Consider the following 224,344-nt stretch of genomic DNA (forward strand, 5'->3'; position numbering starts at 1 on the left):
TCACCACCAGGCCGGTGGCGTCGATCTCGGTTTCCGCCCGGGCCGGGGTCAGGTCACCGATCGCTTCGATCCGACCGCCCCGCACACCGACGTCAGCCACCTGGCCGGGCGTGCCGGTGCCGTCCATGACCAGACCGTTGCGCACGATCACAGTAAACATGGTGGCTCCGGTGGGTGGCCGGTCGGTGTGCGGGGGCGGTTCGGGATCAGCGGGGTGCGAGCACTGTCTGGCGCTGGGCGCCCAGGTGGTCGATACCGAGTTCCATGGTGTCCCCGGGCTGCAGGAAGATCTGCGGGTCGTGACCCATGCCCACTCCGGGCGGGGTGCCGGTGTTGATCAGGTCCCCGGGTTCGAGCACCAGGAACTGACTGATGTAATGCACGATCGTGTAGACGTCGAAGACCATCGTGGCGGTGGATCCGTCCTGGCGGCGGGTGCCGTTGACGTCCAGCCACATGCCCAGGTTGTCCACGTCGTCGATCTCCTCCGGGGTGGTCAACCACGGACCGGTGGGGTTGAACGTCTCGGCCGACTTACCCTTCAACCACTGCCCGCCGCGGCGGGTCTGAAACTCCCGCTCGGAGACGTCGTTGACCAGGACGAACCCGGCGATCGCCTCGCGCGCCTGCTCGGGGGAGTCCAGGTAACTGGTGCGCGTGCCGATCACGATGCCCAGTTCGACCTCCCAGTCCACCTCGTTGGCGCCCCGGGGGATGCGCACGTCGTCATTGGGGCCGATCAAGGTGTTGGGGGACTTGGTGAACAGGATCGGCTCTTCGGGGACGGCCTGACCGGTTTCGGCGGCGTGGTCGGCGTAGTTGAGTCCCACGCACAGGATCTGGTGCGGGCGGGCGATCGGTGCGCCGATGCGCTCCCCGGCGAAGGTGTGGGTCTGCCCGGCCGCGCGGCGCTCCTGCACCACCTGGCGCAGTTGGTCCAGACCGTCGCGAGCGAAGAACGTCTCGTCGAAGTCACCGGCCACATCTCCGACGTTCACGTAGGTGGACTCATCGAGACGGACCACGGGCCGCTCCTGGCCGAGTGGGCCCAGACGCATCAGTTTCACGGGGATTGCTCCTTGGGTTTTTGTGGGGGAGGTGTGCGGGGAGGTCGGGATCAGGTGCCGCGGTGGGGTGGTGCGTGCGCGGGCCGGTTGTTTACGGACATCCCGCCTCCATGTAATGCAGGCTTGGCCAGTGCGGTGTACTGCCCGAGGGCACCTCGATGATGCGTAGCCGGCGGCGCCCAGTGCTCCCTGCGGTCCGTCAGTGTCTGGTCTACCTGCTGCGGACTGACTCTTTGTCCTGCGACGCCGACAATATCGAGACGACGCCCAGGAATGTCGATCTCGATGAGATCGTTCTCCGCCAGGAAAGCCACCGGCCCACCATCCACGGCTTCTGGATACGCGTAGCCCACGCATGGCCCGCGGCTGGCGCCGGAGAATCGCCCGTCGGTGAGTAGCGCCGTGGTCGAGGCCAGCACCGGATCGGAGGCGATGAGTTCGGAGAGGAAGAACATCTCCGGCATACCGTTGGCACGCGGCCCCTGATACCGCACCACCACCACATCGCCGGGGCGTATCTTCTCGGAGACCAACGCTTCGATCGCGTCTTCCTCGCGGTCGAAGACGCGAGCGGGGCCGGTGTGGGTTCGCATCGCCTCTGCCACGGCGTGCGACTTGACGATCGCACCCTCGGCCAGGTTCCCGCTGAGCAGCACGGTCGAGCCGGAGTCGAACACGGCTTCGGTCACGGGCTTGATGATCTGGTCAGGCTGAAGGTGGTAATTGCCCAAGAACATCGCCGCGTGCCGCTGCAACTGGGTGCCGTTGATCCGGTCGAGATTCTCTCCGAGAGTGGTGCCGCTCACGGTGAGTGCATCCAGGTGCAGGTGGTCCCGTAGGTGGTGCATCAGGGCGGGCACACCACCTGCGTACCAAAACAGTTCGGTGGGGTAGCGGCCCGCCGTCTTGGCATCGACCAGCACGGGGGTGCGCTGGTGGATTGCATCGAAGTCCGCCGCACTCAGTTCTACGCCGGCTTCTTCGGCAATAGCGATCAGGTGCATCACCGCATTGAGCGACCCGCCGATCGCGGCGTGGGTCGTGATGGCGTTCTCGAACGCTTCCCGGGTGAGGATTGCGCGTGCGGTGATGCCTTCGTGGAGCAGTTCCACTGCCCGTTGACCGGCACCTCGCGCCATCCGGCGAATCTCTGCCATCGGTGCGGGGATGAGGGCGCCCCACGGCAGTGCTAGGCCGAGTGCCTCGCTGATCACCTGCATCGTGGCTGCGGTACCCATGTACTGGCATGCTCCGCACCCGGGGCAGGTGAACCGCTGGAAGGCGAGGAACTCGTCCAGGTCCATCCGGCCTCGGTCCACCAGCATCTTCATGCTCCATAACTCTTCATTGGAGCGATGCTGGGGACCGGTGGCCATAGCTCCGCCGGGGACGTGCACAGAGGGTAGATCGAGTCGCGCCATCGCCAGCAGGTGAGCCGGAACGGCCTTATCCCCTGAGGAGGACAACACCATCGCATCGAACGGGGTGGCGTTGGCGTGCACCTCAACCATGTTCGCGATGAATTCACGGGAGGCCAACGGATAGCGCATGCCATCATGGGCTTGGGCAACGCCGTCGCAGATGTCGGTGGTGGTGTACTCAGCCGGCTTCCCGCCTGCTTGCAGGACGCCCTTGGCGGCCTCGGCTCCCAGGTCACCCAGGTGGTAGGAACTGGGGTGGGAGGCACCGGCTGCGGTCTCCACCAGCACTTGGGGTCGTTCCAGGTCGGCAACCGACCAGTCCATCGCCATGCGTAGGGCGTCGCCCTCGAAACTGAACTGCCGAACGCGCTGGCTGGCCAGTGTCTTCTCGGCGGCCGACTTCGGTGTGGACCGCCCGGTTGATTCCGTCACTGTGACCTCTCTAGATCAAGCCAACAGACCGTCTCGGGGAATGGAACTGCAGGTTCATTGTTCGGTACTTGGCAGGCGAATGCAAGAGCCCCGTCACGGTCGCGGCAGTTGAGCCTGGGATGCGGAGAGTGCGAGGTCGGTGGTTCGCGGCGGGCTCGCGCCCCAAGGAGGATATCCGCTGGTAATCTGCCTGGCGAAATCTGAGTTCTTTGCAGCGGAAGTTGCGATGTGGCAAGTTGCCGCACATCAGGGAAGGCGGAGTGGTCACCATGCCTCACCAAGATCAAGACCTGAAGTCCGAGTTGCCCGAGGTCCAGGTTCTCCGGGGGAGGAACCCCGGACCAACGGTGACCGTGCTCGGTGGTGTGCATGGCGATGAGTTTGAAGGTGTGCTCGCCGCGCGGCGGATCGCCACATTGCTCGACACCGACGCTCTCAGCGGTACCGTCCGGGCGGTGGCGCCGGCACATCCGGCCGCCTGGCGCGAAACCAGGCGGGAGAGCCCGTCTGATGGCCTCAATCTTGCTCGTGTCTTCCCGGGAAGAGCCGACGGTTCGGCGACAGAGCGTCTCGCCCACCACCTGACTACGGAAGCAATCATCGGCGCCGATGTGCTTATCGATCTGCACTCCGGCGGCCTGGGCTTCGATATGCCGCTACTCGCCGGATATCACGCTGGCGAAGGTGAACTCTGTGAGCGTTCCGGGCAACTCGCGGCAGCCTTCGGTGCGCCGTTCTTGTGGCAGCATCCCACCGCTGCGGGCGGGCGCTCTCTCTCTGCGGCGGCAGCGCATGGGGTCGCCTCGTTCTACGTGGAAGGCAGGGGAGGGGGGCAGGTTCGCCGGGACGAATTGGATTGCTACGTTGACGGAGTACTGCGGGTGCTGGCGCACCTCGGCATGATCGAGGGGGATGCAGTCTCGACAGAGCCAGTCCTGGTGCGTGGTGACGGCAACACCGATGGGGGCATCACGGCGCCGCGAGCCGGCTACTTCGTCACGTCCGTGGGAGTGGGGGATTCTGTTGCCGCGGGTTCGGCGTTGGGGCAGATCGTCGACGACGACGGATCGACGGTCGACGTAGTGAGCAGCCCACTAGGTGGTGCGATCATGCTCCTTCGACGCAGGACGCGGGTGGAAGAGGGCGACACCTTGGCGATCGTGGCTGCCTACGTGGAGGGGCAATGATGAACGAGGATCTGTCGCAGCTTGAACCGGCTGAGAGTGCCAGTGTCCAAGGGGTCACCATGGGCGAAGGCCGTACCCCGATGGTGTCCTTGGACGCGCTGGCGCGCCGATGGGGGCTCGCTGGGTTGTGGGCCAAAGCCGAGTACCTGAACCCGACCGGATCGTACAAGGACCGGATCGCCGCAGCGAGTATGTCCAGGGCGCTGCGGGAGGGCTACCGCGGTTGGATCGGTACCTCATCGGGTAATGGAGGTGCCGCCATGAGTGCCTACGGTGTCCGTGCCGGCCTGCCGGGCATCCTGCTCGTGCTTCGTGAGGCCCCGCAAGAGAAGTTGGCCTCGATCGCGCCTTACGGGGTGCTGTTGCTCTCTATGGACCGGATGGGGCCAGAGGTGATGGCGGGGCTGGGGCAGATCGCAGCAGCGCGGAGAGGCTACTGCTGACGATTACGACCCATGCGCACAACCCGCATGGAATGCGCGGAGCGGATGCGATCGGTACGGAGATCGCCGCACGCGGCGGCATCACTCAGGTGTACGTCCCGACCGGAGGTGGTGGTCTCCTTGTCGCTACTGCTCGTGGCCTGGGTGCAGCAGCCTGCCGAGCCGCCGTCATTTCCACCCAACCGGCCGGCTGCGCGCCGATCGCGCGGACGCTGACCGGGGAGTTGTCCCACCCCAGTATCGACGAGTGGTCCACGCATATCTCGGGGCTCATGCTGCCCCGCCCGCCCGACGGCGAGGCAGCGGTCGCAGCAGTCCGTTCATCCGGCGGGTGGGGAGTCCCGGTAGCCGACGAGGACGCCTGGGCCGCCCAGGACCTCCTTGCCCGCACCGAGGGCATCTTCGTGGAGCCCGCCGCAGCGCTCGCCTTGGCGGCTGTCCGCCAAGACGTTGAGCAGGGACGCCTGGGGGCTGCGGATCAGCCGTGCGTCGTGCTCACGGGGCACGGTCTCAAAGACCTCGGCCGCTTCACCGCGAGTGATCGACGGCCCACGCCCACGACGACGGAGGAGATCCCCCAGCGTTTGACCCGCTGGTTACAGCAACTTTGATCGGGCGAGCGTCACTCGGTAGTCGCGGTCACGGGACCGGGGCCTTCGGCAAGCGTGGCACCCAGCGCCTCATCGATCACGGCCACTGTCTGCGCAATGTCCTCATCGGTGTGAGCGGTGGAAATGTACCAACGCCCCCCGGGCAGCGCGAACACCCCGCGACGCAACATCTGCACGACGAAGCGGTCATAGAATTCCTGATCGGCCGCCATGAAGTCGGTGAACGTGTTGTTCCTGGCCACACCGGGCGCGCACTGCACCACGGGGCCGACGCCACCGATGGCAGCAGTCACGCCATGGCGGGCGAACGCGCTTCGCATACCGTCGGCGAGCGCGCTGCCGCGTCGCTCGAAGGCCTCATACACTCCTGGTTCAGTTCAGCCAGGGCGTCCAGCGTCGCTCCACCGGCTGCGAGGACCACAGGGTTCCCGTTATAGGTGCCTGCATGCACGATGCCGGAGGTGGTGCGGTCGATGATCTCCGCCCGACCGGCTACCGCTGCCAGTGGATATCCCCCGGCGATGGCCTTGGCCAGTACGACCAGGTCCGGCCGTACGCCGTAGCGAGTGACCGCACCGCCGGTGTCGATCCGGAATCCGGTGATCACCTCATCGAAGATGAGAACCGCACCGGTGGCATCGCACAACTCCCGCAGTCCCTCGAGGAACCCCGCTGGTGGCTCCAGGACGCCCGAGTTTGCCATAACCGGCTCAAGGATGATTGCCGCGATATCCGCTTCCGAGGACTGCGCCAGTTCGGTGGCGGTTGCCAGGTCGCCCCACTCCACCAGGTGAAGATCATTCAATGCGTTGGGGTTCTGACCCTGACTGCCGAGTCCGAGAGTGCCGTCTGTACCGGGGCGGTAGCCGATCAGCATGGAGTCGGACCAACCGTGATAGTGCCCACCAAATTTGATGAATCGCTGCCGACCAGTCACGCCGCGAGCGAGCCGCAGCGCCACCTGGGTGGCCTCCGACCCGGTGTTGGACCACAGCACGCGTTCGGTGCCAGGGATGCGCTCCAGCACCTTCTCGGCGACTTCTGCTTCAAGCAGATGACCCGATCCGTAGGTTGCGCCCAAGGGAAGTTGGCGTTGAACGGCCTCAGTCAATCCGGGGTGCCCATGGCCGAGGATGACGGGTCCCCAGCCGAGGACGTAGTCCAGATAACTGTGGCCGTCCAGGTCGGTCAAACGTGGCCCGGAGCCACCTTCGAAAAAGAGCGGGTGCGGCTTCATTGCCGCCCGGAGCCCCGTGGAGACACCACCGGCGAGCGAACCCTTGGTGCGTTCCCAAGCCTGTTCAGATGCAGGCCACGCAGCGATCGTCATGGGGAGTCTCCTCTTATTCAACCGTGTTCATGAAGCAAGTTTTGGCCATTGGAACGTGCATTCCACCAGGCGTCACGCTACTATCGCCCTATGGAACGGTCAATCCCTTGGACGAAACCCGCCGTATCGACGACCGGAGAGCCGCTCCCGCGTTTTCGAAGTCTGCCCGATCCGACCGTGGAGCCCCAAAACGTGGGTCGGCAAGGGTGGTACCGCGACAATCTGCTTCTGCCGGCACTGACCCTGCGGGTGAGTTCCCTGGAACATAACGCTCGCCTGCAGGCCCAGTGGTGCGAAGCGAACGACGTCGAGCAGGCACCACATGCAAAGACGCATATGTCACCGGAGATCGTGCGGCTGCAGTTGCAGTCCGGTGCGTGGGGCATGGCGGCGGCCTCAGTCCACCAGGCGAGGTTCCTTGCGGCGACGGGGGTAGATCGGATCATCCTTGCTCATGAAGTCGTCGACCGTGGAAATGCCACCGCCCTGGCGCGATTGGCCCAGGAATATCCTGACGTCCAGGTGGTGCCGATCGTGGATTCCCTCGCGGGTGTGGAGATGGTCGCTCAACATCTGGACCGCGCCGGGATGCGGAACCCGCTACCGGTCCTGGTCGAGTTGGGGGTGACCGGAGGGCGGACCGGAGTGCGGGATGAGGCTGATCTGATCGAGATCGCCGAGGCAGTGCACGGGAGCTCCGCGCTGACGTTGGCGGGGGTTGAAGGTTTCGAGGGAATCCTTCCCGTCGGACGTGATGAGGCATCTTTGGAACGCATCGATGCTTTCCTGGCCCGGTTGGTGGCTGTCACGGTCGAACTGGATCGTCGTGATCTCTTCGATGAAGTCACCGAAGTCCTGCTGACTGCCGGAGGGTCGGTCTACCCGGACAGACTCGCGAAGGTCGACCGGCCGGAACTGAGCGTGCCGCTGCGGCTTGTGGTGCGTTCGGGTGCGACGATCACCCACGATCACGGTGCCTCGGCGGCGGCTGCGCCTCTGGCTCCGGAGGCGGACCACCCCCTGGGGGGGCTACGGCCCGCATTGGATCTGTGGGCTGCCGTGGTCTCTGCACCGGAACCAGGACTGGCCCTGGCGAACTTCGGCAAACGGGACGCTCCCTATGACAGCCGTATGCCGGTGGTGCTACAGGTGTTGCGGAATGGCGAAGCCATTGCCACCGATGGAGTGACAGTGGACCGGATGAACGATCAGCATGCTTATGTCTCTCACGGCGGGCAGGTGCAAGTGGGAGATGTGCTCCGCTTAGGCCCGTGTCACCCCTGTACGGCGTTCGACAAATGGTCCCTCGTGCCACTGCTGGACGATCAGGACGCCGTGGTCGGCGCGATCACCACGTGGTTTTGATCTCCGGCAGGTAACCGGTCACCATGTCATTGGACTGGTGCGGCGAGGAAGGGCATGCACATCCACGGGCGTGATGCCTGGTCCAGCGACTTCGATGGCTTCTCGGGCGATGTGGCCCAGGGCGCCGCGCCAGGCAATCGCACCCTTGACTACGATCACTGACGCTTGCGCTGGATCGATCCCCTGACTGGTGAATTGCTCCTCGTGGAATGCCGGAGTGCGGTCAGCCATGACGAGCAGGGTGACACCGCCGACGTCGATCACCGCAGTGGTTCCCATGGAGAATTCGCGTCCGGTCATCCATGGTCCCGAGGTGCGGTAACGGCCGTCGCTGATCCGACGGACCCGGCCCCGGATTCGCAAGGGAACACCATGGTGTGTGTCGGTCTTGGCGCCCACTAGCGTTTCGATGTCAGCTCCCTCGCCGAGTTCCTGTGCGAGCAGAGCAACGTCACGATCCACGATCGGCACGACGGCGTCGGTAGCCCCGGCTCGCAGCAGTTCGGCCAACAAGGCCGTGCCATCGCCCGCTGACCCGCCTCCGATGTTGTCGGCGACATCCGCCAGTACCACTGGACGGACCGGGCTCGCCAACGCCCGGCGCACGGCGGTAGCCGGATCGTCCCGGGCGACCTCGAAGTCCGCGGCGTGGGCGGCGATGTCGGCGACGGTCTCGTCCAGAACCTCGACTGCCGCTGCGGCGTGAGCCTCGTCATGGATCGCCAGCACGCTCATGCCGGCACGCTCGACATCGGAATAGGCGAAGCCGCCAATCACGCACACCCGATGAAGCCCGGCCTGACGGGCGCGCGCTGCAGCCCGAACTTGTAGGTCGGCCATGGGGGTGGCGTCCGTCGCCTGGGCCACCGGGCAGACCAGCAGGGGCACCTTGCGGATGGCGGTGCGTAGCGCCGTACCGGACAGGACCGTATCCAGCAGTCCGGCTGCCTCCGCACCTCGCTCCCGCATATCGATGTGTGGATAGGTGTCGTAACTGATCAACACATCGGCCCGGTCCACCAGTGTGGGCGAGGGATTCGCGTGCAGGTCGAGCACCGCGGCCATGGGTATCTCACCCGCGACCTCCCGAACCAGTTCCAATGCGGTGGTTTCGGTATCCGGGTAACCGTCAGCAACCATGGCGCCGTGCAGGTTGACGAGGGCACCGTCGAGGCGACCGGCCTGCTGCAACGCCCGGCGTGCCCGGTCGAACAGTTCCGACATCGCTTCTTCGTCAATCGGCCCGGACGGCCATGCGCCGGCGGAGAAGATCGGCACCAACTCGAACCCCTGTGCGTCCAGGAAGCCTCCGATCACGGAGCCGACGTCGGCATTAGCCTGCGCGAGGGTCTCGCCGGAGAGCAACTCGAAGTCACGAAACTGCTCTATGGATGTCGGGGTGGCGGAGAATGTGTTGGTCTCGTGCCAGAAGCCGATAACACCGACGCGGCGGGTGGGACGGGGCATGGCAGTTGCCTTTCGCTCGTTGGCGGTGATCGTCACACAAGGACCATCCACCGCGGATGCACATTCCGAGCAGTGGGACGCCGACACCAGTAGCTGACTATTGCGCGTGATAAGTCTAGACGATTAGGGTTGCGTCGAATAAAACACAGTTTGCTTTTGATGGAACGAGGGCGAAGTCATGGCGGGTCGTCGCGCAGCGCAAGTGTCCGGAGCCCCCAGGATTGCGGTCGCGAGCCTGATGTTCGAGGCCAACACGTTCGCTCCGGGTCGTACGCGCATGGATGCATTCGAAAGCACCACCTTCGCCTCGGGTGCAGATGTCTTGGAGGCCGGCCAAGGGCTGGACTCGGTCGCCGGTGCTGTGGCGATCGCGCGCGAAGCGGGCGCACAGGTCATACCGACCACATCGGCGGGCGCGCTCAGCGGACCGATATTGGCTGCCGGAGTTTACCCACGGTTGCGCGACCGGTTGCTCGATGGCTTGGCATCGCATCGCGGAGAGGTCGATGGCATCTACGTGCAGTTGCACGGTGCGATGGTGGCCGACGATGAGGACGACGTTGAGGGAGACCTGCTGGAGCAGATAGCCGCCTTGATGGGAGTGCCGGTTGCTGCGTCCTTCGACCTGCACTGCCACTTCACGGCCCGGATGGCAGCGGCCACCCCACTCCTTGCCGGGTACCACACTCTTCCGCACGTGGACATGGTCTCCACCGGTGAACGCGCCATGCGCCTCCTTCTCGCTGAGCTCGAAGGAGCACAGGCCCGGCTCGCGTGGCAGAAGATCCCAATGATCACCTCGGCCGAAGGGCAGGACACGAACCAGCCACCCATCCGCGAAGTGATGGACCGGATCGGTGAGATCGTCAACGAACCCCACGTTCTCGATGCTTCGCTTTTCATGACCCAACCTTGGCTCGACGTACCTGATCTGGGTTGGTCCGCCGTCGTTGTTACCGCCGGCGAAGGCGGGTTGGCCGAGCAGCGCGCCGCGGAACTGGCCCAGATGGCGTGGGACCGACGCACGCAAGTTCGGGCGCCTAAGGTGCCGATCAGTGAGGCACTCCAGCGTGCCGGGTGCACGGCACCCGACCCCACCCAAGGGCCGGTCGTGTTCGGGGACGGCGCCGATAGTGTCTCCGCGGGTGCCACTGGTGACGGCGTCGAGGTCCTCGCCGGACTCCTCGCTGCCTCGCTGACCGGCCGTGCCCAGGTGATCGTCACACCGACGGCGAAGCATCCAAAGAGTGTGCCACGGCCGGTGTGGGTGCGGACGTCACCCTCACCGTTGGAGGCTCCCTGGCTCCTGAATTCCACGGCCAGATCGGGGTCACCGGCACCGTGGTGAAACTGACCGACGGCCGGTTCACATCGCTCTATCCGCCAAGCCCGGTCGATCTCGGTGCAACGGCGGTCGTGCGTGTGGGTGACCACCTGCATGTAGTCATCGTGGAACGGCCCGCGAGTCAACTGGATTACCAGTTGTACGAGCACGTCGGCTTGGACCCGCAGGACGCGCATATCGTGGTGACCAAATCAGCCGGCGGATATCGCGCGTTCTATGAACCGATCGCCCGGGAATGCATCGACGTCGACACCCGGGGCCCCTCGGACTCTCGGCTTGACCGCATGCCCTTCCGCCGGGCCGACCGCCCGCTGTGGCCACTGGACCCCGACACTGCGTGGCGACCTGCCGCGAACTGACCCCCCGCCCGTCGAGCACCATCAGAGAGGATCTGCTCATGCCGCGTCAATCGATCACAGGCGACATTCCCGTCAGCCATCTGCCCTTCTCACCAGCAATCAAGGCGGGGGACTTCATCTTCGTCTCCGGTCAAGCCTCCGTTGACGACACCGGCGCCTACGTGGAAGGAGACTTCGCCGCGGAGATGGAACGTTCCTTCCGCAATGTCGAGCGGATCCTTGCGGCGGCTGGAGCAACGATGGATGACGTCGTGCAGGTGCGCTCGTACTTGGGGGACGCCGCCTACCGCGACGAATACAACCGCTTTTATCGGCAGTACTTCAACGAGCCACTACCCGCGCGGACGACCACCACCGGAGGCATCAGTTCGCTGAAGTTCGAAGTCGACGTAGTGGCGTACCGGCCCGGATCGTGATGCCGGCGGCACCTACGGCGTGCGAGGCCATCGCGTTAGACGTGCCCCGGTCCCGGCTGGGGGAGAGTCCGCGCTGGTCCGGCACCACGTGGTGGTGGGTGGACGCGGAGGCGGGGGAGGTGTGGTGCTCACCTGCACTGCATGCCCCGGTGAAGCAGCCGCTCCTCGCCTTGGGTGATCGTGTCTCGCTGGTTCACCCCGCGCTCGACGGTGACGTAGTCATTGCGCGAGAGCGTTCAATTCAGAGGGTCGTAGCAAGCGCCCAGGGACCGGAAATCGCCTCAACATGGACCACTGTGGAGTTGCCGGCGGGAACGGTGCTCAACGACGGCATCGCAGACTCCGCTGGCCGGCTCTGGATCGGTGCCGTGGGACCCAACCGGCGCCCCGAAGAGGGCGCCTTGATTCGCGTAGATCGAGACGGGACTGCTCACGTTGTCGCGAACGGATTCAGCCTGTCCAACGGAATGGCTTGGGATCGGCGGACCCGCTCGCTCTTGCACGTGGACTCACTGGCCCGCACGATCTGGCGTCACCGGATCGAGCCCGACTCCGGCGGTGTGATGCACTCCGAGAAGATGATGCAGATCGGCGGGGAGGGATTGCCCGACGGCATCGCACTCGACGCGGCAGGCGGCCTATGGGTCGCGATGTACGGGCTCGGGCAAGTGCGACGATTCGACCCCACTGGGCGCATGGATGTCGTCGTGCACGTGCCGACGGCCCAAACGACGAGTGTGGCCATCGGTGGACCGGACGGACGTGATCTCCTGATCACGACGGCGCAGGAAGGCTTCGATGCCGCGCGCAGCGCGGCCGAGCCGCAGGCCGGCAGGCTGTTCACCGCGAGGGTGCAGGTCGAGGCGGTACAGCCTCCCAAGGCCCGGCCAGTCCTACATCTCTCGTCGCGCCGGTCAGGTTATTGAAACGTTATTCAGTTGCTCTGAAGGAGTCTTGACCGGAGCAACGCTGAACCGCATACTGAACTAATCATTCCAGGGTTCGGAACACTGAGGTCTTTCCGGACACTTGGATCACACTGTGAAAGGGTCACGGATGGAATTACGACGTTCCAGGACGACACGGTTGAAAACGGCTTCGGCCCTGCTCTCGGAGCGGCCCTCCTGCTCGGGGCGTGCGGCAACGGCGGCGATGGCGGAGAGTCCACTGCAGAAGAACCAGCCTCGGGCGGAGCGCCCGCGGCCCCAGGCGCGGAAGACAACTCACTGACGCTCATCGCACTTCAGGACCCTGGCACGTTGGATTATGTGAATAACAACCAGACGGCGCTGATCCTCTGGATCCCGGGCAACGTAGTGGAACCGCTCGTCTACTTCGATGACGCCGGTGAACCAGAGCCAGCGGTGGCGGAGTCGTGGGACATCAGCGACGACCAAACGACGTACACCTTCACGATCCGGGAAACCACCTTCTCCAACGACGACCCCGTGACTGCCGACGACGTCGTTTACTCCCTGACGTCGATGCAGGAGAGCCCGATCTCCACATACGCCGCGGCCTACGGCGCAGTGGAGTCGATCACGGCAGTGGATGAGCGCACCGTTGAGGTGGAGTTGGAGCGACCCAGCCAAGCATTCTTCCAAGGAATGGGTGGGATGTCAGGCTTGATCCAGCCGGAGTCAGCGGCCGATGGGATCGCTACCAACCCGATCGGCACCGGGCCGTACGTGCTCGACAACTACGCCACCGATGACCAACTGGCCTTCAGCGTCAACGAGGACTATTGGGGGGAGGCCCCCAGTATTGAAGACGTCACCGTACGGATCATTCCTGACGGCACCGCAGCGCTGAACGCACTGAGCGCCGGCGAGGTCGACGTCTTCCCCGTGATCACCATCGATCTGTGGGAGAGGCTGACGACCGAAGGCTTCGATGAGAGTTTCAATCTGGTCACCTACCCACAGGTCGGCGAGATGCTCTACGTGGCATTCAATTCGACCCAGGCCCCCTTTGATGAGCCCGAAGCGCGTCAGGCGCTTGCTCAGGCCTTCAACCGGGAGGACATCCTGGCTGCGTTCAACGCACCCTGGGGCGCCGACGCCACCTGCGATTTCGGATTGGAAGACACCTCGTGGTTCGCGCCAGAGAGCGCGGAGGCCTGCCCGCACCCCTCTGACCTTGATGCTGCCACTGGTGCCATCTCGGCGGCTGGTCTCGACACGCAATCTGTCGAATTCACCTCACTGAGTGACGTTCCGGACCTCTCGCTGCCGGCCGACATCCTCGTTGCCCAACTGCAGCAGGTCGGGGCGGACATCGACCGCAATGCCATCGAACTGGCGCGCTACTCCCAAACCGTGTTCCAGGCGCGCCCTCCGCAGTTCGGCATCACCGTGATGTCCAGTGCAGCTCCGATCACGGGTTTCGCCTGTGAAAGCCCCGATCAAGCGGGTTGGACCACGTACTGCAGCCAGGAGTTCACCGAGTTGCTGAACGAGGCTGATAGTGCCGAGTCGATCGAGGAGTACGACGACCGGATGGCGGCTGCCAATGAAGTGCTCAAGGAAGACGCAGTGATCGTCCCCCTGGCAGCCAAGAACGGAGTCGGCTTGTTCCATCCGGACCTGCAGGGCTGGCAGGAGCCCCGGATCATGGTCGACATCCAGTTCAAGAACCTCCACTGGTGACGGACGTGGGCCGCGGGGATCGGTACCCGCGGCCCACGTTGCCCAGCACGTCTCGGCTTTGAGCGCCGAGCCACACCGAGAGGGAATCTCATGGTGGTCTTTCTTGCGCGGCGTCTGGCGTTCTTCGTCCTGGCGTTGCTGGTCTCGTCCCTGCTGATCTTCTCGCTCATCCGCTTGGCTGGCGGAAACATTGCAGCGGTCATGCTGGGCCAGGATGCAAGTCCGGGTGCCATTGACGCACTGATGGCGGAACTCGGGCTTGACCGTCCACTCCCGGTGCAGTACTTCGACTGGCTTTTTGGCATGCTCCAGGGCGATCTCGGGAACTCCTTCCGTACCGGAGAGCCGGTCTCCGAGATGATCCTGAGTCGGCTCCCGATCAGTATTCCGCTCGCGTTGGGCGGGATGGCGATCGCCCTGTTCGTGGCCATCCCGGTGGGGACCTTCGCCGCAACCCACGCACGGCGCCCGATCGGGGCGCTGGTAGCGATGCTCAGCCAGGTCGGTATTGCGGTACCGGTGTTCTGGGCAGGTGTGCTGCTCGCCATGGTGTTCGGGGTCCATCTCGGGCTACTGCCCACCGGAGGCTGGACACCCTGGTCGGACGGTATCTGGCGTGCAGTGCGGTCGTTGATTCTGCCGGCCTTCGCGCTGGGTGTAGTGATGGCGGCATCTCTGAGCAGATACACCCGGACCGCGGTGCTGGATGTGATGAACGAGGACTTCGTCCGAACCGCAAGGGCCTTCGGGATGACCCGCAGGACCTCGCTGTACCGGGTCGGATTGCGCAACGCGGCACTGCCCCTGGTGACCGTTATCGGACTGCTCGCGGCCGAACTGGTGGGCGGAACGGTGATTATCGAAACCGTGTTCTCGCTGCCGGGTCTGAGTCGAATGATCCTCTCGGCAGTGAGCGCTCGCGAGGTGATCGTTGTGCAGAGCACAGTGATGGTCGTCGTCGCGTTCGTCATGACGGTCAATCTGGTGGTCGATGTCTTGTACGGAATCCTGGATCCACGCGTAAGGGTGGCGAGCAAATGAGTCAGACACCTCCCACTATCGCCCCGGAGTCCGCTCTCGCTCCCAGCATGCGGCGCCGCGGCAAGGCGCACCTGGCATTCTGGGTCGGACTGGTGATGACTGGAACGTTCATCGGCATCGCGGTCGTCTCCGTTTTCTGGCTGCCCATGGATCCCAATGCGGTCGCGCCTGGCAATCGGCTACAACCGTTCGGCTCACCGGGACACCTGGTTGGCACCGACCCCCTGGGGCGGGATGTGCTCAGCGCGCTCATGGTGGGGGCACGAACCTCGACCCTGGTCGCCGCGGGTGCAGCCCTGCTCGGCATGGTCATCGGTGGGGCTGCCGGCCTCATCGCAGCGGCCGGCCGGTCGGCAGTGGATGAGACGGTGATGCGTAGCGCGGACATCTTGTTGGCAATCCCCGGAGTGGTGTTCGCCCTGGTGCTCGCTGCGACCATCGGGGCGGGGGTTGGTTCGACGATCTTCGCGCTCACAGTTTTCTTCACACCCTCCTTTGCCAGGGTGGTGCGCGCCGCGGCGTTGCGAGTGCTCGCGGAGGACTTCATCACAGCCGCCCGGCTGTACGGCCGTCGGAACCCCTTCATCCTTGCCCGCCACGTCCTACCCAATGTCGCCTCGGTCCTGACCGTTCAGTTCACGCTGTACTTCGCTGTCGGCATCCTCACTGAGGCGTCCCTGTCGTACCTGGGAGTCGGCGTCAACCGGCCGGCGATTTCTTGGGGCATGATGTTGAAGGAAGCCCAGGACATGGTCGGTGTGTCCAGCCCGCTCGCACTATGGCCCGGACTGGCAATCGTCTTCGCCGTCCTCGGTCTCAACCTGCTCGGTGACGGGTTGCGCGACAAACTCGATCCTCGCCTGTCTCGGAGGTAACCGTGACCACACCTGTACTCGATGTCCGCAATCTGGTCGTCCGCCGCGATGAAATGCGCGCGGTACGGGGCGTGGACCTGAAGATCCTGCCCGGCCAACGCGTCGGAATCGTCGGTGAGTCCGGTGCTGGAAAGAGCCTGACGGCGCTGGCAATCATGGGTCTGCAACCCGAGGGCTGGCAAGTCGACGGGGAAATCTGGCATGACGGCGTGGACTTGGCTGCTGTCTCTGACCAGCAACTCTCTCGGCGGCGTGGCCGCACGTTGTCGATGATTTTCCAGGACCCGTTGTCTGCGCTCAATCCCACCAGGCGCGTCGGTGAACAAATCACCTGGGTGATCCGCCGGCACACGTCAACCACGGCACAGCAAGCACATGACCAGGCACTGGACCTGCTGACCCTGATGAAATTGCCCCGCCCGCCACAGTTGATGCGCTCGTTCCCCCACCAACTCTCCGGTGGACAACGTCAGCGCATCATGATTGCGATGGCTGTTGCCTGTTATCCGCAACTGATCATTGCCGACGAGCCGACTACCGCCCTGGACGTCACAGTCCAGAAGGAGGTGCTACGGCTCCTCGACACCGCCGTCACCGAGCGGGGCAGTGCCTTGTTGATGATCACTCATGACCTACCGGTGATCGCGGCGATGTGCGACTACGTGGCCGTCATGTACGGCGGACGAGTTGTGGAGCAAGGGCCCGTAGACGTGGTGCTTCGCACACCAAAACACCCGTACACCCGTGGTCTGCTCGAGTCCCAGCCGACGATGGACAACATCGACGTTAGTGCAGATGTGCGGCTGCCACACATCAAGGGCACGGTGCCACCGCTGCATGACATGCCGACGGGGTGCGCGTTCCGGCCGCGGTGCTCGCGGGCGCAGGCTCAGTGTGAGCAAACCCCAGAACTCACCGGAACCGAGTCCCGCGTGGCGTGCTGGTTCCCTGAACACTTGCAGGTGACTGTCGAATCGGAGGTGAAGACACGTTGACGTCCGATGCGCCGTCTCCGGAGGATCCCACCCCCATTATCGAAGCCCGCAATGTGTCTCAGGAGTATCGCTTGCCGCGCACCAAGCTTATCTCCCGACGGCCAACGCTGGACGCACTCATCGACATCGACTTCCACGCCATGGAGGGGGAGGCAGTCGGGCTGGTCGGTGAGTCGGGGTCTGGCAAGTCCACTCTCACCCGCATCTTGGTCGGTGAAGAGCGTCCCAATGCCGGCGTCATGAACTTTCACGGGAAAGACGTCTGGGATGCGAACCGTGCCGGTCGGATCGCGTTCCGTCGAGCGGTCCAAGTAGTACTTCAGAACCCCCGGGCCTCGCTGGACCCCCGCATGAAGGTAGGCGCATCGCTGGTCGAACCACTCCGCAGCCTGGGGGTGCAGGTCGATCACGAGCGTCGGATGTATGAGGTGCTTGACCAGGTCGGCATGTCCAAGGAGGCGGTACACAAGTACCCGCACGAGTTTTCCGGTGGTCAGTTGCAACGCATCGCCATCGCCCGGGCCCTCATGCCGGCGCCCAAAGTCTGCTCGCCGATGAACCAGTCTCGGCACTCGATGTTTCTATTCAGGCACAGGTGCTCAACCTGTTGAAGGACTTGGTTGCTGAACTGGGCCTGACGCTCGTTCTCATTGCACATGACCTGTCCGTGGTGGCTTACACCACGTCGCGGGTGGCGGTGATGTCGGCCGGACGCATCGTCGAGACAGGCGCGCCGGCCGACTTGTTCACCACCCCGAAGGCCGAAGCGACGAAGTTGCTCGTCGACGCCGTGTTGACAGTCGAAGGTGGCTTGGCGGGTCAAGCGCTCGCCTGACGAACACCGCAAGGACGCACGCTGCACGCGACGCCTGACCCCATCTAAGGAGCACGTCCATGTCACTCGACGGAAGATTGCACGGTTACCGGGTTCTCGTCACCGGGGGTTCCCGGGGGATCGGGGCCGCGACCGCCCGTGCCTTCGTTGCCGAAGGTGCCGCGGTAGCGATTCATCATGAGCCCACCCCGGCCATGACCGACCTTGCCAAGGGCCTGGTGGACGACCTGCGCGTCACTGGGGGTCAGGTTGCTGCAGTGCCGGGGGACCTTGCTGATCCTGCCGGACCGGGCCAGGTGGTCGCGGCAGCGCGATCGTCCATCGGTCCGCTGACAACGGTGGTTGCGAATGCTGCTGCCTCGGGTCGTTCGCCGTTTCAGGAGATCTCGATCCCACAGTGGGACCACGTCCAGGCGGTGAACACCCGCGGTACTTGGTTGCTCGCTGCAGCGGCCAGGAGTGATCTCATCGCTAATAGGGGGTCGCTGATTACGTTGACGTCGGTCATGGTCGAGACCGGGCAGCCCGATGCGGTGCACTACACGGCCTCGAAGGCCGCGATCCTGGGAATGACTCGCGCCCTGGCCCGTGAACTGGGACCGCATCACGTGCGCGTAAACGCAGTCATGCCCGGAGCGATCCGCACCGAACAAGAGTTGGAGTTGAGTCCTGATGCGGACGCAGTAGCCGCAAGGATCCTGCCCAAACAAGCGCTACCCCGGCGCGGGACCGCAGACGACCTCACCGGTGCATTCGTCTTTCTCGCTAGCGACGAAGCTTCCTTCATCACCGGGCAGGTCATCAACGTTGATGGGGGCTGGGTGATGTACTGACCGGTGTTACGCAAGCGTGACGCCGCGTCGGGCGAATGTCTCCGAGGTGCATCATGATGCTCCTATTCTGTGTCAAGCCGTTTGGAGCCATTGCTCGTAGCGGGCGGTGAGTTCGGGCAGCGGGCGTCGCTGGTTCTCGATATCGGAGATGCGGGCGGGCCGGGTGTGGAGGGCTCGCGCGACCTGAGTGAGGGTCATGCCCTTGTCCCTGCGCTGGGCTTTGAAGTGTGCTCGTGTTGCCGGTTGGGGTTCTCGTCAGCGCCCGGTAGACCTCTCGGGCGATCGCGCGTTTGAGGCAGCACATGATCTCCCTGGTGTTCTTGCCCTGTTGCCTCCTGCGTGCGACGTAGTCCTTCGTTTGAGGGTCGCGCTGCATGCGCACCAGCGTGATGCGGTGCAGGGCGCTGTTTCCGCGCCTTGAATCGGCACGGCTTCTCTGCCGCTACTTTGTGGGTGCGGGCTCTCGGTTGAGGGCCTCGTAGTAGAGCGTCTCGAACTCTACCGGGGTGAGCATCCCCAGAGAGCCGTGGAGGCGCCGGTTGTTGTACCAGTCGACCCAGCCGGCGGTGGCGTACTCGACGTCTGAGAGCGTCTTGTAGGGGCCCGCGTGGAAGACCGTGGTGCGGATGCACTCGGTCTTGAACAGGCCGTTCACGCTCTCCATGAGGGCGTTGTCGAACGCGTCGCCGACGGTCCCGATGGACGGGGCGATGCCCTCGAGGTCGAGGTGCTCGGTGTATCGGATCGAGGTGTACTGGGCGCCGGCATCGCTGTGATGCACCAAAGCTCCTGGTGAGACGGGGTTTCCTTCGCGGTCGCGCTGCCAGAGGGCGATCCGCAGAGGGGTCATGACCAGGTCGGTGCGCATGCTGGTGTTGGCGTGCCAGCCCACGATCCGCTGGGCGAACACGTCCACGACGAACGCGACGTAGACGAACCCCGCCCAGGTGCGGACGTAGGTGAAGTCGGTGACCCACACGCGGTCCGGGGCCGGGGCCGTGAAGTCGCGATTGAGAAGGTCACCGGCACGTTTCCCGTCTGGGCCCGGGATGGTGGTGCGGAGTTTCTTCACCCGCCGGATGCCCTCGAGACCCAGGGTCCGCATCGCGCGGTCCACCGCGCCCCGGGAGGTGCCGGCAAGGCCCTCCTGGCGGCGAAGCAGCGCAACCCACTTCCGTCGCCCGTACAGGCCCTCCGGCGTCATCTGCATCTGCCCGGTGACCGGGTTGAGCTTCCAGGCGAGGTCGCGGATCTTGTCCTCCACGAACGCGTCTGTGACAGTGCGGGCAGTGATGCGGGCCGGCCTCTTCCAGGCCCGGTAGGTCCGTGCAGCGATCACAAGGCCCTGCTGACGCAGGACGCGCAGGATCGGCTCGACTGCATAGCCCTCGGCGCGCATCTCGTCGATGAACGCGCAGATCAGCGGCCTCGGGGGTCGAGCTCCCCCGCGAAGAAAATCGAGGCCCGGCGAAGGATCTCGTTGTCCTCCCGCAACCGCCTGTTCTCCGTCTTCAGGCGCTTGATCTCGGCAGACTCCTCACTGGTGACGCCGGGGCGGGTCCCGTCGTCGACCTCGGCCTGGGCCAGCCAGCGCCGCACGGACTCTCGCGAGACGCCCTCCTGACGGGCGACCGCGGCCGTCGCCGCGGTCAAGGTGGGGTACTCCTGGGCGTGCTCGCGCACGAGCCGCACGCACCTCGCGCGCAGCTGGGGATCGATCTTCTTCGGCATGCTGTCCATCCTCTCGGACTCAAACAGCAGCGGCATCAAACCCGGGCCGGTTCAAACTCGCCCTTGAGCACGGGGCCGCAGTGGGCAACGGTGTCGACCTCGAAGAACCCTGGTTCGGCCTCGACCTCATCGCCGGCCTTGCGGATGGTGATCGAGTTGCGCAGCAAGGGCCCGGCCTTGGTGGCCGACTTACCCCGGAGTTGGTCCTTGGCCTTCGCCGGGGCCAGGTAGCGGTCAATGGTGGCTGGGCTCATCGCCTCCAGTTCTGCTCGCACAGCCTGGGAGTAGCGCCCCGTACCGGTAACCAACTCCCCGGAGCGTTCCAGCAGGTCCAGCAGGTCCAGCAGCATCGCGGCGGCCAGATACTTCCCACACTGCCCACCCGAGGCCGCCCACACCCTCTGCAGCACCTTGCGCGCGTCGTAGGAGTACTTCGGCGCCCGCGCCCGGCGCTTGACCTTAGCGACCTGCCTACCGCGGCCCGGTGGGTCCTTGGCCGCCGCGGTCAATCGCCGGCGCGCGTTGTCCCGCGACCAGCCAGTCACCGCCACAACCTGATCCAGGACCAGGCCCTTGTCCTTCTTCGAAGCCCGAGAATACTCCCGAGCAAACTTCGCCGTCACATCGGCGCGAGATGCCATCTCCAACTCACTTCCCATGCCCTCCCACGGTTCACCGTTCGCGGGCATTCCTACGTGAGGCACGGCAAACCGTTCGCGGGCACTTTTCGTGAGTCTCGTCGGTCTCTTGACGCTGACACCCGCGTGCCGGATACTGGACCCGGAGTTTCGATACTCGAAACGACATCATCGGGCAGTGGTCATGCCCGCAACTCGCCGGTTGTGCCCGTGCGAGTGTCAGCAGGGCCGCTGGATGTTCTGCCAAGGAAGGTGGCTGCATGCGCATAGCTGTGGCGTATATCGGACAAGAGTCGAATACATTCAACCCGGCACCGTCGACGATCGACAACTTCGCAGCGTTCGGGATATATCGCGGACAGGAAGTGCTCACGAAACTGGCCGGTGTCGGGCCCATCGGAGGCTTCCTCGAAGGAGTGCAGGAATCCGGGCGTGATGTCGAAGTGGTCCCCTTGGTGCGTGCGCGTGCTGTCGCCGGAGGAAGGCTCACCGCAGAGACGCTGCACACGCTGACCGACGAACTGCGCAGTCAACTTCGAGGGGCGGGGGAGTTGGACGGCCTGGCTCTGTTGCTGCACGGCGCCTGTGCCGCCAGCGGTGACGACGACGTCGAAGGGCACCTGCTCACGGTCGCCCGGTCGATTGTCGGATCCGATCTTCCCATTGTCGTGGGGCTTGATCATCATGCGAACATCACCTCGCGGCTCGTTGATCTGTCCACGGCGATCATCGGGCACCGCACCCAGCCCCATGACCCGTTCGACACCGGCCGGCTCAGTGCGGCACTGCTCTTGCGCGTCGCTGCCGGTGAGGTCGCGCCTACGATCGGCTGGCGCAAACTGCGACTCCTATCCCATCAGGAGCAGTACCTCACATCCACGGGCCCGATGAAGGAATGGTTCGACCGCGCACGGCACCTGGAAGGCCTCCCGGGGGTTCTATCCGTCTCGCCCTTCCCCATGCAGCCGTGGCTCGACCTCGAGGAAGCCGGTTGGGCGATTGTCGTCGTGACCGATGGCGATCAACCGCTGGCCGAGACGCTCGCCGAGGAAATGGCCGATCGGGCCTGGTCCCAACGAGAACGATTCCAAGTCACGACCTCAGTGCCACCGGCCGAAGCCGTCCAGCTGGCTCTGGCTTCGCCGACGCCGGTGATCCTGAGTGACACCGGCGATTCGGTCTTCGGCGGAGCAGGTGGTGACAGCACTGTGCTCCTGAGCGAGTTGCTTCGTGTGGGAGGGCTGCGCGCGCTGGTGCCGATGGTCGATCCACATGCCGCCCGGACCTTGCTCGCAGCCGGTGCCGGCGCTCAGGTCGAGGTGCGGGTGGGTGGTGCGGTCAGCGGCTGGTTCGAACCACTTGAGCTCACCGTCAAGGTGCGGTCTGCCGAGGAACTCATCCTGAATCCCGGCGGCGGGTATCAGGATGAGCATGTGGACATGGGGGCAACTGCGGTCGTGGATACGGGCAACGTCACGCTGGTAGTGAGTGAGCGGCCCGGCGTCGCGGGCAATCACCCCGCCCTCTACGGACACTTTGGTATCAACCCACAGGACTACCAGGCCTTGGTGCTCAAGACCGCGAGTAACTTCCAATGGTTTGAGCACGTGACGACTGCGGTCATCCGGGCTGACACCCCAGGGCCCACGCAGACAGACATTTCCGCGCTGCCGTGGGAGCGCGTGCCGCGGCCGATCTATCCCGTCGACTCCACCGACGATTGGCGCTGACAGGTTGCAGTCGCTGAAACACCCTCACTGATCAGTGAAAGTTCGCTAGGATCCCCATTCAGTGCATGTACCGACCGTGACCGGTCCGTTGTAACGAGGAGGTTGCATGGCTCTCCAGGACTCTGAAGCGCCACCAGGGCAGGAACCGCTGCTCTCGGTGGATGGCCTACGTGTCACGTTCGGCAGCGGATCGAACACTGTGACCGCCGTGGACGGAGTGACCTTCGATGTCCACCCCGGAGAGACCCTGGGCATTGTCGGTGAATCTGGCTCCGGCAAGAGCGTTAGTGTGATGTCCCTGCTCGGGCTGGCAGCGGGAAACGTCGTCGGGGGTACTGCCACATTTGAGGGCAAGGACCTGCTGAGCATGTCGAAACGAGAGATGCGCGCGGTCCGTGGCAAGTCGATCGCGATGGTCTTCCAGGACGCGATGACCGCATTGAATCCTGTCTTGACCATCGGCAACCAACTCACCGAGGCGCTGACGATCCATGCGCCGATGTCAGCCTCCGCCGCCAGGGATCGGGCATTGGAACTCCTGCGCACGGTCGGAGTGCCGAACGCTGAAGCCCGACTCAAGCAGTATCCCCACGAGTACTCCGGCGGCATGCGACAGCGGGCCATGATCGCGATGGCGATGGCCAACAAGCCCCGTCTGCTGATCGCCGATGAGCCAACGACCGCCTTGGATGTCACCATCCAGGCGCAAGTCTTGGACGTGTTGCGCAGAGCCAAGGAGGAGACCGGCGCAGCCACGATCCTCATCACCCATGACCTTGGGGTCGTTGCTGAGATGGCTGACCGGGTCGTGGTGATGTATTCCGGACAAGTCGTGGAGACCGGGACGGTCGAGCAGGTGTTTCGGCGGCCCAGTCACCCCTATACGCTTGGCTTGCTTCGGAGCCTTCCTCGCTTGGATGGCCGCACCACTCGGCTGTTGCCGATTCGTGGAAACCCGCCAAGTGCACGTGCGCAGCCGACGGGATGCCGGTTCCATCCGCGCTGCGACCTCGCCGCTGGACGGTCCCTGTGCTCCGAGCAGACCCCTGACCTCTTGCTGTCAGCGGAGGGGACGCGCGCCCGGTGCCACTTCCTGGATGAGGTCCCGGCATTTCGCGCCGCCACCACGGTCGGTGCGCCCGGCAGCGAGGTGCAACCGTGACCACGTCGAAACACGCGGTTCACCCGCCTTTGCTGCAGGTCGAGGGTTTGGAGAAGCACTTTCCGGTCCGGACCGGAATCGCTAAGCGCACCACCGGCTGGGTTCGTGCCGTCGACGGTATCGACCTGGAACTTCATAGCGGCGAGACCCTCGGTTTAGTGGGGGAGTCCGGCTGTGGCAAGTCGACCACCGGGCGGACCATCTTGCGCCTACTGGAGCCCACCGGCGGGCGAACGATGTTTGACGGTAAGGACATCTCCGGCCTCTCCCGGCGCCAGATGCGTCCAGTGCGTCGTGACATGCAGATCGTCTTCCAAGACCCCTTCGCCTCCCTCAATCCCAGGCTGCGTGTGCATGAGATCCTGGCTGAGCCGCTGAAACTCCACGGCCAGTACGATCGGGTCACATCCGAGGGCTTCATCGATGAACTCATCGAACGCGTCGGGCTGCACCGCGACCAGCGTTTCCGGTTTCCCCATGAGTTTTCCGGAGGCCAACGACAGCGGATCGGTATTGCCCGAGCGCTCGCCCTGCATCCGCGTATGTTGATCCTCGACGAACCCGTCTCAGCTTTAGACGTCTCCATCCAGGCCCAGGTCGTCAACCTCCTGCAGGAACTGCAGGCTGAAATGGACCTCGCCTACATCTTCATTTCTCATGACTTGTCGGTGGTTCGCCACATTTCCAACCGCTTGGCAGTTATGTACTTGGGCAAGATCGTGGAGACCGGCACCAGGGATCAGATCTACGAAGAGCCGTTGCATCCCTACACCCAAGCGCTGTTATCGGCGGTACCCGTTCCCGAGCCAGGTGGGCGACGTGCCGATGATCGCATCCTGCTGAGCGACGACGTACCGAGCCCGACGAATCCACCGAGCGGATGCCGGTTCCGCACCCGGTGTTGGCGCGCAGAGGATATTTGTGCCACCGAGGAACCAGCGTTGACTATTCGATCGGGTCAGTCGCACCCCACCGCCTGCCATTTCAGCGGTCCCTTATCGCTGGGCATGCCCAAGCCCCGGCCCGGTTTGACAACCGAGGCGGAAACCACGACGGAGATGCGGCGATGAGCACCGGGGAACAGCCATCAACAAGTGCGAAGACCACTGGGCCCAAGCGGCGGACACCGTGGCAACTGATCCGCCAGACAGCTCGGCGCAGTCCCTCGCTCCTGATCGGCGGAGTGATTATCGCGTGTCTAGGCCTGATGGCAGCTTTCGCCCCCGTCCTCTCGCCTTTCGATCCTTTGGCAGTCAATGCGGCGAACGCTTTCCAGCCCCCCGACGCCCAACATTGGTTCGGCACCGACGAACTCGGTCGCGATTTGTACTCGCGCACCTTGTATGGCGCGCGCGCCTCGCTGCTGACCGGACTGTTCGCCACGGTCGGAGCAGCGCTTGTGGGCGTGCCGCTTGGTCTCATGTCCGGGTACTTCGGCCGATGGGCAGACGCTCTGATCATGCGTGCGATCGACATCCAGATCGCCGTGCCGGCAATCCTGCTTGCCCTCATCATCATCGTGATGGCGGGTCGGGGCTTCGTCAGTTCGATCGTCGCAGTAGGCATCGCGAGTATTCCTGTCTTCGCCCGGATCGTGCGGGCATCGACGATGTCAATCAAGGAGGAGGAGTACGTCAGCGCGGTCAAGGCATTGGGGGCCGGCCATATCTACACCATGGTGCGCACGATTCTGCCGAATGCCTGGGGCCCGATCATCGTTCAAATGGTGATCACGGCATCGGTGGCGATTCTGTTGGAGGCCGCCTTGAGTTTCCTCGGGCTGGGAACCCAACCACCGACGCCGACGTGGGGTGATGCGCTGCGCACCGGCAAGGGCTTCCTCGCCAACGCCCCGTACTACGCGATCCTGCCGGGGGTCATGCTCACCATGACTGTTCTGGCCTTGGACCTGATGGGACGCGGTCTGCAGAAGTTCCGCGAGGGTACGGCTGATACCCCGGTGGAACTGGAGGCACGCGCGTGAGTACGTACATCCTTCGGCGTCTACTGCAGACGGTGCCCACACTCCTGGTGGCCTCGGTCTTGATCTGGCTGATCGTCTACGCCCTACCCGGAGATCCGGCCATCGCGGTGGCGGGCGACAACGCCCCTCCGGAGGCGGTCGAGTACGAGCGGCAGCGGATGGGATTGGACCAGCCCCTGTTAACGCAGTACTTGACGTGGATCGGCAACGCGGTCCAGGGCGACTTCGGTCATTCTTATATCACCCGGGAGTCGGTGGGCGCGGCGATCGCGCGCCGGCTATTACCAACGGTCCAGCTTGCGGTGGTCTCCTTCGCATTCGCCTTGGTGCTGTCGATGCCGATCGCCTTCTTCGGCGCGCTGCGGCCCCGCTCGTTCCTTGGCCGTCTCACCAGCGCCCAGAGCATCCTGTCCTTGAGTGTGCCGACCTTTTGGGTGGGCATTCTGCTGATCTTGTTCCTCGGGGTGCAGTGGCGGGTGCTCCCGGCCGTGTCCGACTTCGTGCCGTTCTGGGAGGATCCGCTGGGTGCTTTGCGCAACCTGATCTTGCCTGGACTGACGTTGGGGATCTTCATCTCCGGCATTCTCGGACGCTTCTTGCGGCAGTCACTGTCCGAGACCCTTCAACGCGATTACGTCCGCACCGCTCGTGCCAAAGGTCAGATCGAATGGTTAGTCGTTGCCAGGCACGCCTTACGGAATGCCCTGTTGCCGTTCGTCACAGTGCTGGGACTGCAGTTGGGCACCTTCATTGGCGGCACAGTCGTGACCGAGTCGGTGTTCAACTATCCCGGCCTGGGCCGCATGCTCCTCCAAGCGATCGAGCAACGTGATTACGCCCTGATACAGGGCGCCACGTTGATGATCATCGTCGGCGTCACGTTGGTGAACCTCATCGTGGACGTCCTCTACGCCTACTTGGATCCACGCATCTCCTATTCCTGACCAGCCGATCCATCACGATCGAACCGAAAGCCACATCCCCCGCCTCCACCATCCGGTGGACGGTTCCCACCCTCAATGAGGAGCGATAATGAAGAACAGACACATATCGGCGATAGCGGTATTCGTCGCCGCCTCACTCACCCTGGCCGCCTGCGGGGGGAACGGGACCGATGACGGTCCCGATGCCCCCGGCGATGGCGGGAACGGTGAAAGCACTGGTGCCGATACTCTGAACATCGGCGTGCATGTCGAGCCCACGGACTGGTCTCCGAGCCGGATCCAAACGATCCTTTTCCCGTTCACCCGGCAGGTGTACGAATCTCTCGCTTCGTACGACGACGAACTCAACCCTTCGCCGGAGTTGGCGACTGAATGGGAAATTAGCGATGACCAGTCCGCGGTGACCATTACCCTGCGCGACGGGGTGACCTTCCATTCCGGTGAGGTATTCAACGCCGAGGCCGTGGCTGCCAACCTGGAGTTTTTCGCCAATCCCGAGACGGGCCAGCAGATGTTCGGCCCGATGTCCGCCGTCTCCGACTGGGAAGTTCTCGACGATCTGACGCTGCAGGTCAACTTCACTGACCCTGTTGCGGAACTACAAATCACCGATTTGCTGCAATCCTGGACGATCGGTGACCCCGGGTCTCTGGATGACTCCAGTAGTGGTGTGGGCACTGGGCCGTTCGAATTCTCCGAGTGGGTCTCGGGGGAGCGGATCGTGTTGGAGCGCAACGACGACTATTGGGGTGAGGCTCCGGCCTACCAGACGCTGAACTACCGGGTGTTCGGGGACATGGACTCCCTCATCTCCGGCTTCGAGTCCGGCGTCATCGACCTGGCAGTTGATGTGCCGCCGTTGGATGCTCAACGCCTCGAGGGACAAGCCACCGTCCTCACCGGCAACGACGGTGCGTTGATCGATCAATGGCGAATCAACCCCAGCGTCGCACCGTTTGACGACGAGAACGTGCGGATGGCGATCAATTACGCCACCGACCGGCAGTCCATCGTCGATGCCCTCTATCACGGCTACGCTGATCCAGCGACCCTGCCCTACGGCCCGCACTCACCCGCCTATGATGCGGAACTCGCCGAGACCCTGGAGTTCGACCTTGACCGGGCACGGCAACAGTTGGAGGACTCCGGCCTCTCGGCAGATGAGTTGAGCGCTTCCATTATGGTGACCAGTGCAAATGCGCGTACGGAACAAGCTGCCCAGATCTTGCAAGCTTCACTGGGGGAGATCGGGTTCACGCTCGACATCGAGGTGCGCGACAACGCTGAATACACCGAAAAGATGCTCGCCGGAGACTTCCAGATCGTATTCTCCGCGATCGGGAATGGACAGAAGTACCCCACCCGGATCACCACCAACAGCATCTATCGGATGGAGGACAACCCGGTCGGCGCCACCGAAATCTTCCCCGACTACGCCCCGGCAGTTGCCGCAGCCAACTCAGCGGTCACCGAGGAGGAGCAGGCCGAAGCATTCGCACACCTCAACGAGGTGCTGACTGAAGCGATGTGGGTACCCACGGTCGGGTATCTGCCCACCCTGTGGCTGACCTCCGACCAAGTGACCGGAGTTGACCGCGACGTCGACAACATGTTGCTTCTGGCCGAGGCCGCACCGGCGAACTGATCGCAACGCCTGGGGTGGCCGGACTCGGCCACCCCAGGCACCCACCTGTGAAAGGACCCCATGAACGTTGACCTGCTACTGCGCGGAGCCGAGGTGATCGACGGCACTGGCACGGAAGCGAAGCGGGCCGATGTCGCGATCAGCGGAGACAAGATTGTCGCTGTCGGTGACCTGCATGACGTGACCGCCCAGAGGACCATCGACCTGACCGGATCATTCCTCACCCCCGGCTTCATCGACATCCATACCCACTCCGACGTCAGCGTGCTGCTGGACCCGGCAGCAGAGAGCAAGATCCTGCAAGGTGTGACCACCGAAGTGACCGGGAACTGCGGCTTCTCCGCTTTCCCGCTGGATACGGACCGACTGCCGCTGCACGCCGACCACATCGCCCGGATCGGCGATGATCCGATCGACCTGACATGGCATGACCTGGACACCTACGCCCAGGCGATCGAGGAAAATCCTCCTGCGCTGAATGTGGCTCCGCTGGTGGGCCACGGGACCGTGCGCGTGGCCGTGATGGGTGTGGATGATCGTCGACCCACGTCCGAGGAACTTGCACGGATGCAGGAACTGGTTTCCCAAAGCATGCAGCAGGGTGCATTCGGGATGTCAACAGGACTGACGCACATTCCATCCGGGTACGGCGAAGAGGACGAAGTGCGCGAATTGGCGCGAGTGGTGGGGCAGTGGGATGGGCTGTACGCCACCCATTCCCGCGCCACCCCCGGCGAGGGCTTCCCGGCGATCGAAGAAGCGATCCGCACCAGTCAACAGGCGGGGGCCCGTCTGCAGGCTTCCCACGCCGCCATCAATGAACCGACGAAGTGGGGCCAAGCAACGCAGTACATCGCCTTGTTGGAACAGGCCGAATCCGACGGCTTGGACGTAGCGTTCGATGTCTACCCCTACGATGCCTCTTCGTCCTCGCTCACCCAATACCTGCCGGCCTGGACCCAAGCCGGTGGTACAGAGGGTATGCGCGCAATGATGGAAGATCCGGCGACCCGGGAACGGGCGCTGACCGAACTCGCTGCCGGGTGGATGAACGGCATTCCCTGGTTCTGGGACCGGGTGGTGATCAGCCGCAGTGGACCGGGGCGTGAGGAGTGCGTGGGGCTGACCATCAAGGATGCCGCCGAACGCGCAGGGGTGGACCCCGCGACATTCACCCTCGACCTGTGCCTGGAGCACGGCAACAGCGTTCAGGTGGTGCTCTTCTACCGAACTGAAGAAGACATGATGGAGTTCTTGGCGCACCGACTCTCCGTGGTCGGATCGGACGGCTCGGCGGTGCCATTGGACCAGCAGGGACTGAAGCCGCACCCACGCGGATTCGGCACCTTCCCCCGGGTGCTCGGGCGCTACGTGCGCGAGAAGGGACTGATGTCCCTACCGGAGGCGGTGCGAAAGATGACCAGCGCTGTTGCGGAACGGTTGCAGATTCAGGACCGCGGTGTCATCCGTGCCGGCGCCGTCGCCGATCTGGTTGCCTTCGATCCAACCAAGGTCATCGATCAGGCGTCATTCGAAGAGCCTGCCCGCGAACCAATCGGGATCTCTCACGTCATCGTCAATGGCACCCTCACGGTGCAGGACGGCTCCTTGACCAGCGCCCGTGCGGGGAAGGTCTTGCGGCACATCAATGCTGCCTGAGTGATGTCAGCCGGGCCGGGTGTCCCGGCCCCGGCTGACAGGCTCTTCGGAGCCCGCAGCCGTCAGTACGTCACATCTTCGTCGAACGGCGACATCGGGCGCCGGTGACGGTATCGGAAGGTCGAGAGGTCCGCGCTCGTGACACCTGGGGTGCCGACGTAGATCATCTCAGCCGCGATCGGTTCGAACGCCGCACGAGGGGAGTTGACGCCCTTGGCGATGATGATCGGCTGCCGGGTCGGCTCGAGTCCGACGGCTCGCAATTGCTGCAGGCTGACGTTGCCCAGCGGTCGGCTGGTCAAGAGGATGTCATGGCCGTCTTCGGCGGCGAGCAGTGCGCCCGGGCCGGTGTTGAAGAAGCGGAATCCGCCGTGAGTCTGCCCGGTGTCCTCCCAACGGCCGTCAGTGAGCAGCCGGACCCGTCCGCGCACCCGCACCGGTGAGCCGTGCAGGCCGTCGGTCTTGCCCCCGACCAGCAGGTCCACGGTCTCACCGACGCCCGCATCGCGGCATTCCTGGACGGCTTCCGGATCGCATAGTGAGCAGAAGACGCCTTCGATGCCCATCCGTTGCGCCTGCGCCAGTAAATGGGTCGAGTCTGCGGGGCTGCCGGCGCCGACGTTGTCGCCGGTATCAAGGAGCACGATGGGGGCTTCGACGGCTTGCTGCGCACGGAGCAGGGCATCCTCGATCGATATTGCGCCCGCGTCGTAGGACTCGCGTTGGTTCCAAGCCGCTCGGGCCATGGAGGTGGCGACGTCCCGTGCCAAGACATGATCGCCGTCGGTCACCGCGAGAAAACTCATTCCCATTTCCGCCACATCAGCGTACGGGTAGCCCTCCACGACGCTGACTGACAGAACCCCTGAGCGCTGCATTTCCGTCCGGGAGTGCGCCAACAGTTCCCGCATGGGGGAGTCGTCGGTGCCCTGCCGCAGAATGTTGATGGCCAGTGGGGGCATCTCCAGAGCCATCACAGGATCGATCTGCCCGCGGACCGCTTGCGCGATGAGTTGCCCTGCCTCGAGTGCGCGGGGTCGAGCATCGATGTGCGGATTTGTCTGGTAGACGGTGGCCACATCGGCGTTCTGCACAAGTAACTCGGAGAGGTTGGCGTGCATATCGAGAGTGACCCCGATTCGGACGGAGGGACCGACCAATTCGCGCACCCGGCGAACGAACTCGCCGTCGGCGTCGGCGTATTCCTCCGACACTGCGGCCCCGTGTTGCGCCAGCAGAACGGCATCCCAGGGGCCTTGTGACTTCAACGCTTCGAGCATTCGCCCGACGAGGTGGTCGTAGGCCTCGGCCGTGATTGTGCCCATCGGGGTGATCTTGGTAAAGACTAGCGGAACCACAGTGATGGCCGGATCAATCCGTCCGAGTTCCAGGAAGCCACTGATCGTGGCGTCGGCATCGCGGTACTGCGCCAGGATCTGATCACCTTCGAGGATTCCTGCCCGCTCCCATTGGCTCAGGTCCGCTGGCACGGAGGAGAAGGTGTTCGCTTCGTGACTGAATCCCAACGTCGCGATTCTCATTGACACTCCAAGCTTCTGTAGGCAGAACGCCGTCTTCACCTAATGCAATAGAACTTACCGGCTGTCGTTGAGGATGGTCAATGCTGCGGTCGATGAGGAGTGGGGCCAGTGCGATAGGGTGTGGTCCACCTACCGAAATGTGTTTCTCTGCCATCGGCGTCCGAACTGCCGAAAGATGAGAAAATCCTGGCGTAGCGTTGTGGAATATCGAGGTGCGCGCACTGGAGCCGCACAGCAGGGGAGGAGCGCAGAGTATGGCGACATCAGTCGACGATTCAGAGACGGCACAGAGGTCTTATCCGATCCGCGCGGTTGATCGGGTCTGCGACATCCTGGACACCCTGGCCAATGCCAGCGATCCCGTCTCGCTGTCGGATGTGGCTGCCGCCACGGAACTACCCAAGAGTTCCGCGTTCCGGTACCTGACCGCACTTGAAGCCCGTCATTATGTGGAGCGCAGTCCCGACGGTGCCAACTACCAGTTGGGACTGGCGTTCCGTGCTCACGATCGCCGTGGAGTGGAGTTGCTCACCGAGACCGCAGAACCGGTCCTGACCGCGTTGCGGGACCGGCTGACGGAGACCGTAAACCTCGGCGTCCTGGACGGCAGTCGGGTAATCCACACTCTGGTCGCCGAATCCCCGTACATGATGCGCTTAGCCGCACGCGTCGGGGAGCGGGGCTTGGTCCACTCCACAGCTCTGGGGAAGGCCATGTGCGCAGAACTCCCGTCCGATAAGGTCCGATCGATCCTCAAGATTCATGGCATGCCTGCCCGGACCGAGGCGACGATCACCGATCCGGAAGCCTATCTGGAGGAACTCGAACGTGTCCGTGCTCAAGGGTGGGCCGTCGATGACGAGGAGAATCAGGTGGCAGGCCGTTGTCTCGCTGTTGTGATCCCGTCCCTCGATTTTCCCGCGGCTGTGAGCGTGAGCGCTCCGATCGATCGAATGCCCTCAGAGCAGGTGCCGGTGGTGGCGAAACAACTTCAGCGTGCAGCCCAGACGATTGCCCGCAAACTGAGTGCGTGAACGGGCGGCCCCGACGCGCCTGCATATCGCCAGTTCCTCATAGTAGACGTCAGCGCCGCGGTAGGCAGGGCCTACGGCGCCGGGGTATTGCTCGGGTGGAAGGTGCCACCCAGCACCGTGCCGTGTACGTGGATATCGCCGATCTCCAGAGGGTCCACCGTGAGCGGATCTTCAGCCAGCACGGCGAAATCAGCGAATTTCCCGGTCTCGATCGATCCGACCTCGTGATCCATCTTCAGCATGTAGGCACCACCCACGGTGACGGCATGCAGTGCCTGGGGCACGCTGATGCGCTCGTGTTCACCCATGACCCGTCCCGACACCGTCTTGCGGGTGACGGCGTGCTTGATCGTCGATAGCGGTCCGAGCGGGGTTACCGGCGTGTCGGAGTGCAACGAGATCGGCACACCATGGCGCAGTGCCGTCGCAGCCGCATTGTTCCGGCGCGCCCGGTCGGGCACGACCGTGATGTCTAGGTGCTGATCGCCGTAGGCCCAGATGTGGTTCGCGAACACGTTGGCGCAGGCACCCAGTGCCGCCATGCGCCGGTACTGGGCGGCAGTGGTCATCTGCGAATGTGTGCAGGTGTGGCGGTGATCCGGCCTGGGGTGGGCGATGAGCGCTGCTTCCAAAGTGTCCAGGAACAACTCGGTGGCCTCATCACCGTTGCAGTGGACGTGGATCATCAGGCCGGCGCGATGGAAGACCTCGAACGCTTCGCGGTAGTCCTGCGGCGCGATGTTCCACATCCCGTTGTGATCGGCACCGAAAAACCCGGGTTCCAATACTCGTGCGGTGAATCCCTGCAGGTGCCATCCAGCACAAGTTTGACGTTGCCAAATCGTAGGTTCGCCGCGGATGTACCGGTGAGTTCCGTGATGCGCTCGGCCGCCTGCGCCATGGTGCCGGCTACCGGGCCCATCCCGGCGCCGGCGTGGAAAACATTGAGCCGCGCGGGGAAGTGGTGATCGACTGTGGCACGGAAGATCTCGACGCCCGCATCGTCCATCAGATGGGGAGTTCCCAGATCGGTCACGGTCGTGGTCCCGGTGTTCACCGCATCCTGGCCGAAGCGCCTGAGCGCCTCGGCATTGATCGCCGCCAGACCTCCGCTGTCCAGGACGGTGGCGACCAGGCCCACGGCGTCGAACTCGTGCAATTCACCGATCGGATCCCCATCGCCGTCGCCGATGATGCCGGCGACCCCGGTGTCCCGGTCGATCCCACCCCTTTGCATCGTCACCGTGTTCACCGTGCAGCCATGGCCACTGGTGTGGGTGACATAGATCGGGCGTGTAGCCGAAACGGTGTCGAGTTCGGCGGCGGTCAGCCGTTCGTCGGGGAAGTAGATGGGGTCGAATCCCCACGCCAGTAACGTGCGATCGGTGTCCTGTAGTTCGGCCTCGCCCTGCTGCAGGCGCGCCAGGACCGCATCGATCGATCGACATCCCGGCCAGTTCCTCCCCGAGGGATCGGTCCGGTCCACATACCCGACGTAGATCCCATCCCACACAGATCCGGATTCTGCGTGACTGTGTGCCTCGACGAATCCCGGGAGCAGCATTGCGTGTTCGAAGCGGGAGTTGTACACCGAATCGGGGTAGGTGAGCAGTTCGGCTACTGAGCCGACCGCTCGGATGCGGTCCCCCCGCGCAGCCACCGCCTGCGCCGTCGGGCATGCCGGGTCCATCGTCCGGACCAAGCGGGCGCCGTACACAATCGTCTGGGTCATAGTTCGTGCTGATCGAGGTGGGGCCAGTCATCGTGGAGGAACCTACGGCAGAAGGTTTCAGCCCGCTCCAGTGCGCGTGTCACGATCTTCTCGCCCAGTTCAGGGTGAGCGATGGTGGGGTCTCCGTACACGCCGTCGGTGGTCAGATCATCGAAGCGTGGCGCGACATCCACGAAACCGTGCGGGGCGGAGAGACTGTCGACCTCGCGGTGCTGACCGGGTTGCTGGATGCGCTCGGTGTGCACCAATTGCGGGGCGAGGAACATCGCGACGGACGTCTCCAGTTCGCAGGCGTGGCCATAGCGCGGGCCCGACGCTAGTTCGGCGCAAAGGTCGCGTGCCAAACGCGCCCACATCACCGACGCAGCCAGGACACCCAATTCGCTGCGAACCCGGCGTGACACGATCGACAGGGCATCGATGTTGCCGCCATGACCATTGACGAAAACGATTCGGGTGAACCCCTGGCTCTTCAACGAGGCGGCCAGGTCGACCATGACCGCGATGAACGTCATAGGGCTCAGGGTCACCGTTCCTGCGAAATTCTCGTGGTGTTCGGAGATCCCGTAAGGCTGCAATGGGAAGAGAATCGCCTGCTCATCAAGGCGATCGGCCAACGACTCCGCAAATGCCTTCGCGATCGTGGCATCGGTCATCACGGACAAGTGCGGGCCGTGTTGCTCCACGGCTCCGACCGGAAGGATCGCCACCTTCGCCCGGGTCATCGCCTCGGTGACTTGTTCGGTCGTCTTGTCCTCAATGCGAGTAGCGCTCATGGCAGCATCCTTGCCGGCACGGTGAACGTCTGGAGTTGGGACAGTTCCTCGATGGAGTAGCGGCCACCGATGCGTCCCACGCCGCTGGCGCGCCCGGAATAGCCACCGAAGGGGCTGTGCGGTTGCCACGAGGTTGCTACGTCGCCGATATTGACAATGCCGGCACGTAACCGCCGTCCGAGGTCTACCGCACGCGCGGTGTCCGTGCTGAGAACTCCCGCCACTAGGCCCAGCCCGTGGTCGTTGACCAGGTCCGCGGCCTGGTCCAAGCCGTCGAAGGGCATCAGCATGGCGACTGGGCGAACGTCTCCGCCCGGAACGCCGTCATGGCCGGATCCAGGTCCTTGAGGATGCTCGGTTCGTAGTACAGATCAGTGGGATGGCCGCTGGCCCTTCCGCCCCCGGCGAGGACAGTGGCGCCACGGGAGGTGGCATCGGCGATATGCGCATCCACCTTGGCCGCAGTGGCTTCGTTGTTCAGCGGCCCGATCGTGGTGTGTTCGTCAAGGGACGGACCGAGACGGAGCCTGCGCGCTTCTGCGGCGAGAGCCTCGGCGAGATCGTCATAGATGCTGCGTTCGACGATGATCCGCTCGGTGGAACTGCAGATCTGCCCGGCATTGGCGAACGTTGCACCGGCCAGCCGGCGAGCCGCTTCGTCCACATCCGCATCGGCGAGCACCACAGTGGCATTGTTGCCGCCAAGTTCCAGCAGCAGTGGTTTCGGGCCGGCCGTGGCCGTGATGGCATTCCCGGTGGCGGGGCTCCCGGTGAACCCGATCGCGTCAATACTCCGGTGCCCGGCGATGCCGGCGCCGATATCCTGTCCCATTCCCGGGACCAGGTTGACGCTGCCCGCCGGAAACCCGGCTTCCTCCACGAAGTCCTGCAGCCACAGGGCCGTCATCGGGGTGAGTTCGGAGGGTTTCCACACGATCGCGTTACCGGCGGCGAGACCGGCGCACAGGTACTCGGTCGGGATCGTGGCCGGGAAGTTCCACGGTGTGATCACTCCCAGAACGCCGTGCGGGCGTCGCACGGTGAGGATGGCACGCTCGGGATTGTCACTGGGCAGGATCGCATCGGTCATGTGCCGGGTGATCTCGGCTGCATCCCGCCACATCTCCGCAGCCACGGAGACCTCCCCGCGGGCCTCGGCGATGGGTTTGCCTTGTTCGCTGGCAAGGTCGCGGGCCATCGGTTCGATATCACGCTCAATGAGTTCGGCGACCATGGCCACTTTCGCCGCACGTTGCCGGATGGTCATCGCGGCCAGTTCCGCGGCTGCATCCCGGGCGGCGTGCACAGCGCGGTCGAGGTCCTCGGCTGTGGCCCGGGCCATAGTGGCCACCGGCTGACCGGTGGCCGGGCTGATCACCTCCAGATGATCATCGCCGGTGCTGCGCTTGCCGCCGATCACAATCGGAACGTGCTTCATCGGTCTCCAAACTCCTTCATCATGACGATTTGCCCGGTCCGGGCCGAGTGTTCCACGGCCAGACTGGCGCGTAGTGCTTCCATACCGTCGCGGGCTGTGCAGACCGGGTCGGTACCTTCAGCGATGACAGAAATGAAATGGTCGACTTCCTGGGCCATGGCGCCGCCCGTTCGGCCGTGGATCTCCGGGCTGAACCAGGTGTCCAACGCGGCGGCTCCGTCAGCAGTCACTCCGACCAGTCCGGTGACCCCTTGCTCTACCTGCAGATAGCCTTCCTCCCCGATCACGGTGAACCCCGACAATCCGGGCGGTACCGACCGGTCCGGCAAGGACCAACCCAGCATCGATGTCCCGTGGGCACCACTGGTGAACTGCATGGCGACCGAGTACAGATCCGCGATGTCATAGCCCTGGCGATTCAGTACACCGGAGTTGCGGAAGGCAGAGATCTGCTCGATGTCACCGGCATACCAGCGCGCCAGGTCCAGTTCATGGGTGCCGTAGTACAGCGGTGCGGTGGTCCGGCCCCGCAGGACGTCCTGATCTCTGCGAATACCGACCCGGGCGCTGCGCACACCGATGACCGGTCCGATCAAACCGTCGTCGATGGCCGTCTTGATGCGGCTGTAGCGGGATTCGAACCGCAGGATGTGACCGGCCAGGACGGGCACACCAGAACGCTCGGAGGCGTCGACGATCCGGGCCGCAGAGGGGAGGTCATGGGCCAGCGGTTTCTCCACTGCGACGGGGATTCCTGCTTCCAATGCCCGCACGGCGGACTCTGTGTGCAGATGTTCGGGCGTGCACACGATCAGACCGTCGACCCCACCCAGGTCGTCTAGGTCTGCCGCCCAGCGCCCCCCGTGGTCATCGGCCAAACTCCGAGCGCGCTCGGTGGCGGTGTCGCAGACCAATGCGATCTGGGCTGATGGGTGGTCGGCAACAGCGCGCAGCCACCGGGATCCCATCACGCCCAGGCCCGCGACGGCGATGCGGACCGGCGGCCTCATTTGGCGCCTGCTGCAGAGGCGGCCAGGCACTCGTTGGCGAAATGACACGCCACTTGCCTGCCGGGCAACCATTCACGCAGTTCGGGTCGCTCGATCCGGCAGATTTCCTGCGCCATCGGGCAGCGCGGATGGAAGGTGCATCCCGGTGGGGGATCCTTGGGATCGGGCGGATCGCCTTGGGCCTCGACGCGGGACCGGTTGCGATGCTCGATGCTGGGTACCGCGTCCATGAGGGCGCGGGTGTAAGGATGGGCGGGGTTCTTGTACACATCCGCGGCACTGGCCAACTCCACCACCCGGCCCAGGTACATCACGGCGATCCGATCGCTGATATATCGCACCACACCGATGTCGTGGGAGACGAACAGCATCGTCAGGCCCAACTCGCCCTGCAACCGCCGCAGGAGATTGAGGATCTGTGCCTGGACCGATACATCCAGCGCTGATACCGCTTCATCGGCCACCAGCAGCGACGGCTCGAGCGCAAGAGCGCGTGCTATCCCCACTCGCTGACGCTGCCCACCACTGAGTTGTCCGGGCCGACGGCTCCCGTACTCAGGTCCCAAGCCGACGTTGGTGAGCAGTTCGCCGACGCGTTCCTCCACCGCTTCCCCCCGCAATAGCCGGTGGATGAGCAATGGCTCGGCAACGATCTGGCGCACTGTCATGTGTGGGGGGAGGGAGGAATAGGGGTCCTGGAAGACGATCTGGATCTCCCGCTGCAAGGAGGTCGAGGGATCGACCCGCGCACCTTTGAACTTGATCTGACCCGAGTCGATCGTCTCCAACTGCACCAGGGTCCGGGAGAGCGTGGACTTGCCACAGCCACTCTCACCCACGAGTCCGAGAATCTCCCCGGGTGCTATCGATAGGGTCACGCCGTTCACTGCCTGCACAGCCACAGTGCGCCGGGACAATCCGCTGCGCACCCGGTAGTGCTTTTGGACGTCTTCCAACTCGATGAGGGGCTCGGTGTCCTTGACCGTCGAATCAACAGTGGTGCTCATCGGGTGACAACCTCCGTTTGCGGGACGTGCAGGTGGCACGCGACGGCTTGTCCGGCGGGCACTTCCAAAAGGGCCGGATCGGTGGTCCGGCAGACATCCATTACGGCGGGGCACCGGGGCGCGAACGGACAGCCCGTGATCTGCGCCATCGGGTCGGGCAGGTCACCGGGGATCCCTTGGAGACTGTCGGCAGCGATGACCTCCGGGGTCGGTACCGAGGACAGCAGCGCCTGCGTGTAGGGGTGCTGAGGGTTGAGCAGGACCTGCTCGGCGGTGCCGGACTCGCATACGCGGCCGGCGTACATCACCACGACCTCGTCAGCGATCTCACCGATCAGGCCGATGTCGTGGCTGATGATCACCACGCTCGCGCCGTGTTCATCTCGGACTCGACGCAACTGGTCGAGCACCTGGGCCTGCGTGGTCACATCCAGGGCTGTGGTCGGCTCATCAGCGAGGAGGAGTTCAGGTTCGACCACCATGGTCATAGCAATCATCACGCGTTGGTTCTGGCCACCACTGAGCCGGAAGGGGTGGCGCCGCAGGATGTCGGAAGGATTACCGAAGCCGACATCGCGCAGTGCCGATTCAGCGAGTTGCCGGGCAGCTTTGCGGGATACCGGTTTATTGGCTTGGATCGCCTCGACCATCTGGAAACCCACGGTGAAGACGGGGTTGAGCGAACCGGTGGGGTTCTGGAAGATCATCCCGATCCGGCGTCCGCGGATCTGGCGCATCTGACCTTCGGAGGCTGCAGTCAGGTCGATCCCGTCGAAGTGGGCCGATCCGTGCGGGATTCGCGCGGTACCTGCCAGCAGTCGGCTGATCGCGTACGCACTGACCGACTTGCCCGATCCGCTCTCGCCCACGATCCCGACGATCTGGCCGCGGCGCACCGTCAGATCGACACCCCGGACCGCATGTACCGGCGGGCTGTCACTGTGTGCCTGGAAGTCCACTGCCAGGTTGCGCACGCTCAGCAGCACGTCCTCGTCGGTGCTCACCGGTGCGGGGGTGGGCGCCGAGGTGGTGGTGGGCAGGGAGTCTTCTCTGGTGCGCCGCAGGAAGTGAGCCCGCCATGGCCGCCGGCGGGACTCCAGACCGGGGGATTCCACGGCCAGATTGATGGACAGCACTGTGAACATGATGGCAAGACCGGGTAGCACGGAGAGCCACGGGGCAATCGTCATGCTCTGGCGCCCATCGGCCAGGATCTGTCCCCAGGACACATCGGGGGAGGAGAGGCCGAAGCCGAGGAAACTGAGGGTGGACTCCATGACCACCAGGTTGGACAGGTCCACCAGCGCGATGGCAGGCAGCACGCCCCAGACCTGCGGCAGGATGTAGCGGAAGATCCGGCGGAATCCACTGGCGCCCAGGGTCGTGGCCGCCTGCACGTAGTCCGCTTCCCGTTCTGTGAGCACCCGGGCACGGATAACCCTGGCGTAGACGATCCACGCCGGGATACCCAGCACCACGATGAGGTGGACGGGGCGGCGTTCGGGCAGCATTCCCAGGATCACGATGGCGATCAGGATGAAGGGTAGGGCTAGTTGGATGTCGCCCAGGCGCATGATGATCGTGTCGACCAGACCCCCGAAGAATCCGGCGATCAGACCGGTGATGACTCCGAGTGTTCCGCCGATCAGCATGGCGCTGGTGCTGATCAGGACCGAGGACCGGGCGCCGTAGATCAACCGGGAGAGTACGTCCCGGCCGAGCCCGTCGGTGCCCAGGATGTGAGTCACATCGCCACCGGACCACACCGGCGGGGCCAGGACGTTGGCCAGGTTGGTCTGCCCGGGGGGTGCGGCACGATCCAGGGAGCGGTGATGGCGACCAAGACGATAATGGAAAGCCCAGCCAGGCCGACGACGGCGGTACGCCGGCGCCACATCGAGGCGGTGAAGCGGGGGGTGCGTCCGGGCAGGCGCGGTGACGTGATAGCGACGGTGGGTGTTCCGGTCACGCGTTCGCTCCCAGCCGGATCCGAGGATCGAGTACCGAGTAGAGGATGTCGACGACGAAGTTGACCACCACGAAAGCAACCGCTGCGATGAGCACCGAGCCCTGCACCATCGGATAGTTCCGGCTCGCCAGCGCATCGACGGCCAGTTTCCCGATACCGGGCCAGTTGAAGATCACCTCAACGACGTAGGAGCCGGCCAGGATCATGCCGGACTGCAGTCCGACCAGGGTAATCAGCGGAAGGGACGCCACCTTGAGGGTGTGGATCAAGAGGATCCGCGCGTTGGGAATGCCCCGGGCCCGGGCGGCACGGATGTAATCGCGTTGCAGAGTTTCGACGAAGGACTGACGGATCGTGCGGATCAGAATCGGCGTCAGAGCCACCATCAGGGTGGTGACTGGCAGGACGAAACTGATGGGGCCGGTGAAGTCGATGGCCGGCAACCAACTCAGGTTGACGGCGAAAACCAGCACGAGCATCACCGCGAGCCAGAAGCTCGGAGTGGACTGGGCCAGGCTGACGTATACCTGCACCGCGCGGTCCAACAGTGAACCGCGGAATAGCGCCGAACCGATGCCCAGCAGCAGGGCGAAGGCCGTGGACACCACGACGGTCACCACGGCGAGGGCAATGGTGTTGGGCAGTGCCGCCAGCACCACGTCCCGGACCTCGTAGCCGCCGTGGAAGGACCGACCGAAGTCACCGACCACGATGCTGCGCAGGAAATACAGGTACTGCACGCCGAGCGGCCGGTCCAGACCCAATCGCTGCCTGGTGGCGGCGATGACTTCTTCGGGGGCATCCGCGGCGTTCATGAGCCTGGCCGGATCGCCCCCGGCGATCCGCAGGAGCACGAACACCAGCGTCACCACGCAGAAGACCACAAAGATCATCTGCGTGGTGCGCCGGAGAAGGAAGAGAACCATTCGGTCTCTCAATCAGAAACAGAAGCGGGGTAGAAATTCGTCTCGTAGTTGGGCAGTACCCGCAGGTCTTGCAGGGTTTCGGAGTAGGCGACGGTGAAGTCGCTGTAGTACAGCGGGATGTGGGGAAGTTCGCCCCACAAGTACTGCTGCAACTCGTCGTAGACGGCCTCGCGCTCGGCGTCATCCGTTGTTGTCTTGCCCTGTTGGACCAGACTGTCGATGGTGTCATCACCATGGGTCCAACGGTTGGGCGAGGCGTAGATCCCGGCAGCGGCGTCCGGGTCTCCACCACTGGACCAACTGATGTGGTAGAGCAATCCGGTGCCATCGACCGAGTCGTCGACCAGGCCGGCAACGTCGGCGGTCACCAACCGGGCCTCCAGACCGATCTCATTGAGATTCGCCACGATTGCTTCGGCGACTTGCTCCCCGCGGGGCAAGAAACCGCTGGCAGCCCAGACATCGAATTCCAAGCCCACGGCGCCCGCTTCCTCGACCAACGCCCGGGCCTCATCGAGGTTCTGGCTGTAGTCGATCTCCCCGGGGTTGTAATAGAGAGTCTCGCTCGGGAGGAAACTCTCCGCCACCACACTCTCGCCCTGGACCAGGTTCTCCACCAGCGCCTGCCGGTCGATGGCGAGCATCACAGCACGCCGCAGTTCCGAACTTTCATCCCATTCGGGAATGCGGTTGGGCACGGAGAACAGGTTGACCTGTTCACTCGCCGTTGCCGAGATGAGCCCGAAGCCGTCGGCGTCCTCGATGGTGGACAGGTGCTCCGGGGGTACCCGGTCGATGGCATCGGCCTGGCCGGCCTGGAGAGCGTTAACACGAGTCTGCGCATCGCCAACGTACTCCCAGACAAGGTTCTGGATCGACGGCGCCCTGTCCCAGTAGTCCGGGTTGGCGACCATGGTCTTGATGGTTTCGGTCTCACTGTCCAATATGAACGGCCCGGTTCCGTTGGGATTCGAGGCCAAGGCATCACTACCCGCCTGAACGTCCTCGGCCGCCACGATCGGCGTCTGCCGGATGGCGTTGAAGAGCGAGGCTAACGGCGTTTCCATCTCGAAGCGTACGGTGTGGTCATCCACGGCATTGACTGTGGTCGGCACCCAGCGGTTCTGGATCACCGTCTCCACGCCGGCCGTGCCGGAGGCCAGTTCGACCGATTCTTTGACGTCCTCGGCGCACAGCTCACAGCGATACTGATATCAACGAGACCATCGAGGTCTTCAGCGAGGCGTTGGATGCGGTGCTGGAAGTTGGCGCACCACCTGCGGCGCACTGATCGCGCCAATGGACCTCTCAGCCGCTACATGGGCACGTGCACCGTCAAGGTCTCGTCGACATAGGAGGGCCGGCCCTGCGCGGCCTGTGAACGGTTAGGGGCAGGACCGCCGCACATAGGATGCAAGCATGCGCGAGTTCGAGCATCTGATAGACGCGGTGCGCCAGTTCGCCGTCGACCGGGACTGGGAGCAGTTCCACACCGCGAAGAACCTGGCGATGGCGATTGCCGGCGAGGCCGGGGAGTTGGCCGCCGAACTGCAATGGTCCGATGGCGCCACCAGCAATGAGCTGGTGCGAAGCGACCCTGAACTGCGGGAGCGGGTCGCCTACGAGATCGCCGATCTCCTCATCTACCTGGCCCGGATGGCCGACGTCACCGGCATCGACGCCATCGACGCCGCTTTCGAGAAACTCGCGATCAACGAGCAGCGGTTTCCGAAGATGTAGTGGTTCCTGGCCATGCCAGGTCCGGACCGGTGCCTCGGGCGCCGATCACCGACTCCAGCATGGCCTGGGTCTCGGGGTCGGTGGAGTACAGGATCGTGCCCTTCATGCCGCGGGTGAGCAGCACCTTGTACACGTTGCGTACGAGACGGTCGAACTCGTCGTCGGGCACGGACCTACGGAAGGCGGGGTCCTTGGAGAACTCGCGCTGGGCCACACCCACCGGTCCTGGCGCCACACCAGGTCATGGCCGAGGATCACGCCGTTCCAGTCGTACTCGAAGCCCTGGGCGGTATAGATGCATCCCACCTGGCTGATGCCGCCGGGCTCGGTGGCCCACAGGTGCGACGGCGGAGCCTCTCCCACCCGGCGCTCGGACTTCACGTTCCACGGCCGGGCCCATTCGCCGATCTTGACGTCGGGGACCAAGCGGCCATCCGGCGTCGGGTCGCTCCACGGCCAGCAGAAACCCGCCGTCATCCGCGCGGAGTCGCCGCCGGCGTCCAAGGCCAGGATCTGCGCTTCCAACTGTTGGGGGCTGGAGGCGGTGGTGAGGGCGTACCGGTCGTCACGCGGCCACGCGGTGGGCTCCCCGCTTCCCGGGCGGTGCGGGTCATGACCCAATCCGAGCAGGCGAAGCAGCCAGTCCACATAGACCTGGCTCCCGCCGGCACGGAACTGGGCGTTGAGGTTCACGTGCCGGACCGCGATGCCCTTGTCGCGTACGTGGTCGGTGATGAGTTCCAGGCTCCCGGCCTCCCCGGGGCGCACTACCTGGTTCTGGTCCAGGAGGAATACTGGCACCCGGGCAGCGTCGATCAACTCATCCACCTGCAGGCGCGCGCGCTCACGAACCTGCTTCGGTGTGTACCGGTTCACCGAGGTCTCCCGGATGCGGTGCGCCTCGTCCAGGATGAGCACCTCCAGGCCGTTCTTCTCCGCGTCCATGAACTGGTTGAAGTACTTGAACAACGCCTGGGTGGGGCGGGAGCGGTGCCCGGCCACCTTGCGCAGCGTCTGGGTGAAACTCTTCGAACCGGTCGCGTGCAGCACCGAACGACCCTGCCGTGCCAACTCACCCAGCAGCGACAACGCGATCACGCTCTTACCCGAACCCGGCCCGCCGGAGATGACGATCGCTGTCTTGGTGTCTTCCGAGAGGGCCCGCACCACCGCCCGCAGCGCCAAATGGTAGCCAAGCGACTGTTTGCCGACGAGCACGAATTGCTCCTGGTCGCGGATCTCATCGGCCGCCACGGACAGCAACTTCTTCGACGGAGCGACCTTCGAGCGCAGCCACAGGTCGGCGGCCCCGGCGCCGGGGGTCTCGGCGAAGTGACTGCGCAGGTGTTCCAGGAAGTCGCCGCGACGTTCGGCGGTGAACATCGGCGCCTGTTGGAGCACGTCCTGGTGCCACAACTCGGCGACGCCACTGTCGCTGGCGTTGTGCAGATACGCCACACCGTCCAGGTGCAGCGCGGAATCGTCGAAGATGCCCATGAAGTCGCGTAGGTAGTCCCGGTAGCCACCCACCTGCACGCTGGGGTGCAAGGAAGGACGGTAGGGCGCGCCCTGGACGTCAACCAGGGTGTGCTCACCATCCCAACTACGGGCCCGTGACCACTGCTTGAGTTCGACAACGAGGTAGGACGGCTGCTTCGTGCGGGGGTGGACGCCGGCCAGGATGGCGTCGGTGCGCTTGCTGGTCAGCGGCAGCCGATGCTCGATCAATACCTCGACCTGCTCAAGGCCCGCATCCCGCAGGTCTTGGGCGAGTACGGGCAGCGATCCTCGCCAGGAGGCGCGCTCACCTGGCCCGACTCCCACTCCGGCGTAGGCGAGGTAGCGCGCGAGTTCCTCCTCCAGCCGCGATGGTTCGGGATGGGTCCGGTCATGCAGTGAGCGCGCGGACAGGCGATAGGCCGACACGTATGGAGTCCCCTCGGGCAGCACGAAAGATCCGTGCGGTGGGGGACGTGTCGGCGAGGCGAAGTCCGTCGGTACCGCTTGCCTGCCACGGTAGTGCAGTGATCATGGCGGTGAGGTCAACACCGGGCGATCGTCAGCACCCAACTGGTCATGCCGGTTCCTTATCCGCGTTGAGCGGAGAGGTGTATCCGTGCGAACCCTGTCGACCCGCTGGTGGTTCAGTGCTCAGCCGGCGTCAGCCGACGACGGCGAAGCGCACGATTCAGCGCATGTCGCGCTGGTCGCATCACCGTCTGGGCGCTCCACGCATCGTCGCCACCCGGTGACCGTGCTGGGCGCTCCCGGGGACACTACTAAGTGCCGCGACGGCGGGACGCTCGCCCGATTCGGGCGACGTCACTCTTTGCTGCGAGTCTTCGGAGCCGATCGGTGTCTCCGGCGAGCCGGTCGATCGCGCTGCGCAGAGAGGTTCCTCGTTCATCGGCAAGCCCAGCCAACACCCAACCGCGGATCAAGGCGCTCACTGGTACGTCGAGTTCACCGGCAAGACGCTCGATCTCAGCGAACTCGGTTTCCGGAAGCCGCACCGACTGCACCACTGAACGCCCACGCCGGTGCCCGCGAAGATGGCCGGGCAACGGGGCATCTTTTTCATCGATGTAGGTCAATGTGCGGGGACAACCACCGAAACTCCGCGTTATGGTTTTCCAGCAGTTCGATGCTCGGACGCTCGCGGCCGTCCTCAGGCAAGACCGCGAGAGGCTGGTGATCAAAGGACCGGTAGGTCTCTTCGCCGACATCCGGACTTACCCGCACCCGGTAGCCCTCATCATCGACGACCACCGTCAACTGCTGCAGATCGAAGAGCAAATGGATGTCGGCGCGTAGCAGCAGCCCGTTCTGAACGATGTTGGTGTGATCGCCCCGGTAGGGATGGATGTGAGCCGCTTCGAGCACATCCTCGGTGCTTGAGCCCGTGACGGCGCAGCGGCGTTGGTAGGCGCGGAGCAGGCGGCTCCGAAAAGCCGATTGGCCACGGCGGACCCGGATCGTGGCAAGTGTGCGTCGCCGCGTGTCCTCACCACTCGCAGCGACGGCTTCGTCGGCGTCCAGGTCGTCGGTGAACTCTGCCTCGACCTCGTCCAGTGCCTCGAACAGCGAGGCGAGAAATGCTTCGGCCGCGCTGTCGTCAGTGCGCGGAATCGTGTTGAGTCCCTGGGTGATCCCCGTACGCTCCTGCACTTGCTTCCACCTGATCTGGCCGGCGACGGAGTCCGACACCGCAGAAATCTGATCCTGGTCTTGTAGTCACGTTCCCCGCCGTCGATCCAGGGGACCGCTTCGTTTCCCGTCAGGCGCGCCGCAGGTTCTGCGATCTCGGCGCGGCCGACGAACCTGTCGTTGCGCGCAAGCCAGAAGTAGACGACGTCTCCCCTCTCGATCTGCCGGTGTGTCGTCATGTCCCACAACATGTGTTGTTTGGCGATATCCCAATGCTCGGGATATTCGGGGGCGATCGTCAGCACCCAACTCGTCATGCCTGTCCCTCATCCGCGGTGAGGCGGGGGAGGCATGTCCGTGCGTGGGAAGCCTGTCGGTCCGCAGTGTGTTCATGGTCCAGCCGGCATCAGCCGACGACGACGATCAGCACTGTCCGCGGAAGGTCACGCGGGTGGTGTCATCCCCAGGCAAGCACACGCATCGTCGCGCGGAGGGGACATGTCTGAACGGGCAGAAGTCCGTCGGACCGCAGTAGTAGCGAGACTACCGACCCTGGGTGGTGAGCGTCAGGCTGTTGAGTTATCTGCCTACTGCGGGACGAGGATCTCCCGGTCAGTTTGACGGTGTCGCTCTTGGCCGTGGGCTTTCGGAGCAGATCGGCTGCGAGTTATGCACAGATGCCGGCTGAGTCTCCCTGCCGAGATGTCCCGGGGCATAGGGTGGGGGAATGGCCAGCACCGGACTCGAGCGCAAAGTGCGTCAGTTGGACAATGACGTGCAATCGATCTACGAGCTGCTCGCAGCGATCCAGGGCACCCAACTGCGACAGGGCAATCGGCTGGATGAGTTGGATGAGCGCCTCGCTGGCCTTGATGAGCGGATGGCCGGCTTGGATGGGCGCGTCGCGGGAATCGACGAGAAGGTCACTGACTTGGCTGAGGGCATGGCGACGGTCCTGGAGTTGCTGCGCGCACGTTGAGCCGCAGGTCACGCCGACCCCGCTGTGAAGTTGGTAGCGAAAGTCCGTCGGCCGGTAGCGCCAGTTGATCCGCTTCACCGCCACGGCTTCCAGGCCGGCTTCGCTTAGTTGCTGGACCCCGCCCAGCCCGTGCCGACGATGACGACGTCCACCTCGGGATGAAGTCGGGTCGGGCCTGCGGCGTCCTGCAGGCATCCGATGAGGCATAGCCTCCCGGCGCTCCACTTCAGAAAACTTCACTGCGGTTCAGGGAAAGGCGTCGCCTCGGTTGGGTTGCGTGCGATTGCTGAGTCTTTGGTAAGGAAGCACTCCCCTCGTGCGCACGCGTCGCGGATCCAGTCCGCCTCTTCGATCTCTTGGGATGCAACCGCACCGTAGCGTTCGTCCATCGTGGTGAGGAGCCAGCCTCGTTCACGTAGTCCCGAGGGCACCAACTGGGAACCGAGACCGCGGTCGAGAAAGAACCGTGGTTCAGCCATGTCGATCAGGCCGCGACGAGAGCGTGTACCTCGGCAAGATCAAGGTTGAAGTCAAGAGCTACCGCTTCGATCTCTTCACCGGCTTCGATGCGCCCGGTGATGTCCTCAACGCGGATCGCACGGCGTGCAAGCATCGGCCGACCGAAGTTGCGTAGCGGATCGACGACGACCTCGGTTTGGTACTGAGGCAGGCCGATGATGGCAACCCGACCATGGCGGTAGGTGATGGTCTGTAGATACTGCTCAACGACATCACGAAACACCGCCTGCTGATTCCGGATGACGACCAGTTCGTCAACGATCTCCTGGTGGCCGCTGTCGCTCCGGTAGTCCCATAACACTTCAGCGCCGTCAGTCTTGAGCCTCTCGCTGGTCAGTGCTGCCACTACACCGATCTTGGTCTCCAGGTGCTTTAGCGCCGGACGGATCCGCTGCATGGGGACACCGGCCGCGCGGAATCCAGCAAGCACATAAGCCTCCGCCAGTCCGATGAACGGCACGACAGCGCCCCGGCCTGTTCCAGTGGTCGTGATGAGTGCGTCCGATCGGTACTGGGTCCCGTCGATGCCCTTGTAGCCGCGACCGCGCGCCCACGTGTGCAAGGTGGATGGCGGCACACCAACGATGGCGGCTGCCCCGCGAAGGGTGTACAGGGGCCGTGTCAAGGTTGGATCGAGCGCCGTTGCCGCAGTCATGACCCAAGCGTAGCCATGCCCGATGTGAAACGGAGGGACGCTCGCGAGGCTGTGGATATCGCGATCATGAAAGATTCATGAAGAGTGGCTATCCTTGCTGGGATGAGCACCGAGATCATTCAGATCCGCGATGTCCCTGCTGACGACGTGCAGGTCCTGCGGGAGCGCGCGTCGGCCCGGAACATGTCGGTGTCGAGTTATCTGCGGGAACTCATCCACGCCGACACGTCGCGACCTGCGATGCCGGAGGTGCTGGCGCGGATCGCCGCACGAAGCAGCATCGAGGTCAGCGGCGAGGAAATCCGTGGGTTCATCGACGCTGATCGGCAATGAGTGTCGTCGATGCTTCGATCGTCGTGCGGCTGCTGCAGAACCGCCGGGGCGATGCGGAACTGCGGGAACGGTTCGCCGCGGAGCGCTACCTGCACGCACCTGCGCTGATTGATGCGGAGGTGACGTCCGCGATCCGGGGACTGCTGCGGACTACGAAACCTTCCGTCGCGATCTCTGCGGAACGTGCCGAGGAGATGCTGGCGGACTTCGGCGACCTGACCCTGGTGCGCTATGCCATGCAGCCTTTCCAGCGGCGCGCCTTGGCGCTGCGCAACAACTTCACCGCCTATGACGCCTTTTACGTCGCACTGGCGGAGTCGCTGGATATGCAGTTACTCACCGATGACGGCAAGTACGGGCGGGCTGCCGGTCATGCCGCAGACATCGAGACCTGGCCGGAGTGCGGGTGAACCTCACGGTGGTCACTGAACACGAGACTACTGAGGCTGCACCACTGTCGCTTGGGCCCGACGGTCATCAGGCGACGGACTCGACGTGCACCCGCAGCGCGAGTGTCTTCGCAACCTTGACGACGGTGCCGAAACTCGGATTACCGCACAGTGTGGTGCGCGCCGCAAGAGTTGGCGACTAATGATGTGCGCCCGGGCCCGGAGAGCCCTTTCAAAGCGCGTTGCGTTCAGGACTCCAAATGCAACACAATGGAGGTAACGGATGATCTTCGACCGGGTCGAGTGGGACGAGCACAACCTTGGCCACGCGACCAGGAGGCTCACCGCAGCAGAGATCGAGCAGGCGATCTGGAACGCGGATCGGATGTTTCCGAGCCGAAAGGAGCCGGACCGCGGACTGTTCCGATCGGTGACCGATCGCGGAAAGGACGCGGTGGTCGTGGTGCAGATCCTTCGCGATGGAGTACGACCGATCACTGGATGACGGGTATGACGATGGTGAAGAAGGCCGCGGCCGCAGAGGCGGAGTACTACAACGAGACCCGGGACCTCTCGGGGTTCGATGAAGAGAACCCGGTGAACGTCACCTCCACCCGGTCAGTGACGATCTCGGTCCGGTTCTCCGAGGAAGAGATCACGCAGGTACGGAGCCAGGCCGAGGAAGCGGGCCTCAAGGTCACCTCCTTCATCCGCGCTGCCTCACTGGAGGCGACCAGCCCGGTCGACCGGGCCGAACTGGTGGAACTTGCCCGGGACCTCGAGCGACGGGCACACCAGGTGGCGGCGGTAGTTGACCGGGGCGCCTAGCGACGACCCGGGGCCAAGCATCACCACTCCCGCAGCGGAGGTCGCCGGCCGACGGCGTACCACCGGTCGCGTACTTAGCTCACCTTCCGCAACTCGGCCATGTCCATCACGCCGCGACGAGCGCGTGAACCTCGGCTGGGTCCAGATTGAAGTCCAGCGCCACTTCCTCGAGAGCCTCACCGGCCTCGATCCGGCCGGTGATGTCCTCAACGCGGATAGCACGGCGTGCAAGCATCGGCCGACCGAAGTTGCGTAGCGGATCAACGACGACCTCGGGTTCGTACTGAGGCAGGCCGATGATGGCTACGCGACCATGGCGGTAGGTGATGGTCTGCAGATACTGCCCGACGACGTCGCGAAACACCGCCTGTTGGTTCCAGATCACGACTAGTTCGTCAACGACCTCCTGGTCGTCAGTGTCGTCCGTAGTCCCAAAACATTTCAGCGCCGTCGGTCTTCAGCCTTTCGCTGGTCAGTGCCGCGACCACACCGATCTCGTTCTCCAGATGCTCCAGCGCTGGCCGGATCCGCTGCATCGGGACGCCGGCGGCCCGGAATCCGGCGAGAACATGAGCCTCAGCCAGTCCGATGAACGGTACGACTGCACCGCGGCCGGTGCTAGTGGTCGTGATGAGAGCATCCGATCGGTACTGGGTCCCATCGATCCCCCTTGTAGCCGCGGCCTCGTGCCCACGTGTGCAGAGTTGGATGGCGGCACACCAACGATGGCGGCCGCCTCGCGAAAGGTGTACAGCGGCCGTGCCAAGAAGGGATCGGGTGCCGTATCCGCAGTCATGGTCCAAACGTAGCCACGGGCGGCGCAAAAAGGGCGCCTGAGTTCGGTCACGGCGTCGCGATCTGTGACGGTGTAACTCGCTGACCTGCGCCGATGGGTCCGCGGGACGCCGATCTGTGGCACTAATTGGTGCTCTACCGTGGGGCGTGTGGCGTGGATTCGGCGGGTACGGACGGCTTCGGGAGCGACGGCCGTGCAGATCGCTGAGTACGTCGATGGCCGGCGGCGGATCGTGGCCCATATCGGGTCGGCGCATACCGAGGCCGAGCTCGGGCTGCTCGTTGAGCGGGCGCGGGAGCTGTTGGAGGACCCAGGGCAGGGCGAGTTCGACCTCGGCCTGGAGCCGGCCGCGCCCAGGGCGACGCTGATCGGCCAGCCGCGGGCGGCGGCGCTCTTCGACGAGGCAGGCTCGGCAGCACGTGAACGCGGGCCGGTTCCTGCGCCGCGGGTGGTGGGGACTTCCTCGCGGGTGCTGTATGACGCGCTGAGCGCGGTGTTCACCGAGCTGGGGTTCGACACGATCGGTGACGCGGTGTTTCGAGATCTGGTGATCGCCCGGATCGTGGAGCCGACCTCGATCCTGGACACCGGCCGTGTGCTGAGCGACTTGGGCGTGAGGCCGGCGAGTGAGAAGACAATGCGCCGCACCCTGACTCGGGCGGCAGCCGGCGAGGGCCCGGGGGCCTACCGCGACAACGTCGCCGAACTGTGCTTCACCCACGCCGCGCACAGTGGTGATGTCTCGCTGTGCTTGTACGACGTGACCACGTTGTACTTCGAGGCCGAGAAGGAGGACGACCTGCGCAAGGTCGGCTACTCCAAGGAACGCCGCGTCGACCCACAGATCGTTGTGGGTCTGCTCGTCGACCGGCACGGGTTCCCCCTGGAGATCTGCTGCTATGAGGGCAACCAGGCCGAGACATCCACGATCATCCCGATCATCAAGCAGTTCCAGAACCGCCACGGCATCGAGGACATGGTCGTCGTGGCCGATGCCGGCATGCTCTCGGCGGGCAACCTGGCCGCGTTGGAGGAGGCGAACCTGCGGTTCATCGTCGGCTCCAGAGTGACCAAGGCGCCGCTGGACCTGGCCTCGCACTTCCGCTGGCACGGCGATGCGTTCAGCGACGGGCAGGTCATCGACACCATCACGCCCCGCACCGGCCGGCGCAGTGAGAACGACGAAGCGCTGCGTGCCGAGCCGGTCTGGGACCCCGAGCAGCATCCCGGGTCGTGGCGGGCGGTGTGGGCCTACTCGGCCAAGCGGGCGGCGCGCGATAGCAAGACGTTGACGTTGCAGGAGAACCGCGCCCGAGCGGTCATCGCCGGTGAGAAAGCCGCCCGGACCCCCAGATTCGTCAAGACCACCGGTGACACGCGCAGCCTGGACGAGGCCGCCCTGGCCCGCGCGCGGCGCCTGGTCGGGCTGAAGGGCTACGTCACCAATATCCCCGCCAAGCTGATGGCGGCCGGTGAGGTCACCGGGTCCTACCACCAGCTCTGGCACGTCGAGCAGTCGTTCCGGATGTCCAAGACCGACCTGGCCGCCAGGCCGATGTTCGTACGACCCGCGACGCCATCGAGGCCCACCTGACCATCGTGTTCACCGCCCTGGCCGTCTCGCGCGAGGTCCAGCGGCGCTCCGGCCTCGCGATCCGCAACGTCATCCGCCAGCTCAGGCCCCTGCGCTCAGCGACCATCACCGCCAACGGCGCCACCCAGACCATCCCGCCCCAGATCGACCCCGACCGACGAGCGATCATCGACGCCCTCACGACCAGGAAATCTCAGGCACTAAACGAATGACCGAACTCAGGTTGGATGGCGGCACACCAACGATGGCGGCCGCCTCGCGAAAGGTGTACAGCGGCCGTGCCAAGAAGGGATCGGGTGCCGTATCCGCAGTCATGGTCCAAACGTAGCCACGGGCGGCGCAAAAAGGGCGGGACGCTCCCCGGGGCTGTGGATATCTTGGTCAATCGCATTTGCCCGATGGGACCGTCGCGCTCCTCACGCTGCTGATGCGAGGCCGTCGGCCGCCCTTCAGTCGAAGTACAACTCCAAGTCAGGGTCGAGGGTGACAACGGCAATCTCGCCGTTGTAATCGTCGAAGAGTAGCCATCCGAACTCTTCATCGAGACTGTGGAATGCCGACTGCCACCGACCAGTCTGTCCCTGCATGAGCCCACCAGAGCAGTCCTGGCCAGCGATGTAGCCGGGCTGGTCCACAATCAGCATCTCACGCCCCTCCAAGTCGAATGCGTGCAGTTGCATTGAGTACGGCCCGTGGCAAGCGTGCTCAATGACTTCCGAGAGGTTGTTCGTCCACGTGATGTCCACGTACCAAAGGCGCTCACCCTCGTTTGCCACGTAGTCGGCATCGAAGTCGGTCTCGATGACATCCCGCTCTTCCAGTACCTCGACTAAGAGGTCCGCAGTGGGTCGCTCGATAAGGTCGCCTACCTGGTGCAATTCCGGCCCTGTGCGCGCCTGTCCTGGTTCCGGTTCCGGTTCCGGTTCCTGTTCTGGTTCGGGCTCGGGCTGGGTTTCCCCCATGGCGGGATCATCGGCTGGCTGGCTCTCGTTGATCTTCCCCTCCGCGTTCCATAGTCGTGCACGCGGCCAGCACGAGGCCCAAGATCAGGGCTAGCAGAAACGTAGGGCATCGTCGCATCGGTCGTACCTCCTTCTAGAGTTCTTTTAATTCGGTGGAGCGACAAATGCGCAGCACGTTCGGGCAACATATGTCTTGTAATAATTCCTACTGGTATCCGTCACCTGATGATAGTACGCTAGCGTCGTACCAAATTGAATCGAGCCCATCGACCATTTCTGCCATAATTCGCGCCGCATCGAAGCCCATGCAAACTGCCTTGATGTTGAAGTCCGCTTGAGAAACGGCCGTGGCGGCGGACTGTACGAGAGGTTCGAGGTCTCCGGTCACTGGGTTACGCACGCATACCTGCACTCCAACGCCGATCGGGTACGCCAAAATCCGCCCGCCGTTCGACACGCTCATCGTCCGAAATGGCTCATCGATAAAGGGATCGCTGTCGGGCGATGCTTCCCAGAACGTCGGCTCTCCTCCCTGCCAGCGTGTGGGGCCAGCGTAGAACTCATGTCGGAGGATGATGCACTCAGCCACGCTCTTGTGCTTGTAAGCATTGTTCTCGCCCCGCATCGCGTATGTCGCCGACGACTTGATATAGCGCTCGTCCGTTGTGCCGTCAATCCTTTTATCCGTATAGGGCTGTAAGCGCCTGATTCGTTCCAGAAGCACAGGCGGGATATCTTGATATCTCTTTGCAAAATTTTCCCATCCCTTTTCCGTGCTACACGCGGGAAAGTAGTGGTTCCCACTGGATGGTGAGACGCCTGGTAGTTTCAAAATATCGTGGAACAAGTTTTCATGAGATGACCACAGATTGTGAAGAAGGTCGCCGTACACGACTCCAACGGCGTCGAGATCGAGGGTAGGTTCCAGACTCGCATAAATGTCGAGTGTTCTTTCATTTGTACCATAGACCCGCCGTACAGTTAATGGCTCTGTTGACCGCCAACGGTCCAACATCTCAATAAGTTCTTGGTACAGAAACTTCGCTCTTCGCAGCCGGGCGTTTGCTGAATTCGAGATCTCCTTGCCTGCGCGGAGTACGTGTTCTTCCATTTTCGGTCACTCCTCTTGAGGGCGGAGGTCAGTTCTGAGGTCGGTCCCGCCACTCAGCGCATACCCCGGCGCCAGTTCCACCATCTGCTGCATCACCAACTTGATCGCCTCCGGCTGCTGATCCGGCGGATACCGATGAATCGCCAACAGTCTCCTGATGGACGTCCGCATCTTGGCCCGCACATCCTCACGCACGGTCCAGTCGGTGCGCACATCCCGTCGCATGATCGCGACCAGTTCCCGGGCGATCTTGGCCAACGTGTCTTGCCCCTGCTCCAGCACCGCGGACTCATTGGAGGCCACCGCGTCGTAGAACGCCAATTCATCATCGGAGAGCGGCGGGTCGAACTGCTCACCGCGGTGCGGCTCGGCGGACAGTTCCTGAGCGGTCTCGATCAGCGCAGCGATGACCTCAGCGGACGTGAGGTTCTGGTTGATGTACTTGAGCATCAACTCCTGCAACTGCTGGGAGAACGCCTGCCGGCGCACCACGTTGTTGCCCAGCAGCGTCCGGCTTTCCTCCAGCAGCATGTTCCGGAGCGACTCGATCGCCAGGTGCTGGTTCGGCGCCTGCTGCATCTGAGCGATGAACGCCGTGTCCAGGTCACTGAGCGCCGGCTTGTCCATCCCGGCCGCTCCGTAGATGTCGATGACCTCTTCGGACACGATCGAGGAGGCCACCAACGAGTTCAGCATCCGCTGGACTTCCTCGGGCACCGGCTCCCCGTTGGCCTGACGGTCCTCAGCGTCGCGTTTTGCCATCCATACGCGCACTTCCTCGAAGAACCGCGCATCGCCGGCCACTTCCGCCAACTGCTCAGTGTGCCCGGCGATCGCCCACACCCGGCCCAACTGCGCCGACAGCCGCCGGTAGCGAGCCGCCAGCGACTCCTCGTCAGCACCAACCTGATTCCCCGGCGTCAACGGCGAACGCAGATGGTTCACCGTGGCCTGCACCGCATCCACATAGGCCCGCGGCCCCGGCTGTGCCAGCCGCCCGCGCCAATCCACGCCCTCCAGCAGCTCCCCGAGCGTCGCCACCAACTCCCGCGCAACCGCCACAGTCTCCGAGATGTCCCGCCCCTGCGGCTTCCGCTCCCGGTCAGTGTCGGTGTACTCCTCCAGTGCTCGCGCCAGATTGTCGACCACCGGGGCGTAGGCCACCAGCAACCCGTCTTGCTTGCCCCGGAATGTCCGGTTCACCCGCGCCAGCGTCTGCATCAACAGCGCGCCCTTGAGCGGACGGTCCAGGTACAACGTGTGCAGCGGGGGTGCGTCGAAGCCGGTGAGCATCATGTCCTTGACGATCACCAGTTCCAACTCATCATCGGCATCCCGCAACCGGTTCTTGATCGCCTTGTTCTGTGAATCGCGGCGCACATGCAAAGACACCGGCGGCTGATCCGTCGCGCTGCCGGAGTAGACCACCTTGATCCGGCCCTCGTGATCCTCCTCGCTGTGCCACTCCGGCCGCAACTCCACGATCGCCGCGTACAGATCCGCGCAGATCTGCCGCGTCGCGCCCACGATCATCGCCTTCCCCGGCGTGCCCGGATTCTCCTCCGTCCCCAGTGCCTCGAACATCGCCTCCCGGCGCCGCTCCCAGTGCGCCACCAGATCCGCCGCCAACGTCTGAATCCGCGCCGGCGCCCCATACAGGGCATTGATCACCGCGACGGTCTTCTCCACCCGGTCCCGCTCGGCGTCATCCAGCCCTTCGGTGAACTCATCGGCGGCGCGATCGATGTCTTCAGCCGAGAGTTCCTCGGCCCGGTCCACCTTGATCAGCCGGCTCTCGAAGTGCACCGGCACCGTGGCCCCGTCCTCCACGGCGCGGGTGAGGTCATAGATGTCGATGTAGTCGCCGAACACCTCACGGGTGTTGCGATCCGCGAAGGACACCGGCGTCCCAGTGAAGGCAATCAACGTGGCCCGCGGCAGGGCGTTCTTCAGGTGCCAGGCGTACCCGTCCAGGTTGTCGTAATGGGACCGGTGCGCCTCATCGACGATCACGATGATGTTGCGCCGGTCCGACAGCAACGGATGCACCGCACCGGACTCGCGCTCGGCTTGGTTAAGCCCGAACTTCTGCAGCGTGGTGAAGTAGATGCCCCCGGTAATCCGGTCCTGCAGTTCACTGCGCAACTCCTCCCGGCGGCGCACCGCGACCGGCTTCTCCGGCAGCAGCAACGACCGGTTGAAGGTCTCATACAACTGCCCGTCCAACTCCGTGCGGTCGGTGATGACCACGATGGTCGGGTTGCGCAACTGGGGGATCCGCAGCACCTGGTTGGCATACAGTTCCATCTCCATCGACTTGCCCGACCCCTGGGTGTGCCACACCACCCCGGCCTTGCCGTCGGAGGCCACCGCCTGCAGCGTCTTGGCCACGGCCTTCCCGACGCGAAGAACTGGTGCGGTTTCGCGACCCGCTTGATCAGCCCTTCCTCGGTGCTGTCGAAGGCGACGTAGCGGGTGAGGAACTCCAGGAACCGCTCCGGGGGGAACAGCCCATGCAGCACACGGTCCAACCCCGTGGAGGTGTCGTCAGAAGCGGACGACGGCGACGCTGCGGTCAGCGAGTCACCCTCCTCGGTCACATTCCAGGGGGAGTAGTGGTTCAGCGGGGTGAACGGAGTGCCGTACTGAGCGGTCACTCCATCGGAAATGATCGAGACGACGGCGAAGCGGAACGCGAGCGGGAACTCCCGCAGGTAGGTCTGCAGTTGGGCGTGAGCAGCGGCTGTATCAGCATGTGCGGCACCTGGACGCTTGAGTTCGACGATGCCCACGGGCATGCCGTTGAGGTAGAGCACGACGTCGAACCGGCGGGTCGTCTCGCCGCTGGTAATGGTGACCTGGCGAGCAGCGAGCCAGTCGTTGTGCGCAGGTTCAGCGCTGACCAGGCGGATGGTGGGGTTCTGCTCCACACCGTCGGAGTCGACGTAGGACATCCCGCGGAACCCGTCGGTGAGCATGGTGTGGATGCGCTGGTTCTCGGTGATCGCATCCTGTGACGTGGCCGAGCCTATGACGTCGAGGGCCTGGTCCAGGTAGACGCGCGGGACGTCCGGGTTGAGGCGGTGCAGCGCAGCGCGCAGCCGGGGACGGATGAGCAGTTCGTCCCAGGTGTGGCGCTCACCCTCTCCGTGCTCGGTGGTAGCGCCGGGGGCGATGGCGGTGCCAGCGACCGGCTTCCAACCGAGTTCGCCCAGGACGTCGACGGCGAGTTGCTCCAAGTCATCCTCCGAGAACCGCACGTTTACACCACCGCCTCGACCTGACGCTCGGCATCCTTCACGCGCAACTTGCCCGACATGAGTGCGGGAAGAAGTGCGTCGCGAGTGGCCGCGAGTGCACGATTCTCGATGTGACGGCTCACGATAAGTTCGAGTAGCGGTGAGCACTTCTGATCGAACTCGTGCGCAGCGTCCTTGCCCGGAAGAGTTGCAGCCGTGGATTGTAGGTCGCGTTTATTCATGTGGATAACCGTCGTGCCTGTCTTGTGGCTCTCAATATAACTCAAGGGTTCGCGAGCTGCTTCAAGTGTAAGTGCGTTTGAATGATCAGTTCGGAGTCGGCACATACGTTGATTGAGGATGGCATTCTCGCCGAGCCATATTGTCGGCGTGAACTCAGCGTCCATGCCAGCCACGATCTCGCCGGGCGTGATGAATGTTTCATCGCTCCGAGTTTCTGTCGTCCATGTCTGGGGAGTGTGGGTGCGAAGGTCCCGGATTCTCATGAGTGGTCGACCAATGCCTATATCGCTAAAGTTCTCGCCTTTAAACGCTGAACCATAAGTAACCTGGAAGTATTCTAAGAAGCGTCCGTGTCGGATGGGCGCCTGAGCAAGCGCACTCCGATACAGGGCCGAAATCAGGCTGCGTGATCGCGCAGTCACTGGTGGTTGGCGGCGATCTTGTCGTCGAGGGCGCCCAGCACCTCCGCGATCGCCCGTTGCACGGCTAACGGTGGTAGCGCGATATTCAGTGATTCTAGAGTCGCTTTGGTTAGTGCTTTCCGAGTTCCTCCGGAACTAATCGCAATAAGGTGATCCTTGAAGGAGGGGTTTGTCAGGAACTTCTGCAGGTACCGGCTATCAAGTTCATCTGTGGGCCTGAGGATGGCCACGTGTTGACTCACCCGAGCGGGTAGGGCCTTTAGATCGACTAATGAAGTCCTAGCAATTGAGTCGCCCGTAATGTTTATAAGGACGTCCCCTGGACTCACTGCTACGGATGATAGGGCCGCCGCTGAGTCATCATCGATGTAGGCCACGTCCTCAAGGCGCATTTTGTGGTCGTGTACGTTCTGCGAACGGATGAATGTAGTGCCGGATGGACGGTACACCGTACTGCCGCCACGGGGCGTGGCTCCAGAGCCGATCTTTGAGGTGAGTTCTCCGAGTTTGCGTGTCGCCCAGGCCATTATCTGACCCTGCCCAACTGCTCGCGTACGACCTGTTCCAACCGCGACGACTCTTCGAACTGCTCGAGCAACTCCGTCGTCAGACGATCGATCTTCTCCTCCAGCGGCTCGCCGTCGTCCTCCACCTCAGGGACGCCGACGTACCGGCCCGGGGTGAGTGTGTAGTCCGCTTCCTTGATCTCGCCCAAGGTGGCCGAGTAAGCAAAGCCCGGCACGTCCTCATAGGTGAGGCCCGCCGTCGTCGCTGATTCGGTGCCCCGCCAGGCGTGGAAGGTGTCGGCGATCTGGGCGATGTCTTCCTGGCGCAGTTCGCGTTCGGCGCGGTCGATCATGTGGCCCAAGTTCCGGGCGTCGATGAACAGCACCTCGCCGGTCCGGTCGGTTGCACCACCAGGGCCGGCGGTCTTGTCTCTAGCGAAGAACCACAGGCAGACCGGGATGCCGGTGGAGCGGAACAACTGGGTCGGCAGCGCGACCATGCAGGAGACCAGGTCCGCCTCGACGATCTGGGCGCGGATCTTGCCCTCCCCGCCGGAGTTCGAGGACATCGACCCGTTGGCCATCACCACACCCGCAGACCCGCGGGGGCTGAGTTTGGACAGGATGTGCTGGATCCAGCCGTAGTTGGCGTTGTTGGCCGGTGGCACGCCGTAGACCCAGCGGGAGTCCTCCTCCGAACGGGCCCAGTCCTTGATGTTGAACGGGGGATTGGCCAGCACGTAGTCCATCTCGATGTCCGGGTGCTGGTCGCGGGCGAAGGTGTCCCCCCACTTGGGACCGAGGTTGGCGTTGAGGCCGTGGATAGCGAGGTTCATCTTCGCCATGCGCCAGGTGCGGTCATTCAACTCCTGGCCGTAGACGGAGATCGCGGTGCGGTCGGTGTCGTGGCGCTGCAGGAACTTCTCGGTCTGCACGAACATGCCGCCCGATCCGCAGCACGGGTCATAAACCCGACCGGAGTAGGGCTCGAGTACCTCCACCAGCACGCGCACCACATCCGGGGGCGTGTAGAACTCCCCGCCACGCTTGCCCTCGGCGGCCGCGAACTTGCCGAGGAAGTACTCATACACCTCGCCCAGAATGTCCCGGGCCTTGGTGGCCCCGTGGCCGGTGAACCGGGCGGTGTTGAACAGGTCGATCAACTCACCCAGTCGGCGCTGGTCGACGTTGTCGCGGTTATAGATCCGGGGCAGGGTGCCGCGCAGGCTGGGGTTGGCGCCCATGATGAGTTCCATGGCGTCATCGACCAGTTCGCCGATAGAACGTGCCGGTTCGGCGCCGGAGGCGGGTAGGCCCTTGGCGTTGGTGGCCAGGTAGTCCCAGCGTGCCGTGGCCGGGATCCAGAACACTCCGTGGCCGGTGTATTCATCGATGTCATCAGTGAAGGAGTCGATCTGGTCCTCACCGATGCCCTGTTCGGTCAGTTCGGCGCTGATCTGCTCACGACGTTCGGTAAAGGCATCCGAGACATACTTGAGGAACACCAGCCCCAGCACCACGTCCTTGTACTGCGAGGCATCCATGGAGGAGCGGAGTTTGTCCGCGGCCTTCCACAGGGTGTCCTTGAGTTCCTTCATCGAACTCGGTCCCTTGACCGAATTGGCTGCCGAGGGTTCGGCGGCCTTGCGCTTGGGTGGCACGTCCTAGTGTCCTTCCGGTGGGGCTGTCGTGGGGGTGTCGAACTGCAGAACCCGGGCGGCGATGCCGTCGAGCAAGTCGTCCCGGAGTTCCTTCAGTGCGGCAATGCGGGCATGAGCGTGTCTGTGTGCATTGTCCACTGCGGCCATCGCCTCGCGCAGCGCCTTGCGTTGGGATTCCGGAACCGGGCGCAGTGTCACTGACCGCCAAGCCCGACCGCCGGTGGCTCCGTGACGGTTGAGCGCGCGGGCGAGTAGGTGTGGGTCGAGTGTTTCTGTTGGCCGCAGGATGCGCGCGGGGTAGGTGACGAGGGCGCTGCCCTCATGGTCGACGGCGGCGGCACGGAGCCCGCCGGTGGTGGTGAGGATGACGTCACCAGGTTCGCTCAAGTGCGCGGCGGGGTAGTCCTCGGCCAGGGTGAGCAGGTCGATGTGAACCTGAGCAGGGGCCAGGCTGCCGTCCATTATCTGGTCCGCGCCCAGCACGGGGACACCGGCTTCGTCGGTGGGTTCGCCGCTGAGGCGGTGGCCGGGGATCAGTTCCAGATCACCTCGGTCCAGCCAGTGCTCGATGGTCTCGTGCGTACTGGGCCGCCGCGTGGTCGGCGCGCTTGCGTGAAAGACGCGAACAGCGGGCGCGAGCGGCTGGGCTGGTTCGCTATCGAGGCGCTCGGCCAGGGTCATCAGGCGCGCCGCGGTGTGGGAGCCGGATGTCGCCGGCCGTGGGGGAGCGGTGGTGGGGCCGGGGATCAGTGGGCCGTGGGCTGCGATGACGGAGCGTGCCGCGACCCGGCGGGAGTAGTGGAACGCGTGGGAACGTACGGTCTGCTCATCGCCCATCGCAGCCAGCCAGCGTGTCGTTGACGACGTCAATGCACAACGCTGGGGTGAGGCCGCGGTCGGTAAGGTCGCAGACGGTGGTCCAGCGCCGCTCGGCGGGCACGCCGGGGTGCGTGGCCCCCAGTACCCACACCGCCATGGCTCGGTTGTGGCGCCGCGGCACGCTACCGGCGGGCAACCGGATGATGGAGCGAACCCGGTCCAGCCGGAGCAGATGCGCGCGCAGGTTGTCCGCCTCCCGGTCGGCCAGTTCGTCAATCAGTACCTGGGCCGGGCCGACGATCACGGCACGCTGACCGGCGTGCATTTCCAAGGCGATGTCATCGATCTGTCGCAACAGGTGCAGCGCGGAGCCTCGCGGGTCGTCCTCGTGATCGACCTGGGTCAGCACCACGGCGGACGGTGCCGCGCCGAGTTCTCCGGACAGTCGCCGTCGTCCCCACCCGCCCGACAGCAATCGCCGGAGGGTGTTCCGTCCGACGGCGGTGGTCACCTCGGGAGTGTGTGCGACCGCTGGGATGTGCTCAGGCAGGCGCTCGCGGACCGCCGCCAACAGGTCACCCGCCTGCGGGAACGGATCGGCGAAGTGCATCTCGCCGTCGTCTCCCTCATGCAGCGCAATTGCCAGATCGGCCAGCAACCTCAGTGCCGGACGGGAGAGCACGTCCGGGAGGTTCGGTGCGCGCCGTCGTGCTTCCTGCAGCGACTGCTCCAGAGCGTTGGCCGCCGAGTAGGACGCATCGGCAACCTGCTCGGCGTGGGAGACCAGTTCGGGGTTCTGGTGGGCGGCCTCGACTTCGCGGTAACAGAACTCGTCATGGGGATCGACGTCGTCGGCGAGGTCGAGGAGTTCCGCGGGGACGGTCTCGGTCAGGGAGGCGCCGGTGAGCGTGGTCAGGGTGAGGAGGGCGGCGACCGCCGCGTCGAAGTCGGCGCTCAGGTGCGCGGGGCCCGGACGGACGTGGGCGGCGAGGTCCTCCTGGGCACTGGCGTTGTTGCCAGGCCGGTACGGGTGAGCCATGCGGCGATCTCCGTAGCGTCGAACTGCAGTTCCGGGTGGCCGGGGTTGACCGGCGCGGGGAACGGGTCCGGGCCTTGGGCCTTGCGCCGCCGCCAGATCGTCACCACCGGCCGGCGGACCTTGGCCAGCCGAGCGATGCCGGACATCGACAACAGAGCAGCCGGTGGCTGAGGCTCCTCCGCGCCTGGTGCGGGGCTGGGTGCCATGGCGGTCTCCTGTCGGTCGATGGGCGATGACTTCATCGTAGCGATGGATGCAGACACCGGGCGCTATCCAGGCGATAAGGGGGCTTATCGCCATGGTGTTGGAAATGCGAGTGAACGTCGCTCTACGTTCCTGGAGACCAGCGGAGGGCAGATCAGTTCTCCCGTTAACAGGAGGTTCTCGATGATGTATATCCGTAAGGTTCGCCTGGAAGATCCGGGCACCCTTAACCGTCACATCACCGCGGTGCAGTTCTCGTTCGCCACCACCGGCACTTTGCGCACCGCGACCCTGGCGGAAACCGTCGCCGGGATCTTGGCCGGCCAGCAGTACCGCAGCCACAACGACGCAACGGGTGCGCAGGCGCCGGTGGTCGTGGCTACCTCGGTGAACGGGCTGCGCTACATCACCACCGTTGCCGACGGGCGGGAGTCCAACAACCTGCTCGAACTTCCCCGGTTCTGATCGCGATGGATACCGAATCGCGGCGAGAAGGGCCCGCTGCTGGGCAGGGCTACTCGGTTGAGGCGATTCTGGCTGCCGAGCAGGAAAGGGGAAAGCGCCGTCGGTGGCGTTTGATCGGTCTGCTCGGAATCGCGGTGGTGGTACTCGTCTTGGCGGGTACCGCCTACTGGCAGAGCCGGCCCCCGGCGCCTACTGCGCTGGAAGCCGCCTACGAGCGCTGTGGGTTTGAAGAAGACCTCGGCGCGCAACTGGCCGATGAGGGCCGCACCCTGCTCCTGCAGACCGCCGGGGAGGAGAACCCCCTCGGCATGGATTACCTCGAAGTGCTGTGTGCCTTCATTGCCCTGGACGTGCCGACCCGCGTTACCACCCAGATCGCCGCAACGCGGGCTCTTGACGGACGCGTGAGTGACTCCTGGGACGTCTACACCGCCACCTGGACCTATCACCCGAACTCGGGTCTGAACCTGATGATCACGATCGATTGAAAGGACAAGGACGATGACGAATGACCCTTACCAGGATTACTCCTACTCCCCGGACCCACAGTTCGATGAGAGTCCGACTGCTGATGGCGCCTCGGGGGTAGGGACCGATGCTCCAGCGCCGCCTCGCAAGGGACGCTTGCGCCGCTGGCTGACACCCGTGATCGTGGGTGTGCTTGCGTTCACTATCGGCGTTGCTGCGGGCGCCGGAGGGGACACAGAGGAGATCACGCCGACGGGGGATCTCGATGCCGAGATCGAGGCCGCAGTGGCAGATGTCGAGGCCGAGCGGGACGCGCTTGTCACGGAACTGGAGGAGACGGAGGCCGATCGTGACAGTGTGGCCGCCGACCTCGAGTCCGTAGCCGCGGAGCGGGACGAAATCGCGGGCGAGATCACCGCTGCCAGGACCGAGCGTGACGAGGCGCTGGAGCGCGTGGAAGCCATGGAGGCGGAGAGCCAAGAAGCGCAGGCTGCCGCGGAGGCCGAGGCTGAGGCCGCCGCCGGAGCGGCGGAGCCGAGCGACTCATTCGGGAACGGCACCTGGCGGGTCGGCGAGGACATTGAGCCGGGCACCTACCGCACCGACGGCGGTAGCGGATGCTATTGGGAGCGGCTCTCCGGATTCTCCGGTGAGTTCAGCGACATCATCTCCAACGACTTCACGTCGGGCCCTTCGACGGTCACGATCCAGGGGAGTGATGCTGGATTCAGCAGCCAGGGGTGTGGGACGTGGGAGTTCATGGGGTGATGACTCCGATTGGTGACCGATAACGGTGGGAGGCCCGTTTGCGGCGATCAGGCGGGCGGGCCTTCAAGGGCGGCGGGTTGATCGCGTCTGGTGTGCAGCACACGCACGACGATCAGTTCCGCTTCTCCAGCACGGGTGTAGAAGACGCCGTACGGGAACCGGCGCATCCGAGTTCGCCGCAGCGCGGTGAAACCCTCAACCGGAGGTGCGCCGTCGGGAAACACGGCGAGACGGTCGATCACAGCGTCGAAATCGTCCAAGAAGCGCTCGCCCAGCGCCGAGTCGATCGCCGCGTAGTAGCGACGGGCCGTTACGAGGTCGCTCTCAGCGTCCCTAGTGATGTGAACCTTCACCTGTGCTGACGAAGGTCGTTGCGAACCTCGGACCACTCACGCACTGATTGCGGGTCGGCTTGGATCGCATCAAGGGCCGCGAGGAGTTGGGCACGTTCGGCCTCGGTCGGCCGGTAAGTCGGTTCGCCGAAGTGGGTACGAAGAGCCTCTTGGACGACCTCCGAGCGGCTTCGATGCTCGATTGCCCGGGCGCGCTCGACGAGTTCATAGAGTTCTTCAGGGAGAGTGATCGCCACCTTACGGACTGCCATGGTTCCTCCTCGGTATGAGTTCATCATACTGCGGCGTACGCACCTCGCAGGGTTCATGCGCCGCCGGCGGGCTGGTCACGACTGCCCGTAACCCAATGCGCACAAGTACGCCGAGGACGACGGCGAGGACGAACGCCAACAACGCACGGTGACTTGGCTTCTGGAGCTGTCGAGGTCGATGAGCGGGACGTCTGGGGGCCGTGGATGGTCTCGAGAGGACCTCTACGACGGTCGGCGCATCTCGTGGGGCATTCCTGGACACGACTCGCTTATCCCTTCGACGAATCTGATCCGGACCGCCAACAACGCGCCTGGCGCGCTCTGGCGACGCCGCGGGGGAGTGAAGACTTCCCTGAGGGGGCGACGTTGCGCGGAGTGCGCATTGTGAACCCACTTCGCGGGTAACTCATCCCTCAGGGGTCAGGCCTTAGCGCTTCTGCTCCATCATCCAAGGTGTGCAGTTCACCGAGGGGAACATCTCGTGCGCGGTCGACGATCTCGCGCGCGAGGAGGCTTCGGTCCGCCAAGGTCTGCAAGGTCCGGTTGCGCACACAGGCACCATCGTCAACAAGACAACGGCGGCCGCCCCACGCTCGCGTCCCTGACGTGCCCAACTCACGGCTAGAAAAATCACGAACACCGTCGACAGGGCAAAGCAGACACCGGCGAGTATCAGGGCCTGCTCGGCATCGAAACCTCGACGCCAGGCGGTCAGATCCGGACTGGAGAGGAAAGCCCCCACTCCGGCGATCCCTGAGAAGGCGAGCACGATCACCAACACCACACCCGGCGGAGTTTTCCAGAACCCGGGCTGCGTGGCGTGCGGACTCTCCAGCAGTATCCGGCGCTCGACCCCTGAGGGGATGCCGGACGCCCACACTGAACGTGCCCAGCGATCGATCCGCCGCTCCCCAGTTGCCATCAGCGAACTCCATACATTCTCAGCGCCAGTCAGCAGCCTCAAGGGGTGCAGTCATCTATCCGAGAGGACACCGGGTGGGAGCCTGCATACGGCGCGAAGCGTGGGACGTTGACTTCACTCTCGCCGTGGCCCTGAGCCTGCGGAAGGTATACATAGATGACTCGAACGCGTATACTCAGTGCGTGGCGACCACGATCAAACTCAGCAAGCAGACCCGCGACCGGGTCAATGACGTCGGTGCACGAACCGGTCAGACTGCCGAGCAAGTCGTGCGCCGGGCGTTGGAGGAGTACGAGCGGGCCCTCTTCTGGGCTGACTATGGGGCAGCGGCGGCCGCGGAACGGGTCGATCCGGAAGTGGCAGCCGACCAGGCCGAGGAGAACGCGCTGTGGGATGCGGCGACCGCGCGCGATGGATCCCGGCGTGGCTGAAACCCCTCTTCGTCACGATGTGTGGCTGGTAGACCTCGGCGACCCGATCGGCCGCGAGGCTGCCTACCATCGGCCCGCCCTCGTCGTCTCCGATGATCCCGCCAACCGCTATGGGCTGGTGACGCTCTGCCCGATCACCCGGTCGAGACGGGGCTACCCCACGCGCGTGGAGATTACTCCGGGCTCATCGGGCCTGGATGAGACTAGTTACGTGCAGGCAGAGCAGCCGCGTACCCTCAGCACGGCTCGGCTGGTGCATCGTTTGGGCCGTGCTGACATCGCGGTGATGTCTGAGGTGGATCGCGTGCTTCGGTTGCTGCTGCGGCTCTGAGCGGCCTGCGCCTTGACGTGCTCCTGCACGGCGCAAGTGACTGGTTCCATGCCGACGTGCAGGGTTGAGTGCGCCGAGCAGCCCGAGATGGCTCATCGTCGCTCTTGACCTCGCGCTTCGTGAAGGTACTGCACGTGTGCACGGCGCCATCACGCGTCGGCGACGACCTCCTCCAGCCTCACCTCGGGCGGCTCCCGCCGCAGGCCTCTTGTCATGATGAGGAGCCACGCGAACCCGAGGACCAGCCAGATCACCCCGATCGTCAGCGCGTTGACGTCGAGATTGACCAGTAGCCACGTGATCACCCCAAGGCCGAGCAGTGGCTGGAGCGTCCAACTGAGGACATTCCGGTGCTTCTCGTGGCGCTGCCGCATGAATAGAACGATCACGGAGATGTTGACGAAGGCGAAGGCGGTGAAGGCACCGAAGTTGATGAAGGACGTGGAGGTGGTCACATCGAGGAACACCGCGATGAGGCCGACGGCGCCGGTGAGCGCGAGGTTGAACACCGGTGTCCGGAATCGGGGGGAGACGTAGCCGAAGATCCTGCGCGGTAGCACCCCATCGCGGCCCATCGCGAACAGCAGTCGGGAGCCGGCCGCTTGAATGGGTATGCCGGCGGTGAACTGCGCCACGATGACGGTTGCGAGGAACACCGCCCCGAACAGGTCACCGCCGATCGTCCGGGCGATATCCAGAGCAGCGCTGTCCGGGTCGGGGTATGTCGCTCCGGCGCTGACCAGTTGGACCACGAAAGCCACGGCGACGAACACGGCACCGGCGATCGCGGCGGTCAAGATGATGGCACGGGGCACAGTTCGTTTCGGGTCCACCGCTTCTTCGGAGAATGTGCTGACGGCGTCGAATCCGATGAAGCTGTACGCCGCCAGCGCCGCTCCGGCTACCAGCGGCGTCAGACCCACATCCGCGTTCCAGAACGGTTCAGTGGTGACGGCCAGATCAGGATCAGCAAAGACCCGGCGCAGCGATAGCCCGACGAAGAATAGAAGCACCAGAACCTGGAAACTGATGAGCGCCAGGTTCACCCGGGTCGCGACCTTGATGCCGATGACGTTGAGAATCGTGGTGAGCAGGATGAAGCCGAGCAGGAACACCCAACCGGGAACGCCGGGGAATTCGGCGGTCAGGTAGGCGGTGCCGATCAACCAGACGACCATGGGCAGGAAGAAATAGTCCAACAGGATCGCCCACCCCACCATGAATCCTGTGCGGGGCCCGATCGCGCGGCGTGCGTAGGTATAGGCGGAACCCGATACCGGGAACTCTCTGGCAAGTTTCGCGTAACTGATCGCGGTGAAGATCATCGCGATGGTCGTCAACGCGTAGCTGCCGGCGAGCATGCCCCCGCTGACCTCCGAGAACGCGCCGAATGTGGTCAGAACGATGAAAGGCGTGATGTAGGCAAGACCGAAAAGGACCATCGGCCACAGAGTCACGGTCCGTTCGAGTTTGGGCGTGGTCACTTTGCTCTCCTAATCTCGTGAAGAGTGCGGCCGCCAGCGCTGTGCGCTGATCGATCCGTTATAGAGAGGTAGTGGGATCTCGGCGTCGTCCGTGCGGACTTGATCCCACATGCGGTTGAGGCCGGCAGTGCCGTACCTGCGGACCCGTGCGACGGCGCCGAGGTCGAGGACGTCGGTCAGGAAGGCCGGTGCTTCACTCGGTGCCTGGGAGCGGACGATCCCCTCGGGGTCGACGATGATGCTTCGACCGGTTCCATGGGGAGCGGAGGCGTTCACGCTCAGCACGAACGTCTGGTTCTGGATCGCGGTAGCGCGGGCCAGGATCAGTTCTTGTTCACGGTCGGACGTGCTCGTTTGTGCCGGGCACAAGATGACGTCTGACCCCATCCAGGCCAGGTGGCGAGCCACCTCCGGAAACCAGATGTCGTAGCAGATGCTCAACCCGATGCGTCCCACATCCGGGATGTCTCCCACAGCCATCGTGGACCCGGAGGTGAATGGTTCGAACGGGCGCCACGGGAATATCTTTCGGTAGGAGCAGACCACCTCACCCGCAGGACTCAGCAGGATGGCGGTGTTGTACACCTCACCGGACGGCCCGCTTTCGATAATCGTCCCCGGGAACAGCCACACAGCGTTCGCCCGGGCGATCGCGGCTAGTTCCCGCACCCGGGGACCCTCCAGCGGTTCTGCCAGTTCGGCGTACAGGGCGGCGCGCTCTTCCGGATCCCCCGAGACTTCACACGTGTGATATTCGGGATATAGCAGAAGCCTGGTCTCGGGAAAGTCCTTGAGAAGTTCGGGAAACCTCATCGCCGAGTTCGCTGGTGGCCGTGGCGGGGTTTCGTGCGGGAACTTGGGCGACGAGAATCGGTAACCATCGATTCACCCCATCACCTCCGAATACTCGCAGGCTGCGATGAGCCGGAGCATACTCCTGCGCCCGGACTTCTCGATGGATTTCAGAACATGAATTCCGAGGCAGATTGGGCCCCGACTTTGGATACGCCCGATCACCCCTACACCACGGCTCAACATGCCGGTGCAGCCCGGTGTTGCTACCGTCCCATTCATGATTGGCTTCCTGATTTTCCTGCTCGTGCTGTGGCTCGTGGTGTCGGTGATCGGCGCGATCATCGAGGGCCTGCTGTGGCTCACCCTCATCGGCATCATCTTGTTCGTGGGAACCGGAGTGTTCCTCTGGCTGCGGGCCAAGGCCAGGGGCAGCAGCGGTACGACGACGACCCGCTGATTCCTCGCAGTCCGCGGCCTCCAGACGCTCCCGGGGCAACTCGTGTTCGGAAACACTCGGCTCTATGCTGCGGCGGGAGACCCTTTCGACTAGGGGAGCCCCGATGGCTGCTAGTGGCGGCACCAAGGCAGTGGTCACCGCGCTCGTGGCTAACCTGGGCATTGCGGTGACGAAGTTTCTTGCTTGGATCCTCACCGGTTCCAGTTCGATGCTCGCCGAGGGTGTCCACTCGGTGGCCGACTCCAGCAATCAGGCGTTACTGCTCATCGGTGGGCGCCGCGCCCAGCGGCAGCCCTCCCCGACGCACCAGTTCGGTTACGGCCGAGTGCGGTACGTGTACGCCTTCGTCGTTTCCATCGTGCTGTTCACCCTCGGTGGCTGCTTCGCGCTGTATGAGGCCTGGCACAAGTGGTCTGATCCACACGGCATCGACGCGTGGCACTGGGTGCCTCCGCTCGTCTTGGGCCTGGCCATCGTCATGGAGGCCTTCGCGCTGCGCACCGCCGTCAAGGAAGCCAACCAGGTGCGCGGCCGGCTGCCGTGGCTGCGCTATATCCGCAAGACCCGTTCACCAGAGCTTCCGGTGATCCTCTTGGAGGACACCGGCGCGCTCGTCGGTCTGGTTTTCGCGATGGCTGGAGTCGGGCTGACCCTCCTCACCGGTGACGGGCGCTGGGACGCCGCCGGAACCGCGGCGATCGGGGTCCTGCTGGTGATCATCGCCGTCTTCCTCGCGATCGAGATGGCCTCCATGCTCATCGGGGAGTCAGCGGTCCCGGAACATCACCGCGCGATCGAGAATGCGCTGGTTGGCGACGGGGTCGATTCGGTGATCCACATGCGCACCTTGCACCTGGGCCCCGACCAGATCCTCGTCGCCGCCAAGATCGCGGTTACCCGCACCGACAGCGCCGCGCAGATCGCCGGCGCGATCGATGCCGCCGAGGAGCGTGCCCGGGCGGCTGCGCCCCTGAAGATGTCGATCTACCTCGAACCCGACCTACGCTGAATCCGCCCGCCCCGCGACCGGCCGCGCGATATCCGGCAAGCAGACATACCTCAGCAAGTCCGATGTTGCTGCTACGTCGCGCAGGTGGCGGACCACATCTCCCCGAGTACCCGATACGTCGTTGCCGAAACGTGATACGAGGACCTTCGCCCGGTGTCAGACCCGCGGCCTACTCTGGAATGAGATGGCCGACCACGGGGCCTTCGCAGCGTAAGGAGTGCAGCCATGACCCAACCTCCGATGACTCCGGGTCCTGGCTGGTACCCCACACCATCCGGTGGCCGCCGCTACTGGGATGGCGTGACTTGGTTGGATCTGCCGGATCCTGACGGAGGAGAATTTGGTGGGCCAACTCCGTCGAAAGGCTCACGTGCGAAATGGGTGGTCGTGGCCGTCCTTACTGCCCTTGTGCTCGTAGGTGGGGGCACGTTCGCTGCGATATCGATCAACGATTCTCGCGAGGCGGCACGCGCAGCGGAACTTGCGCAGGACGCGGCAGAAGAGGCCGCTGCGGCTGCGGAGGAAGAGGAGGAGGCGGCAGCGGCCGCTGCGCAAGCCGAGGCTGAGGAACGCGATGCAGAGGAAGCAGGGCAGCAGGCCGAGTTGGAACGGCGCGAAGAAGCGGTCCCGGAGATCGAGGACTCCATCGGCGATTTGGCTGAGGAACACATCGAGGAAGGTCTCATCGACGGGCCGGTCCTCGAAGTGACGTGTTCGCCTGTGGGCGGTGGGTCGCTGGAGGATCTCGCACAGCAGACAACGGTCTTCGCATGCTTCGTGGCGAATGAGGAACTCTCAGGTGGGCGGCATTCGGGATACACCTACAACGCCACCATGAACTGGAGTACCGGCCGTTTCACCTACGGCATCGGAGAGCCGTGATCGTCGGAGAAGCGAACCGGCCTGATCCAGCGGAGGCACACAGTATCCCGGCCGGCCCACCCGATCAGCCCCCTGATACACCCTGCGTTGCCCGGGTTCTCCAGCCACATCGTCCTCGCGTGAACGTTTCGTTTAGTCTCTCGCAAAGGTATCGTTTGACTTCACGGTTACCTCGTCCGGGCGCATTCTCGGGATTTCGCCGATGAGCAAGGCGTAACGGTGCGGCGACTGCACAGCCTGCGGTCGTGGATCGTGGCCTATGCGGCCGCGACATCCTCCACAGCCACGTGGGAGTCCATTCGGCGTTCGGCCAACCCAGGCGACGCAGATCCGCCGAGCAAAGCCACGAGCATCCGGTACCGGGACTGGCTCACGTCGCTATGGCTGCTGGATCCGCTACCAGCATGGTCGCCCGAGACAATGAGGCTGCGGGGCCTGACGGCGGCTCCTAAGCATCATCTGGCCGACCCGGCGCCTGCGGCACGGCTACTCAAAGCCACCAAGGAGTCCATGCTCAGCGGAAGCACAGCCGGTGGCGGCGCCTCGAACACCGGAACGCAGATCGGCGCCCTCTTCGAGAGTTTGGCCACACTCAGTCTCCGCTCCTATGCACAGACAGTCGAGGCGCGCACGAGCCACTTACGAACCCCAGCGCGGAGAGCGTGAGATCGGAGCCGCGTGCTTCCCATGCACCTAGGGACAGTTCGGGCGCGGCGCTCGATCGGTACTCCGTTAGGCGCCGTTGATACTGGACTACGCTAACGACCAGCGTCGCGTGCTGGTGGCAGGCAGTGTCAGGCATGGAGGCGTGGGACACGAAGGAGTACGACGATGATCACGTCATGCCCTTCGCCCTCACGTGACTGAGGGCGAGAAGACCAGGCTGGTGGCCTGGAGTCGAGAGTTACGTGCCGTGCATCAGCAGTTGCGTGAGGCGCTGCGAGTCACGCGCGAGGCGGTGGACGCCGGAGGCGACGCCGACTCGGCGACGCGTGACCTGTTGCTGTTCTGCCACGGGTTCTGCACCGCGTTGGCCGGGCACCACGAGGGTGAGGACCGGGAGTTGTTTCCCGCGATCGCGGCAGCGCATCCCGAACTGCGGCCGACCCTGCAACGCCTGGAGCAGGACCACTCGATGATCGCCCACCTGCTCTCGGGGTTGCAGGAAGCGGTGTCGAGAGCGGCCTCCCCGGTCGAGTTGGATCGTCACCTCGAGGGGATCGCGGCGATCATGGAGAGCCACTTCCGTTATGAGGAGCGCCAACTCCTCCACCTGCTGGAGACCTCGCACTGGACGCAGACCCACGCCGGACCCTGGGGCCGCGGTAGTTCCGCCGACCGGCGAACTCCGCGTCACGTTCGATCCGGACGCGTGCTGCAGTGATATCATTGCAACATGGCCGCGATCACCATCCGTCAACTGCCCGAGGAAGCCAAACAGCGACTTCGGATGCGGGCGGCTGCCCACGGTCGCTCGATGGAGGCGGAGGCTCGGGGGATCCTCCTGGCTGCACTGGAATCCACCGGGAAAGCCGACCTGAACTGGGTCGAGCAGTTGATCGCCGTCAGGTATGAGGTTGGCGGCGTGGACCTGCCGGAACCTGAGGATGAACCGGCGACGGCGGCCGACCTGCAGTCGTGATCATCCTCGACACCAACGTCGTCTCCGAACTCATGCGGGGGTCTGCTGCTTCTCCAGCAGTGCTGAACTGGGTACGCGGCCTGGCCGAGCAACCCGTGACCACGGTGGTCACGCGCGCCGAGATCCTCGCTGGCGTCGCGCTGCTGCCCGCCGGACAGCGCCGCGACCGGATCGAGTCGGTGGCGACAGCCGCATTCGACACCCTCGGCGTCTGTTTGCCGCTAGTGCCCGCATGCGCGGCGCAGTACGCCGACATCGTGGCGACCAGACGCGGCATCGGGCGCCCGATCGGGGCGATGGATGCACTCATCGCAGCCATCGCACGCTTCAGCGGAAGCGCCCTGGCGACCCGGGACACCGAGGACTTCGCGCACCTCGGGCTGGACCTGGTCGACCCCTATCGCGGCGATCATGGAGAGCCGCTTCCGTTATGAGGAGCCCCAACCTCCACCTGCCGGACACGCTCGCACTGGACGCAGACCCACGCCGGGTGCTGGGGCCACTGTAACTTTCGCCGACCGCCGACCGCCGACCGCCGACCGCCGACCGCAGACCGCCGACCGGCGAATCGGAGGGTCGTTCAGACGTCGTCAGATGAGGTCAAGCACGCTCATCGCCTGGACCCGAAGGTCCTCCGCGGCTTGTTCGGTGAGGGTGTCGGGACGCTTCGGATTGTCCAGGTGCCGCACGAACCGCTCCATGGCGACCCTCGCCGGGTTGGTGCGGTCGCCCTCCAGGTGCTGTTCAGCCTGGCGCAGGGCGTTCTCCAGCTGGTTCGCGATCGGACCAGCGACATCGCCGGCGTCGACGTACTCCTGCAACGCGGTGGCAAGGTCAGCGACCGCGTCGACGGCGTCCCGTTCCTCCGGTTCCACGGTGCCGTCAGCGCCGATCGCCAATGACACCTCGTCGTCGTAGATCCGCCGTTCGGTGCCGAGTACGTCGAGGTCGTCATCGAGCAGCGGGAAGGAGTACACCGGCGTCAGGCTCATCGTCGCCCCGCCGTCCGCGTCGCGTTCGATGTTGATCTCCAGGTGGCCGTAGTGCTTGCCGCCGTCGACCAGCGTCTCCCCATCCCAGATCTCGGGTTCGAACTGGTCGGCGGACCACACCCGGTAGGGGTTGTATTCCAGGATCGGTTCGGACAGCAGGTTCCCGTTGGCCCTGCGCTCGCCGCGCAGGCCGTCCCCGGCCACGCCGACGTCGTAGTAGTTGACGGCATTGCCGTCACCGGTGAGGTCGACCAGTGAGCGCTCGAACATCTCCGAGTGCCCTGACAACACCGCCGCCACTCCGTACTGCTCGAACATCTCCGAATAAATGCGCATCGGGGTCCCGCCCTGACCCGAGGTGTCCTCGTGGTTCATCGGAAGCCCGTGCTCCCCGGAGGAGTAGGGCGCGTGATGGAACTGCACCACGATGATCTGCCCCTGCTCGCGGGCGTCCGCCAACTGATCCTCGGCCCAGTTCCACTGAATGCTGCCCTCGTTGTAGGGCGAGAGGTTGTCACCGCCGGCGGCAATGTATTCCGTACTGGTGTAACTCGACTGGGTGTCCGGGCCCGGACCGTCGTACTCGATGCCGGAGAGTTTGTCCTCTTCGGCGTAATTGTCGGGGTGGTCGTCCGGGATGCCCTTGGTGGAGTCCAGGGTGATCACGGTGAGCGGGCCGTAGTCGAGACGGTGGTAGTTGCCCTGGTGCTCCGGCGTGCCGTTCGGGAACGGGGTGAAATAGGAGTGGAAGGAGTCCCGACCGTTCATCACCGCCTCGATCTCATACCCACCATCGGAGGCTCCGAACGGTTCCCAGTTGCCCAGGGCAGTGACCACCGGCCGGCTGGAGGCCGGGTTGCCGACCTCTCCGGCCAGGTACCGGAACCACTCGTCCCAGGCGGGTTGGAAACCGCCACCCTGGACCAGGTCACCGGCGAACAGCATCAGGTCGGGGTCGCGCTCGGTGACGATCTCCATGTTGTAGGCGAAGCCCTGATCCTCGGTCAGGGCGTACTGCAGGATCTCCTCACCCTGCTGTTCCGTGGTACCGAAGCGTTCGGCCCACAGGCTGTCGGTGACCGAAGGGCGCTCGCTCCCCTCGGCGATGGCACCCGGGACCCACTCGCGATGGGAGGTGCGGCCCGCCGGATCGGTCTCGGAGTCCGCCATCGCGACGAGCCTGATGTTCTCCCAGTCATCGGATGTGGGCGCGGTCGTGAAGGTGTTCGTGATCTCTGAGGTCCCTTGGCGCACCGTGTAGGTGTAGGTGGTGTCCGGCTCCAAGTCGCTCAGTTGGACCTGATGGCGGTAGTTGCGGCCCTCGCGGAACCAGTCGCCCCACTCAGGGTGATCGATGGCCTGCTGCCGGTTGTTGTCCGTCCAGTCCAGTGCCTCCTGAACCTCCGGGTCCGACTCGATGGGGTCCTGGCCCTCCAGCTGCACCTCGCCCGGCTCGTCATCCCAGGACATCCAGGTGATGAGCATCCCGTCGGTGGCCGGGTTCTGCAGGTATGGCTGAACACGGAAATCCTCGTCATCGGCGACCGCGGGCGATGCGGTGAAGCCGGCCAGTGCCAGGGCAGCGGCAGCGGCGACACTGCCGGTGCGGGTCAGACGCGAGCGAGAGCGAGCCATGATCGAACCACATCCTCGGGTGTATGGGGGTTGGGACCGGCCGCGGACGCCACCGCCGAGGCACCGGAAACTCGCGTCGACAGACCCGACGGGTCTCGAGGAGTTTTCAGCAACGGCTTCAGTGACATCACGGACGGAGCGCTCCTTTGCTTCGCCCGACAAACTAGCGAGGGTAATTCACCACCGTCAACCAACCCTATGAGGAAAGTTCGTGACGAGATGAGGAGGTTCGCCCGGATGATTCACGCGTCGCGAGCGCGCCGGGAGGCGCGCTTGGTCCGCGTGGTGGGCCTCGCCGTCGTCGGGTCCTCCGGCCAGGGATGCTTCGGATAGCGGCCACGCAGTTCCGCGCGCACCTGCGGGTAACCGGAGGCCCAGAACGTGGCCAGATCTGCGGTGACGGCGGCCGGTCGGGAAGCCGGTGAGAGTAGTTCCAACACCAGCGGCACCCGGCCCCCGGCCAGCCGCGGCGCCTGGTCCCACCCGAACACCTCCTGTATCCGTACCGGCAGCACGGGGCGCTGTGGGTTGGTGTAGTCCACCGCGATCTTCGACCCGCTGGGCACCTCGATGCGTTCGGGTGAGAGGCGGTCCAACTCACCGGCCTGCGGCCAGGGAAGCAGGCGCCGGAGCGCAGCCGTGGTGTCGATGCGGCGCAGGTCCGCCGTGGTCCGCACCCGGGCCAGGTCCGGGCCGAGCCACTGCTCGACCGTGTCGAGGAGCGCCTCGTCGGAGACATCCGGCCAGGGTGCGCCGAGCGCGGCGTGCAGGAACGACAGCCGACGGCGTAACCCGGCCGCCGCTGCCGGCCAGCCGATGAGGTCCAAGCCCTGCGCCTGCAGACCCTCGCGTACCGCCCGGGCGACCAGACCGGGATCGGGATCGACCAGACGCTGGCTGGACAGTTCGATCGCGCCCAGCTTCAGCACCTGCCGGGCGCGGATACGACCCTCGTGCCACGTCACCTCGCGTTCCTCCGACAATGCACGACCGGCAGCCTCCAGCGCGGTGGCCTCATCGATCGGGGCGGCCGCGCGGATGATGGCATCGGATTGCCCGGGGGAGCGGGCGGCGTCTGCGACCGCCAGCCACGAACTGCCGGCCAGGGCACTGCCCGGCGCCAGGCGCGCGCCGGTGCCGCCGACCATCAAGTAGGTGGACCCGCCCGGCCGCAACCGGGCGATGCGGCCGGGGTGGGCCAGGGCGGTGACCGTGCCGACGGCCAGGTCGAGTCTTGTGCTGCCGTCGACGCCCCGGCGTCCGGGCGTGACCCTGGCCGGCGGGGTGGAGCGCGCCCCGCTGCCGGGAAGGGCGGCGCGCAGCCGGCGACGTTGCTGCTCCCACGCACCCGTGGCCTGCCCGCCCCGGCGCAGTTGGCGGAGCAGTGCGGTGAGGTCACCGCCGGGGGCTGGGGTGTCCTGGTCCAGCATGGCCACGGTCTCGGCGGCGAGGTTCGCGCCGACCTCACCGGCACCATCCAGCAGCGCCCGGCCCAGCCGCGGTTCCACACCGACGTCGGCGATCGCCCGCCCGCGAGCGGTGATCATTCCGGCGGCATCGATCGCACCCAGTTCCACCAGCACGGCCTCGGCAGCCTGGACGCTGCTGGCTGGGGGCTCATCCAGCAGGTTCAGGCCCTCACCGCGCGGGGTGCCCCAGCGGGCCAGTTCGAGCATCGCGGAGGTGAGGTCGGCGGTGTGGATCTGCGGTGCGGGGTGGGCATCGAGGCGGGCATGGTCGGCCTGGGCCCAGCACCGGTACACCTGGCCCGGGCCCTCCCGTCCGGCCCGGCCGGCGCGCTGCTCGGCGGCGGCTTGACTGACGTTGCGGGTGACCAAACCGGCCAGACCGCGGTTGTGATCGGTGCGCGGCACCCTCGCCAGCCCGGCGTCGACGACGATCCGCACTCCCGGCACGGTGAGCGAGGACTCGGCGACGGCGCTGGAGACGACCACCCGCCGTCGTCGGCCCTCCCGCAGTGCGCGGTCCTGCTCGGCCGGCGGCAGGCGCCCATGCAGGGCCAGCACGTCAGTACCTGCCGGCAGCGCACCGGCGCTACGCAACCGGCGTACGACGTCGTCGATCTCCCGGGCGCCGGGCAAGAAGACCAGTGCATCGCCGTCATCGGCCCGCATGGCCTCGGCGGTGGTGGTGGCGACGTGGTTGAGGAAGGCCGGGGTGGTGCCGCGCTGGTCGAGGCGGGCGGCGGTGGCCGGCGGCGGGCGCCAGTTGGTCGTGACCGGGTGCAGCCGGCCCGGCACGGTCACCACCGGTGTGGCCGGGCCCAGCACGGCCGCGACCCGTTCGGCCTCGATCGTGGCCGACATCGCCAGCACCGTGAGGTCCTCGCGTAGCGCCGAGCGCACGTCCACGAGCAGGGCCAGCAGCAGGTCGGTGTCCAGGTGGCGCTCGTGCACCTCATCGAGGACGACGGCGCCGACGCCGGGCAGTTCGGGGTCGGCGTGCAGCCGGCGCAGCAGCAGCCCGGCGGTGACCACCTCCACCCGGGTGCCCGGGGAGACCCGGCGCTCACCCCGGACGCTGAAGCCCACCTCGCTACCCACGGGACGACCGATCAGGTGGGACAGCCGGGCTGCCGCGGCCCGTGCGGCGATCCGGCGAGGCTGGGTGACGACCACCCGCGCACCGGTTCCCGCCGCCAGCGCCGGGGGAACCAGGGTGGTCTTGCCGCTGCCCGGCGGGGACTGCAGCACCGCGGTGCCGCCGCCGCTGAGGGCCTCGTCCAGTTGCTCCAGACCGTGGCGCACCGGCAGGTCCGGCGGGTCGGCGAGCAGCGCGGCGAACGGGTCAGCGGGCACCCGGCCAGTGTGCCGCAGGACGGGCTTGCCGAGCGGGAGCTATGTCCTCCATCTGTGCTCCCGCTGGAGCGCGTGGCCGCCACCGCTCGCTGTGATGCTTCCGCGTGAGCGACTGGCTCGAGGTGAACGCGCAGCCTGATCGCGGCGGTTCGCGGTAGTCGCGAGGGTTATGACGCCCACAGCGCCGAGATCGGGGCGGCCACGATCTGGTCGTCGAGGCGGTAGCGGCGCGGGCCGGTGTGCAGCACGGCACCACCGATGAACTGATCATCGAGTTCGTCAGCCAGCCAGCGCAGGTGTCGGGCATCTCGTGGGGTGGGCGCACTGCCCGCTTTGATCTCGATGCCGAACACGCGGCCGTCCTCGTACTCGGCAATGAGGTCGATCTCGTTGCGTCCACCGTGGGTGCGCAGGTGGAAGAGTCGTGCTCGCGCTGCGGCTGCGGCTGCTTCCGCCCGGAGTTGGGACATCACGAAGGTATCGAGCAGCCGTCCCAGGATGTTGCCGTCCTTGCGCACGCCCTGGCGGTCGAGCCCGAGTGTCGCGCCGACGAGACCGGAATCGATGACGTAGCGCTTAGGGCTTTGAACCAGGCGTTTGATCCGGTTCGTCCACCAGGCCGGTATCTGCTCGGTGACCAGCAGGTTCTCCAGGAGCAGGTCGTAGGCTCGGGCTGTCCTTCGGTCGATGCCCGTGCTCTCAGACAACGTGGCCAGATTGACCAGGCCCGCGGTGTTGAGGCAGATGCTGGTCAGGTCCTCTCGTTGGCAAATATTCGCCGGTGTCCGTTCTACGCACCTACGGATGCTCATTTTACGCACTGAGTAGTGCCCGGTTTACACCGAAACCAGTGCCCGATCTAAACATCACCGCTCACCTGTTCCGCGGGCATTCCGATGGTTGCCGCCTGCCGCCTGCCGCCTGCCGCCTGCCTACGGCCAGCGCTCGTTGTGTCCGATGATCCTGCTAACCGGCACCGCCACGACGTCGCCCTCGAGGTGGAGTTCGACATCGCCTGCCGCTGAACTCGGTGACCGATGTCCCCGAGCGGGGCTTGCTCGGTCTGGGCCATGGACGGCACGGATCACGGACCGTCCAGCGGGGAAACTGCTCGGAACTGGATCGAGCAGTTCTGGGGTCCGCTACCTGAACAGATGTCGGACAGAGTGCCGCGACGGTTGCCTGGAGGGTCCGCAGCGGCGGCACCTGAGATCGGTCGTGCGGCGAGATCACCGCACAGCGAATGATGGCTGTAGGTCCTGGAACATCGGGAAGTGCCGGACGTTGAGCGTGGCGATCTCGGCTCCGGCATGGGCGGCCGTGGCCACGATCAGGTAATCGGGTAGACCGATGCTGGTGTGGCTGCGCCGGAACTCGCGCACGAACTCACCGGCCGTGCGCGAGATGGGCTCGGTGACCGGAATGGACTGCATGATCGACAGCAGGTTCCAGACCGCGCGTCGCACGGCTGAACGCATACCCCCGGCGAGTTCGGCGATCGTGACCACGCTGACCGCCAGCGAGCTCGCCGCGCGGGCCTCGTGTAACCACGCTCGTGCCGCCGGGATACCGCGCAGATGTGCGATGAGCACGTCGGTGTCGACCAGGATGACGGGGAGGCCCGCCACGCAGGTCTGGCACCACGAGGCCCTGTTCTCACGGGTGTGAGCCTGGTCGTTATCCTGGGGAAATGCCGAAGAAGAAGCGCCGCAAGGGCCACCAGCGCCGCCCGCAGCAACGTCATCTGACGTCGGTCCAGCCAGGGCCTGCGGTGTCGGAGACGCCCGAACACCTCAGCCTGTTCCAGGGGCTTCGCCAGGCGCTTCGCAGTGATCAGCCGCTGGACCTGCTTGGCGCCGTGAGCAGCCTGATGGCGGCCACTCTGCCCCACGACCCCTTCGCCGAGGCCCCGGTCAGCCTGGCGGAACTGGTCGAAACCTTTATCGGCACTCCCTACGCGGAGACGACCGCCGCGCTGACGATCATCCAGGCGCTGACCGAGGACGACCTGCTCGCCGGACGGATCGGGCGCGAACTGACCAGACGTCGTCATCCGATGCCCCACTGGCTCACCGGCTTGGCCACGCCCGCGCGCACGAGCAGGCGTGGAGTCTCAGCCACGTGCTGCGCGACGGCGAAAACCACCTGATCGGCACCACCTTGGCCACGGGACAGTCGATCACGGCAGTGGTGTACATCGACCACAACATGGGCACGGTGGTCAAGGATGCGTTCCTCATGCCGGGGCCGGTCGAGGAGGTGGTGGGGCACTTCTCCCGGAAGTTGCCACCGCAGGACTCGCCCGAGGGCCAGGACCAACGGCTGGCCCCGGCCGACCCCGCGGACACCCGTGTACGGGTCGAGCAGGCAATCGACCTCGGTGCCCGCACCATCCCGCCCCTGGAGACCGACACCTGGCCGATGTGCCGACCCGCGGTGGAGTGGATCGTGCGGATGCTGCCCACCGGCGGTGCCGCGCCGAAGCGCAAGCAGTGGACGGATGAAGAGACCGAGGCGATCGCGCAGGACTTCTTCACCTCCGCTGTCGGGCGCGCCCTGGATCGGCCCGACAACCGCGACCTATTGCGCAGCGTGCTGTGGTTCGGCACCGACTACGGCTCTGGGGACCCCTTGCGCTGGAGCCAGGTGAATGTGGAGATCCTGCTCGCCGACTGGTTCCCGCGCAAGGTCATCGCCGAAGCCACCTTCCTGGCGAAGTTGCCGGACCTGCTGCGTGCCTTCATTCGCTACGCCCACGAGCGGGCCGGGATCCGCGGGGGCCTGACGCAGCAGGTTCTCGCCGCCGTCGGCACATGGGAGCCGCGGTACAACGAACTCATCCACGCCGACCGGCCCCCGGGGGTCGCGGGCGAGTTGGCTACGTTCCTTCGTCAGAGCACCGAAACCGGCGTCGCAGAGATCGTCCTGCGGGACCTGGATCGGGCGGTCGGGGGGCGGCGTGCGTTGCTGGAGTTGGATGTTGATCCGCTGCCTGAAGAGGCTTTCGAGTGGGCCGGCATCGCGCAGGACATCTACCCGGTGGTCCAGCAGGTGCTCGATACCTGCGACCAGTGTGCCGAGGACCTGCTGGACAGTGAGCACCGCACCGCGATGCGACGCTTCCTGGCCCGGGTCGCGACTACCGATCCGGTGATCTTCCGGCGCAAGGCATCTCCGGTCCGGGCCGCCGCGGCGGTGGCCTGGGTGATCGGCCGGGCGAACGGAACCGTGGGGGACCGGGGGTCGGCGATCTCGGTCGGAGAACTGCTGGCGTCCTTCGGCATCAAGGGCAGCGTGTCGCAGCGCGCCGAGCCGATGCTGCGGGCGATCGGGGTGGACCCTCGCGATCAGTACGGCGTGGTGCAACTGGGCACCGCGGACCTGCTCACCTCACAGGCCCGCCAAGACATGGTGGAGATGCGCGACCACTGGCTCGCCGAGACAGCGCCGTAGGCGGGAGCCGCCGGCCTCCGGTCGACGCAGTGGCCTGTTACGTCCATCCCGGGCGCCTTCACGCTCACCGCTGCCCGCATGGCCGTCTCAATACTCAGCCTCACTAGTAATCGAACATATGTTCGTTTACACTACGAGTTGTGTCCACCGGGCCCACCATCCTGCACGCCGACCTCGATGCGTTCTACGCCTCGGTCGAGCAGTTGCTGGAGCCGGGCCTGCGGGGCCGCCCGGTGGCCGTCGGTGGCAGCGCGCGTGGTGGCGTGGTGCTGGCGGCCTCGTATGAGGCCAAGGCTCATGGCGTGCAGGGCGGGATGCCGGGCCGGCGAGCGGCTGAACTCTGCCCCGGCCTCATCTTCATCCGCGGGCACTTCCATCGCTATCAGCCGATCGCCGACGACGTGATGGCCATCCTGGGCGACCTCACCCCGGCCGTGCAGCGCGTCTCGATCGATGAGGCCTTCCTGGACGTCACCGGCTCGGTCCACCTGTTCGGCCCGCCGGCGCGGATCGGTGAACTCATCCGCCGCCGGGTGCGCGCCGAAGTCGGGCTGCCGATCTCGGTCGGTGCCGCCCGGACAAAGCACCTGGCCAAGATCGCCTCCCAGGTCGCCAAACCGGACGGGCTGGTGGTGGTGGAGCCCCACGAGGAGACCGCCTTCCTGCACCCGCTCCCGGTCGGGCTCATCTGGGGCATCGGCCCGGTCACGCAGCGCCGCCTGGCCGAACTCGGGATCCACACCATCGCTGAACTCGCTGACCTCGGACGGCCGGTGCTGGAGCACCTCCTCGGCAGTGCCGCCGGCGCCAAACTGCACAGTCTCGCGCACAACGAGGACCCCCGACGGGTGACGACGTCGAACCGGGCCCGGTCAGTCAGCGCCCAGTCCGCGCTGGGCCGGGTGGCCGTCTCGCCCGAACTGGTGCGCCGGGTGATGGGCGGGCTCGCGGAACGCATCGCCGGGCGGCTGCGCGCCAAGGGCCGGGCCGGGCGCACGGTCACGGTGCGCGTGCGGTACCCGGGGATGCGCACGGCCAGCAGGTCCCACACGCTGGCGCAGCCGGTCTCCGCGACACTCACGCTCACCGAGGTGGCCGAGACACTGGCCTGGCGGGCCATCGACGCCGAAGACGGGGACCGCGTGGAGGTCACCCTGCTGGGGATCGCGGTCTCGAACCTGCAGACCCAGCAGGCCGTCCAACTCGAGTTGCCGCTCCTCGCCGACCCCTGGCGCCCCGGATCACAGGCGGGCGCGGCCCGCTGGGCGCTGGACCACTCGATGGACACCGCGCGGAAGCGATTCGGCAGGAGCGCCGTCGGCTATCTCCCCGCCACCCTGGGCGGGGCCGGGGGAGTGCCCGACGACTTCCGCGGGTTGGCCGAGCGAGAGGTGTGACGCTCCCGCGGGAGCGTATCCGGGTTTGGGCACGGCGCCTTGGGTTGAGGGGCACCGGGGGGTGTGCCGTGATTAGGTGCAGGTGAGAGTCGTCACGCAAAGGAGCCGTAGTGAGCCTGCCAGTCCCCGCCCAACGGCGGCGCGTCATCGTCAACACCGACGCCAAGAATGAGGCGGATGATCAGTTCGCGATCGTGCATGCCCTCTTGACCCCGATGTTCGACCTGCGCGGTATCATTCCGGCCCACTTCGGCACGCGTCGCACGAACCAGAGTCTGCAGGAGAGCGCCGAGGAGGTGGATCTGATCCTGCGGCTGATGGATATGCAGGGAGACGTGGTGGTCGCCAACGGGGCGGAGGGTGCGATTCCAGATGAGCGAACCCCGGTGGACTCCCCAGGTGCCCGCCTCATAGTCGATGAGGCGATGCGGGAGGGCGCGGGTCCCCTCTTCGTGGCCTTCCTCGGTCCGCTTACCGACATGGCCTCCGCGATTCTGCTCGAGCCCGCGATCGTGGACCGGGAGGTGACCGTGGTGTGGATCGGGGGTGCGCCGTACGGCCACAAACTGCCGCAGGGCGGGAAGATCGAGTTCAACCTGTCCAACGACGTCGCGGCAGCGAACGTGGTTGCTGCATCCGGGATCGAGATCTGGCAGGTACCGCAGTCGACGTACCGGATGATCAGTGTCGGCTACGCCGAGCTGGAGGAGCGCGTCCGCCCGCACGGGCGTATCGGCGACTATCTGGTGCAGCAGTTGCTGGACTTCAACGCCGCCCATCACGCGCTGCCGATCGAGAGCCGCCCGCTGGGGGACACCCCGGCGATCGGGCTGATGATCAGCCCGGTCAGTGCCGAGTGGCGTGAGCAGTCCCCGGTCCGGTTCACCGAGGCCGGTGGCTATGAGGAGGCCGCCACGGGGACTCGGATCCGCGTGGCCGAGGCGATCGATGCCCGCTTCATGCTCGAGGACTTCTTCGGCAAACTGAAGGCCTTCGCGCGTGACTGATCCTCCCCTGACGGAGCTGGACCGTCAGGCGCCCTTTCCGCCGTTCGCCGCCCGGTGGCGCCGCGCGAGATCCACATAGACGGCAGCGTTGCGCCGCAGCCCCTCGATCTGCTCCTCGTCCAGGTCGCGCCGGACCTTGGCCGGAACGCCGGCGATCAGGGAGCCGGGCGGGATGTCCGCGCCCTCGGGCACCACAGCACCGGCCGCAACGAGCGTGCCGCACCGATCCGGGCGCCGTTGAGGACCACGGCGCCCATGCCGATGAGGCAGTCGTCCTCCACGGTGCACCCGTGCAGGATGGCCCGGTGCCCCACCGAGACGTTGGATCCCACCACTACCTGGAAACCGGGGTCGACGTGGGCGACGCATCCGTCCTGGATGTTGCTCCCCGGACCGATGACGATCTTCTCCATGTCACCGCGCAACACGCTGCCGTAGAAGACGCTCGCACCCTCTCCCAGCGTCACCCGGCCGATCACGGTGGCGTTGGGCGCAACCCATGCGTCGGGGTGAACGTCAGGGGCCTGGCCCTCGAACTCGATCAATGGCATGGCGATTCACTGCTCCTTCGTGGCGCGTGCGATCAACCGGTCGCGCGCGTTCTCCAGGTGGGTCACCAGCGCCTGCGCGGCCCCGTCCGTATCGCCCCGCTCGATGGCTTCCATGATGGCCGCGTGTTCACCCACGACGTTCCCCGGACTGGTGGCCCGGTGAGCCTGAGCCTGGAACTGCCCCATCGTCAGGTGCACCTCACCCATGATGAGCGAGTGCATCTTGGCGAGCCTGGTGCTGCCGGCTGCATCCACCAGCGCCGAGTGGAACTCGATATCAGCGGTGACCTGATCCGGAAAGTTCAGTTGCTCGGCGGCGACCTCGATCGCGCCCTGGGCGTGCACGGCGGCCTGCGGCACCGTCCTGGCCGTGGAGAGGCGCTCGATCGCGGCCTTCTCCACCGCCTCGCGGGCGATGAACAGGTCCTCCAGTTCCTCGACACCGAACGTGGGGACCACCGCCGTCTTGTGCGCCGTCCGGCGCAGCAGACCGGCCGCCGTGAGCCGTTCCAGGCAAGCCTTCGCGGTCGGGCGGGCCACCGAGTACTCACTCGAGACCCGCGCCTCGGTCAGCTTCTCCCCGGCGGCAATCTCCCCATTGATGATGCGTAGCCGAAGCGAGTCGTAGAGCGCATCCGTCAGGGAGGAGGGTGCCAACGAGAACTCAGCAGTCATGGCATCAACTGTGTCACAGGCTCACTTGCCCATCAATCTGCGCCGTTGAACTCCCGGGTCACCTTCAGCAGCGCCGAGTGGTCCAGCCCGCCGTAGCCCTTCGCCCCGGCCGCCACCATCAACTGGGAGACCGTCGCCGTCATCGGCAGGCCCACCCCGGCGTCGTCGGCCGTGTCGCGCACGATGCGCAGATCCTTGTTGTGCAGGTCGATCCGGAACCCCGGTGCGAAGGTGCCCGCCAGGAACGCCTCCCGCTTGCGCTCCAGCACTGTTGAGCCGGCCAGTCCGCCACCGATCGCGCTGAGCGCCGCACCGACGTCGGCTCCGGCTGACTCCAACAACACGATCGCCTCAGCGACCGCCTGGATGTTCGCCGCGACGATCAACTGATTCGCGGCCTTCGTCAACTGGCCCGATCCTGCCGGGCCGACGTGCGTGATCGTGGCCCCCATCACCGCCAGGACCTCGTGAACGCTCGCGAGTACGCTCGCCTCCCCGCCGACCATGATGCTCAGGGTGCCCTCCTTCGCGGCGGCCTCACCCCCGCTGACCGGCGCATCGAGCACGCCGACACCCCGTTCGGACAACACCCGGTGAATCTCTCGCGTCACATCCGGACGGATGGTGCTCATGTCCACATACACCTGCGGCGCCGCCAGGGTCTGAGCCAGCCCGTGCTCGCCCAGCAGCACCGCCTGCACATCCGGGGTGTCCGGGAGCATGGTGACCACGACGTCGGCTCCTGCTGCGGCGGCGCCCGGAGAATCGGCCACGGTCGCGCCGGCCGCCTGGATTCGTTCCCGGGACGTGGCCGAACGCCCGAAGGCTCGGACCTGGTGTCCGGCGTCGACCAAGTTGTCGATCATCGGCGCGCCCATGATCCCGGGACCGATGAAGCCGATGGCTGCCATGTGATCTCCCATCTGCGTCGTTGGTCGGCGAGCGTGAACCCTGCCGAATGCTCGGCCATCCTGGCACACTAATGAATGGCAAGCAATCTAGTCTGACAATCGAAGGGGTGCGATGAGGGGTGTAGCGCTGAATGCGGTCTCGCTGGTGGATGCGGTCGCCGAGTCCCTGCGCGTGGATGTCATAACCGGGACGATCGAACCGGGGGCGGCGATCACCGAGCAGTTCGTTGCCGACCGGTTCAGTGTGGCGCGCACGACGGCGAAAGCCGCAGTTGAGCGGCTGGTGGCCGACGGCTTCCTGCAACGCACCATCCACCGGAGCGCCCGGGCCCCGGTCCTGACCGCGCAGGACATCGCCGACCTCTATGACACCAGGGTGCTGCTCGAGGCCGAGGCGATCCGCCGGCTCGCCGCGCAGGGCGCGGCTCCGGAGGAAGCGATCAAGCACGCCGTGGAACTGATGGTCTGGGCCGATCGCGGTGACCATGACCGGATGGCCGGCTGTGACGTAGCGGTGCACCGCGCTCTCGTGGACGCTGCGGGCAGCCCGCGCCTGACCCGGCTGCACAGCACACTGATGGGAGAGGCGCCACACATCTGCATGGTGCAGGTCCAGGACCGCAATCTGCTGCACGCCCGTGTGATCGACGGTGAACACCGCGCGGTGTTCGCGGCGCTTGAGGAACGTGACCCGAAGGCGGCCGTCGATGCGATCCGCTCACACCTGCATAGTGCTCGGGACCAGTTGCTGGCTCGCCACGAGACGATTGGTCAGGCCTCGGCGGACGGCGGCGCCGAGAGCGGCTGAGGCCGTGGTGCTGCTTCGGTGAACTCAGCGGCCAGCCCGGCCCCGACCTGGCGCAGCCAGCGCGGCGCTTGCGCCAGGCTCTCCTGCTCATCCGGTGCGAGGTCCATCAAGGCCCGCTGACCCCGGTAGCCCAGCGCGCGTACGTGCTCATCGGTCAACTCGCTTCGGCCCGCGACCACCCAGCACGGACGTCGTGCACCAGTCGCGTAGCGCAGCACCCCGGAGGGCGCCTTGCCCGAGGTGGTCTGGGAATCCAGGGAGCCCTCACCGGTGATCACCACATCGGCCCAGGCCACCGCCTCGGCCAGGCCAGAGAGGGCGGCGAAGGTGTTCAGCCCGTCCACCACCTCCGCTCCCAGGCCGGCGCAGAGGCCGAACCCGAGCCCGCCGGCCGCTCCCGCCCCGGGCCGGTCCCGCCCGGACTCGGTGCCGGGCGCCTCCAGCGCATCGGCCCAATTGAGAAGGGCGGACTCGATCAACTGCACCTGGGCCGGGCCGGCGCCCTTCTGCGGTCCGAAGATCGCGGCCGCTCCGGAGGGGCCGAGGAGGGGGTTCGTCACGTCGGTGGCCACCTGGATGTCCAGTCCCCGCCATCTGCTCAGCCCGCTCAGGTCCGCACGGTGCACCTGGGTCAGCGCCGCAGGCCCGTACGTGGTCAGTTCGCTGCCGTCCTCCCGGAACAGTCGCGCACCCAGCGCGGCGAGAACACCCGCACCGCCATCGTTGGTAGCACTACCGCCCGCGCCCACCACGATCCTGTCCGGCCCCAGCAACGAGGCTGCGCAGGACCATACCCAAGCCGAACGTGTCGGCCTGCAGCGGCAAGCGCTCCTGGGGGGCGATGAGCTGCAGCCCGCTGGCCTGTGCCATTTCGACCACTGCGGTACCGCGCCCGAACGCGAATGAGGACACGATCGGCCGGCCCAGCGCGTCCCGGGCCGCGACCCGATGCTGGGTGAAGCCGTGAGCGGTGAGTTCGTCGGCGAATCCGTCCCCGCCATCGGAGACCGGATGCATCCGCACCCGCGCGTTCGGCAGAGCGGCCAGAATGCCCTCGCGCAAGTGTGCGGCTACTTCACGGCCGCGAAGACAGCCCTTGAACTTGTCCACGGCCAGCAGCACCCGGGGCCCTGCGCCATGATTCCCCGCGGGCCCATCCTCGTGCCCGGCCGGGCGGGATGCAGCGGTCACCCGGTCCGCCCGAGCCAACCCAGGGTCTGCTCGGTGCGGGTGGTCGGCATGTACTCGCAGGCGATCAGGCCTGGGTAGCCGGCATCGGCGAGCATCGAGGGCAGCAGCGATGGGAAGGGCGCCGCTGCCGGGTTCTCCGCGCCCGGGAGAGTCGGCGATCTGGACGTGACCGATCCGCTCGGCCAGGGCGGCCACCCCGCCGACGATGTCGAACCCGTTGCTGCCCAGGTGGAAGACGTCGTAGAGCAGTGCGACGTTGTCCAGGTCCGCCAGCGGGCCGTCCAGCAGTGCGATCACGTGCTCCGGTCGGGTGAGTGGGTAAGCCCCGTTGAGTCCCTCGGCCAGGGGCTCGAGCAGGACCGTCCCACCGATACCGGACACGGCCTGTGCCGCGGCGCGGATCGAGGTGACCGCGGTCTCGTCCTGTTCCGACGCGCTCCAGCGCTCGTCGCGCCGCCCGTACAGGAGGTTGAAGTGCCGAACGCCGGTGGCCTCCGCGATCTGCAGCAGCGGCGCGGTACTGGCCTGAAGTTCCGCTACGCGGTCGGGATGGCTGGCCACCCCTCGCTCACCACCGGCCATGTCGCCGGCGTAGAAGTTCAGGCCACGCAGCGCCACGCCCGCCGCATCGATGGCGCTGAGCAGTCTGTCCACGTCGTCCTGCTCGGCCGAGGCCGTGGCGAACGGCCACCACATCTCGATGTGCTCGAACCCTGCCGCAGCGGCTGCCGCCGGGCGCTCGAGCATGGGGTGCTCGGCGAACATGATCGAGATGTTCGCGCTGTAGGTGAAGTGGGAGTCGCGCATGGTGGCCTTTCGGTTCTCCAGTAGGTTGTCCGCGATGTGAGCGTGCCCGACGGATCTGACCGGATACGGATCGTTCATGATTGTGCCATGATGGCTTACATGCTAACTTGTCTGTCAATCAATGTGGACGGGGATTTGCAGTGACGCTCATGGAGGGCCGATCGGACGCTCGGCGGCCGTTGCGGACACCGGACTGGTTCACCGGCGCGACCCGGTGGACGCAACTGACCTTCACCGACGACGACCCCTCGCGCTACGACCCAGACTTCTGGATCGACGTGATGCGCCGATCGAAGTCGAACGCGCTCTGCCTCAGCGCCGGTGGGTATATGGCCTTCTATCCCACCCAGATTCCGCTGCACCACCGCAGCGCCCACCTGGGCGACTCCGATCCCTTCGGCACGCTGGTCCGGGCCGCCCGATCCATGAACATGCACGTGATGGCTCGGGTTGATCCGCACGCCATCCACGCCGACGCAGCCACCGCCCACCCGGAGTGGCTCGCCCGGGACGCGGACGGCGAACCGATCCCGCACGTCTCCCAGCCCGGGGTGTGGTGGACCGACCCGTTCAGTTCCTACCACCGGGACTTCATCACCGACGTCGCGGTGGAGATCGTGCGCAACTACGACGTCGACGCCGTCTTCGCCAACCGCTGGGAGGGTCACGACACCATCTCCTACGCCGAGGCCACCGCCCGGGCCTTTCGCGACGACACCGGGTACCACCTGCCGCATCCGGACCGCCCCGGAGATCCGGCGTGGGCGGCCTACCGCAACTGGCGCGGCCACAAACTCAGCGAGCTCGTGGTGCTCTGGGACGACGCGGTGCGGGCGGTGAAGCCGCACGTGCGCTTCATTCCCAACCGCGGAGCCAATCTCACGCGCGACCTGGTGCACGAACTGGTCGATGACCGCTATCCGATGTTCTTCATCGACAAACAGGGGCGTTCAGGGCTTGAACCGGCCTGGACCTCCGGGCAGATCGGCAAGCGCAGCCGGGGAATGTACCCGGACCGTCCCGTGGCGCTGATCTCATCCGTGGGCCCCGAGCACGGGGAGTGGCGATGGAAGGACTCGGTCACCAACCCGCACGAACTCGTCAGTTGGATCGTGGACGGGTTCGCCCAAGGAGCGCGTCCCTGGTTCACCAAGTTCAAGGCGGAGAACTTCGATGACCGCTGGGTGGCGCCGGTGGTGCAGGCCTTCGAGCTGCACGCCCGCTGCGAGCGAGCGCTCGAGCTGCCGTTGACCGCCGAGGTTGCGTTGCTGGACGTGCGCGCACAGGGCACGAGCGAGCGGCGCCGCCACGCGGCCGAACACGAGAACGGCTTCTACCAGGCGATGATCGAGGCGCGGATCCCGTTCGAGTACATCGCTGCCGAGATGCTCAGCATGCACCGGTTGCGGCACGTGCGGGTGTTGGTGCTCCCCGCCTGCCCGGATCTGACCGCCGAACAGACCGGCGTCATCGAGGCCTTCGTGACCGCCGGCGGCAGTGTGGTCGCAGCCCACGACACCAGTCTGCGGCGAGCCGACGACGGCGATCCAGAGCTCGCGCTCGGGCCGCTCCTGGGCGTGCGGCTCACCTCGGGGCCGCGGGGGCCGGTCAAGAACAACTACGTCGCGCTCACCGGCGAGCACCCGATCACCGGCGGCTTCGCCGGCGCGCAACGCATCGTCGGGGGGACGCACGTCCTGGGTGTGGAGGCGGCTGAGGGCGCGACGGTACTGGAGTTCGTGCCGGACTACCCCGATCTCCCGATGGAGGAGGTCTATCCCCGCCCCGGCGAACCGACGCCTGCGGTAGTGGCCCGCGACCACCCTTCCGGCGGCCGCACGGTCTATCTGGCCTTCAACGTGGGGCAGATCTTCTGGACCGCCCTGCAGTCCGATCACGGGGAGTTGATCGCCAACTCGGTGCGCTGGGCCCTGGGGGAGCAGGCGCCCCTCGTGGACGTCCGGGGCCCGGGGTTGCTGGATGTGGCGGTGCGCCGGGCGGAGGGTGAGATGGCCGTGACCCTGGTGAACCTCAACGACCCGATGGCGATGCGCGGGCAGCGGCGCTGCACCATGCCCGTCCGCGATCAGGAGGTGGTGGCTCGCGCCCCGGACGGTGCACGGCGGGCCCGGGTGAGGTTGCTCCTTGCCCAGGCCGACGTCTCCATCGCGGTGCGCGACGGGCTACTGCGCGTCCCGGTCGGTCAGATCGGCGTCCTGGAGGTGGTGCACCTGGTCTGGGAGACGGGGGAGGGGAGTGCTTCCGACTACGGCGTCCCCGACGGCCTGGAAGGTTCACTGCCGGCAGCGGAGCGGAGGAAGCGATGAACTCCGAGGCACGTTGGTGGACCCGGCCCTTCCGAACCTTCCAGACCAACCTGAGGGAGATTGACGCCGGCCTGGACGTGGACCGCGAACTCGACGTCATCGAGGCGTACGGGGCCAACGTCTGGCTGCTGAGCACGGCCGGGATCATCGCCAACTATCCGAGCACGCTGAGCTCCCAGACGGTTAATCCGGCGCTGGCGCAACGCGAGTCCGGAGACCTCATCGGTGACGCCGTGACGGCAGCCAAGGCCCGTGGCCTGCGGGTTCTGGGCCGGATGGACTTCTCCAAGGTGGACGCCCGCCGTGCCGAAGCGCATCCGGAGTGGTGCTTCGTCGATACCCACGGCACCCACCAGGTCTACAACGGCTACTCCAGCGTGTGTCCCAGCGGACCGTACTACCAACAGGTGATGTTCGACGTCGTCGCCGAGGTTCTGGGCGCCTACGATCTGAGCGGCTTCTTCTTCAACTGGCTCTCGTTCAACGAGTACGACTACTCCCGCCGCTACTGGGGAGTGTGTCAGTGCGAGGCCTGTCACGCAGGGTTCCGGGCTTTCGCTCCCGGCGTGCCACTGCCCACCGAGCACACGTCTCCGTCCTATCCGAGGTGGCGGGAGCACACCACCGAGGTCCTGAAGGATCTGACCGCCAGGATGCGGGCACATGTGCACAGGCTCAACCCCGATGCGGCACTCATCCAGGGGGCCGGCGCCGACGTCACGTTCCACGAGGCGAACAACGCCGTCGGCCGGCCGCTGTGGCACCACGCCACCGCCGAGGCGGTCAGTGCCGCACGCTCGGGCGATCCGATGCGCCCGGTACTGGTCAATTCCGTCGGTTTCGTTGACATGCCCTACCGCTGGGCGGGTGAGGACCCTGAGCATTTCGCCCAGTACCTGCTCCAAGCCATGGCCCACGGCGCTCAGCCCTCCACGTACGTAATGGGTACAACCGCGCACAGCCCGTACGTGGCGCTGGAGGTGGGCGGTCAGATCGTTCGCTTCCACCGGGATAACACCGACCTCTACGACGGGCTGCACTCTGCGGCCAGGGTGGCGCTGGTGCGGGGAACCGGTGAGCAGAGCACGGACCGCAGATCGGAGTTCCAGGGCTGCTATCTGGCGCTGTCGGAGCGCCACGTGCCCTTCGACGTCGTCGCGCTCGACTCGCTGCCCGAGGTGGATCCGCAACGTTACGACCTGATCGTGCTGCCAGACCTGGGCGTCCTGGATCCCGCCGCGGCCGCCTCGCTCGATGCGGCCCTGGCGGTGGGGGCCGCCGTGGTGGCGACCGGGGACTCGGCCTGGGTCGAGGGTCGGTCACAGCTGGGCGGTGGGGGACCGGCCCGGCAACTGGCCCGGTACGCCGCGGGCGAGGCGACCCGATCCCTGCACCTGAGCATGCGCGACACCGATGGCGGCGACCTGGCCCCGGTGGTGGGCGGGTTCGCCGTCCTCGAGCCGGACCCCGAGGCCGAACGTGACTGGTTGGCGCTGGGCCGGGCCCGCTACGGGCCTCCCGAGCAGTGCTACGGGCACCGCCGGACCGGGCATCCGGGATGGGTCAGCGCTCGGGTCGGCGCCGGTCGGTTGGCGATGATCCCGTGGCGACCGGGCCTGGTGTACCGCGAGATCGGACTGGCCCGGGTCCGCGATGCCTGGGTGGAGAAGGTGCTGAGCCTGAGCGGCCACGCGCGTCAGATCGAGACAGACCTCCCGGTACAGGCGCAGATCGTGCACGGTCAGGCTCCCGGGCGCACCGTGGTGCACCTGCTGAACCGCACCGGAGACGGCCCGCAGCGCTTCCTCGAACCGGTGCCGATCCGGGCCGCCACCCTCAGGATGCCGGCCCGTAGTTCCAACCCGGTGGTGCGCGCCCGCGTGGCGGGCGCCGAACCCGAGTGGGCGATCGAGGGCCGCGATCTGGTCATCTCACTACCGGAGTTCGGTCGGTTCGAGGTGATCGACACCGTTTGGTAACAAGTTCGGCATGAATACTTGACAGACAATCTGGGATCTCGCAGAGTAGGGCCACCGGTCCGTACGCGGCCGAGTACTTCCAACGAAGGGAGCAGGACATGCAGGAAATCAGCAGACGCAGTCTTCTGGTACTGGCCGGAGCCGTGACCGGCGCCGGTGTGCTCGCCGCTTGCGGTGGGGTTGCCGGCGGGGGTGGCAACGCCTCCGGAAGCATCCGATATGCGTTCTGGGGAAACGACCAGCGCCGCGAGCGGTACGCGGAGGGCCTCGCCTCACTGCAGGAGGACTACCCGGACATCGACCTCAATATCGAGTTCGCCGACTACGGTGCGTTCCAGGAGCGGATGACGACGCAGATGGCAGCCGGCGACGTGGCGGACATCTTCTGGGTCCCCTCGCCGCAAGTCCTGACGTACCACGCCAACGGGCTCTACCGGCGACTGGATGACCTGGACTCCCTGGACCTGTCCGACTTCAGCGACCAGGACATCGAGGACTTCAAGCTGGATGGTGAGTACAACACCATGCCGCACGGTTCCTCGATCCCGGTTGTGCGGTACAACCACACCTTCGCCGAGGAGGATGGGGTGGAACTGCCCGAGGACTGGTCCTGGGACTGGATCGCGGAGTTCGCGGTGGATTACACCGAGAACAACCCGCACGGGCGGCGCGCCCTGCCCTTCGGTGCCCACTTCGACCTGCCCTTCGAGGGCTGGCTGCGCCAACGCGGCGAGGATCTGTGGACCGAGGACGGCCGACCGGGCTTCAGCGAGGACGGCTTGGCCAGTTGGATCGAGTGGTGGAAGAACCTCCTCGATGCCGGCGCCACCGCCTCGATCAGCGAACAGGACGGCGTCCAGGTGAGCTGGACCGACGTGGGCGATGACTGCCTGTTGTGGTTCGGGAACTCCAATCACATCGTCGACGAGGCGCCCATGTACCCCGATTACGAGTTCCGCCTGCGGAACCTGCCGATCGCCTCCGACGCCGTCGAGGGACACCAGTACCTGTACTTCCCGCGGATGGCGATCTACTCCGGCCTGGAGGACGACCAGGCCGAGTTGGCCGGGCACGTGCTGACCTACTGCAGCTCGAACGTGGCGATGCAGCAGAGCGTCGGGCTGTCCATGGGTGTGCCACCCAACCCCCGTGTGGCCCAGGAGTACGAGGAGTTCGCCAACGACGTGGAACTGGAGATGATCCGGGTCGTCAACCACGACCGTGAGGTGCCGAACCGGCGGCCCCGCTACGAGGCACCTCCGGGCAGTGGTACCTGGCGGGACGTGATGGAGCGGGTCCTGGAAGAGGTCACGCTGGGTGACACCAGCGTTTCCGAAGCCGCCGCCTCCATGATCGAAGAGGTCACCCGCAGTATCGACCGCGCGGCGGACTGACCCACACCATGGCCCAGAGCACATCGGCACGGACCGAGACTCTTCGCCCTCCACCCGACGAGGCCGGGGAGCGCAAGGGCAGGAGAAGTGTGCGGCGCCAGGAAGGCGCTGCACACCTCTTCATGCTTCCCTGGCTCGTCGGGCTGGTGGTGATCACCTCCATCCCGATGCTGGCCTCGCTCTACCTGTCCTTCACCGACTACAACATCCTGAGCTCGCCGACCTTCGTCGGGGCGGAGAACTATCAGCGGCTCCTCGACGACGTGCGGTTCTGGAACGCTTCGCGCGTCACCGTCATGTACGTGCTGATCTCGGTACCGCTGCAACTCGCTTTCGCCCTCGCGATCGCCCTGGTGCTCGACAAGGGTCTCAAGGGCCTCACGATCTACCGGAGCGCCTACTACCTGCCCTCGCTCCTCGGCGGAAGCGTGGCGGTGGCCGTGCTCTGGCGCCAGATCTTCGGTCACAACGGCCTGGTGAACCAGGTGCTCGGACTCATCGGAATCGAGGGGACGAACTGGTTGCAGAACCCCTCCACGTCGCTGTCCACCCTCATCGTGCTCAACGTGTGGACGTTCGGTTCCCCCATGGTGATCTTCCTGGCCGGGCTGCGCCAGATCCCGGAGGAACTCTACGAAGCGGCGCGCGTCGACGGGGCCTCGGTGGTCCGGCAGTTTCGCAGCATCACCATCCCACTACTCACCCCGATCATCTTCTTCAACCTCATCCTGCAGACGATCGGCTCGTTCCAGGCGTTCACCCAGGCGCACGTGGTCAGTGGTGGGACCGGTGGGCCGATGGACTCCACGCTCTTCTACACCCTGTACATCTACCAACAGGCCTTCGTGAACTTCGATATGGGGTTCGCCTCGGCGCTGGCATGGGTGCTCCTGGTGGTGATCGGTCTGATCACGGCGGTGCACTTCACCCTGTCCAAGTACTGGGTGTTCTACGGAGACTGATATGACCACGCAGACAACCCTGGCCACCCCATCGGTGCATAACTCCGGCCCGCCGTCGGCCGCACGGGAGGTTTCTCCGGCGCTGAAGGCGCGGCGCCGGAACGCCCTGCTGCGCCACATCGGGGCTGATCCTGTTCGGGATCATCATGCTGTACCCGCTGGTCTGGATGGGCGTGAGCGCCTTCAAGCCCTCGCACCTCGTCCTCACCGACCCCAGCATCATCCCCACCGAGGTGACCCTGGAGAACTTCCGCCAGGGCTGGCACGTGGCCGGTTATCCGTTCCTGGTGTTCTTCGGCAACTCACTCGTGATCGCGGTGAGCTGCATCATCGGCAACCTGTTCGCCTGCTCGCTGACGGCCTACGCACTGGCCCGGCTGGACTTCCGGGCCCGGAAGATCTACTTCGCGATCGTGCTGGTCTCGGTGATGCTCCCGATGCACGCCACGATGATCCCGCAGTACATCGTGTTCTCCAACCTGGGCCTGGTGAACACCTTCGTGCCGCTGATCCTGCCCAAATTCCTGGCCACCGACGCCTTCTTCATCTTCTTGATGGTGCAGTTCATCCGCGGGATCCCGCGGGAGTTGGACCAAGCCGCCGCCATCGACGGAGCCGGGCCGTTCCGAACCTTCTGGTACGTCGTGTTCCCGTTGATGCGTCCGGCGCTGATCACCACCGCGATCTTCACCTTCATCTGGACCTGGAATGACTTCTTTGGTCAACTGATCTACCTGACCAGTGCCCCGGTCTACACCGTGCCGGTCGCACTGAACGCGCTGGTGGACTCCGAATCCGCCCAGGGAACCGGGACCCTGATGGCGATGTCCTTGCTCTCACTGGTCCCGATCCTGTGCTTCTTCGCCTTCGCGCAGAAATACCTGATCCGCGGCATCGCCACCACCGGCCTGAAGTGAACCCGACGCGAGCCGACCAGGTGCCGTGGTACGAACGGACGCTGCGGTGGGGCCAGACGAACCTGACCGAGATCGACCCGCAGCGCTACGACCACGCCTTCTGGGAGCGGCAGTGGGAGCGGACCGCGGTCCAGGGCCTGATCATCAACGCCGGTGGCATCGTGGCGTACTACCCCACCGAGGTTCCCTGGCACTACCGCACGCCGTTCCTGGGCGGGCGGGACCTGTTCGGCGAGATCGCGGAACGGGCGCGGGCGAAGGGCTTGTCCGTCGTGGCCCGGATGGACTGCAACCGGGCCGGGGAGGAGTTCTACGCCCAGGAGCCGGACTGGTTCTGTGTCGACGCCGGCGGTGAGCCCTACCGCGCCGGTGACCGGTACATCTCCTGCATCCACAGCCCGTACTACACGGACTACATCCCGCAGATCCTGACCGAGGTGGTGAAGGGGTACGCGCCCGATGGGTTCGCGGACAACAGCTGGAGCGGCCTGACCCGCAGCAGTATCTGCTACTGCCGGCACTGCCGGGAGGGCTTCGAGCAGCACGCCGGCCGCCCGCTGCCGGCCGCGCAGGACTGGGATGATCCGGCGTACCGGGCGTGGATCGAGTGGAACTACGATCGCCGGATCCTGATCTGGGACCACTTCAACGCCGTCACCACCGCCGCCGGTGGACCGCACTGCCGGTGGATCGGGATGAACAGCGCCCAGATGGCCGACCAGGCCGAGTGCTTCCGGGACCTGGGCAGGATCGCGCAGCGGACGCCGCTGGTGTTCATCGACCATCAACGGCGTCAGGAAGCCACCGGCTTCCAGGCCAATGCCCATACCGGCAAACTGGTCCACGAACTGCTCGGGTGGCGGGGACGCACCGCGGAGAGCATGGCGATGTACAACCACTACACCCCCTCGTTCCGGCGGGCCAGCGCACCGGAACCGGAGGCGCGGATGTGGGCGGTGGCCGGCATGGCCGGGGGCATCCTGCCCTGGTGGCACCACATCGGCGCCACGCACGAGGACCGACGCCAGTACGAGATCGCGCCGCTGCTGTGGTCCTGGCACCAGCGGGCCCAGCAGCACCTGGTGGACCGCGAGGCCGCGGCCAACGTCGGCATCCTGTGGTCCCAGCGCAGTTACGACTTCTACGGTCGCGGCGAGGGCCGGGTGCGAAGCCAGGCACCCTACGACGGCGTCCTGCACGGGCTGTTACGGGAACGGATCGACTACCGGGCGGTGCACGAAAGTCGCCTCGATCACGTCCTGACCGACCTGGACGTGCTGATCCTGCCCAACGTCGGGGCGCTGTCGGACGAGGACGCCGAACGGATCCGGCACTTCGTGCGCGGTGGTGGCGCCTTGGTCGCAACGGGTGAGACCAGCCTGTACGACGAGCACGGGGCGGTCCGTCGTGACTTCGCCCTGGCGGACCTGTTCGGTGTCCGCGCGCAGCACCGGCATCACGGTGCGGTCTCGCTGCCGGACGTCTCCTGGGAGGTCTCTCCGGCCCACACCTACCTGCAACTTGTCCGGGGTGATGACAAGGACGGTGGACATCCACTGCTCAGCGGGTTCGAGCAGACCGACCAGGTTCCCTTCGGCGGGCGGCTTGAGTGCGTCGAGCCCCGTGGCGCACGGGTGCTGGCCGCCTTCGTGGCCCCGTTCCCGGCGTATCCACCGGAGACGTCGTGGCAGCGCGATGCCGCGACCGACCTTCCCGCTGTGGTCACCCATCAGGTAGCGCAGGGGCGCGTGGTCTATTTCCCTGCGGACGTGGACCGGTTGTTCGGGCGCGGCCTGCAACCCGATCACGCCCGGCTGCTGGGCAATGCGATCCGGTGGGCCGGGCGGGGACGGCTCGCGGCGACCTACACCGGTGTCGGAACCGTGGATCTGCACCTGTACCGCCAGCATGATCGCTACATCGTGCACCTGGTCAACCTCAGCGGCGCGGGCGCCTGGCGGATGCCGATGCATGAGGACATCCCGATCGGACCGATCACAGTCGTGATCGACCATGCCGTGGCAGGAGATGGTGGCCGGCAGCCAACCGGATACACCGCCCGAACGCTGGTGGGCGGGGCCGACCTCCCTGTTCATCAGGACGGCACCCGCATCCACATCGACGTCCCGCGGGTGATCGACCACGAGGTTCTGGTGCTCAACCCGACCGCTCTCGCCGACGACGAGAAGTGAGTGGCGGCACAGGGTCACACCCGCCCACTGCGCAAGAATGTCCTCATGAGCACCAATCCCTTCAGCCTGTCCGGACGCACCGCGGTCGTGACCGGAGGTCGGCGCGGGATCGGTCAGGGCGCCACCCGGGCGCTCCTGGCCGCCGGCGCCGACGTCGTCGTCCTCGCCCGCCAGGACGTGCCCGCCGAGGATCGCGACTACGCCGCCTCGCTCCGGCGGAACCTGACCGAGCACCGGGTGGACCTGGGCGACCGGAGCGCCACCGAGCAGGTGGTGCAGGCCGTGCTGGACGAGCACCAGGTGGACATCCTGGTCAACAACGCCGGGGTCCAGGCCCGCCACTCCGCGGTCGACTTCCCGATGCAGGACTGGGAGCGGGTGATCGACATCAACCTGCGCGCGGTGTTCCAGTTGTGCCAGGACTTCGGGCGCCCGATGCTGCAGCGCGGTGAGGGCAAGATCATCAACATCGCCTCGCTGACCTCCTTCCAGGGCGGGCTGAACATCCCCGCCTACGCCGCCAGCAAGGGCGCGGTGGCGCAACTGACCAAGTCGCTGTGCAACGAGTGGGCCGGGCAAGGCGTGAACGTCAACGCGCTCGCACCGGGTTACATCGCCACCGACATCAACGCGGAGTTGCGCGACGACGAAGCCCGTTACGCCGAGTTGTCCGGGCGCATCCCCGCCGGGCGTTGGGGCACCCCGGCCGATATCGGCCACGCGGTGGTGTTCCTGGCCTCCCCAGGGGCCTCATACGTGCACGGTGAGGTGCTCGTCGTCGACGGTGGGTGGATGGCCCACTGAGCTCCGGGCGCCCGGGCCTTACATCTTCTCGCCGGGTAAGGCGCTGGCCTGCTCGATCCACGAGCGCAGTTGCGCCTCGTCCACGTCCTCGTCCTGGCCGATGTCGAGGTAGCGGACCTCCGGGTGCTTCGAGGCCTTCGGCGGCACCGGATCCAGTGAGGTGCCCTTGAGGAACTGCACCTGCACGTACCTGGTGTAGCACCGGAAGGAAGGAGAGGAAGTAGCCCTCATCCCCGCTGCCGTAGAACGGCTGGTTCCATTTCACCGCCTTCCGTACCTGCGGCACGGCCTCGCCGATCAGGTCATCGAGGCGGCGGCCGATCTGGTGCTTCCAGCCGGGCATGGCGCGGATGTAGTCCTGCACCGGTCCGTCGCCCTCGCCCTTGGGGATCTGCGGGTTTCCACCAGACAGGAGCCGCGGTCCGGTGTTGTCATCGTCAGACATGTCTCACCTCCGTGCCCCGGCCGTGCCCCTGGGCGGCACGACGCCGGTACGGCCCGGATGCTACGCCAGGTGAGCGCCGCCGTCGACGGGCACCACGGTGCCGGTGACGTAGTCCTGCCCCAGCAGCGCCAGGCAGGCCTGCGCCACGTCCTGCGGCGTACCGGTCCTGCCCAGCAGTGACCGGGCGGCCGCGCCCTCACGGGCCTGTGGCCACCGCGCGGTCCACCGGGTGTCGATGAAACCCGGTGCCACCGCGTTGACGCGCACGGTCGGCGCCAGTGCCTTGGCGAGCAACTTCGTGGTGTGGTTCAGGGAGGCCTTCATCGCCGCATAGGGAATGGAACTACCCCTGGGTTCCACCCCGGCGATCGAGGTGATGTTGATGATGCTGCCGCCACCCCTGCTGCTGCATCAGTGGCGCGCACTCCTGGACCATGTGCCACGCGCCGAGCACGTTGCCCTGCAGCATCGCCGTCCAGACTTCATCGGTGGCCGAGGCGAGGTCGTCGTGGGCGATCTGCCTTGTCACCCCGGCGTTGTTCACCAGGATGTCCACCCGGCCCCAGCGCTCGACCGCGGCCCGGGCCAGGTCGGCAGCCTCGCCGGGCACGGTGACGTCGGCGCGCAGGTAAGCGGCGTCGTCGTACTGCGTGGTGAGATCCGGGCCCTCCCAGTCGCTGGACCTGGAGTTGCACAGTACCCGGGCGCCCCGGTCCAGCAAGGCTCGCGCAATTGCGTAGCCGATCCCGGTGGTCGAGCCGGTCACGATCGCGGTCAGGCCGTCGAATTGGTGTGGCACGTGCTGCTCCGTTCTTCAGGCGGCGGACTGGCTCAGCGACTCACCGTGGCCGAGGCCGTGGTGTAGTGGCGGAGCACATCCTCGTCGATCTGCACACCCAGCCCCGGACCTTGCGGCACCGCGACCGAGCCGTCGGTGAGGGGGAACCCCTCGGTGAGCAGGTCATCGCGAAGGGCGTTGGGGCTGCGGTCGTACTCGATCACCGGGGCGTTCTCCAGCGGAACCGGGGCGTAGGTGTGCGGCGTCGCAGGGATGACGGCGAGGGCATGGGTGGCAGCGGCCAGCGCCACTCCCGAACCCCACACGTGCGGCACGGTGAGCACCCCGAAACTGCTCGCCAGCGCGAGCACCTTGGTGAACTCGCTGAACCCGCCCATGGCGCAGATATCGGGTTGGATGATGTCCACGCACCCGTGCGTGAGCAGGCTGCGGAAGCCGTACCGGGTGAACTCCGCCTCCCCGCCGGCGATCGGGACGTCCACGGCATCGCGCACCCGGCGGTAGCCGTCCCGGTCCTCGGGGACCACGGGCTCCTCGAACCACAACACCCCCTGGTCCTCCAGTGCCCGGCCCATCCGGATGGCGGTGGCGGCGTTGTAGGCGTGGTTGGCATCCACGAGCAGAGCGATCTCGGTGCCGATGCTCTCGCGCACCACCGCCACCCGCTGGGCATCCAGGGCCACCGGCAACAGACCGATCTTGACCTTCAGCGCGTTGAACCCACTGCCCACGTAGGTCTGGGCCTGCTCGCGCAGTTCGGCGATCGCGGCGGCCTGGTCGGCGTAGCGGTCGCTGTAGTACCCGCCGGTGGCGTAGGCACCGACCCTGTCCCGGTGCGCCCCTCCCAGCAGTGCGTGCACCGGTCGGTCCAGCGACTTGCCCCAGACGTCCCACAGGGCGATGTCCAGTGCGCTGATCGCCTCGATGTAGGTGCCCTTGCGACCGAAGTCGCGGCTGAAGGCGTACAAACTCCTCCCACAGGCGCACCGGCTGGTCGGCCCGGCGCCCGATCAGCAGCGGACCGAGCACGTGCTCGATGGCGGCGGCCACCGGTTCGGCCGGGCCGTACTGTCCGCCCTCACCCCACCCCACCAGGCCATCGGTGGTCACCACCCGCACCAGCAGGCTCTTGCGCTCACCGAAAGCGGCCTGGGAGGAGTAGAACCGCTGCTCGCCCAGCGGCACGCGCAGGATATGGGTCGAGATCTCGGCGATATCCATAACCGGCTCCCTCAGTCCCGGTAGCAGTACAGGACGTGCACGGCCACCATGCACAACCGGCCGTCCTCGGTGCTGGCCCGGACCTGGCAGTAGGCGGTCTGCTTCTCGGGGTTCACCGACTCCACCTCGTACTGGACCCGCACGGTCTGGCCCAGGAACACCGGCGCGAGGAAGCGGACCTTGTCATACCCGTAGGACAGCGCCGTCAGCCCGTGGTCGGCGCACAGTTTCGACGCCGCGGTCGAGGCCAGCGACAACGTCAGCGCCCCGTGCGCCACGCGCTGGCCCTCGGGGCGGGCCCGCATGTACTCGGCGTCGATGTGCTGCGGGGCGAAGTCGCCGGTGAGGCCGGCGAAGAGCGTCACATCGGTCTCCCCGACGGTCTTGCGGAACTCCGCCCGTGCCCCCACCGGGGGGAGCCAGGTGCGCTCAGACATGGGTGAACTCCTTCACTGCCCGGCGGCCGAGCATCGTCTCGTGGATCTCGCTGGTGCCATCGAAGATCTGCATGACCTTGGCGTCGTTGTGCAGTTGCCATACCTGGGCGTCCTGGGCCAGGCCCGCGGCGCCGAAGATCTGCATCGCCTCGTCGGTGTGCCGGCGGGCGGCGTCGGAGGCGAACAGCTTCGCCATCGAGATCAGGTCCCGGTCGCCTCCGGGCTGGTCGGCGAACGAGGCCACCGCGGCCAGGGTGAGCTCGCGGGCGGCCCGGTAGTCGGTCCACATCCGGCCCAGTTTGATCTGGATGCTCGGCAGCGCACTGAGCGGTTTGCCGAACGCCTCGCGCGAGCCGGCGCGCCCGGTGCCCAGTTCCAGCGCGCGGTACATGAGCCCGCAGGAGTAGGAGGCTGCCTCGATGCGGGCCAGGTTCAACCCGTCCATCATCCCCGCAAAGCCGTCACAGGTGAGCAGGTTCTGGGCCGGAACGACGACGTCGGTGAACTCCAGGGTGCCGTTGGGCATGCCCAGCACGCCGGACAGCGCCGGTCCGGGTGCGCCGGTTGCGCCGGGGGAGTCCATCTCCACCACGAGGGCGATCGTGTCGGCGTCGCGCCCGTCATGGCCCTCCTTGGCCAGCACGATCACGTAGTCCGAGACCGGGGCAAGGCCGATCCAGCTCTTGGACCCGTTCAGGACGTACTCATCCCCGCGGCGCACCGCCACGGTGCGCATGGCCCGCACGTCGGTGCCCGCATGCGGTTCGGTCATGGCGAACCCGCCGAAGGCTTCCGCCCGCTTGGTTGCCTCCAGGTACTTCCGGCGCACCCGGGGCTGGGCGTACTTGGCGAGCAGGTAGGCGTGCAGCCGGGCCACGCTGGTGGCCACGGCCAGGCCCGGCATCACCCGGGCCAGGCGTTCGCTGGTCTCGTGCACGAGCAGCCCGCGGTCGAGGTTGAGCTCCTCGCCGTCGAACAGCAGCGACTGCAGGCCGAGGTCGGCCAGCTCGTGCAAGGCTCCGGGGAAGAAGTCGGTGCCGTAGCACGGCAGCCGCTCGGCGCACCAGGTCTCTAGCCGGGCGAGAAGTTGTGCCTCATCCATGGGTTCTCCTTCCGGGACGTTCCCGGCGCATCCTCGCCAGGGTTCCCCGCGGTCATATCGGCCTCGCGGCCGGATCGGCTCCCCGGATTTGCCCCCCGCCTCGGGCGGGGGAGTTCCTGCGGTCCCTCCGGGGACAGGGCCCGCACGGGGTGTCAGAAGTCGGCCGTGGCCGCCCCGAAGTAGTCGGTGCCCAGTAACGCCGCCACGTATCCGGTCTCGGCGGCGGCGTGTACGCCGGCTGGATCCTCCCGGGCGTTCAGCAGCGTCTTGGCGTGCCCCACGGCGGCCGCACTGGTCCGCTCCAGCAGCCCGATCAGTTCGGCGACCCGGGCGCCCAGGGCGGCCTCGTCGTCGTGCACGCTGCTGACCAGGCCCAGCCGCGCGGCCGCATCGGCTCCGATCAACTCCCCGGTCAGGACCAGTTCCCTGGCCTTGGCCGGACCGACGGCCTCGGCCAACCGCCATGTTCCGCCCCAACCGGGGAGCACCCCCACCTTGACCTCCGGAAGGCCCAGGCGGGCGCCGGCCACCGCCACCCGGATGTCGCAGGCCAGGGCCAGTTCCAGCCCGCCGCCCAACGCCACCCCGTTGATCGCGGCGATCACCGGCACCGGCAGGGCACGCAACCGGGCAAAGAGGCGATGCCCGCCCATGTTGTCCGCGTGGAACTGCGTGCCACCGGCGGACTTGACCTGTTTCAGGTCCGCCCCCCGCGCTGAACGCACGCGAGCCGGCCCCGGTGATCACCAGCGCGCGTATCGGCTCATCGCCGGTAGCGCCCTCGGTGACCTGATCCAGCACCCGGTCCAACCCGTGCAGGATCTCCCGGTTCAGGGCGTTGAGTTTGCCCTCCCGGTCCAGGCGCACCCGCACCGCGGAGCCGTCACGTTCGGTCTGCACCAGTGGCGTTCCGGAGTCGATCACCACATCACGTCCCGATCAGGTTCGGCAGGAACAGGACGATCTGGGGGAAGGCCACGCACAGCACCAGAACCAGGACCATGACGAAGAAGAACGGCATCATGGGTCTGACCGCGGAGAGCACGGGTATCTTCCCGATCGAGGAGGCCACCAGCAGACACAGGCCCACCGGTGGGGTGATCAGGCCCAGGGCCAGGGTCATCACCGCCACGATCCCGTAGTGCACCGGATCGATCCCGGCCAGCACCACGGCCGGCCCCAGCACCGGAATCATGATCGCCATGGCCGGGAGGGCGTCCATGAACAGTCCGATCGCGAACAGGATCAGCACGATCACACCCAGCAGCGCCCACCCGGGTACCGCATCGACGAGCCCCTGGAAGAGCCGCGGGATCCGGTAGAGGGTCAGCACGTAGGCAAGCATGGTCGCCGCGGCCAGGGCGAACAGGGCCACGGAGGTAAGTTTGGCCGCCGAGACCAGCACCCGGCCGAGTTCGCGCAGGCTGACGGTGCGGTAGACCACCAGAGCCAGGAACAGCGAGTAGACCACCGCCAGTAGCGCCGCCTCGGTGGCGGTCACGAATCCCAGGCGGAACCCGCCCAGCACGATCACGATGATGCCCAGGGCGGGCACCGCCTGCAGGAACGTGCGCCCGGCCTCACGGGCCTTGAACGAGGACTCCCGGGGGTAGTTCTTCCGGCGGGCCACGATGTAGGCGGCGATCATCATGCCCACACCCATCATCAGCCCTGGCACGATCCCGGCCACGAACAACGCCCCGATCGAGGTGTTGGTCAGCGATCCCCAGACGATCAGTTGGATGCTGGGAGGGATCACCGAACTGATCACGGCCGAGGCAGCAGTGATACCGACGGTGAAACCGGCCGGATAGCCCCGCTTGATCATCTGCGGGATCAGCACCGAACCGGTTCCGGCCACATCGGCGGTGGAGGACCCGGACATACCGGAGAACCCGATCGAGGCACCGACGTTGACGATGCCCAGACCACCGCGGATCCAGCCCACCGTCGCCCGGGCGAAGTCGATGAGTTTCTCGGTGATCCCCGAGGCGGTCATGATCGCCGCGGCGAAGATGAAGAACGGGACCGCCAACAGGATGAAGGAGTCCAGCCCCGCATACATCCGCTGCACCATCAACTCGGTGCTGAGCTGGGGATGCAGCAGCAGGAACGGCGCGCACGCCAGCAACAGCCCGAATGCCACCGGCACCCGCAGCGCGCTGGCCAGCAGGAAGATGGTGAGGATGATGATCATGACGGCCATCGCACTCATCGCACCTCACCCCCCTTGGTTCCCTCGTTCGGGTGCGTGGTCTCGCTCGTGATCGGCTCGATCAGGGCTCCCTCGTCGAGCCGAAGACCGCCCTTGTCCGGCCGGCGCATGCCTTCCCACCAGACCTCGATGGAGAACAGCATCATGAGGATCGAGGAGACCATCGGGGCGGTGAAGGTATACACCAGCGACATCCCCGAGGTAGTGGAGGTCCGCCCCGTGCCGGTCTCGACGAAGGACACGCTCCCGATGAACAACACCACCGCGATCACGGTGACCAGGGCCAGGCCCAGCGTGATGATGACACGCTGGGCCCGGTCCCCGATGCTCTTGGGGATCAGGTCGATCAGGAAGTGCTCCGAGGTGCGTACCCCCACCGCTGCGCCGAGGAAGACCAACCAGATGAGGCACATCCGGGCGATCTCCTCGGTCCACAGCGCGCGGGTGAGGAAGGGCAGGTACCTGCCCAGGATCTGGTACGCGACGACGGCGACCATCCCGCCAGCGCAAAGGCGCTGAGGGCGACCGCGACCTTGTAGAGCGCGTCGGTGAGACGCCGAAGCATCAGCCCTCCGAACGCAGCGCGATGATCTGCTCGAGGGTGTCCACCGCGTCCCACTGCTCGGCGTAGTCGTACCAGACGTCCTCGACGGCGTCCTGGACACCCGAGGTGTCCACGTCGATGACCTCCACGCCATCACGCGAGGCGAGGTCGTCGAGCATCTCACCATCGACCTCGGACTCGAGGTTGCGCTCGAATTCGCCGGCCTCCTCGGCGGCCTCGATCACCAGCGCGGACAGTTCCTCACCGAGGTTGTCCAGGGTCATCTGGGAGATCAGCAGCGGACGGATGGTCACCTCGTGGTTGGTCCGCAGGATGTAGGGGGCCACCTCGTAGAACTTCTGGGAGTCGATGAAGACCGCCTCGTTGTCCGCGCCCTCGACGACGCCCTGCTGCAGTGCGTTGTAGAGCTCGTTGTAGGCCACCACGGTGGGTCCAGGCCGATCGCGGCGAAGGAGTCGGTCAGCACGGCCGAGGGCTGCACGCGAAGCAGCCGGCCCTCGATGTCGTCGAGGGACTCGGCGGGCTCGGTGAAGAACAGCTGCCGGAAACTACCGCCGAAGTAGGTCAGCGGTCGGGTTCCGGTGGTCTCGGCCAGGTTCTCGGCCAGTCCGGCGGCGATGTCTCCCTCGATGACGGCGTCGCGCTGTTCCTGGGAGTTGATCAGGAACGGCACCGACAGGATGGACATCTCCGGTGCGAACTCACCGATCGAACCGGGGGCGATGATGCCCACGTCGATGGTGCCGGACTGCATGCCCTGGAACATCTCGGTCTCGTTGCCCAGTGCCGCGTTCGGGTGGGTCTCCACCACTACACGGCCCTCGGTCTTCTCCTCCACCAGTTCGGCGAACCGGTTCAGGCCCTCGTCGAAGGGGGTATCGACGGCCAGTTGGTGCCCGGCGGTCAGGACGAACTCGGCCTCGGCGCCACCGCCGCCTCGGTTTCCGTTGGTGTCACCGGTGCCGTTGTCGTCGCCGTTGTCGCCGTTGCATCCGGCCAGTACGAGCGCGGCTGCGGCCGCGGTCGCGACCAGTGCGCGGCGGGTCATGGACTTGGTCATGGGAGTGAACCTCTCTTGAGTGAGTCTTCTGTGGGGTGCGTTGTGCGTGGATTGGTGCTGGGTTGCTGCTGGGTTGGTGCTGTCTGGATGGGTCAGAGGATAAGCACGGAAGGGCCTACTGGAAGAACGTGGAGTTCATCAGGGTTACGTCGCGGACCACCGGGGTGAAGTCCATCCGGTCCAGGACGTCGGCCTGCAGATCGATCCCGGGAGCGATCTCGATCAGTTCCAGACCCTCGTCGCCGAGGGTGAACACGGCGCGTTCGGTGACATAGAGAACCTCCTGGCCCAACTCGCGGGCCCGGGATGCGCTGAAGGTGATCTGGGCGACCTCCTCAACGAACTTGTGTACCTGACCTTCGGTCGTGACACGCAACTGGCCGTGGCCGATCTCGAACCTGGCGCCGAGGGCGGTGAAGGAACCGCAGAAAACCACCCGCCTGGTGCCCTGGGTGATGTTGATGAAGCCGCCGGCCCCGGAGATCGCTCCCTTGGGGCGGGAGGAGTTGACGTTGCCGTACTGGTCCACCTCGGCCACACCGAGGAAGGCGATGTCCAACCCGCCGCCGTCGAAGTAGTCGAACTGGTAGGCCGCGTCCATGCTGACCGCGGGGTTGTAGACTGCGCCGAACTCCACGCCCCCGGCAGGGGTTCCGCCGATGTGGCCGTGTTCGACCGCGAACGCCAATTTCTTGGTCAGGCCGCGTTCGGACGCGATCTGGGCGATCCCGTCGGGCATCCCGACGCCGAGGTTGACCACCGAGTGGGGGGTGAGTTCCTCGGCGGCACGTTCGGCCACCACCCGTCGCGGCCCCTTCGGCAGCCCCGGCAGGCTGGTGGCCGGAGCGCGCACCGCACCGGTGAAGGCCGGCTGGTAGTACTGCCGGGAGGTCTGGGGCTGATCCGGGGCGAGCACCACGCCGTCCACCAGCGCACCGGGAACCTTCACGGCGTGGGGGTGCATGGCGTAGGCCTCGGTGAGGTACTTCACCTGGGCGTAGACCTTGCCGCCATTGGCCTTGACGGCCTGGGCCGCGGAGAAGGCCTCCAGCATCGAGGCTTCCTCGGTGAAGGAGAGGTTTCCCAACTCGTCGGCGCAGGTGGCCCGCAGCAGCGCGACGTCCATTTGTGGCGACGGGTAGAACAGGTACTCCTGGCCCGCCAGTTCCACCAGTTCCACGATCTGCTCGGTGGTCACCGCGTTCAGCCGGCCGCCCTCGACCCGCGGGTCCACGAAGGTGCGCAGACCCACGCCGGTGACCAGGCCGGGGCGCTTCCCGCCGGTCTCGCGCAGTAACTGGGCGATCACTCCCTGCGGCAGGTTGTAGGCCTCGATCACGTCGCGCTGGGCGAGGTCGGCCATCTTGGGCGCCATGCCCCAGTGCCCACCGACCACGCGCTTGACCAGGCCCTCGTGGGCCAGGTGGTTCAGTCCGGTGCTCTCCCGGTCACCGATACCGGAGCAGTGCCAGATGGTCAGGGACGTCGGAGCGGCCTCGGTGGTGAAGCGTTCCTCGAGCGCGGCCAACAGCCGGCCCGGTTCCTGCAGGCCTCCGCCGGAACCGCCCACGAAGACGGTGGAACCGGCCGGGATGCGTGCGGCGACCTCGGCCGCGGCCAGCACCGGCTTGGGACTCCACTGGCCCTTGGGGTGGGCGACGTCGGAGGAAGCGGGAATGGATGGGGCAAGACTCATCGGGGACTCACTCCTGTGGTACGTAACAGTTCCCGGCTGCGGTGAAGGGCGGCCAGGAACCCGCGCCGCCGCTCCGCGTCGGCGCGTTGGGTCGGCGCGGAGACGCAGATTGCGTAGTAGCCATCGGGATCGTTCTGCATCGGGACGGGAATCCCGACCGACGTCACGCCGGCCTCGTTCTCCTCGTTCGCCTCGGTGTACCCCCGCTGCAGGCTCCGATCGATCTCTGCGGCCAGGTCCGCCACATTGGTGATCGTGCTCGGGGTGAAACTACACAGTTCCAGGCTCACGATCAGATCGTTGCGCTGCGGCAACGGCAAGGCGGTGAGCAAGGACTTGCCGATCGCGGTGCAGTGCAGCGGACCACGCTGACCCACGCTGCCCTTGATGCCGAGCATGCCGGGTCCGTGGATCACGTCCAGGTAGATGAACTCCTTGCCGATCAAGGTGCCCAGGATCACGGTCTCGCCGACGCTGTCGGCCAGGTCGGTGAGGATGGCGTGCATGTCGCTCAGCCCACTGGAGGCGTGCACCGCTTCCACGGCCAGGAACATCTGCGGTCCGAGCCGGTAGGTGGCCGAGGGGGAACGGGTGACCCAATCGGTGGCGACCAGGGTCGTCAGCATCCGGTGGGTGGTGCTCACCGGCAGGTTCTGGGCGCGAGCGATGGCGCTGACCCCCTGCCCGTGCGGATGCTGCATCAGGTGCTGCAGAACGCGCAGCCCCTTCGCCAGCATGCTGGTTTCCATGGTGTGGAAAGCCCTCCCGGTGAGTAGAAGGTAGACGGTAACATGCAGGGATGATGCGATCCACCCCCTCCGCCGAAGGTCACCCTTCGGGTTCCCCAGTGCCCGATGCGTTCGCCCGGTTGGACGACCAGGTGGTGCTCGTCACCGGTGCCGGCGGGGCCCTCGGCACCGCACTGATCAGCACGTTGCGCGCGGCCGGCGCCCGTGTGGTGGCCGCCGACCTGCAGGCCGTGCCCACCACCGACGACGGCGTGCACGCCGTGGCTTTGGACGTCACCTCGGAGGCGTCGGTGCTCACGGGAATGCAAGCCGCTGAGCGGTCGTGGGGCCGCCTGGATGCCGTCGTCAACAATGCCGGGGTGCTGCACGAGGTCGGCGTGGAGGACGCCCGCGCCGATGAGGTGTGGCAACGCACGATGGCGGTGAACCTGGACGGGGCGCACCGGGTGACCCGGATCGCGGTGCCGTACCTGCGCCGCCAACCCTCGGCCGCGATCGTCTCGATCGCTTCCCAACTGGCTTACAACGGTGGATCACAGGCCAGCGCCTACACCGCGTCCAAGGCGGGCCTGCTCGGCCTGACTCGCGCCCTCGCCCACGAACTGGGCCCGAATATCCGGTGCAATGCCGTGGCGCCCGGACCGCTGGAGACGGCGATGACGGTCGGCTACCCCGAGGAGTGGCGCGCCCGTAAGACCGCGAGGATGATCCAGGGCCGGTTCGGCCGCGCCGCTGAGGTGGCCCCGGCGGTGCGGTTCCTGCTCAGCGACGAGGCCTCCTTCATCACCGGCCAGACGGTGCACGTCAACGGTGGCGGGGTGATGTCATGACCACGCCGATCGCGGGGCTGAGCCAGGAGATGCTCACCGAGGCCGCCCACCTGTTGGACTTCGGTACCGGCGCGCGGCTGCCCCATGGCGGGTTCGGATGGCTCGACACCACCGGTGTGCCGATGCCCGGGCGCCCGCGGATGCTGTACGTGACCTGCCGGATGACCCATACCTACGCCCTCGGCGCGCTCGCCGGTCACCGCGGCGCCACCGAGATGGTGCGCCACGGCATCGCTGCGCTCAACGACGTCTTCCGCGACGCCGACCACGGCGGATGGTTCACGGCCGTCGATGAGACCACTTCCGAGCCGGTGCAGTCGACCAAATGGGCCTACCCGCACTCCTTCGTGGTGCTGGCGGCGGCCTCGGCCACCCTCGCCGGCGTGCGCGGTGGGCGGGAACTGCTGGAGGAAGCGCTGGGGGTGTTGACCGAGCGGTTCTGGGATGAGGCCCAGGGCGCGCTGGTGGAGGAGTGGGACCGCACCTTCACCACACTGAGCCCCTACCGCGGGGCCAACTCGGCGATGCACGGGGTGGAGGCGTTGCTCGCCGCCGCCGATGCCACCGGCGACGGGCGCTGGGCGCAGATGGCCCACCGCATCTCCGAGCGGATGATCGCGGCCGCCCGCGATCACGAGTGGCGCCTGCCCGAGCACTACGACGAACACTGGCGGCCCGACCTGGAGCACAACGCGGACCAGCGCGAGGACCCGTTCAAACCCTATGGCGCCACGCCCGGACACTCCTTCGAGTGGGCCCGGCTGCTGGTGCACCTGGGGCAGGGCGATGCGGACCTGACCGCGGCGGCCGAGCGGTTGTTCCACCGCGCCGTCACCGACGCCTGGGCGGTCGACGGCGAGCAGGGGTTCGTCTACACCGTGGACTGGCAGGGTGAACCGATCGTGCGCAACCGTCTGCATTGGGTGCTGTGCGAGGCGCTCGCGGCCGCGAGCGTGCTGGGTCAGACCACCCAACTGCTCGAGTACCCCACCTGGTTGCAGCGGTGGTGGCGCTACGCGAGGGAGCACCACATCGATACCGTCGGGGGCTCCTGGCACCACGAACTCGGCCCGGACCTGACCCCCTCCACCCGCATCAGGCCCGGTAAGGCCGACATCTACCACGCCGTGCAGGCCTGCCTGCTGCCGGTCCTGCTCCCGGCCCGGTCACTGGCCGGGGCGCTTACCGCCACGACCGTGCATCTTCCCGAACCACCTGCCCGCGGGCGCCAACATGCCCGCGGCGCAACCAATGGGCCGCAGTAACCCCGAACCGACGCCGCGGACGCGGCCGTCACCCCGAAGGAGAATCCCATGACGGCGCCCGCCGATTTGACCGGAGCCAGCGACGACCTGCGGGAGATGGTGCGCGAATTCACCGCAGCCCGCATCGCCCCGGTGGTGGCCGAACTCGACGAGACCGAGCGGTTCCCGAGCGAGATCTACCAGGATATGGGTGGGCTCGGGCTCTTCGGCATCACCGTTGCTGAGGACGAGGGGGGAGCCGGCGGAACCGTCGCCGACTACATCACGGTGATGGAGGAACTCTCCTACGGATACGCCAGCGTGGCCGACCAGTGCGGGCTGGTGGAACTGGTGGCCTCGCTGCTGGTGGCGCACGGCACCCCCGACCAGCGTGAGCAGTACCTGCCCGGGCTGCTGGCCGGCACGCTGCGCTGCAGTTACGCACTCACCGAGGCCGCAGCCGGTTCCGATCTCGGAGGCCTGGCGACGACGGCACGGCGCGACGGCGATGACTGGATCCTGAACGGGGAGAAGGTCTTCATCCACAACGCACCGGTGGCTGACTTCGCGATGGTGCTGGCCGTCACGGATGCGTCCAAGCGCAAGCGCGGTGGCATGTCGATGTTCCTGGTCGACGTGGACCAGCCCGGTGTGGAGCGCGCTTACACCGAGCACAAGATGGGTCAGCGGGCCTCCCCGGTGGGCGGATTCGTGTTCCGGAACGTCCGCCTGCCCGCCACCGCCATGCTCGGTGCCGAGGGCACCGGCTTCGGCGCGGTCCTGTCGGTGCTCGAGAAGGGGCGCCTGGGGATCGGCGCGCTCGCCAACGGCATCACCCGTGCAGCGGTGGACACCGCCCGCGACTACGCGATCGGCAGGAGTCAGTTCGGCCAGCCGATCGGGGCGTTCCAGGCCGTCTCCTTCACCCTGGCGGACATGGCCACCGAGTATCAGGCCGCCAGGTTGCTGCTGGAGTCCGGCGCCGCGCGTCTGGACGCCGCTCAGGAGGCCGGGGTGGCGTGCTCGATGGCCAAACTGTTCGCCAGCGAGACGGCGGTGCGCGCGACCGGGCATGCCGTGCAGATTCTGGGTGGGTCCGGATACATCCGTGGGGTGCCGGCCGAACGCCTCTACCGCGATGCCCGGGTCACCACGATCTATGAGGGCACCAGCGAGGTGCAGCGCCTGATCATCTCCCGGGACCTGCTCGGCCGGCTCGCGTAAACCATGCCCTCGACGGGCGCACCTGCCCATCTCTCGTGTGCTCGCCCGAGTCGTCGCTCGGCCGGCTCACCTACGCGACTGACCCCGACGGTTCGCCCGTGTGTGTCCCATCCCACGGTCTGGTCCGCTGCGGTGCGTGGGCAGGCTAAGGTCAACGCCGTGGATCTGATCTGGCGGCCCCTGACCCTGCACGATGTGGCGGCAGCCACGGAGTTGAACAACACCGTGGCCCTCGCCGATGGCACCGGCGCGGTGGTCACCCAGGACGCCCTGGCCGAGTCCTTCAAGCAACCGAGATTCGATCCGGCCACCGACACCATGAGTGTGTGGAAGGGCGCGGATCTGATCGGCGTGGGCGCGGTGTCCAGCCGCGAAACGCTGGTGGAGGGCAAGGCCCTGATGGGCACGCACGGGCACATTCACCCCGCGCACCGCCGCCAGGGTCTGGGCACGCAGTTGCTCACCTGGTTGCAGGAGCGGGCCTTGGCTCTGGCTGCCGAGCGCTTCCCCGGTGAGCCGGTGCGGTTGCGCACCTCCGGGGGCCCGGCCGACTCGCCCACCCAGCGCCTGTTGGAGGCTTTCGGCTTCACCCCGGACAACTACTTCCTGACCATGGAGGTGGACCTGGCCTCCTGGACCGACCCGGGCACGGTGACCCGCGCCGTCGCCCCGGATGCGGCGATGCAGGCTGCGACGCGCGAGGCGCACAACGACTCCTTCCGCGACCACCGCAACCACAGTGAGATCTCCGCCTCGGACTGGGAGCACTTCGCCACCATGTCCACCGTGCGGCCGCACCTCTCGCGCGTGATCCTCGACGGCGACCGGGTGCTGGCCTACGCGATCGCGGGGGAGTACCAACCCGGGGTGGTGCACATTAACCTGGTCGGAACGCGCCGGGAAGTGCGCGGCCAGGGCCTGGCCAAGGACGTGCTGATCTCGGCACTGCGCGCGGCGCGCGACGCCGGGTACCGCGTCAGTGAACTGGAGGTGGACTCCACCAGCCCGACCGGCGCCGACCATCTCTACCGCTCGGTGGGCTACCGGCAGGTGCGGGTGATCTCCCGCTACATCCGCGACGTCGGCTGATCGAATCGCACCGCCGATATCGCGTGCGGGTTGCAGGTCCGATCCGGCCACGATCCGGGTTCAGGTGGGGCACGATGGGGCGGTGCCCACCACCTACCGTGTCCGGGTCGACCTGGACGATGTCACCCCGCCGATCTGGCGGGAGGTGCGCATCGGTGCCGACAGACCGCTCCCGGTCCTGCACTGCGTGCTGCAGGAGGCGATGGGGTGGATGGATACCCATCTGCACGCCTTCCGCCGTACCGGTGCCGGCGGCCAGGTGCAGGTCTGGCAGGAGTCCCCGGAGGTGTTCGACTCCCCCCTCCCGGAAGCGCCCTCGGTGCAGGAGGAAGCCGAGGCCTCCGTGGCCGATCTGCTACCCGGCCAGGGGGCGCAGGCGACATACGTCTACGACTTCGGGGACGGTTGGGAGCACCGCCTCACCGTGCTGGAAGTCACCGAGGAGGCACCCGCCGACGACGCGGCGCACGTCTTGGGCGGAGAGCGCGCCGGTCCACCGGAGGACTGCGGCGGAGCCCCTGGCTACATGCACATACGGCGGAACCTGACCGCACTGGCCCAGGACCCCGATGCCGATCTGGAGGAGGCGGACCGAGAGGTCATCCACCTCACCTTCGGCTCCCGGGAACCGGCCCGGATCCTCGCCCTGCTGGACCGTTTCGACGTCCGCACCGCAGACGCCCGGGTCCGTGCCGTCACCACCCCCCTTCCCCCCATCGGTGCACCGTTGTCGCAGGTGATGGCCGAGGCGGAGGCCCGTGGCTCGGTGCTGCTGACCCGGATGGCCCACCTGGCGCGTCTGGATCACACCAACCGGCTTGACCCGGATGCCTGCGCGGCGATGATGGACCCGCTCATCTGGTTCCTGCGGCACGTGGGCACCGACGGTCTGCGGCTGACCTCCGCCGGACTCCTCCGGCCGGCCGATGTGGCGGCCGTGGCACAGCGGCTGCAGTTGCAGCGGGAGGGTCCCGGCACCCACAAGCGGGAGTCCCACTCGCCCCGGGTGACCGAATTCCGCGAGATGATCCAGGCCCCGGGTTTGGCGCGCAAGGCCAAGGGCACGCTGTCGGTGACCGCTGCCGGCAAGCGTCTCATGGCCGACCCGGTGGCGCTGTGGCAGCACGTGGTGGGCCGGCTGCCGCTGGGCCGCACCGAGTTCGACCGGGCCTGCGCCATCGTGATGATGCTCGACCTGGCCGGGCAACCCGTGGCGGAGCCGGACGTGGTGACGCACGTCGATGTCCTGGAACCGGCGGAGCAATCCGACCGGCTGCGCAGGGAGCGGTCCCGGGTTGACCACAGACTGGCCGATGCGGTCTCGGCGCTGGGCTGGCGCACCGATGAAGGTCTGGTCGACGGGCTCGACGTGCGCCTGGGTGGTTACCTGACCCGGACGGTGCTGCGACGCTGTGATGTGCTCCCGCGCTATCGCGGGGACCTGCTCTGGACCCCCACCGCTCACGGGCGAGAGTTCCTGGTCGCCGCGCTACGCGCCTGAGCCGCATCCGGCACCTGCTCAGGCGAGCAGTTCGCGCAGCTCCGCGGCGCTGAGCGCGCCGGACCCGGTGGTACGCCCCGGGCTCGGTGCGGTCGAGAACGTGGCCTCGGCTTCGGCGGTGGTTTCGGCTGCGCCGCCTCCACCGGCTGCACCGTCCTCTGCCAGCACCCCGGCCACGAGTTCGCGTTTGGATTCCTGCAGGGCCAGGACCTTCTCCTCGATGGTGTTGGTGGCCACCAGCCGGTAGACCATCACCGGCCGGCGCTGCCCGATCCTGTGCGTGCGATCCACCGCCTGGGCCTCCACCGCAGGGTTCCACCACGGATCGGCCAGGACGGCGTAGTCGGCCATGGTCAGGTTCAGGCCGACCCCGCCGGCCTTGAGGCTGATCAGGAACACCGGATCATCGCCCTTGGCGAAGCCCTCGATCACTGCAGCCCGGCGCTTGGTGGACCCGTCCAGGTAGGCATACCCCACGCCCTCGGCCCGCAACCGCTCGGCGATCCGGCCGAGGTAACGGGTGAACTGGGAGAACACCAGCACCCGGTGCCCTTCCGCAGCCGCCTCGCGCAGCAGCGGGAGCAACACCTCGAGTTTCGAACTCTGCGCCGTGGCCTCCGGTTCCACCAGGGTCGCGTCGATGGCCAGTTGTCGCAGCCGGGTGAGAGCGGCCAGGACCTCCACCCGGTTGCGGTCCAGATCCTCCACCAGGCGCAGCACCCGCTGGCGCTCGAGTTGCAGGTGCTTGTCGTAGAGCCGCCGGTGTGCCGGGTTCAGTTCCACCGGCACCACCTGTTCCTGCTTGGTGGGCAGATCGGTGGCGACCTGGTCCTTGGTGCGGCGCAACAGGAACGGGGCGATCCGGCGGCGCAGCCGGGACATCAGGTCCGGTGCCTGCGCCTGCCCGCTCTCGATCGGCCGGCGGTAGACCGCTCGGAACTGTGCGGGGCTACCCAACAAGCCGGGTGCGGCCAGCGCCGACATCGCCCACAACTCCTCCAAGGTGTTCTCCAGGGGTGTGCCGGTGACGGCGAAGGTGAGCGGGGCGGCGACCTTCTTGGCGCTCGCGAACGCCTTGGATGTGTGGTTCTTGGCGTGTTGGGCCTCATCGAGCACCAGGCCGGCCACGTCCAGTTCGGCGTACTCGGTCGCCTCCAGGCGCAGCAGTGCGTAGGAGGTGACGATGACGTCGGTCTCAGCGGCCACCTCGGCGAGTGTCCGCCCGCGGCGGGCCCCGGTTGCGCTGACCTGTGCCACGCGCAGATCCGGGGTGAACTTGGCGGCCTCGGCGACCCAGTTCGGTACCACCGACGTCGGCGCGACCACGAGCCACGGCCCACTCGGGGCGGTGGCTTCGGGTGCTGGAGGGTTCTGCACTACCAGCGAGGAGGGGACGATCTCGGTGCCGGCAGGTTCCTCGCCCCCGGTGATCGCTGCGACGTTGGCTGCCTGGGCGCGCTCATCCAGGATCATTGCCAGCACCTGCACCGTCTTCCCGAGCCCCATGTCATCGGCGAGGATCCCGCCCAGCCCGCTGCGGCGCAAGGTGGCCAACCACTCATAGCCCGACTGTTGATAGGGCCGCAGCGTGGCGTGCAGACCGGCCGGAAGCGGCGGGGGTTCGGGCGGGTGCTGCGCCGCATGCCGCAACGCCCGGAACCACTCGTGCTCCGAGGCAGAGACCAGACCGAGGGCCAGCAACTCCTCCCACCAGGACACTTGCACGCGCGGAACCCGTAGTGCCTTGCGACGCTGGTCGCCCATCTCGCGGGACTCGGCCAGCAGCGCCCGGAGTTGTTCCAGTTCGGGGTCGTCCAGGAGCACATAGGTGCCATCGGGAAGGAAGAGGGCGTCGAGTTCGCGGGTCAGGGCTGTGATGACGTGACTGATCGGCACCTCACGCCCGGCCACGGTCATGGTGACGTCCAGATCGAGCCAGTCCCGCCCGGACTCGGTGACCGAGACCTGCACCGTCGGGTCGCCGGCGTGGGCGAACGACGGCAGCGCGCGGGCGGTGACGATCACCCCTGCCTCCTGCAACTGCGGAAGGACGTTATCGATCAGGGTGACCACGGCCAGCCCGTGCACCTGCGCGCGCGCGGACGTGGCCGCTCGTCGTCGACCGTGCCGGGCAGTGGTCGCAGCAGCGCCGCGGCCCGGGTGCACAGGGCCCGCTCGGCCTCGGCGTCGCGCCGCGGATCAGTCTGCTCGCCGGGCAGGTCGAGCGGGCCGTACCCCTCTCCGTGCTCGTCCCGGTAGTGCACCGTCCAGGCCAGCACCGCCTGCGGTGTGGCCGGTTCGTTCGGGCCGGAAGCCACGCCGTCGGCGCCGGTGACGACCTGAACCTCCAGGTGCAGCACCGGGGTAGGAGGCGGCGGCGGGATGTAACTGTCATCGGGGCTGATCCAGGTCTCCCGGAGGATCTGCGGCAGCACCTCCCGCTGGAACTGGCGACGATCGGCCGGTGGGACGCGCACCGGGGCGCCGGTGCGGCGCAGGGCGGACCAGGCCGAGCTCGCCGGGCGGGGCAGGGGAGCCAGCATGTGCAGACCTGCATCATCGGTCCAGATCAGGCCGTGGGGCGGGGTGCCGATCGCCGTCAGACTCTGCCCGGCTCCCGGCGCGTTCGGGTGGGTGAGCACAGCGCCGACCCGGATCTCACCGTCGTGCTCGGTCAGGGTGATCGGCGCCGTACCCGGGGCGGACTCGATCATGACGGCGCGGTAGTCGGTGGCAACCAGTTCCACACCGGAGGCCACGATCTGCTCCAGGATCGGCCACACGCCGGGGTTGTCGATGCGGTCCAGGCTGATCCAGGCCGGCTCACCCATCGACCACGGGTTGGATTGGTTGGCCATCCGGCGCAGCGCGTCCAGGGCGTCCACCTGGGATCGGGCGGCACCATTGATGTGGCCACCGCGCACGCTCGACCAGGTGGCCCCGGCGTTCACCCACGCCTTGCGCTTTCCCGGCCTCATCGGTCGTACCCGCAAGGCGCCGTCCTCGGCCCGGCCCGCCCAGGAGAAGTGAGGAGGCGCTCCCGCATCCGGCGGGTCGAACTCCACCGCCAGGGCCAGAGGGGAGGTGGCGGGCTGCGGCTCACCGAAGACCTCGGTGAGCACGCTCTGCCAGTGCGCGGGCGAGCGGGCGGGCTCGCGGGTGTGGTGCCGCGCGGTCAACAGCAGGGCCACGGCGTGCTTGCAGTCGAACTGCACCGGGCAGGTGCACTGTCCCTCGATCTCATCGACGTGCCCGTGCGAGGTGACCTGGTACTCCGCGCGCACGTGATAGGTGCGTCCGCCCGATCCCTGGCAGGTGCCGGCCACGTACCGGTTCTGGTCGTGCTCCAGGACCTCGGCCCGGCCCTGGCGTGCGTAGGCCCGGCCCCGGGTGAACGTGTTGGGGCCCACGATCCCGATCAGCTCGATGCCGGTGTCCACGCCGTCCACGTTAGATGGTGCCACCCACATCTCACCTCGGCGCCTGCGGCAGCGGTGGACAGCAGGAGCGGGTCAGGGCGTTGGTGGATGACCGGGGCCGGGCACGGCGTTGGTGGATGACCGGGGGCGGGCACGGCGTTGGTGGATGACCGGGGGCGGGCGGTGCGGTGGTGGACAACCGCTATTTGCCGGTGTTTGCGGCGCCGGGCGATACTGACCGGGCCGTCCGGGCCGGTGATCACCGTGGTCACCGACATCTGGCCCGGCACCTGCCGAGCCACAACATGACTGAACTCATCCTTGCCCTGGCGCCCTTCGCCGTCGTCCTCGGGATGCGCGCCGTCCGGATCCCCGCCCTCTGGGCCGGTGTCGCCGGGCTCGCGGTCGCCCTGCTCGGCGGTTCCACCGTCTTCGCGCCCACGGGTGAGGCGGTGGCGGCGACGGCGGCCCAGATGGGCCCGACCGTGCTCGCGGTGGCGCTGATCATCCTGGGCGGGTTGGGGCTGGCCGAGGCGATGGCCCGCAGCGGCGGGCAGGACGCCATCGCCGACTGGCTCGATCGCGCGGAGGCCGGCCAGGACCGCACCGTGTCGCTGCTGCTCCTGGTCTACGGGCTCACCCCGTTCCTGGAGGCCGTCACGGGGTTCGGGATCGGGCTGGTGATCTCCGCACCGCTGCTGATCAGGCACGGACTGGCACCGGTGCGGGCGGTGACGGTGGGGCTGCTCGGCATGGTCACCGCGCCCTGGGGATCGCTGGCCCCGGGCATGCTGGTGGCCTCCCGACTGGGTGGGGTGGACTTCGCCGACCTCGGTGTGTGGTCGGCCCTGCTGAGCCTTCCGGTGCTGGTGGTGAGCATGGTCGGGGTGCTGGCCCTGGCCGGTGGTCGGGTCGGTGCACGGCGGGTGGTGCTCGCCGCCGTCGTGGTGGCGCTTCAGTGGGCGGGCCTGATCGGGGCGAGCCTGCTGGTGGGTCCGCCGCTGACCGGTGTGCTGACCGCGCTGGTGGTGATCGTGGTGCTGCTTGTCCTGACCCGCATCAGCTACGGGCCGCTCCCGGCGATCACCACCCGGCTGCGCAGGGGCGTGCGGCCCTACCTGCTGCTGGTCGGCGGGATCCTGGTGACCACCGCCGCGCTGGCGATCGCGGGGGATCCGGCGGGACTGGCGTGGCTGGCCAGTCCGGCGCTGTGGCTGGTGGCCTCCGCGATGCTGGCTCCGGTGCTGCTCGGGATCCCGAGGGTGGAGCGCCCGGCGATGGCGATCCAGGTGCTGAGGCGCTGGCTGCGCCCCGGTGGCACGGCGGTGATGTTCCTGGCGTTGGGCATCGTGATGGCTGTCACCGGGATGGCCGACTACCTGGCGGTCACTGCCGCACAGATGGGGATCGGATTTCTCGCGACGATCCCCGCCATCGGGGCCCTGGGTGGTTACCTGACCGGCTCCAACACCGGTTCGGCCGCCATGTTCTCCACCGCCACCACCACGGCCGCCCTCGGGCTGGACACCAGCCCGATAGTCCCCCTGGCGGCCCAGAACGTGGCCGCGTCTTTCGGGATGAACGCCTCACCCGCACGGATCGCGCTCGCCACGGCGGTTGCGCTGCCTGCCGGGGAGCGGTTCCCCGCGCGCTACGTCGCGGTGCTGGCAGGGGCGATCACGGTGGCCGTGGCGATCCTGGGGGCCGCGACGCTGCTGATCGGATGAGCGCGCGTGCGACCCTATTGGTCGGTGACTTCGGGCGGATCGTCCGGCAGCGGTCCGCTCCGACGGTTGGGGGTGCCACCGTGCGTCAGGTAGTACAGTCCCACCGCCACCAGCGTGATCGCCGCCATCACCAGGTACATCGGTGAATACCCCAGGTAGGCCACCGCGAAGCCCAGCAGGATCGGGCCCAGGCCGGTGCCGATGTCCAGCATCAGGAAGAACGTCGCGGTGGCGACCCCCACCCGGTCCCGTGGGGCCAGCGTCACCGCGATGGCCTGCATCGAACTCATCAGGGTGCCGAATCCGAGCGCGAGGAACACCGCACCGAGCAGTAGCACCGCCGGCGTGCGCGCGACGCTGATCACGGCCAGGGCTACCGCGAGGGAGAGCAGCGCGACGGGTAGATGATGGTGTTGTCCCCGCGGGAATCGTGCAGGCGTCCGGCGAAGGGCCGCACCAGGAGCACCGACGCGGAGTAGACCACGAAGAACACCGTGGTCATCTCCTCCATCCCCAGCGATGGGGTGTACAGGCTCATGTACGTTATCACCGAGGAGAAGGCCGCCCCGGCCACCAGCATCACCGAGGCCACCGGGATCACGGTCGGCTCCAGCAGGGACCGTAGCACCGGGCCTACCGAGCGTCGCCGTGCCCGCGGGCGCGGGCGAGGGGCTGGGGCGGCCGGACTGGGCAGCCGCAGCAGCAACGAGAGGCTGAATGCCAGCACCGCCAGCCCGGTGAAGACGGCGAACAGGACCTGTGGGCCCGGTCCCATCAGCACCGGTACCCCGTACAGCGGGCCGACCGCGCCGGCGATCACGCCGCTCATCCCGAAGTAGCCGGTGCCCTCGGAGCGGCGCCGTGGCGGCAGCAGGGAAATGACCGAGGCCGCCATCGCGGTGTTGACCAGCCCGAAGGCCATCCCGTGCAGCACCCGCACCACCAGCAGCAGGGCCAGGGTGTCGGCGAGGAAGTACAGCGCCAGTGCGCCCACCTGCAGACCGATCCCGACGACGACGATGCGCCGCCGTCCGAGCACGTCCAGGTATCGCCCCGCAAAGGGCCGGGTGAGCAGCGCGCCGACCACGAAGATGCTCGCCACCGCGCCCGCCTGCGGTTCGGTCGCGCCCAGTTCCCGGACGGCGTAGGGGGCCATCGTGACGATGGAGGCCATGAACACCATCGCCAGCAGCAGGTTCGTGCTTGTGGCCAGGGTGAAGTCGCGCGTCCAGATCGGTGGCTGCCCGCCGCGGGCTCGTGGGGTCCGGGGCGTGGGCATGGATCCTCTCTTGCAGGCGTGACGTCCAGGGCATGCTACGCCGCGGCCCGGTGATCCCGCGCGCCGCGTTCACCAGGTGAGCGGGCGGGGCGGTTCCGCTTCTCCGGCCACCCCGGCCCGCCGTCGTCGGGCCTCACCTTCGGTGGGGGGAGGCTCACCCGGGTGGGTGCGCACGCACTGGCGGGTGCACGCAGGCCCTGGTGGGCCTCACATCGGGTAGCGCAGCAGCGCCGCGACGGGTCCGTCCCCGGGGATGTCCTCGGCCCGTACCGCCAGCACCCTGGCGCCGGTGCGTAGGGCGCGCCGGGCGATCTCGTCCGCCACGCCGTAGTCCAGGGCATCGGGGGAGGCGGAGAGCGTCAGCGCGCCGTCGGCCTCGTCCAGGAACCCGCCCTGGTGGCTGTCGATGTCCACCAGCAGGGTGTCCACGGCCCCGAACGTGGCGGCCCGGGCCACCTGCTGGGTGTCCAGCGCCACGCGCTCGCGCGGGTAGTCCTCGTTCAGATCCTGCGCGACGGCGGCGATCTCGTCAGCGTAGAGCCGGTCCATGATCGTCCGCGCCGCCTCCGCAAGGGCGGCGTCGTCGAGCTGATCCGGGTTCCCTTCGATGCCCTGGCCGGCCAGGTTCGTGGAGCTGGAGACCGACCGGTAGATGCTGGCCAGCGGTTCGGCCGCGGCCAGGATCAACGGCACGCGCACGTCGGGAAGCAGCGGGCGCAGAGCGCGATCGACCATGCGGGCGTACTGGGTGAGCCGGACCCGCTCGGTGTCCCCGGAGGACATCCGGGCGAAGGATTGGCGGTTCGGGTCATCGGTGCCGCCGACGGCGTCCTCGAGGCTCTCGGGCAACTCGTCCACCGAGACCTCGAACGCGGGGGAGTCCGCGGTGATCTCCACCAACCGGGCGGCGTTCGCCGACAACGCCAGCACGAACGCAGTGTGCGGGAAGGTGACTGCGCGCAGGATCGGCTTGATGTGGAAGCGGTCGGAGACCTCGTGCACGCTCGTCAACGTGCTCGGCAGGCGGAAGGTGTGCGTCTCGGAGGCAGTGAGGAAGATCGCCAGGGAGTTCGACAGGTAGTTCCAGAACGACGCATCGGCGCGCAGCGCCTCGGCGTGCTCGGTGATCGCCTCGATCAGGCGACGCTCCACCCCTGCTTCGGTCAACTGGTTGGCGGCGTCGCTGATCGCGTTGCGCAACTCGATGCGAGCCGCCTCGTTGTCCGCGCTGACCGGTGAGGTCTGCAGGTAGATCGACACACAGGGCTCGTCGCGTACGGCGGCGAGCCGCTCGATGTCGGCCGAGGTGGGGATGTCGGTGTGCAGGGCCATGGGGCCTCCTCCTTGACTGGGACGGAATGGGGCGTGCGCGTCACCCACGTGGGCATGGCACCAGCCTATGGAGGTATTCCGGCGCCGGCAGGGGGCCTTGGTCCCATGCGGGTGCCCCTACCGAGCGGGGTCGGCCGCGTGTCGATCGTGCCCGTGGCGTGTTGCCCGGGACCGCGTCACAGGTAGGTCTGCACCTCGGCGTCGCTGCGAAGATCATCCACGTGGGCTCCGACCGCCTCGGAGCGGTTCTGGTTACGCACCTGGGCCTCCAGTTCCGGGCGGATCTCCTATCCAGTTCGTAGCCGTTCTCCTCGTCCTCACCCAGACCCATGGACTCGTAGAGTTCGACGACCTCCTCGTCGGTGGGTTCGTCGACCTCGATGTCGTTCTCGACCAGTTCCTGGACCAGCAACTGGGTCTGGGCATCGTCCCGGACCTGTTCCTCGGTGACGCCCTGTTCGGCGTAGACGCCCAGCAACTCCTCCACCGACTCCATCTGGTTGGATGTGGCGGTCTGCTCCAGGAGGGCCTCGACGTCCTCCTCGCTGGCCTCGTATCCGCGCTGATGGGCGTCCTGGACCAGCAGCTCACTGTCGACCATGGAGTTCAACGTCTGGGACTTCAACTCGTTCTGGTCGACCTCCTGCCCGGACGCCTGGGACTCCATCGCCATCTGCTGGAACTGCATCTGGTACAGCGTGACGAACTCGTCGCCGGCGATGTCGGTGCCGTTCACCGTGGCGACCACGTCGGGGACGTCCTCGACATCGGGTTCGGGCATCTCCGGCATCTCGGGCATGCCGTCCTGCTCTTCCATCCCCGGTGCCTCGGCGTCCTCGGGACCGGGGTCCTGCGGGGCGGATTCGCTGCACGCGGCCAGGGCGATCAGGGCGGCGGCGGTGGCGGCGGTGGCCAGCAGTTTCCTCGTCACAGTGCGAGTTCCTTTCAGAGAGGACGGACCGGGCACCGTAACACGCACAGATCACCGAACCCCAGGCCTCACGGTGGGGCCGGGGTGGTGGGATTGGTCACGCCGCCGGCGGTGGTCGCAGGGCGCAGTGGTCAGTAACGCCCGATCAGGATCCCACCGGGCGGGTTCGGCGAACTGAGGTTCGCGCGGGGCCCGAGGGCCGCCTGACTCCGCAGGTGCGACCACACCCGCTCCCCGCACGTGACGGCCAGGTGTTCTCGTTCCCGCGCCCGGTTCCGCGGGTCCTGGTCCCACATCCTGCGGGCGGCGCGCACACGCCGGCGTTCAGCACGCTTCGCCTTGCGATCCTTGGCCATGGTCGCCTCCTCGGCTCTGGCTGAGGTGCATGGTTTCTTGAGGATACCGAGGATACCGAGGATACCGGCCTCATCGGGGGTCCTCCAGGGTGAGACCGCCTGCCGTCGCCCGGGACCCTTCGGCGACCGAATGTCGGTGGTCGTTAGTACGGTTGTTCCATGGCCAACGACCAGACCATCGACGTCGGTACGGTGACGCAAGCGCCGTCGCTGCTGGCGCAGATGGCCCTGACCCTGGACGCGCTGGCCCAGGGGGAGTGGTGGCGTGTTCCCGAAGGTGACCTGGTGGAGGTGTTGGGTGCACTGGGCCGGGTACGGCACCAGTTGTCGCGGGCCGAGGTGCGCGCCACGGCTGAGGTGATCGACCGAGGGATTCCGCGCGACCGCTGCCTGACACCAGTGGATTACCTGACCCAGGCTCAAGGTCGGCAAGCGCCGATGCCCCCGGTGGGGCACGCCCTGATGACCGTGCGACTGGCCGAGGCGGTCCGGACGCTGAACGGTGGGCCCGGGTTGGGCACGGGGCCAGGTGGCGCCCAGGAGGAGGGTGGCGCCGTGGAGGAGGGTGGCGCCGTCGCCCAGCTTGATCCAGCGCAGGGCGGCGCCGCCGACGACGGGCGGGCCGAGCAGGACGACGGGCGGGCCGAGCAGGACGGCGGGCAGGCAAGGCAGGACGCGCCCCTGCGCGGCACGCTGGCCGCATTCGATCGGGCGGAGTTGGGCCCCTCGCGGGCGGCGGCGATCGTGCAGTTCCACGACGAGGTGGCTCCGCACTCACCCCCGGACGCGCTGGCCGCGGCGATGACGACGATCAATCAGGGCGCCACCGACACTTTCGGCCCACGTGGGCTGGCCCGGGATGCGTTGGGGATCGACCGGGATCCGGAGTCGGTGATCCGCAAGCACGGCTGGACCGACCGACAGCTGCGCGTAGTCCTGGGGACCTCGCGCAAGATCATCAAACCTGCCCGGGAGAAGGAGGAGTCCGAACGGCGTGGGCGAACCCTTCCGCTCCCTGCACTCCCTCCCGGTGGGTGAGGACCTGACGGAGTACCGACTCGTCGTCGAGCCCGAAGGCGCGGCCGTTGTGGATGCGGCGATCTCTGCGTTGTCGGCACCCGAGAAGGACGACGACGGCGCCGCCGATCCGCGAACGCCCGCCCAACGGCGAGCCGACGCGCTCCTGACGATCGTCCGGCGCGGTGTCTCCGCTCCGGAGGGCGTCTCGCAGACCACCAAGGCGCAGGTGATGGTGACGATTCCGCTCACCGCGCTGACCGAGTGCGTCGATGGTGCGGGTATCACCATGACCGGACAAGTGCTCTCCCCGACGACGGTGCGACGGCTGGCCTGCGATGGTTCCATCATTCCGGCCGTGCTCGGCACCGAGGGTCAGATCCTCGAGATGGGGCACGACAAGAGGTTGTTCACCCCTGGACAGCATCGGGCGCTGTGGCATCGTGACAAGCATTGCTCGTACCCGGGTTGCACGATTCCTCCGCAATGGTGCGATGCTCACCACGTCCGGCATTGGGCCGATGGCGGCCCGACCGACATGGACAACGGCGCGCTCCTCTGCGGGCGCCACCACACCTATGTGCACGCGAACGATGTCACGGCCACCGTGACGTCCGCCGGGGTCACCTGGCACACCTGACTACCCCGCCCCGCACCCGGCCGCCCGCGGCTGGGTCCCAGGCCTGCCCGGTGCGGCTAGGCCCGGGGTTGCGGTGGCGGCGCCGGTGCGGCCGGTGGGTATGGCGGTGCCGGTGCGGCCGGTGGGTATGGCGGTGGACCCTGGTGCTGCACGGGGACCTGGTGTGTTGCTGGGGTCTGCGGGTCGGGGCTCGCAGGATAGTAGGGCTGCTGGTTGGGCGGGTGCTGCACCGGCGCTGCCTGCGGGGGTTGGTAGTGGGGGCCAGGGGCAGGTGGTGGCGTCGTCGATGCTCTGGGCCGTTGCGGCGGCTGGTACTGGGCGGACCCTGGTGGAGGGGGAACGTGGTGCTGCCCCGGTGCCGGGTACTGCGGCGAAACCTGATGGTGCGATCCGGGGGGCGTGGGTCCCGGTCCGGACGCCGGGGGGCGGCGGGAACCCATCAATCGGGCGAGCAGGCGTTCCAGCGGTCCTTGGCCCAAGGTCTTCTGCCAGATGATGGCGAATGCCAGGCTGGCCAGCACCAACCAGATCAGCGGCCAGTTCGAGACCGGGTACCAGACCGCGTCGGTGCCGAGGATGGCGATATAGACGATGTGCAGGCTGTAGATCGTCAGCGACATCGCCCCGACGGCGTTCAGGGGAGCGGCGATCACGCGCAGCGGTGCCAGGGACATCGCGAGCAGGCAGAGGCCCAGCAGGGCCACGGCGAAGCCTGCGTTGCCCAGCATCTCCGGGGTCGAGTTGGCATGCGGCTCGATGGTGATCAGGTCGAAGGCGATCGTGCCCTCCCGTCCGACCAGAGCGCCTTCGGCGAACGCTCCGGCGCCGTAGCCCAGCGCGGCCACCACGGACCCGATACCAAGGAGGGCGGTAGCCACCCTCGGGGAGCGCAGGTCGGCCTTGCCCACCGCTACGCCCACCAGGATGTAGGCCAACCAGGTGATCGCCGGGTAGTAGCCGGACCACACCTCGGCCAAGCCGGGCAGCAGCGCCAGTTCGTGCACCGGGCCGGCTTCACCGTGGAAGGCGTGCCGGGTCAGGACCAGGACCTGCGGTCCGATCGCTAGCACGATGCCGGCGCACCCGAGCACCGCCACGGCGCTCATTCGTAGGAACGGCACAGCCACGACGAACAACACCGCGTAGGCGGGCAGGATCACCGCCACCGGGGTGCCCAGGAACACCAGGCCGTAGCCGAGGAGGTACAGGATCAGGGCCCGGCGCAGGATCCGACCGCGCTGGAAGGCGAACCTGGCCGGGTCGTCCTGGGCGCGGCGGGTCATGAAGACCAGTCCGATCCCGGCCAGCATCGCGAACAGCGCCGAGGGCCGCCCATCGCCCAGGGAGAACCAGCCGGTGGTGGTCCAGATCTCGCTGTGGCGCTCCATCCCCAGGTGCGCCACGAACATGCCCAGCACCGCCAGCCCGCGGGCGGTGTCGACCCCTACGATGCGCGTGCGCGCTCTCGTCTGCATCCGCCCACGGTACCGACTGCGCATGGCGCGGCGAGACCGGGCATGCGCCCGTGAGCCCGGCGATCCCACGGAACCGGCGGGTCGTGTGGCCGCATACGGGCTGGTGAGGGGCGCGGGCGGTGGCAGTAGGGTGAGGATCATGCAGATCGCACGGTTCGCCCTCGGTGATGACCCGCGCTATGGCGTGGTCGACGACAACGACCTGGTGGTGCTCTCCGGCGACCCGCTGTACACCCCGATCGACCCCACTGGCCAGCGGGTGCCGATCGACTCGGTACGGCTGCTCGCCCCGGTGATCCCCCGGTCGAAGGTGGTGGGGATCGGGCGCAACTACGCCGAGCACGCCGCCGAACTGGGCAACGAGGTGCCGCAGCGGCCGCTGGTGTTCCTCAAGCCGAACACCGCGGTTATCGGACCAGATGACCCGATCCTGCTGCCGTCCTACTCCAGCGAGGTGCATCACGAGGCCGAGCTCGCCGTCGTCATCTCCCGGATCTGCAAGGACGTGCCGGCCGAGCGCGCAGGCGATGTGATCTTCGGCTACACGGTGGCCAACGACGTCACCGCGCGCGATGTGCAGTCCGAGGACAAGACCTGGACCCGGGGCAAGATGTTCGATACCTCCTGCCCCCTCGGCCCGGTCATCACGATGGACCTGGACGTGGCAGACCTGCGGGTGCAGGCCCGGGTGGACGGTGAGTTGCGGCAGGACGGCTCCACCGCCCAGATGGTGCACAAGGTGCCGGAGCTGATTGCCTACGCCTCCTCGCTGTTCACCCTGCTGCCCGGCGACGTCCTGCTCACCGGAACCCCCGCGGGGGTCGGCCCGATCGAGGCCGGTCAGCGCGTGGAGGTGGAGGTCGAGGGCATCGGGACCCTGGCAAACCCGGTGATGCGGCGCTAGTCGCGGTCCTGCCACCTCGCCTGTGGACGTCGCCGGCGTGCTGCCGGTGTCGTCACGAGGCGTCCGATCTGGGCGCTGAGATGAGGATCTAGGCGGGGCGAGTTGCTCGATAGGGTGGGGGATCATGGCTACCCCAGACTTCGCAACCGGCGCCGATGTGCGTGTGCGGTTCTGCCCCTCACCCACCGGCACCCCGCACGTCGGCCTGATCCGCACCGCCCTGTTCAACTGGGCCTACGCCCGCCACCACGGCGGCAGGATCGTGTTCCGGATCGAGGACACCGACGCCGCCCGGGACAGCGAGGAGTCCTACCGCCAGCTGCTCGACGCCTTGGGCTGGCTGGGCCTGGATTGGGATGAGGGCGTGGAGGTCGGCGGACCGCACGGGCCCTACCGGCAGTCGCAGCGGATGGACATCTACTCCGACGTTGCCGCCCAACTGCTTGCCGCCGGGCACGCCTATGAGTCCTTCTCCACCGCGGAGGAGATCGAGGAGCGCCACCGGGCGGCCGGGCGGGACCCCAAACTCGGCTATGACGGATTCGACCGCGACCTGACCGAGGAGCAGAAGCAGTCCTACCGCGACGCCGGCCGCACCCCGGTGCTGCGGATCCGGATGCCCGAAACCGACATCGTGGTGGACGACCTCATTCGCGGGCAGATCACCTTCGCGGCCGGCTCGGTCCCGGACTTCGTGATCGTGCGCGGCAACGGTCAGCCGTTGTACACCCTGGTCAACCCCCTCGACGACGCCCTGATGGGCATCACCCACGTGTTGCGCGGTGAGGACCTGCTCTCCTCCACCCCGCGCCAGGTGGTGCTGTGGCGGGCGCTGATCGACCTGGGGCTGGCGCAGGCGGTGCCGGCGTTCGGGCACATGCCGCTGGTGCGCGGTGAGGGCAACCGCAAACTGTCCAAACGCGATCCCGAGTCCAACCTGTTCACCCATCGTGAGCGGGGCTTCCTGCCCGAGGGGTTGCTGAACTACCTGGCCCTGCTGGGCTGGTCGATCGCACCGGACCGGGACATCTTCACCCGCGAGGAACTGGTGACCGCGTTCGACATCGCCGACGTCAACCCCAACCCGGCGCGGTTCGATGTGAAGAAGGCCGAGGCCATCAACGCCTCCCACCTGCGGTTGCTCGACGTGACCGAGCTCGGCGCCCGGGTGGTGCCCTACCTGCACGAGGCCGGCTTGGTCGGCGCGGAGACCTGGGATGGCCTCGACGAGGCTGAACAGCACCTGCTCACCCAGGCTGTTCCGCTGATCCAGGAGCGCATGGTGCTGCTGGGGGAGTCGGTGGGGATGCTCGGGTTCCTCTTCCGCACGCACGCCGACCTGCCCCGGGAGGAGGATGCGATCAACGCCTTGCGTCCCGAGGCCGCTGACGTGCTCGATGCTGCCGTCGCCGCGCTGGAGCCGAGCCAGGACTTCGGTGCCGGCCACACCCAGCACCTCCTGCGCGAGGCGATCGTGGAGGGCATGGGGATCAAGCCGCGGTTCGCCTTCACCCCGTTGCGGGTGGCGTTGTCCGGCCGGCGGGTCTCCCCGCCGCTGTTCGAGTCCATGGAGATCCTCGGCAAGGATGAGTCGCTCGCGCGGTTGCGCTCCCTGCGCGCCGACCTGGATGACTAGCAGGCCCGACGGCGTGCGCGCGGATCCCGCGTTCGGTGCCGCGGGTGTTGGGTCGTTCCGGGCGGGTGACCCAGACCGGGGAGACCAGGGAGACCGGCCAGACCAGGGAGACCGGGGAGACCAGGGAGACCGGGGAGACCGGGGAAGCCGGGGAGACCGGGAGCCTGCGGTGGCTGCAGCAGACCGACCCGGCGTCGAGGCCGTGCTGTTCGACGTCGATGACACCCTGGTGGACACCGCCGGGGCGTTCGCGGCGGCGATCGAGGCCGTCGCACAGGAGTACCTGCCCCACGTCGGTGTTGAGGAGCACGCCGAGATGCTGGCCCTGTGGCGTGCCGACGCCCGCGGCTACTACCGGCGCTTCACCCGCGGCGAGATCACGCACACCGAGCAGCGCCGGGCGCGTGCCGCCGAGCTTCACGAGGCATTCGGCGGTCCGCCCTTGCACGACGATGATGACCTGTTCGCGCGGTGGGATGCCCGCTACAACGAGGCCTTCGCGGCGGCCTGGCGCCCGTTCGACGACGCCCTGGCCTGCGTGCGCGAGGTGTCCGGCCGTGGCCTGGCCGTCGGCGCGGTGACCAACGCGCAGCGGGCGACGCAGGAGCAGAAACTGCGTCGGTGCGGCCTGGCCGATGACGTGCCCCTGCTGGTCACCCTGGACACCTTCGGTGTGGGAAAGCCCGACCCGCGGGTCTTCACCGAGGCCTGCCGGCTGCTCGGCACCGACGCGGCCGCCACGGTCTACGTCGGCGACGAACTGGACCTCGACGCTCGTGCCGCCCGCGCCGCGGGCCTGCGTGGAGTGTGGTTGGACCGCCCCGGTCGACGGCGTGGGGGAGCCTTCGCCGAGGATCCCGAGGCGGCACGCGCGGAGGGCATCGAGGTGATCTCCGGCCTGTCCGAACTCACGGTGTTGCTGGAACCCTGACCGCAGGAACCCGGACGCAGAGCGAGCGCGGTCCACGACCGGCTGGACGCGTCCGGGCCGATGCACTCGGTTCGTGGCTCGTCCGGCACTTGCCGCCCGGGCAGGGCGCTGCTCGGTCGGTCAGCGCACCTCGAATCCATGCAGGTTCTGGGCCTCGGCCTCCTGCGTCTCCACCTCGGTCACCTGGGCGTGCCGGGGTCCCTCGTGGGCCCAGTCGATCAACGTCTGCACGGCCTCGGCCGGACCCTGCACGTGTGCCTCGACGTTGCCGTCCGGGGTGTTTCGCACCCATCCGTCCACACCGAGTTGTTCGGCCCGGCGCCGGCAGTTCTGGCGGTACACCACGCCCTGAACGTGGCCGCGGATCATCAGGTGACGGGCGATCTGATTCATTCGCCCATCCTGACCCATCCCGGCTGCCCGAGCACCTGCGCACGCCGCCGACAGGCTCCAGGACGCAGTCGCCGTCGGGCATGTGAGATCTCCCACCCCCACGGGTTTGGGCGCGGCCACCGGGCTCGGGTAGAGTTACCGGCTGGTAGGACGTCCGGGGTTGTTTCGGTGCGCGCGGGACACTCTGACGTCATACCCCCTTGGGGTATGGTGTAATCGGCAGCACGACTGATTCTGGTTCAGTTAGTCTAGGTTCGAGTCCTGGTACCCCAGCGCCGACGATGTGCAGAGCACCCCGTGTGCTCCGGTATGATCGTCGGGCTGCTCGGCCCCGTCGTCTAGTGGCCTAGGACGCCGCCCTCTCAAGGCGGTAACGCCGGTTCGAATCCGGTCGGGGCTACACGCGAGAACCCCTGGCGAAAGCCGGGGGTTCTCTGCTTTGTGGCCGGCTCGGGGCCGACGGCGTCCATGCCTCCGATGATTCACGGCGCTCCTGCCGGAGTCCCAGCGGGGTACGGCTGTGACCCACTCCGGCGCGTGCCCCGCAAACCCGCGCCGGCACCGGGCTACCCTCGGATCATGGTTTCGCCGGCGCCTGCCCGCGAGCACTGTGCGGTCGGGAGGAGGACGCAGTGATGGTCCAGCAGCACCCCAGGAGAACGGCATCGGTTCTCGTGGCCACCCTGACCGCCGTCGGGCTCTTCCTGGCCGGTTGCTCGTCTCCGACCGACGGCGAGGACGCCGACGCCGACGCCCCTGCCCCGGAGTTGACCGCCGCCGAGGCGCTGGCCGAGGCGATGGCCGGCGGGGACTTCTCCGAGGCCCCGATGGGCGCCGAGGAGCGCGAGATCGCCCAGGCTGACGTCGATGCGGCCCTTGCGCAGATGGAGGGCATCGACCGGGAGGTGGAGGTCAGTTGGGTCTCCAGCCCGTACGAGGAGGATGAGGGCCTGGCCGCCGATGCGGCGATGCGCTGGCACTGGAGCATGCCCGGCTCGGAGCAGACCGGTCCTACCCGATCTCGGTGCACTTGTCCGCCGAGGACTCCGAGACCTGGCACGCCACCTGGTCCCGGGACCTGATCGCCCGTGAACTCGGTGAGAACGGGGTGTTCGTGGTCGAGCGAACCGATGCCGACCGGGGTGCCATTCTCGATGGTGACGGGGAGATCCTGGTGGCGGAGCGACCGGTCTTCCGGATCGGGATCGACAAGACGTTCATCGAGTCCGACGACTGGGCCGACGCCGCGCTGGCACTGGCCGAGGAACTGGACTTCTCCAACCCGCAGGCCTACGCCGACCGGGTCCTGGCCTACGGCCCGCGGGCGTTCGTGGACGCGGTGGTGATCCCCCAGGACAACCCTGAGGGCCTGGACCTGGACACCCTGCGCGCCCTGGACGGAGTGCACTTCGTCTCCGGGGTACGCATCCAGGGCCCCACCGAGTCCTTCGCCCGCCCGGTGCTGGGCCGGGTGGGGGAGGCCACCGCCGAGATCATCGAGAACTCCGAGGGAAGCATCGAGGCCGGTGACATCATCGGACTGTCCGGCCTGCAGGCCCAGTACGAGGAGGTCCTGCGCGGCAGACCTGCCGTGGCCATCTCCGTCGTCGACGGCGCCCCGGTCTCCGACGCCGGCGAGGGTGCCGATGACGGCGAGGGTGCCGGCGAGGACGACGACGGCGCCGGTGGCGAGACCGATGGCGGGGGAACAGGCGCCGAAGCCGCCGGCGACGGGCAGCCCGAGGGCGCCGAGCCCACGCAGGTGTTCACCTTCGACGCGGGCGACGGCATCGATCTTGAGACCACCCTGGACGCCGACATGCAGGTCCTGGCCGAGAAGATCCTCGCCGAGGTGGAGCCGGCCAGTGCCCTGGTGGCGCTGCGGCCCTCCGACGGCCACGTCCTGGCGGTGGCCAGCGGCCCGGGATCGCAGGGCTGGTCCACCGCGACCCTGGGCCAGTACGCCCCCGGCTCGACCTTCAAGATGGTCACCGCTCTGGCCATGCTGCGCGCGAGGGGATGGAACTGGAGGACACCGTGCAGTGCCCCGAGACGCTCACGGTGGACGGGCGCACGTTCTCCAACAACCCGGGCTATCCGGACGAGATGCTCGGTGACATCACCGTGACCGAGGCGATCGCGCACTCGTGCAACACCACGTTCCTGGCCCAGCACGACCGGATCGGTCCGGCCGATCTCGCCTCGGCCGCCACGGCGCTGGGACTGCTGGACTCCGGGGAGTTCGGGTATCCGCTGTTCCTGGGTTCGGTGTCACAGGAGGTGGGAGCCACCAACCACGCGGCGGCCATGATGGGTCAGGGCCAGGTGCTCGCTTCCCCGATGGGCATGGCGGTGGTCGCCGCGTCCTTGTCCGCCGGGCAGACGGTGCGTCCCACCCTGATCCGCAACCTTGCCGACCTCACCGCCGACCCTGCTGAGGGTGCCGAGGGCGATGACGTTCCCGAAGGGGGCGACACCCAGGATTCGAGTACCGACGGCGACGACGGCGGTGCTGACGACGAGGACGGCACCACCGGGGACGACGACGGCGCCACCGGGGACCAGGCCGGTGCCACCGGCGACGACGACGGAGCGGCCGGGGAGTCCGAGGAGGACGGAGCCACCGGGGTTCCCGGCGACGACGGTGACGGAACCGACGGCGGCGAGGGTGCCCAGGCCACCGAGATCTCCCCGCTGACTCATGAGGAAGCCGCTGTGCTGCGCCAGGCGATGCGCGCCGTCGTCGTCGATGGCACCACGCCGATGCTCGCCGATGTCGACGGCCCTCCGGTGGTGGCCAAGAGCGGCACCGCCGAGCACGGCAGCGACGAAGCCATCCGTACCTGGGTAATCGCCATCCAGGGCGACCTGGCCGTGGCGGCCTTCGTCGAGGACGGGGAGTACGGGGCGGCCACCTCCGGTCCGCTGGTCGCAGAGTTCCTCGACGGCATCAACTAAAGCGACGTCAACGCATCCCCCACCTCGAGGTGTCCGCGCAGCCGGTCCCGTGCATCACGATCCGGACACAGATTGCGAAAGCGTTACCGCGTGTGTGCATAGCCGCTTATGCTGCGGAGCACCACACACCCCGTGGTGCAACAGAAGCAGTGACGTGGGGCGCTCCGGCGGCTTGGGTCTCGACCGACCCCGGCGCCACGCCCAGCCCGCATGAAAGCGTGACCTTCGAGAGGACGATGGAGTCATGACAGCAGTGAGAAGCAGACGACGGCTACGGCTTGCCACCGCGCTCGTGCTCGGGGCCGGGTTGGTCGTGGCAGGGTGCGCCCAGGATGCGCCCTCGGATGAACCGGAACCGGACAGTGGCGCCGAGGACGGTGCGGCCGACGGTGAGGAAACCTCCGGTGAGGACGTCGAACTGCGGATGTACTGGTGGGGCTCGGACCTGCGGCACCGGATCACCGAGGAGGCCATCCAGGCCTATGAGGCCGAGAACCCCGGTGTCACGGTTCAGGCTGAGTACGCCGACTGGTCGGCCTACTGGGACCGCTTGGCCACGATGACCGCCGGCGGGGACATGCCCGACATCATCCAGATGGACCTGCAGTTCCTGTCCGAGTACGCCGCCCGTGGAAGCCTGGCCGATCTGGAGAACCTCCCGATCGACTTCAGCGAATGGGATGAGGGCACGGTGGACAACGGGCGCACGCCCGACGGGCTGTTCGCTGCGGTCGCGGGGATCAACGCCCAGGTCGCCCTGCTCAACCCGGCGGTGTTCGAGGAGGCCGGCGTGGACCTGCCCGATGACACCACCTGGACGTGGGACGACTACCTCGAGATCGGCCAGCAGATCAGTGACTCGGGAGTCGGGTACGGCACGTCTCCGATCATCTCCGACCACGCTGCCGAGGCGTGGCTCAACCAGCGCGGGCTCAGTCTGTTCACTGACGACGGCGGGCTCGGGTTCGAGGCCGCCGACCTGGCCGAGTACTACGCCTACATCGAGGAACTCACCGAGAGCGGCGCAGCACCGGACCCGGCGACCCAGGCCGATGACATCTCGGCACCCTTGGACCAGTCCCTGTTCGGCACCGGGCAGAGTGCGATGAGCTTCTGGTGGAGTAACCAGTTGGCCGCGGTGGAGGACGCCTCCGGGACCGATATCGAGATCGCGCTGCGGCCCAGTTCCAACGCCGGGGACTCACCCAGCGGGACGTACTACAAGGCCTCGATGTTCTTCTCCATCGCCGAGACCAGCCCGCATCAGGAGGAGGCTGCCGCGTTCCTGGATTTCATGCTCAACAGCGAGGAGGCGGCTCCGATCGTCCTCGCCGAGCGGGGCATCGCGCCGAATCTGACGGTGCGTGAGGCGATGCTTGATGACCTCACCGAGGCCGACGTGCGGGTGTCGGAGTACATCGATGACATCGCCGACGTCGTGGACTCCCCGCCGCCGATCCCGCCCGAGGGCGGCAGCGTGGCCCAGGAACTGATCCAGCGGATCGGTCTTGAGGTGGTCTTCGGCCAGTCCACTCCGGAGGAGGCCGCCGAATCGGCCTACGCCGAACTGTCCGACAGTGTGGTGGGGGGCTGAACCGCAGTTGATCGTGCGTGATCTGGCTTGATCACGTGTGAGGGGACCACCCCGGAGATCTCGGCGAGACCGAGGCTCCGGGGTGGTTCAACGAGCGCCCGGCGCCCGGTGTGCCTACGGTGGCGAACATGCGAGTAGTCATTGCAGGAGGGCACGGACAGATCGCCATGCATCTACTGCGCCGCCTCGTCGAGCGCGGTGATGCGCCAGTTGGCCTGGTTCGCAATCCCGATCATGTCGGCGACCTGGAGAGAATCGGCGCGCAGGCGCAGGCGCAGGTGCTGGACCTGGAGCAGACCGATGAGGCCTTGGTGGCCGACGCTCTCGCCGGCGCCGATGCTGCGGTTTTCGCCGCCGGGGCGGGCCCCGGGAGCGGGGCGGCCCGCAAGGACACGATGGACCGGGCCGGGGCGGAGTTGTTCGCCAGGGCCGCCGTCCGGGCCGGCGTGCGCCGGCACGTGCTGATCTCGGCGATGCGGGCCACGAGGGACCCCGGACCGGACGTGGAGGAGGTCTTCGCCGCCTACCTGCGCGCCAAGGGCGCCGCGGAGGAGGCGGTCCAGGCGATGGATCTGGACTGGACCATCCTGCGTCCGGGCATGCTGACCAACAATGAGGCCACCGGCCTGGTGGAACTTGGGTCCGCGGTGGCCCGGGGCGAGGTATCCCGTGCCGATGTGGCCGCAGTGATCGTCGCGTTGCTGGACAGCCCGGCCACCGCCGGGATGGTGCTGGAGGTCGTCGGCGGTCAGCAGCCCATCAAGGATGCCGTGGCCGAGTTGTTCGACACCACCCGGATCGAGCATCCCCGCTCGAAGCGCGGCTGAGTTCGGACCTCAGGAGGCCGTAGCGGCGATCCCGCCCGCCACGGTTCAGTCCTCCGGGGTGGAGCGCAGCACGTCGGTGAGGCGGTTTGCGGCTGCCATCACCGCGTTGGCGTGCAGCCGGCCGGGCATGCGCGTCATCCGCTCCACCGGCCCGGAGATGGACACCGCGGCGATCACCCGGCCCGACGGTCCGCGCACCGGCGCGGAGACCGAGGCGACCCCGGCGTCACGTTCGGCAACCGACTGTGCCCAGCCACGTCGTCGGACCCCGGAGAGCACCGTGGCGGTGAACTTGGCGCCGTGCAGACCTCGGTGCAACCGATCCGGTTCCTCCCAGGCCAGCAGGACCTGGGCGGCCGAGCCGGCCTCCATCGTCAGCGTGGCCCCCACCGGGATGGAGTCGCGCAACCCCATCTGCTTCTCCGCCGCGGCCACGCAGATGCGTTGATCACCCTGGCGGCGGAACAGTTGCGCGCTCTCGCCGCTGTGGTCACGTAGGGCGGTCAGCACCGATCCGGCTGCGGCGAGCAGCCGGTCCTCGCCCGCGGCCGAGGCCAGTTCGGCCAACCGGGGGCCCAGGATGAAGCGGCCCTGCATGTCCCGCGCCACCAGCCGGTGGTGCTCCAGGGCGACCGCCAGGCGGTGCGCGGTGGGGCGGGCCAGATGGGTGGAAGCGACCAGTTGCGCCAGGGTGGCGGGCCCGGCCTCCAGGGCACCGAGCACGGTGGCGGCTTTATCCAGCACGCCGACTCCGCTAGAGTTGTCCATAGGACGATACTGCCGTCTCGGGACGTGAGACGCAAGTCCCGCTGCGCGGCAGGGCGAGGATCCTGTGGTGAACCGGGCGGAACCGCCCGCTGGAAGAAGTGGAAGGTGATGGCGATGGCCGGAACTCTGGCTGAGAAGGTCTGGCGTGACCATGTGGTGCGCCGCGGCGATGCAGGGGCACCGGACCTGCTCTACATCGACCTGCACCTGGTGCACGAGGTGACCAGCCCGCAGGCGTTCGAGGGCCTGCGCCTGGCCGGGCGTCAGGTACGGCGCCCGGACCTGACCCTGGCGACCGAGGACCACAACACCCCCACCCTCGACATCGACCTGCCGATCGCCGACCCCACCTCGCGCACCCCCAGATCCAGACGCTGCGCAACAACGCCGAGGAGTTCGGGATCCGGCTGCACTCCCTGGGCGATGCCGATCAGGGCATCGTGCACGCCGTGGGGCCCCAGCTCGGTCTGACCCAGCCGGGCATGACGGTGGTCTGCGGTGACTCCCACACCTCCACCCACGGTGCCTTCGGGGCGCTGGCCTTCGGCATCGGTACCTCCGAGGTGGAGCACGTGCTGGCCACCCAGACCCTGCCACTGACGCCGTTCAAGACGATGTCGATCACCGTCAACGGCGAACTTCCCCCGGGCACCACGTCCAAGGACATCATCCTGGCGATCATCGCCAAGATCGGCACCGGCGGCGGTCAGGGCTACGTGCTGGAGTACCGCGGTGAGGCGATCCGCAACCTGTCCATGGAAGCGCGGATGACGGTCTGCAACATGTCGATCGAGGCCGGCGCACGGGCGGGCATGATCGCCCCGGATGAGACCACGTTCGCCTACCTCAAGGGCCGCCCGCACGCCCCCGAGGGTGCGGACTGGGACGCCGCGGTGGAGTACTGGAAGACGCTGCGCAGCGATGACGACGCGACTTTCGACGCCGAGGTGGTGCTCGAGGCAGCGGATCTGGAGCCGTTCGTGACCTGGGGCACCAACCCGGGCCAGGGTCTGCCACTGTCCGCGTCGGTGCCGGTGCCGGAGGAGATCGCCGAGGACAACGAGCGCACCGCCGCCGAGCGGGCGATCGAGTACATGGACCTGGTGCCCGGTCGCCCGCTGCGGGAAATCCCGGTGGACACGGTGTTCATCGGCTCGTGCACCAACGGCCGGATCGAGGACCTGCGCTCGGTGGCCAAGGTGGTCAAGGGCCGCAAGAAGGCCGACGACGTGCGCGTCCTGGTCGTCCCTGCCTCGGCCCGCGTCCGGCTGCAGGCCGAGGCCGAGGGTCTGGATCAGATCTTCACCGACTTCGGAGCCGAGTGGCGCAACGCCGGTTGCTCGATGTGCCTGGGCATGAACCCCGACCAGCTCGCCCCCGGTGAGCGGGCGGCCTCCACCTCCAACCGCAACTTCGAGGGCCGCCAGGGCAAGGGTGGGCGCACCCATCTGGTCTCCCCGCTCGTGGCCGCGGCGACCGCGGTACGCGGCACCCTGTCTGCGGTGGCCGACCTGGAGTGGGATACCGAGGTGGATCTGACCAGTTTCGACGGCACCCCACTGGCGCCGTTGGACCCCAACGCGTTGATGCACGTCTGAGAGGGAGAACGATGGAGAAGTTCACGACGCACATCGGGATCGGTGTTCCCCTGCGGCGCAGCAACATCGACACCGACCAGATCATCCCGGCGGTCTACCTCAAGCGCGTGACCCGCACGGGATTCGAGGACGCCTTGTTCGCCGCGTGGCGCAATGACCCCGAGTTCGTGCTCAACCACGAGGTCTACCGCTCCGGCTCCGTGCTGGTGGCCGGTCCGGACTTCGGCACCGGCTCCTCCCGCGAGCACGCGGTGTGGGCGCTGAAAGACTACGGCTTCCGGGTGGTGCTGGCGGCCAGGTTCGCCGACATCTTCCGCGGCAACTCCGGCAAGCAGGGCCTGCTGGCCGCCGAGGTCGCCCAGGAGGACATCGAACTGATCTGGAAGGCCCTCGAGGCCCAGCCCGGCCTGGAGATCACGGTGGACCTGGAGCAACGCACCGTGATCTGTGGCGACATCGTGGCGTCCTTCGCCATCGATGAATACACCCGCTGGCGCCTGATGGAGGGGCTCGATGACATCGGCCTGACCATGGAGCGCGAGGATGACATCGCCGCGTTCGAGGCCGAGCGCGCGGACTGGCGTCCCAAGACGCTGCCGGCCAAGCACCTGCCGAGCGTGCCGATCGAGGCGGCCCGCTCGGTCGGCTGATCGCAGCCCGGGATACGAAATGGCACGACCTGAAGCGGTGCCACCCCACGGGGCGTGATCGCATCGACAGTCGCCGCACGCGAGCCGATCCGGGTCGATGAGGCCGAATCCTCAGGACCGCGGACCTGAGGAGGGGCCGAGGAGCGCATGCTGCCGGAGTTGGTGAGACCGACGCACCCAGACGCTGAGGGGTTGGGGATCAGCGGCGACCTCTCGGTGAGCCGAATCTGGCCACGGGGCGCGGGGCGGGTGAGCCTGGAACTGCTCGGCCCGGCGGGGGAGTTGCTGGCCGGGCAGATGATCGAGGACGACGGCGACCGGCGCCGCGTCATGGCCGCCACCTCGGGCAGGGCCCGGGCCGGCGGCGACGTGGTGCTCGCGCCGGCTCTGGATGGGCGTGGCGCGACCGTCGGCACGGTCCTGGTGCAGGCTCGCGGCGCGGATCGGCGACTGCAGGCGCTGCCGCACCTGCTGACCGAGCCGGGGTCGCACCTGTTGGTGCACCGTCCGGAGCGGCGCGCGGTGGTCTACCTGCCGGGTGGCCCCGAGGTGGTTGCCGGTGCCGGAGCACCGGACCAGGCGTCGGGCGCGGGAACCTACGCGCGGGTGTTCCGGGCCGGGCGCACCGCCGCGGTCGTGCGTAGCGCCCGGTTGGGGGTGCATGTGCTCGGTGGCCTGCCAGGCTTCGCCGCCCCGGGGGTGGTGGAGCACCGGGAGGGTGGCGGCGTGGTGGTCACCTCCGCCCTGCCCGGCGAGAGCCTGCGCGCCCTGCTCGGCACCGAACAAGCCGCTGCGATGGTCCGCGCCGGGGCCGCTGGTCTGGGCCATCTGTTGCGCCACCTGGCTCGGGCCCCGGTCCCCGGGGACCTCCCGGTGCGCGACGCGGCGGCCGAACTGGCCTGGGTCGGGGTGTGGATCGAGCGCGTGCGGCAACACCTTCCCCGGGTCCACCCCCGGCTCCCGGCTGGGCTGGAACTCATCGCCGATCACCTGGACCGCAGGCCCGCGACCGGCACCGGAATCATCCACGGCGACCTGCATGACGGACAGGTCCTCATCAGCCGGACACCCACCGGCCGGACACCCACCGGCCCGGCACTCGATGACGCCACCGCCTCGGTGGGTGTGTGCTGGACTGGGATACCGTCGCGGTCGGGGAGGGGGCGCTGGATGCCGCCAACGTGTGGGCGCACACCGACCTGCGGCGCCTGCTGGGCCACTGGCCTGCCGACTGGGCCACGGACTTCTGGACCACCGTCGTCGAGCATTGGGACCCGGCCCCCGCGGAACTGGACCGGGCCACCGCCTATCGCCGTCTCCTCCTGCTACGACTGGCGTGCCAGTACGCCTTCCGCCCCGCTCACGCGCACGTGACGCAGGACCTGCTCGCGCTGGCCATGTATGGGAGTACGGACGGTCGAGGAGGACGGACTGCCACGGACCACTACGGGCACCGGGGGATGGGAGCGCTGTAACCGGTGTTCGACCGGTTCGAGACGTAGTAGTCGCTCACCCACCGGCCGTCCCGCAGCCGGTTCCACACCGTGGTGGTGCCTACCCGGGAGCCCGCCCTCTGGCAGGTCACGTAGGCCAAGGCACCACGGGGCAGCGGGCTGCCGGTCGTCCGGTAGGTGACACCCGGGCCGGTGCGAGCGTTCAGTGAGGCCGTAGTGACCTGGCCCGGGTACATGCACCTGGGCAGCGCGGAGGTGAAGCCGGTGTTGGAGGCGGTCGAGACCCACCGATCGCTGACCCACGCCCCGGACGTCAGCCGGTTCCACACCGAGGTGGTGCCCACCCTGCTCCCACTGCCCTGGCACACCACCGACAGGGTCGCACCGGGGTTGTAGGTGCGCACCACCGAAGAAGACGTGCTCGGTCCGGTGCGGGCGTTGAGCGGGGTGGTGCTGGTGACCCGGTATGTCCGAGCCACGGTGGCCACCGGTCCCCGGACGCGGTCATTGTCGATGTTGAGCCGCACCCCGCCCCAGGTCTCGTTGTGGTCACCGCGGTACTGCTTGGCCCGCTGCCACACCGCCCACTGGGAGTTGGACGCCGTCGGCCACCCGGTCAGCGAGGAGTTGCCGTCCCACCGGGCTATCCAGACCGCATCGGGACCGCGCGTAGGTCGAGGAGGTGTAACTGGCCGCCAGGTCCCGCAGGCCGGAGTCCTGGTGTACGTAGACACCGGCAAGGTAGCCCGAGGCGTGCAGGGTCTTGGTCCACGCCGACACGTACCTGCGCACGGCAGTACGGCAGGAGGCGTCGGCGCGGTTGTAGTGCTCGACATCGGCGTACAGCGCGCTGCCCGGAAGCAGACCGAGCGACCGTGCCCGGGCCAGCGCATCCTTGGCGTCGGCGTTGCCGCGCGAGGTCGCGTTCGAGGCGGTGTAACGGTAGGGCTTGTCACCGTGCATGCAACTGGGTTGGTCACCCATGTAGGTGGGCAGCAGTCGCCAGCCCATCGCGTGGGCGTCCCGCACCCACGCCCTGGTGAGGTTGGGCTGGTCGCAGCCACGGTTGCGGCCGCCGAAGTAGATGTTCACCACGCGGTACGGGGAACTCTGGCGCCAGGCCCGGAGGGTGGACAGGGGCGGCGCCGCACAGGTGTCGAAGCCCGAGGCGTCGGCCCTGGTGGCCGAGGAACCGTCAGGATAGGTGATCTTCGTCTCCGGCTCCGCCATCACCGGTTGGGCGCTCGGTCCGAGGAAGTCGACCGACAGCACCGCCAGACCCACGAACAGGGCCAGGGCTCCGATGGGACCCGCTCCGAAATGCGATCGCTTCCGCTCCTGCGACATGACGCACCTCCGGGTCAGTCCCCGTCCTACTGCACAGAGTGCGCCTATTACCCGCGGTGCGCAAGGGGCGGAGGTACCTGGCAGACCCGGCGGCCGGGTATCGCCCGACGACGCGCTGGGCCCGGCCCACCCTGAGTGGCGTGCGGTGATCGGCGATGTGGCGCAGCAGCCGTGCCAGGATGCCTGGCATGGAACCGTTGCCGAAGTACTGGAGCCCGGCGGAGGACCGGGTCCAGGACCCCGCGGGCAAGACCTACGTGCTGCGCCTGTGGGGGTGGTCGGTCACCTCGCCCAGCCATGCCGCCGTGGTCGCCGCCCCGCCGACTGGGGGAGGTGCTGCAGAAGATCCGGACGGGCCGGCCGCTCGGCGGTGGTTACTACCCGCGCACGCCCTTGCGGGAGGAGGTGCTTGAGGAGATCCGCGACGCAGGCGGCGACCTGATCGGGGTGATCACGCGCAATGCCTACGGCGCCGCCATCCTCAACACCGATCGGATCCTGATCGCCGACGTCGACGATCCGGCCGCGCAGGCCTCGCCCGGGCTGCTGAGCGCCCTCGGCCGGCTCTTCGGCCGTGGCAAGCGGGACCAGCCGGCCGGACCGGAGGACAACCCGGTGCTGGCGCGGATCGAGGAGTTCGCCCGGGTCCGGCCGCACCTGGGGGTGTACGTCTACCGGACCGCCGCGGGCTTCCGGGTGCTCATCACCGGCGTGCACGCGGCACCGGATTCGGCCGAGGCCGGCGAGATCCTCACCGCCCTCGCGTCCGACCCGATCTACGTCCGGTTGTGCACTGTGCACGGCAACTACCGCGCTCGGCTGACTCCCAAACCGTGGCGGTGCGGCATGCGGGCCCTCAAACCGCGCTGGCCCTGGCTCGATGAGCGCGCGGCCGGCACGGCCGCCCAGTGGCTGGACCGGTACCGGGAGCGCACCGGCCACTACGCCGTCTGCCGGCTCCTGCGCGCGGGCCGCACAGCGCCGTCAGCGCAGGAGCGGCAACTCCTGCAGCGACACGACCAGTTCGTGCTCGGCCACGGGGACCTGCCGCTGGCCTGAGCACAGCGAAAGCGCGGCGTGGCCGCTGCCGCGGCGCGCATGGCCTCAGAACACCTGGCGCAGGTTTGCCCGGGCCAGGTCGATCAACTCATCACCGCGACCGGACATCACCGTGCGGATCATGTACAGGGTGAAGCCCTTGACCTGCTCAGCGGTCACCGCCGGTGGCATCGTCAGTTCGTTGGGTTCGGTGACCACATCCAGCAACGCCGGGCCGTCATGGGCGAAGGCCTCATCGATGGCACCGGACAGATCGGCGGACTTCTCCACCCGGAACCCCCGGATGCCCATCGATTCGGCCACCACCGCGAAGTCCGGGTTCATCAGCTCGGTGCCGAACGGCGGGAAGCCGGCCGCCTTCATCTCCAGATCGATGAAGTTCAGCGAGGAGTTGTTGAACACCACGATCTTCACCGGCAACCGGTGCTGGGCCACGGTGAGGAGCTCACCCAGCAGCATCGCCAGGCCACCGTCACCGGCCATCGCCACCACCTGGCGATCGGGATGGGCGAACTGAACCCCGATTGCCTGTGACAGCGCGTTGGCCATGGTGCCGTGCGTGAAGGAGCCGATCAACCGCCGCCGCCCGTTCATGCTCAGGTACCGCGCCGCCCAGACCACCGGGGAGCCGACGTCGGGAATGAACACCGCGTCCTCGGAGGCCTGTTCATCGAGCAGCCGGGTCAGGTACTGCGGCCGGATCGCCCTGCGGCCGCGGGTCGGCGTCGCCAGATCGTCCAGGCGCTCGCGGGTGCGCTGGTAATGCTTGACCGAGGACTCCAGGTGGCGCCGGTCCTTGGACCGCAGCAGCGGGAGCAGGGCGCGGGCCGTCTCACCCACGTCGCCCACCAGGCCCAGATCCAGTCGGGTCCGCCGGCCCAGCTGCTCCCCCCGGATGTCGACCTGGATGATGGTGGCGTCCTCTGGATAGAACTGCTGGTAGGGCAGGTCGGTGCCGAGCATGAGAAGCGTGTCCGCCTCCGCCATCGCGCGGTACCCCGAGGCGAACCCGAGCAGTCCGGTCATACCGACGTCGAAGGGGTTGTCCCAGGCGATGTGTTCCTTACCGCGCATCGCGTGCACGATCGGCGCGGCGAGGGTGTCGGCCAGGGCGAGCACCTCCGCGTGCGCGCCGGCGGTACCGGCGCCGGCCAGGATCGTCACCTTGTCGCAGTTGTTCAGCAGATGTACCGCCCGGCCCAGGTCGTCCTCGGTGGGCAGGACCCGGGGCCGGGCGTGCTGCACCTTGGTGATCGCCTCGTCCGCGGCCTCGAGCAGGGCCACGTCCCCGGGGATCACCAGCACCGCCACGCCCCGGCGCGAGACCGCCTCCTGCATCGCGATCCGTAACGCCCGGGGCATCTGCTCGGTGCTGGTGACCGTCTCGGTCCACACGCTGCACTCAGCGAACAAGTCGGTGGGGGTGGTCTCCTGGAAGTAGCCCGAGCCGATCTCACTGCTGGGGATGTGTGCGGCCAGCGCCAGCACCGGCACGCGCGAGCGCTGGGCGTCGTACAACCCGTTCACCAGGTGCAGGTTCCCCGGTCCGGCCGATCCGGCGCACACCGCCAACTCACCGGTCGTGGCGGCCTCGGCGGCGGCGGCCAACGCCCCGGCCTCCTCGTGCCGGACCGTGATCCAGTCCATCTCGGAGGTGCGCATCGCCTCGGTGATCCCGTTCAGGGAGTCCCCGGCGATGCCGTAGATGCGCTGCACACCGTTGGCAGCCAGGTTGTCCACGATGTTCTGGGCGATGGTGACCATGGGGCTCCTCGGTTCGGTCGGCGTCGGCTCTGTCCTCACCGTGCCGCACCGGAGCAGATCGCGCCACAGGTTTGCGCCGGCCCGGCGATCGAGCCGGCGGAGGAATCACCTGTCCGCGGATCCGGCGGCTGGCTAGCCTGAGGTGATGGCCGTGCTACGTAGCCTCGTGATCGACTGTGCCCACCCTGCCGCTCTCGCCCGGTTCTGGGCCGGTGTACTCGACGGATACCGGGTCCGCGACTACGACCGTGCGGAGATCGACAGGCTCGCGGCGCTCGGCCACACTCCGGAATCCGATCCGAGTGTCGCGGTCGATGGCCCCGGCCCCGGCTTCTTCTTCACCCGCGTCCCCGAGGGCAAGGTCACCAAGAACCGGATGCACATGGACATCGAGGTCCGCGACCGGACTGCCGCGGTGGCCACCCTGACCGAGCGGGGTGCCCGGATCGTGCAGGAGTTACCGGCGTGGACCGTGATGGCCGACCCGGAAGGCAATGAGTTCTGCGTGTTCCCGCAGTGACCGCACGCTCAGCCACGAAGCGAGTCAGCCGTTGCGCACTCAGCCCGACCGGATTGCACTGACAGCACGGAGCACGAGATGAAACTGGGGATCTTTGCCGCCACCTACGGTACCTGCGCCGACCCGCGGGCGGCGGTGCGCGTGGCCCGCCACGCGGAGGCCGCGGGCTTGGAGTCGGTTTGGACCGGCGAGCACCTGGTGCTGCCCGATCCCGCACCCGGGAGCGTGCATTTCGACCCGTACCTGCCGTTCCTCGACCCGCTGGTGGGCCTGAGTTGGATCGCGGCGCACACCGAGCACATCCGCCTGGCCACCGGGGTGCTGATCCTGCCCCAGCACGAACCGGTGCTGCTGGCCAAGCAGGCGGCCAGCCTCGATGTGGTCAGCGGCGGGAGGTTCATGCTCGGTGTGGGCGGTGGGTACCTGCCGGCCGGATTCCGGGCCACCGGCGTGCCGATATCGGACCGGGGTGCCCGGGTCGATGCGCACCTGGAGGTGCTGCGCGAGTTGTGGACCGCCGATCATCCCGAGTACCACGGCACGTTCACCACCTTCTCGGGAGTCCAGGCCCGGCCACGCCCGCACCAGGGCGGCGGGCCGCCGATCATCATCGGCGGAGCCAGCGCGCCGGCCCGCCGGAGGGCATTGACCAAGGGGCAGGGGTGGTACGTGTTCAACGTCGACGCGGACCTGGCCCGCGAGGCGACGACGCTGATCCGGACCGAGGCAGGCGAGGTGGACCGGCCCGCGCACCTGGGCCCGCTGGAGGTGACCATCACCCCGAAGGTCCCGTTCGACCAGCGCACCCGGGATGCCTACAGGGATGCGGGTGTGGCACGGGTGGTGCTGCTTCCCGGTGGCGGCCACCGCCGGGACCGGCACGCGCCGGTACCCGTCGGGGAGATCCTGAGGACGATCGACGAGGCGGCCGCCCTGCTGCAGTGAGCGGGCCGGCAAGACGTGCCGGCATGACCTGGCCGCGAGTACGGGCCCGGTGGATGCGGTGCCGGATGCGTACCCGGCGCACTGCAGCCGACCCACGCCGGGTGAACTGCTGCGACGGCCCCGTCGCGGCGGACCGTCCGGACGCTGAGCGGTCACGGCGGTCCTGCGAAGAGTTCGTGATCGTTCTGCGTCGAAGCCCACGCCGCCGTCTCCCGCACGGCCGATCTCGGCCCGGCGCCGTACGCTAGGGGTGCCCCACGGGCATCGATCGGGCACGCGCGTTGCCCACCACGACACGGACACGACCAGGACACGACCAGGAGTACCGATGAGCCTGATGAAGGTACACGGCGGCACACCGCTGCACGGGGAGATCACGGTGCGCGGAGCGAAGAACTTCGTCTCCAAGGCGATGGTGGCCGCGCTGCTCGGCGAGGGCACCAGCGAACTGCGCAACGTGCCCAACATCCGGGACGTCAACATCGTGGGCAATCTGCTCAAACTGCACGGCGTGGTGGTGGAGTGGGACGACGAGGACGGGATCGTGCGCCTGGACCCGGGCAATGTCGAGACCGCGCACAAGGCCGACATCGACACCCACGCCGGTACCTCACGGATCCCGATCCTGTTGTGCGGTCCGTTGCTGCACCGCCTGGGGGAGGCGTTCATCCCGGACCTGGGCGGCTGCCACATCGGGGATCGTCCGATCGACTACCACCTGGAGATCCTGCGCCAGTTCGGCGCTCAGGTGGACAAACTGGACTCCGGCATCCTGATCACCGCCCCCCGGGGGCTGCACGGCACCAAGATCGAACTGCCCTATCCCAGCGTGGGTGCCACCGAACAGTTGCTGCTGACCAGCGTGCGCGCCTACGGCCTGACCGAGTTGCGGAACGCCGCCATCGAGCCGGAGATCATGGATCTGATCGCGGTGCTGCAGCGCATGGGCGCCATCATCTCGGTGGACACCGACCGGGTGATCCGGATCGAGGGGGTTCCGCGCCTGGGCGGTTTCACCCACACGGCGCTTCCGGACCGGATCGAGGCGGCATCCTGGGCCGCCGCCGCTCTGGCCACCCGCGGCGACGTGTTCGTCCGTGGCGCTCGCCAGCCGGACATGATGACCTTCCTGAACACCTTCCGCAAGGTGGGCGGGGAGTTCGACATCCGCGACGAGGGCATCAGGTTCCACCACCCCGGCACCGGGCTGAAGTCGATCGTGCTGGAGACCGACGTGCACCCGGGCTTCATGACCGACTGGCAACAGCCCTTGGTGGTCGCGCTGACCCAGGCCTCGGGACTGTCGATCGTGCACGAGACGGTGTATGAGAACCGGTTCGGCTTCACCCAGGCGTTGCGGCGGATGGGCGCCACGATCCAGGTCTACCGCGAGTGCCTGGGCGGGGGACCGTGCCGGTTCGGGCAGCGCAACTTCCACCACTCCGCGGTGATCTCCGGACCCGCGCCGCTGCGGGCCGCCGACATCGAGGTGCCCGACCTGCGCGGCGGGTTCTCCCACCTGATCGCCGCCCTGGCTGCGGACGGGGTCTCCCAGGTGCGCGGGATCGAACTCATCGACCGCGGGTACGAGGACTTCCGCGGCAAACTCGACGCCCTCGGCGCCAAGGTCGAGTCCGGCTGAGGCCACTCCGCGGAAGGCCGACGGCGGAACCCGCCGTGGTGCACCCCCTCACCCCCGTGCGCCCGGGCCGGTAGGATGGTAGACCCGCGGGTCTGCGGGTCTCGCGCGCGAAGGAGCACACCGATGCAACCCACCCGGACCTGGTCCTTCACCGGAACGAGCGGTCGTATCCATGCCGAGGCATGGGATGTCGAGGGCCGCCCGACCCGCTACGTCGCGGTGCTGTGCCACGGCTACGGCGAGCACATCGGACGCTACGGACACGTCGCCGGTGCGTTGGTGAACGCCGGTGCCGAGGTCTACGGCCTGGATCACACCGGTCACGGCCGCAGCAGCGGGGAGCGGGTGCTCATCACCGATTTCGAGGACGTCGTGGCCGACCTGCACATCGTGATCCGGCACGCCGCGCGGGAGAACCCGGGTATCCCGTTGGTTCTCATCGGCCACTCGATGGGCGGCATGATCGCCGCTCGCTACGCCCAGGTGCACGGCAGTGAACTCAGCGCCCTGGTGCTGTCCGGGCCGGTACTGGGCCGCTGGAGGGCCGCCGAGCAACTCGTAGCGGCTGAGCAGATCCCCGACGAGCCGCTGGATCCGGCCACACTCTCGCGCGATGAGCAGGTCGGTCTCGACTATGCCGCCGACCCGTTGGTGTGGCACGGACCGTTCAAACGCGCCACGGTTCAGGCCATCCTGGACACCCTCGAGCAGATCGACGCCGGCGGAGCGCTCGGGACGTTGCCGACGCTGTGGGTGCACGGAGCCGAGGACGCACTGGTCCCGGTAGCCGACAGCCGTCTCGGGATCGAGGGGCTGGGGGCTGCGAACCTGACCGAACAGGTGCTGCCCGGGGCCCGGCATGAGGTGTTCAACGAGATCAACCGCGATGAGGTGCTCGTCCTGGTCACCACGTTCATCGACGGAGCGCTCGACGGCGCAGGATGAGCAACACCGCCAGGGTCAGGAGCACAACACCCGCGATCGCGAACGGCCACGGGTTCAACAATTCTGACGCCCCGGAGGACGTCTGACCCTGCCAACGCCGGATCCCGGGACCGCCTCGATGGAGCCAGGCCACCCAGAACATCGGGAGAGCGGCCCCGATGAGGAACAGCGGCCAGCCCTGGCCTCGGCTCAACACACCCGTCAGGATCATCACCACCACCGCCCCAGGCAGCACGAACATGCCGATGCTGGGCAGTGAGACGACGCCGAAGACGAGAAGAAACCCGCCGAGCAGCCAGAGGAACCGAACCGCTCCACCGCTGATCGGACCGCGAGCGGCGGGCAGCCCGGTTCGCGCCTTCGGTTCGATCTCCGCCATGAGTCCTCCTTGAGCAGCGCCTACGTGCGGTGACTACTCGCGGTGACTACTCGCCGTCGACCGTCAGTTGCTTACCCGAGCGCCGCACCAGCCGGTGGAAGATCGTCCAGTACATCACACCGATCATCACCCCGCCACCGACGATGTTGCCAAGTGTCACCGGTAACAAGTTGTCCACGTAGAAGGCGCCCCAGGTCAACTCGGCGAAGTCCTCCGCCGCCAGGCCCGTATCTGCCCAGAAGGCGTCATCGGCGGTGGTCTTGATGATGACGCCCAGCGGGATCAGGAACATGTTGGCTACCGAGTGCTCGAAGCCGCTCGCCACGAACAGCGCGATCGGCATCGTCACCGCGACCACCTTGTCGGTGGTGGTGCGCCCGGAGTAGGCCGCCCAGATCGCCAGGCAGACCAGCAGGTTGCACAGCACCCCCAGGGCGAACGCCTCCAGGAAGGAGTGGCTGACTTTGGTGGTGGCGCTGTTCAGCACCACGGTGCCCCAGCCGCCGTCGACCATCCGCCAGGTGCCCGCCACGTACACCAGCACCACCATCGTCAACGCGCCGAGGAAGTTCGCCACGTAGACCACGCCCCAGTTGCGCAGCAGCTGCCACCACGTGATGCGCCCGGAGGCGCGGGCGGTCAGGGTCAGGGTGTTGGAGGTGAACAGTTCCGCACCGGTGAGCACCACCAGCACCAGGCCGGTGGTGAACACCAACCCGCCCAGCACCCGGGCCACGCCCCAGGGCAGTGCCTCCGCGCCGACCTGGCTGGTGACGAAGAAGACGAAGCCCAGGGCGATATAACCCCCGGCGGTCAGCCCGAGCAGGAACGAGGCCAGCGGTCGGTTGACCGCTTTGGAGTAGGCGGCGTCCTCGGCGGCCCGGGCCATCTGGGCCGGGGTGAGGATGCCGTAGGAGTCATTCATCGCAGAACTTCCTCGTTCGGGACGGGATGTCGATGGACGGGCCCACGTCGATCACGGGCGGGCAGCGGGTTCGGAACCGGGCGGGGCCGGGCGTGCTGCGGTTGTGGCCACGCCCGGCCCGCTGGTGTCAGGACAAGCCGTACTGACCGGCATCCTTGACCGCCTTGGCCAGGGCGGCCTTGTCGATCTCGACGTCGTCCTTGTGCTTGATGATCATTCTCGTCTCATCGCCGGAGAGCCGCTCGAAAGCGACGGCTCCCACGTCCTGGACATTGCTGACCGACATGCGCACGGCCAGCACGTCGTCGTTGGAGGTGATGCCACTCAGGGTGTAAATGGTGGAGATCATGGCTGTCATGGCTGGTCCTTGCCTCTAGATGCGGCCGTTGAACGCTTGCATGGCGGAGTCCTCACGGGTGCCGCCACGTCCGTCACCGTACTCGGCGTAGTCGGTGATCCACTCAACGGACTTGACCCACTTCACCATCTTGTAGCCGTGGTTGGACTCCACCCGCAGACGCAAGGGTGCACCCAGGTGGATCTCCAGAGGCTGATCGTTGCGCTCATAGGCCAGGATGGTGTCGTCCTCAGCCAGCATCTCCAGGTCCAGCACCGCGTAGAAGGGTTCGCGTGGCCGGTGATCGTACATCTCCTGGGCCAGCCCGTGGGACTCGATCATCACGTAGTTGGCCTCGGCCGGGCGGGGGCCGAGCAGGTCCAGCACGTCCCGGACACGCACCCCGCCCCACTTGGAGGTGGCCGACCACCCCTGCATACAGGTGTGGATGGCGATGTACTCGGTCTTCGGCAGTGCCTTGAGGTCATCGAGGCTGAGCTCGAGGACCTTGCCGTCGACCTCCCCGCCGACTCTCAGGCGCCAGTCCTTCCACTCGTTGTCGCGGTGGGTCAGCCACTCGGTGGATTCGTCCTTGGTGGGCGGCAGGCCGTTGGTCCAGTGGAACTCGGAGAGGTCCTCGGTGGTGTAGGTGTTCTGCTTGCCCATCCGCGGCTTCATCCAGTTCAGGGTCAGTTTGCGCACCGGCTCGGTCGCGGCGACCAGGAACCGCTGGGCCCGGGCACGGTCCGAGAGGGACCAGTAACTCAGCGCGATCCAGAAGGCGAAGACCACCACGATGGTGGCGATGACGATGGTGAAGGCCTGTGCGTACCGGGAGGTGTCGGTGACGCCGAAGACCATGTGCGCGAGGTTGTACTCGGGGTGGACCAGGAACACCAGGCCCACGTGCATGATGATGAACAGGGTCATGATGACCATGCCGACGAAATGCAGCGAACGCGCGCCCTGATGACCTCCGAGCGCCTTGACGAACCAGGGGAAGCGCGAGCGCACCGCCGGGGCCATGCCGAGGCCGGTGAGAATCATGAACGGCGCGACGATGAAGATGATGAAGGTGTAGCCGAGCATCTGCAGGGCGTCGTAGGGCTGGAAGTGCTCGATGCTGGGCACGCCGAACCCGAGGTAGATCACCAGGGAGTCCCAGGCCTCGCCGAAGACGTCCCAGGAGGTCGGGATGATGCGCCGCCACAGGCCGGTCCCGAAGAGCAGGGCGACGTAGACGAGGCCGTTGAGCAGCCACAGCGAGGTGCCCAGGCCGTGCCAGTGCCGGCCCAGCCCGATGTTCTTACGGCCCGGCAGCCCGATCAGCGGGTGCAGGCTGCGCTCGTCCATGAGCGAGGTGTAGACGCCCTCTTCCTTGGGCAGTGTGCGGCGGGTGAACTTCAGCCACTCGGTTCCCGGCTTGCAGTCGTTGCGCCACCAGAAGCGGGGCAGCGAGGAGATGATCTCCCAACCACTGCGAATCAGGATCCCGATGAGTACGAAGTTGATCAGGTGCGACGCGCGCAACCAGAGCGGAAAATCGCCGCCGTCCATGCCGGCCTCCATTGATGTTGGGTCGTGTCGTTCGTTGACGACGGTGGGTAGTTCTCCTCACACCGTACTGGCTAAGGCTGATGGTGCGAGGCGGTCGAGGGCAATTATTACATGGTGTAGTTGTAGTTATAGCCGGTGCCCGCTCGTCGCGGTCCGCCCGTGTCGCGGGCGGCGGCCGTCCGTTCCCGGATCGCGGCCGCCCGTGCCGAGGATGGCGGTCCGCCCGTGCCGTGGGCGTCGTCCGCCATGACGAATGTCACGGGCGAGGCGTGCGTCCGGGCTCGGATTCAGTGCGAGAGCGCACCTGTGCCGCCGCGCGGACCGGCCCAGACTGAGGGGTATGGACGAGGAGATCATCACTGTCGAAGCGCTGCGCCGAACCTATGGCCGGACCCGGTCGGCCCCCGGATTCGACGCCGTGCGCGGGGTGAGCCTGCAGGTGGGCCGTGGGGAGCTGTACGCCCTCCTGGGGACCAACGGTGCGGGGAAGACCTCGTTGCTGGAGGTGATCGAGGGCATCGCCCCGGCCACCGCCGGGCGAGCGCGGGTGCTGGGTAGGGATCCGCACCGCGAGCGGGCCGCGGTACGACCGCACACCGGCATCATGCTGCAGGAGGCAGGGTTCCCTCCCCAACTGAAGGTGGCCGAGTTGGCCCGTGCCTGGTCCCGTACCCTCTCCCGGCCCCGGGACGTCGGAGAAGTGCTCGGTGAGGTGGGCTTGTCCCACCGGGCCGGTGTCGCGGTCAAGAGCCTGTCCGGTGGGGAGCGGCGACGGTTGGATCTGGCGCTGGCCATTCTGGGCAGTCCCACCGTGCTGTTCCTGGATGAGCCGACCACCGGCCTGGACCCGGAGAGCCGGCGGGCCAGTTGGGACCTGATCCGGTCGATGGTCGACGACGGTGTCACCGTGGTGCTCACTACCCACTACCTGGAGGAGGCCGAGGAACTGGCCGACCGGATCGGCATCATGCATGAGGGCCGGCTGGTCCGGGAGGGCACCGCCGCGCAGATCGTGGCCGACGAACCCGCCCGGATCTCCTTCGTCCTACCCGAGTCCGCACCGGCCCTTCCAGCCCTCTACGGACGGCACCGGGTGCGCACCGGTCGGACGGTGCGGCACACCATCAGCACCCACCGGCTGCAAACGGACCTGCGCCTGTTGCTGAACTGGGCCGAGCAGGCCGGCGTCGAACTGGCTGAACTCAACGCAAGGGCCGCATCGCTGGAGCAGGCATTCCTGGCGATCGCCGGCCGGGAGGGTCCCGAACCCGACGCGAGCACGGCCGGCCGTGAGCCGGGCGGTGCCGGACCTGGCGGGTCCGGCACGAATCAGGAGGTAGGAGTATGAGTGTGACCACGACAGCGACCAGCAGCACGCTGCTCGGCCGCGGGGCGGCAACCCTACGGCGCGTCGGGGCGCTGGCACGCATGGAAGCAACGCTGCTCGTGCGCAACACGACCGCGCTGGCGACCGCGATCGCGGCACCGCCGCTGATGGTGCTGCTCTTCATCCCGATGGTGGACTCCCTCGCCGACACCGAGGGCGTATTCGCGGCGCTGATCATCGCCATGATGGCCACCTTCGGTCTGCTGTTCATCGCCTACTACAACCTGACCACCACGGCAGTGGCCCGCCGGGAGGAGTTGACGCTCAAACGGCTCATCACCGGAGAGATCTCCTCGGCGGAGGTGCTGGCCGGGATGGCGGTCCCGGCTGTGCTGATCGTCGGTGCTCAACTCGTGCTGGTCACCGTCGTCGTCGCCTTCGTCTTCGAGATGCCCGCACCGACGAACGCGGTGCTCGTGCTGGTCGCGATCGTCGGTGGCCTCATCGCCTTCTCCCTGTTCGGCTACGCCTCATCCGGGTTGACCAAGACGGTGGAGTCGGCCCAGCTGACCACGTTGCCGGTGATCTTCGGGACGCTGCTGGCCAGCGGACTCGTGTTCCCCTTGACAGCACTTCCCGACACCGTGCAGCGCATCGCGGAGTTCACCCCGCTGGCACCGGTGGTCACGTTGATCCAACTGGGGCTGACCGGCATCGGGCCCGACGGCCAGATCCATACGTTCGCCGAGAGTTTCGGCGCGGGGCTGGTTCCGATGGTGGTCCTGGTGGCATGGTGCGTGCTGGGCGCGCAGGCGATCAAGAAGTGGATGCGGTGGGAGCCCCGTGAGTGAGACCCCAGGGCCCGCCGGTCCGCCGGGAGGCGCTACCGTGGCGTCGGTGACCACCAGCGCGAGCGCCAGTCTCTTCCGCTGGTCCGCACTGAGCAACCCCCAGCGGTTCGAGGCCTACAACCGGTGGTCCTTCTACAGTTTCCTGGCCGCCGTGCCGCTGCTCTCCCTGGCGCAGCTGGCCGGCCCCACGCCGTGGACGGACGCGCAAGGACTGACCTACCTGGGTGTGATGATGGCGCACACCGTGGTGTGCCTGGTGGTGGCATCGAGGTCCTTCGACCACATCCTCGGGCGGATGCCCCTGCCCCGCCGAATGCTGGTCGGGCTGGCCGGGACGGTGTCGGCCGGCCTTGTGGTGATCGCCGCCGTGTACCCCGGGGTCGGCCGCGCCGAGGACCCGAGGGCGTTGCTCTATGCGGTCCTCATCCTGCTCGTCTCGGCGCTGTTGGCGGTCTGCCCGCTGATCAAGGCCCCGTACGTGGCGATCGGGAGTGGCCTGACCGCGCTGGTCGCGGCCACATTCGCTGCCATGGCCGGGGCCCTGAACTACATCCCGGTGGCTGGGTTCGTCGGGCTGGCGCTGTCGTTGTCGATGGCGCTATCGATGCGGATCGCGGTGTGGATGGTGCTGGTGATGTGGGACCTGGACCGGCGCCGGGAGGTCGACGCCAGGCTGGCCGTGGCCGAGGAGCGGTTGCGATTCTCCCGGGACCTGCACGATGTGTTCGGGAGGACCCTGTCCACGGTGGCGGTGAAGAGCGAACTGGCCGCCGCCTTGACCGAGCGCGGCGACTCGCGGGGGATCGAGGAGATGGAGCAGGTCCGCTCCCTCGCAGAGGACGCGCTGAAGGAGGTCCGTGAGGTGGTGCAGGGCTACCGGGCCGCCGACCTGCCGACCGAGATGGCCGGTGCCCGGGCGATCCTGACCGCGTCGGGGATCGAGGTCCGGGTGGCCGGGGAGCACCTGCACCTGCCCGCCGGCGCCCAGCGGGCCCTGGCCTGGGTGGTTCGCGAGGGCGTGACCAACGTCGTGCGGCACTCGCGCGCCACCGAGTGCACCCTCGAACGAGCGAACGGGACGAGGGCTACCTGCTGCAGATCACCAATGACGGCGTCGCCGCGACCGGCGCCCCGATGACCGCCCGGCCGGCCGGCGGTAGCGGTCTGCGCGGCCTGACCGAGCGGTTGGGTGCCCTCGGCGGGACGCTGCAGATACCACCGGCCCCGCCGGAACACTTCGTGCTGTGCGCCTGGGTTCCCGGCCACGCCGAGGTGCCGCGCCCCGCTCACGGCACGTCCGACCACCCTTCGCATCCCACGGAGTCACCATGACGATCAAGATCCTGCTCGCCGACGATGAGAACCTCATCCGGGATGCGCTGGCGAGCCTGCTGGGTCTGCAGGAGGACCTGGAGGTGGTGGCGCAGGCCGCCTCGGGGACCGAGGCGATCGCGGCAGCGACCAAGCACCGGCCGGACGTGGCCGTGCTGGACCTGCAGATGCCCGGAGCGGACGGGATCGAGGTGGCCGAGCACCTGGGTCGGGAGGTCCCGGGCTGCGCAGCGGTCATCGTCACCAGTCACGGCCGGCCCGGCTATCTGCGCAAGGCCCTCGAGGTCGGGGTGCGCGGGTTCGTGCCCAAGACGGTCTCGGCGAGCGTGCTGGCCGATGTGGTCCGGCAGGTCCATCAGGGCGGTCGCTACGTGGACCCCGAACTCGCCGCCGACGCGATCGCCTCCGGCGCGAGCCCGCTGACCCCGCGGGAATCGGACGTGCTGGAGTTGGCGGCCGACGGCGCCCCGGTTGAGGAGATCGCCGCACGCGCACACCTCTCGGCCGGGACGGTGCGCAACTACCTGTCGGCGGTGGTGTCCAAACTCGGAGTCGCCAACCGTCACGAGGCGGTGGCCAGGGCCCGAGCCCAGGGCTGGCTCTGAGGCCGGGTGTCGAACTCCTGAGACCTGCACCGCCCACCGCCGGCGGGCCGCACCGAGCGTTCGCAGCGACGCAGTATCCCCGGACCGAGGTCAGCGACTGTTCGTGATGTGGATGTCACCGCTGATCGACCTCGCCTCGACCGTCAGCACCTGCTCATCGCTGTCGGGAGCCCTGGTGGCAGCCAGGGTGGACTTGGTGTGACCGGAGGTGCTGGAGCAGTCCAGGAAGACGGGGGTTCCGGCCGGGACGGCGACGGTGACGTCCCCCGAGGCGCTGCTGGCATTGATCGTTCCGTGGGTGGCCTTGCGTACCTCCAGGTCGCCGGAGGCCGAGCGAATCCGTGCCGTTCCCGCCAGCTCGCCGATCCGGCTGTCTCCAGAGGCGGTGGTGGAGACGACGTCGGTCGCCGACTCGATGATCAGGTCCCCGGAGCCGCTGTTGAACTCGATGTGCCCGCTGGCCCGGCCCAGCCGCAGGTCCCCGGAGCCGGACTTGAAGCCGCCGTCGGTCAACGAGTCGACCACCACATCCCCTGATCCGCTGGACACCTTGACTGCACCCGCCTGCTCCAGATACACGTCACCGGAGCCCGTGCGCACCTGCACGCTGCCGACCGTGCCGCGGGCGGTGAGATCCCCCGAGCCGCTGAAGACCTCGATGTCGGACCCGGGCGGCACCTGAACCTCGATGTCCAGCCGCGGGGTGGACCCGAAGAACAGTCCACCCGCGCGCGGGACGGTGATGTTCAAGACGTCACCGTTGAACTCGACCAGGGTGTCCTCGGCGTAGGCGCGACCGGTGGAGTTCTCCCGGTGGGGCTTCAGCCGCACGGTCGCTTCCGCGGTATCGGCAGCGGTGATGGTCAGGTCACTGCTGCGGGTGCCGGCGTGCACGCGGACCGGCCCGGTCACGGCAAAGGCGTACTGCGTCATGTCGATGGCCTCGTTCTCGCTTCGGGTGCTCAACGCTTCGGCCGGGTATTGTCCCGGCGCCGACCGGCGGGCCGGGTGGTGCGCTCCCTGCGACGCTTGGGCTTGCGCAGGTGGAACGGTGGTGGGTCATCGGCATTGCGTACGATGTGGAATCCGAAGTTGGATGTGGGAATCAGTTCCATCGAGGGGCTCCTTCAGCGCACCCAGCCGGTCATCCGCCGGCCGGTGCTGGTGGTGCGGGTGCTGGACGGTGCCGGGTGGAGTGCGTGTTGCGCGGCGCGCACCAGCCAGGCGTTGGTGGACAGGCCCTCGGTGGCGGCGGCTTGTTCCACCTGTGACTTGAGGGACTCGGGCAGGCGTAGGGAGATACGGGAGATGTCGCCATCCTCCGCCGGGGCCGGCGGGACAGGCGGCTCGGGCGGGGTTGGTGGTTCGACGTCCGGGCCGGGGGTGACGACGACGTCCGGGCCGCCGCCGCGGAAGCGGACCTCGACGGTGTCGCCGTCGAGTTGCAGCGTGATCTGGTCGGATAGGTCGGCAGCGAACTCCGTCAGCGTCAGGCGCAGGGCCGACTCCATGGTGCGGCCCAACCGTTCGGCCGCCTCCTGCACCTCGGCGGAGGAGGTTTGTGCGGCCGCGCCCAGTGCTTCCTGGAGCGCCTGGAGGTACCGATCGAGATCCATGACGCCACTATGACATCAGAATGACGTCAGCGCAAGGCTTTATGGCGTCGAAGTGGCGCAATCGTGATGCCGTACTGACCTGCGGGTTGCGCCGTCCCGGCGTCAATCCAGGTCAGGCGCGGTGAAGGAGTGGTGCTGCGGCGCGTAGCATCACCTCGTGATCCACCCTCCGGTACCGCGTTCCTACCGGGCTGCCGTCGCCGTGGCCCGCCCGGTGATGCGCGCGATGACCAGGAGACGGTGGGAGGGTGGGGAGAACCTCCCGCAGGGTGGCTTCATCGCCGCGGCCAACCACCTGAGCCATGTGGACCCGTTCACGTTCCTGCACTTCCTGATCGACCACGGCCGTTACGCCAAGGTCCTGGCCAAGCACTCCCTGTTCACGATTCCGGTGCTCGGTCACCTGTTTCGTTCCACCGGGATGATCCCGGTCTACCGTGGCACCGAGCGGGCGGCGGGCGCGCTGCACGAGGCCCGGGCGCGACTGGCGGTCGGGGAGGCGGTGGCGGTGTTCCCGGAGGGCACCCTGACCAAGGATCCGGACCTGTGGCCGATGGTGGCCACGACCGGTGTGATCCGCCTCGCCCTGGCCACCCGGGCCCCACTGATCCCGGTGGGGCAGTGGGGGGCGCAGGCACTGCTGCCCCGGGGACGCCGTATTCCACGGGCGATCCCCCGCAAGCCGGTCACGGTGTTCGCCGGGGAGGCGGTGGACCTGAGCGACCTCTACGACCTGCCCCTGGACGCCGAGGTGCTGCGCGAGGGCTCGGCCCGGCTGATGGCGGCCATCACCGCGCTGGTGGCCCGCGCCCGGGTGGAGACACCACCGGCCACACCGTTCGATCCGCGCACCGGCCCGGTCTGAGCCTCCAGCCGGCGGATGTGGCGGCGCCGGTCCAGCGGTTCTGATGAAGGAGGTGCTGACCTACCCGGGCCCGATGAGGACATGACCGGCCGCCGGTGGTGCCGGGGCGGGTGGTGCCCGCCGCAGGGCCGGCTGGGCGCGCGGTAGCGTGGCCGGGATGAACCAGAGCACCCGATTGATCAACGACCTGCTCAGCATCCGCACCTGGACCGCGTTCGATATCGACGGCGAGGGCCGCGTCCTGGCCGGTCATGACGAACTCGGCTCGATGCAGTTGGTCGAGATCGGTACCGACGGCTCCCGGACAGCGCTCACCGACCTGCCCGGGCGCTGCACCGGCCGTTACATGCCCGGCAAGCGGGCCGTCGTCGTCCAGCACGACGCCGGTGGTGACGAGAACTGGCAACTGTCCGCCCTGGACCTGGAGACCACGCCCGCCACCCCGGCGCGCCTGGAGGACCTCAGGCCCCTGGTTCGCCATGAGCGCTACATGCACGTGCTGCAGGACGTGACCGAGGCCGGCCTGGTCTACTCCACCAACCGGCGCAACGGCGTGGACATGGACGTGGTGGTGCGGTCCCACGATGACGGCACCGAACAGGTGGCCTATGACGGCGGTGGGTACGTCGTCGCGGTGCGTGCCTCGCATGACGGCACGACGAGCGCCGCGGTGGTGCGCCTGAGTCTGCAGCCGGCCTCCACGGTGGTGGAGACCGTCGGTCCCCACGCGTTCGGTGCCGCCGGACCGGCCGATGCCTCGAGCGGGACCTTTGGGGCAACCGACACGGCCGGGACCGGCGGTGCAGCGGAGAAGGCCGGGACGTCGCGGACCGTCACCGACCCCGGCGAGCACGCCTCGCACCGCCAGGTGCATTGGGGCGCCGAGGGCGACGGGCTGATCCTGTCCAGCAACCACGGCCGGGAGTTCCACGCGCTGTGGCGGGTGGACGAGGACGGTTGGCGCCTCCTGGTCGGCGACGAGGCGGCCGACCTGGACTGCTGGGTGAGTCCCGATGCGACGCGCATGGTGGTGGGCCGGCAGCGCGACGGCGTCATCGCCCTGTCCCTTTACCGCACCGACGGCACTCACGAGCGCGACTTGGACATCCCCGGGCTGGGGAGCGCATCGGTGACCTGGTCGACCGACTCCGCCAACGTGGTGATCTCCGGATCGACGCCCACCGAACCGGGAGCGATCCACCGGGTGCGGGCCGTGAGCGGGCAGGTGGACCTGATCGCCTCCTCCGCCGCCGAACTCGGCGAGGGTCTGCGCGATCGGCTGATCACGCCCAGCGTGCACCGGGTGCCGACCCCCGACGGCGAGCAGGTGCCCTGCTTCGTCTACGCCGGGGCGACGGTGACCGATGACGCCGCAACGGGCCAGAACCAGGCCCGCTCGGCACTGAGCGGGGCGTCGGTGATCCACATCCACGGCGGCCCGGAGGCCTCGGCCGACCTGATCTTCGCGCCGGTGATCCAGGCGCTCGCGGCCACCGGACTGACCGTGCTGGTGCCGAACGTGCGGGGCTCGGCCGGATACGGCAAGCGGTGGATCTCCCTGGACGACGTCGAACTGCGGCTGGACTCCGTCGCCGATCTGGCCGCGCTGCACGCCTGGCTGCCCGACCTGGGCCTGGACCCGGGCAGGTCGGCGCTGTGGGGTGGTTCCTACGGCGGCTACATGGTGCTCGCCGGGCTCTCGATGCAGCCGCAGTTATGGGCCGCCGGGGTGGACATCGTCGGGATGAGTTCCCTGGTGACCTTCCTGGAGAACACCTCCGACTACCGCCGGGCCTACCGGGAGCGGGAGTACGGCACGCTCGAACAGCACCGGGCGTTCCTGGAGAAGGCATCCCCGATCACCTATCTGAACCAGATCAGGGCACCGTTGTTCATCATCCACGGCGCCAACGACCCCCGGGTACCGCTGAGTGAGGCCGAGCAGATCCAGGAGGCCCTGGAGGCCTCCGGAGTGCCCAACGATCTGCGTGTTTATCACGACGAAGGCCACGGGCTGTCCAAGCGGTCCAACCGGCTGGACGCCTATCCCGCGGCGCTGGACTTCCTGCGCACCCACCTGGCGGTTCCGCAGCACTGAGGGTGGGCAAGCCCAGGCGCGCCGGGCACGGACGTGGCCGCACCGGCTCGGGCGTGCCGGCGGGTCTCAGCCGTCCTGCGCGGCGGCGACGGCCAGAGCCTGGAACAGGTCGGCAGCGAGATCCTCGACGTTCTCGATACCCACGCTCAGGCGCACCAGGTTCTCCGGCACCCCGTCGGGCTCGGTGGGGATGCGGCGACGGCGCTCCAGCAGCGACTCCACCCCGCCCAGGCTGGTCCCGGGCATCCACAGCCGCACCGACTCCACCAGCGCCTGTGCTCCCGCCCGGCCGCCACGCGGGCGCACCGTGATGACCGACCCGAAGGTGTCCAGCTGCGCGGCGGCGCGCTGATGCTGGGGGTGGGAGGCCAGCCCCGGGTAGCCCACCTCGACCACGTGCTCATGACCTTCCAGCCGGGCCGCCAGTTCGGCTGCGTTCGCGCTGGCGCGCTCCAGCCGCAGCGCCAGGGTGCGCAAGCCACGCAGGGCCAGCCAGGCCTCCCACGGCCCGGGGATCGCTCCGCCGAGGGTGCGGCGGGCACGGATGGCCGCGGCGACGTCCGCGTTGTTGCTCAGTGCCGCCCCGATCAGCACGTCGGAGTGGCCGGCCAGGTGCTTGGTGACCGAGTGGACCACCACATCGGCCCCGTGGGCCAGGGGCCGCTGCCCCAACGGCGTGGCGAAGGTGTTGTCCACCACCACCAGGGCGCCCAGCGTGTGGGCGCCCTCGATCAGCACCGGTAGGTCGGCCACCTCCAGCATCGGGTTCGTCGGAGACTCCACCCACAGCACCACCGGCGCCCCGGGGCCCAGGTCGGCCGGGGCGGTGGCGTCGTCGTCGGCCGCCTCCCGCAGCGCCGCGAGCACTGTCTCGGTCCGCGCGATCGGAACCTGGTGCACCCGCACCCGGCTGCGCCGGGTGAGGTCGTGACCCGCCTCGATGGTGGCGTTGTAGGCGTGGGTCGGCAGCACCAGGTGCCCGCCCGGGGCCACCAGGGTCAGCGCGGCGTCGATCGCACCCATCCCGGAGGAGAACACCACGGCGGGTTCGGCGGGCGCCCTCGAGCAGGGCGAGTGCCTCCTCCAGCGGCTCCCATGTCTCGGTGCCGTGGCGGGTGTAGACCCGCTGACCGGACCCGAGTTGCGCGGCGGTGCTGACGTAGGTGGAGGACAGCACCACCGGGGGGTTGACCGGGGCCTGCTCGGTGCGCGCCGGTCGGCCGGCTGCGACCACCTGGGTATCGGGGCGCCAGCCGGAACCGGGGCGGGCGGGCGTGTCGTTGTCCATCGGGCCAGACTAGGAGTGTCGAAGGGTATTACGCTCAACGGTGATGAGTGATTCCAGGATTCGAGTGGCCGTGGTCTTCGGGGGCGCCAGTAGCGAGCATGCGATCAGTTGTGCGACCGCTGCAGGGGTGCTGGGCGCGATCGATCGGGACCGTTTCGAGGTGGTGCCGATCGGGATCTCACCCAAGGGGGAGTGGGTGTTGGCCGCTGATGATCCGCAGCGGTGGGCGCTGGACTCCGGTGGGACCGGGCAGCCCGCCACCGATGCGGCGGTGCCCGACGGCGGCAACCCCGGTGCGGGCGAGGCCAGTGAGGGCGAGGCCAGTGATGGCAACCCCGGTGACGTCCGGACCGACCCGGGCCCGCAGGCCCCCGGGGCGGGCGCGCCGCGCGGCCCGGTGGTGGGGGCCGAGCACGGACTGGTCACGCTCCCGCTGGGGGACGGCACGCAGGGGCCGACCGTGACCGCGCCGGGTCAGGTGCCCAGGGAACTGGCCGCCGTCGATGTGGTGTTCCCGCTCCTGCACGGCCCGTTCGGGGAGGACGGCACCGTGCAGGGTCTGCTGGAACTGGCCGGCCTGCCCTACGTCGGCTCGGGTGTCCTGGCCTCGGCGGTGGGGATGGACAAGCACTACATGAAGGTGGTGCTGCGCGACGCCGGCCTACCGGTGGGACCGTGGCTGACGGTCACCCCGCGGCGATGGGCCGAGCACCCCGATGAGGTGACCGCCGCCGCGGGGGAGCTGGGCTGGCCGGTGTTCGTCAAACTGCCCGGGCCGGATCGAGCGTGGGGGTGTCGAAGGTCGAGGGACCCCAGGGGCTGGCCGAGGCGATCACGCTGGCCCAGGCCAGTGACCCGAAGGTGTTGATCGAGGCGGCGATAGCCGGCCGGGAGATCGAGTGCGCGGTACTGGGCGGACGCGATGGTGGCCCGCCGCGCACCACCGTGCCCGGGGAGATCGTGGTGGGTTCGGACGGCGGGTTCTACGACTTCGAGACCAAGTACTTCGACCCCGGCGCGGCCGAACTCCTCTTCCCCGCCGACGTGCCCGAGGTCGTGGTGGACCAGGCGCGGGACCTGGCCGCGCGCACCTATGAGGCGCTGGGGTGCGAGGGCCTGGCCCGGGTGGACTTCTTCTACACCACCGAGGGGACGTTGTTGGTCAACGAGATCAACACCATGCCCGGGTTCACCCCGTTCTCGATGTTCCCGATGCTCTGGCAGCGCTCCGGGATGACCTACCCCGAGTTGATCACCGAACTGCTCGACCTCGCCCTGCAGCGCCCGGTCGGCCTTCGCTGAGCGATCGCCGGTCAGCCCCGCTCCCGGCCGATCTGCACCTGACGCACCGCCTGGGCCAGCAACGCCAGCACCACCACCCCCAGCAGCACGTAACTAGTGCGCCACTGGACCCCGAGGAAGGCCACCACCACCAGGACCACGCTCGTGGCGATCACGGTGTCGCGCCACGCTGCCGCGGTGGCCCGGTCGCTCCAGCCCGGGTCGTCGGCCGACCCGCGTGGCCCGCCTCCGGGCCGGGAACCGGCGCCGCGTGCAGCACCCTTGGCCGAGCCCGCGCCCGTGGCACGCGTACCGGCACCGCCGCCGGTCGGCGCGGAGCCGAACAGGATCCAACCCAGCACCGTCAGCGGGACCGCGAGCACGCCCGCCACGACGGCCAGCGTGAGCAGGTAGGCCCCGGGGTTGGCCCCGGCGGCGATCACACCGACGGCCACCGCCAGCACGATGGCCGAACACACCGCCGGCACCCGTCGTCGCATCATGGTCACGTCCCGTCCCTCCACTCACGTCGCGGCCACCCCGGATCCGGCGCGCTCGCACCGCCACTCACAGCAGGTCCTCCTCCAGGCTCAGGCACTCCCTGGTCTGGGGCACCAGCGTGATCGCCGGCGCCAGGTCGGACAGGATCGCGTCGTGACCCTGCCCCTCCCACTGTTGCGGGACCTGCACCTCCACCGCGGGTGAGCGCCCGAACGTGGTGAGCGTGAGCACGTCGGCCTGCCCGTCCTCGGGTTCGCGCATCACCCAGTCCACGGCCGGCCCGTCCGGGCTGGTGACGGTGACGCAGTGCTCGGTGGTGGGGCCCAGCACCTCCACCCCGCAGCGCAGCGTGATCGGCGGGTCGCCCCAGGCGCGGGTGGACTGGGAGGTGGTGGAGCGCCGTTCCAGCCCACCCAACTCGTGCGGGGTGGCGCGCAGCACCTCGGCACACATCGGGTCCGAGGCGTGCGGGCCCGGGGCCACGGTTGCGACCGGGGTGCACCCGGCCAGCACCACCGCACCCGCCGCCAGGCCCCCGGCGACACCCAGTACTCGCCGCAGCACACCCATGTCCCCACCGTATCGGTGACCAGCGGTGCACTTGCTGGTCCGGATCACGGTGGGCGATACCCTGGCCGGATGCGCGTGGGTGAGATCAGCGAGACCGATCTGCTCGCCCGGATAATCCCGCGGCTGCCCCGTGGACGGACCACCCTGGTGGGCCCCGGCGACGACGCGGCCGTCCTGGCCGGGTCCGCAGCACCGCAGGTGGTCACCACCGACGTCCTCGTGCAGGACCGCCACTTCCGGCTGGGCTGGGGCACCGGCGCAGACCTGGGGTGGCGCGCGGCGATGCAGAACCTGGCCGACGTGGCCGCCATGGGGGCGGTTCCCAACTCCTTGGTGATGGCACTGGTACTGCCCGGGCACGTTCCGGTCCGTTGGGTTGAGGACCTGGCCGAGGGGTTCGCCCAGGCCTGCGCACCGCATCACGTCGGGGTGGTCGGTGGGGACCTGACCAGCGGGGAACAGATCGCGATCGCGGTCACCGCCCTCGGTGTGATCGACGACGGCGAACCGGTGCTGCGCAGCGGAGCCCGCCCCGGTGATGTGATCGCCGTGAGCGGTGTCCTGGGCCATGCCAGGGCCGGGCTGGCGCTGTTGGAAGCAGAGCGGGCGGAGCCGGCGGATCTGGTGGGAGCCTTCCTGCGCCCCACCCCGCCCCTGAGTGCCGGTCCGGTTGCGGCGCGCGCGGGCGCGCACGCGTTGATGGACATCTCTGACGGGCTGGCCCGGGATGCCGGCCGGATTGCCGTGGCCTCCGGGGTGCTGGTGGATCTGGACCCGGCCGCGTTGGCCGCCGATATCGCAGCACTGGACCCGGTCGCCGCTCAGGTCGGTGCCGACGCGACGGCCTGGGTGCTCGGCGGTGGTGAGGACCACGGGGCACTGGCCACCTTCGCGCCGGCGGCAGCGGGCGCGCGGGGAGTTCGTCCGCACCTGCGGTGCGCACCCCGTCGGCGCATCCCCGTGGCGAGGGCGCTGCGCCGTCGTCGGCCCTTCCCGAGCAGTTCCGTCCGATCGGGCGGGTACACGCGGTGCCGCCGGGCCTCGCACCGGGTGTGCGCTGGGGCGGTGCGGACCTGCCACCGGGCACCGAGGGGTGGGATCACTTCGGGCGCTGAGATACGGGCCGTTCAGGTGTGATTCTGCTCACAGTGAGATATCGTGTGGTATGCGTATCTCAGAGGTAATCCGTCGTAAGGGCGCGGCCGTGATCACCATCCGGCCCGACGCCACCGTGCGCGACCTGCTCAGGGTGCTGGAGGAGAACGGGATCGGGGCGGTCGTGGTCTCCGAGGATGAGGGCGCAACCTTGGTGGGGATCGTCTCCGAGCGGGATGTGGTGCGTGCGTTGCATCGCGACGGGGAGTCGGTGCTGGAGGCTCAGGTGAGTGCGTTGATGACCGCCGAGGTGGCCACCCTGCCTGCCCGAGGACGATCTGGAGTCGCTCGCCCGGGTGATGACCGAGCGGCGTGTCCGCCACCTCCCGGTCGTGGTGGAGGGCCGGCTCAAGGCCCTGGTCTCCATCGGTGACATCGTCAAGCATCGCATCGACGAACTGCAGGCCGAACGCGATCAGTTGGTCGACTACGTGCGCCGCTGAGCGGTCACCGGCTGGGCATCCGAGTCTCACCGCCGCGTAGTCAGCGTTCGAGAGGCCCGGACTCAGCGGGGCCGCCCTCGGACGCGACGAAGCCGCCCACCCGCAGGTGGACGGCTTCGGCGAGAAGGTGCGCGCGGCAGAGGACTCAGGACGCTCGCGGCACCTCGAGGACGGGACTCAGACCGCGCGGACGACCTTGCCGGCCTTGAGGCAGGACGTGCACACGTTCAGCCGCTTCGGGGTGCCGTTCTGGACAGTGCGGACCTTCTGAATGTTCGGGTTCCAGCGCCGCTTGGTCCGGCGGTGGGAGTGCGAAATGGAGTGGCCGAAGCTCGGTGACTTGGCGCAGACGTCGCACGTGGCAGCCACGGGAATCTCCTTGGTTGGTCGTGTGCTCGTCACCTACTCATCGGCGACAGGCCTGATATCGGCAGGCCATCGGATGTTCCCGGGGGCCCGCGCGCCCATTCGGGCAACCGGTACAGGATACCGGCCCCGGCGACTGGTCACAACGCCATCCGGACCGGGTGCGTGGGTGAGAATGGTCACCTTCACCTCGCCGGGTCAGGACAGCGGTGCGGACAGCTTCGTGGTGAGGACACCATGGGGCCGGCCCGGGGCTCATCGTAGCCAACTCGCCCGGCCCCGTAATCAACCCGCCCGGCCGCACTACCGCCGTCACCCGCTACCCACGGCGCAGGGCGGGTGGATGCCTGCGACGTCGGTGGGCACCGATCGGTCGGTGGGCGCCGATAGCATGGCGCCAGCCCAGCACATCCACGAGGAGGCTCAGGTATGCCGGGACAGGTCAGCCCGGGCAGGGCCCTCGAACGCGTGGTCGGACGCGCCGCGGAGCGTCTCGCCTCGTTGGGCATCCACTCCCTGCCGGACCTGCTCTATCACTTCCCGCGCAAGATCATCCCGGTCTCCCACTACTCCTCCCTGGCCGAGGTGACGCCGGGGGAGTACGGCACCGTGATCGTCGAGGTGCAGCAGATCCACGGCAGGCCCACCCGTCGGCACGGCCTGCACCTGACCACGCTGGTGGTCACCGATGGGGTCGAGACCGCCGATGCGGTCTTCTTCGGACGCGGCAAGGGAATGGAGTTCGCCCTCCGCAAGGCGGTCCCGCCGGGTAGCCGGGTGGAACTGTCCGGTGATGTGGACTGGCGTGGCGGGCGGATCCAGTTCAAGAACGTCACCTACGCCCCGATCGATCCGGATGAGGCACTGACCGAGGACGTGCGGAACCTGCATGCCGACCTCGCCGAGCTGGAGACCGGGCAGCGCCAGCCGAAGCGGCGGGAGCTCCGCCCGGTCTATCCCGCCACCGCCGAGGTGCCCTTGGACCTGGTGCGCGCGTCGATCGAGGTGGCCATGGCCCACCTGGACAGCGCCGGCTTGCACGACCCGATCCCGGCCGAGGTGCTGCGTGCCCGCGACCTGATGCCGCTGGCCAGCGCCCTGGAGACCATCCACAACCCGCCCACGATGACGGAGTACGAGGCTGCCCAGCACCGCTTCCGGTTCGAGGAAGCATTCCTGCTGCAGACGGCGCTGGCCCGCCGGCGCGCCGATATCGCCGCCTACGATGCCCGGGCGCGCCCGGGCCGCTCCGGCGGCCTGGTCGAGGCCCTCGACGCGGCGTTGCCGTTCGAGCTGACCCAGGGCCAGCGCGAGGTCGCGGCCGAGATCGCCGCCGACCTGGCCGACCCTCACCCCATGCAACGGCTGCTGCAGGGCGAGGTCGGCTCGGGCAAGACGGTCGTGGCCGTGCGGGCGATGCTGCAGGTGGTCGAGTCCGGCGGGCAGGCCGCGCTGCTGGCACCCACCGAGGTGCTCGCCCAGCAGCACGCCCGCTCGATCGCCGACCTGCTCGGCCCGCTGGGGCGCGCCGGGATGCTCGACGGCGACGACGCCGGAACCCGCATCGTGCTGTTGACCGGGTCGATCACCGGTGCTCGGCGCCGGCAGGTCCTGGCCGAGATCGCCTCCGGGGCAGCCGGCATCGTCATCGGCACGCACGCCCTCCTGCAGGAGCAGGTCCAGTTCGCCGACCTGGGCTTGACGGTGATCGATGAGCAGCACCGCTTCGGGGTGCAGCAGCGCGAGGCCCTGCGGGCCAAGAGCAACGTGATGCCACACCAGCTGTACATGACCGCCACCCCTATCCCGCGGTCGGTCGCGATGACGTTCTTCGGCGACGTGGAGGTCTCCACACTCCGCGAGATCCCCGCCGGTCGGGCGCCGGTCACCACCCACATCGTTCCGGCAGCCAACGAGCGATGGCTCGCCCGGGCCTGGACCAAGATCGCCGAGGAGATCGACCGCGGCAACCGTGCCTACGTCGTCGCTCCGAGGATCTCCTCGGGCACCGCCGAGGAGAGCGCCGACCTGGTCGATGACGACGACGCAGGCCCGGCCGCGGCCGCGTCCCGTTCCGCCCGGGCCGGGAGGGCAGCCGGCCCGGGCGGCGGGCCCTCAGGTGCTCCGGCGCCGATGAGCAACGTCACCGACGTGGCGCAGATGCTCGCCCGGCACGAGTTGTTGGCCCATATCCCCCAGGGCATGCTGCACGGCCGGTTGCCGGCGGAGGAGAAGGATGTCGTGATGGCCTCCTTCGCCGACGGGCGCGCCCCTTTGTTGGTCACCACCACGGTGGTGGAGGTCGGGGTGGACGTGCCCGAGGCCACCGTGATGGTGATCCTGGACGCCGAGCGGTTCGGGCTGTCCCAGTTGCACCAGTTGCGGGGCCGGGTCGGACGCGGCAGCGAGCCGGGGTTGTGCCTGCTGGTCACGGCGGCCGAACCGGGCAGCCCGGCGCACGAGCGCCTGGCGATCCTGGAACGCACCAACGACGGTTTCGTGCTGGCCGAGGAAGACCTGAAGACCCGCAAGGAGGGTGATGTGCTCGGCTCGGCCCAGTCCGGCCGGTCCCGCTCGCTGCGCCTGCTGCGGGTGGTCACCGACCGCGACATCATCGCCCGGGCCCGCGAGGACGCGCGGGCCCTGATCGAGCAAGACCCTAACCTGGTGCATCATCCCGAACTGCTGACCGCGATCACCACGATGGTCGACCCCGAACACGAGGAGTACCTGGACCGTGCCTGAGCCCACCCCCCTGGTACGGACCAAGGGCCTCACCCTGGGGTACGGAGCGGACCTGGCCAGCCGGGTCTGCCCACCGGTCTCGGTCTCGGTCGCCCCCGGCCAGGTGCTGGCGGTGATCGGCGCGAACGGCACCGGCAAGTCCACCTTCCTGCGGGCGGTGGCCGGGCTGCTGCCCCCGCTGGCCGGGTCGGTGCAGACCTTCGGGCGCCCGGTGGACGAACGCGCCGCGTGGTTCCGGGCCTACACCGCGATGCTGCTCGATGAGGACTCCTACCTGCCAGCCCTGACCGTGCGCGAGCACCTGCTGCTGACCGCCCGTGGTCACGGCGTGAAAGGGGTGTCGGACCTGGTCACCGACCTGGTCGAGGAGTTCGGACTCACCGACCGTCAGCACGCCATCCCCACCGCGCTGTCCTCGGGACAGCGGCGCCGGCTGCTGCTCTCGGCGGTGTTCGTGCGGCCGCGCAAACTGCTCCTGTTGGACGAGCCGGAGCAGCGCCTGGACTCGGGCATGCGGGACCGCCTCGCGCAGCGCCTGGTTGCCGAACGGGCTGCCGGCGGTGGCGTGGTGATGGCCACCCATGACCCGGTCCTGGTGCGCCGGTCCGCTACTGCGGCGGTGCTGCTCACCGAGGACGGGGTCACCCGGCTCTCACCGGAGGACGGTGCCCGGGCGATCGAGGCGCTGTGAGCCGAGGCGCCGCGAGTAACGGGACCGAGGCTCCCGAGGGTGGGCAGTGGCCACCGCCGCCCCAGGAGGCGCTGTCCGGCGTCGACCTTCGGCGGCTGACCCGTCAGGCCACCGAGGCGCACGGCGGTGGCCGGATCAGTGAACTGGTCGGAGAGGTCTACTCCGTCCTGGTAGCCGGGGCGATCGCCTGGCTGGTGGTGATCGGTGCCGTGCAGGCGCTCGGAATGGAGGCCGATACCGGCCAGGCACCAGCCCTGATCGAACCGGGCTGGTTGGCTCTGGCCGCGGCGACGCTGGCCGCCGGCGTCGTGGTCAGCCTGTTCGCCCGGTTGGGCCCGATGGCGATGGGGGCCGGTCACGCCACCTGGTGGCTGCCGATGCCCGCCGACCGATCCGGGATGCTGCACCCCCGGCTGTTGGCCATGCCCGCGGCGGGCATGGTCCTCGGAGTGGCTCTGGGGGCCGTCGTCGGGGTGCTCGCGGACCCCGGGGACCTGTTCCGGTCGGTGGTCTGGTCCATGGTCTCCGGTGGGGTCGCGGGCATCGTGGCGGTGCTGGTCTGCGTCGCCGGGCAGATCCGGCTGGGTGTCGAGCGCCCACGGCGGGTCCGCCCGTTGGTGGTGACCGGTGATGCCCTGGTGGCCGCCGGACCGATGCTCGCGCTGGTCGCGGCGCTGCTGCGGCCACCACCGTTGAACCTCGTCGGGGCCCTGCCGCCGGCCACCGCGATCCTCGGCGTGGCCGCGGTGCTGCTGCTGTGGTGGTGTTGGCGCCGGTTGTCCCAGGTGGGTGGCAGTGAGTTGCGCCAGCGCGGGGCCGTGACCGGGGCCGCCGCCGGGTCGGTGCTCTCCCTGGACACCAGGGAACTGGGGCGGGCGCTGTCGGTGCCGGGTCTGCCCCGGACCCGGCGCAGGTCGGCCTCCTTCGGTTGGGTGCGCGGGCCCGTCCTGGCCCTCATCACCGGTGATGCGATCACGATGCTGCGCAACCCCCGGCATCTGATCCAGGCGGGCGCGGTGGCGATCGCCTTGGTACCGCTGGTGGCCGGAGCCCCGCTGGCGCTGGCGGTGGTGGCCTTCGTGATCGCCGGGTACCTGGCCGCGCTCGCCACCGGGGAGGGCGCCAGGCTGGCGGAGGTGGCGCCGGTGCTGGACCGCACCTATCCGCTCGGTGCGGCGATGGTGCGCCGGGTCCGGGTGGTCTGGCCGGTGCTGGTCCTGGGGCTGTGGTGCCTGGTGGTGACCACCGGGTGGGCGCTGGCCTACGAGGACTGGCAATGGGTGCCGCTCGGCCTGGTCGCCGCACCCACGCTGGCCGCAGGGGTGTTGCGGGCCGCCTACCGCAAACCTCCGGACTGGGGGATGCCGTTGGTGCCCGGGCCGGCCGGCCCGATGGCCCCGGGCGTGGTCACGGCGTTCTCCCGGGGGCCCGATGTGGTGGTGCTGTGCCTGATCCCGCTGCTGGTGGCGGCCCTGGCCACCGGTCCGGGCACCACGGTGCTGTTCATCCAGATGGCCACCTCCGCGGTGGCGCTGTCGATCGCGTGCTACCTGCCCGCACCGGACCGGAGCCCCGGCGGCGAGGGTGGCGTGGCTGCGCAACGGAGAGGTTGAGGATGTCGCGCATCATCGCAGGGGAGTTCGGCGGGCGGCGGTTACGGGTCCCCGCCCAGGGCACCCGCCCCACCAGTGACCGGGCCCGGGAAGCCCTCTTCTCCCGGTTGGAGCATCTGGGCGCCCTGGACGGCGCGCGGGTCCTGGACCTGTACGCCGGCTCCGGTGCGCTGGGCCTGGAGGCGCTCAGCCGTGGCGCACGCGAGGTGGTGATGGTGGAGTCCGCACGCCCGGCAGCGGCCGTCTGCCACGCCAATGCTCGAACCCTGGGCGTGGCCGATCGGGTGCAGGTGATCACCGTCCCGGTCGAGCGGTACCTGGGCCGGTCGGCACCGGCGGCCGGATTCGACCTGGTGCTGGCCGACCCGCCCTATGACGTGGTGGACCTGGACGGCGTGCTCGAGGCCCTCGCCCGGGACTGGTTGGCGGCCCGGGCGGTGGTGGTGCTGGAGCGGGGGGCCCGTGCGGCAGACGTGGACTGGCCGCCGCCGCTGACGCCTATGGACGTGCGCCGGTACGGTGACTCGGTCCTCTGGTTCGCCGACACCGGGTCGGACTGAGACAGACCCTGCCTACGTGGTGGCCGGCTGGGTGAAGGGTGCGCCCAGCTCGGTGAACGTGCGGCCCTGGACCGCCACGCGCTCGCACCAGTCCTCGATGTCGGTGACCACCGGGTGGTACCCGTGCTCGTCGTCCAACCAGGTCACGTGCTCCGGGGCGATCGGGGTCGGGTCCGGCGCGGTGCGGACGGCCTCGAGCACTCGCATGAAGGCCCCGGTCTCACGCACGTCGGAGAGCAACGGGACCCCGGAGTTGAGGTGATCACAGAGGTTGTGCAGCAAACCGGTGCGTCCGAAGGTCAGGTCCACCGGGTCGAAACCGTTGCGCACGGTCAGCGTGTCGTCGGTGTAGGAGAAGTCGAGCTCCCCCTCGCTGCCGAACACGGTCACCCGCGGGGAGGAGTGCCCGGGTGCGGTCAGGGCCAGCCCGAAACTGAGGCTGAGTCCGTTGACGGTGCGCACACGCACAGCGGAGGTGTCATCGGCCTCGATGTGGTGCGCGCGGAACAGGTCGGTCACCACCTCGTCGACGTGGTCGGCGCGCAGTGCCCCGGCGATCCGCAGCCCGGTGGCCACCGCGTGCGCCAACGGGTTGGTCACCACACCGTCGACCACCTCGCGGCCATCCATCCGGCGCCGGCCGGCCCACGGTGCGCGAGCGTAGTAGTCGGTGCTGCGCAGCCAGGTCCCCACCCCGCCGATGCCGCGCAGTTCGCCGATCTCGCCGGAGGTGATGCGCCGGGCGATCTCGGGCAGCGCGTGCGACCCGAAGGACTGGAATCCCACCTGGCAGGCCAGGCCGGTCTCATCTGCGACCTGGACCAGACCGTGGAACTCCGCCAACGTGGCGGTGGTGGGCTTCTCCACCAGCACGTTCGATCCGGCGCGGAGCGCCTGCTCGGCCAGCGCACCGTGGGTATGGATCGGGGTGGCCAGCACCACGATGTCCGGCACGGTCCGGTCGAACAGGTCATCGAGGGAGGTGAGGGAGACCGCCGAGTCCGGGATGTCCGGCAGCCCCTCGGTCCCGTGGGTGTCCACCACGGCCACGACCTCGGTGAGGCCCTGGGCGCTCAGGGCGCTGAGCGCTCGAAGGTGCTGACGTCCGTACCCCCGGGCACCGACGACGGCGACGGATCTGGTCACATGTCCTCCTGCAGGATGCTGGTCTGGTCGGCGGCCAGCACGGCCGCCTCATCTGGGGTGATGGCCCGGTCCGTGAGGACCGCGGCCAGGCTCATCCGGTAGTGCTGCCCGAGTCCGAGGTGCCGCTGGTCGCGCCAGGTCACGGCAGGCCCGGCGCCCACGTACCCCTGCGTGCGCACGAACCACCGCAGCGTCGGCGCCGGTTGGACCAGCAGCAGGCTCACGGTGCCTCGTTCGCGCTCCTGCTGCACCAGTAGCCACGGACTGCGCGAGCCGAGCGCCCGCTTCGTGCCACCGCCGTCGACGACGGTGACGGTGGTCGGCCAGGAGGTGTCCGACAGCCGCCAGAACAGCCCGCCGTACCCGGCTCCGATGCGCCCGCGGGTGGCCGGCGACCCCAGTGCGAGCGCGGTGGCGTCGGCGTGCAGCACCGAATGCCAGTGCAGCGCCCAACCCTGGGCCTGGGGAAGATGCACTGCGCGCAGATGCCGCTGCTCACTGAGGTGATGGGTCCCCGCGGCATCCAGCCACTGCACCTGCTGCTCGATCGTGGTGGTGCTGGCGTGGGTGTGCAGGACCTGCTGCCGACCCTGGTCGGGCAGCATCTGGTACCCGCGGGATTCCACGTAACTGGGCCCGCCCCAGTAGTTGCTGGAGTCCACGTCCGCGATCGCGTTGGACATCCCGTAATGGTGCGGGTGATCGGCCGGTTCGGCCTCGGTCATCTCCACCCCGTCCAGAGTGCGCACCGGGTGCAGGTAAGGCCGGGGGGAGTGGTCGGGATCCATCGAGGTGCCGTCGCAGTAGTCGGCTACGGGTCTCCCGGCCACGATCAGAGTCTGGGCTCGGATTGCGGTGGCGTGAGCAGTCACGCGGGATGCATCTCTTCCTTACTGGATGGGAACGATGCCCGGGCACGGGCCGAGGGCGTCGCTGGCAAAGAACCGCCACCCAGGGTAGCGCCGAACCCGGGCTCCCCGAACAGGGGCGCGCCGACCCACGGCGCCCCCGGACTCGTGCCGACCGACCCGGGTCGCGCTGGGCCGTGGCGTATCTGGCAGGATCGTGGCATGACTTCTCCTCGCGCCGTCATCATCTCCGGAGCCGGGCGCTACGCCGACCCGTGGCACCCGTTCGAGCAGACGTCCGCCGCGCTGGCCCGGCTGCTGGCCGAGAACGGCGTCACCGCGCACATTCATCCCAGCGACGCCGGGGACGTGGACCTGGCCGGGGTCGACCTGCTGGTGGTGAACGCGGGGGGCGGGTCCACCACGGATGACGACGCCGCCGCCTCCGATCCGGTCGCGTTGCGCCGGTCGGTGCTCGACTTCACCGCAGCCGGCGGGCCCACCCTGGTGGTGCACACCGGATCCAACACCTTCTATGAGTCCGCTCGCTGGTCGGAGTTGCTCGGCGGGGCCTGGGTGACGGGCGTCTCGATGCATCCGCCGTTGGGCGAGGACGTGGTGCAGGTGGTCGATGCCGATCATCCGATCAGCACCGGCTTGAGCGAACTGCGCATCCGCGACGAGCGGTACAGCTTCCTGCGGGTGGCCCCCACCGCCCGGGTGCTCATCACCCACCGGCACGACGACGCCGAACACGCACTGGTGTGGGTGCACACCCACGAGGGCGTGCGGGTGGTCTACGACGCCCTCGGCCATGACGAGGCGGCCTACGCCGGAGCGGACCGGCGCGAACTGCTGCGCCGGGAGGTGGCGTGGCTGCTGGACCGGACGACCGGGTAGCCCCGGGGCGCCGTCGGCCTCAGGTGACCGCGCCGACGTGCCACGGGATGAACTCGTCCTGACCCAGGTCCAGTTCCTCGCTGACGGTCCGCTGCCCGGAGGCCACCGCGATGATCTGCTCGTAGATCTCCCGGCCCTTCTGCTCCAGGGTGGTGGTGCCGTCGACGATCCCGCCGCAGTTGATGTCCATGTCCTCGTGCATGCGCTCGTACATGGCGGTGTTCGTGGCCAGTTTGATCGACGGCGTGGGTTTGCAGCCCAGCACCGAGCCGCGTCCGGTGGTGAAACACACCACGGTGGCGCCGCCGGCCACCAACCCGGTCACCGAGACCGGGTCGTAGCCGGGGGTGTCCATGAACGTGAATCCGGTGTCGGTGATCGGTTCGGCGTACTCGTAGACCGCCGTCATCTCCGCTGAGCCCCCCTTGGCCACCGCACCGAGGGACTTCTCCAGGATGGTGGTCAGCCCCCCGGCCTTGTTGCCCGGCGAGGGGTTGTTGTCCAGGGTGCCCGCACCGGCAGCGGTGTAGTTCTTCCACCACTCGATCCGGTCCAGGAGTTTGGTGCCCACCTCCGGGGAGACCGCCCGTCGGGTGAGCAGGTGCTCGGCCCCGTAGACCTCCGGGGTCTCGGCCAGCACCGAGGTGCCGCCGGCGGCCACCAGCATGTCCGAGGCCAGCCCCAGCGCGGGGTTCGCGGTGATGCCGGAGTAGCCGTCCGAGCCGCCACAGTTCAGACCCAGGGTCAGGCGGGACACGTCCGCGGGTTCGCGCTGCACCTTGTTCACCTCGGGCAGCATCTGCCGGATCCGTTCCACCCCGGCACGCACGGTGGCACGGATCCCGCCCATGTCCTGGATGGTCATCGTCTCCACGTAGGTCCCGGTGGGTAGCCCCAGGTTTCCGGCCAGGGACTCCACCGGGATCATCTCGCAGCCGAGTCGAGCACCAGCAGGCCACCGAAGTTGGGATGGTTGGCATACCCGCGCAGGGTGCGCAGCAGCATCTGCCCGCCCTCGGAGTCCGGAACCAGCCCGCACCCGCTCTGGTGGGTGATCGCCATGACGCCGTCGATGTTCTCGTACCCGTCGAGCGCACCGATGCCGCGGAACTGGTCGGCGATCATCTTGGCGGTCGAGACCGAGCAGTTCACCGAGGTGATGACGCCGATGAAATTGCGGGTGGCGACGCGCCCGTCGGGCCGGTGGTAGCCCAGGAACGTGCGGGGCAGGTCCGCTGGCGCCTCCGGACGGATCCGGTCGGTGCCGAACTCGTGCTCGCGCTCGGCGGGGTCCATGCCCAGGTTGTGGGAGTGCACGTGCTGACCGGCAGCGATCGGGCTCAGCGCCAACCCGATCGACTGCCCGTACTTGCGGACCTGCTCGCCCTGGACGGCGTCGCGGACCGCGAGCTTGTGTCCCATCGGCACCGCCTGGGTCACCTCCAGGGTTCCGCGTTCGGCGAGGGGGGTGCCGGCCAGGTCCAGGACTGCGCCCGGGCTGAGTTCCCTGGTGGCCACGGCCACGTGGTCCTGATCGGCCAACAGCAGCGCGGTCTGGGAGAAGGGGAGCGGGGAATGCGGCACGGCTGCCTCCGGACGGGTGCGAAAACGCTTTCATCATACCCGGTCGGTGCACCTCGGCTCCGCGGCCAGCCCCACCTCGGGCTCCGCGATCGGCGCACCGGTACCGGATCGGGCGGGGGAGGTGCTTTCGAATGTACGTTATTGACGTGAGTTCTCGTATCGCCGTCTGCCCCGGTTCGTTCGACCCGGTGACTTTCGGGCACCTGGATGTGGTGCACCGGGCCCGGAGCCTGTTCGATGAGGTGATCGTGGCCGTGGGCATCAACGCTGGTAAGTCCGCCCTCCTGGACCCCGAGCAGCGCGTGGACCTGTTCGCCGGCGCGGTCGCCGATCTGGCGGGTGTGCGGGTGGAGCGGATGGACGGGTTGCTGGTGGACCTGTGCCGCGAACACGGTGCGGACGTGATCGTCAAGGGCCTTCGGGGCGGGGCCGACTTCGACGACGAGCACCCGATGGCCGCGATGAACCGGCACCTGGCGGGGGTGGAGACGGTGTTCGTCATCCCGGATGCCTCCCTGAGCCACATCTCCTCCTCATTGGTCAAGGATGTGGCCCGCTACGGGGGCGACATCACCGATCTGGTTCCGGCCACGGCCGCTGATGCGGTCTATCAGGCCCTGGGCACCCGCCCACCGAAGGAAGGCAGGCGATGACACGCGAATCCGATGCAGGTTCGTCCCTCGTGGCGATCCTGGACGAACTGGATGAACTCGTCACCAGCGCCCGGTCCATGCCGATGTCCGCCTCGGCGATCATCAACCGCGCCCAGGTGACCGAACTGATCGAGGCCGCCAAGGAGGTACTGCCCGGCCAGATCTCCCGTGCCGACCGGGTGGTGGCCGACGCCGACGCCGTGCTCGCCGAGGCACGCAGCCAGGCCGAGGACATCCTGGAACGCGCCCATACCCGGGCCGAGGAGTTGATCTCCGAGCAACACGTGGTGGCCGAGGCCGAGGCGAAGGCAGCACGGATCGTGGCCGAGGCCGAGGTGACCGCGGAGAGACTCGCCCGGGACGCCGATGACTACTGTGACCGCCAACTGGCCCAGTTCGAGATCGATCTGAATGCCGTAGCCGCCCAGGTCAGCGCCGGAAGGGCGCGCCTGGAGGAGCGCGCCCGCACCCGCGGACCGGGTGACAGCGGCGCGGGTACCCACCGTGCCGGGCCAGGTGGCAAGGAAGGACGAGAGTGACCGATTCCCCATTCGTGATCAGTACCTACGAACTGCGCCGCTCACCCGGGGCGATGATCGAGGTTGAGGCGACCGCCAGCAGCGAGACCGACCTGGGAAACCAGGTGATCTCGGTTCCGGCCCAAAGCCCGATCGCACTCGATCTGCGGTTGGAGTCGGTGATGGACGGCGTGCTGGTGACCGGATTCGCCCGGGCCGAGGCCCGCGGGGAGTGCGTGCGCTGCTTGCGTCCGGTGACCGCGGACCTGGCAGTGGACATCACCGAGTTGTTCGCCTACATGGGCGCCCGGCACGTCAAGACCGAGGACGACGCGGACGAGGAGCCGGTGCCCCAGGTGCACGCCGACACGGTGGACCTGGAGGGCACGGTCATCGATGCCCTGGTCACCTCCTTGCCACTGCGGCCGCTGTGCGATCCCGGTTGCCCGGGACTTTGTCCCGAGTGCGGGATCCGGATGGAGGACGCCGAGCCCGGCCACGCCCACGAGAAGATCGATCCGCGGTGGGCGGCCCTGGCTGCCCTGGCCGGTCCGCAGCAGGAGGGCGAGCCGGACCGTGATGCGGATGACGAAGGTGCCGCGGACCGCAGTCCCGGTGGCGGTACTCCCGAGGATGCCCACGAGCCCGACGGCGGGGATGCCCCTCGTGTCTGATCCCGGCGATGCTGCGGTGCTGTTGGACGCCCTCGGCGTGCAGATCTCACCGGAGTTGTTGGTCCTGTCGCTCACGCACCGCTCCTTCGCCCATGAGGCCGGCGGCATCCCCACCAATGAGCGCCTGGAGTTCCTCGGCGACGCCGTGCTCGGGGTGATCGTGACCGAGTACCTCTACCGCAGCCACGAAACCGTCCCCGAGGGCGGCTTGGCGAAGATGCGTGCGGCAACCGTGTCCCAGCGGGCCCTGGCCCGCAGCGCACGGGCGTTGAACCTGGGGGAGTACCTGCTGCTCGGCAAGGGCGAACTGGCTACCGGTGGGCGGGACAAGGACTCCATCCTGGCCGACACCATCGAGGCGGTTTTCGGCGCCGTCTACCTCACCCACGGTTTGGAGACCACCCGGGAGGTGGTGCACCGGGTGGTGGGCGAGTCCCTGGAGCAGGCTGCCGGTCTGGGCGCGGGCCTGGACTGGAAGACCTCCGTGCAGGAGCTCTCGGCCCGGTTGGGCCTGGGCACGCCCCGGTACGAGGTCGAGGGCACCGGCCCGGACCACGCCCGCAGTTTCACCGCGATGTTGCTACTGGACGGGACCGAGTGGGGCCGGGGTCACGGCCGGTCCAAGAAGGTCGCCGAACAGGACGCCGCCGAGAGGGCGCACGCCGCGCTCCACCAGGCCCACCCGGAGGTACCACGCGGTGCCTGAACTCCCCGAGGTGGAAACCGTTCGGGCGGGACTGGCGGCGCACGTGCCGGGCCGCACCATCACCGCGGTGACGGTCTACCGGGACCGTGCCGTGCGCCGCCAGGCGGGGGGAGCGGCCCAGTTCGAGTCGATGCTGATCGGGCGGACCATCACCGCGGTGGTGCGTCGCGGCAAGTTCTGCTGGTTGTTGCTCAGCGGCCCGGACGGGGCCGGGGAGGATTACGCGCTGCTGGCCCACCTGGGTATGAGCGGGCAACTGCTGGTGCGCTCGGCGCCCGGCGGGGAGCACCCGCACCTGCGGATCCGGATATCGATGCACGACGACGGCGAGGTCTGGTTCGTGGACCAGCGCACCTTCGGCTACCTCTCCGTGGATGATCTGGTCCCCACCCGCGACGGGGGCCCGGGAGGTTTCGCCGGTCCGGCTCCGGGCCCCGAGCAGTCCGTCCGGTCCGCAGCCGACCCGATCACCCCGGACCCGGGCGTGCCCAGCGACGGACAGGCCGCCGGGGCCGGTTCGATGCTGCCACGGTCGGTGGAACACATCGGGCGGGACCTGCTCGATCCGCTGCTGGCCCCGGGCATGCCCGGGCGAGCGGGCTTGAACCGTCGCCTGCGGTTGGGCCGACGGGACCTCAAACGGGCCCTGCTGGATCAGGAACTGACCTCCGGTATCGGCAATATCTACGCCGACGAGGCACTGTGGCGGGCGCGGCTGCACTATCAGCGCCGCACCGACCGGCTGCGCCCAGCCGTCGTCGATGAACTGCTCGACGCCGCCACCGAGGTGATGCAGGAGGCGCTGGTGGCAGGCGGCACGAGTTTCGATGCGCTGTACGTCAACGTCGACGGGACGGCCGGCTACTTCGACCGGGCCCTCGCGGTGTACGGAAGGGCGGGGCAGCCGTGCCCGCGATGCGGGGCCATCATCGTGCGGGAGTCGTTCATGAACCGGTCGTCCTACTTCTGCCCCCGGTGTCAGCGCCGCCCGCGCCGGCTCTGAGCCGGGCTGGGAGGCTTTCGCCGCGGCTGTTAACGCCCCCCGGGCGGCACCGAGTCCCCTGACCGTGCGCCGGTGTCAGGTATGCGGGTCCGAGCGCACGTCCTCCTCGTCCGGGTGAACCCGGGACAGCGCCGTGTGCTCACGGTCCACCTTGCGCCCGAGCAGGAACAGGCCCAGCACCAGGGCCGAACCGAGCAGGAAGACGGCCACCGCCAGGCCCACCTGCTCATCCGGTGCGAGCAGCTCGCGCCCGTCGCCCTGCCAGGGCCACAGCGCCCGCAGCGCCCCGGCCACCACGCCGGTGAGTACCACGAGCGTGACCTCACGCCGGTGCGCCAGCAACCATTGCAGGCCCTTGACGAACAGTGCGAGACCCGTGATCAGGCCGGCCACGAAGATGCCCAGGTAGGTCAGGTCCCGGGAGTTCAGCGCCTCCAGGGTCGGCTCGTACAGGCCGAGGGTGAGCAGGATGAATGCCCCGGAGGTGCCGGGCAGTACCAGGGCGCACACCGCCACCGCGGCGGCGGCGAAGATCAGTGGCGCGACCGGATCGAGGTTCCCTGGTGGCAGGCCCACCAGGAAGAACACACCGACGGCCACCGCGACGCCCAGGAGCACCTGGCCGGCGGACCAGCGGGTGCCCTTCATGGTGATCGGCACGATGATCGCGGTGGCCGTCATGCCCATGAACAGCGCCAGCATCGGGATCGGGTGGTCCTCGACCAGTGGAGCCAGGAACCGCGCGCCCAGCAGCACCGCCGGTACCATCCCGGCCAGCAGCGCCAGGATCACCTTCCAGTTCACCCGTCCGAACTCCATCCGGGCGCGGGCGCGGTCGGTGATCAGGGCCTTGACGCCGCTGAGGAAGTGGCCGGCGGAGGTGATGATCGTCTCGTACACCCCGGTGACCAGGGCGATCGTGCCGCCGCTGACCCCGGGCATCACTTCCGCGGTGCCGATCAGACCACCGCGGATCACGGTGTAGACGCTACGAAGGAGGGACACGGCGCAACCTTAACCGCTGCGTGCGCCGTGGGTCGGTGCGGCGCCGCGCCCGCGCCGCGGTGGGCGCAGATGCCTCAGGTGCGCACCGTCGTCGTCGGGCCCTTCGTCAGGGCCGACGACGACGCAGCGCGACCCGGTGCGGCACGGCGGTGATCAGCGGTCCACGCGGGCGCTGCCCCCACCGGCGAGTTTGACCACCTGGTCCTTGGTGACCATGGAGGTGTCACCCGGGGTGGTCATCGCCAGCAGGCCGTGGGCGGCGCCGTACTCCACCGCGGTGGCCAGCGGCTCACCTGTGATCAGGCCGTAGATGAGGCCGGAGGCGAAGGAGTCGCCGCCGCCCACACGGTCCATGATCTCCATGTTCTTGCGGTGGGTCGCCTCGGCGAAGCCCTCGTCGGCGGACCAGGCGATCGCGCCCCAGTCGTTGTCCGAGGCGGTGTGCACGGTGCGCAGCGTGTTGCCGATCACCTGGAAGTTCGGGAACGTCTTCGAGGCGGTGGCGATCATGGACTTGAAACTGGAGATGTCCAGGTCGGCGAGATTCTCGTCCACGCCCTCCACCTCGAACCCGAGGGAGGCGGTGAAGTCCTCCTCGTTACCGATCATCACGTCGATGTGCGGGGCGATCCGGGAGTTGACCTCCCGGGCCTTGTCCACCCCGCCGATCGACTTCCACAGGCTCGGGCGGTAGTTCAGGTCGTAGGAGACGATCGTGCCGTGCTTCTTCGCCGCGGTCACGGCCTCGACCACGACCTCGGCGGTGGTCTCGCTCAGTGCGGCGAAGATCCCGCCGGTGTGCAACCAGCGCACGCCCAGGTCGCCGAAGATGTGGTCCCAGTCCACATCGCCGGGTGCGAGCCGGCTGGCGGCGGTGTGCCCGCGGTCTGAGACACCGACCGCCCCGCGCACGCCGAAACCGCGCTCGGTGAAGTTCAGCCCGTTGCGGGCCTCGCGGCCCAGACCGTCGAAGGGGGTCCACTTGATGAAGGAGGGGTCCACCCCACCGGTGAGGATGAAGTCCTCCACCAGGCGGCCCACCTCGTTGTCCACCAAGGCCGTCACCACGGCGGCACGCAGGCCGAAGGCGCGGCGCAGGCCCCGGGCCACGTTGTACTCGCCACCACCTTCCCAGACCCGGAACTGCCGCGTGGTGCGGATGCGTCCATCGCCGGGGTCCAGCCGCAGCATCACCTCGCCCAGGGACAGCACGTCGTAGCGGGTTTCCTCAGCGGGGCGGATGTTCAGAGCCATCGTGGCTGCTCCTTCGAGATCGGGGATGTGGTTCGGATCGGCCGGTGGTCAGGCCGGAAGGTTGGGTGGTGGTGGCACAACCATGGGGTGGCCGTGGGGGACCGTCCGGGGGCTGTGGCGCCGCCCGGCGCGTCGCCGGCGGGCCCAAGGCCAGCCGGCGCCAGGTCAGCGGGCGGCCAGGCGCACGGCCTCGGCGGTCAGGCCGCTGATCTCGTCGAACGCGCCTGCAGCGACCTTGTCCCGCGGCACCATCCAGGATCCGCCCACGGCCAGCACGCTCGGCAGGTCCAGGTACTCGGCGAGGTTGGACGGGCCTATCCCGCCGGTGGGCACGAACCGCAGCCCGCCGAACGGGGCGGACAGGGCCTTGATCGCCTTGGCGCCCCCGGAGGTCTCGGCGGGGAAGAACTTCACCACCTCCAGGCCGGCCGCGAGCGCGGCCTGGACCTCGGAGGCGGTCACGGCGCCGGGTAGCGGCAGCACGCCGCGCTCCTGGGCCCGGGCCACCACGGGAGCGTGGAAGCCGGGGGAGACGATGTACCGCGCCCCCGCGTCCACGGCGGCGTCCACCTGTTCCGGGGTGAGGACGGTGCCCGCCCCGACCAGCACGTCACCGCGGGCGGCGAAGGCCTTGATCGCCTCGGCCGCGGCGCTGGTGCGGAAGGTCACCTCCGCCACCGGGAGGCCACCGGCGACCAGGGCCTGGGCCAGGGGATCGGCGGAGCGGGCGTCGTCGAGCACCACCACGGGCACCAGCCGCGCGGCGCCCAGTTGCTCGAGAAGTTCAGTGGACATCGGCATCTCCTGATCGCAAACGTTTACAGCAAGCCTTGACGGGGAACGCTAGCACGGACAGGATAAGGGCTACAAGAGTGACCGGAAACGTTTGCAGCCTCGACCGTCCGCAGCGTTGTGGTCGATCCGCCCCGTCCTCTCGGGGTGTGGTCGCCCGCAGCGAAGTGAGCGGGGCGTAAGTCTGCCACGCACGCGGCGGGAAGGTGGGGCATGAGCACGACCATTCATGACGTGGCCCGCACCAGCGGGGTCTCAACCGCCACCGTCTCGCGGGCGCTGGCCGGATCACCCGGCGTGGCCGCCGCCACCCGGGCCCGGGTGGCCCGGGCCGCCCGGGAGCTCGGCTACGTGCCCAACCGTGCCGCCCGGCAGCTGGTCACCGGCCGGGGCTACTCGGTCGGTCTGGTGCTACCGGACCTGGAGAACTCCTTCTACTCCTCGGTGACCAAGGGTGTGCAGCAGCGGGTGCGGGCCGCGGGCTTCACCGCGGTGGTGGCCGACACCGATGAGGACGTCGAGACCGAGCGAGCGGTCCTGGAACAGTTGGCGGCCGGGATCGATCGGCTGATCCTCGCCTCCCCCCGGGTGCCCGATGAGGACCTGCTCGAGTTGTCCACCCGGGCGGACCTGGTGCTGATCAACCGGCAGGTTCCGGCCCGGCCCGGCGCCGGGGCGGCGGGCGCCGGGGACGGCCACGTGGTCCGGGACGGCATCGCCAGTGTGGTGCCGGACAACGCCAGCGGGATCGCCCAATCGATCCGACACCTGCGCAACCTCGGCCACCGCCGGATCGGCTATGCCGGCGGGCCCGGTACCTCCTGGTCGGATGCGCGGCGCCGCGCCGCCTACCGAGCCGATTCCCAAGGTGTGCAGATCGTGGACCTGGGGGCCTTTCGGCCCGGGCAGGCCGGGGGTGTCACCGCGGCGGATGAGGCGATCGCCACGGGGGTCAGCGCGGTGCTGGCCTTCAACGACCAACTCGCCATCGGCATGCTGGGCCGCTTCGCCGCTCGCCGCGTGGCCGTGCCGGAGCAGATCTCGGTGGTCGGGTTCGACGACGTGCAGGTGGCCGCCCTGCTGGCTCCGGCGCTGACCACCGTGGCGGTGCCGGCGAAGCGGATGGGAGCCCGGGCCGTGGACCTCCTGCTGGCCACGCACGCCCCGGCCCGCCGGTTCCGGCCCAGTCCGGTCCAGTCGGTGGAAGCGGTGGAACTTCAGGTCCGGGCCTCCACCGCGGAACCGTTCCAACCGCCAGCGGGCGCCGGCAGCGCCCCAGTAGAGTGACCGGCATGAGCAAGGCATCCGCATGACCGAGGACATCCGCGTCATGATCATCGACGATCACGAGGTGGTCCGTCGTGGCCTGCTCGAGGTGGTCCAGCGAGCCGAGGGCCTGGAGGTGGTGGCCGAGGCCAGTTCGGTGGCCGAGGCGACGCGCCGGCTCGTGCTGGTGCGTCCGGATGTGCTGCTGGTGGACCTGCAACTGCCCGATGGTACCGGGATCGAGATCATCAACGCCGCCGGCCGGCATGTGCCCGAGGCCGGGTGCATCGTGCTGACCTCGTTCGACGACGACGACGCGGTGGCCGCCTCCCTGGCGGCCGGCGCCAAGGCGTTCGTGCTCAAGACCGTCCGCGGGGCCGAGATCGCCGACGTGATCCGCTCGGTCGCGGCCGGTCGAACCCTGCTCGATGAACGCACCGTGACGCGCCGCAAGGCCCACGTCGAGGACCCGACAGCGGATCTGACCGCCTCCGAACTGCGGATCGTCGAACTCATCGGTGAGGGGCTGGCCAACCGGCAGATCGCCGAGGTCCTCGGGGTGGCGGAGAAGACCGTGAAGAACCACGTCACCGCGGTGCTGGCGAAGATGGGCCTGCAGCGCCGGACGCAGGTGGCCGCATGGGTGGCCGGGCAACGCTCATCCGGGTGGCGGGGCGCCCAGGAGAGCGCGGCTCAGCCCGGCCGGCACCCCTGAGGAGACCCTGCCCCTCCCGGGCCACCACAGCCCCGGGGCTGCAAGGATGGAGCCATGACCTCCTCCGAGCACACCGGCGCCCCAGGTTCCATCCCACCAGACTCTCCGGCCGACGCCGCGCTGCGCGAGCGCGTTGCGGGCCTGATGCCCCGAGCGCTGGCGGACCTGGGTGACCTGGTCGCCTTCCGCTCCGTCGCCGACGCCGAGGTGGAGGACCCGGCTCAGTGCATCGCAGCAGCGCACTGGGTGCGCCGAGCCCTCATCGACGAGGGTCTGACCGCGGACCTGGTGCCCACCCCTGACGGCAGCGATGCGGTGATCGGGCACTACCAGGGGCCACCGGGAGCCCCCCGGGTGCTGCTGTACGCCCACTACGACGTCCAGCCCGCCACCCCTGCCCAGTGGACTGGCGATCCCTGGACGCTGACCGAGCGGGAGGGGCGCTACTACGGTCGGGGGGCCGCGGACTGCAAGGGATCGGTGATCACCCACCTGACCGCCCTGCGGGCGTTGCGGGCCGACGGCGACTATCCGGTCTCCCTGACCGTTGTGGTGGAGGGGTCGGAGGAGCAGGGCACCGGCGGGCTGGAACAACTCGTCCTGGCCGATCCCGACAGCTTCGCTGCCGACGTGATCCTGATCCAGGACACCGGGAACGCCGCGGTGGGGGTGCCGACCCTCACCGTCGCGCTGCGTGGTGTGGTCGATGCGACGGTGCGGGTGCAGTCCCTGAGCACATCCCTGCACTCGGGTGCCTTCGGTGGAGCGCCCCCGACGCCCTGGCGGCGCTGATCGCCATCCTGGCCAGCCTGCGCAACGCCGACGGTGACACCGTGATCGATGGGCTGCCGGCCACCGGCACCTGGGACGGGATGGGGTATGACACCGAGCAGTTCGCCCGCGACGCCGGATTGGTGGACGGGGCCCAGGTGATCGGTTCGGGCACCGTGGCGGACCAGATCTGGGCGCGGCCGGCCGCGACCGTGCTGGGTATCGACGCTCCGGCGGTGGAGGGTGCGGTGGCGGCGATCCAGCCCCGAGCCGCGGCCCGGGTGAACCTGCGTATCCCGCCCTCGGTCGATCTGGCCGAGGCCGAGACCGCCCTGGTGGAGCACCTTCGGTCGCACGCCCCGTGGGGTGTCGAGGTGGCGGTGGAGGTGACCGGACGCGGCCGGCCCTTCGCCGCGCGCACCGACACCCCTGCCTTCGCCGAACTCAGCAACGCGCTGGCCCAGTCCTACGGCCGGGCCACGGTGACGAACGGTCAGGGCGGAGCCATCCCGTTGACCGCAGCGCTGGCCGAGGCGCACCCGCAGGCCGCGATCGTCATGCTCGGCCTGTCCGAACCGGAGTCACGGATGCACGCCCCCGACGAGAGCGTGCACCCCGGGGAGATCGAGCACATCGCGCTGGGCACGGCGCTGTTCATGCGCCGGCTGGGTGGGCGTGGCTGACCCACGGGCTGCTGGCCGAGCGACCGAGGTCGGTGCGACGCCGATCCACGGCTGCGCAACACCGCGGGTCGGTGCGACATAGAGCCGGCACGAGCCGAACTGGAGGGAACGGTCATGGTGCGGGCGATGCTTCGGGCAGTGTTCCTGCTGGTGGCGATGGGGGTGCTGGCCGGCTGTTCCGGTGCAGTGCCCGGGTACGCACCCGGCGTGCAGCCGTTGGCGAAGGTCGAAGGATGGCGCGTCGAGCCGTTTCACCCCGACGTGCCCTTCGGGCTCGTGGAGGTTGCCTACGACCGCGACACCGCCGAGCAGGCGTGGCGGGAGAACGTGCCGGAGGATCTCGGGGAGGGCGACAGCGCGGAGGGGGAGCCGGGGCGCTACGGCTCATTGGACGGTGTCGACTTCTCTGCTCAGGTGCTGGTGGTGTGGCACTCGGGCCAGTCCGGCAGTTGTCCGAGTTGGCTGGCCGGAATCGAAAGTGACGGTGCGGCGGTCGCGATCGAACGGGGCGAGTATGTTCCGCAGGACGCGTGCACCGATGACTACAACCCGTACCGCATGGTGCTCGCCGTTGCCGCCGACCGGCTGCCTGAGCCTGGTCTGCTGCCGACCCAGGACGTCGTGATCGACACCATCTCCGACGGCCGCGTCAGCGCCTACCCGGACGAGCGCGTCACGAACCAGAGCGGGTGAACCGCCCGGACCGGACGGAGTTCACGGACCCGACTGCGCTCGACGCAGCGGTACCGTCCAACTCAGGCACAGCCCGCCGTCGCCGCTGTTGTCCCAGGTGAAGGTCCCACCGTGCTGGCGGGCGGCTGCCCGAGGTTCGCCAAGCCCGAGGAGCGCACCGAGGTGGCCCTCAGCCCCACGCCGTCATCCTGGATCTGCACCTGCAGCTCCTCCGTGCTCAACCGCAGCCGCACGTGCAGCGAGGACGCGCGCGCGTGCCGGGCCGCATTGGCCAGCCCCTCCCGGACCACCGCGACCACATCATCGGCCAGATCGTCCTCGATGCGCGCATCCACCTCATCCGAGGCCAGCGGCGCATCCTTCGGCTCGCGCTCCAGGATCAGGGAGGGGGCGAAGCCCAGCCCGGTACGGGCCAGGGAGACCTCCCGCTCCAACCGGTCCACCAGCCCGGCCCGCTCGTCCGGTGAGCGCAACGCGTGCACGATCGAGCGGATCTGGCGCACCGATTCATCCACCCCCGTCAGCGCCTCATCGAGGACTTCGAGCAGCCGCGGCTCATCCGCGGGGATCTGCTCCCGCGCCTGGGTCAACTGCAGCCCGGATGCGAACAACTGCTGGATGGCCAGATCGTGCAGATCACGGGAGATCCGGGCGCGCTCGTCCAGCACCGAGGCACGGTCCTGGGCGTCGCGCGCCTCGGCCAGTTCCAACGTCAGGGCAGCCTGCCGGGCGAAGGACTCGGCGATGGCCAGATCGGTGTCGGTGAACTCCGGCGCGCTCTTGCGGCGCAGCAGCACGATCACGCCCATCACCGCCTGGCCACCGGTCAGCGGGGCGTACAGCGAGGGCCCGTACCGGCTGAACTGCGCCAGGCGCACCACCTCGGCCCGGGCGAAGGAGTCCACGATCATCCCGCTGCCGCTCTCGATCACCTGGACCGCGCGACCGTTCGCGGGCATGGTCGCCCCGAGCAGGTCACCGTGGAGGTCGCCGTCGACGATCTCGATAACCCAGTCCTTGGACAGACCCGGTAGCACCAGCACGGCGGTATCAGCCCTGGCGATCGTGCGGGCCCGCTGCGCGATCATCTCCAGGGCCTCCTCCACATCGATGCCCTGCAGCATCGCGGTGGTGATCTCCTGCCCGGCCGCCACCCACCGCTCCCGGGTCCGGATGTCGGAGTAGAGCCGGGCGTTCTGCACCGCGATCGCCGCGCCGGCGGCCAGCACCTTGACCTGATCGGCGTCCCCCTGGCTGAAACCGCCGGGCTTCTCCGACAGGTAGATGCGCCCGTACACCTGGCCACCGATCAGCAGGGGCAGGCCCAGAAAGGAGCGCATCGGCGGATGGTCCGCCGGGAACCCCCCGAATGCCTCATGGGTGGTGAGGTCGTCCAGGATCAGCGCACCCTCGGCGGGGATGGCACCGAGGACGCCGTGGCCCCGGGGTGGGTCGTGGGTGTCGGTGAAGGACCGAGGCATGCCGGTGTAGATGAACGTCTCGTTCACGCCGGCCGAGTCCAGTACACCGATGGCGGCGTAGCGGGCTCCGGTGATCTGTGCGGCGGTGTCGACCAGTTCCTGCAGCACCTGATCGAGTTCGAGGTGGGAGGTCAGCGACAGGACTGCCCGCAGGATCGGTTCCATGGCTCACAACGTACGCGGCGCCGGCATGTGGCGTCCTCGGGAAACGCCGGCTACCGGCCGCGACCGGCGCGGCGCGAAGCCGGTGCCGTACGTGTGATGGTTCGGACGCAGCGCCCGGTATGGCCCACCATCGAGAGGTTGTGTGCGATACTCGCCGTGGTACTGCGGGTGGAACCCATACCAGCCGCAGGACCCGACGACATCGGCATAGGTAGTTGGGGTTCGAGTCTTCATGCGCCGCCAGACCGGCCAGGCGCAGGGACCCGGACCGACCACCCGGCACCGGCCCACATGGCACGGAAGATGGCGCCGCGAGAGTTCCCCGCGAGAGATCGCGAAACTTCTCGAACCGACAGACTTTTTCCTACCCGGTACCGGCTCCGGCCGGTACCACCGAGCAGCCCGGAACGCCAGATATGGGTGGCGGCGCCGGGCCGGAGCGTACCTCGTGAGCGATCAGCCCACCAGTAACGAGACCACCAACGAAGAAGAATCCACGCCCGCCGCATCGGGCCGGCGCAGGCCGCGGCGGGCAACCAGGCCGGTGATGACACCAGCGGAGCGCGAAGCGGCCGAGCGGGAGCAGGCAGCCGGTGCTGCCGGCGCCGCGGAGGACGGCGCAACACCCGAGGCCGACAAGGCCGCCGCGGTCGAGGTGACCGCGCCGGACGCTGCCGACGCCGGGGATCCCGGGGGCGAGAGCGCCGAGGATACCGACGGCGAGGAGGCCGGCGAGGAGGCCCCTGCGGCCGAGACGACCGACGGCGAGAATGCGGCCGAGACGACCGACGGGGAGAACGAGGCGAACACCGACCGCGGGGACGGCGCGTTCGATGTCTTTGCTGCGCTGGGTGTGGACCCGGACGCGGCTCCGGCCGAGACCACGACCAGCGCGGCCACGGTCGATGTGACCCTGCCTGAGCGGGATGACCGGCCCAGCCGCTCGCGCAGGAGCCGCCGCAAGTCCGGCGCCGGGCGACCAGCGACCCGGGGCCGGAGCAAACGGCCCAGGCCAAGCAGGCGAACCGCCCGGAGCAGGCAGACCAGCCCGAGCGATCGGACCAACCCGAGCAACCGGATGGTGCCGACCAGACCGGCTCGGAGGCGGAGGGCGCCGGGTCGAGTGACGACGAGAACTCGCCCCGTCTGCCGGCGACCGCCTTGCTGTTCCAGCCGCCTGATCCCTCCCGTGCACGCCGCAGCCGTCGAGCCGCCGCACCTGCCGGACCGCCGCTGATCAGCGATGAGTCGGACTCGGCACCGGCCGATGGCAGCGAGGGCGATGACCAGGACGACCAGGATGGCGAGAATGCCCAGCGGGGCTCCCGGGGTGGGGGACGCGGACGCGGCCGTCGTGGCGGTGGCCGCAGCGACACCGGCAGCACTGAGTCCGGTGGTGGCACCAAGGGGGCCGGGCAGGACGGGCCGGCCGCTGGCACCGCTGAGGACTCCGGCAGCCAGGACGGCTCGGATGAGGACCAGGACGGGTCCGGGGACGACTCGGACCAGCAGGGTGGAGGCTCCAAGCGCCGGCGCCGGCGTCGCGGTGGCCGTGGCCGCCGGCGGGGCCAGTCCGGTGGTTCGGACAGCCAGTCCGGTGACTCCGAAGACGATGAGACGGCCGATTCCGCCGCTTCCGACGGCGGCCCGAAGGATTCGGGCCGCCGATCGAAGGGTCAGGGCAAGTCGGACGCCGCGTCCGCGAAGTCGGACAGCGGGTCCGACCAGGCCGGTGACGACACCGACGGGAACGCCGATAAGGGGAATGGCAACGGCGGCAACGGCGGCGGAGGTGGAGGCGAGCAGTCCGGTTCGTCGTCCTCGCGCCGGCGTCGCCGGCGCAGCCGCGGCTCACGCGGATCGGGTTCGGATGACTCCGGCCGCGATGAGGTGACCGCGCTGAAGGGCTCCACCCGGTTGGAGGCCAAGCGACAGCGTCGACGTGACGGCAGGGATTCCCAGCGCCGCCGGTCGATCATCACCGAGGCCGAGTTCCTGGCCCGCCGGGAGTCGGTCAAGCGGGACATGGTGGTGCGCGAACGTGATGGGCGCACTCAGGTCGCGGTGCTCGAGGACGAGGTGCTCGTGGAGCACTACGTCGCTCGCAAGACGCAGGTGTCCCTGGTCGGCAACGTCTATCTGGGCCGCGTGCAGAACGTGCTGCCCTCGATGGAGGCCGCCTTCATCGACATCGGCAAGGGCCGTAACGCCGTGCTCTATGCCGGTGAGGTGAACTGGGACGCCGCAGGTCTGGAAGGGCAGCCCCGCCGGATCGAACAGGCGCTCTCCTCCGGTGACAGCGTGCTGGTGCAGGTCACTAAGGACCCCGTCGGTCACAAGGGCGCCCGGCTGACCTCCCAGATCACCCTGGCCGGCCGGTACCTGGTGCTCGTGCCCTCCGGTGCGATGACCGGGATCTCCCGGAAACTTCCCGACACCGAGCGGAACCGGTTGAAGAAGCTGCTCAAGGAGATCGTCCCGGACGATCAGGGCGTGATCGTGCGCACCGCGGCCGAGGGGGCCAGCGAGGAAGAGTTGCGCCGGGACGTGGAACGGCTGGGCAAGCAGTGGGCCGACATCGAGAAGAAGGTCGCCCGTAAGTCGCTCACCGCCCCGACCTTGCTCAAGGGTGAACCCGAGTTGTCGCTGCGGGTGGTGCGCGATGTCTTCAACGAGGACTTCAACTCCCTGACCATTTCTGGTGATGAGGCCTGGAAGACGATCTCGGAGTATGTCCAGGCGGTGGCTCCGGACCTGAGCAAGCGGGTCTACCACTGGACCGACAACAAGGACTTGTTCGCCGAGTTACGGATCGATGAGCAGATCGCCAAGGCCCTGGATCGCAAGGTCTGGTTGCCTTCGGGCGGTTCCCTCGTGATCGATGACACCGAGGCGATGACCGTGGTGGACGTCAACACCGGCAAGTTCACCGGTACTGGCGGGACCCTGGAGGAAACGGTCACCCGCAACAACCTCGAGGCCGCCGAGGAGATCGTGCGCCAACTGCGGCTGCGCGATATCGGCGGGATCATCGTGATCGACTTCATCGACATGGTGCTCGAGGCCAACCGGGACCTGGTGCTGCGCCGGCTGGTGGAGTGCCTGGGTCGGGATCGCACCCGACACCAGGTGGCCGAGGTGACCTCGCTCGGCCTGGTGCAGATGACCCGCAAACGGATCGGCCAGGGGCTGCTGGAGGCGTTCAGCGACAGTTGTGAGCACTGCAACGGTCGCGGGTACCAGATACACGCTGACCCCGTGGACCCCGACGAGCGTTCCCGGCGGGGCGGAAAGGGCAAGAGCGGCCGCGGGGATTCCGCTCCGGACGAGCAGCAGCGGGCTCAGGTGCGCGCTGCGCTGGCCAATATCGCCGCTGCAGCAGCGACCGCTCACGCCGAGCAGGACGCCAAGGAGGCCGAGACCGGGAGAACCGATGAGGCCGGCGCGTCCGCGGAGTCCGTCGACGACAAGTCCGACGAGTCCGCTGAGGACGATGACCACAAGTCCGACCAGTCCGCGAAGTCCGACGATGACGGGTCCGAGAAGGCTGAGACGTCCGACATAGCGGATGAGTCGGGTGGGTCTGACGAGGCGGGCCACGCGGGTGAACCGGGTCAACCGGACGAGGCTGACCAGCCCACTGAGGTTGACCAGCCCGACGAGGCTGACCAGCCCACTGAGGTTGGCCAGCCCGCAGCGACCGCCGAGTCCGTCGCGGCCGAGCCCGGCGGTTCCGCTGACGAGGCGGACAAGGGTGAGCAGGCCGCCGGCGGTAGTGAGTCGGACGGAGCGCAGGTACCGGAGGTACCGGCCGCAGAGCCTGAGGCTGCTCACCCGACGCCGAGCACCTGAACCAGCCTGGCTGTGTGAACCCGGGCAGTCCCGGCCGATGACGACCATCGCCCGGGACTGACCCACGCCATCGGGTCCGGACTGGCTGGGTTACCGGCCTCTCGAGCCGTTCGTCGTCTTCATGCGCCCCGGCGCGCTCCCACGGGATCGACCCTGTAACCAGGTGCGCGCCACGCGACGGACCACCACCGGGCCACCGGCCAGTAGCGCCACGGTCAGCAGGAACACCTGGTGCGTGGAACCGGAAGCGGCGATGGTGACCAGGAAGACCCCCAGCGCCCACCACATCGGCCACAGCATCGCCCGGGTGTAGGGGCCCCTGGACCGGCGCACGGAGTCGGCACCCCTACCGCTGAACGTGGGTTCGCCCAGCCGGCGCGGTGGTGTGTGCGCATCGGCCAGGTCCAGCCCGGCGCGCCGTGCGAACGCTGCCAGGCCTTCCACGTCCCCGCCGGGGGCCCACTCGGGTGCGGGGAGCACCAGGCGCCACCGCTCCAAGCGATCGGCGAAGGCGAAAGCCCATGTGTGACCTTCGTGTGTGAGGCGCACCAACGTGACCACGCCGAGGTCCTGATCGGAACCGGCGGCGAGCCACGCCTCATGCCCACCGGCTCCGCGCACTCCGATGTTCGCGCCGTCGAAGCGCAACTCTGCCCGCTGGGCGAACTGCCTGGTCGCCTCGGGGGAGCCACCCGGCCTGTACACCGCGACCATCCGTCGCCAGTCGCGGTCCAACAGCCACTGGCCGGCCCACCACGCCCACGGTTCGATCACCGCCAGCATGGCGACCAGCATGCTGATGGTCACCACCCAACCGGCCGAGTCGGACAACGCCAAGCCCAGGCCGGCGATCACGATCGCCGGTGCGGCCAGATACTGCAGCCACGGCTGCAACGGCGAGGCGGGCCCGACCTCGAGCCGGTTCCGCGTGCGGCGCCGGGCGGCCTGCTTCCGGCTCGCAGCCTGCCCCAGGTAGGGCTGCAGGTGCGGGGCAGGACGCAGCAGGTGCACCCCTGGGTGCGGGTCTGGCCCGGTGGGGCCGGACCCAGGGGCGTCGGCAGCGTTGGCAGCAGCCCGTGAGCGGCGCGAGCGTGCGGCGATACTGGGGTGGAGCGGGGGATGGGTTACGCCCCGACGCATCGGTGCCCTGAGCACCGCAGCACCGGCCACGAACCCGCCGGCCTCCAGTGCCCAGACCACCTGGGAGTGCACCGACAACTCAACCGGGGCCAGGGACGTCCATTCGGGTTGGCCGACCACCACGCCGGGCTGGGCCAGCCAATCCGCCACAGCCACCGCACCCAGGGAGTAGCCGTCCGCGCTACAGAAGTGGATCATCCCCAGGTCCTCGAACCGGTCGACCGGCAGATACCTCTGGGCCGGATCGGCCAGGAACTCGGCGGTGCCCGGCGTCGGTGGCGCCACGTGCATGAGGAAGGCGATCGGTTCGGACCCGCCGATCACCTCGTGACCGGCGTCAGTGGTCAGTTCCACCCGGTTCTGCAGGAACATCAACCGGGCGTAGCGGGCCCAGCGGGTCTGCGGGATCGCCCGCGGCGAGGAGCGCAACTCGATCCGGCCCGCAGCCGAGGGCAGCGGTGGCATCCCCGGACGCTCGAAGTCCCACACGGCCGCGGTGAACATCGCGGCAAGATGGAAGGCGGCGTCGGCGCCGTACACGACGCGGCCGGCCAGGTACAGCGCGTGCAGGGTGCCCATCGCTCCGACCTTGGTGCCGGTCAGCGCCCCAGCGGTGACCGCCAGGTGATCGCGCACCGTCACCAGGGTGGCGGCGAAACCGAACACCGGCTCGTCCTGGTGATGGTGCGGCGCCGGCTCGGATGCTACCGGCGCTCCGCCCCGCACCCGTTCCTCACCCCAGGGGGGCGGCGGGTGGCGGCGCACGGTACGCAACTGGTCCCCGTCGATGCGCCAGTTCCGGGCGTGGATCTCGAACTGCTCGAGCTGCCGCCTCAGATTGGTGAACTCCTCGCGGAGTCTGCCCTGCTCGGCCGGGAGGAACTCGATCAGTTCGGACAGGGCCTGCCAGGCCCGTGCCACCCGCTCCCGGGCGTGCACGAAGGGGTCACCGGGAAGTGCCAACAGCAGTTGCGTCGTCGTGCGCGGGTAGTGAGCCGGCAGCACCGGAGGGCGCAGCGGATCCATCGTTGAGTCAGGCATCGCCCGCCAAGATTAGCGCCCGGCAGTGCCGAACCGGCCCCACAGCAAAGGGCAGACCAGCCCATTGCGTGGCGCTGCCCCGTGTGCTGGTGCCCGGTGGGCCCGGAGCGGTGAACCTCACAGTCAGAGGCCCACATCACAGGGCGTGGGGTTTGCTCGCACTGCCCCGTTCGCGTAACCTTGGGCGTCGGTGCCTCGTGCGCCGCAACCCTTCGCATGCGCTGTGATCCTCGTGTGCCCGCCCGCTTCGTGCCGGGGCCGGCTGCAGATATCCAGCCTCGAAGGACCTCAGATGTTGTCCGCGAGAAGGAATGAGCAAACGTGGTGTACGCGATCGTCAAGGCCGGTGGCCGGCAGGAGAAGGTGTCCGTGGGTGACATCGTGGTCGTGGACCGGCTCTCCGGTGGCGCGGGCGACTCCGTGGAACTCACCCCCGTGCTGGTGGTGGACGGCGAGAAGGTGACCACCGACGCCGACGCACTGGCCAAGGTGACAGTCTCCGCCGAGATCGTCCGGGACGAGAAGGGCCCGAAGATCACGATCGGTAAGTACAAGAACAAGACCCGTTATCGCCGTCGGGCCGGTCATCGCCAGAAGTTGACCCGCCTGAAGGTCACCGGCATCGCCTAACACTCCCAGGAAGCAGGTACGTCATGGCAACGAAGAAGGGCGCGAGCTCTACCCGGAACGGCCGCGACTCCAACGCACAGCGGCTGGGAGTCAAGCGGTTCGGTGGGCAGGACGTCAAGGCCGGTGAGATCCTGGTGCGGCAGCGCGGCACCAAGTTCCACCCCGGCATCAACGTGGCTCGCGGTAGGGACGACACCCTCTACGCGCTGTCCGCAGGACAGGTTCAGTTCGGAAGCCGGCGGGGCCGCAAGGTCGTCGACGTCACGCTTGTGGACGCCTGAGATTCGACATCGGCGGGGGCGCACCGGCTAGCGTCGGGGCGCCCCCGCTTTCGTATTCCCAGCCGGTTCCGGCGCCCGATCCACAACCACCGCCAGGAGGGTCGTGATGGCCAGTTTCGTCGACCACGTGATGCTGCACGTTCGCGGCGGTGACGGCGGCAACGGCTGCGTGTCGGTGCACCGGGAGAAGTTCAAGCCTCTGGGGGGCCCAGATGGCGCCAACGGCGGACCTGGCGGTGACGTGATCCTGCGGGTGGACAGCCAGGTCACCACGCTGCTGGACTACCACCACTCTCCGCACCGCCGCGCCGGCAACGGCACCCAGGGGATGGGGGACAACCGCACCGGCAAGAAGGGTGAGCACCTGGTCCTCGCTGTCCCCGACGGCACCGTGGTCAAGACCGCCAAGGGCGAGATCCTGGCCGACCTGGTCGGCCACGGCACCGAGTACGTCGCCGCGGCCGGGGGTAACGGCGGGCTCGGCAATGCCGCCCTGGCCTCGCGCAAACGCAAGGCTCCCGGATTCGCCCTGCTCGGGGAACCCGGGCAGGAGCGGGACCTGGTACTGGAACTCAAGACCGTGGCCGATGTGGCTCTGGTCGGCTTCCCCTCGGCGGGCAAGTCCTCCCTGATCGCGGCGATGAGCGCGGCGCGGCCCAAGATCGCCGACTACCCGTTCACCACTCTGGTACCGAACCTGGGAGTGGTCCAGGCCGGACAGGCCCGGTTCACGATGGCCGACGTGCCCGGGTTGATCCCCGGCGCCTCCCAGGGCAGGGGCTTGGGCCTGGAGTTCCTGCGACACATCGAGCGGTGTGCCGTGATCGTCCATGTGCTGGACTGCGCCACCCTGGAGCCGAACCGGGACCCGATCAGCGATCTGGACGCGATCGAGGCGGAACTGGATGCCTACAGTGCCGACGTCGGAATCGAAGGTGGCCGGGTGCCGCTGGCGCAGCGCCCCCGGTTGGTGGTGCTGAACAAGGTGGACGTGCCCGAGGCCCAGGACCTGGCCGATCTGGTGCGGCCCGACCTGGAGGCCCGTGGCCTGGAGGTGTTCGAGGTCTCCGCGGTAGCGCGCAAGGGCCTTCGGCCGCTGTCCTTCAGACTGGCCGAGATCGTGCAACAGGCCCGCGATGCCGCCCCACCGCCGGAGCCAACCCCGACGGTGCTGCGCCCCCGCGCGGTGGACGAAACCGGGTTCGCTGTCACCCGGCGCAGGAGTGACCACGAGTACTTTCTGATCACCGGAACCAAACCAGAGCGTTGGGTGCGCCAGACCGACTTCGCCAACGATGAGGCCGTGGGTTACCTCGCCGACCGGCTGGCCCGCCTGGGAGTGGAGGAGGCGCTGTTCGAAGCGGGCGCCACCCCGGGTGCGGAGGTCGTGATCGGTGACGGCCCCGAGGGCGTGGTCTTCGACTGGGAGCCGACCATGATGACCGGCCCCGAACTCCTGGGCGCTCGCGGCTCCGACGTGCGTCTGGAGGAGCGGCAGCGGCCTACTCGGGCGGAGAAACGCGAGGAGTTCCACAACCGGATGGACGCCAAGGCTGCCGCTCGCGAGGAGTTGTGGATCGACCGGGAGCAGTGAGGTCACCTCATCGGCGCGCACCGAACGGGGCCCGGGGCGCCCAGTACATGGACGGTCCCGTCCGAATCGTGATCGGGTGCGCCACAATGGTGCCGTGACCAAGACCGTGACGGACCGGCGTGAACTGGGGGACCCCGGTCGCGCCCGACGAGTCGTGGTCAAGATCGGCTCCTCCTCGCTCACCGACGCGGCTGGGCGGCTGGATGTACACAAGCTCACCGCGCTCGTCGAGGTCCTGGCCGGTCGCCGAGCCGCGGGTGGGCAGGTGGTGCTGGTCTCCTCCGGGGCCATCGCCTCAGCGCTGGGCGTCCTCGGGCTCAGCGGCCGGCCCCGGGACCTGGCAACCGCCCAGGCCGCGGCCAGCGTCGGGCAAGGGCTCTTGATGGCGCACTACACGCGCGCGTTCGGTGCCCACGGGCTCACCGTCGGCCAGGTGCTGCTCACCGTGGAGGACGTGGTGCGCCGGGCACATCACCGCAACGTCCAGCGCAACGTCGAACGACTGCTGGCGCTGGGAGTGGTGCCGGTGATCAACGAGAACGACGCCGTGGCCACCCAGGAGATCAAGTTCGGTGACAATGACCGGCTGGCCGCTCTGGTCTCGCACCTGTCCAAAGCCGACGCCCTGGTGCTGCTCACCGACGTCGACGCCCTGTACGATCGCTCGCCCCGGCTGCCCGGTGCCCGGCGGATCGCACGCGTGCGGGACCGACGAGACCTGGAGGGCATCGAGGTCACCGCACGAGGCGGGGCGGTGGGCACCGGGGGCATGGTCTCGAAGTTGGAGTCCGCCGCGATCGCCTCCGGCGCCGGGATCCCGGTGGTGGTGACCGCGGCACACAATGCCGGGGCCGTGTTGTCCGGTGAGGACGTGGGCACCTGGTTCGAGCCGGCCCGACGGCGCACCAATGCCCGGCGGCTGTGGCTGGCCCACGCCGCGCACACCGGAGGTTCGATCAGCGTCGACGAGGGTGCGGTGCAGGCGATCACTGCCGGGAAGAAGTCGCTGCTGGCGGCCGGCGTGGTGGACGTGACGGGGGAGTTCGACGCCGGCGACCCGATCGACGTGCTGGATCCAGCCGGCCGGGTGGTGGCTCGAGGCTTGGCCTCCTACAGCGCTGAGGAACTCCCTGCGCGTCTGGGCCGCACCTCGGTGCAGATGCGGGAGCAGTTCGGCCCGGATAGTGCCCGCGCGGTGGTGCACCGGGATGACCTGGTGGTGCTGGACCGCACCGACTGAGGCCGGCGAGGCGGTCGCATCAGCCGACGGCGCGCTCCGGCGTCTCGGACTGGGACCGCGTCGTGGCGACCGAATGCGCAGCCCTTAGGTAGTTGACACGGCAAGATAGTTGACACGGCAACTATCCGACTCATAGGTTGATCCCAGGTTCAGAGCGTCAGCGCCAAGTCCCGGCTTGCTGACCGGCAACCCCCCGCGCGGCGGGGTGCTCCGGGAGATGACCTGGCCGCGGGCCACATGGCCCCCGGCAAGCGCATCACCGCTCCCCGCGGTGCAGACAGAAGGATGAAGACAGCGATGCACACCGACAGGACCCTTGCGTACCAGCGACGCCACGTCTCCTGTGTGATGTGTGCGATGTGTTGCTGCTTCATGTCGGCCTGAGCCGACACCTCAACCGGCAGCCTCGGGCCCTCTGACGGCCCCTCGGCGCCACCCCTCAGCCGGTCGGTGCGCACCTGAGCCCGATGCGTGACACACCGGGCGTGCGACCCGCGCTGAGGCAGCAATGTTGAGCCCTTTCTTGCACCGAGAGTGAGCACCCCATGTCTGCTGTACCTGCATCTGTGAACGAGACCGCGTCCCTGGTCGGATTGGATCTGTCCAATGCCGGCGCGCCCCGGGACTGGCAGCGCGAGCGCAACGCCGAGACCGAGCAATTCATCATGGGCCGCCTGGCCGGCCTGGCCTCCCTCGCCGACCGGGGCGGGGTGGACCTGATCTCGCTGGATGAGACATTCCGGCTCGGTGGTAAGCGGCGCCGGGACGCCTGGCTGGACGGGGCGCTGGCTACCTCCCGCCTTGCCCGGCACACCACCCGGGCCGCCCTGGTGGCCACAGTTCCGCTGGGCATCACGCGCCCCGAACACGTCGCTGGTGCCATCGCCTCGGTGCACCGGGCCAGTGCCCAGCGCGCGGGCTGGCAGCTCGAGCAGGGCGCCACCGCCCAGGGCACCGGTGCGCGCACGGTGGATGCGGTGCTGGACGCGCCGGTGGCCGCCCCCCGCAAGCGCACCGTGGATGATGTGGTTCGCGAACCGGTCCGTCCACTGGTGGTGGTACCGGTGCGCAACGGTGTGGACGCCGAGCTGGCTGCGGCGCGCGCTGACGTGGCACGGCTGTCGGTGGCAACCCTGGAGGAGGCCCGTGCCGCCCGGGCTGCGATCCGTGAAGCGGCAATCGAGTGGGGCCGGGCACACCGGTGACGTCAAGGTGTTGGTCGATGTGCACACGGTGATCTCCGCCGATCGGGCCAGCGCACAGGCACGCTGGGACCTGCTGTCCTCACTGGAATTGCCTTCCGGGCTGCCGGCTCTGCGCACCATCGGGACCGCCGAGGACCTCGCCACGCTCTGGAACGCGTGGGTCCGGGCCGGCGGAGCCGACGGGTTCACCGTGGTGCCGGCCTCGGTACCCACCGATGTGGTGGCTCTGGCCCAGGACCTGCTGCCGGCGCTGACCGAACTCGGGCTGCGTACGCCGGCGACGGCTCCGGTCACGCCCGCGGCGACGCCTGCTCGCTCCCGGCGTGCCCCGGTGCGGGTGCGATGAGCCGTCCTTCTCAGGCGGTCCGGCCGGCCAGTCGTTCTCGGGCAACAGGTCGCGTAGCGGTGCCGAGCGCCCCGGGCCGAGGATCACCTGGGTGTCGATGTTCGCCGGGTCGATCTGTCGGATGAACTCGCGGCAGCGTCCGCACGGTGAGACCACGTGCAGGGTGCCGGCCTCATCGCGCCACACTGCCACGATCTGGGCGATACGGAACTCTCCGGCCGTCACCATCGCGGCGATAGCGGCGTGTTCGGCGCAGAAGCCGGTTCCGCACGGGGTGTCGATGCACACCCCTGAGTACCGCGCTCCGGCGGCCGTCACCAGGGTGGCTGCGACATCACCCGACTTCCGGTCCTCCGCCTCGCTGGGGTTCAGGTATTCCTGGGCCGAAGCGATCAGGGAGGAGAACGACGCGGTGTCCATAGGCACGATCCTAGAGGGAACCGGTGTGGCAGCCCTCGCCGGTTCCCGTGGCGGACGGGCCCGGATCGACGGCCGCAGCGCACCGGCCGCGGCCTGGGAGCGCGGCGGCGGCGTAGGCTTGGCTGCATGACTCAGACGACGGCGCAGCCCGCTGCGGACGTGACGGCGCAGGTGCAGCAGGTGGCCACCGACGCGAAGGTGGCCGCCCGCGACCTGGCGCGGGCCACCCCGGGCCACCAAGGACGCCGCGCTGCACCGGATGGCCGATGCGTTGGTGGGTGCCTCCGAACGGATCGTGGCTGCCAACGATGTGGACGTGCGCCGGGAGGAGGCCGGCGGGATGAGCCCGGGCCTGCTGGACCGGCTCACCCTGGACGCCGGCCGCGTCGAGGGGATCGCCGAGGCGTTGCGGGACCTGGCCGCCCTGCCGGACCCGGTGGGAGAGGTGTTGCACGGTTCCACGTTGCCCAACGGGTTGCGGGTGCGGCAGGTGCGGGTACCCATGGGCGTGGTGGGCATGATCTACGAGGCACGCCCGAACGTCACAGTCGATGCCGCCGGCCTGGCACTCAAGAGCGGGAACGCGGTGGTGCTGCGCGGGGGTTCGGCCGCCGCGCAGTCCAACCAGGAGATCGTGGCGGTCCTGGGTGAGGCACTGGAGCAGGCCGGCCTGCCCGCTGACCTGGTGCAGTCCATTGACGCCTACGGGCGCGCCGGCGCCCAGGCGCTGATGCGGGCCCGTGGGCTCATCGACGTACTGATCCCCCGCGGCGGGGCCGGACTGATCCAGACGGTGGTGACCGAATCCACGGTGCCGGTGATCGAGACCGGGGTGGGCAACTGCCACCTGTACGTCGATGCCGGCGCGCCGCTGGATCAGGCGCTGTCCCTGTTGCTGAACTCCAAGACCCACCGGTTAGGGGTGTGCAACGCCCTGGAGACCCTGCTGGTCCACGCCGAAGCCGCTGCGGACTTCATGCCCGCGGCCCTTGACGCCCTGGACGGCGCCGGGGTGCGGATCCACGGTGACGAGCGCACCCGCACCCTGGCCCCGGGCAACGTCGAGGTGCTCCCGGCGACCGAGCAGGACTGGTCCACCGAGTACCTCAGCGCCGACCTGGCCGTGGCCGTGGTCGATGACATCGATGCCGCCCTGGAGCACATCCGCACCTACTCCTCCGGGCACACCGACGCCATCTGTACCACCGACACCCGGAGTGTGGCACGGTTCACCACCGAGGTGGATTCAGCCGCCGTGATGGTTAATGCCTCCACCCGGTTCACCGACGGCGCCCAACTCGGCCTCGGCGCGGAGATCGGGATCTCCACCCAGAAACTGCACGCACGCGGACCGATGGGCCTGACCGAGTTGACCACCACCACCTGGGTGGTGGAGGGAGACGGGCACATCCGAACCTGAGCGGCTGACGGTGAGGCGCATCCGCGCAGGCCTGCCCGGACCGCGGCGTGGCCCGGCAGGTGGTCGGCGTCAGCTGGGCGGTAGAGTTGTGTCTCGGATGATCGACGGCGCAGCGCCCCTGGTATGGCGCGCGTCACCGGGGTGGTAGGAACCCGGGCGGGAACGTGCGAAACTGTGGCTGTAGAGCCAGGAACAGAGAGGACCGGAGTCGATGAGCAGTTCGCTGCTGACCTTCACCGCATTGGCCGCTGAGGCATCGAACATGCCCATGCCGCCCGTGGGGTATGGAGTAGTGTCCATCACCATCTTGATGTTCCTGCTCTTGGTGACGCTCGCCTTCCGCTCGGTTGGTACCCGCCAGCGTCACAAGTGAGACTGCCCGATTACACAGTGTCGGAGTTGACGTGAGCACACCCACGCGCACCCGGATCGGGATCATGGGCGGCACGTTCGACCCGATCCACCATGGTCACCTGGTTGCCGCCAGCGAGGTGGCCGACGAGTTCGATCTGGACGAGGTCATCTTCGTGCCCACCGGCGCGCAGCCCTTCAAGTCGGACCGCGACGTGACCCTGGCCGAGCACCGGTACCTGATGACCGTGATCGCTACCGCCTCCAACCCCCGGTTCACGGTCTCGCGGGTCGACATCGACCGCGGCGGGGTGACCTTCACCGTCGATACGTTGCGGGACCTGCACAAGACCTTCCCGGAAGCGGAGTTGTTCTTCATCACCGGCGCCGATGCGCTGGGCCAGATCCTGCAGTGGAAGGACTCCCCGGAACTGTGGGAGTTGGCCCACTTCGTGGGAGTCAGTCACCCGCCCGGGGCACGAACTCAGCGGTCAGGACCTACCCGATGGTGAGTACTCCCTACTGGAGATTCCCGCGATGGCGATTTCCTCGACCGACTGCCGCGCACGGGTCTCGGAGAACAAGCCGGTGTGGTACCTGGTACCCGACGGCGTGGTGCAGTACATCGCCAAGCACGGCCTGTACCGCGACCCAGCCACGTTCCACCGGCCGGAGTTGGGTGTCAGCACTGACGGGAGGGACAGTGACGCGGTGGCGGTGACCTCGGCGTGAACCAGCCTGTCGACCCGAACGAGGACACCACCACGGCCGGTCTGGGGGAGCGACGCCGACGGCGTGAGGCCGAGCGGGCCCGCGCCCGCGCGGCGGGCCGGGCGGAGGAGCGTCCCCTGACACGGCGCGAACGGCGCGCCCGTGATGAGGCGCTGGCCAGCGGTGCCCTGACCTATGGGCCCGACGGTCTGGTACCCACCTCGGAGTTCGAGCGGATCGAGGCCGAGAGCCTGTCGGCCGCCTCGGCCGCCGAACCGGCGAGCGCTGCTTCAGCGGCCTCGGCTACGGATCCGCCGCCCCGCAGCAGACGGGCGCGCCGGGAAGCCGAGCGGGCCGCCACCGCGGCCTCGGCTGTGTCGGCACTGTCCGCGCCGTCGGCGACCGAGCCGCCCGCACAGCCGAAGACAGACCGGACCGAGGAACCGGTGCGTCGACGTGAGCCTGACGGTCCCACAGCCGGGAGCGATCCCGGGCAGACGGCAGCCCAGCGTGAGCCGGAGGAGCCTGCGGCGGGGAGCGTGCCGGAGGAGGCCGCGGCTGACCGGGCTTCGGAGGAGGCCGAGGAGCGGCGTGAGCCGCAGGAGCCTGCGGCCGGGCGTACCTCCGAGGATCAGGAGACCCGGTCCGAGCCCGAGCAACGGGAGGGGAGTCCGGCGATGCCGAGCGCGCCCTCGCCCGACGGCGGCCCGGCGACGGCGCTGATGGTGCCGGTGTCCCGCAAGTCCCTGCGGGACAAGCGAGCCGCGGCGCCGGCACCGCCCACGATGGATGCCCGGCCGGCCGAACGCACCAGTACCGGCCGGCGTCCGGTGGTGCGGCCACCGGCCTCGGTGCGGGCCCGCCGCGGGGTCGACGGATCAGGGGAACTGACGGCCATCCAGCGCGCGGTCCGCGAGGCGAACACCGCGGCCGAGGGCATCGCGGTGGGGGAGCAGGGTGAATCCTCGTCCCCGACCTCCTGGCACTCGGCTGTGGACATCCCGGCGGTCAGTTACGAGGTGAGCCAGCAGACGGTGCGCCCCGGGGCCACCGCCGCTTCCGCGCCGACGGCCCGTTCGGACTCTGACACGGTTTCCGCACCGAGCGGTGACTCCGGTCCTCCCGCAGTTTCCGCACCGAGCGGTGACTCCGGTCCTCCCGCAGTTTCCGCACCGAGCGGTGACTCCGGTCCTCCCGCAGTTTCCGCACCGACGGCTGGCTCCGGTTCGAGCGCGGCTTCCGCGCCCACGACCGACTCCGGTCCCACCGCGGTTTCCGCACCGAGCGCAGACTCCGGACCGGCCGCGGCTTCCGCGCCGACACCGTCCCGAGCGCCCGAGGTGACCTCACCGCAGGAGCCGCACTCGCCGTCGTCGGCCCCTTCGGTAGCCAGCGCCGACACCGAGGACGACGACGGCGCCTTCGACATGACGCCGCGCTGGGAGTCGCTGCAGCGGGCCGCGGCCCTGCGGGCCAGGGCCGACGCCGAGCCGGCGGCACGCCCCACGCCACCGTTGCGCACCTCGGCGATGCGCTCGGCTGAAGTCGGCGAACCTCCGGTACAGCCGGTGGGCCCTGCGGAGGAGGAGGCCCCCGAGGACGAACTCCACGAGGCCGAGGCACGCAAGACGCCCGGCTGGCTGTTCGCGCTGCAGATGCTGGTGTTGGTTCTGGTGATCGCGATCCTCGGGGCGTTGGTGTACCTGTTCGCCACCGGGGACCTGTTCGGGGACGACGACGCCGCTGTCCTCGGACTGTCCGGTTCCGTCCTCTGGTCAACGGGCCGCTGAGGCGGCCCGGGCCGTAGACTGGGTTCGACCAGGGCGTCTACCCGAGGAGAACCGTGCCCGCTGACGAACGAGCCATCGAACTGACCGAGGTGGCCGCACTCGCGGCCGCGAACCTCAAGGCGGAGGAGATCATCGCCCTCGACGTCTCCGAGCGGCTCGTGCTCACCGACGTCTTCGTGGTGGCCTCGGGCAGCAGTGAACGGCAGGTGCGCTCGATCGTCGATGCGGTGGAGGAGGCACTGGCCGACCACGGCGCGAAACCGGTGCGCCGCGAGGGTGTGGCTGAGGCACGCTGGGTGCTGCTGGACTTCGGCGACATCGTCGTGCACATCCAGCACGCCGAGGACCGGGTCTACTACGCGCTGGAACGGCTCTGGAAGGACTGCCCGGTCATCGAACTGCCCGAGCAGGTCCGGGCCGGCGCTCAGGGTGACGGTGCCGGGCAGGCATGAGCGCCACCAATCCTGTTCTGGCGTCACGGCCAGACCGATTACAACGCCCAGGGGCGGCTGCAGGGCCAGGTGGATATCCCTCTGAACGAGGTGGGCCGGGCCCAGGCGCTCGCGGCCGCGCCGGCTTTGAGCCAGATCGAACCCGTCGCGATCATCTCCTCGGACCTGATGCGGGCGCGCGATACCGCCGAGTACCTCGCTGAACGGACCGGGGTGGCGGTGAGCACGGACGCGCGGTTGCGGGAACGCAACTTCGGTGCCTGGGAGGGTCTGACGCACGAGGAGATGCGCGCCGGGTGGGCCGACGCCTTCGCCGTATGGCGTGATGGTGGTCACCCTGCGGGCATCGGGGCCGAGACTCGTTCGGCGCTCGGGCAGCGTGTGGCGCAGGCAGCCGCGGAGGCATCCGCGGGCTACGAGGAAGGCGGGGTGGTCGTGTTGGTGGCCCATGGGGCCGCGATTAGCGCGGGATTAGTGGCTTTGCTGGGCCACGATCCGGAGACCTGGCAGGGCATCACCGGAATCGGCAACTGCCACTGGAGTGTGGTGCGCCCGAACGACGGCGCCGAGCCGGGCTGGCGGATGACCGCGCACAACGCCGGCGGGGGTCTGGTCGATTTTCCCCAAGGGGCCAGGATCGTCTAGAGTATCTCTCGCCTGCACAGGCACCCGGGGCTATGGCGCAGTTGGTAGCGCGCTTCCATGGCATGGAAGAGGTCGGGGGTTCGAATCCCCCTAGCTCCACTCACGTTGACTGAGCGACCGATGTGCGCGTCAAGGTGAATCGCCCCCCGAGACGCATAGTGCTCGCTGCTTTCGTTCGCGCGATTCCAACGGATCCGTCAGTGCGGTGAGGCCGCACGCGATCAGACAGCGCACGATGCTGCGCGTGATAGCGGAACCTCCGACCGTGGCCAGACCGGCGCGAAGGGGGGAACTCTGCTTGATCATGGTTCTGCACTCCTGAGCGTTGAGCCCGGCGGGAGTCGCCTCCCGCCGGGCGAGTGGTTGACGTCAGTTGCCACCTGGCTCGGCGCTGCCCGCCCCGGCGGGCTCTGGCTCGCCGGCAGCGGCCGACATACGCAGTGTGACGAACGCCAGGATTGCCCCGGCCAGGGCGATCCCAGCCGCACCGATGAATGCCGCCGAGAAGCCGTTCGTCAGCGCGGAGGCGTTGCCGAGTCGATCTGCCCCGTACACGGCGGCTACCGCTGTCATCGCAGCCAGACCGAGGGCGGAACCGACTTGGTAACTGGTGTTGACGATGCCTGCGGCCAGTCCGCCTTCCTCCGGTCGGGCTGAGGAGATCGCCGTTCCCAACGAGGGGATGAAGGCCAGCGACATACCGAGCGCCGCCACCAACGATGCCGGCAGGACGTCTGCCCAGTAGTTGCCATCCGGTCGAATTTGCGACAGCCAGCCAAGTCCGACGGCGAGGGTCAGTAGTCCGGCCACGATGGGGACCTTGGGACCGAACTTGCCTATTACGCGCGGTGCCAGCACGATCATGCCGAGCGAGCATGATCAGGCCTGTCATCGGCAGTAGTGCCGCGCCGGACGGGAATGCGGTGTATTCGAGAACCTGCTGCAGGTAGAGGTTGAGGAAGAACCACATCGGGATCCACGCTCCACCCAGCAGCACCTGAGCGAGGTTGGCGGCACCGAGGTTGGGGGTGCGGAAGATCGAAAGTCGCATCAGCGGCTCGCGGCGGACACCCTGAGAGATCACGAACGCCACCAGTAGCACGGCGGCGATACTCAACGCGATCCAGGTCTCACCAGAGCCCCAGCCTGCCTCGGGCGCACGGACGATTCCGTAGACCGCGGCGGCCAGGCCGAGCGTGACGGTGAGGGCGCCGAAGACGTCCACCGATCCCCGGGAACCCAAGGAACCGCCCGGCATCAGGACCCGGTTACCGATCAGGGCGATGATGGCGATGGGGATGTTGATGTAGAAGACCCAGGGCCACGAGATGTACTCGGTGATCACGCCGCCCAGGAACACGCCGGCAGTACCCGGCCGGCGTGTGCCGCCCCGTACAACGCGAGAGCCTTGGTGAGTTCCTTGGGGTTAGCCCCGAAGATCATCATCAGCAAGGTCAGCGCAGATGGGGCGATGAGTGCGGCACCCACACCCTGGATGGCGCGACCGGTCAGTTCGACGCCGACACTGCCGGCGAGGCCCGCGACGAGCGAACCGGCGAGTAGGACGAACCATCCGGTGCCGAATATGCGACGGGCGCCGAAGAGGTCCGCCAGCCGGCCGCCGAGCAACAGCAGCCCGCCCAGGGCGATGACATAGGCGTTGAATACCCAGGACAGGTTGTGTTGGGTGAATCCCAGGTCGGCCTGCATGCGTGGCAGGGCAACGCCGATGATCGAGGTGTCCATGATGACCATGAACTGTGCGGTGGCAATCAGAGCCAGAGCCCACCATCTGGTGGTGCTCCGCTGATTCTTGACTGTAGTAGTCATGGTGTACTCCATACGGGTAGGGGGTATGGGTAATTCGATCGAGCCTGCTGGTATTCCCAGGCTTCGGATTCGGGCTTGGCCCCCGTCCACCGCCGGCACTAGGCACTTGATTTATACCCCAGGGGGGTATAGCGTGCACTGGATCCCGGGCTCATCGGCGCGGGACCAGTGCCACCGGAAGGACAACTAAGGAGCACGCTCATGCCTCGACTCACCCGTCTCGCCCCCGACACGGCGGTTGGCGCAGCCCGCGACCTGTTGGGCGACCTCGTATCCCGGCACGGCCGAGTCAGCGACATGGTTGCCACCATGGCGCACTCGCCAGCAGTCCTGGGTGGCTACCTGCAGTTGAGCCGCGCGATGAAGAGAGCCAAGCTCGACAGGAAGATCAGTGAGCGGATCTCGATCGCAATCCAGGAACAGCAAGGATGCGACCTGTGCCTCGAAGCGCACATCGACGCCGCGCGCGGGCTCGGCGTCGACGACCACGAGATCGAACGCGCCCGCGCCGGGACATCGGAAGATCCCGCGATTGCCGCCATCATCGAACTCGGGCTGCAGGTCTACCGCGAGCCGACCGCCATCACCGATGAACAGATCGAGCGTCTCCGTGGCGCCGGTTACCGTGATCGGGAGATCGCCGATGTCGTCGGCGTCGTCTCCCTCAACGTCCTGACCGGCGCATTCAACCTGGTCGCTGGTTTGAAACCGGGCGTTGTGACCGAGTCCACGTACTGACCCCGCGCCGCCTGATCCATCGTCGGCACTGACCAGGAGGGAGCCATCCCGGCGGTCCGGGGCTGTCTCAGTTCGGCACTTTCGTCTCCGGAAGGCCGAACCGGCCGAAGAGGCGTAGGTCGAAGAACGCGACGACGTGTGAGATCCGGGCCGGGGTCAGGGTGAGGACCTGCAGGTTGAACGCACGGTGGACACCCCGCTCGTCCGGGAGGTAGAGGCCGAAGGCGGGTTGCCCGTTGGCCTTGGTGGGCACGAGCAGGTGATCACCCGACCGGCGGGCGGGGCTCTGCGCAGCGACCATCCGCCCGATCGTGGAGGCGCCGTGGAACCAGGCCGGATAGGGCGGCATCTCCCAGACGGCATCAGCGGCCAGGGTCGCGACGAGTCCGTCGATGTCGTTGGCGTGCATCGCGGTGACGTAGCGGTCGAGAAGTTCGCGCTGGTGTGGGGTGGGTGGCTCGGTGACCTGATCCTCGTCGACCCGATCATGATCGAGTTGGGCACGGGCACGTTGCAACAGACTGTTCACCGCGGCTGGGGTGGTCTCCAGCATGGCCGCAACCTCGGCTGCGCTGAACATGAGCACCTCGCGCAGCACCAGGACGGCGCGCTGGCGCGGGGGAAGGCGCTGCAACGCGGCGATGAACGCCAGCCTGACGCTGTGACGTTGCGTCACTTCGGCGAGGGGATCCTCGGCGGCCGAGGCGCCGAGCATGGTGTCCGGAAGAGGTTCCAGCCACGGAATCTCGGGCCATTGCCCCAGTTGCGCTGTGGGGTCTTGTGCTGGGCCACCCAGGGCGGAGGGCAGGGCGCGACGCCCGCGGTTCTCCAGGGCGCGTAGGCAGGTGTTGGTCGCGATCCGATACAACCAGGTACGGATCGATGAGCGTTCCTCGAAACCGGCGTAGCCGCGCCAGGCGCGCAGGTAGGTCTCCTGGACGGCGTCGTCGGCATCGTGGATGGAGCCCAGCATCCGATAACTGTGGGCGAGCAGTTCGGACCGGTATGGGCGGGTCCGGCGATCGAAGTCATGGCCGAGTTCTTGCGTACTCACGAAGTCCACATCCTTTCCCCGGTGCTCTGCTCCTGCTGCGGCCGAAGCAGGAGCACGGCGAGCAGGGCACCGAGTGCTGCGACGCCAGCCAGCACGGCCAGAGCGAACTGGATCCCCTCGGTCAGCGCAACGACTGGTGCCTCGATGGCGGATGCGCGTGTCGCGTAACCGATGGCGGCCGCCGAGGCCAGTGCCGCACCGATCGTGGTCCCGAGCGCGAAGGAGGTCTCCTCGAGGCCCGCTGCAGCCCGGCGTCGTGCTCGGCGACGTCGGCCAAGGCGGCAATCTGACCGGCGACGAATGCCGCACCCATACCGGCACCGAATATCACCAAGCCGCCGAGCAGGTCTTCGACGAGGCCGCCCTCGGGCCGCAGACGAGCCAGGAGTACGCACGCGACCGACAACAGGGCCATACCCTCGCCAGCTACTTTCCGGAACCCGGACCGGGTGACCAGGTGCTGCCCGACCAGGACGCCGAGGACCGAGGTGACGGTCATGATCGCCATCGTCAGTCCGAACTGTAGTGCGGAGAAGCCCAGGACCTGCTGGGCGTACAGCGTCACGACGATCAGTAGACCATCGACCGAGACACCGGCGATCACGATCACCAGGTTGCCACCGACCAGGGTGCGTCCGGCGAAGATCCGCATCGGCACCAGCGGCGCCGGGCTGCGTTGCTCCACGACCACGAACAGCACTGCCGCGATGGCGGCGCCGGTACCGAGAACCGCGGCAGGAAGGTCGACCCCGTGCTCGGTGATCCTGAACAGTCCCAGGAGCAGCAGCACCAGCGCACTGGTGGCCACGATCGAGCCAGGCAGATCGAGCCGCTGGTTGTTCCGAGGACTCTCGGGCAGCAGGATCGGGCACAGCACCAACACCATCAGGCACACCGGGACATTGGTGTAGAAGACCCAGGCCCAGCCCACCCAGTCGGTCAGCACACCGCCCAGCAGGAGCCCAGCCGAAGCCCCCGTCCCGCCCAGACCGCCCCAGATGCCCAGGGCCCGATGTCGCTCCCGGCCATTGGGGAAGGCGTTCATCAGGATCGACAACCCCGCCGGGGTCATCACCGCCGCGCCAGCGCCCTGGAGCACCCTGGCGGCGATCAGGAGTTCACTGGTGGCAGCCAGTCCGCATGCCAGGGAGGCCGCCGCGAACACTGCGACCGCGACCATGAACACCATCCGCCGGCCCAGACGGTCGGCCAGCCGCCCTCCCAACAGCAACAGGCCGCCGATAGCGGCTCCATAAGCGGTGATCACCCACTGGACCTCCGCTGGAGTGAACCCGAGGTCGCGTGCGATCGCGGGCAGGGCTGCGTACACGCTCGTGGAATCCAGCACCCCCATGAACATCGCCATACACACAACGGCTAGCACCCACCAGCGCCGTACCGTCTTCACTTCCGTGCGAACCATCGGGCATCCTCCACAGACCATCGGTGTCACAGAGGTAGATACCTGTCCACCGGCAGACTCATCGGTACGCCAGAAATGGCACCTCGATCGCATCCTCGGGTGCGAGCCGGTCGTGCGGGAGGCGCTCGTAGGGTCGGGACTGTGGTCAAGGTCGTGTTCATGTGCGGTCCGGCCGGGTCGGGCAAGTCCACCGTCGCCGGCCGGCTCGAGGCCGAGGGCATGTCCAGACTGTCGTTCGATCAGGAGGCGTGGCGACGGGGCATCCCCTCGATGCCTCTACCACCGGACGTTCACGCCGAGATCGAGAGCGAACTGCGCGACCGGCTCATCCAGCTGGTGACCGACGGCAGCGACGTGGTGCTGGACTACTCGTTCTGGTCGCGCCGCACCCGAGATGAGTACCGCGACCTGCTGCGACCGCTCGGGGTCGAGCCCGAAACCATCTACGTGGCGACTCCGCGCGAGGTCGCCCTGGAGCGGATCCGCGCGCGCAGGCTCGCCCACGGTGACGACTGCACGCTGAGCGACGAGCGGGCCGCGTCGTACTTCGATCACTTCGAGCCACCCACCGACGACGAAGGCCCGCTGACCGTCATCCGGCAGGGCTCCTGGACGATGACGGCCGAGTGCGCTCGGCGCGCTGCAGGTTGCGGATGAGTTCCTCCCGGGACTGTCCATCGAAGGATGCCTGCCACATCGGTGTGCCAGGGGTGCTGCGCCACGACTCGTTCAGGGGGCTGTTATCGACCGTGTCGAACCCGAGGCGATCGTAGAAACCTCTCACGAGTTCGACCGCCTCGGGGTAGTTGCTCGAGACGACAAGGGCGGAGCGATCTGGCGCTCCGGCTGGGCGGGCGAGGCGCACCAGCGCGGGCGCCTCATCGCCCGGTACCCGCACCTGGTCACGCCCGTGAAACTGGATGTGGCTGAGCGCCTTCGCGAGTTTCGCAGCAGGCAGTTGCTCCTGCCGCAGTTCGTGCACGGTCCTGGTGCCGGCATCAACAGCCGAGAAGGTGCCATCCCGCCAGGGCATGTAGTTGTTGTTGTCGAGCACGACCTTCCCGGCCAACTCCTCCGCGGGAAGTGCGTGGCCGGGAACGTAGGGGAAGGCAAGGGCAGCGAAGTCGGCCGCCGCAGCGGCGTCGGCGGCCCATGTGGCACGGGCGCGTGGACCGAGAGAACGCGCTAGATCCGCAATCGTCTGGGGCGAACGCGAGTTGGCGATCAGGACGCTATAGCCTGCTTCGATCGCCGAGCGGGCAAGGGTAGCGCCGGCTTGCCCGGCGCCGAGGATGCCAATGGTGGTCACTTGCGTTCTCCTTACGAAAGGTCCGCACCGGCGTGTTCCGACTCCCGCGCGACCGGGATCGCAGTTGCGCCCGGGTGATCGAGTCCCGCACCGCGGCCCTGGCGAACTGGTCCTGAGCCCTCCTGCGCCAGGTCGGCGCCACGGGTCAGTGTCCGCGCGAGGAAGCCGCGGATCAGTGCGGTGACCTCGTCCAGGGCCGATTCCAGCAGGAAGTGTCCGCCGGGCAGCAACTCGATCTGGGCGTCAGGAAGGTCCCTGGCGAACGCTCTGGCCCCCTCGGGCCGGAAGATCTCATCGCCACGTCCCCATACCGCCAGCAACGGGACCTGGGAGGAACGAAAGTACTCCTGCACCGCCGGATACAGCGGTGGGTTGGTGGCGTAGTCGCGGAACAGGCGCAGTTGGATCAAGTCGTTTCCCGGCCTGGACACCAGGGCGTGATCATGTACCCAGGTCAGCGGATCCACCAGGGTCGGATCGGCCTCACCGTTCAGGTACTGCCACTTGATCGCCTCGAGCGTCTGTGCTTCCCGGGCCGCGGCCTCGGTCTGCTTGTTCTGATCCGTCGTGTACTCCCACAGTCCGGCCCAGAACTCCTCGACGAAACCCTCCTGGTAGGCGTTGCCGCTCTGGCTGACGATCGCCGTGATCGCCGACGGGTTCGCCAACGCGAGCCGCCAACCGATCGGGGCCCCGTAGTCCATGACGTACATGGCGTACTCGGTGATGCCCAGGTCCTCGAGCAGTTTGGCCGTGATGGCGGCCAGCGCGTCGAAGGTGTAGTCGAACTCCTCCACGCTGGGAGCATCGGAGAACCCGAAGCCAAGGTGATCCGGCGCCACCACCCGGTACTCGTCGGCGAGGCGGGGAATGAGGTGGCGGAACATGTGCGAACTCGTCGGGTAGCCGTGCAGCAGCACAACGGGTGGGGCATCGCGGTGGCCGGCCTCGCGGTAGAAGATCCGGTACCCATCGACTTCAGCGAACCGGTGGTGGACAGCGACCATAGTACTAACCCTCTCAATTGCGCTTAGGTGGTTAGGGCACTCAAGCAGTCGAGTGCTAACCTGTCAAACTCGATTAAGGTGGTTAGCATGGAGATCGTGACGCGCGTTGATGAGGACCTGCTGCTGGATTTGCTGAACACCACCCCCGTGGTGGATGGCGTGCGGGTCGACGAGTTCGGGAGCCTCCCGCAGGCGCAGGACTGGGCCGTGGCCCGGGGAGGCGTCGGCACCGCCGCAGAGGCCGAGCAGTTGCGCCGCGTACGCGACGCCATCCAGGCAGTCTCCCGCGGGGATTCACCCGCGCAGGCTCTCCAGGCGGATCTGGGCCAGGTCAGACTCCATCCGCAGTTGTCCGAGAGCGGCCTGAGCTGGCACCTACGCGTCCCTGCCGACCAGGTGCTCGCCGCCCGGGCGATGCTCGCCTGGGCCTCGATCCATGCGCGCAGCCCGGAGCGGCTGCGACCCTGTGCCAACCCCGAGTGCTGCCGGTTCCTGCTGGATCGCAGCAACGCCAACACCGCCCGGTGGTGTTCGATGGCGCTGTGCGGGAACCGCTCCAAGGTCCGGCGCCATTACCGGCGCAACCGCGCCACGGAGGAGTGAGCGTTGCTACCGGGAATTATCGATGACCTGCGCCGTTGCGGCCCACGGCCGGCAGGCCAGCGCGCACCCGATCAGGGCCACCACGCAGAGGGCGAGCAGGATCCGGTAATCCATCACCAGGATGATCCCCGCACCGGCCACCGTGGCCGCGGTCTGAGGCGCATTGAAGACCATATTCATTGCCGCGCTCGCCCGGCCCTGGATGCCCGGAGGGGTGACCCGGATCCGGTAGTTCGACGCCCCGACCACGAACCAGGGGATGCCGAGCCCGGAGGTGGCAAGGGTGAGGCTTATCAGCAGCAGACCGAAGGCGCCATCGGCGGGCACGATCGTGATGATCGCCAGGGAGCCGACCAACCCACCGCTGAGCACGCCCAGCCCCGCGCCGACCAGGCGGCGCTCCCCGATGCGTTTGAGGATCGCGGCGCTCGTGGCCCCACCGATCACCGCGCCCACACCCTGGACGGTGACGACGATGCCCAGCGCCTGGGAGCCCACCCCCAGCCCCTGCTCGAGGATAGGGAAGACCAGCACATTCAGAAATCCCGTGATGCCCACCGCGATCCCGAGCACGATGGTGATCAGGCGCAGGGTGGGGTCGCCCCAGAGCACGCCGAAACCAGCGCCGAGTTGTCGCAACGCCCCGGGAGCATCGGTGGCCTGCGGTGCTGGCGACTCTTTCAGGCGTACCGTGGTCAGCACAGCGGCGGTGACCAGGAAGCAGGTCGCGGTCAGGACCACGACGGCATGCGGGCCGGTCAGGACGAACAGGCCGGTGCCCAGCAGCGGACTGATCAGCCGCAGGCCCTGGTCGATCGTGGTGAACAGTCCGTTCGCGCCGGGCAGTTCGTCATCGCTGAGCATGTCGCGAAGCAGTCCGGACTGGGCAGCCGAGGTCAGGTAGGCGGCCAGACCGTAGCAGAACGTGACCGCGTAAATCAGCCACAAGCCGGAGGCGTCCTGCACCGTGAGCAGACTGGTCACGACCAGGCCGACGCCCACGTTGGTGGCGATCAGCAGCCGGCGCCGCGAGACGCGATCGGCCAGTTGTCCAGCCAGGGGGGCGAGAAGAGCGGGCAACCCGAGTGCTGCGAAGACCAGCCCGGCGGCGCTGTCGGAGCCGGTGAGTTCCCGCACCCAGATGGCCAGGACCAGGAACAGGGCACTGTCCCCGATGTTCGTGCTGACCCAGGCCAGGGTCAGTCGCCGGAAGGACTGGTGGCGCATCGCCAGCGGTAGTCGCTCGCGCAGCGACGGCTTCACCGGGGGGTGCTGACCAGGCGTGGGCGAAGCCGGTTGGATGCCGATCGGGGGATCGGCGACGGCGGTCGGAGCCTCGGTCTCGGCGTCATCCGGGCGTGGGGTACTCATGGATCGGTGTCCTCATCCTCGGGGAACTGTCGGCGGCATTGACGACCTCCGGTGCGCGCCGGGCGTGGGCGGATCCGATGGGGTCAGCCGAATCCGGAGCGGGCCGGGTGGAAGTCGCGTGTGGTGTGGGTGCCCGTGCTGATCAAGGGGCCTGATCGCTGCTGCCGTCGGCGTTGTCGCCGGCGGCTTCGACGTCCTGGGCTCGGGCCAGCAACTCGTCGAGGTCCGGGTTGAGGGTGGCGAAGAACCTACCCTTGGTGGCGCCGGCGGGCCGATTCGCAGGGTCGCGGCGGCCCTCGAACCGGTCCACCAGTTCTTTGATGTCCTCGGCGAGCTCGGCCATCTCCTCGGGGGTGGCCCAGAACGTGGAGGTGTTCACGGTCACCGCCGGCACCCACGTGCGGTCCTTCATATAGGCGGGCGCCTCGCGCAGGAACTTGATCACCCGGGCGGCCTCGCGCTGGACGTAGAGAGCGCCCAGTTCGGTCGACTCTGCGATCCCGGTGGGATCATCCCGATCAGGGCGCATGTCGCGGGACTTGTGAATCGAACGCCACGGCTTCTCCGTGCCCCGGGCTTTCCCGGCCCCGGGTTCGGCCCGCTCGATGAAGCGGCCGCCAGCCAGGATCCGCAGGTGGAAGGAGCAGTTCGCCACGCTCTGATCGAGTTTGGCGGCGATCTCACTTGCGGTGGCCTCGGTGACCTCGTCGAGGATCTCCATGATCTCGATCCGCAACGGGTGGGCCAGCGCCCGCATCACCGCAGGGTCGGTGCTGCGGTACTCGGCCCGGCCGGGTTGGTCCTGGTCCTCGGGGGAGGCGGTCGTTTCGCTCACCTCAGGCACCCCGGGTGTGCAGAGTCGCCTGGGCGCGGAAGCGGTCCTGCCGGCGTTCGGCGATCTCGGCGGCGATCTGGCTGCGTCGAGTGGTGGCGCGGCGGATGGTGCTCAGGTGCGGGGTGGTGCGGCGCATAATCTGCGTCCTCTCTGGTGGCTCATGCACAACAGTACTTGCGAAAGGGACGTTGCGCAAGACGTATTGCGAAAGGTTCATTGTGAGCGTGGGGCGGGGGAGCCGCTCGCGGACTGGGCTCCGCATTGCCGGCGAGTCCGGCAGGTTCGCCGCCGAATCAGACCGGCCGTGCGTGCAGGGAGGCCTGGGCCCGGTGCAGGTCGTGGCGGTGCTGGGCGGCCTCGGCTGCGATCTGGGAGCGCCGAGTGGTGCGGAGGCAGGTGGGGGCGATGCGTCGCATGGTGCTGGTCCTTTCGGTGGGTGTGAACACAACACTACTTGCGAAAGGAGCATTGCGCAAGGGGTATTGCGAAAGAGATGTTGCGCATGCGCTGATGTGAGCGTCCGCGCCGGGCGCAGGCGGCTACGGCGCGCGAAGGAACGCGATCCAGGGACACGGATCGCCCACTGAGGCGCATGCGCGAGCAGCCCTGACCTGCTGTCTCAGGTGTCCGTGCCGGACACCACCCGGTGGGCTCCGGTGTAGACGTTCAGCCGGTCACCGCGGTTGAACGCGACCAGGGTCAGGCCCACCTCCTGCGCCAGTTCCACCGCGAGGGCGGAGGGTGCCGAGACGGCCGAGAGCACCGGGACCCCTGCCATCGCTGCCTTCTGCACCAACTCGAACGAGGCCCGCCCCGAGACCTGCAGCACCGTGGCGCGCAGCGGAAGGTGATCCTCTCGCAACGCCCAGCCCACCACCTTGTCCACCGCGTTGTGGCGACCCACGTCCTCCCGCACGCAGAGCACGGACGGGGCACCGTCATCGTCTGCGGTGAACAGTGCCGCGGCATGGACCCCACCGGTACGCCCGAAGACCTCCTGGCGCTCACGCAGGCGCTGCGGCAGCGCCAGCAGGTCGGCCAGGGTGAACCGGACGTCGTCGTCGGCTACCGGGTACGCCGAGGTCTTGCGGATCGCCTCGATCGAGGCGGTCCCGCACACCCCGCAACTGGAGGTGGTGTAGACGTGCCGCGCCAGGTCGGGCAGCACCACGTCCTGGCTCAGGTGCACACTGACGACGTTGTAGTCACGCTCTCCCTGCGGGGTGAGGCCGTCGTAGGCGATCTGGCGCACCTGGTCCGACCGCCGGATCACGCCCTCGGAGACCAGGAACCCGATCACCAGATCCAGGTCGGAGCCCGGCGTGCGCATCGTCACCGAGAATGCGCTGGCCCCCACCCGGATCTCCAACGGTTCCTCACCGGCGATCTGGTCGGCCCGCTCCCGCCGCCCGCCGTCGGCGTCCAGGCGCAGCACCGGCCATCGTTTTACGATCCGCGCCATCGGCAACTCACCTCCCGCTTCGTCGGGTCCGCGCAGGCGCAGGCGCCTACGATGAACCGCACACCCGAGGATAGGGCGGTGCGGACATGACCGAGGACGAGCTCAAGGTCACAACGCCGCCGGACAGCGCCGTCGGGGCGGCGGGGGTGACCACGGCACTTCGGCACGTGCTGCGCGAGATGGGCCCGGTGCGCGGCGCCGCCGGCCTGTTGAAACTCAACCAGCCCGACGGCGTGGACTGCATGAGTTGTGCGTGGCCGGACCCGGAGGCAGGGGAGCGAAGTCATGCCGAGTTCTGCGAGAACGGCGCCAAGGCCCTGGCCAGTGAGGCCACCCGGAAACGGGTCCGCCCGGAGTTCTTCGCCGAGCACTCCATCGCCGATCTGGCCCGGCGCGACGACTATTGGCTGAACCGCCAGGGCCGCCTGACCACCCCGATGCTCAAGGAGGCCGGGGACACGCACTACCGGCCCACCACGTGGGAGCAGGCGTTCACGCGCATCGCCACCGAACTGCGCTCCCTCGCCCATCCGGACCAGGCGGCGTTCTACACCTCCGGGCGCACCTCCAACGAGGCAGCGTTCCTGTACCAGTTGATGGTGCGCGGATTCGGCACGAACAATCTGCCGGACTGTTCGAACATGTGCCACGAGTCCTCCGGGGAGGCGCTGGGGCGCACGATCGGGATCGGTAAGGGGTCGGTCACGCTGCACGACGTGCACGTGAGCAAATTGATCGTGATCGCCGGCCAGAACGCCGGCACCAACCACCCGCGGATGCTCACCGCCCTGGAGAAGGCCAAGCGGAACGGGGCCACGATCGTGTCGATCAACCCGCTGCGTGAGGCCGGCCTGGGCCGGTACAAGAACCCGCAGAGCGCCCGGGGCCTGCTCGGGCGGGGTACCCAGTTGGCCGATCTGCACCTCCCGGTCCGCCTGGCCGGTGACCTGGCGCTGTTCCAGGGGCTGGGCAAGTTCCTACTCGACGCCCACCGGGCCGGCCGGCGCACCCCGGGCCGGGCCGGGGCGATCGATGAGGAGTTCCTGGCGCAGCACACCCACGGCTTCGAGGACTACGCCGCGGGTCTGGCAGCAACCGACTGGGCGGACATCGAGACCGCCAGCGGCCTGAGCCGGGACCAGATCGAAGAACTGGGCGGGTTGCTGCTGGCCTCCGAGGCCACCGTCTTCGCCTGGGCGATGGGCCTGACCCAGCACCGGCACGCGGTGCCCACCATCACCGAGATCGTCAACGTAGCCCTGCTGCAGGGCAACCTGGGCAAGGCCGGGGCCGGGCTGCTGCCGGTGCGCGGGCATTCCAACGTGCAGGGGGACCGCACGATGGGGATCTACGAGAAGATGCCCCAGCCCTTCCTGGACGCACTCGGCGCCGAGTTCTCCTTCACCCCACCGATCGAGCACGGGGTGGACACCGTGAACGCGGTGCGGGCGATGCGCGACGGGCGGGTCCGATTCTTCATGGCGATGGGTGGAAACTTCGTCAAGTCCGCCCCGGACACCGCCGTCACCGAGGCCGCGCTGGCCTCATGTGCGATGACGGTGCACGTAGCCACCAAGCTCAACCACACCCACCTGGTGCCGGGACGGGCCTCGCTGCTGCTGCCCTGTCTGGCGCGCTCGGACCTGGACGTCCGGGCCGGAGGGCGGCAGCGGGTCAGCGTGGAGGACTCGATGTCGATGGTGCACGCCTCCTCCGGTCACCTGCAGCCGCCGTCGAAGCAGTTGCGCTCGGAGATCGCCATCGTGTGCGGGATCGCCCGGGAGCTGTTCACCGACTCCCGGGGCCGTCCCCTTCCCGGTGCGCCGGAGGCGGACTGGGAGCGCCTGGCGGCTGACTACCGGCTGATCAGGCGCCACATCGAGGCCGTGGTACCCGGGTTCACCGATTTCGAGGCCAGGCTGGACCACCCCGGCGGATTCCGCCTGCCCCACGGTCCCCACGACGTGCGCACCTTCGACACCAAGACCGCCAGGGCAACATTCAGCCGCAACGACCTGTGGTGGCCGCAGGTCCCACCGGGGCGGCTGCTGCTGCAGACGCTGCGCTCCCACGACCAGTTCAACACCACCGTGTACGGGATGGATGATCGCTACCGGGGGATCACCGGAGGGCGACGGGTGGTCATGGTGAACAAGGCCGACCTGACCGAACTCGGACTTGCCGACGGTGACCTGGTGGACCTGGTCTCGGAGTGGCGTGATGGTTCGGAGCGCCGGGCCCCCGGGTTCGGGGGTGGTGGTCTATGACACCCCGCGCGGGTGCGCCGCAGCCTACTTCCCCGAGACGAACGTACTGGTGCCGCTGGATGACACCGCGATCGACTCGGGCACCCCGGTCTACAAGTCGGTGGTGGTCCGGCTCGAGCCGACCCGGTGAAATGCGCCCGCACCGGGCGCGGTCAGTGAAGATGAACGACGAGAGTGAGGCAATCCAGCCAGACCGGCCGAACGCTCGGGACAACTCGGGGGACCTGGGCTCCCAGCGGGCGTAAGGTGGTGCGATACCCGGTTGGCTCGGGTCTGTTCGACAGCGACGATGCGACGGTCCAGGAGGAACCAGCGATGACGCAGGTACCCAGCGGCGATTCCCACGATCTGGCGGTACTGCGCCGTTGGGAGAACGCCGGCGGCGATTGGGAGGTCGTGGCTCGCGGAGAGACATCGGTGCGGATCGCGCTGTGCCGATGCGACGGGGGCGAGGAGGTGGAGCGGATCACCTCCACCGATCCAGCGCTCCTGCGCTACATCGTGGAGGCGAGCCACTGACCTCAGCCCGGGGTCGAACTCAGCCCCGGGTGATGGACCCACCCGTGCGGCCACCGGTGTTCCCGGCTGCTCCGGCAGTGGTGGCGTCCTGCCTGGCGCCGGTCGCGCGGCCGGGTTCGGGGAGCATGCGCACGCGGGTCTGTGGAAGCGCCTCGGGGTTGTGCTCCTGGAGCCACTTCACCAGGGATTCCCGGACGTCCAACCGCAGGAACCACACCGCGTCGGGGTCGTCGGCGCTGACGCTCGCGCGCACCTGCACGTAGCCGGCGCTGGCATCGGTGATGACCAGGTTCGCCGAGCGGCCGTTGAAGTGATCGGAGGCGTTCACCACCCGGTGGAACTCCGCGCGCAGGCCTTCGAGGTCGATCCGCCAATCGAGGTCGAAGAACACCGTGCCGGTGATGCGGTCATCGCGCCTGGTCCAGTTCTCGAACGGGGTGGCGGTGAAGTAGGTGGACGGCAGCACCAGACGGCGCTCGTCCCAGATCTTGACCACCACGTAGGTCAAGGTGATCTCCTCGATCGTGCCGTACTCGCCTTCGACGATGACCGTGTCATCGAGTCGGACGGCGTCACTGAAGGCCAGTTGCAGGCCGGCGAAGAGGTTGCCCAGCGTGGACTGTGCCGCCAGCGCTGCCACCACCGAGGCCAGGCCCGCGGAGGCCAGCAGGCCCGCCCCGACCGCACGCACGCCCTCGAAGGTGAGCAGGACTGCTGCCACGGTGAGGACCACCATCAGCACCAGCAGCACCCTGCGGGTCACGTGCATCTGGGTCTGCATCCGCAACGCGTCGCGGGTTCCCATCCGCTTGCCGGCCCGGTGCACGACACCGTCGACGATGAACAGGATGATCGCGGTGACCAGCCAGGCCACGTTGATGATCCACAGCACCTGCAGGACGTGGGCGACCAGGTCCCACCGTTCGGCCCCCTCCCCCCGAGGACGGTTCGCGGCTACCACGGCGTTCGCGGCGATCACCAGCGCCAGCACCAGGAACGGCACTCGGGTGCGCCGCACCAGGTACTTCACCGATGGCCATCGCCCCACCATTCGCAACGCCAGCGCGGGCACGCCGACGCCGACCGCCAGCGCGATGGCCAGGGCAATGCCGGCGGAGGTCAGCAGTTGTATCAGATCGTCAGGCATGCCCCCACTGTGGCTGCTGAACCCGGCCCACGCCAAGTGCCGGTGAGCCGGCTCACCGTTGGGGTGCCGCTCCCGAGTTCCTCCAAGGATCATTGTGTAAACTGTGGCAATGACGTACGTGATCGCACAGCCGTGTGTGGACGTCATGGACCGCTCGTGTGTGGACGAGTGTCCGGTCGACTGCATCTACGAGGGTGGCCGAAGCCTGTACATCCAGCCCGACGAGTGCGTGGACTGTGGGGCTTGTGAACCGGTCTGCCCGGTTGAGGCGATCTACTACGAGGACGATCTGCCGTCCGCGTTCGCCGCCTACTTGGAGGACAACGCCGCCTTCTTCACCGAGACTCTGCCCGGTCAGCCCGAGCCACTGCACTCACCCGGCGGCGCCGCGCGAGTTGGGGCGCTCGACGGCGACACCGCGTTGGTCCGGAGTCTCCCGCAGACCCCGGGGGGTCTGTCATGAAGCCCACCCAGCCGGCCGAGCCCACCCAGCCGGCCGAGCCCGCCCAGCCGGCCGAGCCCGCCCGGGCGGCGATCCAGCGTCCCCGACCCGCCCGCCCCGGCCGGCGCGAGCAGGTGCTCCGGGCGTTGAAGAGTGCCGAGGGACCGCTGAGCATCGCCGGAATCGCCGAGCAACTCAGCGTCCATCCCAACACGGTCCGGTTCCACCTCGAGGCATTGAGCCGAACCGGCCAGGTGGAGCAGGTCGCGGGCAAGCCCACCGGGCCCGGCCGTCCCGCGGCACTGTTCCGCGCGGTGCCGGGCATGGATCCCTCAGGGCCCACCCAGTACCGGATACTGGCGCGCATCCTGGCCCAAGACATCGCGGCCGGGCCGGATCCTCGGTCCCGGGCGATCGAGGCCGGGCGCCGGTGGGGTGCCGCGCACGCGGAGGAACTCGGGGGCCCGGCTGCCTCCGATGAGGAACCTGGCGCGGGCGCTGCCCCCGGCACCGAGCGCCTGATGCACCTGATGGAGGAGATGGATTTCGATCCCGGCCTGCAACCGGGACAGCCCGGTTCGGTAGGCCTTCGGCACTGTCCGTTCCTGGATCTGGTTGCTGAGTTCCCCACCGTGGTCTGTTCTCTGCATCTGGGCCTGATGCAGGGGGCCATGGGGGAGTGGAAGAGTGGCACCGAGGTCACCGAGCTGGTCCCGTTCGCCCAGCCGGATCTGTGCGTGGCGCACCTGCGTCCGTTGGCGCCGGGTCCCTCCCGCGGGTAGGCGCCGATCGGGCTCCTGCCCGGGCGAGGGACTGTGCTAGCAGGCATGATGGAGCCCGAGGAGGATCCATGGACAGTGTTTCGCTGGCCGATCTGGGCACCACGCTGCTGCAGAAGGCCCGCAGCAACAAGGCCGGCCGCGCGGCGCGGACCATCCACGGTGGTCGCGAGCACGTACTGCGCCAGACTCTGATCGCCCTGGCCGCCGGGCGACACCTGGGTGAACACGACACCCCGGAGGAGGCCACCTTGCAGGTCCTGAGCGGACAGGTGCGCCTGCACTGCACCGACCGGCAGGTGTGGGTGGGGCGCACCGGTGAGTACGTG

216 protein-coding genes, 3 tRNA genes, 19 pseudogenes and 1 riboswitch (2 of these 239 cut by a window edge) are annotated in these 224,344 nt (G+C 67.9%); of the genes and pseudogenes, 129 read left to right on the forward strand and 109 right to left on the reverse strand.

Annotated features, from left to right (window positions below):
- The 3 genes in view from ACRRRO_RS14780 to ilvD are tightly spaced (at most 50 nt apart) and all read right to left on the reverse strand, a layout consistent with a single transcriptional unit that may run on beyond the window.
- Positions 1-160, reverse strand: partial view of an N-acyl-D-amino-acid deacylase family protein gene (locus ACRRRO_RS14780; protein ID WP_424798159.1) — the beginning only. 1,430 nt of this gene lie to the left of the window's left edge; only the first 160 of its 1,590 coding nucleotides appear in the window; its start codon is at positions 158-160; its stop codon lies off the left edge, out of view.
- 46 nt (positions 161-206) lie between these two features.
- Positions 207-1,067: a fumarylacetoacetate hydrolase family protein gene (locus ACRRRO_RS14785; protein WP_424798158.1), complete on the reverse strand. Its 861-nt coding sequence runs from the start codon at positions 1,065-1,067 to the stop codon at positions 207-209.
- Between the two features lie 50 nt (positions 1,068-1,117).
- Complete coding sequence (gene ilvD / locus ACRRRO_RS14790; protein WP_424798157.1) at positions 1,118-2,920, reverse strand: dihydroxy-acid dehydratase; 1,803 nt, start codon at positions 2,918-2,920, stop codon at positions 1,118-1,120.
- A gap of 347 nt (positions 2,921-3,267) precedes the next feature.
- On the opposite strand from ilvD, the gene ACRRRO_RS14795 reads away from it, so the two are divergent.
- From ACRRRO_RS14795 to ACRRRO_RS14805, 3 genes are read left to right on the forward strand one after another with little or no spacing between them, the layout of a single operon-like run.
- Positions 3,268-4,107: a succinylglutamate desuccinylase/aspartoacylase family protein gene (locus tag ACRRRO_RS14795; protein ID WP_424798156.1), complete on the forward strand. Its 840-nt coding sequence runs from the start codon at positions 3,268-3,270 to the stop codon at positions 4,105-4,107.
- A 59-nt stretch (positions 4,108-4,166) separates the two neighbouring features.
- The gene (locus ACRRRO_RS14800; protein WP_434080491.1) at positions 4,167-4,550 is read left to right on the forward strand and encodes a pyridoxal-phosphate dependent enzyme; all 384 of its coding nucleotides are present in this window, start codon (positions 4,167-4,169) and stop codon (positions 4,548-4,550) included.
- A 2-nt stretch (positions 4,551-4,552) separates the two neighbouring features.
- Positions 4,553-5,161: a pyridoxal-phosphate dependent enzyme gene (locus ACRRRO_RS14805; protein ID WP_434081588.1), complete on the forward strand. Its 609-nt coding sequence runs from the start codon at positions 4,553-4,555 to the stop codon at positions 5,159-5,161.
- Positions 5,162-5,172: 11 nt separating this feature from the next.
- On the opposite strand, the gene ACRRRO_RS14810 is transcribed toward ACRRRO_RS14805, so the two are convergent.
- Entirely contained in the window at positions 5,173-5,454 is a 282-nt protein-coding gene (locus ACRRRO_RS14810) for a hypothetical protein (protein ID WP_434080492.1), read from the reverse strand.
- Entirely contained in the window at positions 5,451-6,491 is a 1,041-nt protein-coding gene (locus ACRRRO_RS14815) for an aspartate aminotransferase family protein (RefSeq protein WP_434080493.1), read from the reverse strand. The genes ACRRRO_RS14810 and ACRRRO_RS14815 overlap by 4 nt, the downstream gene beginning before the upstream one ends.
- A 249-nt stretch (positions 6,492-6,740) precedes the next feature.
- Here ACRRRO_RS14815 and ACRRRO_RS14820 point away from each other — a divergent pair, with 249 nt between their 5' ends.
- Positions 6,741-7,856, forward strand: a complete 1,116-nt coding sequence (locus tag ACRRRO_RS14820; RefSeq protein WP_434080494.1) for an alanine racemase — start codon at positions 6,741-6,743, stop codon at positions 7,854-7,856.
- An 18-nt stretch (positions 7,857-7,874) separates the two neighbouring features.
- Here ACRRRO_RS14820 and ACRRRO_RS14825 read toward each other — a convergent pair whose 3' ends face one another.
- Positions 7,875-9,323, reverse strand: a complete 1,449-nt coding sequence (locus ACRRRO_RS14825) for a M81 family metallopeptidase (protein ID WP_424798152.1) — start codon at positions 9,321-9,323, stop codon at positions 7,875-7,877.
- Positions 9,324-9,501: 178 nt separating this feature from the next.
- On the opposite strand from ACRRRO_RS14825, the gene ACRRRO_RS14830 reads away from it, so the two are divergent.
- From ACRRRO_RS14830 to ACRRRO_RS14880, 11 genes are all read left to right on the forward strand, one after another.
- Entirely contained in the window at positions 9,502-10,671 is a 1,170-nt protein-coding gene (locus ACRRRO_RS14830) for a M81 family metallopeptidase (protein WP_434080495.1), read from the forward strand.
- The gene (locus tag ACRRRO_RS14835; RefSeq protein ID WP_434080496.1) at positions 10,587-11,027 is read left to right on the forward strand and encodes an MlrC C-terminal domain-containing protein; all 441 of its coding nucleotides are present in this window, start codon (positions 10,587-10,589) and stop codon (positions 11,025-11,027) included. The genes ACRRRO_RS14830 and ACRRRO_RS14835 overlap by 85 nt, the downstream gene beginning before the upstream one ends.
- Before the next feature lie 38 nt (positions 11,028-11,065).
- Positions 11,066-11,443 (forward strand): RidA family protein, encoded by a 378-nt coding sequence (locus ACRRRO_RS14840; protein WP_424798150.1) that lies wholly within the window; start codon positions 11,066-11,068, stop codon positions 11,441-11,443.
- Positions 11,443-12,369, forward strand: a complete 927-nt coding sequence (locus ACRRRO_RS14845) for an SMP-30/gluconolactonase/LRE family protein (protein ID WP_424798164.1) — start codon at positions 11,443-11,445, stop codon at positions 12,367-12,369. Before ACRRRO_RS14840 ends, ACRRRO_RS14845 begins: the two co-directional genes overlap by 1 nt.
- Positions 12,370-12,759: 390 nt before the next feature.
- Positions 12,760-14,091, forward strand: coding sequence for an ABC transporter substrate-binding protein (locus ACRRRO_RS14850; protein WP_434081589.1), 1,332 nt, complete (start codon positions 12,760-12,762; stop codon positions 14,089-14,091).
- Between the two features lie 90 nt (positions 14,092-14,181).
- Positions 14,182-15,132 carry an ABC transporter permease gene (locus ACRRRO_RS14855; RefSeq protein WP_424798148.1) on the forward strand — a complete coding sequence of 317 codons (951 nt, stop codon included), beginning with the start codon at positions 14,182-14,184 and terminating at the stop codon, positions 15,130-15,132.
- The gene (locus ACRRRO_RS14860; RefSeq protein ID WP_424798147.1) at positions 15,129-16,007 is read left to right on the forward strand and encodes an ABC transporter permease; all 879 of its coding nucleotides are present in this window, start codon (positions 15,129-15,131) and stop codon (positions 16,005-16,007) included. Before ACRRRO_RS14855 ends, ACRRRO_RS14860 begins: the two co-directional genes overlap by 4 nt.
- A gap of 2 nt (positions 16,008-16,009) precedes the next feature.
- The gene (locus ACRRRO_RS14865) at positions 16,010-17,002 is read left to right on the forward strand and encodes an ABC transporter ATP-binding protein (protein ID WP_424798146.1); all 993 of its coding nucleotides are present in this window, start codon (positions 16,010-16,012) and stop codon (positions 17,000-17,002) included.
- A complete protein-coding gene (locus tag ACRRRO_RS14870; protein WP_434080497.1) occupies positions 16,999-17,613 on the forward strand; it encodes an ATP-binding cassette domain-containing protein in 615 nt (204 codons plus the stop codon). Before ACRRRO_RS14865 ends, ACRRRO_RS14870 begins: the two co-directional genes overlap by 4 nt.
- Positions 17,598-17,837: a hypothetical protein gene (locus tag ACRRRO_RS14875; RefSeq protein ID WP_434080498.1), complete on the forward strand. Its 240-nt coding sequence runs from the start codon at positions 17,598-17,600 to the stop codon at positions 17,835-17,837. Before ACRRRO_RS14870 ends, ACRRRO_RS14875 begins: the two co-directional genes overlap by 16 nt.
- Positions 17,838-17,896: 59 nt before the next feature.
- Positions 17,897-18,670 (forward strand): SDR family NAD(P)-dependent oxidoreductase, encoded by a 774-nt coding sequence (locus tag ACRRRO_RS14880; protein ID WP_424798144.1) that lies wholly within the window; start codon positions 17,897-17,899, stop codon positions 18,668-18,670.
- 72 nt (positions 18,671-18,742) lie between these two features.
- On the opposite strand, the pseudogene ACRRRO_RS14885 reads toward ACRRRO_RS14880, so the two are convergent.
- The 3 genes and pseudogenes from ACRRRO_RS14885 to ACRRRO_RS14895 all read right to left on the reverse strand — a co-directional run.
- Positions 18,743-18,889: pseudogene (locus tag ACRRRO_RS14885) on the reverse strand (helix-turn-helix domain-containing protein); the annotation flags it as partial.
- Between the two features lie 223 nt (positions 18,890-19,112).
- Positions 19,113-20,401 (reverse strand): IS3 family transposase gene (locus ACRRRO_RS14890; protein WP_424798143.1). Its coding sequence is split into 2 segments (ribosomal slippage): positions 19,113-20,128 and positions 20,128-20,401, totalling 1,290 coding nucleotides; the frame shifts between segments, so codons are not numbered across the junction.
- Between the two features lie 35 nt (positions 20,402-20,436).
- Positions 20,437-21,060, reverse strand: coding sequence for a hypothetical protein (locus ACRRRO_RS14895; RefSeq protein ID WP_424798142.1), 624 nt, complete (start codon positions 21,058-21,060; stop codon positions 20,437-20,439).
- A gap of 251 nt (positions 21,061-21,311) precedes the next feature.
- Between ACRRRO_RS14895 and ACRRRO_RS14900 the strand changes: the two genes are divergently transcribed.
- The 7 genes from ACRRRO_RS14900 (at position 21,312) to ACRRRO_RS14930 (ending at position 30,163) form a co-directional block, all read left to right on the forward strand.
- On the forward strand, positions 21,312-22,769 hold the full coding sequence (locus tag ACRRRO_RS14900) for a M81 family metallopeptidase (RefSeq protein ID WP_434080499.1): 1,458 nt from the start codon (positions 21,312-21,314) through the stop codon (positions 22,767-22,769).
- A 106-nt stretch (positions 22,770-22,875) separates the two neighbouring features.
- Positions 22,876-23,931, forward strand: a complete 1,056-nt coding sequence (locus tag ACRRRO_RS14905; RefSeq protein WP_434080500.1) for an ABC transporter ATP-binding protein — start codon at positions 22,876-22,878, stop codon at positions 23,929-23,931.
- Positions 23,928-25,001, forward strand: a complete 1,074-nt coding sequence (locus ACRRRO_RS14910; protein ID WP_424798139.1) for an ABC transporter ATP-binding protein — start codon at positions 23,928-23,930, stop codon at positions 24,999-25,001. Before ACRRRO_RS14905 ends, ACRRRO_RS14910 begins: the two co-directional genes overlap by 4 nt.
- A complete protein-coding gene (locus ACRRRO_RS14915; RefSeq protein ID WP_424798138.1) occupies positions 24,998-25,915 on the forward strand; it encodes an ABC transporter permease in 918 nt (305 codons plus the stop codon). Before ACRRRO_RS14910 ends, ACRRRO_RS14915 begins: the two co-directional genes overlap by 4 nt.
- Positions 25,912-26,859 (forward strand): ABC transporter permease, encoded by a 948-nt coding sequence (locus ACRRRO_RS14920; RefSeq protein ID WP_434080501.1) that lies wholly within the window; start codon positions 25,912-25,914, stop codon positions 26,857-26,859. The genes ACRRRO_RS14915 and ACRRRO_RS14920 overlap by 4 nt, the downstream gene beginning before the upstream one ends.
- An 88-nt stretch (positions 26,860-26,947) precedes the next feature.
- Positions 26,948-28,504 carry an ABC transporter substrate-binding protein gene (locus ACRRRO_RS14925; RefSeq protein WP_434080502.1) on the forward strand — a complete coding sequence of 519 codons (1,557 nt, stop codon included), beginning with the start codon at positions 26,948-26,950 and terminating at the stop codon, positions 28,502-28,504.
- A gap of 60 nt (positions 28,505-28,564) precedes the next feature.
- Positions 28,565-30,163, forward strand: a complete 1,599-nt coding sequence (locus ACRRRO_RS14930; protein ID WP_434080503.1) for an N-acyl-D-amino-acid deacylase family protein — start codon at positions 28,565-28,567, stop codon at positions 30,161-30,163.
- 62 nt (positions 30,164-30,225) lie between these two features.
- Here ACRRRO_RS14930 and ACRRRO_RS14935 read toward each other — a convergent pair whose 3' ends face one another.
- Complete coding sequence (locus ACRRRO_RS14935; RefSeq protein ID WP_434080504.1) at positions 30,226-31,743, reverse strand: M81 family metallopeptidase; 1,518 nt, start codon at positions 31,741-31,743, stop codon at positions 30,226-30,228.
- Between the two features lie 215 nt (positions 31,744-31,958).
- Between ACRRRO_RS14935 and ACRRRO_RS14940 the strand changes: the two genes are divergently transcribed.
- The gene (locus tag ACRRRO_RS14940; RefSeq protein WP_434080505.1) at positions 31,959-32,738 is read left to right on the forward strand and encodes an IclR family transcriptional regulator; all 780 of its coding nucleotides are present in this window, start codon (positions 31,959-31,961) and stop codon (positions 32,736-32,738) included.
- A 71-nt stretch (positions 32,739-32,809) separates the two neighbouring features.
- On the opposite strand, the pseudogene ACRRRO_RS14945 reads toward ACRRRO_RS14940, so the two are convergent.
- The 9 genes and pseudogenes from ACRRRO_RS14945 to ACRRRO_RS14985 all read right to left on the reverse strand — a co-directional run bounded on the left by ACRRRO_RS14945 (position 32,810) and on the right by ACRRRO_RS14985 (position 42,792).
- Positions 32,810-34,470 (reverse strand): annotated as a pseudogene (locus ACRRRO_RS14945) (amidohydrolase).
- Positions 34,467-35,246 (reverse strand): creatininase family protein, encoded by a 780-nt coding sequence (locus ACRRRO_RS14950; protein ID WP_424798277.1) that lies wholly within the window; start codon positions 35,244-35,246, stop codon positions 34,467-34,469. The pseudogene ACRRRO_RS14945 and the gene ACRRRO_RS14950 overlap by 4 nt, the downstream one beginning before the upstream one ends.
- A pseudogene (locus tag ACRRRO_RS14955) lies at positions 35,243-36,684 on the reverse strand (aldehyde dehydrogenase family protein). The gene ACRRRO_RS14950 and the pseudogene ACRRRO_RS14955 overlap by 4 nt, the downstream one beginning before the upstream one ends.
- Positions 36,681-37,694 carry a Gfo/Idh/MocA family protein gene (locus ACRRRO_RS14960; RefSeq protein WP_424798275.1) on the reverse strand — a complete coding sequence of 338 codons (1,014 nt, stop codon included), beginning with the start codon at positions 37,692-37,694 and terminating at the stop codon, positions 36,681-36,683. Before ACRRRO_RS14960 ends, ACRRRO_RS14955 begins: the two are co-directional and overlap by 4 nt.
- Positions 37,691-38,701 carry an ABC transporter ATP-binding protein gene (locus tag ACRRRO_RS14965; protein ID WP_424798274.1) on the reverse strand — a complete coding sequence of 337 codons (1,011 nt, stop codon included), beginning with the start codon at positions 38,699-38,701 and terminating at the stop codon, positions 37,691-37,693. Before ACRRRO_RS14965 ends, ACRRRO_RS14960 begins: the two co-directional genes overlap by 4 nt.
- Positions 38,698-40,449: a dipeptide/oligopeptide/nickel ABC transporter permease/ATP-binding protein gene (locus ACRRRO_RS14970; protein ID WP_434080506.1), complete on the reverse strand. Its 1,752-nt coding sequence runs from the start codon at positions 40,447-40,449 to the stop codon at positions 38,698-38,700. Before ACRRRO_RS14970 ends, ACRRRO_RS14965 begins: the two co-directional genes overlap by 4 nt.
- Positions 40,446-40,598, reverse strand: a complete 153-nt coding sequence (locus ACRRRO_RS14975; protein ID WP_434081590.1) for a hypothetical protein — start codon at positions 40,596-40,598, stop codon at positions 40,446-40,448. The genes ACRRRO_RS14970 and ACRRRO_RS14975 overlap by 4 nt, the downstream gene beginning before the upstream one ends.
- A 68-nt stretch (positions 40,599-40,666) precedes the next feature.
- Entirely contained in the window at positions 40,667-41,596 is a 930-nt protein-coding gene (locus ACRRRO_RS14980) for an ABC transporter permease (protein WP_424798272.1), read from the reverse strand.
- Positions 41,597-41,604: 8 nt separating this feature from the next.
- Positions 41,605-42,792, reverse strand: coding sequence for an ABC transporter substrate-binding protein (locus ACRRRO_RS14985; protein ID WP_424798281.1), 1,188 nt, complete (start codon positions 42,790-42,792; stop codon positions 41,605-41,607).
- Positions 42,793-43,015: 223 nt separating this feature from the next.
- Between ACRRRO_RS14985 and ACRRRO_RS14990 the strand changes: the two genes are divergently transcribed.
- Positions 43,016-43,336 carry a nucleotide pyrophosphohydrolase gene (locus ACRRRO_RS14990; RefSeq protein WP_424798271.1) on the forward strand — a complete coding sequence of 107 codons (321 nt, stop codon included), beginning with the start codon at positions 43,016-43,018 and terminating at the stop codon, positions 43,334-43,336.
- Here ACRRRO_RS14990 and ACRRRO_RS14995 read toward each other — a convergent pair.
- The 3 genes from ACRRRO_RS14995 to ACRRRO_RS15005 form a co-directional block, all read right to left on the reverse strand.
- Positions 43,308-43,556, reverse strand: a complete 249-nt coding sequence (locus ACRRRO_RS14995; RefSeq protein ID WP_434080507.1) for a DNA/RNA helicase domain-containing protein — start codon at positions 43,554-43,556, stop codon at positions 43,308-43,310. The two genes, ACRRRO_RS14990 and ACRRRO_RS14995, sit on opposite strands and share 29 nt — an antisense overlap.
- Entirely contained in the window at positions 43,439-45,262 is a 1,824-nt protein-coding gene (locus tag ACRRRO_RS15000) for a DNA/RNA helicase domain-containing protein (protein WP_434080508.1), read from the reverse strand. The genes ACRRRO_RS14995 and ACRRRO_RS15000 overlap by 118 nt, the downstream gene beginning before the upstream one ends.
- A gap of 651 nt (positions 45,263-45,913) precedes the next feature.
- The gene (locus ACRRRO_RS15005) at positions 45,914-46,543 is read right to left on the reverse strand and encodes an HNH endonuclease (RefSeq protein WP_434080509.1); all 630 of its coding nucleotides are present in this window, start codon (positions 46,541-46,543) and stop codon (positions 45,914-45,916) included.
- Between the two features lie 667 nt (positions 46,544-47,210).
- Between ACRRRO_RS15005 and ACRRRO_RS15010 the strand changes: the two genes are divergently transcribed.
- Positions 47,211-47,462 carry a hypothetical protein gene (locus tag ACRRRO_RS15010; RefSeq protein WP_424798268.1) on the forward strand — a complete coding sequence of 84 codons (252 nt, stop codon included), beginning with the start codon at positions 47,211-47,213 and terminating at the stop codon, positions 47,460-47,462.
- Between the two features lie 236 nt (positions 47,463-47,698).
- Here the strand turns inward: ACRRRO_RS15010 and ACRRRO_RS15015 are convergent, their stop codons facing one another.
- Together ACRRRO_RS15015 and ACRRRO_RS15020 are read right to left on the reverse strand one after the other, a co-directional pair.
- Positions 47,699-47,941 carry a hypothetical protein gene (locus ACRRRO_RS15015; RefSeq protein ID WP_424798267.1) on the reverse strand — a complete coding sequence of 81 codons (243 nt, stop codon included), beginning with the start codon at positions 47,939-47,941 and terminating at the stop codon, positions 47,699-47,701.
- Positions 47,942-47,946: 5 nt separating this feature from the next.
- Positions 47,947-48,636 (reverse strand): DUF433 domain-containing protein, encoded by a 690-nt coding sequence (locus ACRRRO_RS15020; protein ID WP_424798266.1) that lies wholly within the window; start codon positions 48,634-48,636, stop codon positions 47,947-47,949.
- A 102-nt stretch (positions 48,637-48,738) separates the two neighbouring features.
- Between ACRRRO_RS15020 and ACRRRO_RS15025 the strand changes: the two genes are divergently transcribed.
- From ACRRRO_RS15025 to ACRRRO_RS15040, 4 genes are all read left to right on the forward strand, one after another.
- Complete coding sequence (locus tag ACRRRO_RS15025; protein WP_424798265.1) at positions 48,739-48,969, forward strand: hypothetical protein; 231 nt, start codon at positions 48,739-48,741, stop codon at positions 48,967-48,969.
- Positions 48,966-49,379 carry a type II toxin-antitoxin system VapC family toxin gene (locus tag ACRRRO_RS15030; protein WP_424798264.1) on the forward strand — a complete coding sequence of 138 codons (414 nt, stop codon included), beginning with the start codon at positions 48,966-48,968 and terminating at the stop codon, positions 49,377-49,379. Before ACRRRO_RS15025 ends, ACRRRO_RS15030 begins: the two co-directional genes overlap by 4 nt.
- A 262-nt stretch (positions 49,380-49,641) precedes the next feature.
- Positions 49,642-49,863: a hypothetical protein gene (locus tag ACRRRO_RS15035; RefSeq protein WP_424798263.1), complete on the forward strand. Its 222-nt coding sequence runs from the start codon at positions 49,642-49,644 to the stop codon at positions 49,861-49,863.
- Positions 49,860-50,186 (forward strand): plasmid mobilization protein, encoded by a 327-nt coding sequence (locus tag ACRRRO_RS15040; RefSeq protein ID WP_434080510.1) that lies wholly within the window; start codon positions 49,860-49,862, stop codon positions 50,184-50,186. The genes ACRRRO_RS15035 and ACRRRO_RS15040 overlap by 4 nt, the downstream gene beginning before the upstream one ends.
- A 106-nt stretch (positions 50,187-50,292) precedes the next feature.
- On the opposite strand, the gene ACRRRO_RS15045 is transcribed toward ACRRRO_RS15040, so the two are convergent.
- Together ACRRRO_RS15045 and ACRRRO_RS15050 are read right to left on the reverse strand one after the other, a co-directional pair.
- A complete protein-coding gene (locus ACRRRO_RS15045; RefSeq protein WP_424798261.1) occupies positions 50,293-50,571 on the reverse strand; it encodes a DUF433 domain-containing protein in 279 nt (92 codons plus the stop codon).
- Positions 50,572-50,599: 28 nt separating this feature from the next.
- Positions 50,600-51,238, reverse strand: coding sequence for a hypothetical protein (locus tag ACRRRO_RS15050; protein WP_434080511.1), 639 nt, complete (start codon positions 51,236-51,238; stop codon positions 50,600-50,602).
- Here ACRRRO_RS15050 and ACRRRO_RS15055 point away from each other — a divergent pair.
- A pseudogene (locus tag ACRRRO_RS15055) lies at positions 51,131-52,788 on the forward strand (IS1634 family transposase). The gene ACRRRO_RS15050 and the pseudogene ACRRRO_RS15055 sit on opposite strands and share 108 nt — an antisense overlap.
- A 237-nt stretch (positions 52,789-53,025) precedes the next feature.
- Here ACRRRO_RS15055 and ACRRRO_RS15060 read toward each other — a convergent pair.
- The 9 genes and pseudogenes from ACRRRO_RS15060 to ACRRRO_RS15100 all read right to left on the reverse strand — a co-directional run bounded on the left by ACRRRO_RS15060 (position 53,026) and on the right by ACRRRO_RS15100 (position 62,784).
- The gene (locus tag ACRRRO_RS15060) at positions 53,026-53,538 is read right to left on the reverse strand and encodes a hypothetical protein (RefSeq protein ID WP_434080512.1); all 513 of its coding nucleotides are present in this window, start codon (positions 53,536-53,538) and stop codon (positions 53,026-53,028) included.
- Positions 53,539-53,743: 205 nt separating this feature from the next.
- The gene (locus ACRRRO_RS15065; RefSeq protein ID WP_434080513.1) at positions 53,744-54,649 is read right to left on the reverse strand and encodes a hypothetical protein; all 906 of its coding nucleotides are present in this window, start codon (positions 54,647-54,649) and stop codon (positions 53,744-53,746) included.
- A gap of 6 nt (positions 54,650-54,655) precedes the next feature.
- Positions 54,656-57,909: pseudogene (locus ACRRRO_RS15070) on the reverse strand (type I restriction endonuclease subunit R).
- A gap of 2 nt (positions 57,910-57,911) precedes the next feature.
- Positions 57,912-58,295 carry a hypothetical protein gene (locus ACRRRO_RS15075; protein ID WP_434080514.1) on the reverse strand — a complete coding sequence of 128 codons (384 nt, stop codon included), beginning with the start codon at positions 58,293-58,295 and terminating at the stop codon, positions 57,912-57,914.
- 254 nt (positions 58,296-58,549) lie between these two features.
- Complete coding sequence (locus tag ACRRRO_RS15080; RefSeq protein WP_434080515.1) at positions 58,550-59,080, reverse strand: restriction endonuclease subunit S; 531 nt, start codon at positions 59,078-59,080, stop codon at positions 58,550-58,552.
- Positions 59,080-60,720: a type I restriction-modification system subunit M gene (locus tag ACRRRO_RS15085; RefSeq protein WP_424795798.1), complete on the reverse strand. Its 1,641-nt coding sequence runs from the start codon at positions 60,718-60,720 to the stop codon at positions 59,080-59,082. Before ACRRRO_RS15085 ends, ACRRRO_RS15080 begins: the two co-directional genes overlap by 1 nt.
- Positions 60,721-60,723: 3 nt before the next feature.
- Complete coding sequence (locus tag ACRRRO_RS15090; RefSeq protein ID WP_434080516.1) at positions 60,724-61,557, reverse strand: hypothetical protein; 834 nt, start codon at positions 61,555-61,557, stop codon at positions 60,724-60,726.
- Positions 61,547-62,578, reverse strand: a complete 1,032-nt coding sequence (locus tag ACRRRO_RS15095; protein WP_434080517.1) for a hypothetical protein — start codon at positions 62,576-62,578, stop codon at positions 61,547-61,549. The genes ACRRRO_RS15090 and ACRRRO_RS15095 overlap by 11 nt, the downstream gene beginning before the upstream one ends.
- A complete protein-coding gene (locus ACRRRO_RS15100; RefSeq protein WP_434080518.1) occupies positions 62,494-62,784 on the reverse strand; it encodes a hypothetical protein in 291 nt (96 codons plus the stop codon). The genes ACRRRO_RS15095 and ACRRRO_RS15100 overlap by 85 nt, the downstream gene beginning before the upstream one ends.
- Positions 62,785-62,803: 19 nt before the next feature.
- On the opposite strand from ACRRRO_RS15100, the gene ACRRRO_RS15105 reads away from it, so the two are divergent.
- From ACRRRO_RS15105 to ACRRRO_RS15115, 3 genes are all read left to right on the forward strand, one after another.
- Positions 62,804-63,247: a DUF3892 domain-containing protein gene (locus ACRRRO_RS15105; RefSeq protein WP_424795800.1), complete on the forward strand. Its 444-nt coding sequence runs from the start codon at positions 62,804-62,806 to the stop codon at positions 63,245-63,247.
- A 5-nt stretch (positions 63,248-63,252) separates the two neighbouring features.
- Positions 63,253-63,735, forward strand: a complete 483-nt coding sequence (locus ACRRRO_RS15110; protein ID WP_424795801.1) for a hypothetical protein — start codon at positions 63,253-63,255, stop codon at positions 63,733-63,735.
- Between the two features lie 157 nt (positions 63,736-63,892).
- On the forward strand, positions 63,893-64,483 hold the full coding sequence (locus ACRRRO_RS15115) for a hypothetical protein (protein WP_424795802.1): 591 nt from the start codon (positions 63,893-63,895) through the stop codon (positions 64,481-64,483).
- 47 nt (positions 64,484-64,530) lie between these two features.
- Here ACRRRO_RS15115 and ACRRRO_RS15120 read toward each other — a convergent pair whose 3' ends face one another.
- The 3 genes from ACRRRO_RS15120 to ACRRRO_RS15130 all read right to left on the reverse strand — a co-directional run bounded on the left by ACRRRO_RS15120 (position 64,531) and on the right by ACRRRO_RS15130 (position 66,009).
- On the reverse strand, positions 64,531-64,836 hold the full coding sequence (locus ACRRRO_RS15120; protein WP_424795803.1) for a type II toxin-antitoxin system RelE/ParE family toxin: 306 nt from the start codon (positions 64,834-64,836) through the stop codon (positions 64,531-64,533).
- On the reverse strand, positions 64,833-65,087 hold the full coding sequence (locus ACRRRO_RS15125; RefSeq protein ID WP_424787777.1) for a ribbon-helix-helix protein, CopG family: 255 nt from the start codon (positions 65,085-65,087) through the stop codon (positions 64,833-64,835). The genes ACRRRO_RS15120 and ACRRRO_RS15125 overlap by 4 nt, the downstream gene beginning before the upstream one ends.
- 427 nt (positions 65,088-65,514) lie before the next feature.
- Complete coding sequence (locus tag ACRRRO_RS15130) at positions 65,515-66,009, reverse strand: hypothetical protein (protein WP_424795804.1); 495 nt, start codon at positions 66,007-66,009, stop codon at positions 65,515-65,517.
- Positions 66,010-66,191: 182 nt separating this feature from the next.
- Between ACRRRO_RS15130 and ACRRRO_RS15135 the strand changes: the two genes are divergently transcribed.
- Positions 66,192-66,440: a hypothetical protein gene (locus ACRRRO_RS15135; protein ID WP_424795805.1), complete on the forward strand. Its 249-nt coding sequence runs from the start codon at positions 66,192-66,194 to the stop codon at positions 66,438-66,440.
- Positions 66,433-66,771: a type II toxin-antitoxin system PemK/MazF family toxin gene (locus ACRRRO_RS15140; protein ID WP_424795806.1), complete on the forward strand. Its 339-nt coding sequence runs from the start codon at positions 66,433-66,435 to the stop codon at positions 66,769-66,771. Before ACRRRO_RS15135 ends, ACRRRO_RS15140 begins: the two co-directional genes overlap by 8 nt.
- Before the next feature lie 149 nt (positions 66,772-66,920).
- On the opposite strand, the gene ACRRRO_RS15145 is transcribed toward ACRRRO_RS15140, so the two are convergent.
- Both ACRRRO_RS15145 and ACRRRO_RS15150 read right to left on the reverse strand, forming a co-directional pair.
- Complete coding sequence (locus tag ACRRRO_RS15145; RefSeq protein ID WP_424795807.1) at positions 66,921-68,255, reverse strand: APC family permease; 1,335 nt, start codon at positions 68,253-68,255, stop codon at positions 66,921-66,923.
- A 9-nt stretch (positions 68,256-68,264) separates the two neighbouring features.
- Positions 68,265-69,068: a carbon-nitrogen hydrolase family protein gene (locus tag ACRRRO_RS15150; RefSeq protein ID WP_434080519.1), complete on the reverse strand. Its 804-nt coding sequence runs from the start codon at positions 69,066-69,068 to the stop codon at positions 68,265-68,267.
- A gap of 259 nt (positions 69,069-69,327) precedes the next feature.
- Between ACRRRO_RS15150 and ACRRRO_RS15155 the strand changes: the two genes are divergently transcribed.
- The 7 genes and pseudogenes from ACRRRO_RS15155 (at position 69,328) to ACRRRO_RS15185 (ending at position 73,474) form a co-directional block, all read left to right on the forward strand.
- The gene (locus ACRRRO_RS15155) at positions 69,328-69,507 is read left to right on the forward strand and encodes a hypothetical protein (RefSeq protein ID WP_424787781.1); all 180 of its coding nucleotides are present in this window, start codon (positions 69,328-69,330) and stop codon (positions 69,505-69,507) included.
- Between the two features lie 103 nt (positions 69,508-69,610).
- The gene (locus ACRRRO_RS15160; protein ID WP_424795809.1) at positions 69,611-70,516 is read left to right on the forward strand and encodes a cation diffusion facilitator family transporter; all 906 of its coding nucleotides are present in this window, start codon (positions 69,611-69,613) and stop codon (positions 70,514-70,516) included.
- 387 nt (positions 70,517-70,903) lie between these two features.
- On the forward strand, positions 70,904-71,398 hold the full coding sequence (locus ACRRRO_RS15165; RefSeq protein ID WP_434080520.1) for a DUF2510 domain-containing protein: 495 nt from the start codon (positions 70,904-70,906) through the stop codon (positions 71,396-71,398).
- 201 nt (positions 71,399-71,599) lie between these two features.
- Positions 71,600-72,064, forward strand: a pseudogene (locus ACRRRO_RS15170) (DUF4143 domain-containing protein); the annotation flags it as partial.
- A gap of 193 nt (positions 72,065-72,257) precedes the next feature.
- Positions 72,258-72,782, forward strand: a complete 525-nt coding sequence (locus ACRRRO_RS15175) for a hemerythrin domain-containing protein (protein WP_424795811.1) — start codon at positions 72,258-72,260, stop codon at positions 72,780-72,782.
- A gap of 12 nt (positions 72,783-72,794) precedes the next feature.
- Positions 72,795-73,040: a FitA-like ribbon-helix-helix domain-containing protein gene (locus ACRRRO_RS15180; protein WP_424795812.1), complete on the forward strand. Its 246-nt coding sequence runs from the start codon at positions 72,795-72,797 to the stop codon at positions 73,038-73,040.
- Positions 73,037-73,474 carry a type II toxin-antitoxin system VapC family toxin gene (locus ACRRRO_RS15185; protein ID WP_424795813.1) on the forward strand — a complete coding sequence of 146 codons (438 nt, stop codon included), beginning with the start codon at positions 73,037-73,039 and terminating at the stop codon, positions 73,472-73,474. Before ACRRRO_RS15180 ends, ACRRRO_RS15185 begins: the two co-directional genes overlap by 4 nt.
- A gap of 156 nt (positions 73,475-73,630) precedes the next feature.
- Here ACRRRO_RS15185 and ACRRRO_RS15190 read toward each other — a convergent pair whose 3' ends face one another.
- From ACRRRO_RS15190 to ACRRRO_RS15205, 4 genes are all read right to left on the reverse strand, one after another.
- On the reverse strand, positions 73,631-75,667 hold the full coding sequence (locus ACRRRO_RS15190) for an FIMAH domain-containing protein (RefSeq protein WP_424795814.1): 2,037 nt from the start codon (positions 75,665-75,667) through the stop codon (positions 73,631-73,633).
- 242 nt (positions 75,668-75,909) lie between these two features.
- Positions 75,910-78,486 (reverse strand): ATP-dependent helicase HrpB, encoded by a 2,577-nt coding sequence (hrpB, locus tag ACRRRO_RS15195; protein WP_424795815.1) that lies wholly within the window; start codon positions 78,484-78,486, stop codon positions 75,910-75,912.
- 167 nt (positions 78,487-78,653) lie between these two features.
- A complete protein-coding gene (locus ACRRRO_RS15200) occupies positions 78,654-79,298 on the reverse strand; it encodes an ATP-binding protein (RefSeq protein WP_424795816.1) in 645 nt (214 codons plus the stop codon).
- A 417-nt stretch (positions 79,299-79,715) separates the two neighbouring features.
- Complete coding sequence (locus ACRRRO_RS15205) at positions 79,716-80,114, reverse strand: type II toxin-antitoxin system VapC family toxin (protein WP_424795817.1); 399 nt, start codon at positions 80,112-80,114, stop codon at positions 79,716-79,718.
- A 62-nt stretch (positions 80,115-80,176) separates the two neighbouring features.
- Here ACRRRO_RS15205 and ACRRRO_RS15210 point away from each other — a divergent pair, with 62 nt between their 5' ends.
- From ACRRRO_RS15210 to ACRRRO_RS15225, 4 genes are all read left to right on the forward strand, one after another.
- Complete coding sequence (locus ACRRRO_RS15210; RefSeq protein WP_434080521.1) at positions 80,177-80,635, forward strand: hypothetical protein; 459 nt, start codon at positions 80,177-80,179, stop codon at positions 80,633-80,635.
- Positions 80,608-81,939, forward strand: a complete 1,332-nt coding sequence (locus ACRRRO_RS15215) for a DUF6398 domain-containing protein (RefSeq protein ID WP_434080522.1) — start codon at positions 80,608-80,610, stop codon at positions 81,937-81,939. Before ACRRRO_RS15210 ends, ACRRRO_RS15215 begins: the two co-directional genes overlap by 28 nt.
- Positions 81,940-82,079: 140 nt before the next feature.
- Positions 82,080-83,336, forward strand: a complete 1,257-nt coding sequence (gene dinB, locus ACRRRO_RS15220) for a DNA polymerase IV (protein WP_424795819.1) — start codon at positions 82,080-82,082, stop codon at positions 83,334-83,336.
- Positions 83,337-83,446: 110 nt separating this feature from the next.
- Positions 83,447-84,343, forward strand: coding sequence for a nucleoside hydrolase (locus tag ACRRRO_RS15225; protein WP_424795820.1), 897 nt, complete (start codon positions 83,447-83,449; stop codon positions 84,341-84,343).
- Between the two features lie 24 nt (positions 84,344-84,367).
- Here ACRRRO_RS15225 and ACRRRO_RS15230 read toward each other — a convergent pair.
- From ACRRRO_RS15230 to ACRRRO_RS15240, 3 genes and pseudogenes are all read right to left on the reverse strand, one after another.
- Positions 84,368-84,894, reverse strand: a pseudogene (locus tag ACRRRO_RS15230) (gamma carbonic anhydrase family protein).
- Positions 84,895-84,900: 6 nt separating this feature from the next.
- Positions 84,901-85,569 (reverse strand): GntR family transcriptional regulator, encoded by a 669-nt coding sequence (locus tag ACRRRO_RS15235; protein WP_434080523.1) that lies wholly within the window; start codon positions 85,567-85,569, stop codon positions 84,901-84,903.
- 32 nt (positions 85,570-85,601) lie between these two features.
- Positions 85,602-86,480 (reverse strand): NAD(P)-dependent oxidoreductase, encoded by an 879-nt coding sequence (locus tag ACRRRO_RS15240; protein WP_424795823.1) that lies wholly within the window; start codon positions 86,478-86,480, stop codon positions 85,602-85,604.
- Between the two features lie 112 nt (positions 86,481-86,592).
- Here ACRRRO_RS15240 and ACRRRO_RS15245 point away from each other — a divergent pair, with 112 nt between their 5' ends.
- On the forward strand, positions 86,593-87,288 hold the full coding sequence (locus tag ACRRRO_RS15245) for a GntR family transcriptional regulator (RefSeq protein ID WP_434080524.1): 696 nt from the start codon (positions 86,593-86,595) through the stop codon (positions 87,286-87,288).
- Here the strand turns inward: ACRRRO_RS15245 and ACRRRO_RS15250 are convergent.
- Together ACRRRO_RS15250 and ACRRRO_RS15255 are read right to left on the reverse strand one after the other, a co-directional pair.
- Positions 87,252-88,037, reverse strand: coding sequence for a glycerate kinase (locus tag ACRRRO_RS15250; RefSeq protein WP_434080525.1), 786 nt, complete (start codon positions 88,035-88,037; stop codon positions 87,252-87,254). The two genes, ACRRRO_RS15245 and ACRRRO_RS15250, sit on opposite strands and share 37 nt — an antisense overlap.
- Positions 88,021-89,364, reverse strand: coding sequence for a glycerate kinase (locus tag ACRRRO_RS15255; RefSeq protein WP_434080526.1), 1,344 nt, complete (start codon positions 89,362-89,364; stop codon positions 88,021-88,023). Before ACRRRO_RS15255 ends, ACRRRO_RS15250 begins: the two co-directional genes overlap by 17 nt.
- Before the next feature lie 71 nt (positions 89,365-89,435).
- On the opposite strand from ACRRRO_RS15255, the gene ACRRRO_RS15260 reads away from it, so the two are divergent.
- The 7 genes from ACRRRO_RS15260 (at position 89,436) to ACRRRO_RS15290 (ending at position 99,861) form a co-directional block, all read left to right on the forward strand.
- A complete protein-coding gene (locus ACRRRO_RS15260) occupies positions 89,436-91,613 on the forward strand; it encodes a family 10 glycosylhydrolase (RefSeq protein WP_424795827.1) in 2,178 nt (725 codons plus the stop codon).
- Positions 91,610-93,592, forward strand: coding sequence for a beta-galactosidase (locus ACRRRO_RS15265; protein WP_424795828.1), 1,983 nt, complete (start codon positions 91,610-91,612; stop codon positions 93,590-93,592). Before ACRRRO_RS15260 ends, ACRRRO_RS15265 begins: the two co-directional genes overlap by 4 nt.
- A gap of 98 nt (positions 93,593-93,690) precedes the next feature.
- On the forward strand, positions 93,691-94,986 hold the full coding sequence (locus tag ACRRRO_RS15270; RefSeq protein ID WP_424795829.1) for an ABC transporter substrate-binding protein: 1,296 nt from the start codon (positions 93,691-93,693) through the stop codon (positions 94,984-94,986).
- Positions 94,987-94,994: 8 nt separating this feature from the next.
- Entirely contained in the window at positions 94,995-95,948 is a 954-nt protein-coding gene (locus ACRRRO_RS15275; protein WP_424795830.1) for a carbohydrate ABC transporter permease, read from the forward strand.
- Positions 95,949-96,094: 146 nt separating this feature from the next.
- The gene (locus ACRRRO_RS15280) at positions 96,095-96,865 is read left to right on the forward strand and encodes a carbohydrate ABC transporter permease (protein ID WP_434080527.1); all 771 of its coding nucleotides are present in this window, start codon (positions 96,095-96,097) and stop codon (positions 96,863-96,865) included.
- Positions 96,862-99,057 carry a beta-galactosidase trimerization domain-containing protein gene (locus ACRRRO_RS15285; RefSeq protein ID WP_424795832.1) on the forward strand — a complete coding sequence of 732 codons (2,196 nt, stop codon included), beginning with the start codon at positions 96,862-96,864 and terminating at the stop codon, positions 99,055-99,057. Before ACRRRO_RS15280 ends, ACRRRO_RS15285 begins: the two co-directional genes overlap by 4 nt.
- Before the next feature lie 45 nt (positions 99,058-99,102).
- The gene (locus ACRRRO_RS15290) at positions 99,103-99,861 is read left to right on the forward strand and encodes an SDR family oxidoreductase (RefSeq protein WP_424795833.1); all 759 of its coding nucleotides are present in this window, start codon (positions 99,103-99,105) and stop codon (positions 99,859-99,861) included.
- Between the two features lie 18 nt (positions 99,862-99,879).
- On the opposite strand, the gene ACRRRO_RS15295 is transcribed toward ACRRRO_RS15290, so the two are convergent.
- The 14 genes and pseudogenes from ACRRRO_RS15295 to ACRRRO_RS15360 all read right to left on the reverse strand — a co-directional run bounded on the left by ACRRRO_RS15295 (position 99,880) and on the right by ACRRRO_RS15360 (position 110,138).
- Entirely contained in the window at positions 99,880-100,092 is a 213-nt protein-coding gene (locus ACRRRO_RS15295; protein WP_434080528.1) for a DUF1801 domain-containing protein, read from the reverse strand.
- A 274-nt stretch (positions 100,093-100,366) separates the two neighbouring features.
- Positions 100,367-100,666 (reverse strand): SDR family NAD(P)-dependent oxidoreductase, encoded by a 300-nt coding sequence (locus ACRRRO_RS15300; RefSeq protein WP_434080529.1) that lies wholly within the window; start codon positions 100,664-100,666, stop codon positions 100,367-100,369.
- Entirely contained in the window at positions 100,650-101,105 is a 456-nt protein-coding gene (locus tag ACRRRO_RS15305; RefSeq protein WP_434080530.1) for an SDR family NAD(P)-dependent oxidoreductase, read from the reverse strand. Before ACRRRO_RS15305 ends, ACRRRO_RS15300 begins: the two co-directional genes overlap by 17 nt.
- A gap of 32 nt (positions 101,106-101,137) precedes the next feature.
- Positions 101,138-102,073: a mandelate racemase/muconate lactonizing enzyme family protein gene (locus ACRRRO_RS15310; RefSeq protein ID WP_434080531.1), complete on the reverse strand. Its 936-nt coding sequence runs from the start codon at positions 102,071-102,073 to the stop codon at positions 101,138-101,140.
- Positions 102,074-102,125: 52 nt separating this feature from the next.
- Positions 102,126-102,326: pseudogene (locus tag ACRRRO_RS15315) on the reverse strand (hypothetical protein); the annotation flags it as partial.
- An 11-nt stretch (positions 102,327-102,337) separates the two neighbouring features.
- The gene (locus tag ACRRRO_RS15320) at positions 102,338-102,763 is read right to left on the reverse strand and encodes a MaoC family dehydratase (protein WP_424795837.1); all 426 of its coding nucleotides are present in this window, start codon (positions 102,761-102,763) and stop codon (positions 102,338-102,340) included.
- The gene (locus tag ACRRRO_RS15325) at positions 102,756-103,865 is read right to left on the reverse strand and encodes an acyl-CoA dehydrogenase family protein (protein WP_424795838.1); all 1,110 of its coding nucleotides are present in this window, start codon (positions 103,863-103,865) and stop codon (positions 102,756-102,758) included. Before ACRRRO_RS15325 ends, ACRRRO_RS15320 begins: the two co-directional genes overlap by 8 nt.
- A 152-nt stretch (positions 103,866-104,017) precedes the next feature.
- Positions 104,018-104,590 carry an enoyl-CoA hydratase/isomerase family protein gene (locus ACRRRO_RS15330; protein ID WP_434081591.1) on the reverse strand — a complete coding sequence of 191 codons (573 nt, stop codon included), beginning with the start codon at positions 104,588-104,590 and terminating at the stop codon, positions 104,018-104,020.
- Between the two features lie 40 nt (positions 104,591-104,630).
- A pseudogene (locus tag ACRRRO_RS15335) lies at positions 104,631-104,792 on the reverse strand (hypothetical protein); the annotation flags it as partial.
- A gap of 1 nt (position 104,793) precedes the next feature.
- A complete protein-coding gene (locus tag ACRRRO_RS15340) occupies positions 104,794-106,080 on the reverse strand; it encodes a TRAP transporter large permease (RefSeq protein WP_424795840.1) in 1,287 nt (428 codons plus the stop codon).
- Positions 106,077-106,577 carry a TRAP transporter small permease gene (locus ACRRRO_RS15345; RefSeq protein WP_434080532.1) on the reverse strand — a complete coding sequence of 167 codons (501 nt, stop codon included), beginning with the start codon at positions 106,575-106,577 and terminating at the stop codon, positions 106,077-106,079. Before ACRRRO_RS15345 ends, ACRRRO_RS15340 begins: the two co-directional genes overlap by 4 nt.
- 67 nt (positions 106,578-106,644) lie before the next feature.
- Positions 106,645-107,705 (reverse strand): annotated as a pseudogene (locus ACRRRO_RS15350) (TRAP transporter substrate-binding protein).
- A 115-nt stretch (positions 107,706-107,820) separates the two neighbouring features.
- Positions 107,821-109,401 carry an acyl CoA:acetate/3-ketoacid CoA transferase gene (locus tag ACRRRO_RS15355; RefSeq protein ID WP_424795843.1) on the reverse strand — a complete coding sequence of 527 codons (1,581 nt, stop codon included), beginning with the start codon at positions 109,399-109,401 and terminating at the stop codon, positions 107,821-107,823.
- Positions 109,398-110,138, reverse strand: coding sequence for an IclR family transcriptional regulator (locus ACRRRO_RS15360; RefSeq protein ID WP_434080533.1), 741 nt, complete (start codon positions 110,136-110,138; stop codon positions 109,398-109,400). Before ACRRRO_RS15360 ends, ACRRRO_RS15355 begins: the two co-directional genes overlap by 4 nt.
- A gap of 62 nt (positions 110,139-110,200) precedes the next feature.
- Between ACRRRO_RS15360 and ACRRRO_RS15365 the strand changes: the two genes are divergently transcribed.
- The 5 genes from ACRRRO_RS15365 to ACRRRO_RS15385 all read left to right on the forward strand — a co-directional run bounded on the left by ACRRRO_RS15365 (position 110,201) and on the right by ACRRRO_RS15385 (position 116,038).
- Positions 110,201-110,980, forward strand: a complete 780-nt coding sequence (locus tag ACRRRO_RS15365) for an SDR family NAD(P)-dependent oxidoreductase (protein WP_424795845.1) — start codon at positions 110,201-110,203, stop codon at positions 110,978-110,980.
- The gene (locus ACRRRO_RS15370) at positions 110,977-112,245 is read left to right on the forward strand and encodes an AGE family epimerase/isomerase (protein ID WP_424795846.1); all 1,269 of its coding nucleotides are present in this window, start codon (positions 110,977-110,979) and stop codon (positions 112,243-112,245) included. Before ACRRRO_RS15365 ends, ACRRRO_RS15370 begins: the two co-directional genes overlap by 4 nt.
- A 48-nt stretch (positions 112,246-112,293) precedes the next feature.
- Positions 112,294-113,448 carry an acyl-CoA dehydrogenase family protein gene (locus ACRRRO_RS15375; RefSeq protein ID WP_424795847.1) on the forward strand — a complete coding sequence of 385 codons (1,155 nt, stop codon included), beginning with the start codon at positions 112,294-112,296 and terminating at the stop codon, positions 113,446-113,448.
- Between the two features lie 102 nt (positions 113,449-113,550).
- Positions 113,551-114,537 (forward strand): GNAT family N-acetyltransferase, encoded by a 987-nt coding sequence (locus tag ACRRRO_RS15380; RefSeq protein ID WP_424795848.1) that lies wholly within the window; start codon positions 113,551-113,553, stop codon positions 114,535-114,537.
- Positions 114,538-114,619: 82 nt separating this feature from the next.
- Complete coding sequence (locus tag ACRRRO_RS15385) at positions 114,620-116,038, forward strand: plasmid pRiA4b ORF-3 family protein (RefSeq protein WP_434080534.1); 1,419 nt, start codon at positions 114,620-114,622, stop codon at positions 116,036-116,038.
- An 18-nt stretch (positions 116,039-116,056) separates the two neighbouring features.
- On the opposite strand, the gene ACRRRO_RS15390 is transcribed toward ACRRRO_RS15385, so the two are convergent.
- Together ACRRRO_RS15390 and ACRRRO_RS15395 are read right to left on the reverse strand one after the other, a co-directional pair.
- Entirely contained in the window at positions 116,057-118,111 is a 2,055-nt protein-coding gene (locus ACRRRO_RS15390) for a DEAD/DEAH box helicase (RefSeq protein WP_434080535.1), read from the reverse strand.
- On the reverse strand, positions 118,099-119,502 hold the full coding sequence (locus tag ACRRRO_RS15395; protein ID WP_434080536.1) for an SWIM zinc finger family protein: 1,404 nt from the start codon (positions 119,500-119,502) through the stop codon (positions 118,099-118,101). The genes ACRRRO_RS15390 and ACRRRO_RS15395 overlap by 13 nt, the downstream gene beginning before the upstream one ends.
- Positions 119,503-119,762: 260 nt before the next feature.
- On the opposite strand from ACRRRO_RS15395, the gene ACRRRO_RS15400 reads away from it, so the two are divergent.
- Entirely contained in the window at positions 119,763-121,184 is a 1,422-nt protein-coding gene (locus ACRRRO_RS15400; protein WP_424795851.1) for an L-lactate permease, read from the forward strand.
- A 14-nt stretch (positions 121,185-121,198) separates the two neighbouring features.
- Here ACRRRO_RS15400 and ACRRRO_RS15405 read toward each other — a convergent pair whose 3' ends face one another.
- The 5 genes from ACRRRO_RS15405 to ACRRRO_RS15425 form a co-directional block, all read right to left on the reverse strand.
- Entirely contained in the window at positions 121,199-121,549 is a 351-nt protein-coding gene (locus tag ACRRRO_RS15405) for an MFS transporter (RefSeq protein ID WP_434080537.1), read from the reverse strand.
- A gap of 8 nt (positions 121,550-121,557) precedes the next feature.
- Positions 121,558-122,463 (reverse strand): MFS transporter, encoded by a 906-nt coding sequence (locus ACRRRO_RS15410; RefSeq protein WP_434080538.1) that lies wholly within the window; start codon positions 122,461-122,463, stop codon positions 121,558-121,560.
- A gap of 207 nt (positions 122,464-122,670) precedes the next feature.
- On the reverse strand, positions 122,671-123,795 hold the full coding sequence (locus ACRRRO_RS15415; RefSeq protein ID WP_424795853.1) for a hypothetical protein: 1,125 nt from the start codon (positions 123,793-123,795) through the stop codon (positions 122,671-122,673).
- A gap of 40 nt (positions 123,796-123,835) precedes the next feature.
- On the reverse strand, positions 123,836-124,726 hold the full coding sequence (locus ACRRRO_RS15420) for a SurA N-terminal domain-containing protein (protein ID WP_434080539.1): 891 nt from the start codon (positions 124,724-124,726) through the stop codon (positions 123,836-123,838).
- A gap of 131 nt (positions 124,727-124,857) precedes the next feature.
- Positions 124,858-125,082: a hypothetical protein gene (locus tag ACRRRO_RS15425; RefSeq protein ID WP_424795855.1), complete on the reverse strand. Its 225-nt coding sequence runs from the start codon at positions 125,080-125,082 to the stop codon at positions 124,858-124,860.
- A gap of 159 nt (positions 125,083-125,241) precedes the next feature.
- On the opposite strand from ACRRRO_RS15425, the gene ACRRRO_RS15430 reads away from it, so the two are divergent.
- Both ACRRRO_RS15430 and ACRRRO_RS15435 read left to right on the forward strand, forming a co-directional pair.
- A complete protein-coding gene (locus ACRRRO_RS15430) occupies positions 125,242-126,120 on the forward strand; it encodes a hypothetical protein (RefSeq protein WP_434080540.1) in 879 nt (292 codons plus the stop codon).
- Positions 126,077-126,739, forward strand: coding sequence for a DUF222 domain-containing protein (locus tag ACRRRO_RS15435; RefSeq protein ID WP_434080541.1), 663 nt, complete (start codon positions 126,077-126,079; stop codon positions 126,737-126,739). The genes ACRRRO_RS15430 and ACRRRO_RS15435 overlap by 44 nt, the downstream gene beginning before the upstream one ends.
- Before the next feature lie 56 nt (positions 126,740-126,795).
- Here the strand turns inward: ACRRRO_RS15435 and ACRRRO_RS15440 are convergent, their stop codons facing one another.
- Complete coding sequence (locus ACRRRO_RS15440) at positions 126,796-128,214, reverse strand: heparan-alpha-glucosaminide N-acetyltransferase domain-containing protein (RefSeq protein ID WP_424795857.1); 1,419 nt, start codon at positions 128,212-128,214, stop codon at positions 126,796-126,798.
- Positions 128,215-128,353: 139 nt separating this feature from the next.
- Between ACRRRO_RS15440 and ACRRRO_RS15445 the strand changes: the two genes are divergently transcribed.
- The 3 genes from ACRRRO_RS15445 to ACRRRO_RS15455 all read left to right on the forward strand — a co-directional run bounded on the left by ACRRRO_RS15445 (position 128,354) and on the right by ACRRRO_RS15455 (position 131,685).
- On the forward strand, positions 128,354-129,118 hold the full coding sequence (locus tag ACRRRO_RS15445; protein WP_424788868.1) for a fumarylacetoacetate hydrolase family protein: 765 nt from the start codon (positions 128,354-128,356) through the stop codon (positions 129,116-129,118).
- Positions 129,119-129,242: 124 nt separating this feature from the next.
- The gene (gene gltX / locus ACRRRO_RS15450; protein WP_424795858.1) at positions 129,243-130,754 is read left to right on the forward strand and encodes a glutamate--tRNA ligase; all 1,512 of its coding nucleotides are present in this window, start codon (positions 129,243-129,245) and stop codon (positions 130,752-130,754) included.
- Between the two features lie 169 nt (positions 130,755-130,923).
- Entirely contained in the window at positions 130,924-131,685 is a 762-nt protein-coding gene (locus tag ACRRRO_RS15455; RefSeq protein ID WP_424795859.1) for an HAD family hydrolase, read from the forward strand.
- A 120-nt stretch (positions 131,686-131,805) separates the two neighbouring features.
- Here ACRRRO_RS15455 and ACRRRO_RS15460 read toward each other — a convergent pair whose 3' ends face one another.
- Entirely contained in the window at positions 131,806-132,078 is a 273-nt protein-coding gene (locus ACRRRO_RS15460) for an acylphosphatase (protein ID WP_424795860.1), read from the reverse strand.
- A 201-nt stretch (positions 132,079-132,279) separates the two neighbouring features.
- Between ACRRRO_RS15460 and ACRRRO_RS15465 the strand changes: the two genes are divergently transcribed.
- From ACRRRO_RS15465 to ACRRRO_RS15495, 7 genes are all read left to right on the forward strand, one after another.
- Positions 132,280-132,351: transfer RNA gene (locus ACRRRO_RS15465), tRNA-Gln, on the forward strand.
- 54 nt (positions 132,352-132,405) lie between these two features.
- Positions 132,406-132,478 (forward strand) — tRNA-Glu (locus tag ACRRRO_RS15470).
- Between the two features lie 235 nt (positions 132,479-132,713).
- Positions 132,714-133,160, forward strand: coding sequence for a hypothetical protein (locus tag ACRRRO_RS15475; RefSeq protein ID WP_434080542.1), 447 nt, complete (start codon positions 132,714-132,716; stop codon positions 133,158-133,160).
- Positions 133,103-134,206 (forward strand): penicillin-binding transpeptidase domain-containing protein, encoded by a 1,104-nt coding sequence (locus ACRRRO_RS15480; protein ID WP_434080543.1) that lies wholly within the window; start codon positions 133,103-133,105, stop codon positions 134,204-134,206. Before ACRRRO_RS15475 ends, ACRRRO_RS15480 begins: the two co-directional genes overlap by 58 nt.
- Positions 134,098-135,036, forward strand: a complete 939-nt coding sequence (locus ACRRRO_RS15485) for a penicillin-binding transpeptidase domain-containing protein (RefSeq protein WP_434080544.1) — start codon at positions 134,098-134,100, stop codon at positions 135,034-135,036. Before ACRRRO_RS15480 ends, ACRRRO_RS15485 begins: the two co-directional genes overlap by 109 nt.
- 244 nt (positions 135,037-135,280) lie before the next feature.
- A complete protein-coding gene (locus ACRRRO_RS15490; protein ID WP_424795862.1) occupies positions 135,281-136,630 on the forward strand; it encodes an ABC transporter substrate-binding protein in 1,350 nt (449 codons plus the stop codon).
- A 128-nt stretch (positions 136,631-136,758) separates the two neighbouring features.
- Entirely contained in the window at positions 136,759-137,457 is a 699-nt protein-coding gene (locus tag ACRRRO_RS15495; RefSeq protein WP_424795863.1) for an NAD(P)-binding oxidoreductase, read from the forward strand.
- A gap of 45 nt (positions 137,458-137,502) precedes the next feature.
- On the opposite strand, the gene ACRRRO_RS15500 is transcribed toward ACRRRO_RS15495, so the two are convergent.
- Positions 137,503-138,225: an IclR family transcriptional regulator gene (locus ACRRRO_RS15500; RefSeq protein WP_424788861.1), complete on the reverse strand. Its 723-nt coding sequence runs from the start codon at positions 138,223-138,225 to the stop codon at positions 137,503-137,505.
- Positions 138,226-138,339: 114 nt separating this feature from the next.
- Between ACRRRO_RS15500 and leuC the strand changes: the two are divergent.
- The 3 genes and pseudogenes from leuC to ACRRRO_RS15515 all read left to right on the forward strand — a co-directional run bounded on the left by leuC (position 138,340) and on the right by ACRRRO_RS15515 (position 141,847).
- A pseudogene (gene leuC / locus ACRRRO_RS15505) lies at positions 138,340-139,823 on the forward strand (3-isopropylmalate dehydratase large subunit).
- Positions 139,824-139,834: 11 nt separating this feature from the next.
- Positions 139,835-140,473, forward strand: a complete 639-nt coding sequence (leuD, locus tag ACRRRO_RS15510) for a 3-isopropylmalate dehydratase small subunit (RefSeq protein ID WP_424795865.1) — start codon at positions 139,835-139,837, stop codon at positions 140,471-140,473.
- Positions 140,474-140,665: 192 nt separating this feature from the next.
- On the forward strand, positions 140,666-141,847 hold the full coding sequence (locus ACRRRO_RS15515; RefSeq protein WP_434080545.1) for a phosphotransferase: 1,182 nt from the start codon (positions 140,666-140,668) through the stop codon (positions 141,845-141,847).
- Between the two features lie 70 nt (positions 141,848-141,917).
- Here the strand turns inward: ACRRRO_RS15515 and ACRRRO_RS15520 are convergent.
- Positions 141,918-143,274: pseudogene (locus tag ACRRRO_RS15520) on the reverse strand (glycoside hydrolase domain-containing protein).
- A gap of 333 nt (positions 143,275-143,607) precedes the next feature.
- Here ACRRRO_RS15520 and ACRRRO_RS15525 point away from each other — a divergent pair.
- Positions 143,608-144,333, forward strand: coding sequence for a hypothetical protein (locus ACRRRO_RS15525; protein WP_434080546.1), 726 nt, complete (start codon positions 143,608-143,610; stop codon positions 144,331-144,333).
- Positions 144,334-144,378: 45 nt separating this feature from the next.
- Here the strand turns inward: ACRRRO_RS15525 and poxB are convergent, their stop codons facing one another.
- On the reverse strand, positions 144,379-146,097 hold the full coding sequence (poxB, locus tag ACRRRO_RS15530) for a ubiquinone-dependent pyruvate dehydrogenase (RefSeq protein WP_424795869.1): 1,719 nt from the start codon (positions 146,095-146,097) through the stop codon (positions 144,379-144,381).
- Between the two features lie 145 nt (positions 146,098-146,242).
- Here poxB and ACRRRO_RS15535 point away from each other — a divergent pair, with 145 nt between their 5' ends.
- The 4 genes from ACRRRO_RS15535 to ACRRRO_RS15550 all read left to right on the forward strand — a co-directional run bounded on the left by ACRRRO_RS15535 (position 146,243) and on the right by ACRRRO_RS15550 (position 150,149).
- The gene (locus ACRRRO_RS15535; RefSeq protein WP_424795870.1) at positions 146,243-146,617 is read left to right on the forward strand and encodes a VOC family protein; all 375 of its coding nucleotides are present in this window, start codon (positions 146,243-146,245) and stop codon (positions 146,615-146,617) included.
- 78 nt (positions 146,618-146,695) lie between these two features.
- Positions 146,696-147,562 (forward strand): TIGR03619 family F420-dependent LLM class oxidoreductase, encoded by an 867-nt coding sequence (locus ACRRRO_RS15540; protein ID WP_424795871.1) that lies wholly within the window; start codon positions 146,696-146,698, stop codon positions 147,560-147,562.
- A 328-nt stretch (positions 147,563-147,890) separates the two neighbouring features.
- Entirely contained in the window at positions 147,891-149,204 is a 1,314-nt protein-coding gene (murA, locus tag ACRRRO_RS15545; protein ID WP_434080547.1) for a UDP-N-acetylglucosamine 1-carboxyvinyltransferase, read from the forward strand.
- Between the two features lie 123 nt (positions 149,205-149,327).
- A complete protein-coding gene (locus ACRRRO_RS15550) occupies positions 149,328-150,149 on the forward strand; it encodes a lysophospholipase (RefSeq protein WP_424795873.1) in 822 nt (273 codons plus the stop codon).
- Here the strand turns inward: ACRRRO_RS15550 and ACRRRO_RS15555 are convergent.
- The 5 genes from ACRRRO_RS15555 to ACRRRO_RS15575 all read right to left on the reverse strand — a co-directional run bounded on the left by ACRRRO_RS15555 (position 150,118) and on the right by ACRRRO_RS15575 (position 153,607).
- Positions 150,118-150,528, reverse strand: coding sequence for a hypothetical protein (locus tag ACRRRO_RS15555; protein WP_424795874.1), 411 nt, complete (start codon positions 150,526-150,528; stop codon positions 150,118-150,120). The two genes, ACRRRO_RS15550 and ACRRRO_RS15555, sit on opposite strands and share 32 nt — an antisense overlap.
- A gap of 46 nt (positions 150,529-150,574) precedes the next feature.
- On the reverse strand, positions 150,575-151,453 hold the full coding sequence (gene focA / locus ACRRRO_RS15560) for a formate transporter FocA (protein WP_424795875.1): 879 nt from the start codon (positions 151,451-151,453) through the stop codon (positions 150,575-150,577).
- Positions 151,454-151,580: 127 nt separating this feature from the next.
- On the reverse strand, positions 151,581-151,811 hold the full coding sequence (locus tag ACRRRO_RS15565; protein ID WP_424788850.1) for a hypothetical protein: 231 nt from the start codon (positions 151,809-151,811) through the stop codon (positions 151,581-151,583).
- 15 nt (positions 151,812-151,826) lie between these two features.
- Positions 151,827-153,347, reverse strand: a complete 1,521-nt coding sequence (locus tag ACRRRO_RS15570; RefSeq protein WP_424795876.1) for a molybdopterin-dependent oxidoreductase — start codon at positions 153,345-153,347, stop codon at positions 151,827-151,829.
- 107 nt (positions 153,348-153,454) lie between these two features.
- Positions 153,455-153,607 carry a hypothetical protein gene (locus ACRRRO_RS15575; RefSeq protein WP_434080548.1) on the reverse strand — a complete coding sequence of 51 codons (153 nt, stop codon included), beginning with the start codon at positions 153,605-153,607 and terminating at the stop codon, positions 153,455-153,457.
- Positions 153,608-153,687: 80 nt separating this feature from the next.
- Here ACRRRO_RS15575 and ACRRRO_RS15580 point away from each other — a divergent pair, with 80 nt between their 5' ends.
- The 4 genes from ACRRRO_RS15580 to ACRRRO_RS15595 all read left to right on the forward strand — a co-directional run bounded on the left by ACRRRO_RS15580 (position 153,688) and on the right by ACRRRO_RS15595 (position 157,462).
- Complete coding sequence (locus ACRRRO_RS15580; RefSeq protein ID WP_424795877.1) at positions 153,688-154,695, forward strand: ABC transporter ATP-binding protein; 1,008 nt, start codon at positions 153,688-153,690, stop codon at positions 154,693-154,695.
- A gap of 2 nt (positions 154,696-154,697) precedes the next feature.
- Positions 154,698-155,525 (forward strand): ABC transporter permease, encoded by an 828-nt coding sequence (locus ACRRRO_RS15585; protein ID WP_424795878.1) that lies wholly within the window; start codon positions 154,698-154,700, stop codon positions 155,523-155,525.
- Between the two features lie 46 nt (positions 155,526-155,571).
- The gene (locus ACRRRO_RS15590) at positions 155,572-156,663 is read left to right on the forward strand and encodes a sensor histidine kinase (protein WP_434080549.1); all 1,092 of its coding nucleotides are present in this window, start codon (positions 155,572-155,574) and stop codon (positions 156,661-156,663) included.
- Positions 156,664-156,853: 190 nt separating this feature from the next.
- Positions 156,854-157,462, forward strand: coding sequence for a response regulator transcription factor (locus ACRRRO_RS15595; RefSeq protein ID WP_424795880.1), 609 nt, complete (start codon positions 156,854-156,856; stop codon positions 157,460-157,462).
- 90 nt (positions 157,463-157,552) lie between these two features.
- Here the strand turns inward: ACRRRO_RS15595 and ACRRRO_RS15600 are convergent, their stop codons facing one another.
- From ACRRRO_RS15600 to ACRRRO_RS15610, 3 genes are read right to left on the reverse strand one after another with little or no spacing between them, the layout of a single operon-like run.
- On the reverse strand, positions 157,553-158,428 hold the full coding sequence (locus ACRRRO_RS15600; RefSeq protein WP_424788844.1) for a DUF4097 family beta strand repeat-containing protein: 876 nt from the start codon (positions 158,426-158,428) through the stop codon (positions 157,553-157,555).
- Positions 158,425-158,577 (reverse strand): hypothetical protein, encoded by a 153-nt coding sequence (locus tag ACRRRO_RS15605; RefSeq protein ID WP_424788843.1) that lies wholly within the window; start codon positions 158,575-158,577, stop codon positions 158,425-158,427. The genes ACRRRO_RS15600 and ACRRRO_RS15605 overlap by 4 nt, the downstream gene beginning before the upstream one ends.
- Before the next feature lie 12 nt (positions 158,578-158,589).
- Positions 158,590-159,078 carry a toxin-antitoxin system HicB family antitoxin gene (locus tag ACRRRO_RS15610; RefSeq protein WP_424795881.1) on the reverse strand — a complete coding sequence of 163 codons (489 nt, stop codon included), beginning with the start codon at positions 159,076-159,078 and terminating at the stop codon, positions 158,590-158,592.
- Positions 159,079-159,235: 157 nt separating this feature from the next.
- Between ACRRRO_RS15610 and ACRRRO_RS15615 the strand changes: the two genes are divergently transcribed.
- Entirely contained in the window at positions 159,236-159,943 is a 708-nt protein-coding gene (locus ACRRRO_RS15615; RefSeq protein ID WP_424795882.1) for a lysophospholipid acyltransferase family protein, read from the forward strand.
- 157 nt (positions 159,944-160,100) lie between these two features.
- Complete coding sequence (locus ACRRRO_RS15620) at positions 160,101-162,041, forward strand: alpha/beta hydrolase family protein (protein ID WP_434080550.1); 1,941 nt, start codon at positions 160,101-160,103, stop codon at positions 162,039-162,041.
- 66 nt (positions 162,042-162,107) lie between these two features.
- Here ACRRRO_RS15620 and ACRRRO_RS15625 read toward each other — a convergent pair.
- Positions 162,108-163,329: pseudogene (locus ACRRRO_RS15625) on the reverse strand (trans-sulfuration enzyme family protein).
- A gap of 43 nt (positions 163,330-163,372) precedes the next feature.
- Between ACRRRO_RS15625 and ACRRRO_RS15630 the strand changes: the two are divergent.
- Positions 163,373-164,631 (forward strand): annotated as a pseudogene (locus ACRRRO_RS15630) (D-alanine--D-alanine ligase family protein).
- A gap of 11 nt (positions 164,632-164,642) precedes the next feature.
- On the opposite strand, the gene ACRRRO_RS15635 reads toward ACRRRO_RS15630, so the two are convergent.
- Together ACRRRO_RS15635 and ACRRRO_RS15640 are read right to left on the reverse strand one after the other, a co-directional pair.
- Positions 164,643-165,113, reverse strand: coding sequence for a hypothetical protein (locus ACRRRO_RS15635; RefSeq protein ID WP_434080551.1), 471 nt, complete (start codon positions 165,111-165,113; stop codon positions 164,643-164,645).
- A gap of 64 nt (positions 165,114-165,177) precedes the next feature.
- Positions 165,178-165,681, reverse strand: a complete 504-nt coding sequence (locus tag ACRRRO_RS15640; protein WP_424795887.1) for a DUF3515 domain-containing protein — start codon at positions 165,679-165,681, stop codon at positions 165,178-165,180.
- 69 nt (positions 165,682-165,750) lie between these two features.
- Here ACRRRO_RS15640 and thiL point away from each other — a divergent pair, with 69 nt between their 5' ends.
- The 3 genes and pseudogenes from thiL to ACRRRO_RS15655 all read left to right on the forward strand — a co-directional run bounded on the left by thiL (position 165,751) and on the right by ACRRRO_RS15655 (position 167,279).
- Positions 165,751-166,818 (forward strand): thiamine-phosphate kinase, encoded by a 1,068-nt coding sequence (gene thiL / locus ACRRRO_RS15645; RefSeq protein ID WP_434080552.1) that lies wholly within the window; start codon positions 165,751-165,753, stop codon positions 166,816-166,818.
- 28 nt (positions 166,819-166,846) lie between these two features.
- Positions 166,847-166,972, forward strand: a pseudogene (locus ACRRRO_RS15650) (CBS domain-containing protein); the annotation flags it as partial.
- Between the two features lie 163 nt (positions 166,973-167,135).
- Positions 167,136-167,279, forward strand: a complete 144-nt coding sequence (locus ACRRRO_RS15655) for a hypothetical protein (protein WP_434080553.1) — start codon at positions 167,136-167,138, stop codon at positions 167,277-167,279.
- A 177-nt stretch (positions 167,280-167,456) separates the two neighbouring features.
- On the opposite strand, the gene rpmB is transcribed toward ACRRRO_RS15655, so the two are convergent.
- Positions 167,457-167,648, reverse strand: a complete 192-nt coding sequence (rpmB, locus tag ACRRRO_RS15660) for a 50S ribosomal protein L28 (RefSeq protein ID WP_424788833.1) — start codon at positions 167,646-167,648, stop codon at positions 167,457-167,459.
- Between the two features lie 426 nt (positions 167,649-168,074).
- Here rpmB and ACRRRO_RS15665 point away from each other — a divergent pair, with 426 nt between their 5' ends.
- From ACRRRO_RS15665 to rsmD, 4 genes are read left to right on the forward strand one after another with little or no spacing between them, the layout of a single operon-like run.
- Positions 168,075-170,390 (forward strand): ATP-dependent DNA helicase RecG, encoded by a 2,316-nt coding sequence (locus tag ACRRRO_RS15665; RefSeq protein WP_424795889.1) that lies wholly within the window; start codon positions 168,075-168,077, stop codon positions 170,388-170,390.
- Positions 170,383-171,081 (forward strand): ABC transporter ATP-binding protein, encoded by a 699-nt coding sequence (locus tag ACRRRO_RS15670; RefSeq protein WP_424788831.1) that lies wholly within the window; start codon positions 170,383-170,385, stop codon positions 171,079-171,081. Before ACRRRO_RS15665 ends, ACRRRO_RS15670 begins: the two co-directional genes overlap by 8 nt.
- Positions 171,078-172,694 (forward strand): DUF6297 family protein, encoded by a 1,617-nt coding sequence (locus tag ACRRRO_RS15675; protein WP_434080554.1) that lies wholly within the window; start codon positions 171,078-171,080, stop codon positions 172,692-172,694. The genes ACRRRO_RS15670 and ACRRRO_RS15675 overlap by 4 nt, the downstream gene beginning before the upstream one ends.
- Before the next feature lie 2 nt (positions 172,695-172,696).
- Positions 172,697-173,254: a 16S rRNA (guanine(966)-N(2))-methyltransferase RsmD gene (gene rsmD, locus ACRRRO_RS15680; protein WP_424788829.1), complete on the forward strand. Its 558-nt coding sequence runs from the start codon at positions 172,697-172,699 to the stop codon at positions 173,252-173,254.
- A 12-nt stretch (positions 173,255-173,266) separates the two neighbouring features.
- On the opposite strand, the gene ACRRRO_RS15685 is transcribed toward rsmD, so the two are convergent.
- The gene (locus tag ACRRRO_RS15685) at positions 173,267-174,400 is read right to left on the reverse strand and encodes a Gfo/Idh/MocA family protein (protein ID WP_424788828.1); all 1,134 of its coding nucleotides are present in this window, start codon (positions 174,398-174,400) and stop codon (positions 173,267-173,269) included.
- Positions 174,397-175,230 carry a PmoA family protein gene (locus tag ACRRRO_RS15690; RefSeq protein ID WP_424795890.1) on the reverse strand — a complete coding sequence of 278 codons (834 nt, stop codon included), beginning with the start codon at positions 175,228-175,230 and terminating at the stop codon, positions 174,397-174,399. The genes ACRRRO_RS15685 and ACRRRO_RS15690 overlap by 4 nt, the downstream gene beginning before the upstream one ends.
- A gap of 240 nt (positions 175,231-175,470) precedes the next feature.
- Here ACRRRO_RS15690 and ACRRRO_RS15695 point away from each other — a divergent pair, with 240 nt between their 5' ends.
- Positions 175,471-176,148 carry a ThuA domain-containing protein gene (locus tag ACRRRO_RS15695; protein ID WP_424788826.1) on the forward strand — a complete coding sequence of 226 codons (678 nt, stop codon included), beginning with the start codon at positions 175,471-175,473 and terminating at the stop codon, positions 176,146-176,148.
- Positions 176,149-176,167: 19 nt separating this feature from the next.
- Here the strand turns inward: ACRRRO_RS15695 and ACRRRO_RS15700 are convergent, their stop codons facing one another.
- Together ACRRRO_RS15700 and ACRRRO_RS15705 are read right to left on the reverse strand one after the other, a co-directional pair.
- Positions 176,168-177,076: a UxaA family hydrolase gene (locus tag ACRRRO_RS15700; protein WP_434080555.1), complete on the reverse strand. Its 909-nt coding sequence runs from the start codon at positions 177,074-177,076 to the stop codon at positions 176,168-176,170.
- Positions 177,073-177,732 carry a UxaA family hydrolase gene (locus ACRRRO_RS15705; RefSeq protein ID WP_434080556.1) on the reverse strand — a complete coding sequence of 220 codons (660 nt, stop codon included), beginning with the start codon at positions 177,730-177,732 and terminating at the stop codon, positions 177,073-177,075. The genes ACRRRO_RS15700 and ACRRRO_RS15705 overlap by 4 nt, the downstream gene beginning before the upstream one ends.
- A 131-nt stretch (positions 177,733-177,863) precedes the next feature.
- On the opposite strand from ACRRRO_RS15705, the gene coaD reads away from it, so the two are divergent.
- From coaD to ACRRRO_RS15730, 5 genes are read left to right on the forward strand one after another with little or no spacing between them, the layout of a single operon-like run.
- Positions 177,864-178,385 carry a pantetheine-phosphate adenylyltransferase gene (gene coaD, locus ACRRRO_RS15710; RefSeq protein ID WP_424788824.1) on the forward strand — a complete coding sequence of 174 codons (522 nt, stop codon included), beginning with the start codon at positions 177,864-177,866 and terminating at the stop codon, positions 178,383-178,385.
- Positions 178,382-178,924, forward strand: coding sequence for a hypothetical protein (locus tag ACRRRO_RS15715; protein WP_424788823.1), 543 nt, complete (start codon positions 178,382-178,384; stop codon positions 178,922-178,924). Before coaD ends, ACRRRO_RS15715 begins: the two co-directional genes overlap by 4 nt.
- Positions 178,921-179,577 carry a YceD family protein gene (locus ACRRRO_RS15720; RefSeq protein WP_424795892.1) on the forward strand — a complete coding sequence of 219 codons (657 nt, stop codon included), beginning with the start codon at positions 178,921-178,923 and terminating at the stop codon, positions 179,575-179,577. Before ACRRRO_RS15715 ends, ACRRRO_RS15720 begins: the two co-directional genes overlap by 4 nt.
- Positions 179,561-180,283 carry a ribonuclease III gene (rnc, locus tag ACRRRO_RS15725; protein WP_424795893.1) on the forward strand — a complete coding sequence of 241 codons (723 nt, stop codon included), beginning with the start codon at positions 179,561-179,563 and terminating at the stop codon, positions 180,281-180,283. The genes ACRRRO_RS15720 and rnc overlap by 17 nt, the downstream gene beginning before the upstream one ends.
- A complete protein-coding gene (locus ACRRRO_RS15730; protein WP_424795894.1) occupies positions 180,276-181,286 on the forward strand; it encodes a DNA-formamidopyrimidine glycosylase family protein in 1,011 nt (336 codons plus the stop codon). The genes rnc and ACRRRO_RS15730 overlap by 8 nt, the downstream gene beginning before the upstream one ends.
- Before the next feature lie 75 nt (positions 181,287-181,361).
- Here the strand turns inward: ACRRRO_RS15730 and ACRRRO_RS15735 are convergent, their stop codons facing one another.
- The 3 genes from ACRRRO_RS15735 to eda form a co-directional block, all read right to left on the reverse strand.
- The gene (locus ACRRRO_RS15735) at positions 181,362-182,291 is read right to left on the reverse strand and encodes a DUF368 domain-containing protein (RefSeq protein ID WP_424788819.1); all 930 of its coding nucleotides are present in this window, start codon (positions 182,289-182,291) and stop codon (positions 181,362-181,364) included.
- Positions 182,292-182,444: 153 nt separating this feature from the next.
- Positions 182,445-183,545, reverse strand: a complete 1,101-nt coding sequence (locus ACRRRO_RS15740; protein ID WP_424788818.1) for a sugar kinase — start codon at positions 183,543-183,545, stop codon at positions 182,445-182,447.
- Positions 183,546-183,710: 165 nt separating this feature from the next.
- Entirely contained in the window at positions 183,711-184,340 is a 630-nt protein-coding gene (gene eda / locus ACRRRO_RS15745) for a bifunctional 4-hydroxy-2-oxoglutarate aldolase/2-dehydro-3-deoxy-phosphogluconate aldolase (protein ID WP_424788817.1), read from the reverse strand.
- A 210-nt stretch (positions 184,341-184,550) separates the two neighbouring features.
- Between eda and ACRRRO_RS15750 the strand changes: the two genes are divergently transcribed.
- The 5 genes from ACRRRO_RS15750 (at position 184,551) to ACRRRO_RS15770 (ending at position 188,465) form a co-directional block, all read left to right on the forward strand.
- Positions 184,551-185,624, forward strand: coding sequence for a LacI family DNA-binding transcriptional regulator (locus ACRRRO_RS15750; protein ID WP_424788816.1), 1,074 nt, complete (start codon positions 184,551-184,553; stop codon positions 185,622-185,624).
- 22 nt (positions 185,625-185,646) lie between these two features.
- Positions 185,647-186,318, forward strand: coding sequence for a response regulator (locus ACRRRO_RS15755; protein ID WP_434080557.1), 672 nt, complete (start codon positions 185,647-185,649; stop codon positions 186,316-186,318).
- A gap of 54 nt (positions 186,319-186,372) precedes the next feature.
- Positions 186,373-187,110, forward strand: a complete 738-nt coding sequence (locus tag ACRRRO_RS15760) for a M20/M25/M40 family metallo-hydrolase (RefSeq protein WP_434080558.1) — start codon at positions 186,373-186,375, stop codon at positions 187,108-187,110.
- A gap of 17 nt (positions 187,111-187,127) precedes the next feature.
- Complete coding sequence (locus tag ACRRRO_RS15765) at positions 187,128-187,772, forward strand: peptidase dimerization domain-containing protein (protein WP_434081592.1); 645 nt, start codon at positions 187,128-187,130, stop codon at positions 187,770-187,772.
- A gap of 126 nt (positions 187,773-187,898) precedes the next feature.
- Positions 187,899-188,465, forward strand: coding sequence for a hypothetical protein (locus ACRRRO_RS15770; RefSeq protein WP_424788814.1), 567 nt, complete (start codon positions 187,899-187,901; stop codon positions 188,463-188,465).
- Between the two features lie 62 nt (positions 188,466-188,527).
- On the opposite strand, the gene ACRRRO_RS15775 is transcribed toward ACRRRO_RS15770, so the two are convergent.
- Positions 188,528-190,111, reverse strand: coding sequence for a sensor histidine kinase (locus ACRRRO_RS15775; RefSeq protein ID WP_434080559.1), 1,584 nt, complete (start codon positions 190,109-190,111; stop codon positions 188,528-188,530).
- A 448-nt stretch (positions 190,112-190,559) separates the two neighbouring features.
- On the opposite strand from ACRRRO_RS15775, the gene ACRRRO_RS15780 reads away from it, so the two are divergent.
- Entirely contained in the window at positions 190,560-191,348 is a 789-nt protein-coding gene (locus tag ACRRRO_RS15780) for a hypothetical protein (protein WP_434080560.1), read from the forward strand.
- Positions 191,258-193,963, forward strand: coding sequence for an Rne/Rng family ribonuclease (locus ACRRRO_RS15785; RefSeq protein WP_434081593.1), 2,706 nt, complete (start codon positions 191,258-191,260; stop codon positions 193,961-193,963). Before ACRRRO_RS15780 ends, ACRRRO_RS15785 begins: the two co-directional genes overlap by 91 nt.
- A 90-nt stretch (positions 193,964-194,053) precedes the next feature.
- On the opposite strand, the gene ACRRRO_RS15790 is transcribed toward ACRRRO_RS15785, so the two are convergent.
- Positions 194,054-196,144 (reverse strand): hypothetical protein, encoded by a 2,091-nt coding sequence (locus ACRRRO_RS15790; RefSeq protein ID WP_424795896.1) that lies wholly within the window; start codon positions 196,142-196,144, stop codon positions 194,054-194,056.
- Positions 196,145-196,465: 321 nt separating this feature from the next.
- On the opposite strand from ACRRRO_RS15790, the gene rplU reads away from it, so the two are divergent.
- From rplU to ACRRRO_RS15820, 6 genes are all read left to right on the forward strand, one after another.
- Positions 196,466-196,774, forward strand: a complete 309-nt coding sequence (gene rplU / locus ACRRRO_RS15795; protein WP_424795897.1) for a 50S ribosomal protein L21 — start codon at positions 196,466-196,468, stop codon at positions 196,772-196,774.
- A 23-nt stretch (positions 196,775-196,797) separates the two neighbouring features.
- Positions 196,798-197,055, forward strand: coding sequence for a 50S ribosomal protein L27 (rpmA, locus tag ACRRRO_RS15800; RefSeq protein WP_424788809.1), 258 nt, complete (start codon positions 196,798-196,800; stop codon positions 197,053-197,055).
- A 106-nt stretch (positions 197,056-197,161) separates the two neighbouring features.
- Positions 197,162-198,649, forward strand: a complete 1,488-nt coding sequence (obgE, locus tag ACRRRO_RS15805; RefSeq protein ID WP_424795898.1) for a GTPase ObgE — start codon at positions 197,162-197,164, stop codon at positions 198,647-198,649.
- Between the two features lie 94 nt (positions 198,650-198,743).
- Positions 198,744-199,889, forward strand: coding sequence for a glutamate 5-kinase (gene proB / locus ACRRRO_RS15810; RefSeq protein WP_424795899.1), 1,146 nt, complete (start codon positions 198,744-198,746; stop codon positions 199,887-199,889).
- A 146-nt stretch (positions 199,890-200,035) separates the two neighbouring features.
- A riboswitch (SAM riboswitch) is annotated at positions 200,036-200,149 on the forward strand.
- Positions 200,150-200,434: 285 nt separating this feature from the next.
- On the forward strand, positions 200,435-201,094 hold the full coding sequence (locus tag ACRRRO_RS15815) for a hypothetical protein (protein ID WP_434080561.1): 660 nt from the start codon (positions 200,435-200,437) through the stop codon (positions 201,092-201,094).
- The gene (locus tag ACRRRO_RS15820) at positions 201,057-201,440 is read left to right on the forward strand and encodes a hypothetical protein (protein WP_434081625.1); all 384 of its coding nucleotides are present in this window, start codon (positions 201,057-201,059) and stop codon (positions 201,438-201,440) included. Before ACRRRO_RS15815 ends, ACRRRO_RS15820 begins: the two co-directional genes overlap by 38 nt.
- 162 nt (positions 201,441-201,602) lie before the next feature.
- Here ACRRRO_RS15820 and ACRRRO_RS15825 read toward each other — a convergent pair.
- Positions 201,603-201,758: pseudogene (locus tag ACRRRO_RS15825) on the reverse strand (hypothetical protein); the annotation flags it as partial.
- On the opposite strand from ACRRRO_RS15825, the gene ACRRRO_RS15830 reads away from it, so the two are divergent.
- The 8 genes and pseudogenes from ACRRRO_RS15830 (at position 201,721) to ACRRRO_RS15865 (ending at position 207,328) form a co-directional block, all read left to right on the forward strand.
- Positions 201,721-201,990: a hypothetical protein gene (locus tag ACRRRO_RS15830; RefSeq protein ID WP_424796341.1), complete on the forward strand. Its 270-nt coding sequence runs from the start codon at positions 201,721-201,723 to the stop codon at positions 201,988-201,990. The pseudogene ACRRRO_RS15825 and the gene ACRRRO_RS15830 sit on opposite strands and share 38 nt — an antisense overlap.
- Positions 201,987-203,280, forward strand: a pseudogene (locus ACRRRO_RS15835) (glutamate-5-semialdehyde dehydrogenase). The gene ACRRRO_RS15830 and the pseudogene ACRRRO_RS15835 overlap by 4 nt, the downstream one beginning before the upstream one ends.
- A gap of 211 nt (positions 203,281-203,491) precedes the next feature.
- The gene (locus ACRRRO_RS15840; RefSeq protein ID WP_424795902.1) at positions 203,492-203,653 is read left to right on the forward strand and encodes a hypothetical protein; all 162 of its coding nucleotides are present in this window, start codon (positions 203,492-203,494) and stop codon (positions 203,651-203,653) included.
- Between the two features lie 64 nt (positions 203,654-203,717).
- Positions 203,718-204,363 (forward strand): annotated as a pseudogene (nadD, locus tag ACRRRO_RS15845) (nicotinate-nucleotide adenylyltransferase).
- Positions 204,360-206,132 (forward strand): hypothetical protein, encoded by a 1,773-nt coding sequence (locus ACRRRO_RS15850; RefSeq protein WP_424795904.1) that lies wholly within the window; start codon positions 204,360-204,362, stop codon positions 206,130-206,132. Before nadD ends, ACRRRO_RS15850 begins: the two are co-directional and overlap by 4 nt.
- Before the next feature lie 53 nt (positions 206,133-206,185).
- The gene (gene rsfS, locus ACRRRO_RS15855; protein ID WP_424795905.1) at positions 206,186-206,584 is read left to right on the forward strand and encodes a ribosome silencing factor; all 399 of its coding nucleotides are present in this window, start codon (positions 206,186-206,188) and stop codon (positions 206,582-206,584) included.
- 12 nt (positions 206,585-206,596) lie between these two features.
- Complete coding sequence (locus tag ACRRRO_RS15860; RefSeq protein WP_434081594.1) at positions 206,597-207,229, forward strand: histidine phosphatase family protein; 633 nt, start codon at positions 206,597-206,599, stop codon at positions 207,227-207,229.
- A 26-nt stretch (positions 207,230-207,255) separates the two neighbouring features.
- Positions 207,256-207,328, forward strand: a tRNA-Ala gene (locus ACRRRO_RS15865).
- Between the two features lie 270 nt (positions 207,329-207,598).
- Here ACRRRO_RS15865 and ACRRRO_RS15870 read toward each other — a convergent pair.
- Both ACRRRO_RS15870 and ACRRRO_RS15875 read right to left on the reverse strand, forming a co-directional pair.
- The gene (locus tag ACRRRO_RS15870) at positions 207,599-208,093 is read right to left on the reverse strand and encodes an MFS transporter (protein ID WP_434080562.1); all 495 of its coding nucleotides are present in this window, start codon (positions 208,091-208,093) and stop codon (positions 207,599-207,601) included.
- Between the two features lie 477 nt (positions 208,094-208,570).
- Positions 208,571-209,059 (reverse strand): MFS transporter, encoded by a 489-nt coding sequence (locus tag ACRRRO_RS15875; RefSeq protein WP_434080563.1) that lies wholly within the window; start codon positions 209,057-209,059, stop codon positions 208,571-208,573.
- 201 nt (positions 209,060-209,260) lie between these two features.
- Between ACRRRO_RS15875 and ACRRRO_RS15880 the strand changes: the two genes are divergently transcribed.
- Positions 209,261-209,797 carry a carboxymuconolactone decarboxylase family protein gene (locus ACRRRO_RS15880; protein ID WP_424795908.1) on the forward strand — a complete coding sequence of 179 codons (537 nt, stop codon included), beginning with the start codon at positions 209,261-209,263 and terminating at the stop codon, positions 209,795-209,797.
- A gap of 67 nt (positions 209,798-209,864) precedes the next feature.
- On the opposite strand, the gene ACRRRO_RS15885 is transcribed toward ACRRRO_RS15880, so the two are convergent.
- Positions 209,865-210,851, reverse strand: a complete 987-nt coding sequence (locus tag ACRRRO_RS15885; RefSeq protein ID WP_424795909.1) for a sigma-70 family RNA polymerase sigma factor — start codon at positions 210,849-210,851, stop codon at positions 209,865-209,867.
- Between the two features lie 121 nt (positions 210,852-210,972).
- Positions 210,973-212,274 (reverse strand): MFS transporter, encoded by a 1,302-nt coding sequence (locus ACRRRO_RS15890; RefSeq protein WP_434080564.1) that lies wholly within the window; start codon positions 212,272-212,274, stop codon positions 210,973-210,975.
- 141 nt (positions 212,275-212,415) lie between these two features.
- Between ACRRRO_RS15890 and ACRRRO_RS15895 the strand changes: the two genes are divergently transcribed.
- On the forward strand, positions 212,416-212,931 hold the full coding sequence (locus ACRRRO_RS15895; protein WP_424795911.1) for an AAA family ATPase: 516 nt from the start codon (positions 212,416-212,418) through the stop codon (positions 212,929-212,931).
- Here the strand turns inward: ACRRRO_RS15895 and ACRRRO_RS15900 are convergent.
- Positions 212,867-213,583: an NADPH-dependent F420 reductase gene (locus ACRRRO_RS15900; protein ID WP_424795912.1), complete on the reverse strand. Its 717-nt coding sequence runs from the start codon at positions 213,581-213,583 to the stop codon at positions 212,867-212,869. The two genes, ACRRRO_RS15895 and ACRRRO_RS15900, sit on opposite strands and share 65 nt — an antisense overlap.
- An 11-nt stretch (positions 213,584-213,594) precedes the next feature.
- A complete protein-coding gene (locus tag ACRRRO_RS15905; RefSeq protein ID WP_424795913.1) occupies positions 213,595-214,590 on the reverse strand; it encodes an alpha/beta fold hydrolase in 996 nt (331 codons plus the stop codon).
- A gap of 87 nt (positions 214,591-214,677) precedes the next feature.
- Between ACRRRO_RS15905 and ACRRRO_RS15910 the strand changes: the two genes are divergently transcribed.
- Positions 214,678-215,193 (forward strand): CGNR zinc finger domain-containing protein, encoded by a 516-nt coding sequence (locus ACRRRO_RS15910; RefSeq protein WP_424795914.1) that lies wholly within the window; start codon positions 214,678-214,680, stop codon positions 215,191-215,193.
- Between the two features lie 6 nt (positions 215,194-215,199).
- Here ACRRRO_RS15910 and ACRRRO_RS15915 read toward each other — a convergent pair whose 3' ends face one another.
- The 5 genes from ACRRRO_RS15915 to fdhD all read right to left on the reverse strand — a co-directional run bounded on the left by ACRRRO_RS15915 (position 215,200) and on the right by fdhD (position 218,861).
- On the reverse strand, positions 215,200-216,564 hold the full coding sequence (locus ACRRRO_RS15915; RefSeq protein ID WP_424789278.1) for an MFS transporter: 1,365 nt from the start codon (positions 216,562-216,564) through the stop codon (positions 215,200-215,202).
- Between the two features lie 142 nt (positions 216,565-216,706).
- Positions 216,707-217,399, reverse strand: a complete 693-nt coding sequence (locus ACRRRO_RS15920; protein WP_434080565.1) for an ArsR/SmtB family transcription factor — start codon at positions 217,397-217,399, stop codon at positions 216,707-216,709.
- Position 217,400: 1 nt separating this feature from the next.
- A complete protein-coding gene (locus tag ACRRRO_RS15925; RefSeq protein ID WP_424789276.1) occupies positions 217,401-217,535 on the reverse strand; it encodes a hypothetical protein in 135 nt (44 codons plus the stop codon).
- A 157-nt stretch (positions 217,536-217,692) separates the two neighbouring features.
- Positions 217,693-217,815: a hypothetical protein gene (locus ACRRRO_RS15930; protein WP_424795916.1), complete on the reverse strand. Its 123-nt coding sequence runs from the start codon at positions 217,813-217,815 to the stop codon at positions 217,693-217,695.
- Positions 217,816-218,018: 203 nt separating this feature from the next.
- Positions 218,019-218,861, reverse strand: a complete 843-nt coding sequence (fdhD, locus tag ACRRRO_RS15935; RefSeq protein ID WP_424789274.1) for a formate dehydrogenase accessory sulfurtransferase FdhD — start codon at positions 218,859-218,861, stop codon at positions 218,019-218,021.
- Positions 218,862-218,947: 86 nt separating this feature from the next.
- Here fdhD and ACRRRO_RS15940 point away from each other — a divergent pair.
- A pseudogene (locus ACRRRO_RS15940) lies at positions 218,948-221,258 on the forward strand (FdhF/YdeP family oxidoreductase).
- A gap of 185 nt (positions 221,259-221,443) precedes the next feature.
- Positions 221,444-221,647 (forward strand): hypothetical protein, encoded by a 204-nt coding sequence (locus ACRRRO_RS15945; RefSeq protein WP_424786265.1) that lies wholly within the window; start codon positions 221,444-221,446, stop codon positions 221,645-221,647.
- A gap of 19 nt (positions 221,648-221,666) precedes the next feature.
- On the opposite strand, the gene ACRRRO_RS15950 is transcribed toward ACRRRO_RS15945, so the two are convergent.
- A complete protein-coding gene (locus ACRRRO_RS15950) occupies positions 221,667-222,794 on the reverse strand; it encodes a mechanosensitive ion channel family protein (RefSeq protein ID WP_424795918.1) in 1,128 nt (375 codons plus the stop codon).
- 109 nt (positions 222,795-222,903) lie between these two features.
- Between ACRRRO_RS15950 and fdxA the strand changes: the two genes are divergently transcribed.
- From fdxA to ACRRRO_RS15965, 3 genes are all read left to right on the forward strand, one after another.
- The gene (fdxA, locus tag ACRRRO_RS15955) at positions 222,904-223,257 is read left to right on the forward strand and encodes a ferredoxin (RefSeq protein WP_424795919.1); all 354 of its coding nucleotides are present in this window, start codon (positions 222,904-222,906) and stop codon (positions 223,255-223,257) included.
- Positions 223,254-224,018, forward strand: a complete 765-nt coding sequence (locus ACRRRO_RS15960) for a helix-turn-helix transcriptional regulator (protein WP_424795920.1) — start codon at positions 223,254-223,256, stop codon at positions 224,016-224,018. The genes fdxA and ACRRRO_RS15960 overlap by 4 nt, the downstream gene beginning before the upstream one ends.
- A gap of 68 nt (positions 224,019-224,086) precedes the next feature.
- On the forward strand, positions 224,087-224,344 hold the 5' portion of the coding sequence (locus tag ACRRRO_RS15965; protein WP_424795921.1) for a LuxR family transcriptional regulator. Its footprint extends 123 nt past the window's final position; 258 of the gene's 381 nt are visible here — the first part of the coding sequence; its start codon is at positions 224,087-224,089; its stop codon lies off the right edge, out of view.

This window comes from Sanguibacter sp. Z1732 (assembly GCF_051020515.1).
In the GTDB taxonomy this organism is placed as follows: Bacteria; Actinomycetota; Actinomycetes; order Actinomycetales; family Beutenbergiaceae; genus CALKWS01.

Bases quoted from the DNA above. Each gene is read 5' to 3' on its own strand.
- ACRRRO_RS14800 (WP_434080491.1), top strand. From the start codon at position 4,167: ATGGGCGAAGGCCGTACCCCGATGGTGTCCTTGGACGCGCTGGCGCGC.
- ACRRRO_RS14815 (WP_434080493.1), bottom strand. From the start codon at position 6,491: ATGACGATCGCTGCGTGGCCTGCATCTGAACAGGCTTGGGAACGCACC.
- ACRRRO_RS14825 (WP_424798152.1), bottom strand. From the start codon at position 9,323: ATGCCCCGTCCCACCCGCCGCGTCGGTGTTATCGGCTTCTGGCACGAG.
- ACRRRO_RS14830 (WP_434080495.1), top strand. From the start codon at position 9,502: ATGGCGGGTCGTCGCGCAGCGCAAGTGTCCGGAGCCCCCAGGATTGCG.
- ACRRRO_RS14840 (WP_424798150.1), top strand. From the start codon at position 11,066: ATGCCGCGTCAATCGATCACAGGCGACATTCCCGTCAGCCATCTGCCC.
- ACRRRO_RS14845 (WP_424798164.1), top strand. From the start codon at position 11,443: ATGCCGGCGGCACCTACGGCGTGCGAGGCCATCGCGTTAGACGTGCCC.
- ACRRRO_RS14855 (WP_424798148.1), top strand. From the start codon at position 14,182: ATGGTGGTCTTTCTTGCGCGGCGTCTGGCGTTCTTCGTCCTGGCGTTG.
- ACRRRO_RS14860 (WP_424798147.1), top strand. From the start codon at position 15,129: ATGAGTCAGACACCTCCCACTATCGCCCCGGAGTCCGCTCTCGCTCCC.
- ACRRRO_RS14880 (WP_424798144.1), top strand. From the start codon at position 17,897: ATGTCACTCGACGGAAGATTGCACGGTTACCGGGTTCTCGTCACCGGG.
- ACRRRO_RS14895 (WP_424798142.1), bottom strand. From the start codon at position 21,060: ATGGGAAGTGAGTTGGAGATGGCATCTCGCGCCGATGTGACGGCGAAG.
- ACRRRO_RS14905 (WP_434080500.1), top strand. From the start codon at position 22,876: ATGGCTCTCCAGGACTCTGAAGCGCCACCAGGGCAGGAACCGCTGCTC.
- ACRRRO_RS14915 (WP_424798138.1), top strand. From the start codon at position 24,998: ATGAGCACCGGGGAACAGCCATCAACAAGTGCGAAGACCACTGGGCCC.
- ACRRRO_RS14925 (WP_434080502.1), top strand. From the start codon at position 26,948: ATGAAGAACAGACACATATCGGCGATAGCGGTATTCGTCGCCGCCTCA.
- ACRRRO_RS14930 (WP_434080503.1), top strand. From the start codon at position 28,565: ATGAACGTTGACCTGCTACTGCGCGGAGCCGAGGTGATCGACGGCACT.
- ACRRRO_RS14940 (WP_434080505.1), top strand. From the start codon at position 31,959: ATGGCGACATCAGTCGACGATTCAGAGACGGCACAGAGGTCTTATCCG.
- ACRRRO_RS14950 (WP_424798277.1), bottom strand. From the start codon at position 35,246: ATGAGCGCTACTCGCATTGAGGACAAGACGACCGAACAAGTCACCGAG.
- ACRRRO_RS14960 (WP_424798275.1), bottom strand. From the start codon at position 37,694: ATGAGGCCGCCGGTCCGCATCGCCGTCGCGGGCCTGGGCGTGATGGGA.
- ACRRRO_RS14965 (WP_424798274.1), bottom strand. From the start codon at position 38,701: ATGAGCACCACTGTTGATTCGACGGTCAAGGACACCGAGCCCCTCATC.
- ACRRRO_RS14975 (WP_434081590.1), bottom strand. From the start codon at position 40,598: ATGTGGCGCCGGCGTACCGCCGTCGTCGGCCTGGCTGGGCTTTCCATT.
- ACRRRO_RS14980 (WP_424798272.1), bottom strand. From the start codon at position 41,596: ATGGTTCTCTTCCTTCTCCGGCGCACCACGCAGATGATCTTTGTGGTC.
- ACRRRO_RS14990 (WP_424798271.1), top strand. From the start codon at position 43,016: ATGCGCGAGTTCGAGCATCTGATAGACGCGGTGCGCCAGTTCGCCGTC.
- ACRRRO_RS15010 (WP_424798268.1), top strand. From the start codon at position 47,211: ATGGCCAGCACCGGACTCGAGCGCAAAGTGCGTCAGTTGGACAATGAC.
- ACRRRO_RS15015 (WP_424798267.1), bottom strand. From the start codon at position 47,941: ATGGCTGAACCACGGTTCTTTCTCGACCGCGGTCTCGGTTCCCAGTTG.
- ACRRRO_RS15020 (WP_424798266.1), bottom strand. From the start codon at position 48,636: ATGACTGCGGCAACGGCGCTCGATCCAACCTTGACACGGCCCCTGTAC.
- ACRRRO_RS15025 (WP_424798265.1), top strand. From the start codon at position 48,739: ATGAGCACCGAGATCATTCAGATCCGCGATGTCCCTGCTGACGACGTG.
- ACRRRO_RS15030 (WP_424798264.1), top strand. From the start codon at position 48,966: ATGAGTGTCGTCGATGCTTCGATCGTCGTGCGGCTGCTGCAGAACCGC.
- ACRRRO_RS15035 (WP_424798263.1), top strand. From the start codon at position 49,642: ATGATCTTCGACCGGGTCGAGTGGGACGAGCACAACCTTGGCCACGCG.
- ACRRRO_RS15040 (WP_434080510.1), top strand. From the start codon at position 49,860: ATGACGGGTATGACGATGGTGAAGAAGGCCGCGGCCGCAGAGGCGGAG.
- ACRRRO_RS15050 (WP_434080511.1), bottom strand. From the start codon at position 51,238: ATGCGCCGACCCGATATGGGCCACGATCCGCCGCCGGCCATCGACGTA.
- ACRRRO_RS15060 (WP_434080512.1), bottom strand. From the start codon at position 53,538: ATGGGGGAAACCCAGCCCGAGCCCGAACCAGAACAGGAACCGGAACCG.
- ACRRRO_RS15065 (WP_434080513.1), bottom strand. From the start codon at position 54,649: ATGGAAGAACACGTACTCCGCGCAGGCAAGGAGATCTCGAATTCAGCA.
- ACRRRO_RS15075 (WP_434080514.1), bottom strand. From the start codon at position 58,295: ATGGACGCTGAGTTCACGCCGACAATATGGCTCGGCGAGAATGCCATC.
- ACRRRO_RS15080 (WP_434080515.1), bottom strand. From the start codon at position 59,080: ATGGCCTGGGCGACACGCAAACTCGGAGAACTCACCTCAAAGATCGGC.
- ACRRRO_RS15090 (WP_434080516.1), bottom strand. From the start codon at position 61,557: ATGGGCGATGAGCAGACCGTACGTTCCCACGCGTTCCACTACTCCCGC.
- ACRRRO_RS15095 (WP_434080517.1), bottom strand. From the start codon at position 62,578: ATGGCTCACCCGTACCGGCCTGGCAACAACGCCAGTGCCCAGGAGGAC.
- ACRRRO_RS15100 (WP_434080518.1), bottom strand. From the start codon at position 62,784: ATGGCACCCAGCCCCGCACCAGGCGCGGAGGAGCCTCAGCCACCGGCT.
- ACRRRO_RS15105 (WP_424795800.1), top strand. From the start codon at position 62,804: ATGGGCGATGACTTCATCGTAGCGATGGATGCAGACACCGGGCGCTAT.
- ACRRRO_RS15110 (WP_424795801.1), top strand. From the start codon at position 63,253: ATGGATACCGAATCGCGGCGAGAAGGGCCCGCTGCTGGGCAGGGCTAC.
- ACRRRO_RS15125 (WP_424787777.1), bottom strand. From the start codon at position 65,087: ATGGCAGTCCGTAAGGTGGCGATCACTCTCCCTGAAGAACTCTATGAA.
- ACRRRO_RS15130 (WP_424795804.1), bottom strand. From the start codon at position 66,009: ATGGCAACTGGGGAGCGGCGGATCGATCGCTGGGCACGTTCAGTGTGG.
- ACRRRO_RS15150 (WP_434080519.1), bottom strand. From the start codon at position 69,068: ATGAGGTTTCCCGAACTTCTCAAGGACTTTCCCGAGACCAGGCTTCTG.
- ACRRRO_RS15155 (WP_424787781.1), top strand. From the start codon at position 69,328: ATGATTGGCTTCCTGATTTTCCTGCTCGTGCTGTGGCTCGTGGTGTCG.
- ACRRRO_RS15160 (WP_424795809.1), top strand. From the start codon at position 69,611: ATGGCTGCTAGTGGCGGCACCAAGGCAGTGGTCACCGCGCTCGTGGCT.
- ACRRRO_RS15180 (WP_424795812.1), top strand. From the start codon at position 72,795: ATGGCCGCGATCACCATCCGTCAACTGCCCGAGGAAGCCAAACAGCGA.
- ACRRRO_RS15190 (WP_424795814.1), bottom strand. From the start codon at position 75,667: ATGGCTCGCTCTCGCTCGCGTCTGACCCGCACCGGCAGTGTCGCCGCT.
- ACRRRO_RS15200 (WP_424795816.1), bottom strand. From the start codon at position 79,298: ATGAGCATCCGTAGGTGCGTAGAACGGACACCGGCGAATATTTGCCAA.
- ACRRRO_RS15210 (WP_434080521.1), top strand. From the start codon at position 80,177: ATGCCGAAGAAGAAGCGCCGCAAGGGCCACCAGCGCCGCCCGCAGCAA.
- ACRRRO_RS15235 (WP_434080523.1), bottom strand. From the start codon at position 85,569: ATGACTGCTGAGTTCTCGTTGGCACCCTCCTCCCTGACGGATGCGCTC.
- ACRRRO_RS15240 (WP_424795823.1), bottom strand. From the start codon at position 86,480: ATGGCAGCCATCGGCTTCATCGGTCCCGGGATCATGGGCGCGCCGATG.
- ACRRRO_RS15245 (WP_434080524.1), top strand. From the start codon at position 86,593: ATGAGGGGTGTAGCGCTGAATGCGGTCTCGCTGGTGGATGCGGTCGCC.
- ACRRRO_RS15255 (WP_434080526.1), bottom strand. From the start codon at position 89,364: ATGAACGATCCGTATCCGGTCAGATCCGTCGGGCACGCTCACATCGCG.
- ACRRRO_RS15260 (WP_424795827.1), top strand. From the start codon at position 89,436: ATGGAGGGCCGATCGGACGCTCGGCGGCCGTTGCGGACACCGGACTGG.
- ACRRRO_RS15265 (WP_424795828.1), top strand. From the start codon at position 91,610: ATGAACTCCGAGGCACGTTGGTGGACCCGGCCCTTCCGAACCTTCCAG.
- ACRRRO_RS15270 (WP_424795829.1), top strand. From the start codon at position 93,691: ATGCAGGAAATCAGCAGACGCAGTCTTCTGGTACTGGCCGGAGCCGTG.
- ACRRRO_RS15275 (WP_424795830.1), top strand. From the start codon at position 94,995: ATGGCCCAGAGCACATCGGCACGGACCGAGACTCTTCGCCCTCCACCC.
- ACRRRO_RS15280 (WP_434080527.1), top strand. From the start codon at position 96,095: ATGCTGTACCCGCTGGTCTGGATGGGCGTGAGCGCCTTCAAGCCCTCG.
- ACRRRO_RS15290 (WP_424795833.1), top strand. From the start codon at position 99,103: ATGAGCACCAATCCCTTCAGCCTGTCCGGACGCACCGCGGTCGTGACC.
- ACRRRO_RS15295 (WP_434080528.1), bottom strand. From the start codon at position 100,092: ATGAGGGCTACTTCCTCTCCTTCCTTCCGGTGCTACACCAGGTACGTG.
- ACRRRO_RS15320 (WP_424795837.1), bottom strand. From the start codon at position 102,763: ATGTCTGAGCGCACCTGGCTCCCCCCGGTGGGGGCACGGGCGGAGTTC.
- ACRRRO_RS15325 (WP_424795838.1), bottom strand. From the start codon at position 103,865: ATGGATGAGGCACAACTTCTCGCCCGGCTAGAGACCTGGTGCGCCGAG.
- ACRRRO_RS15340 (WP_424795840.1), bottom strand. From the start codon at position 106,080: ATGAGTGCGATGGCCGTCATGATCATCATCCTCACCATCTTCCTGCTG.
- ACRRRO_RS15345 (WP_434080532.1), bottom strand. From the start codon at position 106,577: ATGGTCGCCGTCGTCGCGTACCAGATCCTGGGCAGGTACCTGCCCTTC.
- ACRRRO_RS15355 (WP_424795843.1), bottom strand. From the start codon at position 109,401: ATGAGTCTTGCCCCATCCATTCCCGCTTCCTCCGACGTCGCCCACCCC.
- ACRRRO_RS15360 (WP_434080533.1), bottom strand. From the start codon at position 110,138: ATGCTGGCGAAGGGGCTGCGCGTTCTGCAGCACCTGATGCAGCATCCG.
- ACRRRO_RS15365 (WP_424795845.1), top strand. From the start codon at position 110,201: ATGATGCGATCCACCCCCTCCGCCGAAGGTCACCCTTCGGGTTCCCCA.
- ACRRRO_RS15370 (WP_424795846.1), top strand. From the start codon at position 110,977: ATGACCACGCCGATCGCGGGGCTGAGCCAGGAGATGCTCACCGAGGCC.
- ACRRRO_RS15375 (WP_424795847.1), top strand. From the start codon at position 112,294: ATGACGGCGCCCGCCGATTTGACCGGAGCCAGCGACGACCTGCGGGAG.
- ACRRRO_RS15400 (WP_424795851.1), top strand. From the start codon at position 119,763: ATGACTGAACTCATCCTTGCCCTGGCGCCCTTCGCCGTCGTCCTCGGG.
- ACRRRO_RS15410 (WP_434080538.1), bottom strand. From the start codon at position 122,463: ATGCCCACGCCCCGGACCCCACGAGCCCGCGGCGGGCAGCCACCGATC.
- ACRRRO_RS15415 (WP_424795853.1), bottom strand. From the start codon at position 123,795: ATGGCCCTGCACACCGACATCCCCACCTCGGCCGACATCGAGCGGCTC.
- ACRRRO_RS15425 (WP_424795855.1), bottom strand. From the start codon at position 125,082: ATGGCCAAGGATCGCAAGGCGAAGCGTGCTGAACGCCGGCGTGTGCGC.
- ACRRRO_RS15430 (WP_434080540.1), top strand. From the start codon at position 125,242: ATGGCCAACGACCAGACCATCGACGTCGGTACGGTGACGCAAGCGCCG.
- ACRRRO_RS15440 (WP_424795857.1), bottom strand. From the start codon at position 128,214: ATGCAGACGAGAGCGCGCACGCGCATCGTAGGGGTCGACACCGCCCGC.
- ACRRRO_RS15445 (WP_424788868.1), top strand. From the start codon at position 128,354: ATGCAGATCGCACGGTTCGCCCTCGGTGATGACCCGCGCTATGGCGTG.
- gltX (WP_424795858.1), top strand. From the start codon at position 129,243: ATGGCTACCCCAGACTTCGCAACCGGCGCCGATGTGCGTGTGCGGTTC.
- ACRRRO_RS15460 (WP_424795860.1), bottom strand. From the start codon at position 132,078: ATGAATCAGATCGCCCGTCACCTGATGATCCGCGGCCACGTTCAGGGC.
- ACRRRO_RS15475 (WP_434080542.1), top strand. From the start codon at position 132,714: ATGGTCCAGCAGCACCCCAGGAGAACGGCATCGGTTCTCGTGGCCACC.
- ACRRRO_RS15485 (WP_434080544.1), top strand. From the start codon at position 134,098: ATGGAACTGGAGGACACCGTGCAGTGCCCCGAGACGCTCACGGTGGAC.
- ACRRRO_RS15490 (WP_424795862.1), top strand. From the start codon at position 135,281: ATGACAGCAGTGAGAAGCAGACGACGGCTACGGCTTGCCACCGCGCTC.
- ACRRRO_RS15495 (WP_424795863.1), top strand. From the start codon at position 136,759: ATGCGAGTAGTCATTGCAGGAGGGCACGGACAGATCGCCATGCATCTA.
- ACRRRO_RS15500 (WP_424788861.1), bottom strand. From the start codon at position 138,225: ATGGACAACTCTAGCGGAGTCGGCGTGCTGGATAAAGCCGCCACCGTG.
- leuD (WP_424795865.1), top strand. From the start codon at position 139,835: ATGGAGAAGTTCACGACGCACATCGGGATCGGTGTTCCCCTGCGGCGC.
- poxB (WP_424795869.1), bottom strand. From the start codon at position 146,097: ATGGTCACCATCGCCCAGAACATCGTGGACAACCTGGCTGCCAACGGT.
- ACRRRO_RS15535 (WP_424795870.1), top strand. From the start codon at position 146,243: ATGGCCGTGCTACGTAGCCTCGTGATCGACTGTGCCCACCCTGCCGCT.
- ACRRRO_RS15540 (WP_424795871.1), top strand. From the start codon at position 146,696: ATGAAACTGGGGATCTTTGCCGCCACCTACGGTACCTGCGCCGACCCG.
- murA (WP_434080547.1), top strand. From the start codon at position 147,891: ATGAGCCTGATGAAGGTACACGGCGGCACACCGCTGCACGGGGAGATC.
- ACRRRO_RS15550 (WP_424795873.1), top strand. From the start codon at position 149,328: ATGCAACCCACCCGGACCTGGTCCTTCACCGGAACGAGCGGTCGTATC.
- ACRRRO_RS15555 (WP_424795874.1), bottom strand. From the start codon at position 150,528: ATGGCGGAGATCGAACCGAAGGCGCGAACCGGGCTGCCCGCCGCTCGC.
- focA (WP_424795875.1), bottom strand. From the start codon at position 151,453: ATGAATGACTCCTACGGCATCCTCACCCCGGCCCAGATGGCCCGGGCC.
- ACRRRO_RS15565 (WP_424788850.1), bottom strand. From the start codon at position 151,811: ATGACAGCCATGATCTCCACCATTTACACCCTGAGTGGCATCACCTCC.
- ACRRRO_RS15570 (WP_424795876.1), bottom strand. From the start codon at position 153,347: ATGGACGGCGGCGATTTTCCGCTCTGGTTGCGCGCGTCGCACCTGATC.
- ACRRRO_RS15580 (WP_424795877.1), top strand. From the start codon at position 153,688: ATGGACGAGGAGATCATCACTGTCGAAGCGCTGCGCCGAACCTATGGC.
- ACRRRO_RS15595 (WP_424795880.1), top strand. From the start codon at position 156,854: ATGACGATCAAGATCCTGCTCGCCGACGATGAGAACCTCATCCGGGAT.
- ACRRRO_RS15605 (WP_424788843.1), bottom strand. From the start codon at position 158,577: ATGGAACTGATTCCCACATCCAACTTCGGATTCCACATCGTACGCAAT.
- ACRRRO_RS15610 (WP_424795881.1), bottom strand. From the start codon at position 159,078: ATGGATCTCGATCGGTACCTCCAGGCGCTCCAGGAAGCACTGGGCGCG.
- ACRRRO_RS15620 (WP_434080550.1), top strand. From the start codon at position 160,101: ATGAACCAGAGCACCCGATTGATCAACGACCTGCTCAGCATCCGCACC.
- ACRRRO_RS15635 (WP_434080551.1), bottom strand. From the start codon at position 165,113: ATGATGCGACGACGGGTGCCGGCGGTGTGTTCGGCCATCGTGCTGGCG.
- ACRRRO_RS15640 (WP_424795887.1), bottom strand. From the start codon at position 165,681: ATGGGTGTGCTGCGGCGAGTACTGGGTGTCGCCGGGGGCCTGGCGGCG.
- thiL (WP_434080552.1), top strand. From the start codon at position 165,751: ATGCGCGTGGGTGAGATCAGCGAGACCGATCTGCTCGCCCGGATAATC.
- ACRRRO_RS15655 (WP_434080553.1), top strand. From the start codon at position 167,136: ATGACCGAGCGGCGTGTCCGCCACCTCCCGGTCGTGGTGGAGGGCCGG.
- ACRRRO_RS15665 (WP_424795889.1), top strand. From the start codon at position 168,075: ATGCCGGGACAGGTCAGCCCGGGCAGGGCCCTCGAACGCGTGGTCGGA.
- rsmD (WP_424788829.1), top strand. From the start codon at position 172,697: ATGTCGCGCATCATCGCAGGGGAGTTCGGCGGGCGGCGGTTACGGGTC.
- ACRRRO_RS15695 (WP_424788826.1), top strand. From the start codon at position 175,471: ATGACTTCTCCTCGCGCCGTCATCATCTCCGGAGCCGGGCGCTACGCC.
- ACRRRO_RS15700 (WP_434080555.1), bottom strand. From the start codon at position 177,076: ATGATCCCGGTGGAGTCCCTGGCCGGAAACCTGGGGCTACCCACCGGG.
- coaD (WP_424788824.1), top strand. From the start codon at position 177,864: ATGTACGTTATTGACGTGAGTTCTCGTATCGCCGTCTGCCCCGGTTCG.
- ACRRRO_RS15715 (WP_424788823.1), top strand. From the start codon at position 178,382: ATGACACGCGAATCCGATGCAGGTTCGTCCCTCGTGGCGATCCTGGAC.
- rnc (WP_424795893.1), top strand. From the start codon at position 179,561: ATGCCCCTCGTGTCTGATCCCGGCGATGCTGCGGTGCTGTTGGACGCC.
- ACRRRO_RS15740 (WP_424788818.1), bottom strand. From the start codon at position 183,545: ATGGCTCTGAACATCCGCCCCGCTGAGGAAACCCGCTACGACGTGCTG.
- eda (WP_424788817.1), bottom strand. From the start codon at position 184,340: ATGTCCACTGAACTTCTCGAGCAACTGGGCGCCGCGCGGCTGGTGCCC.
- ACRRRO_RS15750 (WP_424788816.1), top strand. From the start codon at position 184,551: ATGAGCACGACCATTCATGACGTGGCCCGCACCAGCGGGGTCTCAACC.
- ACRRRO_RS15755 (WP_434080557.1), top strand. From the start codon at position 185,647: ATGACCGAGGACATCCGCGTCATGATCATCGACGATCACGAGGTGGTC.
- ACRRRO_RS15760 (WP_434080558.1), top strand. From the start codon at position 186,373: ATGACCTCCTCCGAGCACACCGGCGCCCCAGGTTCCATCCCACCAGAC.
- ACRRRO_RS15770 (WP_424788814.1), top strand. From the start codon at position 187,899: ATGCTTCGGGCAGTGTTCCTGCTGGTGGCGATGGGGGTGCTGGCCGGC.
- ACRRRO_RS15775 (WP_434080559.1), bottom strand. From the start codon at position 190,111: ATGGAACCGATCCTGCGGGCAGTCCTGTCGCTGACCTCCCACCTCGAA.
- ACRRRO_RS15790 (WP_424795896.1), bottom strand. From the start codon at position 196,144: ATGCCTGACTCAACGATGGATCCGCTGCGCCCTCCGGTGCTGCCGGCT.
- rpmA (WP_424788809.1), top strand. From the start codon at position 196,798: ATGGCAACGAAGAAGGGCGCGAGCTCTACCCGGAACGGCCGCGACTCC.
- obgE (WP_424795898.1), top strand. From the start codon at position 197,162: ATGGCCAGTTTCGTCGACCACGTGATGCTGCACGTTCGCGGCGGTGAC.
- ACRRRO_RS15815 (WP_434080561.1), top strand. From the start codon at position 200,435: ATGTCTGCTGTACCTGCATCTGTGAACGAGACCGCGTCCCTGGTCGGA.
- ACRRRO_RS15830 (WP_424796341.1), top strand. From the start codon at position 201,721: ATGCACACCCCTGAGTACCGCGCTCCGGCGGCCGTCACCAGGGTGGCT.
- ACRRRO_RS15840 (WP_424795902.1), top strand. From the start codon at position 203,492: ATGAGCAGTTCGCTGCTGACCTTCACCGCATTGGCCGCTGAGGCATCG.
- ACRRRO_RS15870 (WP_434080562.1), bottom strand. From the start codon at position 208,093: ATGATCGTGCTGGCACCGCGCGTAATAGGCAAGTTCGGTCCCAAGGTC.
- ACRRRO_RS15875 (WP_434080563.1), bottom strand. From the start codon at position 209,059: ATGACTACTACAGTCAAGAATCAGCGGAGCACCACCAGATGGTGGGCT.
- ACRRRO_RS15880 (WP_424795908.1), top strand. From the start codon at position 209,261: ATGCCTCGACTCACCCGTCTCGCCCCCGACACGGCGGTTGGCGCAGCC.
- ACRRRO_RS15890 (WP_434080564.1), bottom strand. From the start codon at position 212,274: ATGGTTCGCACGGAAGTGAAGACGGTACGGCGCTGGTGGGTGCTAGCC.
- ACRRRO_RS15905 (WP_424795913.1), bottom strand. From the start codon at position 214,590: ATGGTCGCTGTCCACCACCGGTTCGCTGAAGTCGATGGGTACCGGATC.
- ACRRRO_RS15910 (WP_424795914.1), top strand. From the start codon at position 214,678: ATGGAGATCGTGACGCGCGTTGATGAGGACCTGCTGCTGGATTTGCTG.
- ACRRRO_RS15915 (WP_424789278.1), bottom strand. From the start codon at position 216,564: ATGAGTACCCCACGCCCGGATGACGCCGAGACCGAGGCTCCGACCGCC.
- ACRRRO_RS15925 (WP_424789276.1), bottom strand. From the start codon at position 217,535: ATGCGCCGCACCACCCCGCACCTGAGCACCATCCGCCGCGCCACCACT.
- ACRRRO_RS15930 (WP_424795916.1), bottom strand. From the start codon at position 217,815: ATGCGACGCATCGCCCCCACCTGCCTCCGCACCACTCGGCGCTCCCAG.
- fdhD (WP_424789274.1), bottom strand. From the start codon at position 218,861: ATGGCGCGGATCGTAAAACGATGGCCGGTGCTGCGCCTGGACGCCGAC.
- ACRRRO_RS15945 (WP_424786265.1), top strand. From the start codon at position 221,444: ATGACGCAGGTACCCAGCGGCGATTCCCACGATCTGGCGGTACTGCGC.
- ACRRRO_RS15950 (WP_424795918.1), bottom strand. From the start codon at position 222,794: ATGCCTGACGATCTGATACAACTGCTGACCTCCGCCGGCATTGCCCTG.
- fdxA (WP_424795919.1), top strand. From the start codon at position 222,904: ATGACGTACGTGATCGCACAGCCGTGTGTGGACGTCATGGACCGCTCG.
- ACRRRO_RS15960 (WP_424795920.1), top strand. From the start codon at position 223,254: ATGAAGCCCACCCAGCCGGCCGAGCCCACCCAGCCGGCCGAGCCCGCC.